General features: G+C 38.1%; 242 protein-coding genes, 12 tRNA genes, 6 rRNA genes, 2 pseudogenes and 5 riboswitches (2 of these 267 cut by a window edge). Of the genes and pseudogenes, 217 read left to right on the top strand and 45 right to left on the bottom strand.

All coding sequences use genetic code 11. The annotated features are described in order from the left end of the window. The 6 genes from MHI57_RS17710 to MHI57_RS17735 form a co-directional block, all read left to right on the top strand. Positions 1-734, top strand: the 3' portion of a protein-coding gene (locus tag MHI57_RS17710; protein ID WP_095370821.1) for a PP2C family protein-serine/threonine phosphatase. Its footprint begins 280 nt before the window's first position; the window shows 734 of its 1,014 coding nt (coding positions 281-1,014); its start codon lies beyond the left edge, outside the window; its stop codon occupies positions 732-734. A 58-nt stretch (positions 735-792) separates the two neighbouring features. After that, complete coding sequence (locus MHI57_RS17715) at positions 793-1,125, top strand: anti-sigma factor antagonist (RefSeq protein ID WP_095370820.1); 333 nt, start codon at positions 793-795, stop codon at positions 1,123-1,125. Then, positions 1,122-1,595, top strand: coding sequence for an anti-sigma B factor RsbW (gene rsbW, locus MHI57_RS17720; protein WP_095370819.1), 474 nt, complete (start codon positions 1,122-1,124; stop codon positions 1,593-1,595). Before MHI57_RS17715 ends, rsbW begins: the two co-directional genes overlap by 4 nt. Next, positions 1,573-2,367, top strand: coding sequence for an RNA polymerase sigma factor SigB (sigB, locus tag MHI57_RS17725; RefSeq protein ID WP_095370818.1), 795 nt, complete (start codon positions 1,573-1,575; stop codon positions 2,365-2,367). The genes rsbW and sigB overlap by 23 nt, the downstream gene beginning before the upstream one ends. Then, a complete protein-coding gene (locus MHI57_RS17730) occupies positions 2,364-2,957 on the top strand; it encodes a PP2C family serine/threonine-protein phosphatase (protein WP_224938125.1) in 594 nt (197 codons plus the stop codon). Before sigB ends, MHI57_RS17730 begins: the two co-directional genes overlap by 4 nt. A gap of 135 nt (positions 2,958-3,092) precedes the next feature. Further along, positions 3,093-5,258: a Tex family protein gene (locus MHI57_RS17735; RefSeq protein ID WP_340977541.1), complete on the top strand. Its 2,166-nt coding sequence runs from the start codon at positions 3,093-3,095 to the stop codon at positions 5,256-5,258. Between the two features lie 73 nt (positions 5,259-5,331). Here MHI57_RS17735 and cmpA read toward each other — a convergent pair whose 3' ends face one another. Next, a complete protein-coding gene (gene cmpA, locus MHI57_RS17740; protein WP_095370816.1) occupies positions 5,332-5,451 on the bottom strand; it encodes a cortex morphogenetic protein CmpA in 120 nt (39 codons plus the stop codon). Between the two features lie 115 nt (positions 5,452-5,566). On the opposite strand from cmpA, the gene MHI57_RS17745 reads away from it, so the two are divergent. The 21 genes from MHI57_RS17745 to tsaD all read left to right on the top strand — a co-directional run bounded on the left by MHI57_RS17745 (position 5,567) and on the right by tsaD (position 16,061). Beyond that, on the top strand, positions 5,567-6,022 hold the full coding sequence (locus tag MHI57_RS17745; protein ID WP_340977542.1) for a SprT family protein: 456 nt from the start codon (positions 5,567-5,569) through the stop codon (positions 6,020-6,022). Between the two features lie 91 nt (positions 6,023-6,113). Next, positions 6,114-6,188: transfer RNA gene (locus MHI57_RS17750), tRNA-Asn, on the top strand. Between the two features lie 4 nt (positions 6,189-6,192). Beyond that, a tRNA-Ser gene (locus MHI57_RS17755) sits at positions 6,193-6,283 on the top strand. 38 nt (positions 6,284-6,321) lie between these two features. Next, positions 6,322-6,393: transfer RNA gene (locus MHI57_RS17760), tRNA-Glu, on the top strand. A gap of 15 nt (positions 6,394-6,408) precedes the next feature. After that, positions 6,409-6,485, top strand: a tRNA-Asp gene (locus tag MHI57_RS17765). An 11-nt stretch (positions 6,486-6,496) separates the two neighbouring features. Next, positions 6,497-6,571, top strand: a tRNA-Gln gene (locus tag MHI57_RS17770). Positions 6,572-6,578: 7 nt separating this feature from the next. Next, positions 6,579-6,651, top strand: a tRNA-Lys gene (locus MHI57_RS17775). Positions 6,652-6,666: 15 nt separating this feature from the next. Next, positions 6,667-6,753 (top strand) — tRNA-Leu (locus MHI57_RS17780). Positions 6,754-6,818: 65 nt separating this feature from the next. Continuing rightward, positions 6,819-6,895 (top strand) — tRNA-Arg (locus MHI57_RS17785). An 8-nt stretch (positions 6,896-6,903) separates the two neighbouring features. After that, positions 6,904-6,980 (top strand) — tRNA-Pro (locus MHI57_RS17790). Between the two features lie 25 nt (positions 6,981-7,005). Further along, positions 7,006-7,079 (top strand) — tRNA-Gly (locus MHI57_RS17795). Between the two features lie 118 nt (positions 7,080-7,197). Further along, positions 7,198-8,746: ribosomal RNA gene (locus MHI57_RS17800) — 16S ribosomal RNA — on the top strand. Between the two features lie 326 nt (positions 8,747-9,072). Continuing rightward, positions 9,073-12,005, top strand: a 23S ribosomal RNA gene (locus tag MHI57_RS17805). 75 nt (positions 12,006-12,080) lie between these two features. Further along, a 5S ribosomal RNA gene (gene rrf, locus MHI57_RS17810) occupies positions 12,081-12,197 on the top strand. The 16S, 23S and 5S rRNA genes sit together here with 12 tRNA genes alongside, the layout of an rRNA operon. Before the next feature lie 26 nt (positions 12,198-12,223). Then, positions 12,224-12,297: transfer RNA gene (locus MHI57_RS17815), tRNA-Met, on the top strand. Positions 12,298-12,300: 3 nt separating this feature from the next. Next, positions 12,301-12,377: transfer RNA gene (locus MHI57_RS17820), tRNA-Asp, on the top strand. Positions 12,378-12,846: 469 nt separating this feature from the next. Beyond that, positions 12,847-13,266 carry a hypothetical protein gene (locus MHI57_RS17825; RefSeq protein ID WP_340977544.1) on the top strand — a complete coding sequence of 140 codons (420 nt, stop codon included), beginning with the start codon at positions 12,847-12,849 and terminating at the stop codon, positions 13,264-13,266. Positions 13,267-13,433: 167 nt separating this feature from the next. Continuing rightward, positions 13,434-13,889 carry a tRNA (adenosine(37)-N6)-threonylcarbamoyltransferase complex ATPase subunit type 1 TsaE gene (gene tsaE, locus MHI57_RS17830; protein ID WP_322910582.1) on the top strand — a complete coding sequence of 152 codons (456 nt, stop codon included), beginning with the start codon at positions 13,434-13,436 and terminating at the stop codon, positions 13,887-13,889. Beyond that, entirely contained in the window at positions 13,886-14,593 is a 708-nt protein-coding gene (gene tsaB, locus MHI57_RS17835; protein ID WP_322910581.1) for a tRNA (adenosine(37)-N6)-threonylcarbamoyltransferase complex dimerization subunit type 1 TsaB, read from the top strand. Before tsaE ends, tsaB begins: the two co-directional genes overlap by 4 nt. Further along, positions 14,590-15,042: a ribosomal protein S18-alanine N-acetyltransferase gene (gene rimI, locus MHI57_RS17840; RefSeq protein ID WP_095370811.1), complete on the top strand. Its 453-nt coding sequence runs from the start codon at positions 14,590-14,592 to the stop codon at positions 15,040-15,042. Before tsaB ends, rimI begins: the two co-directional genes overlap by 4 nt. Further along, positions 15,039-16,061 (top strand): tRNA (adenosine(37)-N6)-threonylcarbamoyltransferase complex transferase subunit TsaD, encoded by a 1,023-nt coding sequence (tsaD, locus tag MHI57_RS17845; protein WP_095370810.1) that lies wholly within the window; start codon positions 15,039-15,041, stop codon positions 16,059-16,061. Before rimI ends, tsaD begins: the two co-directional genes overlap by 4 nt. Before the next feature lie 286 nt (positions 16,062-16,347). Here tsaD and MHI57_RS17850 read toward each other — a convergent pair whose 3' ends face one another. After that, on the bottom strand, positions 16,348-18,273 hold the full coding sequence (locus tag MHI57_RS17850; RefSeq protein WP_340977547.1) for an ABC-F family ATP-binding cassette domain-containing protein: 1,926 nt from the start codon (positions 18,271-18,273) through the stop codon (positions 16,348-16,350). Between the two features lie 143 nt (positions 18,274-18,416). On the opposite strand from MHI57_RS17850, the gene moaC reads away from it, so the two are divergent. Both moaC and MHI57_RS17860 read left to right on the top strand, forming a co-directional pair. Continuing rightward, positions 18,417-18,899, top strand: coding sequence for a cyclic pyranopterin monophosphate synthase MoaC (moaC, locus tag MHI57_RS17855; protein ID WP_095370808.1), 483 nt, complete (start codon positions 18,417-18,419; stop codon positions 18,897-18,899). A gap of 23 nt (positions 18,900-18,922) precedes the next feature. Continuing rightward, a complete protein-coding gene (locus MHI57_RS17860) occupies positions 18,923-19,561 on the top strand; it encodes a redox-sensing transcriptional repressor Rex (RefSeq protein ID WP_095370807.1) in 639 nt (212 codons plus the stop codon). 29 nt (positions 19,562-19,590) lie between these two features. Here MHI57_RS17860 and MHI57_RS17865 read toward each other — a convergent pair whose 3' ends face one another. Beyond that, positions 19,591-19,794: a DUF4305 domain-containing protein gene (locus MHI57_RS17865; RefSeq protein WP_095370806.1), complete on the bottom strand. Its 204-nt coding sequence runs from the start codon at positions 19,792-19,794 to the stop codon at positions 19,591-19,593. A 6-nt stretch (positions 19,795-19,800) separates the two neighbouring features. After that, positions 19,801-20,529: a CPBP family intramembrane glutamic endopeptidase gene (locus tag MHI57_RS17870; protein ID WP_340977548.1), complete on the bottom strand. Its 729-nt coding sequence runs from the start codon at positions 20,527-20,529 to the stop codon at positions 19,801-19,803. Between the two features lie 266 nt (positions 20,530-20,795). On the opposite strand from MHI57_RS17870, the gene groES reads away from it, so the two are divergent. Together groES and groL are read left to right on the top strand one after the other, a co-directional pair. Continuing rightward, positions 20,796-21,080, top strand: coding sequence for a co-chaperone GroES (gene groES / locus MHI57_RS17875; RefSeq protein WP_095370804.1), 285 nt, complete (start codon positions 20,796-20,798; stop codon positions 21,078-21,080). 60 nt (positions 21,081-21,140) lie between these two features. Next, the gene (gene groL / locus MHI57_RS17880) at positions 21,141-22,769 is read left to right on the top strand and encodes a chaperonin GroEL (RefSeq protein ID WP_095370803.1); all 1,629 of its coding nucleotides are present in this window, start codon (positions 21,141-21,143) and stop codon (positions 22,767-22,769) included. Positions 22,770-22,875: 106 nt separating this feature from the next. Here the strand turns inward: groL and MHI57_RS17885 are convergent, their stop codons facing one another. The 6 genes from MHI57_RS17885 to MHI57_RS17910 all read right to left on the bottom strand — a co-directional run bounded on the left by MHI57_RS17885 (position 22,876) and on the right by MHI57_RS17910 (position 26,431). Next, positions 22,876-24,063 carry a tyrosine-type recombinase/integrase gene (locus tag MHI57_RS17885; protein ID WP_340977550.1) on the bottom strand — a complete coding sequence of 396 codons (1,188 nt, stop codon included), beginning with the start codon at positions 24,061-24,063 and terminating at the stop codon, positions 22,876-22,878. 4 nt (positions 24,064-24,067) lie between these two features. After that, positions 24,068-24,238, bottom strand: a complete 171-nt coding sequence (locus MHI57_RS17890; protein ID WP_340977553.1) for a hypothetical protein — start codon at positions 24,236-24,238, stop codon at positions 24,068-24,070. Between the two features lies 1 nt (position 24,239). Beyond that, positions 24,240-24,626 carry a hypothetical protein gene (locus MHI57_RS17895; RefSeq protein WP_340977554.1) on the bottom strand — a complete coding sequence of 129 codons (387 nt, stop codon included), beginning with the start codon at positions 24,624-24,626 and terminating at the stop codon, positions 24,240-24,242. After that, positions 24,619-25,233 carry an ImmA/IrrE family metallo-endopeptidase gene (locus MHI57_RS17900; protein WP_340977556.1) on the bottom strand — a complete coding sequence of 205 codons (615 nt, stop codon included), beginning with the start codon at positions 25,231-25,233 and terminating at the stop codon, positions 24,619-24,621. The genes MHI57_RS17895 and MHI57_RS17900 overlap by 8 nt, the downstream gene beginning before the upstream one ends. A 70-nt stretch (positions 25,234-25,303) precedes the next feature. After that, positions 25,304-25,942, bottom strand: coding sequence for a hypothetical protein (locus MHI57_RS17905; RefSeq protein WP_340977557.1), 639 nt, complete (start codon positions 25,940-25,942; stop codon positions 25,304-25,306). A gap of 135 nt (positions 25,943-26,077) precedes the next feature. After that, the gene (locus tag MHI57_RS17910; RefSeq protein ID WP_340977558.1) at positions 26,078-26,431 is read right to left on the bottom strand and encodes a helix-turn-helix domain-containing protein; all 354 of its coding nucleotides are present in this window, start codon (positions 26,429-26,431) and stop codon (positions 26,078-26,080) included. Positions 26,432-26,592: 161 nt separating this feature from the next. Between MHI57_RS17910 and MHI57_RS17915 the strand changes: the two genes are divergently transcribed. From MHI57_RS17915 to MHI57_RS17925, 3 genes are read left to right on the top strand one after another with little or no spacing between them, the layout of a single operon-like run. Beyond that, positions 26,593-26,820: a helix-turn-helix domain-containing protein gene (locus MHI57_RS17915; protein ID WP_340977559.1), complete on the top strand. Its 228-nt coding sequence runs from the start codon at positions 26,593-26,595 to the stop codon at positions 26,818-26,820. Between the two features lie 16 nt (positions 26,821-26,836). Then, positions 26,837-27,154: a hypothetical protein gene (locus MHI57_RS17920; RefSeq protein ID WP_340977560.1), complete on the top strand. Its 318-nt coding sequence runs from the start codon at positions 26,837-26,839 to the stop codon at positions 27,152-27,154. Continuing rightward, positions 27,154-27,345, top strand: coding sequence for a hypothetical protein (locus MHI57_RS17925; RefSeq protein ID WP_340977562.1), 192 nt, complete (start codon positions 27,154-27,156; stop codon positions 27,343-27,345). The genes MHI57_RS17920 and MHI57_RS17925 overlap by 1 nt, the downstream gene beginning before the upstream one ends. On the opposite strand, the gene MHI57_RS17930 is transcribed toward MHI57_RS17925, so the two are convergent. Next, a complete protein-coding gene (locus tag MHI57_RS17930; RefSeq protein ID WP_340977563.1) occupies positions 27,311-27,688 on the bottom strand; it encodes a DUF2513 domain-containing protein in 378 nt (125 codons plus the stop codon). The genes MHI57_RS17925 and MHI57_RS17930 overlap by 35 nt on opposite strands. A gap of 65 nt (positions 27,689-27,753) precedes the next feature. Here MHI57_RS17930 and MHI57_RS17935 point away from each other — a divergent pair, with 65 nt between their 5' ends. The 14 genes from MHI57_RS17935 (at position 27,754) to MHI57_RS18000 (ending at position 35,947) form a co-directional block, all read left to right on the top strand. Next, on the top strand, positions 27,754-28,428 hold the full coding sequence (locus MHI57_RS17935; RefSeq protein WP_340977564.1) for an ORF6C domain-containing protein: 675 nt from the start codon (positions 27,754-27,756) through the stop codon (positions 28,426-28,428). 160 nt (positions 28,429-28,588) lie between these two features. After that, positions 28,589-28,855: a helix-turn-helix domain-containing protein gene (locus MHI57_RS17940; protein ID WP_340977565.1), complete on the top strand. Its 267-nt coding sequence runs from the start codon at positions 28,589-28,591 to the stop codon at positions 28,853-28,855. Between the two features lie 397 nt (positions 28,856-29,252). Beyond that, positions 29,253-29,456, top strand: coding sequence for a YqaI family protein (locus tag MHI57_RS17945; RefSeq protein ID WP_340977199.1), 204 nt, complete (start codon positions 29,253-29,255; stop codon positions 29,454-29,456). A gap of 95 nt (positions 29,457-29,551) precedes the next feature. Further along, positions 29,552-30,496 (top strand): YqaJ viral recombinase family nuclease, encoded by a 945-nt coding sequence (locus MHI57_RS17950; RefSeq protein ID WP_340977201.1) that lies wholly within the window; start codon positions 29,552-29,554, stop codon positions 30,494-30,496. Between the two features lie 2 nt (positions 30,497-30,498). Further along, the gene (locus MHI57_RS17955; RefSeq protein WP_340977203.1) at positions 30,499-31,314 is read left to right on the top strand and encodes a recombinase RecT; all 816 of its coding nucleotides are present in this window, start codon (positions 30,499-30,501) and stop codon (positions 31,312-31,314) included. Between the two features lie 168 nt (positions 31,315-31,482). After that, positions 31,483-32,394 (top strand): DnaD domain-containing protein, encoded by a 912-nt coding sequence (locus MHI57_RS17960; RefSeq protein WP_340977204.1) that lies wholly within the window; start codon positions 31,483-31,485, stop codon positions 32,392-32,394. Between the two features lie 4 nt (positions 32,395-32,398). After that, entirely contained in the window at positions 32,399-32,596 is a 198-nt protein-coding gene (locus tag MHI57_RS17965; protein WP_322910564.1) for a hypothetical protein, read from the top strand. 237 nt (positions 32,597-32,833) lie between these two features. Beyond that, positions 32,834-33,067 carry a hypothetical protein gene (locus tag MHI57_RS17970; RefSeq protein WP_322910563.1) on the top strand — a complete coding sequence of 78 codons (234 nt, stop codon included), beginning with the start codon at positions 32,834-32,836 and terminating at the stop codon, positions 33,065-33,067. After that, positions 33,039-33,299, top strand: a complete 261-nt coding sequence (locus tag MHI57_RS17975) for a hypothetical protein (protein WP_340977205.1) — start codon at positions 33,039-33,041, stop codon at positions 33,297-33,299. The genes MHI57_RS17970 and MHI57_RS17975 overlap by 29 nt, the downstream gene beginning before the upstream one ends. Before the next feature lie 90 nt (positions 33,300-33,389). Then, on the top strand, positions 33,390-33,602 hold the full coding sequence (locus MHI57_RS17980) for a hypothetical protein (RefSeq protein WP_322910561.1): 213 nt from the start codon (positions 33,390-33,392) through the stop codon (positions 33,600-33,602). Continuing rightward, complete coding sequence (locus MHI57_RS17985) at positions 33,602-34,090, top strand: dUTP diphosphatase (protein ID WP_340977566.1); 489 nt, start codon at positions 33,602-33,604, stop codon at positions 34,088-34,090. The genes MHI57_RS17980 and MHI57_RS17985 overlap by 1 nt, the downstream gene beginning before the upstream one ends. 1 nt (position 34,091) lies before the next feature. After that, positions 34,092-34,817 (top strand): HNH endonuclease, encoded by a 726-nt coding sequence (locus MHI57_RS17990; protein ID WP_340977567.1) that lies wholly within the window; start codon positions 34,092-34,094, stop codon positions 34,815-34,817. Further along, the gene (locus MHI57_RS17995) at positions 34,817-35,278 is read left to right on the top strand and encodes a DUF1064 domain-containing protein (RefSeq protein WP_340978650.1); all 462 of its coding nucleotides are present in this window, start codon (positions 34,817-34,819) and stop codon (positions 35,276-35,278) included. Before MHI57_RS17990 ends, MHI57_RS17995 begins: the two co-directional genes overlap by 1 nt. A gap of 126 nt (positions 35,279-35,404) precedes the next feature. Beyond that, positions 35,405-35,947, top strand: a complete 543-nt coding sequence (locus tag MHI57_RS18000) for a site-specific integrase (protein WP_340977568.1) — start codon at positions 35,405-35,407, stop codon at positions 35,945-35,947. Positions 35,948-35,984: 37 nt separating this feature from the next. Here the strand turns inward: MHI57_RS18000 and MHI57_RS18005 are convergent, their stop codons facing one another. Next, on the bottom strand, positions 35,985-36,416 hold the full coding sequence (locus MHI57_RS18005) for a ferritin-like domain-containing protein (protein ID WP_340977570.1): 432 nt from the start codon (positions 36,414-36,416) through the stop codon (positions 35,985-35,987). A 90-nt stretch (positions 36,417-36,506) separates the two neighbouring features. Between MHI57_RS18005 and MHI57_RS18010 the strand changes: the two genes are divergently transcribed. The 28 genes from MHI57_RS18010 (at position 36,507) to MHI57_RS18145 (ending at position 60,096) form a co-directional block, all read left to right on the top strand. Next, on the top strand, positions 36,507-36,968 hold the full coding sequence (locus MHI57_RS18010; RefSeq protein WP_340977572.1) for a YopX family protein: 462 nt from the start codon (positions 36,507-36,509) through the stop codon (positions 36,966-36,968). A gap of 32 nt (positions 36,969-37,000) precedes the next feature. Next, a complete protein-coding gene (locus MHI57_RS18015; protein WP_340977573.1) occupies positions 37,001-38,005 on the top strand; it encodes a DNA cytosine methyltransferase in 1,005 nt (334 codons plus the stop codon). A gap of 250 nt (positions 38,006-38,255) precedes the next feature. Beyond that, the gene (locus tag MHI57_RS18020) at positions 38,256-38,456 is read left to right on the top strand and encodes a hypothetical protein (protein WP_340977574.1); all 201 of its coding nucleotides are present in this window, start codon (positions 38,256-38,258) and stop codon (positions 38,454-38,456) included. Between the two features lie 1,042 nt (positions 38,457-39,498). Beyond that, a complete protein-coding gene (locus MHI57_RS18025; RefSeq protein WP_340977575.1) occupies positions 39,499-39,957 on the top strand; it encodes a DNA-binding response regulator in 459 nt (152 codons plus the stop codon). 137 nt (positions 39,958-40,094) lie between these two features. After that, positions 40,095-40,238, top strand: coding sequence for a hypothetical protein (locus MHI57_RS18030; protein WP_157733841.1), 144 nt, complete (start codon positions 40,095-40,097; stop codon positions 40,236-40,238). A gap of 118 nt (positions 40,239-40,356) precedes the next feature. Further along, on the top strand, positions 40,357-41,001 hold the full coding sequence (locus MHI57_RS18035; protein ID WP_340977577.1) for a hypothetical protein: 645 nt from the start codon (positions 40,357-40,359) through the stop codon (positions 40,999-41,001). Between the two features lie 76 nt (positions 41,002-41,077). Then, a complete protein-coding gene (terS, locus tag MHI57_RS18040; protein WP_340977578.1) occupies positions 41,078-41,788 on the top strand; it encodes a phage terminase small subunit in 711 nt (236 codons plus the stop codon). Next, complete coding sequence (locus MHI57_RS18045; RefSeq protein ID WP_340977580.1) at positions 41,785-43,089, top strand: PBSX family phage terminase large subunit; 1,305 nt, start codon at positions 41,785-41,787, stop codon at positions 43,087-43,089. Before terS ends, MHI57_RS18045 begins: the two co-directional genes overlap by 4 nt. Before the next feature lie 12 nt (positions 43,090-43,101). Beyond that, the gene (locus MHI57_RS18050; RefSeq protein ID WP_340977582.1) at positions 43,102-44,565 is read left to right on the top strand and encodes a phage portal protein; all 1,464 of its coding nucleotides are present in this window, start codon (positions 43,102-43,104) and stop codon (positions 44,563-44,565) included. Then, positions 44,558-45,475, top strand: coding sequence for a minor capsid protein (locus tag MHI57_RS18055; protein ID WP_340977584.1), 918 nt, complete (start codon positions 44,558-44,560; stop codon positions 45,473-45,475). The genes MHI57_RS18050 and MHI57_RS18055 overlap by 8 nt, the downstream gene beginning before the upstream one ends. A gap of 185 nt (positions 45,476-45,660) precedes the next feature. Then, on the top strand, positions 45,661-46,272 hold the full coding sequence (locus tag MHI57_RS18060; protein ID WP_340977586.1) for a DUF4355 domain-containing protein: 612 nt from the start codon (positions 45,661-45,663) through the stop codon (positions 46,270-46,272). Positions 46,273-46,285: 13 nt separating this feature from the next. Continuing rightward, positions 46,286-47,206 carry a phage major capsid protein gene (locus MHI57_RS18065; protein ID WP_340977588.1) on the top strand — a complete coding sequence of 307 codons (921 nt, stop codon included), beginning with the start codon at positions 46,286-46,288 and terminating at the stop codon, positions 47,204-47,206. A gap of 3 nt (positions 47,207-47,209) precedes the next feature. After that, entirely contained in the window at positions 47,210-47,389 is a 180-nt protein-coding gene (locus tag MHI57_RS18070; protein WP_340977589.1) for a hypothetical protein, read from the top strand. A gap of 1 nt (position 47,390) precedes the next feature. Further along, positions 47,391-47,714 (top strand): phage head-tail connector protein, encoded by a 324-nt coding sequence (locus MHI57_RS18075; protein ID WP_340977590.1) that lies wholly within the window; start codon positions 47,391-47,393, stop codon positions 47,712-47,714. Next, positions 47,711-48,016 carry a hypothetical protein gene (locus MHI57_RS18080; protein WP_340977592.1) on the top strand — a complete coding sequence of 102 codons (306 nt, stop codon included), beginning with the start codon at positions 47,711-47,713 and terminating at the stop codon, positions 48,014-48,016. The genes MHI57_RS18075 and MHI57_RS18080 overlap by 4 nt, the downstream gene beginning before the upstream one ends. Next, positions 48,009-48,365 carry an HK97-gp10 family putative phage morphogenesis protein gene (locus MHI57_RS18085; protein WP_340977594.1) on the top strand — a complete coding sequence of 119 codons (357 nt, stop codon included), beginning with the start codon at positions 48,009-48,011 and terminating at the stop codon, positions 48,363-48,365. Before MHI57_RS18080 ends, MHI57_RS18085 begins: the two co-directional genes overlap by 8 nt. Positions 48,366-48,373: 8 nt before the next feature. After that, a complete protein-coding gene (locus MHI57_RS18090) occupies positions 48,374-48,760 on the top strand; it encodes a hypothetical protein (RefSeq protein WP_340977596.1) in 387 nt (128 codons plus the stop codon). Positions 48,761-48,771: 11 nt separating this feature from the next. Further along, positions 48,772-49,275: a phage major tail protein, TP901-1 family gene (locus MHI57_RS18095; protein ID WP_340977598.1), complete on the top strand. Its 504-nt coding sequence runs from the start codon at positions 48,772-48,774 to the stop codon at positions 49,273-49,275. 32 nt (positions 49,276-49,307) lie between these two features. Further along, entirely contained in the window at positions 49,308-49,682 is a 375-nt protein-coding gene (locus tag MHI57_RS18100) for a tail assembly chaperone (protein ID WP_340977600.1), read from the top strand. Between the two features lie 53 nt (positions 49,683-49,735). Then, positions 49,736-50,035, top strand: coding sequence for a hypothetical protein (locus MHI57_RS18105; protein WP_340977602.1), 300 nt, complete (start codon positions 49,736-49,738; stop codon positions 50,033-50,035). A gap of 200 nt (positions 50,036-50,235) precedes the next feature. Then, on the top strand, positions 50,236-52,620 hold the full coding sequence (locus MHI57_RS18110; RefSeq protein ID WP_340977604.1) for a phage tail protein: 2,385 nt from the start codon (positions 50,236-50,238) through the stop codon (positions 52,618-52,620). 16 nt (positions 52,621-52,636) lie between these two features. Further along, the gene (locus tag MHI57_RS18115) at positions 52,637-53,422 is read left to right on the top strand and encodes a distal tail protein Dit (RefSeq protein ID WP_340977605.1); all 786 of its coding nucleotides are present in this window, start codon (positions 52,637-52,639) and stop codon (positions 53,420-53,422) included. A gap of 26 nt (positions 53,423-53,448) precedes the next feature. Continuing rightward, a complete protein-coding gene (locus tag MHI57_RS18120; protein ID WP_340977607.1) occupies positions 53,449-57,957 on the top strand; it encodes a prophage endopeptidase tail family protein in 4,509 nt (1,502 codons plus the stop codon). A gap of 16 nt (positions 57,958-57,973) precedes the next feature. Next, positions 57,974-58,405 carry a hypothetical protein gene (locus tag MHI57_RS18125; RefSeq protein WP_340977608.1) on the top strand — a complete coding sequence of 144 codons (432 nt, stop codon included), beginning with the start codon at positions 57,974-57,976 and terminating at the stop codon, positions 58,403-58,405. Further along, positions 58,405-58,626, top strand: a complete 222-nt coding sequence (locus MHI57_RS18130) for a hypothetical protein (protein WP_340977609.1) — start codon at positions 58,405-58,407, stop codon at positions 58,624-58,626. Before MHI57_RS18125 ends, MHI57_RS18130 begins: the two co-directional genes overlap by 1 nt. Before the next feature lie 46 nt (positions 58,627-58,672). Beyond that, complete coding sequence (locus MHI57_RS18135) at positions 58,673-58,924, top strand: hemolysin XhlA family protein (RefSeq protein WP_340977610.1); 252 nt, start codon at positions 58,673-58,675, stop codon at positions 58,922-58,924. 11 nt (positions 58,925-58,935) lie between these two features. Beyond that, positions 58,936-59,169: a phage holin gene (locus MHI57_RS18140; RefSeq protein ID WP_340978652.1), complete on the top strand. Its 234-nt coding sequence runs from the start codon at positions 58,936-58,938 to the stop codon at positions 59,167-59,169. A gap of 66 nt (positions 59,170-59,235) precedes the next feature. After that, positions 59,236-60,096: an N-acetylmuramoyl-L-alanine amidase gene (locus tag MHI57_RS18145; RefSeq protein ID WP_340977611.1), complete on the top strand. Its 861-nt coding sequence runs from the start codon at positions 59,236-59,238 to the stop codon at positions 60,094-60,096. A 31-nt stretch (positions 60,097-60,127) separates the two neighbouring features. Here MHI57_RS18145 and MHI57_RS18150 read toward each other — a convergent pair whose 3' ends face one another. The 6 genes from MHI57_RS18150 to MHI57_RS18175 all read right to left on the bottom strand — a co-directional run bounded on the left by MHI57_RS18150 (position 60,128) and on the right by MHI57_RS18175 (position 62,423). After that, complete coding sequence (locus MHI57_RS18150) at positions 60,128-60,766, bottom strand: hypothetical protein (protein WP_340977612.1); 639 nt, start codon at positions 60,764-60,766, stop codon at positions 60,128-60,130. A 10-nt stretch (positions 60,767-60,776) separates the two neighbouring features. After that, on the bottom strand, positions 60,777-61,169 hold the full coding sequence (locus MHI57_RS18155; protein ID WP_340977614.1) for a DUF6941 family protein: 393 nt from the start codon (positions 61,167-61,169) through the stop codon (positions 60,777-60,779). A 124-nt stretch (positions 61,170-61,293) separates the two neighbouring features. Beyond that, on the bottom strand, positions 61,294-61,401 hold the full coding sequence (gene sinI, locus MHI57_RS18160; RefSeq protein ID WP_340978654.1) for a DNA-binding anti-repressor SinI: 108 nt from the start codon (positions 61,399-61,401) through the stop codon (positions 61,294-61,296). 88 nt (positions 61,402-61,489) lie between these two features. Beyond that, the gene (locus MHI57_RS18165; protein ID WP_340977615.1) at positions 61,490-61,675 is read right to left on the bottom strand and encodes a hypothetical protein; all 186 of its coding nucleotides are present in this window, start codon (positions 61,673-61,675) and stop codon (positions 61,490-61,492) included. A 63-nt stretch (positions 61,676-61,738) separates the two neighbouring features. Next, entirely contained in the window at positions 61,739-62,089 is a 351-nt protein-coding gene (locus tag MHI57_RS18170; RefSeq protein WP_340977617.1) for a hypothetical protein, read from the bottom strand. A 4-nt stretch (positions 62,090-62,093) separates the two neighbouring features. Beyond that, positions 62,094-62,423 (bottom strand): YolD-like family protein, encoded by a 330-nt coding sequence (locus MHI57_RS18175; protein WP_340977619.1) that lies wholly within the window; start codon positions 62,421-62,423, stop codon positions 62,094-62,096. A gap of 103 nt (positions 62,424-62,526) precedes the next feature. Here MHI57_RS18175 and MHI57_RS18180 point away from each other — a divergent pair, with 103 nt between their 5' ends. Both MHI57_RS18180 and MHI57_RS18185 read left to right on the top strand, forming a co-directional pair. Further along, positions 62,527-62,745, top strand: coding sequence for a hypothetical protein (locus MHI57_RS18180; RefSeq protein ID WP_095371134.1), 219 nt, complete (start codon positions 62,527-62,529; stop codon positions 62,743-62,745). A gap of 2 nt (positions 62,746-62,747) precedes the next feature. Then, on the top strand, positions 62,748-63,008 hold the full coding sequence (locus MHI57_RS18185) for a YolD-like family protein (RefSeq protein ID WP_340977621.1): 261 nt from the start codon (positions 62,748-62,750) through the stop codon (positions 63,006-63,008). Positions 63,009-63,020: 12 nt separating this feature from the next. Here MHI57_RS18185 and MHI57_RS18190 read toward each other — a convergent pair whose 3' ends face one another. Then, positions 63,021-63,218 (bottom strand): helix-turn-helix transcriptional regulator, encoded by a 198-nt coding sequence (locus MHI57_RS18190; protein ID WP_322910522.1) that lies wholly within the window; start codon positions 63,216-63,218, stop codon positions 63,021-63,023. A 240-nt stretch (positions 63,219-63,458) separates the two neighbouring features. On the opposite strand from MHI57_RS18190, the gene MHI57_RS18195 reads away from it, so the two are divergent. From MHI57_RS18195 to MHI57_RS18205, 3 genes are read left to right on the top strand one after another with little or no spacing between them, the layout of a single operon-like run. Continuing rightward, positions 63,459-64,718 carry an FtsK/SpoIIIE domain-containing protein gene (locus tag MHI57_RS18195; RefSeq protein WP_340977624.1) on the top strand — a complete coding sequence of 420 codons (1,260 nt, stop codon included), beginning with the start codon at positions 63,459-63,461 and terminating at the stop codon, positions 64,716-64,718. Next, complete coding sequence (locus MHI57_RS18200; protein ID WP_340977626.1) at positions 64,666-65,235, top strand: replication-relaxation family protein; 570 nt, start codon at positions 64,666-64,668, stop codon at positions 65,233-65,235. Before MHI57_RS18195 ends, MHI57_RS18200 begins: the two co-directional genes overlap by 53 nt. After that, complete coding sequence (locus MHI57_RS18205; protein ID WP_340977628.1) at positions 65,232-65,648, top strand: hypothetical protein; 417 nt, start codon at positions 65,232-65,234, stop codon at positions 65,646-65,648. Before MHI57_RS18200 ends, MHI57_RS18205 begins: the two co-directional genes overlap by 4 nt. Before the next feature lie 242 nt (positions 65,649-65,890). Here the strand turns inward: MHI57_RS18205 and MHI57_RS18210 are convergent. From MHI57_RS18210 to MHI57_RS18225, 3 genes and pseudogenes are all read right to left on the bottom strand, one after another. After that, a pseudogene (locus MHI57_RS18210) lies at positions 65,891-66,079 on the bottom strand (tyrosine-type recombinase/integrase); the annotation flags it as partial. Between the two features lie 460 nt (positions 66,080-66,539). After that, a complete protein-coding gene (locus tag MHI57_RS18220; RefSeq protein WP_307318802.1) occupies positions 66,540-67,454 on the bottom strand; it encodes a bifunctional helix-turn-helix transcriptional regulator/GNAT family N-acetyltransferase in 915 nt (304 codons plus the stop codon). A 493-nt stretch (positions 67,455-67,947) separates the two neighbouring features. Then, positions 67,948-68,175, bottom strand: a pseudogene (locus MHI57_RS18225) (YolD-like family protein); the annotation flags it as partial. 171 nt (positions 68,176-68,346) lie between these two features. On the opposite strand from MHI57_RS18225, the gene MHI57_RS18230 reads away from it, so the two are divergent. Continuing rightward, positions 68,347-68,538 carry a hypothetical protein gene (locus MHI57_RS18230; protein ID WP_307318800.1) on the top strand — a complete coding sequence of 64 codons (192 nt, stop codon included), beginning with the start codon at positions 68,347-68,349 and terminating at the stop codon, positions 68,536-68,538. Between the two features lie 478 nt (positions 68,539-69,016). On the opposite strand, the gene MHI57_RS18235 is transcribed toward MHI57_RS18230, so the two are convergent. After that, entirely contained in the window at positions 69,017-69,988 is a 972-nt protein-coding gene (locus MHI57_RS18235) for a hypothetical protein (protein ID WP_340977629.1), read from the bottom strand. Between the two features lie 877 nt (positions 69,989-70,865). On the opposite strand from MHI57_RS18235, the gene MHI57_RS18240 reads away from it, so the two are divergent. Both MHI57_RS18240 and MHI57_RS18245 read left to right on the top strand, forming a co-directional pair. Continuing rightward, positions 70,866-71,492 (top strand): hypothetical protein, encoded by a 627-nt coding sequence (locus MHI57_RS18240; RefSeq protein WP_322910517.1) that lies wholly within the window; start codon positions 70,866-70,868, stop codon positions 71,490-71,492. Between the two features lie 76 nt (positions 71,493-71,568). Continuing rightward, positions 71,569-72,198, top strand: a complete 630-nt coding sequence (locus tag MHI57_RS18245) for a hypothetical protein (RefSeq protein WP_322910516.1) — start codon at positions 71,569-71,571, stop codon at positions 72,196-72,198. Between the two features lie 534 nt (positions 72,199-72,732). Here MHI57_RS18245 and MHI57_RS18250 read toward each other — a convergent pair. Further along, entirely contained in the window at positions 72,733-73,455 is a 723-nt protein-coding gene (locus MHI57_RS18250; RefSeq protein WP_340977632.1) for a hypothetical protein, read from the bottom strand. Between the two features lie 494 nt (positions 73,456-73,949). On the opposite strand from MHI57_RS18250, the gene MHI57_RS18255 reads away from it, so the two are divergent. The 11 genes from MHI57_RS18255 to MHI57_RS18305 all read left to right on the top strand — a co-directional run bounded on the left by MHI57_RS18255 (position 73,950) and on the right by MHI57_RS18305 (position 84,932). After that, positions 73,950-75,302, top strand: coding sequence for an aromatic ring-hydroxylating dioxygenase subunit alpha (locus tag MHI57_RS18255; RefSeq protein WP_289432755.1), 1,353 nt, complete (start codon positions 73,950-73,952; stop codon positions 75,300-75,302). Positions 75,303-75,337: 35 nt separating this feature from the next. Next, a complete protein-coding gene (locus tag MHI57_RS18260) occupies positions 75,338-75,898 on the top strand; it encodes an aromatic-ring-hydroxylating dioxygenase subunit beta (RefSeq protein WP_263624426.1) in 561 nt (186 codons plus the stop codon). A 194-nt stretch (positions 75,899-76,092) separates the two neighbouring features. Further along, positions 76,093-76,452, top strand: coding sequence for a non-heme iron oxygenase ferredoxin subunit (locus MHI57_RS18265; protein WP_095370776.1), 360 nt, complete (start codon positions 76,093-76,095; stop codon positions 76,450-76,452). Between the two features lie 26 nt (positions 76,453-76,478). Next, positions 76,479-77,360 (top strand): 3-(cis-5,6-dihydroxycyclohexa-1,3-dien-1-yl)propanoate dehydrogenase, encoded by an 882-nt coding sequence (gene hcaB, locus MHI57_RS18270; RefSeq protein WP_218971976.1) that lies wholly within the window; start codon positions 76,479-76,481, stop codon positions 77,358-77,360. Positions 77,361-77,570: 210 nt separating this feature from the next. After that, on the top strand, positions 77,571-78,980 hold the full coding sequence (locus MHI57_RS18275) for a PucR family transcriptional regulator (RefSeq protein ID WP_340977639.1): 1,410 nt from the start codon (positions 77,571-77,573) through the stop codon (positions 78,978-78,980). 62 nt (positions 78,981-79,042) lie between these two features. After that, positions 79,043-79,978 carry a hypothetical protein gene (locus MHI57_RS18280; protein WP_322910512.1) on the top strand — a complete coding sequence of 312 codons (936 nt, stop codon included), beginning with the start codon at positions 79,043-79,045 and terminating at the stop codon, positions 79,976-79,978. Positions 79,979-79,992: 14 nt separating this feature from the next. Then, the gene (locus MHI57_RS18285) at positions 79,993-80,847 is read left to right on the top strand and encodes an alpha/beta fold hydrolase (RefSeq protein WP_095370773.1); all 855 of its coding nucleotides are present in this window, start codon (positions 79,993-79,995) and stop codon (positions 80,845-80,847) included. A 92-nt stretch (positions 80,848-80,939) separates the two neighbouring features. Beyond that, positions 80,940-81,731, top strand: a complete 792-nt coding sequence (locus MHI57_RS18290) for a 2-keto-4-pentenoate hydratase (RefSeq protein ID WP_340977643.1) — start codon at positions 80,940-80,942, stop codon at positions 81,729-81,731. A 282-nt stretch (positions 81,732-82,013) separates the two neighbouring features. Beyond that, entirely contained in the window at positions 82,014-82,886 is an 873-nt protein-coding gene (locus MHI57_RS18295) for an acyltransferase (RefSeq protein ID WP_095370772.1), read from the top strand. 86 nt (positions 82,887-82,972) lie between these two features. Next, positions 82,973-83,596, top strand: a complete 624-nt coding sequence (locus MHI57_RS18300) for a TetR/AcrR family transcriptional regulator (protein ID WP_340977645.1) — start codon at positions 82,973-82,975, stop codon at positions 83,594-83,596. A 70-nt stretch (positions 83,597-83,666) separates the two neighbouring features. Continuing rightward, entirely contained in the window at positions 83,667-84,932 is a 1,266-nt protein-coding gene (locus MHI57_RS18305) for an MFS transporter (RefSeq protein ID WP_340977647.1), read from the top strand. Positions 84,933-84,957: 25 nt separating this feature from the next. On the opposite strand, the gene MHI57_RS18310 is transcribed toward MHI57_RS18305, so the two are convergent. Next, positions 84,958-85,365 carry an NUDIX hydrolase gene (locus tag MHI57_RS18310; RefSeq protein ID WP_095370770.1) on the bottom strand — a complete coding sequence of 136 codons (408 nt, stop codon included), beginning with the start codon at positions 85,363-85,365 and terminating at the stop codon, positions 84,958-84,960. A 172-nt stretch (positions 85,366-85,537) separates the two neighbouring features. On the opposite strand from MHI57_RS18310, the gene MHI57_RS18315 reads away from it, so the two are divergent. The 12 genes from MHI57_RS18315 (at position 85,538) to MHI57_RS18365 (ending at position 99,639) form a co-directional block, all read left to right on the top strand. Continuing rightward, complete coding sequence (locus MHI57_RS18315) at positions 85,538-86,914, top strand: UDP-N-acetylmuramoyl-tripeptide--D-alanyl-D-alanine ligase (protein WP_340977648.1); 1,377 nt, start codon at positions 85,538-85,540, stop codon at positions 86,912-86,914. A gap of 117 nt (positions 86,915-87,031) precedes the next feature. Continuing rightward, the gene (locus MHI57_RS18320; RefSeq protein ID WP_340977649.1) at positions 87,032-88,051 is read left to right on the top strand and encodes a DUF3231 family protein; all 1,020 of its coding nucleotides are present in this window, start codon (positions 87,032-87,034) and stop codon (positions 88,049-88,051) included. A 362-nt stretch (positions 88,052-88,413) separates the two neighbouring features. Continuing rightward, on the top strand, positions 88,414-89,841 hold the full coding sequence (locus tag MHI57_RS18325; RefSeq protein ID WP_322910505.1) for an aldehyde dehydrogenase family protein: 1,428 nt from the start codon (positions 88,414-88,416) through the stop codon (positions 89,839-89,841). A 96-nt stretch (positions 89,842-89,937) separates the two neighbouring features. Further along, positions 89,938-90,102: riboswitch (M-box (ykoK) riboswitch) on the top strand. Between the two features lie 242 nt (positions 90,103-90,344). Then, entirely contained in the window at positions 90,345-91,715 is a 1,371-nt protein-coding gene (gene mgtE, locus MHI57_RS18330) for a magnesium transporter (protein WP_095370766.1), read from the top strand. Positions 91,716-92,976: 1,261 nt separating this feature from the next. Next, the gene (locus tag MHI57_RS18335; RefSeq protein ID WP_095370765.1) at positions 92,977-93,363 is read left to right on the top strand and encodes a MerR family transcriptional regulator; all 387 of its coding nucleotides are present in this window, start codon (positions 92,977-92,979) and stop codon (positions 93,361-93,363) included. Between the two features lie 39 nt (positions 93,364-93,402). Beyond that, positions 93,403-94,740 carry a hemolysin family protein gene (locus MHI57_RS18340; RefSeq protein WP_224939152.1) on the top strand — a complete coding sequence of 446 codons (1,338 nt, stop codon included), beginning with the start codon at positions 93,403-93,405 and terminating at the stop codon, positions 94,738-94,740. A gap of 38 nt (positions 94,741-94,778) precedes the next feature. After that, positions 94,779-95,831 carry a hemolysin family protein gene (locus MHI57_RS18345; protein WP_095370763.1) on the top strand — a complete coding sequence of 351 codons (1,053 nt, stop codon included), beginning with the start codon at positions 94,779-94,781 and terminating at the stop codon, positions 95,829-95,831. A 69-nt stretch (positions 95,832-95,900) separates the two neighbouring features. Beyond that, positions 95,901-95,948: riboswitch (PreQ1 riboswitch) on the top strand. Positions 95,949-96,048: 100 nt separating this feature from the next. Next, positions 96,049-96,549: a preQ(1) synthase gene (queF, locus tag MHI57_RS18350; protein ID WP_095370762.1), complete on the top strand. Its 501-nt coding sequence runs from the start codon at positions 96,049-96,051 to the stop codon at positions 96,547-96,549. After that, positions 96,546-97,169 carry a queuosine precursor transporter gene (locus MHI57_RS18355; protein WP_095370761.1) on the top strand — a complete coding sequence of 208 codons (624 nt, stop codon included), beginning with the start codon at positions 96,546-96,548 and terminating at the stop codon, positions 97,167-97,169. The genes queF and MHI57_RS18355 overlap by 4 nt, the downstream gene beginning before the upstream one ends. 284 nt (positions 97,170-97,453) lie before the next feature. Further along, positions 97,454-98,347 (top strand): SDR family oxidoreductase, encoded by an 894-nt coding sequence (locus tag MHI57_RS18360; protein WP_340977657.1) that lies wholly within the window; start codon positions 97,454-97,456, stop codon positions 98,345-98,347. Positions 98,348-98,461: 114 nt separating this feature from the next. Continuing rightward, positions 98,462-98,791, top strand: coding sequence for a transposase (locus MHI57_RS25085; RefSeq protein WP_251161713.1), 330 nt, complete (start codon positions 98,462-98,464; stop codon positions 98,789-98,791). Then, a complete protein-coding gene (locus MHI57_RS18365) occupies positions 98,788-99,639 on the top strand; it encodes an IS3 family transposase (protein ID WP_328200406.1) in 852 nt (283 codons plus the stop codon). Before MHI57_RS25085 ends, MHI57_RS18365 begins: the two co-directional genes overlap by 4 nt. Before the next feature lie 51 nt (positions 99,640-99,690). On the opposite strand, the gene MHI57_RS18370 is transcribed toward MHI57_RS18365, so the two are convergent. Further along, positions 99,691-100,155 carry a hypothetical protein gene (locus MHI57_RS18370; RefSeq protein ID WP_340977659.1) on the bottom strand — a complete coding sequence of 155 codons (465 nt, stop codon included), beginning with the start codon at positions 100,153-100,155 and terminating at the stop codon, positions 99,691-99,693. 211 nt (positions 100,156-100,366) lie between these two features. On the opposite strand from MHI57_RS18370, the gene MHI57_RS18375 reads away from it, so the two are divergent. The 20 genes from MHI57_RS18375 to MHI57_RS18470 all read left to right on the top strand — a co-directional run bounded on the left by MHI57_RS18375 (position 100,367) and on the right by MHI57_RS18470 (position 120,885). Beyond that, the gene (locus MHI57_RS18375) at positions 100,367-101,377 is read left to right on the top strand and encodes an ABC transporter substrate-binding protein (RefSeq protein WP_322910503.1); all 1,011 of its coding nucleotides are present in this window, start codon (positions 100,367-100,369) and stop codon (positions 101,375-101,377) included. A 703-nt stretch (positions 101,378-102,080) separates the two neighbouring features. Continuing rightward, on the top strand, positions 102,081-102,845 hold the full coding sequence (gene cpaB / locus MHI57_RS18380; protein WP_322910502.1) for a Flp pilus assembly protein CpaB: 765 nt from the start codon (positions 102,081-102,083) through the stop codon (positions 102,843-102,845). Positions 102,846-102,877: 32 nt separating this feature from the next. Then, entirely contained in the window at positions 102,878-104,038 is a 1,161-nt protein-coding gene (locus MHI57_RS18385; RefSeq protein ID WP_251163544.1) for an AAA family ATPase, read from the top strand. Positions 104,039-104,061: 23 nt separating this feature from the next. Further along, on the top strand, positions 104,062-105,390 hold the full coding sequence (locus tag MHI57_RS18390) for a CpaF family protein (RefSeq protein WP_251163545.1): 1,329 nt from the start codon (positions 104,062-104,064) through the stop codon (positions 105,388-105,390). 14 nt (positions 105,391-105,404) lie between these two features. After that, positions 105,405-106,331, top strand: coding sequence for a type II secretion system F family protein (locus MHI57_RS18395; RefSeq protein WP_340977663.1), 927 nt, complete (start codon positions 105,405-105,407; stop codon positions 106,329-106,331). A 4-nt stretch (positions 106,332-106,335) separates the two neighbouring features. Then, entirely contained in the window at positions 106,336-107,271 is a 936-nt protein-coding gene (locus MHI57_RS18400) for a type II secretion system F family protein (RefSeq protein WP_340977665.1), read from the top strand. Between the two features lie 105 nt (positions 107,272-107,376). Then, a complete protein-coding gene (locus MHI57_RS18405) occupies positions 107,377-107,607 on the top strand; it encodes a hypothetical protein (RefSeq protein ID WP_340977666.1) in 231 nt (76 codons plus the stop codon). A 31-nt stretch (positions 107,608-107,638) separates the two neighbouring features. Next, entirely contained in the window at positions 107,639-109,024 is a 1,386-nt protein-coding gene (locus MHI57_RS18410; RefSeq protein WP_340977667.1) for a VWA domain-containing protein, read from the top strand. Between the two features lie 16 nt (positions 109,025-109,040). After that, positions 109,041-109,430, top strand: a complete 390-nt coding sequence (locus MHI57_RS18415) for a TadE/TadG family type IV pilus assembly protein (RefSeq protein ID WP_340977668.1) — start codon at positions 109,041-109,043, stop codon at positions 109,428-109,430. After that, positions 109,431-110,147 carry a hypothetical protein gene (locus MHI57_RS18420; RefSeq protein WP_340977670.1) on the top strand — a complete coding sequence of 239 codons (717 nt, stop codon included), beginning with the start codon at positions 109,431-109,433 and terminating at the stop codon, positions 110,145-110,147. Between the two features lie 25 nt (positions 110,148-110,172). Next, positions 110,173-111,414, top strand: a complete 1,242-nt coding sequence (locus tag MHI57_RS18425) for a hypothetical protein (RefSeq protein WP_340977673.1) — start codon at positions 110,173-110,175, stop codon at positions 111,412-111,414. Between the two features lie 13 nt (positions 111,415-111,427). After that, on the top strand, positions 111,428-112,279 hold the full coding sequence (locus MHI57_RS18430) for a hypothetical protein (protein WP_251163553.1): 852 nt from the start codon (positions 111,428-111,430) through the stop codon (positions 112,277-112,279). Positions 112,280-112,292: 13 nt separating this feature from the next. Then, complete coding sequence (locus MHI57_RS18435; RefSeq protein ID WP_340977675.1) at positions 112,293-112,982, top strand: hypothetical protein; 690 nt, start codon at positions 112,293-112,295, stop codon at positions 112,980-112,982. After that, a complete protein-coding gene (locus tag MHI57_RS18440) occupies positions 112,982-113,188 on the top strand; it encodes a hypothetical protein (RefSeq protein ID WP_251163555.1) in 207 nt (68 codons plus the stop codon). The genes MHI57_RS18435 and MHI57_RS18440 overlap by 1 nt, the downstream gene beginning before the upstream one ends. A gap of 133 nt (positions 113,189-113,321) precedes the next feature. Then, positions 113,322-114,566, top strand: a complete 1,245-nt coding sequence (locus MHI57_RS18445) for a DUF5068 domain-containing protein (RefSeq protein WP_340977679.1) — start codon at positions 113,322-113,324, stop codon at positions 114,564-114,566. Positions 114,567-114,727: 161 nt separating this feature from the next. Continuing rightward, the gene (locus tag MHI57_RS18450) at positions 114,728-116,107 is read left to right on the top strand and encodes a VWA domain-containing protein (protein WP_340977681.1); all 1,380 of its coding nucleotides are present in this window, start codon (positions 114,728-114,730) and stop codon (positions 116,105-116,107) included. Continuing rightward, positions 116,088-116,444, top strand: coding sequence for a hypothetical protein (locus MHI57_RS18455; RefSeq protein WP_340977683.1), 357 nt, complete (start codon positions 116,088-116,090; stop codon positions 116,442-116,444). Before MHI57_RS18450 ends, MHI57_RS18455 begins: the two co-directional genes overlap by 20 nt. 119 nt (positions 116,445-116,563) lie before the next feature. Next, positions 116,564-117,367, top strand: coding sequence for a hypothetical protein (locus MHI57_RS18460; protein WP_340977685.1), 804 nt, complete (start codon positions 116,564-116,566; stop codon positions 117,365-117,367). 85 nt (positions 117,368-117,452) lie between these two features. Then, entirely contained in the window at positions 117,453-118,856 is a 1,404-nt protein-coding gene (locus tag MHI57_RS18465; RefSeq protein ID WP_340977687.1) for a VWA domain-containing protein, read from the top strand. Between the two features lie 325 nt (positions 118,857-119,181). Further along, positions 119,182-120,885 carry a transglutaminase domain-containing protein gene (locus tag MHI57_RS18470; RefSeq protein ID WP_340977689.1) on the top strand — a complete coding sequence of 568 codons (1,704 nt, stop codon included), beginning with the start codon at positions 119,182-119,184 and terminating at the stop codon, positions 120,883-120,885. A gap of 42 nt (positions 120,886-120,927) precedes the next feature. On the opposite strand, the gene MHI57_RS18475 is transcribed toward MHI57_RS18470, so the two are convergent. Continuing rightward, positions 120,928-121,917 (bottom strand): choloylglycine hydrolase family protein, encoded by a 990-nt coding sequence (locus MHI57_RS18475; protein WP_307319157.1) that lies wholly within the window; start codon positions 121,915-121,917, stop codon positions 120,928-120,930. A 333-nt stretch (positions 121,918-122,250) separates the two neighbouring features. Here MHI57_RS18475 and MHI57_RS18480 point away from each other — a divergent pair, with 333 nt between their 5' ends. The 9 genes from MHI57_RS18480 (at position 122,251) to rrf (MHI57_RS18520) (ending at position 136,725) form a co-directional block, all read left to right on the top strand. Next, the gene (locus MHI57_RS18480; protein WP_224939194.1) at positions 122,251-123,204 is read left to right on the top strand and encodes an AAA family ATPase; all 954 of its coding nucleotides are present in this window, start codon (positions 122,251-122,253) and stop codon (positions 123,202-123,204) included. 1 nt (position 123,205) lies between these two features. Then, positions 123,206-124,402: a DUF58 domain-containing protein gene (locus MHI57_RS18485; RefSeq protein WP_340977692.1), complete on the top strand. Its 1,197-nt coding sequence runs from the start codon at positions 123,206-123,208 to the stop codon at positions 124,400-124,402. Next, on the top strand, positions 124,399-126,591 hold the full coding sequence (locus MHI57_RS18490) for a transglutaminase TgpA family protein (RefSeq protein WP_340977694.1): 2,193 nt from the start codon (positions 124,399-124,401) through the stop codon (positions 126,589-126,591). Before MHI57_RS18485 ends, MHI57_RS18490 begins: the two co-directional genes overlap by 4 nt. A gap of 69 nt (positions 126,592-126,660) precedes the next feature. Continuing rightward, positions 126,661-126,762: riboswitch (purine riboswitch) on the top strand. Positions 126,763-126,970: 208 nt separating this feature from the next. After that, entirely contained in the window at positions 126,971-128,491 is a 1,521-nt protein-coding gene (guaA, locus tag MHI57_RS18495) for a glutamine-hydrolyzing GMP synthase (protein WP_412728639.1), read from the top strand. 72 nt (positions 128,492-128,563) lie between these two features. Then, positions 128,564-129,076, top strand: a complete 513-nt coding sequence (locus tag MHI57_RS18500) for a GNAT family N-acetyltransferase (RefSeq protein ID WP_322910488.1) — start codon at positions 128,564-128,566, stop codon at positions 129,074-129,076. A gap of 165 nt (positions 129,077-129,241) precedes the next feature. Beyond that, positions 129,242-129,345: riboswitch (purine riboswitch) on the top strand. A 128-nt stretch (positions 129,346-129,473) separates the two neighbouring features. Further along, complete coding sequence (locus MHI57_RS18505) at positions 129,474-130,802, top strand: NCS2 family permease (protein WP_095370727.1); 1,329 nt, start codon at positions 129,474-129,476, stop codon at positions 130,800-130,802. Between the two features lie 767 nt (positions 130,803-131,569). After that, positions 131,570-133,118 (top strand): 16S ribosomal RNA (locus MHI57_RS18510). A gap of 324 nt (positions 133,119-133,442) precedes the next feature. Continuing rightward, a 23S ribosomal RNA gene (locus MHI57_RS18515) occupies positions 133,443-136,376 on the top strand. Between the two features lie 232 nt (positions 136,377-136,608). Continuing rightward, positions 136,609-136,725 (top strand): 5S ribosomal RNA (rrf, locus tag MHI57_RS18520). 78 nt (positions 136,726-136,803) lie between these two features. On the opposite strand, the gene MHI57_RS18525 is transcribed toward rrf (MHI57_RS18520), so the two are convergent. Then, positions 136,804-137,292, bottom strand: a complete 489-nt coding sequence (locus MHI57_RS18525; RefSeq protein ID WP_095370726.1) for a hypothetical protein — start codon at positions 137,290-137,292, stop codon at positions 136,804-136,806. Positions 137,293-137,485: 193 nt separating this feature from the next. On the opposite strand from MHI57_RS18525, the gene MHI57_RS18530 reads away from it, so the two are divergent. From MHI57_RS18530 to purD, 14 genes are all read left to right on the top strand, one after another. Next, the gene (locus MHI57_RS18530; protein WP_095370725.1) at positions 137,486-138,028 is read left to right on the top strand and encodes a DUF2179 domain-containing protein; all 543 of its coding nucleotides are present in this window, start codon (positions 137,486-137,488) and stop codon (positions 138,026-138,028) included. Next, positions 138,025-138,219 carry an NETI motif-containing protein gene (locus MHI57_RS18535; protein WP_251163305.1) on the top strand — a complete coding sequence of 65 codons (195 nt, stop codon included), beginning with the start codon at positions 138,025-138,027 and terminating at the stop codon, positions 138,217-138,219. The genes MHI57_RS18530 and MHI57_RS18535 overlap by 4 nt, the downstream gene beginning before the upstream one ends. A gap of 94 nt (positions 138,220-138,313) precedes the next feature. Then, positions 138,314-138,415, top strand: a riboswitch (purine riboswitch). 142 nt (positions 138,416-138,557) lie between these two features. Continuing rightward, positions 138,558-139,046 carry a 5-(carboxyamino)imidazole ribonucleotide mutase gene (gene purE / locus MHI57_RS18540; RefSeq protein WP_095370724.1) on the top strand — a complete coding sequence of 163 codons (489 nt, stop codon included), beginning with the start codon at positions 138,558-138,560 and terminating at the stop codon, positions 139,044-139,046. Next, entirely contained in the window at positions 139,033-140,187 is a 1,155-nt protein-coding gene (gene purK, locus MHI57_RS18545; RefSeq protein ID WP_340977700.1) for a 5-(carboxyamino)imidazole ribonucleotide synthase, read from the top strand. Before purE ends, purK begins: the two co-directional genes overlap by 14 nt. Positions 140,188-140,190: 3 nt before the next feature. Continuing rightward, positions 140,191-141,483, top strand: a complete 1,293-nt coding sequence (gene purB, locus MHI57_RS18550) for an adenylosuccinate lyase (protein WP_095370723.1) — start codon at positions 140,191-140,193, stop codon at positions 141,481-141,483. Between the two features lie 92 nt (positions 141,484-141,575). Then, a complete protein-coding gene (gene purC / locus MHI57_RS18555; protein WP_322910218.1) occupies positions 141,576-142,295 on the top strand; it encodes a phosphoribosylaminoimidazolesuccinocarboxamide synthase in 720 nt (239 codons plus the stop codon). Next, positions 142,288-142,542 (top strand): phosphoribosylformylglycinamidine synthase subunit PurS, encoded by a 255-nt coding sequence (purS, locus tag MHI57_RS18560; protein WP_095370721.1) that lies wholly within the window; start codon positions 142,288-142,290, stop codon positions 142,540-142,542. The genes purC and purS overlap by 8 nt, the downstream gene beginning before the upstream one ends. After that, positions 142,539-143,225: a phosphoribosylformylglycinamidine synthase subunit PurQ gene (purQ, locus tag MHI57_RS18565; RefSeq protein ID WP_322910217.1), complete on the top strand. Its 687-nt coding sequence runs from the start codon at positions 142,539-142,541 to the stop codon at positions 143,223-143,225. Before purS ends, purQ begins: the two co-directional genes overlap by 4 nt. After that, positions 143,209-145,425: a phosphoribosylformylglycinamidine synthase subunit PurL gene (gene purL / locus MHI57_RS18570; RefSeq protein ID WP_322910216.1), complete on the top strand. Its 2,217-nt coding sequence runs from the start codon at positions 143,209-143,211 to the stop codon at positions 145,423-145,425. Before purQ ends, purL begins: the two co-directional genes overlap by 17 nt. Next, entirely contained in the window at positions 145,410-146,822 is a 1,413-nt protein-coding gene (gene purF, locus MHI57_RS18575; RefSeq protein WP_095370719.1) for an amidophosphoribosyltransferase, read from the top strand. Before purL ends, purF begins: the two co-directional genes overlap by 16 nt. Before the next feature lie 128 nt (positions 146,823-146,950). Then, positions 146,951-147,976, top strand: a complete 1,026-nt coding sequence (gene purM / locus MHI57_RS18580; protein ID WP_095370718.1) for a phosphoribosylformylglycinamidine cyclo-ligase — start codon at positions 146,951-146,953, stop codon at positions 147,974-147,976. A gap of 16 nt (positions 147,977-147,992) precedes the next feature. Next, a complete protein-coding gene (purN, locus tag MHI57_RS18585) occupies positions 147,993-148,565 on the top strand; it encodes a phosphoribosylglycinamide formyltransferase (protein WP_095370717.1) in 573 nt (190 codons plus the stop codon). A 31-nt stretch (positions 148,566-148,596) separates the two neighbouring features. Further along, positions 148,597-150,132 carry a bifunctional phosphoribosylaminoimidazolecarboxamide formyltransferase/IMP cyclohydrolase gene (purH, locus tag MHI57_RS18590; protein ID WP_307315343.1) on the top strand — a complete coding sequence of 512 codons (1,536 nt, stop codon included), beginning with the start codon at positions 148,597-148,599 and terminating at the stop codon, positions 150,130-150,132. An 18-nt stretch (positions 150,133-150,150) separates the two neighbouring features. Beyond that, the gene (gene purD / locus MHI57_RS18595; RefSeq protein WP_340977708.1) at positions 150,151-151,428 is read left to right on the top strand and encodes a phosphoribosylamine--glycine ligase; all 1,278 of its coding nucleotides are present in this window, start codon (positions 150,151-150,153) and stop codon (positions 151,426-151,428) included. 48 nt (positions 151,429-151,476) lie between these two features. Here the strand turns inward: purD and MHI57_RS18600 are convergent, their stop codons facing one another. Beyond that, the gene (locus tag MHI57_RS18600; RefSeq protein ID WP_095370714.1) at positions 151,477-151,770 is read right to left on the bottom strand and encodes a YgaP family membrane protein; all 294 of its coding nucleotides are present in this window, start codon (positions 151,768-151,770) and stop codon (positions 151,477-151,479) included. 160 nt (positions 151,771-151,930) lie between these two features. On the opposite strand from MHI57_RS18600, the gene MHI57_RS18605 reads away from it, so the two are divergent. From MHI57_RS18605 to MHI57_RS18645, 9 genes are all read left to right on the top strand, one after another. Continuing rightward, positions 151,931-153,673, top strand: a complete 1,743-nt coding sequence (locus tag MHI57_RS18605) for an adenine deaminase C-terminal domain-containing protein (RefSeq protein ID WP_180317018.1) — start codon at positions 151,931-151,933, stop codon at positions 153,671-153,673. 41 nt (positions 153,674-153,714) lie between these two features. Beyond that, positions 153,715-154,761, top strand: a complete 1,047-nt coding sequence (locus tag MHI57_RS18610; RefSeq protein WP_340977709.1) for a DUF3048 domain-containing protein — start codon at positions 153,715-153,717, stop codon at positions 154,759-154,761. Between the two features lie 23 nt (positions 154,762-154,784). Next, entirely contained in the window at positions 154,785-155,093 is a 309-nt protein-coding gene (locus tag MHI57_RS18615) for a YerC/YecD family TrpR-related protein (protein ID WP_095370712.1), read from the top strand. Positions 155,094-155,107: 14 nt separating this feature from the next. Continuing rightward, on the top strand, positions 155,108-155,410 hold the full coding sequence (locus MHI57_RS18620; RefSeq protein ID WP_322910212.1) for a hypothetical protein: 303 nt from the start codon (positions 155,108-155,110) through the stop codon (positions 155,408-155,410). A 423-nt stretch (positions 155,411-155,833) separates the two neighbouring features. After that, a complete protein-coding gene (locus tag MHI57_RS18625) occupies positions 155,834-156,520 on the top strand; it encodes a heptaprenylglyceryl phosphate synthase (RefSeq protein WP_322910211.1) in 687 nt (228 codons plus the stop codon). Positions 156,521-156,592: 72 nt separating this feature from the next. After that, entirely contained in the window at positions 156,593-158,821 is a 2,229-nt protein-coding gene (gene pcrA, locus MHI57_RS18630; RefSeq protein ID WP_095370708.1) for a DNA helicase PcrA, read from the top strand. A gap of 18 nt (positions 158,822-158,839) precedes the next feature. Beyond that, entirely contained in the window at positions 158,840-160,846 is a 2,007-nt protein-coding gene (ligA, locus tag MHI57_RS18635; RefSeq protein ID WP_095370707.1) for an NAD-dependent DNA ligase LigA, read from the top strand. Positions 160,847-160,858: 12 nt separating this feature from the next. After that, complete coding sequence (locus MHI57_RS18640; RefSeq protein WP_322910210.1) at positions 160,859-162,034, top strand: CamS family sex pheromone protein; 1,176 nt, start codon at positions 160,859-160,861, stop codon at positions 162,032-162,034. A gap of 404 nt (positions 162,035-162,438) precedes the next feature. Further along, positions 162,439-162,900 (top strand): SRPBCC domain-containing protein, encoded by a 462-nt coding sequence (locus MHI57_RS18645; RefSeq protein ID WP_095370705.1) that lies wholly within the window; start codon positions 162,439-162,441, stop codon positions 162,898-162,900. A 66-nt stretch (positions 162,901-162,966) separates the two neighbouring features. Here MHI57_RS18645 and catA read toward each other — a convergent pair whose 3' ends face one another. Together catA and MHI57_RS18655 are read right to left on the bottom strand one after the other, a co-directional pair. Next, positions 162,967-163,617: a type A chloramphenicol O-acetyltransferase gene (gene catA / locus MHI57_RS18650; protein WP_307315322.1), complete on the bottom strand. Its 651-nt coding sequence runs from the start codon at positions 163,615-163,617 to the stop codon at positions 162,967-162,969. 220 nt (positions 163,618-163,837) lie between these two features. Then, a complete protein-coding gene (locus tag MHI57_RS18655) occupies positions 163,838-164,545 on the bottom strand; it encodes a class I SAM-dependent methyltransferase (RefSeq protein ID WP_445293206.1) in 708 nt (235 codons plus the stop codon). A 161-nt stretch (positions 164,546-164,706) separates the two neighbouring features. Here MHI57_RS18655 and MHI57_RS18660 point away from each other — a divergent pair, with 161 nt between their 5' ends. The 20 genes from MHI57_RS18660 (at position 164,707) to gatB (ending at position 189,102) form a co-directional block, all read left to right on the top strand. Beyond that, positions 164,707-164,937 carry a heterocycloanthracin/sonorensin family bacteriocin gene (locus MHI57_RS18660; RefSeq protein WP_095370703.1) on the top strand — a complete coding sequence of 77 codons (231 nt, stop codon included), beginning with the start codon at positions 164,707-164,709 and terminating at the stop codon, positions 164,935-164,937. A 195-nt stretch (positions 164,938-165,132) separates the two neighbouring features. Then, positions 165,133-167,031, top strand: coding sequence for a putative thiazole-containing bacteriocin maturation protein (locus MHI57_RS18665; protein WP_095370702.1), 1,899 nt, complete (start codon positions 165,133-165,135; stop codon positions 167,029-167,031). After that, entirely contained in the window at positions 167,031-168,959 is a 1,929-nt protein-coding gene (locus tag MHI57_RS18670) for a TOMM precursor leader peptide-binding protein (protein WP_340977719.1), read from the top strand. Before MHI57_RS18665 ends, MHI57_RS18670 begins: the two co-directional genes overlap by 1 nt. Before the next feature lie 24 nt (positions 168,960-168,983). After that, entirely contained in the window at positions 168,984-170,492 is a 1,509-nt protein-coding gene (locus MHI57_RS18675) for a SagB family peptide dehydrogenase (RefSeq protein ID WP_328198897.1), read from the top strand. Positions 170,493-170,735: 243 nt separating this feature from the next. Continuing rightward, positions 170,736-171,956, top strand: a complete 1,221-nt coding sequence (locus tag MHI57_RS18680; protein WP_095370699.1) for an MFS transporter — start codon at positions 170,736-170,738, stop codon at positions 171,954-171,956. Positions 171,957-172,240: 284 nt separating this feature from the next. Next, positions 172,241-173,788 (top strand): L-glutamate gamma-semialdehyde dehydrogenase, encoded by a 1,548-nt coding sequence (gene pruA, locus MHI57_RS18685; protein ID WP_095370698.1) that lies wholly within the window; start codon positions 172,241-172,243, stop codon positions 173,786-173,788. Positions 173,789-174,906: 1,118 nt separating this feature from the next. Then, the gene (gene aceA / locus MHI57_RS18690) at positions 174,907-176,202 is read left to right on the top strand and encodes an isocitrate lyase (protein WP_095370697.1); all 1,296 of its coding nucleotides are present in this window, start codon (positions 174,907-174,909) and stop codon (positions 176,200-176,202) included. A gap of 227 nt (positions 176,203-176,429) precedes the next feature. Beyond that, positions 176,430-177,152 (top strand): hypothetical protein, encoded by a 723-nt coding sequence (locus MHI57_RS18695; protein ID WP_340977722.1) that lies wholly within the window; start codon positions 176,430-176,432, stop codon positions 177,150-177,152. Positions 177,153-177,406: 254 nt separating this feature from the next. Continuing rightward, positions 177,407-177,847, top strand: a complete 441-nt coding sequence (locus tag MHI57_RS18700; RefSeq protein ID WP_340977723.1) for a YueI family protein — start codon at positions 177,407-177,409, stop codon at positions 177,845-177,847. Positions 177,848-177,912: 65 nt separating this feature from the next. Next, positions 177,913-178,530 (top strand): helix-turn-helix domain-containing protein, encoded by a 618-nt coding sequence (locus MHI57_RS18705; RefSeq protein ID WP_233435316.1) that lies wholly within the window; start codon positions 177,913-177,915, stop codon positions 178,528-178,530. 156 nt (positions 178,531-178,686) lie between these two features. Further along, positions 178,687-179,952, top strand: coding sequence for a hydroxymethylglutaryl-CoA reductase, degradative (locus MHI57_RS18710; protein ID WP_095370694.1), 1,266 nt, complete (start codon positions 178,687-178,689; stop codon positions 179,950-179,952). 1 nt (position 179,953) lies between these two features. Beyond that, positions 179,954-180,418: a hypothetical protein gene (locus MHI57_RS18715; protein WP_340977725.1), complete on the top strand. Its 465-nt coding sequence runs from the start codon at positions 179,954-179,956 to the stop codon at positions 180,416-180,418. Continuing rightward, the gene (locus tag MHI57_RS18720) at positions 180,415-181,770 is read left to right on the top strand and encodes a tripartite tricarboxylate transporter permease (RefSeq protein WP_095370693.1); all 1,356 of its coding nucleotides are present in this window, start codon (positions 180,415-180,417) and stop codon (positions 181,768-181,770) included. Before MHI57_RS18715 ends, MHI57_RS18720 begins: the two co-directional genes overlap by 4 nt. 445 nt (positions 181,771-182,215) lie before the next feature. Further along, positions 182,216-182,740 carry a GNAT family N-acetyltransferase gene (locus tag MHI57_RS18725; protein WP_340977728.1) on the top strand — a complete coding sequence of 175 codons (525 nt, stop codon included), beginning with the start codon at positions 182,216-182,218 and terminating at the stop codon, positions 182,738-182,740. After that, positions 182,733-183,302, top strand: a complete 570-nt coding sequence (locus tag MHI57_RS18730) for a hypothetical protein (RefSeq protein WP_095370691.1) — start codon at positions 182,733-182,735, stop codon at positions 183,300-183,302. The genes MHI57_RS18725 and MHI57_RS18730 overlap by 8 nt, the downstream gene beginning before the upstream one ends. Positions 183,303-183,405: 103 nt before the next feature. Further along, complete coding sequence (locus MHI57_RS18735) at positions 183,406-184,188, top strand: hypothetical protein (protein ID WP_340977731.1); 783 nt, start codon at positions 183,406-183,408, stop codon at positions 184,186-184,188. Beyond that, positions 184,181-185,431, top strand: coding sequence for a glycosyltransferase family 2 protein (locus MHI57_RS18740; protein ID WP_340977733.1), 1,251 nt, complete (start codon positions 184,181-184,183; stop codon positions 185,429-185,431). The genes MHI57_RS18735 and MHI57_RS18740 overlap by 8 nt, the downstream gene beginning before the upstream one ends. Before the next feature lie 462 nt (positions 185,432-185,893). Beyond that, the gene (gene gatC / locus MHI57_RS18745) at positions 185,894-186,184 is read left to right on the top strand and encodes an Asp-tRNA(Asn)/Glu-tRNA(Gln) amidotransferase subunit GatC (protein WP_095370688.1); all 291 of its coding nucleotides are present in this window, start codon (positions 185,894-185,896) and stop codon (positions 186,182-186,184) included. Between the two features lie 16 nt (positions 186,185-186,200). Beyond that, entirely contained in the window at positions 186,201-187,658 is a 1,458-nt protein-coding gene (gatA, locus tag MHI57_RS18750; protein WP_340977735.1) for an Asp-tRNA(Asn)/Glu-tRNA(Gln) amidotransferase subunit GatA, read from the top strand. Between the two features lie 16 nt (positions 187,659-187,674). Next, entirely contained in the window at positions 187,675-189,102 is a 1,428-nt protein-coding gene (gatB, locus tag MHI57_RS18755) for an Asp-tRNA(Asn)/Glu-tRNA(Gln) amidotransferase subunit GatB (protein ID WP_224939000.1), read from the top strand. Between the two features lie 1,036 nt (positions 189,103-190,138). Here the strand turns inward: gatB and eutH are convergent. Then, positions 190,139-191,233 carry an ethanolamine utilization protein EutH gene (eutH, locus tag MHI57_RS18760; RefSeq protein ID WP_340977739.1) on the bottom strand — a complete coding sequence of 365 codons (1,095 nt, stop codon included), beginning with the start codon at positions 191,231-191,233 and terminating at the stop codon, positions 190,139-190,141. 28 nt (positions 191,234-191,261) lie between these two features. Continuing rightward, positions 191,262-191,804, bottom strand: coding sequence for a cupin domain-containing protein (locus MHI57_RS18765; protein ID WP_095370683.1), 543 nt, complete (start codon positions 191,802-191,804; stop codon positions 191,262-191,264). Between the two features lie 99 nt (positions 191,805-191,903). Between MHI57_RS18765 and MHI57_RS18770 the strand changes: the two genes are divergently transcribed. From MHI57_RS18770 to MHI57_RS18835, 14 genes are all read left to right on the top strand, one after another. After that, positions 191,904-193,013: a M24 family metallopeptidase gene (locus tag MHI57_RS18770; protein WP_322910197.1), complete on the top strand. Its 1,110-nt coding sequence runs from the start codon at positions 191,904-191,906 to the stop codon at positions 193,011-193,013. A 207-nt stretch (positions 193,014-193,220) separates the two neighbouring features. After that, the gene (locus MHI57_RS18775) at positions 193,221-193,457 is read left to right on the top strand and encodes a hypothetical protein (protein WP_340977740.1); all 237 of its coding nucleotides are present in this window, start codon (positions 193,221-193,223) and stop codon (positions 193,455-193,457) included. Between the two features lie 236 nt (positions 193,458-193,693). Further along, positions 193,694-194,830, top strand: coding sequence for an N-methyl-L-tryptophan oxidase (gene solA, locus MHI57_RS18780; RefSeq protein WP_340977741.1), 1,137 nt, complete (start codon positions 193,694-193,696; stop codon positions 194,828-194,830). 116 nt (positions 194,831-194,946) lie between these two features. Then, the gene (locus tag MHI57_RS18785; protein WP_340977742.1) at positions 194,947-195,672 is read left to right on the top strand and encodes an MOSC domain-containing protein; all 726 of its coding nucleotides are present in this window, start codon (positions 194,947-194,949) and stop codon (positions 195,670-195,672) included. Between the two features lie 22 nt (positions 195,673-195,694). Next, positions 195,695-196,144 carry a DinB family protein gene (locus MHI57_RS18790; RefSeq protein WP_328198883.1) on the top strand — a complete coding sequence of 150 codons (450 nt, stop codon included), beginning with the start codon at positions 195,695-195,697 and terminating at the stop codon, positions 196,142-196,144. A gap of 55 nt (positions 196,145-196,199) precedes the next feature. Next, a complete protein-coding gene (locus MHI57_RS18795) occupies positions 196,200-196,751 on the top strand; it encodes a thioredoxin family protein (RefSeq protein WP_095370677.1) in 552 nt (183 codons plus the stop codon). A gap of 13 nt (positions 196,752-196,764) precedes the next feature. Beyond that, positions 196,765-197,835, top strand: a complete 1,071-nt coding sequence (locus tag MHI57_RS18800) for an NAD(P)H-dependent flavin oxidoreductase (RefSeq protein ID WP_340977744.1) — start codon at positions 196,765-196,767, stop codon at positions 197,833-197,835. 113 nt (positions 197,836-197,948) lie between these two features. Then, positions 197,949-198,566, top strand: coding sequence for a nucleotidyltransferase domain-containing protein (locus MHI57_RS18805; RefSeq protein WP_095370675.1), 618 nt, complete (start codon positions 197,949-197,951; stop codon positions 198,564-198,566). Beyond that, positions 198,544-198,984, top strand: a complete 441-nt coding sequence (locus tag MHI57_RS18810) for a GNAT family N-acetyltransferase (RefSeq protein WP_095370674.1) — start codon at positions 198,544-198,546, stop codon at positions 198,982-198,984. Before MHI57_RS18805 ends, MHI57_RS18810 begins: the two co-directional genes overlap by 23 nt. Before the next feature lie 89 nt (positions 198,985-199,073). Then, positions 199,074-199,226 (top strand): hypothetical protein, encoded by a 153-nt coding sequence (locus MHI57_RS18815; protein WP_180317016.1) that lies wholly within the window; start codon positions 199,074-199,076, stop codon positions 199,224-199,226. Continuing rightward, positions 199,207-199,863, top strand: a complete 657-nt coding sequence (locus MHI57_RS18820) for a GntR family transcriptional regulator (RefSeq protein WP_180317015.1) — start codon at positions 199,207-199,209, stop codon at positions 199,861-199,863. Before MHI57_RS18815 ends, MHI57_RS18820 begins: the two co-directional genes overlap by 20 nt. Before the next feature lie 41 nt (positions 199,864-199,904). Then, positions 199,905-200,312, top strand: a complete 408-nt coding sequence (locus tag MHI57_RS18825; protein ID WP_233435314.1) for a CidA/LrgA family protein — start codon at positions 199,905-199,907, stop codon at positions 200,310-200,312. Further along, entirely contained in the window at positions 200,282-200,974 is a 693-nt protein-coding gene (locus tag MHI57_RS18830; RefSeq protein WP_095370672.1) for an LrgB family protein, read from the top strand. Before MHI57_RS18825 ends, MHI57_RS18830 begins: the two co-directional genes overlap by 31 nt. 204 nt (positions 200,975-201,178) lie before the next feature. Then, positions 201,179-202,363 (top strand): cytochrome P450 family protein, encoded by a 1,185-nt coding sequence (locus MHI57_RS18835; RefSeq protein WP_095370671.1) that lies wholly within the window; start codon positions 201,179-201,181, stop codon positions 202,361-202,363. 396 nt (positions 202,364-202,759) lie between these two features. Here the strand turns inward: MHI57_RS18835 and MHI57_RS18840 are convergent, their stop codons facing one another. Next, positions 202,760-203,209, bottom strand: coding sequence for a hypothetical protein (locus MHI57_RS18840; RefSeq protein WP_095370670.1), 450 nt, complete (start codon positions 203,207-203,209; stop codon positions 202,760-202,762). Between the two features lie 703 nt (positions 203,210-203,912). Here MHI57_RS18840 and MHI57_RS18845 point away from each other — a divergent pair. Next, a complete protein-coding gene (locus MHI57_RS18845; protein ID WP_180317014.1) occupies positions 203,913-204,926 on the top strand; it encodes a DUF3231 family protein in 1,014 nt (337 codons plus the stop codon). Positions 204,927-204,999: 73 nt separating this feature from the next. Here MHI57_RS18845 and MHI57_RS18850 read toward each other — a convergent pair whose 3' ends face one another. Next, the gene (locus MHI57_RS18850) at positions 205,000-205,851 is read right to left on the bottom strand and encodes a LysR family transcriptional regulator (protein WP_328198879.1); all 852 of its coding nucleotides are present in this window, start codon (positions 205,849-205,851) and stop codon (positions 205,000-205,002) included. A gap of 132 nt (positions 205,852-205,983) precedes the next feature. On the opposite strand from MHI57_RS18850, the gene MHI57_RS18855 reads away from it, so the two are divergent. After that, positions 205,984-207,081 (top strand): NADH:flavin oxidoreductase, encoded by a 1,098-nt coding sequence (locus tag MHI57_RS18855; RefSeq protein ID WP_340977749.1) that lies wholly within the window; start codon positions 205,984-205,986, stop codon positions 207,079-207,081. Positions 207,082-207,575: 494 nt separating this feature from the next. On the opposite strand, the gene MHI57_RS18860 is transcribed toward MHI57_RS18855, so the two are convergent. The 3 genes from MHI57_RS18860 to MHI57_RS18870 form a co-directional block, all read right to left on the bottom strand. Beyond that, entirely contained in the window at positions 207,576-208,709 is a 1,134-nt protein-coding gene (locus tag MHI57_RS18860) for a zinc-dependent alcohol dehydrogenase (protein ID WP_340977751.1), read from the bottom strand. Between the two features lie 68 nt (positions 208,710-208,777). Beyond that, positions 208,778-209,269 (bottom strand): DUF3888 domain-containing protein, encoded by a 492-nt coding sequence (locus MHI57_RS18865; RefSeq protein WP_340977753.1) that lies wholly within the window; start codon positions 209,267-209,269, stop codon positions 208,778-208,780. A 109-nt stretch (positions 209,270-209,378) separates the two neighbouring features. Continuing rightward, complete coding sequence (locus MHI57_RS18870; RefSeq protein ID WP_095370662.1) at positions 209,379-210,305, bottom strand: manganese-dependent inorganic pyrophosphatase; 927 nt, start codon at positions 210,303-210,305, stop codon at positions 209,379-209,381. 451 nt (positions 210,306-210,756) lie between these two features. On the opposite strand from MHI57_RS18870, the gene MHI57_RS18875 reads away from it, so the two are divergent. From MHI57_RS18875 to MHI57_RS18885, 3 genes are read left to right on the top strand one after another with little or no spacing between them, the layout of a single operon-like run. Further along, complete coding sequence (locus tag MHI57_RS18875; RefSeq protein ID WP_340977756.1) at positions 210,757-211,503, top strand: metallophosphoesterase family protein; 747 nt, start codon at positions 210,757-210,759, stop codon at positions 211,501-211,503. 16 nt (positions 211,504-211,519) lie between these two features. Then, positions 211,520-212,254, top strand: a complete 735-nt coding sequence (locus tag MHI57_RS18880) for a class I SAM-dependent DNA methyltransferase (protein ID WP_328198911.1) — start codon at positions 211,520-211,522, stop codon at positions 212,252-212,254. Between the two features lie 23 nt (positions 212,255-212,277). Continuing rightward, positions 212,278-213,390 (top strand): alpha-hydroxy-acid oxidizing protein, encoded by a 1,113-nt coding sequence (locus tag MHI57_RS18885; RefSeq protein ID WP_233435313.1) that lies wholly within the window; start codon positions 212,278-212,280, stop codon positions 213,388-213,390. Here the strand turns inward: MHI57_RS18885 and MHI57_RS18890 are convergent. The 3 genes from MHI57_RS18890 to MHI57_RS18900 form a co-directional block, all read right to left on the bottom strand. Then, positions 213,370-214,179: a GNAT family N-acetyltransferase gene (locus MHI57_RS18890; RefSeq protein ID WP_095370659.1), complete on the bottom strand. Its 810-nt coding sequence runs from the start codon at positions 214,177-214,179 to the stop codon at positions 213,370-213,372. The genes MHI57_RS18885 and MHI57_RS18890 overlap by 21 nt on opposite strands. Before the next feature lie 11 nt (positions 214,180-214,190). After that, entirely contained in the window at positions 214,191-214,805 is a 615-nt protein-coding gene (plsY, locus tag MHI57_RS18895; RefSeq protein ID WP_095370658.1) for a glycerol-3-phosphate 1-O-acyltransferase PlsY, read from the bottom strand. A gap of 574 nt (positions 214,806-215,379) precedes the next feature. Further along, the gene (locus MHI57_RS18900; RefSeq protein WP_095370657.1) at positions 215,380-215,814 is read right to left on the bottom strand and encodes a cell wall hydrolase; all 435 of its coding nucleotides are present in this window, start codon (positions 215,812-215,814) and stop codon (positions 215,380-215,382) included. A gap of 216 nt (positions 215,815-216,030) precedes the next feature. On the opposite strand from MHI57_RS18900, the gene MHI57_RS18905 reads away from it, so the two are divergent. The 12 genes from MHI57_RS18905 (at position 216,031) to MHI57_RS18960 (ending at position 223,401) form a co-directional block, all read left to right on the top strand. Then, positions 216,031-216,576 carry an RNA polymerase sigma factor gene (locus tag MHI57_RS18905; RefSeq protein WP_445293222.1) on the top strand — a complete coding sequence of 182 codons (546 nt, stop codon included), beginning with the start codon at positions 216,031-216,033 and terminating at the stop codon, positions 216,574-216,576. Further along, on the top strand, positions 216,573-217,034 hold the full coding sequence (locus tag MHI57_RS18910) for a hypothetical protein (protein WP_095370655.1): 462 nt from the start codon (positions 216,573-216,575) through the stop codon (positions 217,032-217,034). The genes MHI57_RS18905 and MHI57_RS18910 overlap by 4 nt, the downstream gene beginning before the upstream one ends. Further along, entirely contained in the window at positions 217,031-218,098 is a 1,068-nt protein-coding gene (locus MHI57_RS18915) for a hypothetical protein (protein WP_095370654.1), read from the top strand. The genes MHI57_RS18910 and MHI57_RS18915 overlap by 4 nt, the downstream gene beginning before the upstream one ends. Before the next feature lie 7 nt (positions 218,099-218,105). After that, positions 218,106-219,035: a hypothetical protein gene (locus tag MHI57_RS18920; protein WP_340977758.1), complete on the top strand. Its 930-nt coding sequence runs from the start codon at positions 218,106-218,108 to the stop codon at positions 219,033-219,035. A gap of 96 nt (positions 219,036-219,131) precedes the next feature. Continuing rightward, positions 219,132-219,914 (top strand): tyrosine-protein phosphatase, encoded by a 783-nt coding sequence (locus MHI57_RS18925; protein WP_095370652.1) that lies wholly within the window; start codon positions 219,132-219,134, stop codon positions 219,912-219,914. A 223-nt stretch (positions 219,915-220,137) separates the two neighbouring features. After that, entirely contained in the window at positions 220,138-220,947 is an 810-nt protein-coding gene (locus tag MHI57_RS18930) for a glycerophosphodiester phosphodiesterase (protein WP_095370651.1), read from the top strand. 126 nt (positions 220,948-221,073) lie between these two features. Next, on the top strand, positions 221,074-221,598 hold the full coding sequence (locus MHI57_RS18935) for a GNAT family N-acetyltransferase (RefSeq protein WP_340977760.1): 525 nt from the start codon (positions 221,074-221,076) through the stop codon (positions 221,596-221,598). Positions 221,599-221,611: 13 nt separating this feature from the next. Beyond that, complete coding sequence (locus tag MHI57_RS18940) at positions 221,612-222,067, top strand: GNAT family N-acetyltransferase (RefSeq protein WP_095370649.1); 456 nt, start codon at positions 221,612-221,614, stop codon at positions 222,065-222,067. Between the two features lie 4 nt (positions 222,068-222,071). After that, a complete protein-coding gene (locus MHI57_RS18945) occupies positions 222,072-222,614 on the top strand; it encodes a histidine phosphatase family protein (RefSeq protein ID WP_307315225.1) in 543 nt (180 codons plus the stop codon). 6 nt (positions 222,615-222,620) lie between these two features. Beyond that, a complete protein-coding gene (locus MHI57_RS18950) occupies positions 222,621-222,785 on the top strand; it encodes a hypothetical protein (protein ID WP_157733803.1) in 165 nt (54 codons plus the stop codon). Positions 222,786-222,795: 10 nt separating this feature from the next. Then, complete coding sequence (locus MHI57_RS18955) at positions 222,796-223,035, top strand: hypothetical protein (protein ID WP_340977764.1); 240 nt, start codon at positions 222,796-222,798, stop codon at positions 223,033-223,035. A gap of 99 nt (positions 223,036-223,134) precedes the next feature. Next, entirely contained in the window at positions 223,135-223,401 is a 267-nt protein-coding gene (locus MHI57_RS18960) for a hypothetical protein (RefSeq protein WP_340977765.1), read from the top strand. 415 nt (positions 223,402-223,816) lie between these two features. Here MHI57_RS18960 and MHI57_RS18965 read toward each other — a convergent pair whose 3' ends face one another. Then, the gene (locus MHI57_RS18965) at positions 223,817-224,314 is read right to left on the bottom strand and encodes a hypothetical protein (protein WP_307315209.1); all 498 of its coding nucleotides are present in this window, start codon (positions 224,312-224,314) and stop codon (positions 223,817-223,819) included. A 342-nt stretch (positions 224,315-224,656) separates the two neighbouring features. On the opposite strand from MHI57_RS18965, the gene MHI57_RS18970 reads away from it, so the two are divergent. Together MHI57_RS18970 and MHI57_RS18975 are read left to right on the top strand one after the other, a co-directional pair. Next, on the top strand, positions 224,657-225,025 hold the full coding sequence (locus tag MHI57_RS18970; RefSeq protein WP_340977768.1) for a VOC family protein: 369 nt from the start codon (positions 224,657-224,659) through the stop codon (positions 225,023-225,025). Continuing rightward, a complete protein-coding gene (locus tag MHI57_RS18975; protein WP_340977771.1) occupies positions 225,022-225,567 on the top strand; it encodes a GNAT family N-acetyltransferase in 546 nt (181 codons plus the stop codon). Before MHI57_RS18970 ends, MHI57_RS18975 begins: the two co-directional genes overlap by 4 nt. On the opposite strand, the gene MHI57_RS18980 is transcribed toward MHI57_RS18975, so the two are convergent. Further along, a complete protein-coding gene (locus tag MHI57_RS18980) occupies positions 225,508-226,701 on the bottom strand; it encodes an MFS transporter (protein WP_340977773.1) in 1,194 nt (397 codons plus the stop codon). The two genes, MHI57_RS18975 and MHI57_RS18980, sit on opposite strands and share 60 nt — an antisense overlap. A 234-nt stretch (positions 226,702-226,935) precedes the next feature. Here MHI57_RS18980 and MHI57_RS18985 point away from each other — a divergent pair, with 234 nt between their 5' ends. The 4 genes from MHI57_RS18985 to MHI57_RS19000 all read left to right on the top strand — a co-directional run bounded on the left by MHI57_RS18985 (position 226,936) and on the right by MHI57_RS19000 (position 228,758). Further along, on the top strand, positions 226,936-227,514 hold the full coding sequence (locus MHI57_RS18985; protein WP_322910182.1) for a histidine phosphatase family protein: 579 nt from the start codon (positions 226,936-226,938) through the stop codon (positions 227,512-227,514). Further along, positions 227,504-227,959 carry a hypothetical protein gene (locus MHI57_RS18990; protein WP_340977775.1) on the top strand — a complete coding sequence of 152 codons (456 nt, stop codon included), beginning with the start codon at positions 227,504-227,506 and terminating at the stop codon, positions 227,957-227,959. Before MHI57_RS18985 ends, MHI57_RS18990 begins: the two co-directional genes overlap by 11 nt. A 69-nt stretch (positions 227,960-228,028) precedes the next feature. Beyond that, complete coding sequence (locus MHI57_RS18995) at positions 228,029-228,427, top strand: hypothetical protein (protein ID WP_322910181.1); 399 nt, start codon at positions 228,029-228,031, stop codon at positions 228,425-228,427. A 16-nt stretch (positions 228,428-228,443) separates the two neighbouring features. Then, positions 228,444-228,758 carry a hypothetical protein gene (locus MHI57_RS19000; protein ID WP_322910180.1) on the top strand — a complete coding sequence of 105 codons (315 nt, stop codon included), beginning with the start codon at positions 228,444-228,446 and terminating at the stop codon, positions 228,756-228,758. A gap of 5 nt (positions 228,759-228,763) precedes the next feature. On the opposite strand, the gene MHI57_RS19005 is transcribed toward MHI57_RS19000, so the two are convergent. Beyond that, complete coding sequence (locus MHI57_RS19005) at positions 228,764-229,357, bottom strand: hypothetical protein (RefSeq protein WP_180317013.1); 594 nt, start codon at positions 229,355-229,357, stop codon at positions 228,764-228,766. Positions 229,358-229,476: 119 nt separating this feature from the next. On the opposite strand from MHI57_RS19005, the gene MHI57_RS19010 reads away from it, so the two are divergent. After that, complete coding sequence (locus tag MHI57_RS19010) at positions 229,477-229,773, top strand: hypothetical protein (protein ID WP_095370637.1); 297 nt, start codon at positions 229,477-229,479, stop codon at positions 229,771-229,773. Between the two features lie 97 nt (positions 229,774-229,870). Here the strand turns inward: MHI57_RS19010 and MHI57_RS19015 are convergent, their stop codons facing one another. Then, positions 229,871-230,686, bottom strand: the 3' portion of a protein-coding gene (locus MHI57_RS19015; protein ID WP_340977780.1) for an MFS transporter. Its footprint extends 396 nt past the window's final position; only the last 816 of its 1,212 coding nucleotides appear in the window; its start codon lies off the right edge, out of view; it ends in the stop codon at positions 229,871-229,873.

A 230,686-nucleotide genomic window follows, 5' to 3' on the forward strand; every position in this document is an offset into this window, starting at 1 on the left:
TTCAACAGGAATTAAGAACCGAAATGGAAATCGCGGCTAATGTGCAAAAAACATTGCTTGGGACAGAGATTCCATGTAAAAAAGACATGGATATTGGAGCAATCAGCGTCCCAGCAAAACATATGAATGGTGATTATTTTAATTTTGTTGAGGATGAAAATAATAGTGTGAGCATCGCAATAGCTGATGTTATTGGAAAAGGGCTACCAGCAGCCCTTTGTATGTCTATGATTAAATATGCTATGGACAGTTTACCAGAAAATCGTAAAACGCCTACTCTGGTGTTGGAGAATCTAAATCGTGTTGTGGAACAAAATGTTGATTTAACGATGTTTATTACGATGTTTTATGGCACATATCATATTGATCATCATATCTTTTCCTATGCCTCTGCTGGGCACGAACCAGGCTTGTTTTATCATGCGGAAACACAGACATTTTCTGAGTTGCCTGCAAAGGGTCTATTATTAGGTATTGAAAAGAACACGAAATATAGAAAGTACGAAAAAGAAGTGATGCCTGGGGATATGATTATTTTGATGTCTGATGGCGTAACTGAATCAAGAACAAAAGAAGGCTTTATTGAACGTGAAGAATTATTAGCCTTAATTGAGAAAAACATACACTTAAAAGCACAAAATATTGTGCAAAACGTATATAAAGAACTTGAAAAATTACAAGATTTCCAATTAAGGGATGATTTTACTTTAATTATATTAAGAAGAAATGTTTAAGCTAAAATTAAAAGGGTAAATGAGGAGTAACCAGCTATTCCTAAAAGGTGGGCAAAATATGAACATTAATATAGATGTAAATCATAATCAAAATATTACTGAAGTAACTGTAGGTGGAGAGATTGATGTATACACTGCACCAGAATTAAAGAAAGAACTTATTCCGCTTTCTGAAAAAGATAATGTGGAGATGATTGTTGATCTTTCGGGTGTATCCTATATGGATAGCACCGGCTTAGGTGTTTTTGTAGGACTTTTCAAAAATGTACGTGCGCACGATGGTCAATTTAAAATCATTGGGCTTTCTAGTCGTTTAAAAAGGCTGTTCGAAATTACTGGTCTTGCTGACATTATTGATATCAGCACCAAAATGGAAGGTGAAAAGAAATGACCGAGTCGTACGACTACATTGAGATGAAAATCCCATCGAAGCCGGAATACGTCGGTATTATTAGATTAACCTTATCTGGTATTGCCAGTAGAATGGGATTTAACTATGACGAAATTGAAGATTTGAAGATTGCAACGAGTGAAGCTTGTACAAATGCAGTTCAGCATGCATACAAAAACAACGAAAATGGTGAAGTGCTTGTAGGATTCGGCCTTTATAAAAATAAATTAGAAGTCATGGTTGCGGATGAAGGTGAGAGCTTGGATTTTCAACAAGCAAGAGACAGTGCAGGTCCTTATCAAGCAAATGATTCTGTTGAATTTTTACGAGAAGGAGGATTAGGCCTTTACCTAATAGAAACATTAATGGATGAAGTGAAAATTCATCATCAAAAAGGTGTAACAGTCTTTATGACTAAGTACCTAGAAGGAGAGCAGGTGGAGAGTGATGCAGAAGCAATCTCAACCTAAACAACGATCAAAAGAAGAGATTAATGATCTCATACAACAATATCAATTACATCAGGACGAATACGCACAGGAACAACTTGTTGAACAGTATTACAAATTGGTTGAATCCATCGCACGAAAATACTCTAAAGGTAGACCTTATCACGAAGATATTGTTCAAGTAGGTGTGATTGGACTACTTGGTGCGATTCGTAGATATGACGCTTCTTTTGGCAAAACGTTTGAAGCATTTGCTATTCCGACAATCATCGGTGAGATTAAACGTTTCTTACGCGACAAAACTTGGAGCGTGCATGTACCGAGACGAATAAAAGAATTAGGGCCAAAGATCAAAGCTACGGCGGAAGAATTAACAACTACTTTGCAACGTTCGCCTAAGGTCGAGGAAATTGCGGATGCTCTAGAAGTAACAGAAGAAGAAGTTTTAGAAGCAATGGAGATGGGCAAAAGTTATCAGGCGTTATCAGTTGACCATTCCATTGAAGCTGATTCCGACGGTGGTACTGTTACGCTCCTGGATATTGTCGGTAATGTGGATGATGGCTATGAAAAAGTCAATCAAATGCTCGTACTTGAAAAAGTGTTGCATGTTTTATCAGATCGAGAGAAACAAGTTATCCAGTTTACATTCCTAGAAAATCTAAGCCAAAAAGAAACAGGGGAAAGACTGGATATTTCTCAAATGCATGTATCAAGGCTGCAAAGAAGAGCAATTAAAAAATTGCAAGAAGCCATCCATGCTGAAAATGAAGGTTCGGAGTATATTCTATGATGAATGATCCACATCAAATGGACGTCATTACCGATCAGCTTGCTAAACGTGGTCAGTCCGTTTGTGGTGATTCTTTTTATTATCACACAACTGATGATTATTTTATTTGTGTATTAGCTGATGGTTTAGGTAGTGGAGAATATGCAAATGAAGCTTCATCTGCTGTTGTCAATACCGTTAGAGAAAATCACGATTTAGATATTTCAACCATTATGGATTTAAGTAATCAGTCACTTTTACATAAAAGAGGCGCTGCGGTAGGTGTGATTAAGATTAATTTTCACACAAAAGAATTAGCCTACTGTTGTACTGGAAATATTCGTTTTTTCTTTTATGGGGATACTGAGAAGCTCATTTACCCACTGCCAACATCGGGTTATTTGTCAGGAAAGCGTCAAGCATTTAAAATTCACCGTTTTGATTATACAAACGGAATTAAATTCTTGATGTTTTCAGATGGATACCCCATTTCTGGTATAAAAAAACTGATGAATAAATATTTACCAATCGAAGCAACTGCGAAGTTAATTAGGGCGCAGAACATGAATCTTATAGACGATGCAACATTTATAATCGGAAGCTTGCAATGATTGTTTCAATCAGCAAGCTTTTTTTTGCTCTTTAAAACACGAATCAAGACGGGGCTATAGCCAAAAATGCTTTACCTTTAAAATTTTGGTAGAATAAAGCAATAGTACAGTTTGCACTCAGGAAGGTGAAGAGACATGGATGATAAGAAAGATATTTTTGGACGAATAGCAAAAGAATTTTCATTATCCACAAAACAAATTGATCGAACCATCGCGTTAATTGAAGAGGGAAATACCGTTCCGTTTATTGCGCGTTATCGAAAAGAAATGACCGGTGCGTTAAATGAAGTACAAATCAAAGATATTGTTGAAAGATGGCAATACATACAAAACGTGAAGCAGAGAAAACAAGAAGTACTTAGGTTAATAGAAGAGCAAGGGAAATTAACCCCGGAATTATCTAATCAAATAGAAAAAGCGGAGAAATTGCAGGAAGTAGAAGATTTATATCGTCCGTACAAACAAAAAAGAAGAACAAAAGCAACCGTAGCGAAAGAAAAAGAGCTAGAACCATTAGCTACTTGGTTATTATCCTATCAAAATGATGATACGCCTGAAGAAAAAGCAACACACTTCCTAAATGAGGAAAAAGGTGTCACAACAGTTGAAGAAGCGCTTCAGGGGGCGCGAGATATTATTGCAGAAATGGTATCTGATGATGCGCAAAGTAGGAAGTGGATTCGCGAAAAAACATATAAACAAGGAATTATTGAATCAGCTGTTAAAGATGAAAGCATCGACGAAAAGCATGTGTATGAGATGTATTATGAATATAGTGAAAACGTAGGTAAAATTGTTCCTCACCGTATACTAGCATTAAATCGTGGGGAAAAAGAAGGCGTACTTAAAGTCAGTATTAAGGTGGAACAAGAGCCAATTTTACAGTATTTAAATCGAAAATGGATCACTGTATCAAAACATATCAATGCACCATTTGTGGAAGAAGCGATTGAAGATGGTTATAAACGCTTAATTCAACCATCAATTGAAAGAGAAATAAGGGCTGAACTAACCGAAAAAGGTGAGGAACAGGCGATTAAAATTTTCTCTGAAAATCTTAAGAATCTCCTTTTACAACCACCACTAAAAGGGAAAGTCGTCCTTGCGGTAGATCCAGCTTATCGTACAGGCTGCAAATTAGCGGTCATTGATGAAACAGGTAAGGTATTAAAGATTGATGTTATCTATCCTCATCCGCCTGTTTCTAAATTAGGTGTAGCCAAAGACAAAGTCCTTTCCATGCTCAAAGCATATGAAGTGAAGATGGTGGCTATAGGTAATGGAACGGCATCAAGAGAGACAGAACAGTTTATTGCTGACTTGCTGAAAGAATTAAATGAAGAAATCTATTATTTAATCGTAAATGAAGCGGGGGCAAGTGTCTATTCCGCATCTGATATTGCACGTGAAGAATTCCCTGACTTTCAAGTTGAAGAAAGAAGCGCTGTTTCAATCGGGAGGAGACTACAAGATCCACTTGCTGAACTAGTAAAAATTGACCCTAAATCAGTTGGTGTCGGTCAATACCAACATGATGTCTCTCAAAAAAGGTTAACGGAATCATTAGATTTTGTTGTCGAGACGGCTGTAAACCAAGTTGGAGTGAATGTGAATACAGCTTCTCCGTCACTATTACAACATGTAGCTGGTTTATCGAAGGCTGTCGCAACGAATATTGTTAAGAAAAGAGAAGAAGAAGGCAAATTTACTAATCGGAAACAATTAAAGAAAATTCCTCGCTTAGGCGCGAAGACGTACGAGCAAGCCATTGGATTCTTGCGAATTGTTGATGGAGAGGAAGCATTAGACAGAACATCGATTCACCCTGAAACCTATGGGGAAGTAAGTAAATTGCTTAAAATGTTAAAGATGAATTCTAACCATTTAGGCTCTGCACAATTAATAGAAGCGTTAAGCCAGTTATCTATAAAAGAAACAGCAGAAGAATTAAATATTGGTGAATTAACGCTCAAGGATATAATTGATGCATTAATGAAACCTGGTCGAGACCCTAGGGATGAATTACCTGCTCCGCTATTAAAGAAAGAAGTATTAAAGCTGGATGATTTGAAGGAAGGGATGGAACTTCAAGGGACCGTCCGAAATGTAGTTGATTTCGGAGCTTTTGTAGATATTGGCGTGAAGCAAGATGGTTTAGTCCATATCTCAAAGCTAAGTAATCGGTTTGTGAAACATCCGTTAGATGTCGTATCTGTTGGTGATGTTGTGACTGTATGGGTCGATTCGGTTGATCAACAAAAAGGCAGAGTGGCGTTAACCATGCTCCAACAAGGTCAATAAATAAGCATAAAAAGCCGTGGGATTTTTCCAACGGCTTTTTATGTATATCATTGTGGGTTTGAGAAGGAGTTTTCTACGTACCAGAACAATGCTTCTTTCTATAAAAGTACCAGCATTGATTCAATAATTTGATTTGATAACGGTCCTTCTCTAAGAAAGCACGTTTCATTTGGTTCTGTAACCAAACAGGCATGGAATAGCCTCCTTTCTCTCACTTTCCACGGTCCTTTATGCTATGCTAATGTATATCAATTGTATGCGCTTATAGGTTGTCACGTGCTAATTTTATCCTTGAAAGGAGTGAAGAAATGAGTGATAAGGAATTACAAAGGTTAGTTGAAGAAGTATCTTTGAGGTGGTTCGATCTTCCTTTTCGTCATACAGCGAAATTCAATAGTAGATTAAGAACAACCGGAGGACGATATATGCTGACTGATCATCGCATTGAAATTAATCCTACATATTATCAGCATCTAGGAATGGAAGAATTAGTTGGTATTATTAAACATGAACTATGTCATTACCATCTGCATTTGGCTGGGGCAGGCTATCAACATCGAGATAGTGATTTTCGGAGGCTAATGGCTAAAGTAGGTGCACCAAGGCATTGTTCGTCTTTACCTCAGAAAGTTTCTTACATTATGTATAAATGCAACCAGTGCAATCAACTCTATAGAAGGAAACGTCGAATAAACACAAACAAGTATAGATGTGGCCAATGTATGGGCAAATTAGTGTTAATATCTACTGATAAAAATAATTGAAATTCATGCTTGACTTTTCACATGGTGGTAATTATAATTTAAAGAGTCGATAAGGCAGTGCTTGTTGACTACATATTCTCTTTTAACATATTCCGCAGTAGCTCAGTGGTAGAGCATTCGGCTGTTAACCGAACGGTCGTAGGTTCGAATCCTACCTGCGGAGCCATTTTGGAGAAGTACTCAAGTGGCTGAAGAGGCGCCCCTGCTAAGGGTGTAGGTCGGGCAACTGGCGCGAGGGTTCAAATCCCTCCTTCTCCGCCATTCTTATATACATATTTGTTTTTCTTTTTTTATGTTATGGCCCCTTGGTCAAGCGGTTAAGACACCGCCCTTTCACGGCGGTAACACGGGTTCGAATCCCGTAGGGGTCATCTTTTTAAAGGTTAGGTCCGGTAGTTCAGTTGGTTAGAATGCCTGCCTGTCACGCAGGAGGTCGCGGGTTCGAGTCCCGTCCGGACCGCCATATCTTAATAATGGGCTATAGCCAAGCGGTAAGGCAACGGATTTTGATTCCGTCATTCGCAGGTTCGATCCCTGCTAGCCCAGCCATTTTTATGAGCCATTAGCTCAGTTGGTAGAGCATCTGACTTTTAATCAGAGGGTCGAAGGTTCGAGTCCTTCATGGCTCATCTTAAACAATTTATGCGGTCGTGGCGGAATGGCAGACGCGCTAGGTTGAGGGCCTAGTGGGTGAATAACCCGTGGAGGTTCAAGTCCTCTCGGCCGCACCAAAAAGATTTAAAAAAATACTTGACTCATTAAAATTAGTGTGATATTATAATAGAGTTGCTTCAAGGCGCCCGTAGCTCAATTGGATAGAGCGTTTGACTACGGATCAAAAGGTTAGGGGTTCGACTCCTCTCGGGCGCGCCATATACTTACGGGAAGTAGCTCAGCTTGGTAGAGCACTTGGTTTGGGACCAAGGGGTCGCAGGTTCGAATCCTGTCTTCCCGACCATGCAAAACCAACAAATTAATTAAATGCGGGTGTAGTTTAGTGGTAAAACCTCAGCCTTCCAAGCTGATGATGAGGGTTCGATTCCCTTCACCCGCTCCATTACCGAAAAGATTGTTCTTTGAAAACTGAACGAACGTAAAACGTCAAGCGTAATTCTAAAAAAAGCTGATTTATCAGCAACAAAGCACCATAGGTGCAAATGAGCTAATCAAACACTTTATTGGAGAGTTTGATCCTGGCTCAGGACGAACGCTGGCGGCGTGCCTAATACATGCAAGTCGAGCGAATCTGAGGGAGCTTGCTCCCAAAGATTAGCGGCGGACGGGTGAGTAACACGTGGGCAACCTGCCTGTAAGACTGGGATAACTCCGGGAAACCGGGGCTAATACCGGATAATATCTATTTATACATATAATTAGATTGAAAGATGGTTCTGCTATCACTTACAGATGGGCCCGCGGCGCATTAGCTAGTTGGTGAGGTAACGGCTCACCAAGGCGACGATGCGTAGCCGACCTGAGAGGGTGATCGGCCACACTGGGACTGAGACACGGCCCAGACTCCTACGGGAGGCAGCAGTAGGGAATCTTCCGCAATGGACGAAAGTCTGACGGAGCAACGCCGCGTGAGTGATGAAGGTTTTCGGATCGTAAAACTCTGTTGTTAGGGAAGAACAAGTATCGGAGTAACTGCCGGTACCTTGACGGTACCTAACCAGAAAGCCACGGCTAACTACGTGCCAGCAGCCGCGGTAATACGTAGGTGGCAAGCGTTGTCCGGAATTATTGGGCGTAAAGCGCGCGCAGGCGGTTCCTTAAGTCTGATGTGAAAGCCCACGGCTCAACCGTGGAGGGTCATTGGAAACTGGGGAACTTGAGTGCAGAAGAGGAAAGTGGAATTCCAAGTGTAGCGGTGAAATGCGTAGAGATTTGGAGGAACACCAGTGGCGAAGGCGACTTTCTGGTCTGTAACTGACGCTGAGGCGCGAAAGCGTGGGGAGCAAACAGGATTAGATACCCTGGTAGTCCACGCCGTAAACGATGAGTGCTAAGTGTTAGAGGGTTTCCGCCCTTTAGTGCTGCAGCAAACGCATTAAGCACTCCGCCTGGGGAGTACGACCGCAAGGTTGAAACTCAAAGGAATTGACGGGGGCCCGCACAAGCGGTGGAGCATGTGGTTTAATTCGAAGCAACGCGAAGAACCTTACCAGGTCTTGACATCCTCTGACAATCCTAGAGATAGGACTTTCCCCTTCGGGGGACAGAGTGACAGGTGGTGCATGGTTGTCGTCAGCTCGTGTCGTGAGATGTTGGGTTAAGTCCCGCAACGAGCGCAACCCTTGATCTTAGTTGCCAGCATTTAGTTGGGCACTCTAAGGTGACTGCCGGTGACAAACCGGAGGAAGGTGGGGATGACGTCAAATCATCATGCCCCTTATGACCTGGGCTACACACGTGCTACAATGGATGGTACAAAGGGCTGCAAGACCGCGAGGTTTAGCCAATCCCATAAAACCATTCTCAGTTCGGATTGTAGGCTGCAACTCGCCTACATGAAGCCGGAATCGCTAGTAATCGCGGATCAGCATGCCGCGGTGAATACGTTCCCGGGCCTTGTACACACCGCCCGTCACACCACGAGAGTTTGTAACACCCGAAGTCGGTGGGGTAACCTTTTGGAGCCAGCCGCCTAAGGTGGGACAGATGATTGGGGTGAAGTCGTAACAAGGTAGCCGTATCGGAAGGTGCGGCTGGATCACCTCCTTTCTAAGGAATATACGGAATTAACTTGATGTTAGACTGTTCGTTCAGTTTTGAGAGTATAATCTCTCAATTCAATCGTTCTTTGAAAACTAGATAATGTAATGAAGAAGATTACCGAGTAATCGCCACCTTAGTTATTTTCTCTCTATATAATAGTAATAGAGTAGAGATACTAAACTTTTTTAAAAAACACACAACCGTGAGGGTTGTGAGAAGCAAGCAGTTCAAGGAAGCGAGCGAGGAAACACCGGAGTGTGCGTCTTGTGCACATGAGGATGTTGACGAGTGAGCTGACGCCGAAATGCGTAGCTTATCGCAAGCCGAACAATGGTTAAGTTAATAAGGGCGCACGGTGAATGCCTTGGCACTAGGAGCCGATGAAGGACGGGACTAACACCGATATGCTTCGGGGAGCTGTAAGTAAGCTTTGATCCGGAGATTTCCGAATGGGGAAACCCCCTATCCGTTATGGGATAGGATCCATACCTGAATACATAGGGTATGGAAGGCAGACCCGGGGAACTGAAACATCTAAGTACCCGGAGGAAGAGAAAGCAAACGCGATTCCCTGAGTAGCGGCGAGCGAAACGGGATTAGCCCAAACCAAGAGGCTTGCCTCTTGGGGTTGTAGGACATTCTATACGGAGTTACAAAGGAACGAGATAGACGAAGAGGTCTGGAAAGGCCCGCCATAGGAGGTAAAAGCCCTGTAGTTGAAACTTCGTTCCCTCCAGAGTGGATCCTGAGTACGGCGGGACACGAGAAATCCCGTCGGAAGCAGGGAGGACCATCTCCCAAGGCTAAATACTCCCTAGTGACCGATAGTGAACCAGTACCGTGAGGGAAAGGTGAAAAGCACCCCGGAAGGGGAGTGAAAGAGATCCTGAAACCGTGTGCCTACAAGTAGTTAGAGCCCGTTAATGGGTGATAGCGTGCCTTTTGTAGAATGAACCGGCGAGTTACGATTACATGCGAGGTTAAGTTGGACAGACGGAGCCGTAGCGAAAGCGAGTCTGAATAGGGCGAATGAGTATGTGGTCGTAGACCCGAAACCAGGTGATCTACCCATGTCCAGGGTGAAGTCCAGGTAACACTGGATGGAGGCCCGAACCCACGTACGTTGAAAAGTGCGGGGATGAGGTGTGGGTAGCGGAGAAATTCCAATCGAACTTGGAGATAGCTGGTTCTCTCCGAAATAGCTTTAGGGCTAGCCTCATGCGTAAGAATCTTGGAGGTAGAGCACTGTTTGGACTAGGGGCCCTCATCGGGTTACCGAATTCAGACAAACTCCGAATGCCAAAGATTTATCCATGGGAGTCAGACTGCGAGTGATAAGATCCGTAGTCAAGAGGGAAACAGCCCAGACCACCAGCTAAGGTCCCAAAGTATACGTTAAGTGGAAAAGGATGTGGAGTTGCTTAGACAACCAGGATGTTGGCTTAGAAGCAGCCACCATTTAAAGAGTGCGTAATAGCTCACTGGTCGAGTGACTCCGCGCCGAAAATGTACCGGGGCTAAACGTATCACCGAAGCTGTGGATTGAACATCGTTGATGTTCAGTGGTAGGAGAGCGTTCTAAGGGCGTTGAAGCTAGACCGTAAGGACTGGTGGAGCGCTTAGAAGTGAGAATGCCGGTATGAGTAGCGAAAGATGGGTGAGAATCCCATCCACCGAATGCCTAAGGTTTCCTGAGGAAGGCTCGTCCGCTCAGGGTTAGTCGGGACCTAAGCCGAGGCTGAAAAGCGTAGGCGATGGACAACAGGTTGATATTCCTGTACCACCGTATTCTGTTTGAGTGATGGGGGGACGCAGGAGGATAGGGTAAGCGCACTATTGGATGTGCGTCTAAGCAGTTAGAGGGACCATGAGGCAAATCCCATGGTCACATACCTTGAGCTGTGATAGCGAGGGAAATTTAGTACCGAAGTTCTTGATTCCACACTGCCAAGAAAAGCCTCTAGCGAGGAATAAGGTGCCCGTACCGCAAACCGACACAGGTAGGCGAGGAGAGAATCCTAAGGTGAGCGAGAGAACTCTCGTTAAGGAACTCGGCAAAATGACCCCGTAACTTCGGGAGAAGGGGTGCTCATTAGGGTGTTAAAGCCTTGATGAGCCGCAGTGAATAGGCCCAGGCGACTGTTTAGCAAAAACACAGGTCTCTGCGAAGCCGCAAGGCGAAGTATAGGGGCTGACGCCTGCCCGGTGCTGGAAGGTTAAGAGGAGAGGTTAGCTCACGCGAAGCTTTGAATCGAAGCCCCAGTAAACGGCGGCCGTAACTATAACGGTCCTAAGGTAGCGAAATTCCTTGTCGGGTAAGTTCCGACCCGCACGAAAGGCGTAACGATCTGGGCACTGTCTCAACGAGAGACTCGGTGAAATTATAGTACCTGTGAAGATGCAGGTTACCCGCGACAGGACGGAAAGACCCCGTGGAGCTTTACTGTAGCCTGATATTGAATTTTGGTACAGCTTGTACAGGATAGGTAGGAGCCTTAGAAGCCGGAGCGCTAGCTTCGGTGGAGGCGTCGGTGGGATACTACCCTGGCTGTATTGAAATTCTAACCCACATCCCTTATCGGGATGGGAGACAGTGTCAGGTGGGCAGTTTGACTGGGGCGGTCGCCTCCTAAAGAGTAACGGAGGCGCCCAAAGGTTCCCTCAGAATGGTTGGAAATCATTCGTAGAGTGTAAAGGCACAAGGGAGCTTGACTGCGAGACCTACAAGTCGAGCAGGGACGAAAGTCGGGCTTAGTGATCCGGTGGTTCCGCATGGAAGGGCCATCGCTCAACGGATAAAAGCTACCCCGGGGATAACAGGCTTATCTCCCCCAAGAGTCCACATCGACGGGGAGGTTTGGCACCTCGATGTCGGCTCATCGCATCCTGGGGCTGTAGTCGGTCCCAAGGGTTGGGCTGTTCGCCCATTAAAGCGGTACGCGAGCTGGGTTCAGAACGTCGTGAGACAGTTCGGTCCCTATCCGTCGTGGGCGCAGGAAATTTGAGAGGAGCTGTCCTTAGTACGAGAGGACCGGGATGGACGCACCGCTGGTGTACCAGTTGTCTTGCCAAAGGCATCGCTGGGTAGCTATGTGCGGAAGGGATAAGTGCTGAAAGCATCTAAGCATGAAGCCCCCCTCGAGATGAGATTTCCCATAGCGCAAGCTAGTAAGATCCCTGAAAGATGATCAGGTTGATAGGTTAGAGGTGGAAGTGTGGCGACACATGTAGCTGACTAATACTAATCGATCGAGGACTTAACCAAACAGGCGATTACTCAATAAATATCTTCTTCAACATTACCTAGTCTTGAGGGAACGATTCCCTTACAATTTCATAGTCCGGTGGCGATAGCGAGAAGGTCACACCCGTTCCCATACCGAACACGGAAGTTAAGCTTCTCAGCGCCGATGGTAGTTAGGGGCTGTCCCCTTGTGAGAGTAGGACGTTGCCGGGCATATGATTTTTATAAAATAATATTATCGCGGGGTGGAGCAGTTCGGTAGCTCGTCGGGCTCATAACCCGAAGGTCGCAGGTTCAAATCCTGCCCCCGCAATCTGGTCCGGTAGTTCAGTTGGTTAGAATGCCTGCCTGTCACGCAGGAGGTCGCGGGTTCGAGTCCCGTCCGGACCGCCAGTTTAATTTTATATGTGAAACGTATCGAAACAGGGAACTTGTTTCGTTTTTTTTGTGTAGAAAACTTAGGTTCTATAGGTTCAAGTAGAATTGATTTGTGCCTCGTAAAAAAGTACATCATGACTAATTTGTAAGTCCTTGATAGAGATATAACGCATTATTATTTACAAAAATCCTTACGTTTAATCTATCCCAATAGCTGTAATGATCAGTTTATCCATCATATTGTATATTACTAGAGAAACTATCACTTTAGCTCGCCATTAGGCGGGTTTTCTTTTTGTCAAAAAACAAATGCAAATTAGGATGCGTAAACCAAAAATATGTTAAGTAATTTCTAAAAACAACTATTTTTAGTTGCCTCTACGGAAATAACCGTTAAATAGTAGATACAGGCAAAAGATAGTGTTGAAAAGTTTTAGGCGGGAACGGAAGAAACGCGCAAAAGAAAAAGAAAGAGAGCAAGGAATTGCGCGTAAAAGGAAGATACGCGCAAAAGAAAGAGAAAGAGAGCAAGGAATTGCGCGTAAAAGGGAGATACGCGCAAGAGAAAGAGAAAAAGAGCAAGGAATTGCGCGTAAAAGGAAGATACACGAAAGAGAAAGAGAAAGAGAGCCGGGAATTGCGCGCAAAAGGAAGATACGCGCAAAAGAAAAAGAAAAAGAGCCCGGAATTGCGCGCAAAAGGAAGATACGCGCAAAAGAAAGAGAAAAAGAGCAAGGAATTGCGCGTAAAAGGAAGATACGCGCAAAAGAAAGAGAAAAAGAGCCGGGAATTGCGCGCAAAAGGAAGATACGCGCAAGAGAAAGAGAAAAAGAGCCCGGAATTGCGCGCAACAGGAAGATACGCGCAAAAGAAAGAGAAAAAGAGCCGGGAATTGCGTGCATAAGGAAGATACACGCAAGACAAAGAGAAAAAGAGCAAGGAATGCGCGCAAAAGGTTACTGTCCCGACAAAACAAAGTGTTCTTTGATGTCTATGAAAAAATCATGTAAACTACATGTATATGTGTCATTATTATTGTAAATAAATGAAAGACCAAATGTAGGTGATAAAATGGATCAATTCCAGTGGAATACAAAAAATACGGAAGAAACAATGGCATTTGCAAAGAGGTTAGGAGAAAAAGCAGCTGCAGGTGATGTCATTTTATTAGAAGGTGATTTAGGGGCAGGTAAAACAACATTTACGAAAGGGCTTGCGTTAGGCCTTGGTATTGAACGAAATGTGAATAGCCCTACATTCACTATTATAAAGGAATATAATGGTCGTCTACCTTTGTACCATATGGATGTTTACCGGGTGGAGGATGGCGATGAAGATCTTGGGTTTGATGAGTATTTTCATGGGCAAGGTGTGACCGTCGTGGAATGGGCTCATCTAATAGAAGATCAACTGCCAGAAGAAAGGTTAAAAATTGTAATCCATTATACCGGAAATGAAGAACGAAGAATAGCGCTACATCCAAAAGGAAAACGCTATGTGAAGCTGTGTGAGGAGTTAGTAAAATGAAAATATTAGCTATAGACACGTCAAATTATACACTAGGGATCGCTCTAGTAGATGACGACAAAATTATAGGGGAATATATCACGAATATCAAAAAGAATCACTCAGTTCGTGTAATGCCCGCGATAGAAATGCTTTTAAAGGATTGCGATACGTTGCCACAAGATATAGAAAAGATTGTTGTCGCAGAAGGACCCGGTTCATATACGGGGGTAAGAATTGGTGTAACCATAGCTAAAACATTAGCTTGGACGTTGAATATACCTCTTTCAGGCGTATCGAGTCTAGCTGTTTTGGCAGCAAGTGCAGGTAGTTATTTTAACGGTGTCATTTCACCGTTATTTGATGCGAGAAGAGGTCAGATTTATACTGGTTTATATCAATTTCAAGAGAGTCGGTTATTAGATCTAGCATCGGATCATCTAACGTTGACCGTTAATTGGACGCAACGTTTATTAAATAGAGAAGAACCGGTTTTATTTGTCGGTAATGATTTATCCATACACAAGGAACAAATTAAAGCAGACTTAGGGGATCGGGCATATTTTGCACGTTTAACTGAACAAAATCCTCGTCCTTCTGAATTGGCCATTTTAGGTAGAGATAAGGAAGCTGTTGATATCCACAATTTTGTCCCTAATTATATCCGTCTTGCTGAGGCAGAGGCAAAATGGATTGAAGCTTCGAAAGGGAGCAAGCTCCAATGACCAGTAAATTAACGTTTCGGTTAATGAACGAAGATGATATTGATGAAGTATTAAAAGTAGAACAGGCATCTTTTTCTTCACCTTGGAGTAGAGAGGCCTTTTATAATGAAATGACATTGAACCAATTCTCGGTCTACGTTGTATTAGAAGACGGAGAAGAATTGATAGGATACGGTGGGGCATGGGTGGTTACAGACGAGGCCCATGTAACAAATGTAGCGATACTACCCAGATATAGAGGGAAGAAACTTGGCGAGGCGTTAATGGTCCAGCTGATGGATGTTGTAAAAGAAATGGGTGCCCTTAAAATGACCCTAGAAGTAAGGGTGAGTAACATGATAGCAAGACGGTTGTATAGCAAGCTAGGTTTTCAAGAAGGCGGAATTAGAAAAAATTATTATTCGGATAATCATGAAGATGCTTTAGTAATGTGGGTGAATATAAAATGAAAAAAGATCAATATATATTAGGGATAGAAACAAGCTGTGATGAAACAGCAGTAGCCATCATTAAAAATGGTAGAGAGATCATCGCTAATGTTGTCGCTTCTCAAATTGAAAGTCATAAAAGGTTTGGCGGGGTTGTACCAGAAATCGCTTCAAGGCATCATGTAGAACAAATGACCATTGTGTTAGAAGAAGCGTTAAATAAAGCGAGTATGACGATGAACGATATCGATGCAGTTGCTGTGACAGAAGGTCCAGGGTTAGTGGGTGCCTTACTTGTCGGTGTAAATGCAGCGAAGGCGATTGCCTTTGCTCATCAAAAGCCACTTATTGGGGTGCACCATATAGCAGGGCATATTTATGCCAATCGCTTAATTAAAGAAATGACTTTCCCGGCGCTTGCATTAGTCGTTTCCGGGGGCCATACAGAGCTCGTTTATATGAAAGCACATGGTGATTTTGAAGTTATTGGTGAAACACGTGATGATGCTGCTGGAGAAGCATATGATAAAGTAGCGCGAGTTCTAAATATGCCATATCCAGGTGGGCCACATATTGATCGCCTTGCCCATGAAGGAGAAGCGACAATTAAGCTTCCTCGTGCGTGGCTAGAAGAAGGCTCCTTTGATTTTAGTTTCAGTGGATTGAAGTCTGCCGTTATCAACACAGTGCATAATGCTGAACAACGTGGAGAGACCATCTTACCAGAGGATTTAGCAGCGAGCTTTCAAGAAAGCGTCATTGAGGTATTAGTGACCAAGACCTTAAAAGCAGTAGAGGCATATGATGTGAAACAACTACTATTAGCAGGTGGCGTTGCAGCAAATAAAGGACTTCGTGAAGCATTAACAGAGACCTTTAAGAATAAGGAAGAGATAGACTTAGTCATTCCACCTTTACATTTATGCACAGATAATGCAGCGATGATTGCTGCAGTGGGGGCAATTATGTTCGAAAAAGGGATGTTCTCAGATATGAGTATGAATGCAAACCCAGGGTTAGATATACAGTTTCAACAATAATAATGAAGACTAGTGAATCATGATCATCTATTCACTAGTCTTTTTATTTTTAGTGATGACAGAAAGTTATTCACAATATCAAGTATAGTATTGGTGGCATATCATATTGTGGATAATATTAAAATTTTCAGAGTTTTTGTTGATAAGTATCATAAAAATTGTGGATAATGTGGAAAAGTGTTGTTTCACCTATTGTTAATCCGTTTGTGCTGTGAATAAAAATGTGGACAATTTACTTGTAGAAAGAAAAGCTGGGGATAATTAAATTATCCCCAGCTACGTTTAATTACATTAAATCTCCCAAATCGCTCCATTCTTCAAGTAACCGCTCGAGTTGTGCTTTTATAGCCTCATTTTTAGTTGTAATCTCGAGGACTTTCTCGTGGTCCTGGAAGATTTCAGGGTCACAGAGTTGTTCATCGTAAGTTTCAATTTGCGCTTCTAACTCTTCGATTAACTGTTCAATTTCTGTCAGCCTTCTTTTTCGTTGTCTTTCTAGTTTCTTCGCTTCTTTATCTTGTTGATAACTTTGCTTTTCTGGTTTAGTGATACTTTCTTGTGGCAGGTCTGCTGATTCAAAAAGCTCTATTTCTTCAATTTCCGCCTTTTTATCCACATAGTAATCATAATCCCCTAAAAATTCCGTTGCTCCACTTGTTGATAACTCAATCACCTTTGTTGCGATCCTATTAATAAAATAGCGGTCATGAGAGACAAAGAGGAGCGTACCTGGAAAATCAATAAGTGCATTTTCAAGAATTTCTTTACTATCAAGGTCTAAATGGTTGGTCGGCTCATCTAGTATGAGGACATTTGCTCTTTGCAACATCAACTTAGCTAGTGCTAATCGTGCTTTTTCTCCACCACTCAATGTAGAGACAATTTTCAAGACATCATCTCCAGAGAAGAGGAAGTTACCTAACACGGTACGGACATCTTTTTCAGGCATGAGGGGGTAATCATCCCAGAGCTCGTTTAATACGGTTTTATTTGAACTCAAATCAGCTTGCTGTTGGTCGTAATAGCCAATGCGGATATTTGAGCCATATTGAAACGTGCCACCTAAAGCAGGTAGCTTGTCTACAAGGGTCTTCAATAAAGTCGACTTTCCAATACCATTGGGACCTACTAAAGCAATGGAATCGCCTCGAGACATGCGAAATGAAATGTGATCACTGATCTTTTCTTCTTGATAGCCAATTGCTAAAGAGTCAGCGGTTAGCACATCATTGCCTGATTGACGATCAATTTGAAAGCCGAATGTCGCTGATTTCTCATCCCCTTGGGGACGATCCATTCGCTCCATCTTCTCAAGCTGCTTGCGCCGGCTTTGTGCACGCTTTGTTGTCGAAGCACGGGCAAGGTTGCGTTGAACAAAGTCTTCTAGTTTCGCAATTTCTTCTTGTTGTTTTTCATACATTTTCAAGTCACGTTCATAATTCGCTGCTTTTTGGTCAAGATATTTGCTGTAGTTACCAACGTATTTTTTAATATGGTTACGTGATAGTTCATATACCTGGTTGACGACTTTATCTAAGAAATAGCGGTCATGTGAGACAATTAAAATAGCACCATCATAACCACTAAGATACTGCTCTAGCCATGACAATGTTTCAATATCTAAATGGTTGGTCGGCTCATCTAAAATCAGTAAATCAGGTTTGGTTAACAATAATTTCGCAAGTGCAAGTCGCGTCCTTTGCCCCCCGCTTAATGCAGAAATTTTTGTATCATAGCTAAACGATTGAAAATTAAGGCCATGTAGTACAGAACGAATGTCTGCCTCGTATTGATAGCCACCTTGTTCTTTAAAGTTGACTTGCATTTGATCATAGGTTTTTAAAATTTTATCGTAAGCTTCACCGTTTTCGACGAGTGTTGCATCGCCCATCTGTGTTTCTAGTAAGCGCAGTTCCTTCTCTTGTTTGCGCAAATAATCAAACACGGTAAGCATTTCGTCCCAAATAGATAGCTCAGATTCTAGTCCTGTATTTTGTGCAAGATAACCGATTTTGGTTTCTTTCGATTGAATAATTTCACCGGAATCATAGGACATATGTCCAGCAATAATTTTTAAAAGAGTTGATTTTCCCGCACCATTACGTCCAACTAATGCAATGCGGTCTCTCGTTTGTACTTCAAGCTTTATATTCATTAATATAGGATCAGCCACAAAACTTTTCGAAAGCTGATTAACCTGTAATAATATCATTATATTTCACCTCTGTTATAGTGATAGTGTACCTTAATCAGGTGAGGTTCGGCAATAAAGTCACTATTTGGATAGAATATATAAAAAACTACATTACACAGATGAATCAAAATAGTGTATCATTTTCATGTGAGGTGTTATGAATGGCTGAATTTACACATTTTAATGAAGAAGGCAGAGCGAAGATGGTGGATGTGAGTGAAAAACCACAAACTGCCCGTACAGCAATTGCTCATAGTAGTATTGAGCTAAATCAAGAAATCTATCAGAAGATTACTGATGGCACAATGAAAAAGGGAGATGTGCTGGCTGTTGCTCAAGTGGCAGGTATTATGGCTGCGAAAAAGACATCTGATATCATCCCGATGTGTCATCCACTTGCCTTAACCGGTATTGATATATCTTTCAATTGGGAAGAGGTAGAGGATCAGTATGTGTTACATATTGATTGTACAGTGAAAACAAATGGGCATACCGGAGTAGAAATGGAAGCGTTGACAGCTGCTACAGCTACCGCTTTAACGGTATATGATATGTGCAAAGCAGTAGATAAAGGCATGGTAATAGGACCAACATATTTAGTAGAGAAAACCGGTGGTAAAAACGGTGATTTTAGAAGGGCTTAAGTAAATGGAATGGAGTGGAGCCTATGTCCAATGAATCAACGAAAATCCCTCAAGCAACGGCTAAGCGATTGCCTTTGTATTATCGTTTTTTGAAAAATTTACACGCATCAGGAAAGCAGCGAGTTTCTTCAGCAGAATTAAGTGAAGCGGTGAAAGTAGATTCTGCAACAATTCGACGAGATTTCTCCTATTTCGGTGCTTTAGGGAAAAAAGGTTACGGATATAACGTAAATTACTTATTAGGATTTTTCCGTAAGACACTCGATCAAGATGAAGTGACAAAGGTAGCGTTAATTGGTGTAGGGAATCTAGGTACAGCGTTTTTAAATTATAATTTTTTAAAAAATAATAATACAAAGATTGAAGTGGCATTTGATGTTTCAGAAAGTAGGGTTGGCACGTCTGTAGGCGAGGTACCTGTCCGTCATTTAGATGACCTAGAAAAGTTGATTGATGAGCACCATATTCAAGTTGTCATTTTGACTGTACCGTCTCATGCGGCACAACCAATTACGGATCGAATCGTTAAAAGTCATGTAAAGGGAATCTTGAACTTTACGCCAGCGCGGTTAACGGTTCCTTCCCATATTCGCATCCATCATATTGATTTGGCGGTCGAATTGCAATCATTAGTATACTTCTTAAAACACTATCCATCATAAAAAAGGAGCTGACCCGCATGGAGTCAGCTCTATTTTTTATCCTCTTTCTTTTTCATACGATAATGCATAGCGATTAATTTAATCCCGCCACCAATATCAAAAGTGGCAAAAATCAAAATGAAGATCGTTAAAAATCCCCAACCTCCACCGTTTTGAAGGTTAATAATTGCAAAATAAATAAATACAAATCCAAAAAGAAGGGAGATAATCCCTGTGAACAAAGGTGTTCTCATCTAACATCATCCTAATCTGCTAAAAATCATTTGTACCGTTTCTAAGTCTGTCATATATTTTTCTAGCTTATCCATATTCAATTGAATCACAACGACAAAGGTATTCATCGCTACATGAGCAATGATCGGTACGAGAATACGATTGGTTTTTACATATAAAAACGCGAACGTAAAGCCCATCGCTGCATAAAGAAGTAAGTGCTCAATTTCCCCATGGGCGAGAGAGAAAATTAATGAACTAATCAGTGCTGATAAAAAGAAGTTCAATCGTTTATGCAAGGAACCAAAAATGATTTTCCTGAAAATGATCTCTTCTAAAATCGGCCCAATAATGGAAACAACAATAATCACAAGAGCAGACGTTTCAATTAATGACATAATTTGCTGCGTATTATCTGACCCCATATCAATGCCGAGCATTAATTCAATATTCGCTGCAACGGTTTGAGCAATAAATGCTAGCGGAATACCTGCAATCGCCCACCCGATAGAAGTCGATAATGGTGCTTGATTCCTCATTGACATCTCTTTGCTTTCTTTCCGTAAAAACCACAAAGTTAAGAGAAGGGTAATTGTAAAACTAATGACAATCCAGAGTGGCGGTGCAATTTTTGCAACCTCATCAAAGCTGTATCCTAACATATTACCTAGAAAAAGAATGGCAGGAACGCCAACGATGGCTGATAATTGCATGGCTATATAAATCATAATGATAAACCAATACTCTTTTTTCAATGGCTAGTCTCCTATTCTTAAAGAAGTTACACTAATATTTATTTTACCTGTTAAACACTATTAGTTTCAAATAGTACATCCTTATGAAGTGCATAAAACAAATAGAAGTTGTATAGAATGGAGAGGTTCGCATTTTTTTTTGCAAAATTGCAAGGTTCTTACTTGCAAAAAAGAGTAGTTTTGATTAATATAATAATTGTGTTAGCACTCAAGACTAACGAGTGCTAATAAAATAATTTTTGAATGAATTGAGGAGGTTGTTTCACTTGTTGAAGCCACTAGGTGATCGAATTATTATCGAGCTTGTTGAAACGGAAGAAAAAACTGCAAGCGGTATCGTACTACCAGATAGCGCGAAAGAAAAGCCTCAAGAAGGTAAAGTCGTAGCAGTTGGTACTGGACGTGTACTAGAAAATGGTGAACGTGTAGCATTAGAAGTTGCAGAAGGCGACCTTATTATCTTCTCAAAATATGCAGGAACAGAAGTGAAATACGAAGGTACAGAATACTTAATTTTACGTGAAAATGACATTCTTGCTGTGATCGGTTAATAAAAAAACAGCTATATACTTATTATAAAGATTTTTAACTATTAGAGGAGGTACTTAATAATGGCTAAAGATATTAAATTTAGTGAAGACGCTCGCCGCGCGATGCTTCGTGGTGTGGATACACTTGCAGATGCAGTAAAAGTAACTCTTGGACCTAAAGGACGTAACGTGGTTCTTGAGAAGAAATTCGGTTCTCCATTAATTACAAATGATGGTGTAACAATTGCTAAAGAAATCGAACTAGAAGATGCATTTGAAAACATGGGTGCGAAACTAGTTGCTGAAGTAGCAAGTAAAACAAACGACGTAGCTGGTGACGGTACAACAACTGCAACGGTTCTAGCGCAAGCAATGATCCGCGAAGGTTTGAAAAACGTAACAGCTGGTGCAAACCCAATGGGTATCCGTAAAGGGATCGAAAAAGCGGTTGCTACAGCAGTTGAAGAGCTACAAGCGATCTCTAAACCAATCGAAGGCAAAGAGTCTATTGCGCAAGTAGCATCCATCTCTGCTGCTGACGAAGAAGTTGGACAATTAATCGCTGAAGCTATGGAACGTGTAGGTAACGACGGTGTTATCACAATCGAAGAATCTAAAGGATTCACAACAGAAATGGATATCGTTGAAGGTATGCAATTCGACCGTGGATACAGCTCAGCTTACATGGTAACAGATACAGATAAAATGGAAGCAGTATTAGATGATCCTTACATCTTAATCACTGACAAAAAAATCGCAAGCATTCAAGAAGTATTACCAGTACTTGAGCAAGTAGTACAACAAGGTAAACCATTACTTCTTATCGCTGAAGATGTAGAAGGCGAAGCATTATCTACATTAGTAGTGAACAAATTACGTGGAACATTCAATGCAGTAGCTGTTAAAGCGCCTGGATTCGGTGACCGTCGTAAAGCAATGCTTGAAGATATCGCTATCCTAACTGGCGGTGAAGTAATCACTGAAGAGCTAGGTCGTGACCTTAAATCTGCTACAATCGACTCTCTAGGACGCGCTTCTAAAGTCGTTGTAACAAAAGAAAACACAACAATCGTTGAAGGTGCTGGTGCAAGCGACCAAATCGCAGGCCGCGTAAACCAAATCCGTAAACAAATGGACGAAACAACTTCTGAATTCGACCGTGAAAAATTACAAGAACGCCTTGCTAAACTAGCTGGTGGCGTAGCAGTCGTAAAAGTTGGAGCGGCTACAGAAACAGAACTTAAAGAACGTAAACTACGCATTGAAGATGCCCTAAACTCTACACGCGCAGCTGTAGAAGAAGGTATGGTATCTGGTGGTGGTGTTGCCCTTCTTAACGTATACAACAAAGTTGCTGCATTAGAAGAAGAAGGCGATGTTCAAACAGGTATCAACATCGTTCTACGTGCAATGGAAGAGCCAGTACGCACAATCGCTCACAACGCAGGTTTAGAAGGATCTATCATCGTAGATCGCCTAAAACGCGAAGAAGTAGGCACTGGCTTCAACGCTGCAACAGGCGAATGGGTAAACATGATCGACGCTGGTATCGTTGACCCTGCCAAAGTAACACGTTCAGCTCTACAAAACGCTGGTTCAGTTGCTGCCATGTTCCTAACAACAGAAGCAGTCGTAGCTGACAAACCAGAAGAAAACGCACCTGCAATGCCTGACATGGGCGGTATGGGTGGAATGGGCGGTATGATGTAATTTGGGTTTTAAAACCTTGATATATCAATGTTTACACCATCGGCACCATTAAATAGGTGCCGAAAAGGTGCCGGAATTTAAAAAACGGTGCCAAATGGTTAGAAAATCAGAGGCTTCTCATTAGTTCTCCAAACTTTTGGGAAGCTTCTTTTTTTCGGTCTTTTGTAATATGCAAATATACTTGAGTTGTCGTTGAATCTTCTGTATGACCTAAACGGTCCATGATTTGGAGTAACTCAACTCCAGCCTCGGCCAAAAGAGATGTATGAGTATGTCTTAATGAGTGTGGAGTTAAATGCTTTTTTATTGATGTCTTTTTTAATAAACTCCTCATGCGGTTTTCAACAGTCTTAATAAAATGAGGAAAACCGTAATATGGAGCATTCATTCTTCCAAAAACAAAATCTTTATCATGATATTCTTTACCTACTTGCAATTTAATTTCCTTTTGTTTAATTTGATGTTTTTTTAAAGTGGTAATAACTTCATCTTCAACATTAATCTTTCGGATAGATCCTTTAGTCTTAGGTGGAAGTAATTGATACTCTTTGGTTACATTACGTGGGTTGTAAAAAGTTTTAGTAATATTAATAGTTTGATTTTCAAAATCAATATCTTTCCATTTCAAAGCAAGTAACTCACCAACTCTCAGGCCTGTCCAAGCTAATGTATTAAAAATAACATAATCGTCAATTTCTCCTTGAATTAATGCTATATCGAGAAATTCTTTTAATTCTTCTTTTTCTAAGTACCTTTCCGTTATATTTTTCCCTTCAATATCTTCAACAGTTAGCTTATCTTTAGGAATAAAAGCAAACTCAGTTGGATCTATCAGCAATAGATCTTGCTCCATTGCTCTTTTAAATATCATCCTGCCAGTATTGTGAATGCCTGATATCGTATTATGAGCTAATTTTCTTTTCCTTTTTAAATCATTTAAAGCATTTTGGTACATCTTTTTTGTGATATCTTTTATAGGATACTTAGCAAAATATCGATTCAAGTTGCCTATTTCATGTTTCCTAACGCGAATTGTACTTACTTTTACATCCGTTTCACCATATACATCCAACCACTCTTGTGCGAGTTCTTCAAAAGTCATTCGATAATCTTCAAGGTTTCTTACACCTATTTGTCTCTCATATTCTTTAAGTGCCGCATTCGCTTCCTTTCGTTTTAGAAACCCTTTTCGAACCACTCTTTTCCTTGCTCCATTTTGAGGGTTAATTCCATTTTCAACAACAAATTTCCAACGTTCTCCTTGCTTAGTTTGATAGGATGAAACATAGGACATATCATCACATCTTTCTTTTCATATTTTGAATCATTTCCGTTTTTTGTAGAATATGTATTAGTTCATAAGCTAAAATTCTTGATTGTTTCCTTGTTAATTCAGTTCCATCGACAATGTAATTCTCTCCTTTAAAATAAACTGTAATAAGTTTTTCTAGTCTTCGTGCTATATCCATTTCAACCTCGTTTAGTAACAATGAATGTTTTTGTGAAATTTTTAGGCATTTGTGAAATTAACATTTCAATATCAGGTGCATAGATAATAAATTGTTCTATGATACTTGGATCATGAATATCAAACGATAACCTCTTTTTTAGGGACATAAGATTGATGCCTATTCTGTTTTCAATATCTTTATTGATAATTAAATCAGAAGCAGTCAAGCTGCAACTAATCAGAGTTTCGTTTACTTTGCTATATTCAACTGATTTTATAGGGGGCATTAATTCAAAGTAATAAACACTTTTATCCCAATTAACTTCGCATTTATATAATTCAATTACATAATAAAAAGGGGAGATTTCTCCATCTACATATTGATAATCTAGAATCTGTTTAGGCATACTGTTTCTTCCTTTCGTTGTTAGCTTTTAGTTCAAGTGCTTTTTTTACAATATTATTGGTTTCCGGAGAATAAGGTGGAGCTTTAGGATAACGGGCTTCCATGTACTTTCTATATTCCTCGTCTGATTTAGCTTGAAGCATTTGATTTCGAAAATGAATCAACCTTTTATTTGCAAATTCCTCAGTTACATTGAAAGTTTTAGCGACATAACTAACGCCATTATTGATATTTATATAGTCATTTATGTTTAATTTTAATAGCATGAAAGTCGGTACACTGAAGTGATACATAAAGTTGTTAGCCTGACTTTCTTGAAGGTCTTTAAATAATTTGTACATCTTATTCTGATTACCAGAATGTCTAATAACATGGGCAAGTTCGTGACAAAAGTCTTGCCATTGCCCTTTATAGTTTATTCTATTATCCAGAATTATACTGTACATTCCGTTTCTGCAATTCATTATGCTTTTGTGTTCCCAATGATGCACCCAAACATCAAGTTTCTCTGCAATTTTATACATATCTATCTCACTAGGAGTTTGAATTTCAAGAAATTTATAGAGTTTTTCGATATTTGTTTCTAAAGTTGTCATTCTATAACCCACACAAATTACCTCCACAAAACGTATGTTCTATTTTTGTGTAAAAGAAAAGCCCATAAAGGGCAATTCTTATTTAATTGTTCACTTCAATAGTTTCTACTACATCTTCGCCTTTTGCATCAAAATTACTATCAACTGGCGCACCAATTCTTACTTCAATAGACTTGATATCACTAACATTTGATTTGTTTAGAATATATACGTTATGACCTTCGTGTTGGACCTGACCAAGGTATTCACCATCTATATGTTCTGATAAAAACATATCAGGCTCTAATTGTTCTTTAGTATCAGTAATAATAGTTGCTTGACCTAAGTAAAATGACATATCTTCTTCTGATGTATTTTCACCAGACATTTCAATTGTAATTGCTTGAACTGTATCACCAACACTCTTCTCGAACATTGTTGCAGCTGATTCAGATTTAATTTCAATTTCCTTTAGTTGTATAGCAGAAATTTCATAATTTAATGGTCCAGATGTCCCTGAAATTCCAAGCTCTTTATTTGTGAAAGTATTAGTTACTTTAGTATCCGCATCTTCTTGCACATTATCTGACTCATCAGTTGATTTATCTTCTGAACTATCTTCTTTTTGAGCAGTATCTGCTGTTGAGTTATCATCACTAACCTTAGTGTTGTCTGATCCGCATGCTGCTAAAAACATTCCTAATCCTAAAATTAATACCAAAAATAAAAACCTTTTTTTCATTAGAAATAATCCCCCTTATGTATACTTAATGGATGAGAAAACCATTAATAACAAATGTTATATAAAAATATAATTCCTAAGTATATGAAACAATCAGCCTAGTGAAATGGTAAAAATATAGAAGAAAATAACGTATTACTTTCTTCTTTGTTTTTGACCAGGTTTACGGTCTCTTTCTCTTTTTAAAAGCCATTCAAGTAATTCTACAGCTTGCTCATCAGAAATATCCCCATCTCGAGCTGCAACTTGATTATCTGGTTCATTTAGAGTTTCTTTAGCCTGCAATTTGAAATCTTCTCCTCTGATCAAATAATCAATAGATACTTCGTATAGGTCTGATAGTTTTCTTAAAGTATCAGTATCGGGGTCTCTATAGTCTCTTTCGTAATTGGACAACACAGCATTTGTTATACCAACTTTTTTAGCGACTTCTATTTGAGACCATTTTCTTTTTTCTCTTTGATATTTTAAACGAGCACCAAGACTCATAAGTCATCACCATTTCAATGTATTTATAAATAATTTTATACTAATTAAACGGTATGTTAAACGGTTTAAACAAAAAGTTGAAAATAGCATTGACATTAAACATAACGTTGATATAATAAAGGTAATCAATTAAACGTAACGTTTAAAAAGGTGGTGTGAAAATGAATTTAAATGAAAAAATACGAGCTGTTAGAAAAGCGAAAAATGTTAATCAGTCAATGATTGCAAATGCTCTTCATATTTCAGTTCAATCATATAGTATGAAAGAAACAGGGAAACGACCAATTACAACCAGAGAGTTGGAATTAATTGCACAAGCACTAGAAATACCTATTTCAAATTTTTTTGAAAATGAATTCAACGTAAAGTTTAATAAATCGACAGCATAAAAGGATGTGAATACTAATGGATCTCACCATTAAAGAATTAGAGGAAAAACTATTAAACCTTAAGTTGCATGACTTTATTCAGAGAGCATACGAGAAAGGTGTTGAGGATGGAATTAAACGGTTTTCATATCCTCAAGTTTTAACGAATGTCCATCTAGCTGAAATTTTACAAATTGCTCCATCAACTGTAATAAAAGTAACTGCTGATCCAACTTTTCCTCGATTATCAAAAATCAAAGCGAGATATCCACGAGATCAAGTTTTTCAGTGGATTGAATCAAATTCTAACTGGGTTGAGCAAAACACCAATTATTACTCCAAGGAGGCAATGTAATGAATCAACAAAAATATACTTTCGAAAACCTAAACGAGATTTCATTTGATAAAGGTTTCTGCATTGGTGGAACTGTTGTGAAAGGGATACAACAAATCGAAATAAAATCTGATGATTCGGATGTATCCCAAATCACACTTAAGTTCGTTGGTAAAGTTAAAGGTTTAGATGGTTATTCAGATAATCAGTAGATACTTTTGAGGCTATCTGAGTAACTCCCTTAATCGTTGATATTCCCATTTTAATAGCTGCTCCTTTTATTTTCTTCCAATTGGTGTCGGAGCGGATATTGTCTAAAAATTCATGTCCCGAAACTGATATGGAATCAATGGAGAAAAGGATACCGTCTTTAGTTTTAATAACTTTTCCTTTTAAAAAATTTTGTTCGATTAATTTTTCAATAGCATAGCCAAGATCGTTCTTTTCAAATGATTGAAGTCGTTGGTCCAAAACAACTTTATTAATATCAATTTTTCTAGGTTGATCTTCAATAACGAAAAGCAATTCACGCATAGCATCAAAATTTAATTTCATATTTTTCCTCCTTTTCTAATTTGAATTCTATCAGAAAGGGAGAATTACTAGGAGGGTATTAATCTATGAATCAATTAAAAGTATTCAAAAATGATTTATTTAAGGTTTCTGCAAAACCGGAAGGTAATGAAATTCAATTCGATCTTGAACAGGTGGCTCGATGCTTAGGTTTTACTACCGTTGCCAAAAGTGGCAACGTTACGGTTCGATGGAGTAGGGTCAACAGTTATCTCAAAAAATATGTTTTGCAAGATCTTGCGAAAGGTGATTTTATTCCAGAACCACTTGTCTATAAATTAGCCTTCAAAGCTTCAAATGAAGTAGCAGAGAAGTTCCAAGATTGGCTAGCAATTGAAGTAATCCCACAAATCAGGAAAACAGGTTCTTATAACAAGGTTGTGCCTTTAAACAATAAAGAGTCACTGATAGCTGCAATGAAGCTCTCTATAGAAACATCAGAAGAACTGGACCAAGTAAAAGGTGAAGTCAAAGAAATTCGCCACATGGTTGAAGAACAAATAACTCTGACAAGTGGTGAACAAAGACGACTCCAAAAGGGTGTTGCTAAGAAAGTATATGAAATCGAAAACGACCCTGAATACAGACCGTTGCTTTTCAGAGAGATACATCGAGAAATCAAGGATCGCTTCGGCGTTGCTAGTTACAAAGACATCAAGAGAAAAGAGCTGCAAGCAGCTCTCAACTACATAGAACATTGGGTTCCTCGAAAAGTTTCTTGAATCAGAAACCATCCGGTGAAGCTGCCAGGCAAAAACCGGATGTGTTCCTTCATAAGTATATTTTATTCGAAAACTAGAAATCTAGCAGTACATAAATTGGAACATGACAACTAGAAAACCGAACAAATTGTTCTAACTTGGAACAGAAGGAGGATAGAAGATGCATTACGGTTCTTTTCTTAAGAAATTGAGGGTTATCAAAGGCTATTCGCAAGAGGAAATGGCAGAAAAAATGCTAATGCCTCGAACGACAATATCAAAAATAGAAAACAACAAGATGGAATTGAAATTATCTGATGCAGTTAGATGGGGGCAAGTGACGAATGCACCTGAAGCATTGGCAGCTATGTTATGCGGTGTAGATATCGCTTCATTAACACAAATATTAACGATGTTAGTAGGAGGTTTTAGTAGATGGATATGGTGATTCTAACAATCATGTTTACGTTTATCTCATTTTTCTTAGGAGTCATGTTTGGGGATTTTAATAGTAAAAACAAAAATGAGCAGTGAACTGGCAGGCTCACTACTCAACGACTCATATGAAATAACCAACTTAATTGTATCATTCATTCGGTGAGGAAACAAGAACTTTTGTTCCCACCGTGCAGGGTCAAAGTTTTTTATCTACCAACCACCCCATCCCCTTTACTTTGGCTCTGCACGGTGCGAATAAAGCGCCATGATCTTTGATATTCGAACAGAAAGGGGTGAGACATTTGAGTAAAAAGGAAACGATGGATGCTCTGATTAAAAGACTCAAAAAAGACGGCATAAAAATTGACTGGTGTGTCAAATTCACAAATCTGAAGGAGGGTTGATTGATGGAGCATCCTGAGGTTACACAGTTACGAAGGACAGGCTATCCGAATTTGGTTGCACAGCCAGAGAATGCCGGGATTGACTACTTTGGAGAAGAGATTCTCGAAGGTGATGAAATCGTTGAATATGACGGTGAGATTATCTTGGAGGGCAACCTTCAACGCTACTTATGCGAGGTACTTGGCTTTGAGTTCAAAAGTGCATAAAAAAAGACTCCTGCGAGCAACAGGAGCCGATGATTAAACAATATTTAAAGTTATTTTAGCACAAAGCTTTGATAACGGTAAAGGGAGGATATCAAATGGCAGTTAGCAATGCAATATCAACAAAAGATATGAGTCGTTTTGAGTGGTTACAAGAACGTTCCAAAGGAATTGGCGGTAGTGATGCAAGTATTATCCTTGGACTAAACAAATACAAAACAGCCTTTGAGCTGTGGTTAGAAAAAACAGGTCAAGTCGAACTGACTGAAATTAGTAGCGAAGCAGCATACTGGGGCAATGAAATGGAGGAAGTGGTTGCCAAAGAGTTTGAAAAGCGTACAGAAAAGAAAGTACGTCGTCGCAACTATATGTTCTCTCATCCAGATCACCACTTTATCAAAGCCAACATTGACCGCGAAGTCATGAAAGAGTCTGCTCTTCTAGAGTGCAAGACTGCTAGTGCGTATTTAAAAGCTGAATGGGAGGGAGACGAAATTCCTGCTTCGTATCTCGTACAGGTTCAACATTATCTAGCAGTAACAGGCAAGGAGAAAGCTTATATCGCAGTTCTAATAGGTGGAAACCACTTCACTTGGAAAGAGATCGAGCGAGACGACGAGTTAATCCAGATGATTATCGATGCAGAGGTGAACTTCTGGGAGAAACATGTAATTGGCTTTGTTCCGCCAGAATTAGATGGTTCAAGTGCTGCCGAACTATACCTCAAAGAGAAATATAACAAAGCAGAAGAAGGGAAAGAGATTGTTCTACCTTCTAATTATAAAGAAATGCTTCTCAGTTATGAGCAAATTAAGAACGATGAAAAGCTCATACAAACAGCCAAAAAAGATATTGAGAACAAGATCAAAGCCGAGTTGAAAGATGCAGAGGTGGGACTTGTAGACACTCATATTATTACTTGGAAAAATGTCGTCTCTAATCGAGTAGATACAAAGGCATTAAAAGAAAAATTCCCTGACATCTACAAAGAAGTAATCAAACCATCTACATCACGCCGTTTCGGCATTAAGGAGTTGAACTAATTATGGCAACGAATGCAGCATTAAAAAACCAAATTGCTAGCAAACAGGATACAGCCCCTCAAAAGGTTGCTCCGCAAGCGTTGGGACTTAAAGGGTTATTAAATGCACCAACAATGAAAAAGAAATTCGAGGATGTGCTTGATAAAAAGGCTCCTCAGTTTATGTCATCACTTTTGAACCTCTATAACGGAGATTCTTACCTACAAAAAACTGATCCGATGACAGTAGTTACCTCTGCGATGGTTGCAGCAACTTTAGATTTACCTGTTGATAAAAACCTAGGATATGCCTGGATAGTTCCATACAGTGGAAAAGCACAATTTCAACTTGGTTATAAGGGTTATATCCAGTTAGCCCTCCGTACAGGTCAATATAAAGGAATTAACGTCATCGAGGTAAGAGAAGGAGAGTTAGTTAAGTGGAATCGTCTAACCGAAGAATTGGAGCTTAATCTCGATGGTGCCACAAGTGACAAAGTTATTGGTTATTGCGGTTATTTCAAGTTGATCAATGGGTTTGAGAAAACCGTCTACTGGACTAGGGGAGAAATTGAAGCCCATAAAAAGAAATTCTCTAAAAGTGATTTTGGATGGAAAAAGGACTTTGATGCGATGGCTAAAAAAACCGTTTTAAGAAACATGCTTTCTAAATGGGGTATCTTGTCCGTTGAAATGCAGACAGCCGTTTCAAAAGATGAACAAGTACCAGAAATGAAGGATATCACCGAAGAAGTAGATCAACCAGATATTATCGATGCTGTACCGTCAGAAGAGAAACCTAGTGCAGATATAGAAATTGAGTTTGATGTAAATGAATAACCAAACAAACGTAGTCCTGCCTGCTTGGATTTTCGAGCAGGCACAGGACAAAGAACAGTTGAAAATGCTTGTACTAAATTATATGCAGAAGTACCCGGATTATACCGTAAAACGAATAACTAAGCGGTTTGCGGTTTGTGAGATTAATAGGTAATAGGAGGAAAATAAATGAAAGGTGCATTCCAGACAAGCAGAGAGATTTTTGAAAACCCTATTTGGAACGATATACCTAAATTTAGAATCTTCTTCTATATATACGGAAATGCAGTTTTTTCTAAAGAAGGAACAACGGTTGCTGGAATGCATCTGAAGAGAGGTCAATTCTTAAGGTCGTATCGAAATCTCAGGGATGATCTTGCGTATGTAGAAAATAGAAGTGTTAAACAATACTCACTGTCAGTCATAAAAAGGAAGGTTGATTCGTTAGTTAAAGAAAATCGATTGAAAATCGAAGAGACCGAACTTGGAACACTATTTACAGTAATTAATTACGAGCAATACCAAGGCTTTGAGCATTATAAAAACAGTAACTTGGAACGCAGTGAGAACGCACTTGGAACAGGGATGGAACGCAGTGAGAACAATAATAAGAATGTTAATAAAGATAATAATGTTAAAGAAAAAACTACTACTACTACAACAGCGCCAGAAAATCCGGTCCAATTGTTCGAGTATCTTCTTTGCAGATTATCACCAATTCAGATGAACTCTCTTTATCAGTGGGTTGATGATTTTAAAGGTAATCAAGAAATAGTAAATGCAGCTATTAAATTAGCTGACAACAAAAACAAACGTAACTTTAACTTTGTGGAGTTTCTCCTTAAAGAATGGCATAGCAACAACCTAATGGATATCGATAGAGTACGAGCTTATGAACGAGAGAAATTTAACAACTCTAAAGTAAAGCCTTTTGCTCGCAAAGGCAAAGGCGTTATACGTACAGAAATGCTGCCAGATTGGTTTGAGGAAGATGCGCAACAATCTAAACCGAAGCCTAGCGATCAACCAGCAGTCAATGATGGTGAACAAATGAGCGAATTTGAGCGCTTGATGGAGTTACGAAAAAATTCGGGGAGTTGAAGGAATGGCGAAAATGCAGGCTTTTAAAAACAAAGATTTGATGCGTAAAGGTTACATCGAAGAACTTAACGCAATGAATATTACGACTAGTCGTGAAGGAGTGCCATTGGAGCAACTTGATTACGAAGCCCTTAGATACGAAAAAACAATAGCTTCATTCAGAGAAATAGATTCAGAGACAAGCAGTAACGCTTGGTTCTAAGGAGGAATATGAAATGACCATTCAAAATGTAAAACCAGTTTTAAATTGTCCGCGATGTAAGACAAAAGGATATCTACTCGCTCCATCAGGCAAATTGGTGTTAATGGAATGTGATGACACAAAGTGCGGCCAACAATGGCATACCTTCGCTAAGATTTGCCCGGAATGCAAAAAGCCTAATGGATACTTTGTCGAAGGACCATGTAGAAAATGCTATGCAGAGAAGTACATGTCGTCATGAAGAAACGTAACCCCGTTATTCAGAAAGCTTATGAACAAGGCAGAACTGAGGGCTTTGCGTTAGGTGAGGATATGGGCGAATTAAAAGGCATTGCTAAGACAACATCATTTTTCCGCGAAAAATTTCTTGAGTTAGAAAAAACGCCAGGTATAGGACCGAAAACCTTGGATCGGATTCGCAAGGCAATCGGTGAGAAGTATTTTGAAGCAGGTGAGCGTAATGGTTCTTAAAAACGCAACAAAACAAAGACAAAAGAGAATCATTGTTTTAGAGGATTTGGATTTTTTATGGGATGAGTTGGAGCTAGAAGAAGTCGCTCGTCAGTGGAAAGTTGGAAAAGACGTTAGGTTGATTGCTAGTAGTTTTAATAGAGATCCAGACGAAGTGTTATTAGCTCTCATCCATTTAGCAAAAGAGGATATGGTCTTCAAAAGAAATGGGGGACTTACCCTTGGATTTTAGAAAAGCGACTCTAGGGCAGCTATATTACATATCACGACACACAGAATTAGCCCTAGAAGCTCTTAATGAGATTAATAGGAGGGTTAACCTATGCAAGATATAATCATTCGTCGTGCAAGGAAATATGAAGCTGAAAAGGCTATTCAGGACCATGTGAAAAGAGGATGCGAAATCATTTTTCCTCTAACTGAGTTCTCAAAGCAAGGTAAGACATTTGATTGTGATAGCTACAATCGTCATGTATTTGCTGGACATAATTATTCGTCAGTTTGGATGGCTAAATTAAGAAGGGTGGAAGGTTAATGCTAGATTTAATCGCAATGTACGAGGCACAGAAGGTATTTAGAAACAGGATTGATTATAAAGGTGATGATCGTTTTGGAGAACTTACTCTGGCTCTTCAAGTGGAGCTAGGGGAATGTGCGAATGAACTTCCGAAAGTATTCAAGTTTTGGGCACACAAAGAGAACAACCTACAAGACGCATTAATCGAATATGCTGATGGACTTCATTTCATTCTGGATATCGGTCACGAAATATTCTTTGAAGACTTTGTCATGATCTACTTGTTGTCTGGAGCAGATAAGAAGCGACCATTAGCAACCCAGTTCAGATACATCTTCGCTCTCGTATCTAAGTTGGATAAGACGAAAAGCCCAATCACTTTTATAGAATTGCTCTCAGAATATATCGCCCTTGGGGAAATGATTGGTTTCTCCTTTGAACAGATCGAAGAAGCATTTTTTGTGAAAGACTCAATTAATCATCAAAGACAGGATAATCAATATTAAGATGTTGGAAGAAAAATTCAAGCAAATGATAGGTTACAGTGGTTATTTGATAAGTGATCAAGGGAATATCTTTTCAACTAAAAGAGGAAGCAAAAGAAAATTAAGGGTTTTCAGCAATCGAAAAGGATATATGAGAGTAGGTCTAATAGATTCATTAGGAAATCAAAGGCAAGTATTTGTTCATCGACTGGTAGCAGAGAATTTTATAGGTCCAATAACGAACGGATATGTAGTTAATCACATAGATGGAGATAAGTCCAATAATACTCTACCTAACTTAGAAATTATTACAGAAAGCGAGAATATTCTTCATTCTTGTTATGTATTAGGAAACAACGTTAAGGCTGTAATTCAGCTTGATATGGAAACCTTCGATGTTATCGAGACATATCCATCTATTACATTAGCTTCTAAAGCTTTGCGTGTGGATGATGCAGCAATTTATAAGGTGTGTACAAATGAAGGAAATTTCGCCGGTGGATTCTCATGGATATTTAAAGATGACTACAACGTTGAGAATATAGAAATCAAAATACAAAAAGCTATGAGAAAAAATAAAGCTAGATGTAAAAAGGTTAAACAAATTAATCCGGTTAATTTCAAAACCATAGCTGTATATGAGGGAGCGAGAGAAGCAATTAGGCAGACGGGTATTAATTCAATTATTTCTTGCGCTTCAGGATATTGTAAAACAGCTGGCGGTTATATTTGGAGGTATATAGATTAATGGGAGTAAGAAAATACAACAAGTACGGCAACCACAAACAAGTTGTCGATGGACATAAGTTTGATAGCAAAGCAGAAGCAATGTATTACGGCCAATTGAAATGGTTGCTGCAAGCTAAACAGATTAAAGGGTTTAAGTTGCAACCGAGATACCTTCTCCAAGAGGGATTCAAAAAGAACGGTAAGACATACAGAAAGATAGAATATGTAGCTGATTTTGAAGTCCAACACTTGGACGATACCACAGAAGTCATTGATATTAAGGGCGTAGAAACAAAGGAATTCATGATTAAGAAAAAACTGTTCGAGTATCGCTATCTAGATAAATTATCTGTAATTGGATATGACAGCTCCTTGGGATTTATGGAACTTGATAAGTTAAATAAATTGAAAAACAAGGCGGTGAAGAAAAGTGCAAAGAGTAGTAATCGCCGACGATCGTCCGACGTGGGTAAAGCGTGAGGATAGAATGATGGCCTGTATGTCCCGGTGCAACCTTTATAGAATTTGTTCTTCTCGTATCGGTAGTGATTGTAAGAGACTTGGTGGTTTAGAGATTCCTAAATTACAAAAATAGGAGTGATCAAATTGAATACCGTTCAACCCATACGCGATGTGGCAATGATTGAAGCGATGAAAAGAGTTTTGATGGCCCAGCATTATCGTAACTACTTCTTGTTCGTATTGGGGATTAACACCGGTTTAAGAATCAGCGATTTACTCGCTTTAAGAGTGGGGGATGTCAGAGGGAAATCTCACATCATTATCAACGAGCAAAAAACAGGTAAGTTAAAACGGTTCAAAATCAATAATGATCTACAACACCATATCAGCGATTTTACCTTGAGTAAGGATGCAGCTGAGTACCTATTTAAGTCCAGAAGAGGCAATGACCGGATTCATCGAGTGCAGGCGTGGAAAATACTTAGTGCCGCAGCAGCTGAGGTCGGTCTCAATGAGATAGGTACTCACACGTTACGGAAAACGTTCGGATATCACTTCTATCAGAAGTATAAGGATGTCGCGGTGCTTCAGCAAATATTTAATCATTCGTCCCCGGCCGTCACTATGAGGTACATCGGGATCAATCAGGACATCATAGATGAGGCCGTGGATGGCTTTAGTTTATAGATTTTGTATTATGTTTCATAAAAAAAATAGAGAATAATTATCCTCTATTCATTAAATACAAAAACCATACAGCATGATTTTGCTCATCTTTGGCTGCTCTATTAAATTGTTCCTTAATATATGGATCATCAGCTCTATCTGCAATTTCTAAATAAAAGTCCACAGTATGTTGCTCATCGTTAAATGAAAAATCTAATCCTGATTTATAAGAACTTGGACACTCGTTATTTAATTGAGGAGTATGAGTTTGACCAGTTATTTGTGTATAAATACTCTTAAATGATTTGAAATGCCTTTTCTCATCTTGTCTAATTTCTTTAATAACATCCCTAGCTTTTTCGTTTGGTGCTAATTGCTGAAGTTTTTTATAACAATTGATCGCAGAGTACTCACCATCAATAGCTTTAGAAATGTCCCTTATAAGTTCTTGATTGTTTCTAAAAATTAATGGTTTGTTGGTGTAATACATTTAAATCAGCTCCTTACTATTCTGTTCAGTATATGTATCATGACAGATTAAGGAATTTGTACACAAAAGAATTATTTAGGAGGAATTAACGTGCGTGAGATAAAGTTTCGAGGGTATGCAGTAGAGGAAATGGTGGGTAGTCAATGGCTTTATGGTTTTGGTGTAGATGCTATTGAATACGCAGAACATTTCGCAAAACAAATTGGTCGAGAAAAAGATTGGTACCTATATACAGATAATGGCGCGATGCATGTACATGAAAAGTCTGTTGGGCAATACACAGGCTTAAAAGACAAGAACGGCAAGGAGATTTATGAGGGGGATGTTGTAAATCTCTATTGCCAAGAAAATCGTGGAGAGTGGAAAGACTTTGAAATAACTGGTGCAGTTAACTACTTTACCGAACCAGCTCAATTCTTAGTAAAGCGTGAAAATTCACATCCACAATTAGGATTCGATCTCTTTGAAATGTGTGACCATCCTGATTATGAGTTATTGGAAATGGAAGTCATCGGCAACATTTACGAAAATCCAGAGTTAATCAACTCTTGAATTATTAAGTTTACTAGAAAGGGGCTGGCCCAGTGATAAAGATACTCGAATTGTTCGGTGGCATTGGCGCGCCCCGGAAGGCATTAATTAATCTTGGTGTAGATCATAAGTGTATCGATTATGTGGAATGGCAGGCAAATAGGGTTAAAGCTTATAACGCTTTATACGATCATCTTCATAAGCCACAGGGTATTTGCGGTTGGGATTTAAAGCCAGATATTTTGGTTCATGGATCACCATGTCAGGATAACAGCAGAGGAAATCGTGATCGAAAAGGAAATACGGATGGTTCCAGGTCGAAGCTAATGCTTGAAACACTCAGGATTATTAAGGAAATGGGCGAGTGGAAGCCAAAAGTGGTCATTTGGGAGAACGTTAAAGGTGTTCTAGATAAAGACGTTGTAACGATTTTCAATTATTACCTACAGCAGATGAAGTATTTAGGATACACAAATTCATTTGATGTATTAGACGCTCGAAAATTTGGCATTCCTCATGCAAGAGAAAGAGTATTTTGTGTCTCTTTGTTAGGAGGAGAAATATTTGATTTTGGTAAGTTGCAGCACCAGCCAATGAAGGATATTAAATCATTTTTGGAATATGGACCAGATGACGAAATTCCAGAACAATATCTCATTACTATCCCGTCAATGCTAAATAAAATTAAGGAATTTAATCCTAATCCTAGTGGAAGTTATAAACGGCAATTAGATGTCATTACAGATTTCTGTTACACCATAACCGAAAGGCAAGATCGATGTCCTAATGCAGGCATAATTCGTTTAAACAAACCACAATACCGGTACTTAACTGAACGTGAATGCTGGAGACTACTTGGTTTTGATGATGAGGACTTTAATCTCATGTTAAAAGAGTTCCCGACAAAAGCAGGAAAAAGGAATGCTACATTATATGCTCTTGCTGGGAATAGCATTGTTGTTCCAGTCTTAGAATCGATTTTTAAAGTGATATTAGATAGAAATTACGGAATGGATTTAATAACGGATTCAACAGGACAGCTGCAGTTGATCTGTTAATAAACAAAAGAGTAAAGGAATCTCCTAAATAGAAAAGAGCCCATTCAGGCTCTAATCTAAACATGAAATCATAAATATGGAGTTTGCGTACGACAAGGAATTCTTAAACGTGGCCATTTGAGAATTTTAGCCTTGTCCAATAATTAGCATTTCCACAATTAGTAAAAGTATGTAGGGAATTTTAATTTACACGATAAGCAGGGAGTTTCGTATTAATCAAAATTACGCAGTAAGAAAGGGGTTGAAAAGAGTGGAAAAGAAAATAGAGGACGCACAAGTGAGTATCCTTCTAGAAATTGAAGGTAAAGTACATTTAGTAGGTATGACCAAAGAACGTTTAGATGCAATTACTATGTTAATCAAAAACGCTGTCGAAGTCGCAATTCCTACTAACAAGAATCAAAAGGATTTATACGGATTCCTGAATTATAATAAGGATTTTCCAATTTAAGTTATGTCGTAATCCGAATATTTAAAGAAACAAATTGATAGTTGAGTAAAAAAGAGCCGGTTGGCTCTGAAGAAGAATTCTATATACCTTTTTCATTTATATGGATCGATATACTGCCACTTTTGAAATAAGTAAATTAACGAAGCGCAGATAATACAATTAATAAAAATTACAATATGGAAGTGATCATCCATTTTATAAATCCCGAAATATTCATAAAGGTTCATTATTCCAAAAGAAAAGATTGCATCGCTTATAGTGTTAATAGTGATATAAAGCCAAAAGTTCCCGAATGTAAAGTATAAAAATATAGTAGGTAAGACTATGTATATTCCATAGACGAAAGGTGTTGTATTAGTTAAAGGGAAAATTGTTTCAACAACTTCAACCAGATTATATCTTTGATATAGCTGAAATAATATTGTCAAGAGTAAGGCACTCACTAATCCACCTGGAATGAAGGACTTCACTCTTTTAGTATCTAATAAAAGGAGAATAAACCAAGGCAAAATTAACAGGGACCATAAAAAAGTATGAGTTAGCATATAAGCTATACCTCCAATAAATGATAATAATAATAATCTAACCTATAACTCTTTAGCCTATTCGTAAAAAGCCAGGAAGGTTATAATCCATGAATTTGTTAGATTGCTCTAATTAAGATGAGAATCGTTAGTCTGATAAGAAAACAATTCTTTATATTAGAAAAGAGCCAATTCAGGCTCTAATCTAATCGAGTTGGTATCTTATGGATGAGTAAGGGAAAAAGTTTAAGTAGGTGTTTTGGAAGAACTTGTTGTCCCTTGCCCAGTAGTAATTTATCCATAATTTTAAAAAATATACAACAAAAGAGAAATAAATCTATATGGGGAGGAGTGATTATATGAAGCTGACGTGCTCCAGCTTATGCTTTGCCTTACTTCCAGTAAAAGAAACAATGGTATTTGAACATAGACGTATTTGTTGTAAATGTCGCAGTAATCAATAAAAAAAGCCAGGAATCCCCGGCACCCAACTTTATTTTAACATAGGGGGTTCCTGTATGAAAGAAGCTGCCAGCAAACATATAGAATCTATACTGAAAGATTACCATTGGATGATGAACTCGATTAAGATTCTGAGGGACTCTATGAAGGATGCAGGGGAAGGGTTGACGGCTCAATACGGTATAGAAGCTGCTATGCCAAAGATGCAAGGCACAACTAGTGATCCTGTTTATAAAGAGACAGTAAGACGTGAGAAAAGGTATAAGAAGATTGCTCAGTATGAGGAAAAGGTGAAGTTAATCCAATTACTAATTCCTCTTATAGAAGATGATCGTGAAGGTGAAGTGCTTCACTGGCTTCTAGAAGGAAAATCTTATCGTTGGATTGGACTTCATATGGGGTTGTCTCATACAAATATCATTAGAATAAAGGATTCCATAGTTGACCAGTTGAGTACAAATGTTCCATATGTTCCAAACGAACCAAAATTGAACAAACGTAAATCTGCCTGCTAAAATTGAAGGCAGGACAGGGGAGGCAGTTAAACAAGCTGCTTCCTCTATTTTTGTGCGTTGCTCACCTTTCGGTGATTTTATAGGAGGATTTACCCTGTTTTATGGCGAATTATGTTATAAAAAGGGGAGGATTGCATATGGAACAGGTGAAACAAGGATTGTGGATTTGTTCTAAATGTGAGGCAGTAATCACAGATTATAATGAGTACCATGACAATGATGGCGTTTGTGATGTGTGTTATTCCATTCCTATTAAAAAACGAAGGGGGCTATTAAAATGAGAAAAGATCCAGGTGGTGGTGGCTGGGCAATCGACCCAGGTGTTGGAGGCAATCATATTGACCCTCCACAAGGCGGACATCATATTGATCCAGGTGGTGGAGGTATTAAAAGTTAGTAATGACAACAATTCTAACTTACGCAAATTCAAACTTTTCTATAATGTTGGTAGATAAAAGACTTAATATAGGACTTAATCAAGAAAATGGGTATTCAGATGATGGTGAAAAATTAAAAGAAATTGGATTTAGTTTAGCAAGTGGTTCCGGCCTTTATGAAGTTGCAAATAATATTATTAATTACATACTAACTGATGTACCCAAGGGAATTTCTATTGATGAGAGTTATAAGAATACTATCAATCAATTGAAGATAGGAAATCCAAGATTAAAAGATAGCATTGATGGAACGATAGTTATGATTAATTCATTTGATGAATCTATACAGAAATTTAGAACATCAAGATTAGGATTCGATACTGTAAAGACTTTAGAGAATGACTTAATTAATATTATTTATCCTTCAGACTTGATTCATGTAAAAGAGAATGAAAGTGCTTATAATGTGAATATAAAAACTGATAATTTAGCAGAAGTTTTATGGGAAATGTTAAATATATTTAAAGTAATTAGTGAAGAATCAAAATTTGTAAGTAGTGATTGTGATTTAGGGGTTATTCAATTCCTGGATAGTGCTCCAGCTATTTTTCGTAAAACCAATCATATTGATAGTTTTTTAGAAGATATACAAAATGGTAATTTATGAGATGTTAGCTTATAGCTAATGTCTTTTTTTAATCTCCAAAACAACTCAAATATATGGAGGTGGCAGGTGATGTAGCATGGCTGAAAAATATGTACAAGCAGAAAAAGATTATGTAAAAGGCATGAAATATAAAGACATTGCAGAAAAATACGATGTCTCCATTAACACCGTAAAATCTTGGAAAAAGCGGTATGGATGGAATAGAGATAGGGGTGCACCCAAAGAAAAAAGTGTGCACACAAAAAAGCGTGGTGCGCCAAAGGGCAATATAAACGCTAAGGGTAATAATGGCGGTGCTCCTAAATCAAATCAAAACGCTGCCACACACGGATTTTTCTCCAAGTTCCTTCCTGCTGAGACATTAGAAATCATGGAGCAAATGGAAGAACGTTCGCCTGCTGATTTGATTTATGACCAGATACAGATTCAATATGCTGCTATCATAAGAGCACAAAAGATAATGTATGTAGAGGATAAAGACGAGATCATAAAAGTGCTCAAAAAGAAAAAGGATTCCGATTTTGCAGAAGAACGTGAATGGGAATATCAATTTGCTTGGGACCGTCATGCTACATTTATAAATGCCCAATCTAGAGCTATGAGTGAGCTTCGGTCTTTAATTAAACAATTTGATGAAATGGCGCATATAGACGATGAACGCAGGCTTAAATTAGACCTGATGAAGGCACAAATTGATAAAACTAGAGCAGATGCTGAAAAAGCTAGTAACAATGATTCCGATAAGCCAATAGAAATTTTAATCAAGAGAAAAGGTGATGGAACATGATTGAAAAAGAGGTCAATCCACACTTTGAAGATTTTCTCTTTGACTGGAATCAAAAGTTTCAATTTCTTGTGGGTGGATACGGATCATCAAAATCTTATCACGTCGCTTTGAAGGTTATTCTCAAATTACTTTCTGAAAAACGTACAGCTCTTGTCGTCAGGGAAGTATATGAGACCATCAGGGAATCTTGTTTCTCGCTGTTCGAGGAAATCCTTATTGAACTGGAAATCGACGATAGGGTTAAAGCTGTGACTTCTCCAATGCAAATACGTTTCCCGAATGGTAGCAAAATTATATTTAAAGGAATGGATAAGCCACAGAAACTCAAATCAATTCATAATGTCTCACTTATTTGGCTTGAAGAGTGTTCAGAAATTAAGTATGAGGGATTTAAAGAGTTAATTGGTCGTTTAAGGCATCCAACTTTGCCACTTCATATGATTCTCTCAACAAACCCTGTAGATGAGGGTAACTGGACGTATTCACATTTCTTCATTAAGAATAAAGGCCAAGAAGATGAGGTTATATTTCTTGATGATGAGGATTTATATGAGAAAAGGACATTGGTTGTTGATGATACCTACTACCACCACTCAACAGCAGATGATAATTTGTTCTTGCCAGCTAGTTATGTGGAAGAACTAGAGAAAACGAAAATATACGATTTAGACCTTTACCGAGTTGCAAGGAAAGGTCGTTTTGGTGTGTCTGGAACTAAGGTTTTACCTAAGTTTGAAAGCAGGCCACACAATGAGGTTATGGATGCTATTAATTCTATCTATAAACCTGTTTACCGAGCAGGTATGGACTTTGGTTTTGAAGAGTCATCTAACGCACTCCTTCGTATGGCTATCGATGACAGAGAGAAGATTCTCTATATCTATTGGGAGTATTACAGCAAAGGAAAAGACGATCCAGAGATTGCTGATGATCTAGCTGAATTTGCTCAAACAAAAGAGCTAGTCAGGGGTGATAGTGCTGAACCGAAAACTATTTTTTATCTTAAAAAGCGTGGTATTAATATTAAACCGGCTAAGAAATTTCAAGGCTCAAGGTTACAGAATACGAAGAAAGTAAAAAGATTTTACAAAATCATTTGTTCAGACCAATGCAAAAACACAATTCGTGAATTAAAAAGTTTAACTTACAAAAAGGACAAGCAAGGAAATACAATTTATGACGAATTTAACATCGACCCACATACATTCAGTGCCATTTGGTATGGATTAGATGATTATGAAGTGGTTGATTTGAAAAACCACAAAGAAACATATAAAGCCCTACAATCATTGGGTCTGTAAAGGAGGGATACTATGGTAAAAGTAAATGATTTTGAACAAGCAAAGGATATTCAATATGGAGTAGGCAGTAAGCAACGTTTTCCCGACTCTGCAAATACTCATTACACTTTTCCGAGTGTTGATGATTTATTAAGTGATGCTGATCAGATAGCTGAAATGGTGCAACACCATATGTCCTACCAAAAGCCACGTCTACTAACATTGAGAAATTACTTCAAAGGAAATAACACCACAATTCTAACTGGGAAAAGGCGAAAAGAGGAACATGTAGCAGATAACCGCGCCACTCATAATTTCGCTAAATACGTGAGCCAATTTGTCCAAGGTTACATGGTAGGCATTCCGTTGAAAACAACTTACCCAGAGGAAACTATCAATGAAAAGCTAAGGGATATGAATCGAGCAAATGATGCAGATGAACATAATAGTGAATTGATTTTAGATCAATCCATTTATGGTCGTGCATATGAGATTCTTTACCGCAGTCAAGATGATCAGATTAAATTCACTACATTGGATGCTGTTTCTACTTTTGTTGTATACGACGATACAGTTGAAATGCTACCTATAGCTGGTATTCGCTATATGGATAATCAATTTCGTGATAACGAAACGATTGTTTATGTCTACACAGCCAAAAGAATTTATATTTTCAAAGGTAGTCAGAATCTAGATAATATAAAGCTTGATAGAGAGCAAGAACACTCATTTGATGGTGTGCCAATCATTGAATATAGCAATAACAAATTTCGACAAGGCGACTTTGAAGATGTCCTTAACTTGATTGATCTATATGATTCAGCACAAAGTGATTTAGCCAATTACAGCCAAGACTTAAACGATGCCATGCTTAAAATAGTGGGGAATTTAGAGATTGATGCAGAAGAAGCGAGAGATATGAAGGAGAAAAATATCTTATTCTTACGCACCGAACCAACCACAACAGGCACATCAACACAGGCTGACGCAGGCTATATCTACAAACAATATGATGTTGCTGGCTCAGAAGCATACAAGGACCGCATTGCTAATGACATTCATATGTTTACCGCCACTCCTAACATGAATGATGAAAACTTCGGTGGTGTTCAGAGTGGTGAAGCGATGAAATACAAACTTTTCCTACTTGAACAAAAGAGAGCCACCAAGGAACGGTTATTTAAAAAGTCTCTGCGTGATCGCTACCGACTGATTAATAACATCATGAGAGTTGCTGCAGAAGGTGAATTTGATGTAAATGATTTAACTATTACATTCACTGAAAACCTACCTGAGAATATCGCAAAAGAGATGGAATGGTTCACTGGTGCAGGCGGCCGTCTTTCTAACGAAACTATGCTCAGTATGCTGACATTTGTCGAAAACCCTCAAGAAGAAATCGAGAAAATCGAAGAAGAGGACAAAAATAGTCCTTTAAGCCAGCCGGTGTATGATTTCGAAGCAAATGAGCAAGAAGAAGTGAGCCATAATGAGTAGTTACTGGCGAGATAGAGAACTGGAACATATTGAAAAGCTAATCAAAAATGAATCAACCATCGCCAAAAAGATTAAACGAAATCAACTCAACGCAATGGCAGAGATTCAGAGACTCATAGAGAGTTTCTATGGCCGTTACGCATCTTCGGAAGGTATTTCTATGGAAGAAGCGAGAAAACGCATAGGAAAGCTTGATATGGAGAGATATGAACGATTAGCAAAGCAATATGTCAAAGAAAAGAACTTTACGAAGAAGGCAAATGAGGAAATGCGATTGTACAATGCATCGATGCGTATTAATCGTCTGCAACTGCTCTTTTTAGAAATCCAGTTAGAAGTAATTGCATCTACCAGCGCAGAGGAGAGATTACTCTATGAAGAAATGACAAAGGTTGCAAAGGCAGAATACGCAAGACAAGCCGGCATACTAGGAGAGTCGATGAATCGCAATGCAAGATCAATTGCTTCTATCGTGGATTCTTCATTCTTGAATGCCACCTGGTCAGATAGGTTGTGGTCCAATCAAACAGCGCTTCGCACAGAATTAGAGAAATTACTTAATAGGGGGATTGTACAAGGTCTCAACTCAAGAGTATTAGCTAGAGACTTGAGAAAGGTATTTAAATCAAGTATCAGCAACTCTGAGCGTCTCATGCGCACCGAAATGGCGAGAGTACAAGGTGATGTTTTTAAGGACAGTTTGAATCAAGGTGATTTTGATGCATACGAGTATATCGCTGAACCATCTGCCTGCCCTATATGTAAATCCTTAGATGGCAAGGTGTTTAACCTTAAAGATATGAAAGTTGGAGTAAACATGTTCCCAATGCATCCGAATTGTAAATGCGCTACTGCAGTTGCAATTGATCGTGAAGCTTGGGATGCTGATTTAAGGAGTAGAGGATTATAAGTTTGACCTAAGTAAGTCATTAAAAGGCTATGAAACTCACAAAATCAATCGTACATGGACATTTAGAAACTAAATAGAGTATTTGTATGGGAAAGTCGTAGATGGGCTAGAAAGCGTGTCTGGGGCTTATTTTTATGCAAAGAAATAGGAAGTATCTATGTGTATGTGGGATAGGGGGAAGCATGATGAATTTACCAATTAACGTTTTAAATAAATCATTCTTATTAAAGCTGAATTTACAAAACTTCGCTGATGATCCAGAGGGCGGAGGGCAGGATGAACCACCAGCTGATTTAGAAAAGCTTGAATTAACTGCGGATGAATTACAGAAGAAAATTGAAGCTGAATCAGATCGTAAACTAGCTAGTGCTTTACAGAAGAAGCGTGGAGAGTGGGAAAGTGAGTTACAAACTAAAATTGATGATGCACTAAAAGAAAAAGACCGCCTTTCTAAGCTGTCTGATAAAGAGCGCAAAGATGAGGAATTATCACAACGTGAAAAGGACATCGCGAAACGATTAGCAGAAATTGAAAGAAAAGAATTGAAGGCAGATGCTATTGCTGATCTCACTCAAAAAGAATTACCTACTTCGTTTGCTGATTTTCTTTTAGCAGAAGATGCTGAATCAACACTTAAAAACATCAATGATTTTAAAACAGCATTTGATGAAGCTGTAAATGCAGCAGTAAAAGAAAAATTACGTCAAGAAACACCAATTGCAGGAACGGGTTCTTTCACAAACGGTAAAGTGCCATCCGTTGCTAATTTGGCACAAGAACACAGATTGATAAAATAGGAGGAATATATTTATGCCAACATTTAATCCAGATAACGTTTTATTACAAGACGCAAAAACAGGTGCGATTCCTGAGGAACAAGGAACGCTAATTTTAAAAGAAACTATTTCAAATTCGGTTATGATGCAATTAGCTCAATACGAAGAAATGACCAAACAAAAGAAAACCTTCCACTATCTAGCTGAGGGAGTAGGAGCTTACTGGGTTGGTGAGGGTGAAGTTATCCAAACATCTAAGCCGCAATGGTTAAAGGCAACAATGGAAGCGAAGAAATTAGGTATTATTATTCCTGTTTCTCGTGAGTTTTTACAATACAGTATCACAAATTTCTTTAATGAGGTACGCCCTTTAATCGCTGAAGCATTTTATAAGAAGTTTGATGAAGCAACTATCTTAAATGTAGATAATCCATTTGCGCAATCGCTTCAAGAGTCAGTTACAAATGAAAGTCATATTGTTACAGGTGATATCAACGGAGATACCTTCTTTGAATTGAATGACCTAGTAAACGATGCTGGATTTGATGTAAACGCATATATCTCTAAAAAGAATAACCGTTCACAATTACGAAGAGTTGTAGATGGGTTTACTCAAGAAGATGGAACTATCACTGATCCAGTACGTTTGTATAATCGTGGAGCAAATACACTAGATGGCGCACCAGTTGCTGATTTAGAATCGACTAATATGAAAAAAGGTGAATTGTTTGCAGGTAACTTCAATTACGTTCGTTACGGTATCCCTTACAACCTAAACTACAGCATTTCAGAAGAAGCTCAGTTGTCATCTATGGTTGATGAAAGTGGTAAACCTATCAATCTTTGGGAGCGTGAACTAATGGCTATTCGCGCCACTATGGATGTTGGTTTTATGGTCCTTAAAGATAATGCGTTCGCAAAAATCGAGCCAACTACTGCTCCTGAGGGTGCGTAATCTGTGTCAAAATATATTGTTGTAAAAGATTTTACTGATTTAGAAGATGGTAACTATGTTTATACAGAGGGTGATAAATTCCCTCGAAAAGGAAAATGCAAAAAGGCTCGAATAGAGGAGTTATCATCAACTACCAATAAGCGTGGAGAGATTCTTATAAAAGAAATCGAAGAAGGCGATTAATATGTTAAATAACATCAAAATTCTTCTCGGTATCAAGGACAATCTGCAAGATGATGTCCTTGATGTCCTTATAAAAAATGTTCAAAGTCATTTGACGGTTCTTTTGGGGAAGCAAATGCCAGAGGAGCTATCTTTTATCGTGCAAGAAATCGTCATTCGTCGTTTTAATCGTATTGGTACAGAGGGGATGCAATCAGAATCGGTAGAAGGCCACTCTGTTAAGTTTTATGATCTCAAAGATGAATTTACTCCATATACAGATATAATTGCTTCCTACAAAGAATCAGAGGGTGAATCAGCAAGGGGCAAGGTGATGTTCTTTTGAGATTTGATAACCGAATTACTTTTGTCAAAGAGCAAGAATCCTATTATGACCCTGTGAAAGGTGAATGGGTTGAAGGTGAGCTAATTAAAGAGACTTTGCCTTGCAATCTTTCTAATTTAGGCATCACCCGTACTGTAGAGTTATTTGGTTCTATCGATAAAAGCGTTACTGTAGCAAGGTTACAAGCTCCTTTCGACAGTCCAATTGATTATGTATTAATAAACGAACAAAAATATCAAATTAAGCGCCGTTCCGATTACAGGAAGGGTGTTTTTTATTTAGAGGGTATTGCAAATGGCTAGATCGAGTTCATTTTCAGTTACTGGTATTCGTCAATTACGAGGGCAACTCAAAAGAAATGCTAGTCTCCAGGATATCAAGAATATTATTCGATTGAATGGGTCTGAATTGGACAGAGTTATGAAAAGAAATGCCAACTTTGTAAAGGGGTATTCCGTTGGCGATACAAAACGTTCTATCAATCTTAGCATCCGAGACAATGGATTTACTGCAAAGGTAGCGCCAACAACCAACTATAGTCCATATCTCGAATACGGAACAAGATATATGAGCGCCCAGCCATTTGTTTACCCTTCTTTTACTGTACAAAAAGTAAAATTTTTAAATGACTTAACAAGAGTAATGAGGTAGGTGGATAAATGGAGACTAAAAGTGTTGAACAACAATTATTTGATGCTGTTTTCATGGCTTCAATGAATCTAGGATATAAAACAGTTGATTATTTACCACCTAGCGACTTTGCTTATCCATTCGTTTTCATCGGAGAAACATTTAACCAGGATGGCAGAACAAAATCTGGTTTATATCACGATATCCAGCAACGTATTCACGTATATCACACAATTAAAAAACGCAGAGAATTATCAACGATGGTTGATGCGATCAAAAGAGAATGTAGGTTGTTAAAGAGAGCTGACACATATTACATCAATTGCAAGAGAGCGCAAAGTCAAATCTTACCAGATAACACAGATGTGGAGCCGTTACTTCATGCAATTATCGAACTAGAATTTAGACTTAATTAGGAGGTTATTACATGGAAATGATGCAAGGGAAAAATCGTATCCTACTCTTTAGGAAATTGTCACAACAAAATACAGTTGCTGCTAAGTTGGTATTCCAAACGGATCATACTTTTAGTTACTCTCGTGAATTAGATTCTATTGTTACAAAAGATGGTCGAGTAATCAAAGTGGGCGAATTAGAGTCTGAGGTCAGCATTGAAGCGATTCAAGCGAAAGATGATGCTGTTGGCCCGATGCTTCGTGACTCAGTAATTAAAGGGGAGAAACTGGAACTTTGGGAAGTATCAGTTGATGAAGAATTGAAAAGTAGTGAAGGAAAGTATCCAGCAGTATATGCACAAGGGTACCTAGATTCATGGGAAGATGCTGCAGGAGCAGAGGACGAAGCGACAATCTCAAGTAACTTTATCGTGGAACTTGAACCGCAATTCGGATTTGCGACGCTAACAGCAGAGCAAGAGAGTGCGGCACAATATGCATTTACAGACACTATAGCAGATGGAGAGCAGGCATAAGCTTGCTCTCTTACTTATTGGGAGGGTAAAACATGGAATTTAAAGTTTCAAATAAGGAATACCAACTTAAATTTGGTATCAAGTTCATTCGTGAGTTAGACAAAATCTACAAGGTGGATTATCAAGGTATGGAGTTTGGTATGGGTGTTAATTTAGCTTTTATGGCTTTAAATCAATATAATCCTTCTGCTCTATCTCAAGTAGTGCATGCAGCTGTTTCTCATATGCCTAGTGCTCCGAGTTTATCAACAATTGACTCAGCTATTGAGGATTATGCTGAAGAACAAGATGGATTAGAGAGTTTATTTGAGGAAGTTCTTAGTGAGATGGGAAAGTCCAAGGTGACGAAATCCACTCTCGAGAAATTCAAGAAGATGGCACAAACCGATACAGAACAACCTCAATAGAAACTTACGAAGAGATAATTCTTAGTTGTTTCCGTTACCTAGGGTTCACTAGTTTGTATGATATTGAAATTTTATCTCTTTACGAATACCGAATGAGAATGAAGGCTTATCAACTATCATCCATAGACAAAGAATATGACATGCATAAACAAGCATGGCTTAATTTTGTTGTGCAATCGACAAAAGAACAGGGGAAAAAACAAGTACCTGTTTATACAAAATTCAAAGATTTCTTTGATTATGATGAGCGCATTAAAGAAATCAATGGTACACAAATAAAACGTTTATCAAAACGTCAAAAAAGAATGGCCCATCTTGCAGCTGGGGTTAATGGAAGGGGGGAACGGATATAGCTGAATCATATAGCGTTGAAGCTTATCTCAGAGCCACTGGGGTCGAATCATTTAGTAGAGCTTTTAATAGTGCTGCTAGTGGTGTTAACGGATTAGAAAGATCAACTAGCAACTATTCACAAGCTACTCAAGACGCAATCAGGCGATCTGGAGGCTTCATCGATGCTCAAGGGCGTTTGCGTAACGCTCAAGGACAGTTCATGTCAAGTACAGAAAGAGCTAGACATGGATTACAAAATTTCGGACATACAACCAATGACATCAACAGAACAATGGATAGAGCGAGCTTCTCTATCAAAGGGTTCATCGGCTCCATTCTTGGAATATCTGCTGTTGTGGGTGTCATTAATACCGTAAGAAATGCGATAGATGGTGCAGTATCTCGATATGATACTCTAGGAACCTTTCCTACCGTGATGAAGCAAATGGGATTTTCCGCAGAGGAATCAGAAAAAGCCATAAACAAATTATCTGATGGTATTCAAGGATTACCAACCACCCTAGATGATGTAGCTAGCACTGCTCAACAAATAGCGACTATGACGAATGATTTAGAAGGGGCTACAGATACCACTTTAGCCCTTAATAATGCATTCATTACGTCAGGTTCTTCATCTGCGGATGCTTCTCGTGGTTTAAATCAATATGTGCAGATGTTATCTAAAGGTGAAGTTGATTTACAGTCATGGCGTACATTACAGGAAACGATGGGGGTAGCCCTAAATGATACTGCAAAAGCGTTTGGTTTTGCTGGTACCTCTGCTCAAAATGATCTATATGCTGCATTGCAAAGTGGTGAAATCACCTTTCAAGATTTCAATGATAAGATTATTGAATTAAATGAAGGTGTAAATGGATTTGCAGAACGAGCGAAGACGTCTACAAGCGGGATACGGACAGCTTGGACTAATATGCAAACTGCGGTTGTTAGAGGGGTAACTAATATCATTACTACGATTGATGAAGTACTAAAAAACACTCCTTTAAAAAGTATTGAAAATATCATAACGACGACAGGGAAGGCCTTCTTTTCCTTCCTAGATTCCTTTGCTAAGGGGATAAGTACTGTGTTACCTGTAGTTATTGGGTACTTCCAAACGTTGTTTTCGTTATTACAACCGTATATTCCTATTCTAAAACAGATCGCTATGGGTATAGCTGTTTTTATTGCAACTTTTGCTGGATTAAATACTCTTAAAAACATAATTTTAGGGGTTAGGACAGCAATGGTGTTGTTGAATACTGCTATTCTGATGAATCCGATAGCTTGGCTCGCTGCATTAGTAATAGGTGCAGTAGCAGCATTTATCTACTTCTGGAAGAACAGCGAGATATTTAGAGATAAAGTCACTTCTGCTTTCCTAACCTTAAAGACGATTGCTATACAGGTTTTCTCTGTAGTAGCTAGTTTCATAGGCGAAAAAATCGATCAAATAAAGCAATTTTGGGATGAAAATGGCGCTCAGTTTGTTGAGGCCGTTAAAAACGCATTTAAAATGATTCTATCGGTCGTTGAGTTTATTATGCCAGCGATCTTATTTGTCGTTGAAATGGTTTGGACGGCTATAAAACAAGTAATAGATGGAGCCTTAAATATCATAATGGGACTAATTAAAATTTTCTCTGGATTATTTACTGGTGACTGGTCGAAAATGTGGGAAGGTATTAAACAGTTGTTTTTTGGTGCGATTGATCTAATTATAGGGTTATTTTCGCTTTCTTTTGTAGGTGGATTAAGGAAACTTCTAGTTAGCTTAGGGAAGAGTGCTTTAAGTCTAGTTAAATCTATGTGGACTGGAATAGTTAACTTTTTCAAGAGCTTTGGCTCTACTGCATCAAGTATTGCATCCAAAATGAGTAAGTCGATAGTTGATTATTTCAAGAGTCTTTATGACAGAGCTATTAGTATATGGTCTACTCTCCGTACTTTTGGAGCAAGCAACTGGAACGCTTTAAAAGAAACAGTTGTTGGTGTCGCTAAAACAATCTTTTCCACAGTTAAAGGTAGATTCCAAGATAAATTTAATGCAGTAAAAACGACAATGACAAACCTAAAAACCAAGGTGAGCGACATCTGGGGTGAGGTAGTCAAATTCTTCAAAAATATTGACCTATACAAAATTGGTAAAGATATCATTCAAGGGTTGATCAATGGAGTAGGTGCAATGTCCTCCGCGGTGTGGGATAAAGCGAAATCAATTGCTAATGGAATCGGTGACTCTATTAGAAAAGCATTAGATATACATTCCCCAAGCCGAGTAGCTATAAGTTTAATGGAGTTCTTCGGTCAAGGTATGGTTAAAGGGCTCGATAATTCAGTTTCTTGGGTTGAAAAAGCATCTCAAGCACTTGGCAATGCGGTTGTTCCTGATGTCCCTCGTTTTAATCTGGCAGGCGAAGTTGCTGGTATAAACAAAATGGCAGAATCAAAGATTTATAGTGATGTGCAAAGTGCAGTATCAGTTTCAAAAGAACCAGCTAATATCAATATCCGAATTGGACAAAGTGAATTTAATGCTTTTGTCGATGATATTTCTAATGCCCAAAATAGAAAAGCCTTTAGACACAACAAACGACCAAGATAGGAGGGCGCTTAGGTTTATGTATAACTTTATAGATACCATACCAAATGATAACGCAAAGAATGCCCTCTTATCGTTGCAAACTGTTTTTAATGGGTTTAACCTTGATGAACTATTAACAGATGATACAGGGCGTTTTGTCACATTGTCAGTAGGTGGTAGAGGTATACTTTCTAAAAGAATGAATATCACAGAATCACCTTATCAGCATGGAGCAAGAGAAAAAGGATTTACTTATGATGTTAGAGAAATCCCGGTGAAGTTTTTGATTGAAGATAAGACAAGTAGAGGGTTGAGGAATCGGTTCAATAATTTGAATGCCTTCTTATTAGGCAGCAAAAAACGGTTAGAATTTACCGATGAAGAGGCTTATTTTATCGCTACATTGCAGAGTGCTGATATACCAGATGAAGAATCTAATTCATTGGTGGGTACTCTTATTTTTGTTTGTACTGATCCAGCAAAAAGAAAGAATTCTAAAGAAATCAATGTGATGGATACAGATGCGACACATATAATTTCGACTCAAGGAGAGACACCTTGGTCTATAAATGTTGTTTTCAGTGAAGCAACCAATAAATTTGAATTTACAGCAAGCAATGGTCTATACCTCTTACTAAACTATACGTTTGTCGCAGGAGACAGATTGCAGATTGATTATGTTGGCCGCAAGGTATTTTTAAATGGTAACGATTTAAGGCCAACGGTCAGTATGTCATCTAACTATGTGTTGTTACAACCAGGTGAAGTTACATTAAAAGCAAGTCATGATTGTGATTTGATTTATGATGAAAGATATTATTAAGCCTTCGCTGAGAAGGGAGGTATAAGATGGCAGAGCTATATTTATTTAACCAAGACGACAAACAATTGACCATTATCTCTGAGGATAGTGGTCTTATTAGTGCCCCTTATCGTATCGAAGTTAATAAGATACCAGAAACTCCTTTTTCTTTTACTGTAGAAGCTGACAGTGATAACGTTAAATATGTACTTGAGGAAAATAAAGTTGTTTTCCGTGATCATGAAGGAGATTTAAGGCTGTTTGTCATTAAGGAGTTAGATGACTCTGACGGCATGGATGGACCATTAACTACAGCTACCTGTGAACCAGAGTTTTTAGAACTTGCAGAGCATATTATCTTAGATAAACGATTTTCAGATAAAACTGCACAAGTTGCTCTGGATGCAGCTTTAGAAGGTACTGGTTGGATAGGAGAAGTTGAGGTTGATTTAGGACTTGCTTCCACAAACTTTTACCGCATGCGGTCAGTTGATGCTATTTGGGAGATTATCAAAGTTTGGGGCGGAGAATTTAAAGATGTCGTTGAGTTTGACGAGGAAAATAATATTATCGCCCGTAAGATTAAAATCATCCAACGACTTGGCAAAGATACAGGTCAGCGCTTTGAAATAGACCATAATACAACTGAAATTGGTAGACAAGTCTTAAGCTATCCTGTAACTGCTATGTATGGTTGGGGGGCATCGCTTGAAACAGAGGGCGGTGGCAACACTCGTTATATTGATTTCGGTGATATCGAAAAGTCGATTGCCAATGGTGATCCATTTGATAAACCCAAAGGGCAAAAATGGGTAGGAGATCCAGAAGCCTTTGCAAGTTATCGCCGCATTCGTGATGGTGTAGCTTTACATCGTTTTGGTCAGTTTAGCAACCAAGACTATGAGGACCCCGAGGAACTATTGTGGGCAACATGGGATAATCTCCAAAATAATAATAAACCAGTAGTTAATTATCGTTTATCCGTTGATTTATTTGACGATAAAGTAAATTTGGGTGATACCGCCATTGCAATAGATCGTAAGTTTGCTAGACCAATAGAAATACAATCTCGTATCATCGCCATGGAATATGACATTTTAGACATTGACGGCACCATGGTTGTTGAGATGGGACAATTTCTAGAGTTAGATGATAATCGACTCGAAGAATTAGAAAAAGAAGTTGAAAAAATCCGTGATCGTCCACAACAAGTCACAGAGGGTAGTTTCCCAGACATCAAACCCACTACTCCAATAAATGTTGAAGCAATAAGTGGATATGAATCTATTCAATTGTATTGGGATTATGATAGTTCAATTTATGTTAAGCATTATGAAGTGTATGGTTCTCAAATTAAAGATTTTATTCCTGATACCCAACATTTATTGTGGAGGGGTAATACTAGTGGCTACCTTCATAAAGCAGAAACAAATCAAATATGGTATTTCAGAGTAAGAGCTGTTAATCAACACGGAACACCGAGTGATTGGTCAGTACAAGTTAATGCTCCAACCCGAAGAATTATAGATGATGAAACTCTTTTTGGACCAGATGGGGCAGAGAAGTTAAGAGAACTATCAGAAATGCATGATACTCTTGGAGATAGCGTAATTAGAAAGGATATGATTCGCCAAGATGTATATGATCAAATCCAAGCTGATTCAAAGCAGTATACTGATGCTGAGATAACAGCTACAGAAGTTAGCTTGATGTCTGAGCTTGCAAATAAAGCAGGCTTTGACTATGTGGATGGAAAGATATATCTGGTTAATGAGGAATTGCTTAATAAGGTTGATAATGGCGTTTACCAGAATAAAATTCTCCAAATTGATAACAGCCTAGATGGATTGTCTTTACGAGCGCAAAATGTAGAAGCAAATGTTAATGAATTAACTGGTGAGGTTGGTAGTGCTCTTAGTCAAATTGCTGCAGTTGATATTAAGGCTAATGGGATTTCTACAAGTGTGAGTGAGCTTAGGTCAGACTTTAATAATTTGGAGATTGGTGGTAGGAACTTAATAAAAGGAAGTGATGTACCATATACATTCCCCATAGCTACTACTACTTTCGTAAATAGGATATTCTATAGGGGTTTGGAACGCAATACGACTTATACATTTAGCGCAGAGATAGAAGTTCATGAGGGCAGTGTAACTGAAGTGTCGGTCTATCCGTATTTAGCTAGTGGTCAGAATATGACCGTGATACATGCACCAGTCATTGACGGTAAGATAGTTGCTACCTTCACGACTGACGATAGGTATGATTACAATTTATTGGTCTATAATGGCCGGTCGGGTATGACTACAGGAAATAGTATAACGATATCCAAATATAAACTCGAAAAAGGGAATAAACGTACCGACTGGACACCAGCACCCGAAGATATAGAAAGCCGTGTCTCATCAGCCGAAACACGCATTGACCAAACAGCATACGACTTAACATTTAAAGCATCCACTCAAGAAGTCAACTCATTAACCGGTAGAATGACATCAGCAGAATCATCCTTAAGGCTCTTATCAGATGATATTGAATTGAAAGTAGACCGAGATGGGATTATTGGTGCGATTAATGTACAACCTGGAACCGTGAAAATCCAAGCGAGATTACTAGATGTTGGTGATTTTACTAATCTCGTAGATAATGGAACATTCGAGGATGATACTACCAACGTTACAAACAAAGTAAATGGATGGATAAACGAAAACCCAAGTAACTCAGTTTTTATGGTATATGATCAAACAACATGGGGCTTACAAAACGGTTCTACAAAGACCATGACTTTATGGGCAAATAATGTACGCAATGTTGATGTCATGCAAGAAAGGTTTATCCAAGTAAGTGAGGGTGATGAGTTTTACTTTGAATGGGAATATCGAAATCACAATACTGCTGGGACTGGAAGACAAACTTTTGGCGTACGTAATTACTCTGCTTCAAAAGAACATCATAGTTGGGGAACAGCTTTCACTACAACAACCAAGACCGTAAATTGGACTAAAATGAATGGTTCATATAAAGTGCCAGTTGGAGTTGGATATATTAGAATTCGCGTTACATTTGAAAACAATGGAGAAACTTCTAACCGCCTATATGTTGATAACCTTGTCGTTAGAAGAAAGAATAACAGTCATTTAATTGTGGATGGTTCAATTTCCGCAAACTTAATGGCTGCCAATAGTATAACAGCTCAAAACGGCGCATTAGCAAATGCGTCTATTACACGTGCAAAATTACAAGATGCCATTATTGGTACAGCGCAAATTGATGATTTAGCTGTAACTGCTGCGAAAATTGCAAGCGTGAACGCTGACAAAATCACTGTGGGCGCATTACGTGGTATTGACGTATATGGTGCTAAGTTCCGTTCTTCTGATGGATTAACTAACTTAGAAATCATCGGTGGTAATGTCCGTCTTACGCAGTCTAATGGGCAATATGTAAATGTTAATCCTGACGGTTTGTTTGGATATAATTCAGGTGGTTCGCAACGATTTAGAGTAGATAAATTATTGGTTACTAGTGCAGCACTAGGGACAAGTAATTCAAATGTGTATTTAGCACCTGATGCAAACAATGAGGCGCGTGTTGTTGATGTTAACAGTATTCCATCTGATGGAGCTGCAGAAAATTATACTTATCGACCAATTAGGGCATTGGGATATCGCTTTAAACCTGGTCTACACGGATATATAGGTGTGGATACAGATAGAGAAGTAAGAATTACATCTTTAGGACTTAGACAAGATGATGGTACGGTTGTTTATCGTGCGTTAAGGGCAGCTGGAATTTATGCAGACCATATCAGTATAAACAATACTTCAACTGGTGCAAATTTATATGCTAGACCAGCTACTGATGGTGAATTAAGAGTTACCCGGGTTGATACTACTGATGATTACAGACCTGTGCGCGCGAGTGGTTTTCTTGGTACTTATATCGACAGGTCAACTCATGCTGATGGAAGCCATATTTATGTCAGACCAGCAGGAGACCCAGGAGAGGTTAGAGTAACGGTACGAGGGACGACGGATACTTGGAGACCGTTGCGAGCAAGCGGATTTTATGGAAATCACATTAGCATTAACGGGAATACAGATGGGGTACATCTATACTTAAGACCATCAAGTAATGGAGAGGTTCGAGCAACAGTTTCTGGTACAACGGGTACATATGTACCAATGCGCGCTTCTTCATTCCCTACAGGTTCTTTGGCTGCATTCAAACAAGATATAAAAGAATGGACAGGTAGTGCTTTAGATATCATCAACCGTTCAACAATTTATGAATATCGTTTAAAAAGCGAAGTGGAAACTGGTGTTTTACGAGCCAGACAGGGGCTAGTGATTGGTGATGGTTATCGTATTGCACCAGAATTAATTGATGGTGATGGTGTAGAGCAATATCTTATGAACAGTATTAACATGAAAGGCATTCAAGAACTAGATAAAAGAACCCTTGGACACGCTGATGATATAAACTGGCTTAAGATAGAGAACCAGTATTTAAAACAAAAGATTGCAAAATTAGAAGGAAAAATTAGCGCTGCATAAAATAGGAGGTTTTAAAATGAAAGTAGAAATCGAAAACGGTAAATTAGTAGCTGCAATTAACTTTATGTATGATCTAAAACTAGCAAGAAAACATTCGCGTTTCCGCCGCCATTTTATTAATAAAATGACTGAAAGACTAAAAACTGTGGAAGAAGATCGTAAAGAGCTTGTTAAAGAACATTCTCATAAGGACGCAAAAGGAGAAGCAATCGTGAAAGATGGTCAATTTGACATCAAAGACATGGTTGCTTTTACTAATGATTTAAAGGAATTGAATACTGAAAAACTGGTAATTGAAGGTGGTGATAATCGTGAGATGATTCGTACGATTAAACATGTATTGAAAAAGTTCGAAGATGTTGAATACGAGGGTCAAGATTCTGATATTTACGATTATCTTTGTGAACAATTTGGTGTAGATGAAGAAGAAAAAGGAGATGAAGAATAATGTTTGACATCCAAATCACTGGCACAAATATTCGTTATGCTGATGGTGGTATTTCCGTAGTTCATGTCCAGTTCCAAGGCCATGACCCTGAAAGAACAGTTAGTCTAAGCGGATATATCCCGTTAACATCAGAAGAGTATCAAGGGAATGAGTCCATTCCAGCATTGAAAAATATTGTTAGAACTAAATTAACAGAGAGATTACAACCAGAAGCCGAGTAAGGCTTTTTATTTTGCTTAAGGGGGAGATAAATTGGAGGCGGTAGGGGTGAACACTCACGATAAAGAGATAACTGAGTTGAAGGGGGATATCAAATCATTAGAAAACAGAGTGAATATCCTTGAAAGAAAATCGGACTTGCATGGTGAAAAAATCGATGCAATTGATAAAAAGCTAGAAAAAATTGAAGACAATACAACATGGATTAAGCGCGCCTTAATAGGTGCGATTATTACAGCGATTAGCACCGGCTTAATTGGCGGAGCAATCGCTCTTTTTTATAATGTGATAGGAGGATGAATAGATTGAAAATGGACAAAGGGACAATCATTAGAACAGCAGTATTATTGGTGGCAATCATTAATCAATTCTTGGTAGCAACAGGGTTGAATCCAATCCCCGGTAGCGAACAATTGTGGGGGGAAGTTTTAAGCACGGCATTTACTGGCGCGGCCGCAACGTGGGCATGGTTTAAAAACAACTATGTAACTGCAAAAGGTAAGCGTCAGAAAGCTGCTTTAAAAATGAAAGGCTTGACTAAATAAGATTAAGGCTGTCCAATCGGGCAGTCTTTGTTCTTTATAAAATAATAAAAAGGAGTGTTAAATTAAATGGTTAAAATTTATATTGATCCAGGTCATGGTGGGACTGATCCAGGTGCTGTAGGTAATGGTTTACAAGAAAAAGCGTTAACTTTGCAGATTGCTCAAAGGGTAAGAGAATTGTTGAGTAATTATAATAATGTGGAAGTAAGGATGAGTCGTACTGGTGACCAAACTCGTTCATTGTCTGACCGTACTAATGATGCCAATTCATGGGGAGCTGATTACTTTATGTCCATCCACATTAATGCTGGTGGCGGTACAGGATATGAAGATTTTATTTACCCGGGTGTAGGCGCTCCTACGACAACATACCAAAACTTAATCCACGAAGAAATTATGAAGCTAGTCAACTTCTCTGATCGTGGTAAAAAATCAGCAAATTTTCACGTGTTAAGAGAAACAGCCATGCCAGCTATTCTTACTGAGAATGGTTTTATTGACAACGTTAATGATGCTAATAAATTGAGACAAGCTTCATTTATTCAATCAATTGCTCAAGGTCATGTGAATGGTCTGGTGAGAGCTTTTGGATTACAGAGAAAAGCAGCTGCATCTAAACCATCTACTCCTTCAAGCTCTTTAGTGCATACAGTTGTAAAAGGTGATACATTCTGGTCATTATCTCAAAAATACGGCACTACTGTGGCAAATCTAAAGAAATTAAATCCTAGTGTTAAGGAAGATGCTTTAAAGATCGGTAGCAAACTGAACATTACTGCTGGTGCAAATTACCATAAGGTGGTTAGAGGTGATACTGTTTCTGGACTTGCTAAAGAGCATGGTAGTACGATTAAGCAGATTCGCGATTGGAATAAGTTAGATGCCAAGTATACAATTTATGTTGGTCAAAATTTAAGAGTGAAGTAATAATAAAAAGCCCTTCATTTTGAAGGGCTTTTTAAAGAAATAATCTAATAATAGTAACAGTAGCACCGATTGTAGTTAATCCAGTTGCGATAATCCATTTCACTAAACTTCTTTGAGATTTATCAATCATATTTTCCACTTTTGTTTGATCAGGTATTTCATTTGATTTTATTACTTCGTTTATTATTACTTTGACATCATTCTCTGAAGGTAACGGTTTAATTGAATCTTGTATAGTTTGGGTAAGGGTTGCTTGTAGTTGTAAAATATCAGCTTTTGTTACAATTCCATCAAATTTCATTTTTGTTGTTAATGTATCTTCCTTCACGCTTTCTAATTGTTCTTGAATTTTTTTAGTATTGAACTCAAGGTTTTCAACACGTCTTTCCAAGTCTCCCATCCCATCATCACCTCCACCGTTGCTGTTACGCCCTTTTTTCGTTGTATCTTGAACAGTACCCTCAACAGTATCTAAAGAGAACGAATAGTTCTTTTTTGTCCCTCTTTTTAATCTTATGCTCGTTTCATTGAAAATGCCACCGATAACCTTTTCTTCATCTAATAATTTTAAATGTTGCGGGTCTATCTGAGAAATTTTTTCTTGTGGTAAGTCCTTGATATCAATAGAATTATCATTTCCAACTCTTAAAATATCCATACTTTTTTCCATAAGTCATCACCTATTGTCCAGATGGAAGTACTGGTATCATCAATTTACTTGTAGTTTGGTCGTTGATTGTTACTCTAAATGTATGAATTCCTTCTTGTTTGAAAAGAATATTGTTGAACTTTAGATTAACAGCACCACTAGCAAGAGGATCTGATTCATCCGGCGGTGTAAAGTCGAAATCAAGGACTTCTTCAATTAGGTTAGAGCCAGTTGGTTGCGTAATCTCAATCTTAAGTTTATATTGTACTTTTACTTTTAAATCAAACATTGAAAACGCAAGAACAAATGAAAAATTACCTGGAACAGAATAAGGCGTTATTACATTATATGGTTTTCTTAACGTGACATCACCACGATCATTAAATACTTCTTCACATACAACTATATACCCAACTTTAGCCAATTTCATTAACCCCTTAAAGTGTATATTCTTTTTATACAATTTTAAGATTAATTGTGGAATTCTGCAACAAAATAGTAAAAACTTTCATAAAAATATCTTAAAAAGATAAAATCAATATCCTATCTCAATCGAGGGGCTTTCTTGCTTTTAAAAATTCTACTATTTCAACAAGAGTAATACCAATCGCCTTTGCTTCCTCAATCAATTCAACCCACTCATCATCTAACTTTATGACACATCCCTCCTTTTTATTTAAATTCTATAAATAGGTCCAAAGTCCTTCTTTGCAAAAAAATAACCCTTCTCATTATGAGAGGGTGTTACATTTTTGAATGAAGTTCACTATTAATAAGTCTTTTTGATTCTGCAATAGTCTCTTTAAATGATACTCCTGTACATTTAATTTCAACTTCTCCTCTTTTGGCAGTCACTGTTACTGTATTTTTATCTGCATATATATGATAAGTAACGCCATCCTCAATAAATCCTAATGGCTCATATTTCATTAAAACATACCTCTTTCCTATAATATGTAATTATATTAACAAAAAATAGGTAAATAAGTCCTGTTATTTGCTCAGGTAAAAGTTCAATAGCTCCTCGCACTTATTCCTGATGCGTGGATTAAAATAATTATGCTGCTCATCGTATCCTTTATATTGAAATTCATACATAGTAAACGATTCATCATGTCCAATTTGCTTCACTCTCATATTCCCTTTTTTCATCTTTTGTTTTACTTCTTTAAGATCTGATTGGACTTTCTTTATTGTATTTTCCATCAAGGTAATATAAGGTTGCTTAATTTTAAATGGGGAATTTTCAATGACTTGTAAATCTCTTTCTAGAATTATAATTACCATTGGCAAGTAGATAGCTTGCTCAAGTACATCTCGATCAGCTTCATTAATTCTAGTCATAATTTTAAACCCTTTCGATTGATATCACTTCGTTAATGTGGAATTTTAAAGTTTTTAAATCGTTCGTTTCCAAGTGAATGTACATATTAATATGATCAATTTTATAGACTATGCCCTCGTAAGTTTTTGTGAATCCATCTTTCCAAATGGTCATTTTGATTGTAAGGGTGTAGTTTAATGATTCCATGGTTATTATCTGTATTTCTTGAAGTTCTTGCTCATCTAATTCTGGCTTTTTTACTTTTTCATATTCTTTTGGTATCTGCTTAAGTAATTCAGTATGTTCGCTCATAAAGAACCCTTGCCATTTCATTTTTCCGCGGTCACGAATCATAAACTACATCTCCTTTTTTAATATTATATGCGAACTTTTGTTCTTAATTCAATTGAAATCGAACAAAAGTTCGTATAAAATAATGGTAAGGGAGGGCTAATCGATGAAAGGTTTACTTATTAGAGGAGTTAACAATAAAGAGGAATTAGAAATGATTTATCTGGATAACAAGGGAGATATCAGCCAGAGAAGAATTAAAATTTTGTCCGTTTACGAAGATTACTTTCGTGCATATTGTTTTTCCAAGCGACAGCAGCGCACTTTCAAGGTAAGTAATGTCTTATCGATTGGTCCAGTCAGGAAAGTAAGAAGAGGAGCTTAATCATGGGAGTGAAAATGCCAAAAAAGTCAAAACCACAAAGACCTTCAAGGGATGAATTTGAATTAGAAGAGTTGGGAAATGCAGTAGTTGAGGCACATAGGGAGAAAACTGAAGTCTTAATATTTTTGTGGCAAAGAGAGCCTATCCAAGGGAAAATCGTTAAATTAGATGGTCAATCACAATTAATACATATTGAAAGTAATTATGAAACGATTAGAGTGAAATTTATAGATATATTAGCCATACAGAGCGCACCTCAATAGGAGGGCGCTTTTTTATTCGACTAGATCACCCCAAAGATTTTCTACAGTTTCATCCAATACCCTAGCTATCCTAATAGCCGCAGTTAAGGTTGGTAAAGATTTGCCGTTTACAATTAAACTTAGTGCACTTTTAGATATCTTTGCGTTTTCTGCTATGAAACTTTGTTTTAAACCAGATGCTTTGATTTTTGATTTTAGTTTGGTTTCCATCAAACATCACCTAGTTTTATTATTCGATAAATAAACATTTTGTCCTCTTAAATTTTTTTTGAATAGGACAAAAACGCATTATCATACGCTATATCATTCGGCAAGGTATTCGTTTTCAAATTCGGTTGGCGCACATTAATACGAACTAATGGACAATAGAAGTCAAAAAGGCTGATGCAGTCCTAACTCGTGGCGTTTACCTTGCAACTATTACTACGTAATACAAAAGGAGATGGTGGTGTGATTTTCGAAATTGTATCGACCACTTTAATGGGGAGTTTAGCAGGTTACTCATACCTCAAAAAATCCGGTCTTAGTAATGATGCTGACAAGATACAAAGGATATTTAACAACGCTTGTCTTTCAATCAGGGAAGAAGGGAAAGTGAAAACAATTCGTCTTCAAAAGAAAAGAAAAATTGATGGAGGGATGGAGTATATTTATCAGCTGCCACTTGGAATGTCTTCAAAAGATGTAATGGATAAGGCGCATGTATTAGAGGATGGTTTGAATATTAAAGATAATTCGATTGATTACTCCTTTACTGATTTGCTTTCCCTTAAGTTCAATAAAGACATTATTAAACAGATCAAAAATCTAGGTGAAAAGTCAAAAAGGAAAAAGGAAATCGAAATATCGTTTGATGGCATGTTGCGTATTAAAGTTTATAACCAAGGGCTTGCAGAAAAGTATTTATGGGATGAAACCCATCTAAAGAAAAATACTTGGTCCATACCAGTAGGCCATACAAGAACATCAATAATACATCACAATTTTGATAAAGATAAACACCTTATCATTGCTGGCGCCACAGGTTTTGGAAAGAGTGTGTTTCTAAAACTGGCAGTCACATCACTTATAGCACAACAACCAAAACACACGCATTTACACCTTATAGATTTAAAAGGTGGCTCAGCATTCCAACGATTCAAAAATCTGAAACAAACGGATAATTTCGCACGTGATCCAGATGAAGCTAAACGGATGTTACTAACCATTGACGAACAGATGACCAAGGACTACCAATCTATAGTAGATAAAGGATACGAAGATGTAACAGAGGCAGACATCAAGGAACGACACTTTATCTTCATTGATGAAGCAGCAGACTTAACTGATCATCCTGTTGCCATGGATGTAATAACAAGTATCGCTCGTAAGGGGAGGGGAGCAGGTTATTATTTGATTTATGCCACACAATATCCTAGTGCACAATCTATTCCACAACAAACAAAACGTAATATACCAATTCGACTTTGCTATGTACTAGATGATGCTACAGCATCGAATACAGCACTTGGTCAGACAGGTGCGGAACAATTACCGATGATACCAGGTAGAGGCCTTTATAAAAATGTAAAGACTAATACCATTCAAACACCATTCATCAGTAATGAAGAGATAGCTAGACAGATTTCGCCACATGTGGCGAAGGAGGTTATTAATTTTGAAGAACCATCAAAGGATAGAACAGATACTTTTAAGCTTGAAGAAATGTGATTATCTCACTCGGGAGCAATTGCAACGAATGCATAAACTTGGCCAAGATCGCAACGCTCAAAAAATTTTAAGAAGTATGAATCAATATTTATCTCATTTTTCGGATGATAGAAAGAAAGTTTATTATTTAAATGCATCAGGACGTGAATTTGTTCAAGCTGATAAAGTAAGAAAGAAAACAACACAAGTTAATCACTTTCTAATGCGTAATGACCTATACATTTCACTCGGTAGACCTACCACATGGAGCAATGAAGTCAAAATAACCCTCAACAACATTTCCCTCATATCTGACGCAGCTTATATACTTAATAAAATTCACCACTTTGTAGAAATCGATAATAAACAATCCATGCAAAAGAATGTACAAAAGATAAAAAAATACAGAAAGTTATCTACATTTAATCCACAATTTCAATTAGTTTGGGTGACGACTACTTTATATAGAAGAAACAGGTTAGAAAAGCTATGTGAAGGTATGAATTTTAAAATCTACTTATGGGAGGATTTAAAATGAAAACTCAAACTATGTCTGTTAGTGAATTTATGTCTGGTTCTTATAAAAAGAAAGAGAATAAGAGCAATTGGAAAGGGGTTAGAAGAATAGGTACTTCAATTGCTGTACCTTTAATCATGGCAAAGCCTGCGTTTGCTGCATCACCAGAAGCAATACCAGTGGGTGCCACTGAGTATCTTGGAGATAAGTCACTTGAGATTTTGGCACACGCATTAGATCCATTAGTTGATTTGATGGTTGCCTTAAGTTTTCCGATTTCTTCAGTTGTTGTAATTGGTTCATGTTTCTTCTTTATGTTAGGTAAAAGTGATAGGGCGTGGACTGGTATTCAGAATGGAGCGCTTGGGTATGTGCTTATACAAATTATGCCGATGTTGTTGAAAGTTTTGAAGGAAGTTGGGAGCGCGATATAAACTAAATTTTTCACATAGGTGCCTAATAGGTGCCTACTTTGATATTCCTCTGTATCTTCCAGTGAATAAATAGTTATAAATGTTCTTATAAATGAGCCTATATAATAGAAGGAAATAGTTAAGGATTTTCTAAAATTCCCTCATAACAAATGGGCGGCATGATGTAATCTAGCTTTTAAAAGCTTGTTATATCAACGTTCACACCATCGGCACCATTAAATAGGTGCCATATTGATAGAATATCAGAGGCTTCTCATTAGTTCTCCGAACTTTTGCGAAGCCTCTTTTTTTCGGTCTTTTGTTATATGCAAATATACTTGAGTTGTCGTTGAATCTTCTGTATGACCTAAACGGTCCATGATCTGAAGTAACTCAACTCCAGCCTCAGCTAAAAGAGATGTATGGGTATGTCTTAATGAGTGCGGGTAAAGGGAGATACTTTCTGTGTTTATCTAAAAAATACGGTACTACTGTAGTGAACTTAAAGAAGTAAAATCAGAATGTTAAGGAAGAAGCTTTAAAAATTAGTAGCAAACTAAACATTACAGCAGGTGCAAAGTATCATAAGGTCGTAAAAGGTGATACAATAGCTGCACCTGCTAAGAAATATGGCAGTACAATTAAGCAAATTCGCGAATGGAATAAAATAGACTCAAGTATACGATTTATGTTGGTCAGAATTTAAGAGTGAAGTAACAACAAAGCCCTCTCATTCAAGGGGAGCATTTTAACTAAAGCACCTAAGCTTAAGTGCATTTCTTCACAAAGATATCCTTTTACAGTCCATTTAATACAGGAATGCTGCTACTTTAGCAACATAATAAAAGGAGTTCTCCTTTTATTAACGGACAACTCCTCGATTAACTAGTGGCAACTATCAACTAAGTCGAGTTACTTCAATTCTAAATCCCATCGTTCTTCCACGATTCTTTGCCCCCACAATAATTGTTCCTCTTTTGTCTTAGTGATTTTAAATCCAAATTTAGCATATAATCGTCTAGCCACTGGCAAACTACTTACTGTCCATAAATACACTCTTTCATATTGTTGCTCTTTGCAGTATTTAAGTAATGTTTGAACTAATTTTGTTCCTATTCCTTTTCCACGAATGGATGGATCGACAATGAACCACCTTAACAAAGCTGTTGTTTCATTATCCTCGACTAATCCCACACAACCTGCAAATTTTCCGTTATCCTCTGCAATCCAAATTTTTTTAATTTTCCCCTCAAAGGAATGGTGTAGATAATCTGAAAAGGTTTCATCAAACCCAAAAGTCTCACTATAAAATGCTCTTTGCCTTTCAATAATAGTTTCTTTGTCTTCCTCTGTATATTCATCTCGGATAGAAATTTCGGATTTATATTGATTAATAATCTCCGATAAAATCATTTCAATTATTCTCATTGATTCTATGAGGTTCTGCTGTTTTTTCGGTTCTATATTTTTTAGAAGAGATTTGACCTGTTGTTCGGCTTTCATTTCTAGTTCATGGTAAATTATCTGCCCTTTTTCGGTTAAATGAATATAATATGTACGCCCATCATTCTTCCCTTTCTGCTTAAAGATTATCTCTAGTTCTTCGTAACGTTTTAGAATTCTACTTACATATCCACGATCTAAATCCAGTTCTTCTTGCAAAAACTTTGCTGTACAATTACTTGTACTATTAATTTCAAATAATATCCTTGTTTCAGTTAATGAAAAAGGACTATCGTATACTTGCTGGTTCAGCAAACCAAGAACTTTTGTATAAAACCGATTAAATTTTCTAACTTCAGATACGATTGGAACAGTAGCTTGCATAATATGAACAACCCCCTTTATTAAAATGATTGACTTTAGCAACTATAATAAAAATGATAACGCAATATGATTGCTTTAGTCAACTATTGAATTGTGTTTATTAGTATTTTTATGTGAAGTATTTCACTTAAATAAAACTGTTCCGTTTAACAAAAAATAAGTCTCGTTTAGTTATTTGCTAAGTAAAAGCTGAAAAGTTCCTCACATTTATTCCTAATCCTAGGATTAAAATAATTATGCTAATCATAATATCCTTTATATTGAAACTCATACATAGTTAACGATTCATCATGTCCAATTTGGTTTACTCTCATATTTCCTTTTCTCAATTTATCTTTTACTTCTTTCAGATCACGCTGAACCTTCTTAATTTAATCTAAAACAAGGACTTTTCAATGATCTTTAAATCTCTTTCAAAGATAATAATAATCATTGGTAAGTATATAGTTGCTCAAGAAAATCACGATCAGCTTCATTAATCCTAGTCATGTTGTTAAACCCTTTCGACTGATATCACTTCATCAATATGAAATTTTAAGATTTTTAAATCGTTCGTTTTTAAGTAAAGGTACATATTAATATGATCAATTTTACCGACAATGCCTTCATAAGGTTTTGTGAATCCATCAACCCAAAAGGTCATTTTGATTGTAAGGGTGTAGTTTAATGATTCCATCGTTATTATCTGTATTTCTTGAAGTTCTTGCTTATCTAATTCCGGCCTTTTTACTTTTCATATTTGGCTGGTATCTGCTTAAGTAATTCGGTATGTTCACTCATAAAGAATCCTTGCCATTTCATTTTTCAGCAGAGGACATATTAAGATATGTAAATTCTTATCGATTTGTCCAGTTAGGAACGTAAAGAGCGAAGCTTAAACATGGGAGTGAAAATGCCAAAAAAGTCAAAGTCACTACGACCTTCAATGGATGAATTTGAATTAGAAGAGCTGGGAAATGGAGTAGTTGAGGAGCATAGGGTAAAAGCTGTGGTATTAATATTGTTGTGGCAAAGAGATCCTGTACAAGGGGAAATTGTTAAGCTTGATGGCCAATCTCATATGAAATCGCTATTGATAGTCTGATACAGTAAAGTAGGAAACGTCGTATAAAAAGCACCATTTAAGGTGCTAAAAAACCCTTGCTTTAAATTTACTTGGATTCGAAATCTTAATTGAAAGTACCTCCCCGCAATCTAAGCAGAATGTATAAATTTTTTCAGAACCAATTGTATACTTTTTAACTAGTGGTCGGATATTTATGTAGTCACTTCCTTGGGCAAATGATGTTCCTTCACATTGAGCACATTTTTTGTCTGGTGGATTCATTTTTTATCACCTCTTTATAAATAGTTACGATTGTATTTATAGAAAGGTTTCAAGTAAACAGAAGATATACAGATAGTTAATTAAATAAGTTGAAGAGTTGTAACGTTTGCTTTGCCGTAATTCCGGTACAAAAAGGTTATGTGAGTGGGGAAGAAGGAAGAACAAGCATATGAAAAGTAATTAAGACCACTTTTAAAAAGGTGGTCTTAATTTATTATTATCTAAGTCAACTATATTAAAAGAAAGGAGGACCAAGGCGAACAATGTTCAAGTTGCGATCAGTTATACTAATATCACCTGTTAACTCAGTAACAACCAAAGATATATTGTCTAACGGCTCAATTTGTATTGTAGTACTTCCTGTTGGACTGTCTGGACCTAAGACTATTGTGGAGCCTGGTACAATACTACCGTTAACAGATAATTGTAAAGTTGCTGATCCGGTTCCTTGCGAGACTACATTTGCTGTTGCTTCATAAGCACCAAACACATTAGCGAATATCGTATCAGTACTACTACCAGTATTATACTGAGCTCGTGTTGTATCAAAAGTAACTAGTTGATCAATATTTGATAGAGACAATGGTGAAGTACCATATAATGTACCGTATGCGATTGTCTGTCTAAGCGCTTCATATACAAATTGAAAAACTAGCCCAGGATCAATTGGTCCTGGTGGTCCTTCAGGCCCAGTGGCTCCAGTGGTACCAGTAGCCCCTAAACCAGTAGTGCCAGTAACTCCGGTAGCGCCCGTAATGCCAAGTCCAGTAGCCCCAGTGATACCAGTAGTTCCCGTGACTCCGGTAGCACCCGTAATGCCAAGTCCAGTAGCCCCAGTGATACCAGTAATTCCCGTGACTCCGGTAGCGCCCGTAATGCCAAGTCCAGTAGCCCCAGTGATACCAGTAAATCCCGTAACTCCGGTAGCGCCCGTAATGCCAAGTCCAGTAGCCCCAGTGATACCAGTAGTTCCCGTAACGCCAGTAGCGCCCGTAATGCCAAGTCCAGTAGATCCAGTGATACCAGTAACGCCAGTAACTCCGGTAGGACCAGTAATCCCAAGTCCGGTAGAACCAGTTACACCAGTTGGCCCAGTAGCGCCGGTCGTTCCTTTGATTATAATTGGTTGACAACATGTTTTTTGACATGGTTTATATCTTTTATTTTGCTGGTGACATCTCCTTTTTTTAGATAATATTGAGATCACCCCTTACTATATAGGTTAATACTATAAGATATAATCAAAAAGATAATCTGTTTGTGCTAATATCACGATATAGGTACAAAGTTTTCATATCATTCTCGTTAGGTAAAAGTAGAATAGACTGTACTTAAAATGTTGTACTGTTTAAGGTATGAACGGAGGTTGGAAGTGAGATTTAAATAAATGACCATTTTTTACTACTTTTAACATATCAAAGGAAGTAAATATAAAGTTTAAATTGTATTAAAAATCAAATGCAGTGAAATATAATATTTTATTAAACGATAACGCACAGGTGAAATGATTTAATCTGCCCTCAAACTTGGTAAATAAGGTTTCGTAAGTATGATACGATTGCATGCTAACAATAAGGATTAAGGCTCTTCAAAGGTTCACTGGACTTTTAGGAGGCTCTTTTTCATTTCTTGTTGATCAACTTGTCAGTATTTCTTATAGCCTCAATAATCCTCCTAAGTTTATTAAGCATTTTTGTAGCATCAGAACAAGTTCTTCTTTTTACTCCAACATTTTTCTTCAGCAATCCGGTAAGGTGAAATCGGAATTTTTTTATAATCGTCCAATTGGTTAAAGTGCAAAAAAATAATCTCGACATGAATTGAGCAATACATATACCTAAAAAGATGAGTGAGTGTCTTTATCATAAGAGTTGTTTTTATAGAATAATGTAAAAACTGTAAATTTTATTAATGAAATGCCGATAAGTAATATAAAGGCTTCTGAATATGCAGCTTAATATGTAGAAAATAATAAATTGAGTGCAAAAATGCCAATAAATACTTGGATGTTCTAAAAGTGGATATTAGTATAATAGAAAAGCATTATTGCATTAGTTATTAGAGAGAGATAGGGGGAAATATTTATGAAAAAATTAAGCTGTTTACTTGTACTATTGGTGATTTTCCTTGTTGCCTGTTCGAATGAATCAGCAGAAGGTGAAAAATCAACAGATCAAAAGCAAGAAGAAAAAGAAGGAGCAGTAAACGTCGATAAAGGTCTCTTAAATGTGGAATTAACACTACCAGCTTCTTTTTTTGAAGGAGAAGATATAGACACAGTTATTGCTGAAGCTAAAAAAGAAGGAGTAAGTGAAGTCACAAAAAATGAAGATGGATCTCTCACTTATAAAATGCCTAAATCTGAACATAAAAAAATGATGACAGAAATGGGAACATCTATCACAGATTCAATAGAAGAAATGAAAAGTAGCGAAGATTATGTCTCAATCAAGGATGTTACTCATAATAAATCATTCACAGAGTTTACTTTATTGGTAGATAAAGAATCTTATGAAAATAGCATGGATGGATTTGCTATATTTGGTTTAGGTTTACAAGGTTCTATGTATCAAATGTTTAATGGAGCGAATCCAGAAGATTATAAGGTAACGGTATCTGTGAAAGATGAAGTAACAGAAGAGGTTTTCGATGAAGTTATTTATCCTGATGCTTTAGAAGAAATGGGAGAAACAGAAGAAGGAACAGAGTAGAACCCTGGCCTTAAGTCAGTTTCGTTTTTTATGTTTTATGGAATAGGGTGTTTTTCATTCAAGAGGAGGAAGAAATTTGAACAACAGTTTCAAACTACTTATTTTAGGATTAATAATGGTCGTTTTTCTCGCGGCCTGTGGGCAGGATACAAAAGATACAGAAGTGAACGAAGAGAATCAACAAGGTGAAACTGCACAACCAGAAGAAGTAGAGAAAGAAGAAGAGCCAAAATCAAAACTTGGTTCACGAACAAATCCTGTACCTTTCCAGAAAACGGCTACAGTAGATGATGAGTTGTATGATGATGAAGGTAATACGTACGCAATTAAATTTGATTTAACAGTAAAAGATGTTATTCGCGGGGATGAAGCCTACCAAAAATTAAAATCCATGAATGAGTACAATGAAGCGGCCCCAGAAGGATATGAATGGGTATTAGCCGAAACCAAAGTGAAATTTGTTGAATCTGAAACAGAAGACTTATCCTTCTATATTGATGGGATCATGAACTTTGAAATGGTAAGTGAGAGCGGAGATATTTATAGTGGGGATGTTTATGGAACAACGGAACCGGATTTTAGCTTCGAGATGTATGTGGGGAACGAAAAAGAAGGTTATATATCTGGTTTAGTGAAAACAGGAGAAAATGCGCAACTTCGCTATGAAGAAATGTTAGGCGGACAGGTTTTCTTTAATTTACAGTAACTTAAAGTAGGGAAAATTGAATAAATAATTAGAGGTTATCGGGCGTTGTACAAACAGCTTGGAGACCTCTTTTTATTTTACAAGGTATAATTTATTTCCACAGGTAAACTAGGATTAAATATATTCGGTGCTATTGAGAAGGGCTTTTGTTAATGTGGAAGATAAGGTTTTAGGGGGCAGTTTTAAATTTAAATTAAATCGTCTTTGTTAAAACACAGAAGCATCCTTTTTAATCTCTAGGAGGCTTCTGAAGTAGTAATATTTATTTTTGTTTTCTTTGTAATCCAATTACAACTAAATATCCTGTTACGACAATAATAATACCTCGCAGGAAATTACCTAAAATAAGTCCTATTGAACCACTGTCTTGGTTTTCTACAAATCTACTTAGATAGTAAAATACTATGGTTGCAATAATAAAGTAAATTAAATACCCTAAATATCTCATTTTGTTATATCAATCCATCCGTTATTTTTATACCAATCTCTTCCATCGATAAATCTAGCTATTGCTGTCCCAGGATCGCCATAGTTTTATGCAAATCCAATAGCAGAACCGATTACTGTTGCAATAGCAACTCCTCTTATTGATTTAATCTTAAGTTTTTTAGCCTGGGCTATAGCAACTCTAGAAAGCCCTTCTTTAGCTTTCTTCATACCCTTCTTTTTAATGTAATTTTTAAGTGCTGATATACCTCCGCCAACTACCCCAGCTATTGCTAAGTTAAAGGCTGCCCCTGCAACATATATACCAACAGCAACTTTTCCTTTTTTCTTTTTTGCTGCATAAACAGTATCTGCACCAAAAAGGACATTTTTCACTGTAGAGACAAAAGCAATTTCTTCACCTTCTAATACTTCTGCATAATTCTCTTCTAACTGGATTTGAGTCGCTTCTAAATCATTAAATGTTTCAGAATTTCCATCAAAGAGACCTATTAGTGCCTCTTCTAATAGGTCTACTTCTTCTGTTCCAGAAATGGCTGCTGTTTCTTTAGCGAGTACTAAGAATTTGTCTTTTTCATTCGCGTCCATTTTGGATATATCTAATTCATCAACAGCTGCTTCAAAATCAAAATCATCATTTAAAATCTCTTCATTAAATTCTTCTGAACCTTCTCCTGTATACAGTCCTAAATCTTCAAGTTCATTATCACTTAACTTATCTAAATCTTCAAATGTTATATTTTCAAGCGTTCCCTTATCATAGAAATCCCACTTTTGGTATTTAATTACATATAGAACTATATATTCCAACTATGGATCTGTCAATAAAAATTTGAATATTATTCCAAATTAAAAGTTTTTATAATATGTAGAACTTAATTTACTGTACTTATAATAGTTTATATGTGAGTATTTTGTAGTCTTTCAATCTTTTTAATTTTATTCCCTCCTTAAAGCAATATATTGCTCCTTTTTTAATGGTTTTGATATTCCTAGGATTTTCTTTTACCCTCGAGATTATGTTTGATATTTCGATAAGCTTCCACATCAATATTTGAGATGAACTTCTCTTATCACATACATAAAAAAATGGTGCTTTTAATAATAACCCTTTATTATCCTACATCAATCCTTCGTTATATATCTTCAAATGGGATTTTCTGTATAAAATTACATACAAAACATTCAGAAAACACAGTCATAAAAAGCAATTATTGTTGTATTTTTTCGTTGGAAAAGATTTTAAACTTAGTTTAAGAAAGCGATTTCATTTAGGAGTTTAATGGAAAGGGTGGTTCTAGTTTATGAGTTTTAATAATGGAAATTGGACATCAGAATCGATTCATTCACTAGTGGATGCAGAGCAGGGGAAAATCGATCCACGTATTTATACGGATCAGGAGTTATATGAGTTGGAATTGGAGCGGGTTTTTGGTCGCTCGTGGTTGCTTCTTGGTCATGAGAGTCATGTGCCTAAGAAGGGAGATTATTTAACTACTTATATGGGAGAAGATCCTGTTGTGATGGTACGTCAGAGGGATGGCAGTATTAAGGTGTTTCATAATCAGTGTCGACATCGGGGGATGAGGATTTGCCGGGCTGATTGTGGGAATGCGAAGGCGTTCACTTGTACGTATCATGGTTGGGCATATGACACAGCTGGCAAATTAGTGAATGTGCCATTTGAAGAAGAGGCGTTTCCTTCTGATTTTAAGAAAGAAGATTGGGGGCCGTTGCAGGCGCGTGTGGAGATATATAAAGGATTAGTATTTGCCAATTGGGACCCAGAGGCACCGGATTTGTTGACATATTTAAGTGATGCCACACCATATATGGATACGATGCTGGACCGCTCTGAGGCAGGTACAGAGGTTATTGGTACGATGCAAAAGTGGGTGATTCCTTGTAATTGGAAGTTTGCGGCAGAGCAATTTGCAGGTGATATGTACCATGCGGCTACAACTTCTCATTTGGCAGCAGTAGTAGCAGGGTTGCCGGAAGATCAAGATTTGTCTGTTTTTCAACCACATATGAAAGGTCACCAGTTTCTTTCTGAATGGGGCGGTCATGGTTGTGGATTCTATCTTGATACAGCAAGAGGTTCGGTGCGTGTCGGTCCATTAGTAGATAAGTATTATAGTGAAGGTCCGGCATTTGAAAAGGCAAAAGAGCGATTAGAATCTAAAATGCCTTATCACAGAATGGGTGCAAGTCATATGACAATCTTCCCGAACTGTTCATTCCTTCCTTATGGAATGAATACTGTCCGCACATGGCATCCAAAAGGTCCGAATCAAATTGAAGTCTGGGCATTTGTCATTGTTGATAAAGATGCACCGCAGGAAATTAAGGATGAACTGGCTAGACAAAATGTCCGCACATTCAGTGCCGGTGGTGTATATGAGCAAGATGATGGAGAGAACTGGGTGGAGATTCAAAACGCTCTTCGTGGCTATAAGTCAAAAACAGCTCCACTAGCTATGCAAATGGGGTTAAATGTACAAGGGAAAAATAATCCGGAATTTCCTGGTCAAACATCCTATGTATTTTCAGAAGATGTGGCGAGAGGGTTTTATTCTCATTGGGTCCGTATGATGTCTGAGTCAAGTTGGGATACATTGAGACCGCAGCCGGCCACAACCGCAACTGTTAAGTGAGGAGTGTTTAGTCAAACAAAGGAGGGTGAAAGAGGATGGAAGTAAAAGAGCTGGTTAAGCCGTTTAAATGGGCAGACAGTAGCCCAAGTTTGGAACTGCAGCATGAAATTGAACAGTTTTATTACAAGGAAGCACAGCTACTAGACCATTCGGAGTTTGAGGCGTGGTTAGGGTTAATGGATAAAGATATTCATTATTGGATGCCGATTCGCATGAACCGTTTAGGTAGAGAAATGGCTCAGGAGTATACGGCTATAGGACAAGGTGGGCATTACGACGATACTTATGAAACGATGCGCGGACGTATTCGGGCAAGAGTATCTGGGGTGAACTGGGCAGAGAATCCAGTATCGCGCACAAGGCATCTCATTTCGAATGTGATGATTAATGAGACGGAGGAGCCAAACACGTATGAAGTCGTGTCATCCTTTATCGTGTATCGTAATCGTTCTGAAAACCAGGCAGATATATTTCCAGGAGAGCGCAGGGATGTGCTGAGACGTTCAGAGGGAGGATTAGGTTTTAAAATAGCCCGCCGCACGATTTTAATCGATCAGAGTACACTTTTGTCAAATAACTTATCTGTCTTTTTTTGACATATAAGAAAGTATAAAATTTTTTAGTGGGTTTTCAGATCTAGCTCCAGGCGCCATCGGCTCTATGGCCTAAGCCAATCCGCAGGAAAGGTTAAGGAACAACCTTTCCGCCGGCTCATCTTATGCTTGTCGGCGATTACGGGCGCCTTGCGCTTTTCTAAAAACATGATTAACAAGGAAAGGGGATGTATGGAATGAAATATACAAAGGTTTGCACCTTGTCTGATTTACCAGATGATGAGGGATTAAAAGTAGTGGAAGGGGATACGGCTGTAGCAGTGTTTAATGTGAATGGTAAAGTACTTGCCACACAGGATCGCTGTTCTCATGCCAAATGGTCACTGTCCGAGGGCGGTTATTTAGATGGAGATGTCATCGTTTGTTCACTGCATATGGGGAAGTTTTGCGCTCATACGGGGGCAGTAAAGATGGCTCCACCTTGGAAACCTTTGAAGAAATATCCGGTAAAGGTTGAGGGGGAGGATGTATTTGTGGCATTTGAGGATGGTTACTTTGAAGCAGAACAAAGTAAGAGCAAAGTAATGGATGGTTGACTTATTTTCACGAGTGGGGAGCTACAATGATGAAATTGACAAATGAAGTGGCCTTTATCACAGGCGGAGCGTCCGGTGTTGGCCGGGCGATTGTAGAACGTTTCGTGTCTGAAGGTGCGAAGGTAGCAATATTTGATAAGTCAGTGGATCGTCTAAAAGAGCTTGAGCAGACATTTGGCGATGATGTCATGGGCATTGTTGGAGATGTTCGACAGCTGAGTGATTTGAAGTCAGCGGTCAATCAGTGTAGCGAACATTTTGGCAAAATTGACACCCTCATTGCAAATGTAGGCATTTGGGATTACAATATGGCACTTGTCGATCTTCCAGAAGATAAATTAGATCAAGCATTTGATGAATTATTTCATGTCAATGTGAAGGGATATTTATTAGCAGCTAAAGCCTGTCTTCCACAACTGGCTGAAACTAGAGGGAATATGATCTTTACTGTTTCCAATGCTGGGTTTTATACAAATGGTGGAGGACCGCTTTACACTTCCACAAAACATGCGGTGGTTGGGTTAATCCGCCAGTTGGCCTTTGAGTTGGCTCCTTATGTTCGTGTGAATGGAATTGCGATTGGCGGTGCCATGACAGATTTAAGAGGACCTGCTTCATTAGAAATGGATAGCCGCTCTGTCACAAGCATGTATAAGGAATGGTATGAGGACGAAGATTTGGAAGCAGGTAAAGAGAATATCGCAGCAGCATCTCCAGTCGGCCGTATTTTGCAAGGAGAAGATTATGCAGGTTCTTATGTGTTTTTTGCCTCTCGAGATGACAATATTCCCGCTACAGGCACTGTATTGAATTTTGATGGGGGTTGGGGAATACGCGGGATTCGTAGAAAAACAGGTAGTGAGGGTCTGTTGGAGAAATTAAAGGTTAAAGCTTTTGAAGGATTATAAATGAACGTTCGAGTAAGCGGATCATTGGTGGGCTCAGAGCAATAGAAACCCCAACTTAGCTAAGTTATTTGACTATAGTGTTTTACCTGTTTTGCTTAGGCTCACTAGTCATTAATCGACAGATACTTCCAAAAGAAGTAGAATAATTGTAAAATACTAATTTTTCGGGTAACTAATTCAACTAGTAACTTTCTTAAGTGGGTGAGTATATTGCAAAATAAGGTTCATTATCCTGAAGCTTTAGAGGCATTTGTACAAATGTCTTCAAATTTTGGCAACTTTAACTACACGGAGAAGGAATTCGAATCAGGATTGCCACAAATGCTTTTGAATTGCTTAGATAGAGTGTTAACAGAAAAAAATCATTTACAAGCTGCTGTAGATTTTAATAATGAAGCCATTGGACACTTCCTAAATGGTGTTGGCGAAGCACGATTGGCTGATGTATGTTATCAACTTACCAATAATCCTATTATTCTTGAAGATTTAGGATTTAATTACCTATATTCAGTCGGGTTAGATGCAGAACTGGCTAAACAATATAGTAATCAATTAAAGACCATTGTGAAAAACAATCAGAATAAAGCTATGCAGACGAAATTGAATGAACTGATAGACAATCAGCAAGTAGTCGAAATGGAGCAATCTAATCAACATAAGAGATTAATAGCACCGATGATTTCAAAGGGGAAGGTGGTAGGATATTGCTCCTTTATTAAGCCTTCTTTTACTGAACTCGATTGGTTGAAAATGAAACAAATGCATTTGGTTGGGTCAGTAAGTAACTACAATAAGGAGTCCATTTTAGATACAGAGCTTAGGTTAAACATTAAAGGTGGACTGTTAGAAGACATGATTCATAATCGTCTAAATCCTGTCGTGTTGTTCAAAAGGGCAAGACATATTGGCGTAGATTTAGGGAAAGAGTATCAATTTCTCGTTTTAAAAGTGGATGCAGATTTTTATCCGAGTGAAAAGGAACCAATTGGTGCAATGAATCTGATTGAAGTTTTCTCAAGATATTTTATGGAACGTAATCTGAATATTCTCATATCGGAGGGTGCACAAAACATTGCCGCTTTGTTACCTATAGATATGTTCTCGAAGCATTTTATAAACGTCGATGAATTTATACGGAAATTACTTCATTTTCTTAAAGAGAAATATCCTCAAAATCCTTTTAAAATAGGCATAAGTTCAAAAGCAACATCGCTTGAAGATATTCCTATTCTATACAATGAAGCACTCATTTCATTGAATGTGAATAATCAACAAAAAGACATCATGTACTTCGATGATTTGGGTGCTGTAGGGATATTATTTCGTACAGGCAAAAATGAAGATATCCGACATTTCTGTAACAAGATGTTGTCAAAGTTAGTTGAGTACGATCGCGGGAAAGAATCAGAACTTACCAAAACATTATACATCTATATTAAAAATGGACAAAATATGTGTAAAACAGCAAAAATCATGAATTTATCACTAGGTGGTTTACGTTATCGTATACAAAAAATCGGAAAAATTTTAGAAGCAGATATTAATGATCTCCAAACAAGTAGTCAGCTTTTCTTAGCATTGCAGGCAAGCATTATTTTAGGAGATCTACATTTTGAATAATCATTGGCGGGTTGATATGTGCCTGCCGTGATATGAACAGTAAAACATAAGAGGTGGGAGTTATGGCTGAAATAGTAGCAGGAGTAGCAATGTCACATAGCCCAATGATCATGACAAATGAAGCTGGCGGTGGTGAAAAAGGACAACGCTTTCTAAATACCGTTACTGAGATGAAACAATGGCTTAAGGATATGGGGACAGATGTGATTGTGCTTATATCTGATGATCACTTTAATAGTTACTTTTATGATCACATGCCCTCCTTCACGATTGGAGTTGATCGCTGTGAAGGATGGGGAGATTGGGAAATTCCTGAATATCAAATTCCAGTCGAGAAAGAGTTAGCGAAGCATGTACTTGATACAGGATTGGGTAATAATGTAGACTTTGCTTTTTCCATGAGAATGAAAGTGGATCATGGTCATACGCAAGCAGTCCACTTTTTAAACGATGATTTAAATATTCCAGTTGTGCCGATTGCGGTGAATACAGCTGCCCCTCCACTTCCGACAATGGATCGGTGCTTCCAAGTCGGAGAAGTGGTTCGTGAGGCAATTGAAACATGGGAAAGTGATAAAAAAGTAGCGATTGTGGCATCAGGCGGCATTTCTCATTGGGTGCCGATTCCGAAGATTGATAGTGAAAAACCTGAGGATCAAGAGCTAATTAAAGTTCTGACAAATGGTCGTCAGCAGATTGAAGAGCTGGATGAATATTTAAACACGCGTAAAACACGTGTGACAAGCTTGAAATCTGGACCGGTCAATGAAGAGTGGGATCGTAAATTTTTACGAAACATTAGAGAGAAAGATTATCAGGCACTTAGACAATGGTCTCCAGATTATATAGAAGAAAATGGGGGAAATGGCGGCCAGGAGATACATAATTGGCTTGTGCTGCTTGGAATTTTGCAAGAGTTTGAACCAGAGGTTGCCTGTTATGAACCCATCCCTGAGTGGGTGACAGGAATGGGTGTTGTTAAGTTCCATAAAGTATAAAGGAGGATGTTCAGATGACAATTTGGAATGATTTAGCCGATTTAGCTTTTAAAAATTATTATGTCGATGCTAATGGAATAAGAACGAGAGTGCTAGAAGCAGGAACTGGTGAACCACTTATTTTGCTTCATGGTACAGGTGGTCATATAGAAGCCTATGCTCGGAATATTAGAGGATTAAGTGAGCACTTCCGCGTCATTTGTATTGATATGCTTGGGCATGGATACACGGAGAAGCCTAACCACCCATATGGAATTGATAGCTATAGTGATCATCTATTAGGAGTGATTCAAGCTTTAGATTTGAGGGAAGTCTATTTATCTGGTGAATCCCTAGGCGGATGGGTTGCAGCCTGGTTTGCAGCCCATCACCCTGGCATTGCTAAAGCTTTAGTATTAAATACGCCTGGAAATGTGAATAACAAAGCCGAAGTGATGAAAAAACTGAAGGAATCTACCGTTAAGGCGGTGCTAGAAGCAAACTATGAAAATGTGAAAACGCGGCTTGAATGGCTAATGTATGATAAGAGTCAAGTGACGGATGAGCTGATAGAGGCACGATACAACATCTATACCCAACCATCCTATCAAAAGGCAGTTGATCATATTGTCGCCTTACAAGAAATAGAATTTAGACAAAAATATAGCTGGGACCCCTCTTGGTGTGGAAAGATTGATGTGCCAACCTTATTAGCATGGACCGACCATGACCCAACTTCAACTGTTGAGGAAGCTATGCCGATTCAAGAGATGATACCCGGAAGTGAATTAATCGTTATTAACGACGCGGGCCATTGGCCGCAATGGGAAAAGGTTGATGCGTTCAATAAGGTCATTATTGACTTTTTTAGCAAAATACCTGTGAAGTAAGTTTGTATTGTCTTACCTGACTTTGATAGTACAAGTGTAAAAATGTACTATCAAAGTTTTTTTGATATTCACAAGAAAGGGAGTTTAATCATTTGAGTAATCAAAAGACGATTAGTATACAGCAAATATACGAGCATTTACTTCATGCTGAACAAACGAAAACAGCGATTAAGCCACTAACTAATCAATATCCTAACCTAACTATTCACGATGCATATCAAGTCCAACTAAGAGCAATTGAACAGAAAGTGAAAGACGGTCATAAAGTTGTTGGTAAAAAGATTGGTTTAACATCCTTTGCGATGCAAGAACTTTTAGGAGTCGATCAACCTGATTACGGTCACTTATTAGATAGTATGAGCATACCCAACAAGGGATCAATCGATATCGATTCACTTTTCGAACCAAAAGTTGAAGGGGAAATTGCATTTGTACTTAATAAGGATTTAAAAGGCCCACATGTGACAGCCGAGGAAGTTTTATCCGCAACTGAATATATTATTCCTTCATTAGAAATTGTAGATAGCCGTATTCACAATTGGGAAATCAAATTAGAAGACACTGTTTCTGATAATGCATCTTGTGGGCTTTATGTATTAGGAGATGAGAAATTTAATGTTAGTGGTTTGGAGCTAAATAAAATCGAAATGAGCCTTTATAAAAATGGTGAATTATCGAATAAGGGAACAGGTGCAGATGTCTTAGGCCATCCAGCTGCATGTGTAGCATGGTTAGCGAATAAGTTATTTGAATATGATGTTGTTTTAAAAGCGGGAGAAGTAATTTTATCAGGTGCCTTATCCGCAGCAGTCGTTGCGCAAAAAGGAGATGTGTTTACTGCGGAATTCAGTAAGCTAGGAAAGGTGGAAATTGTTTTTCGTTAAAGGTACATACAAATAATCTATTATGCACCCTTATGAAGTATCAGTCTGATTACTCCATAAGGGTTTTTTGCACTTTAATAGAATGGATATGGTTCTTTTGTTCATAATAAAGGAATAAATAACCATTTTAGGTTACGTTTTATACGTGATTATTACAGGTGATGTAAAAATTAAAGTATCTTAAATACAAAGTCGTTAAGTTAGGATTAAAATGCGTATGATGAATAGATTCTTTTGTATAATAAATGCGTTTTAATGCTAATAAAAGTAGGTGTGTAAATAATGGAAACCATCACAGATATATTTAAAAAACCAACTTCAAATAATGAAATCCAATTAATAGGGATGAAAGAAGAGGAAATTGCATTTGATCATTCGAAGGTGAAGTTTGTCGGAGAGGGCAATACATTAATTGTTGAACGTGGCGCCAAATTTAAAAATACGAATATTCATTTTAATGGCAATCATTCAGTTGTCATTATTGGTAAATCCAATCGACGTGCGACATTTAATGTTTCAGTATGGAATAATAGTGCCTTCTTTATTGGGCGCAATTATTCTTTTAATGGGAGTGCTAGATTTATTCTTTCAGAGCAAAAGAATCTTTTCATTGGTCATGATAATATGTTTTCCACAGGTGTGGTTGTAAGGTTAGCAGATCCACATTTGATTTATGATGCAGCAACGAAAAAGCGCATCAATCCAACTAAAAGCGTTTATTTAGGTGATCATATTTGGATTGGACAAGATGTGATGATATTAAAAGGTGTTAATATTGGGTCTGGTTCTATTCTTGGAGCAAAATCACTTGTGACAAAATCATTACCATCCAATGTGTCAGCAGCGGGAAGTCCGGCTCGAATTGTGCGCAATGATGTGTTTTGGGCTCGCCCATCTGTACATGCGTATACAGAAAATGAAACGGAAGCCGCAGAGCAATTTGCCGATGATCGGTTCATTTATAGCGAAGATGGAAGTATAAAGGAACCTATGAAGGTTATTGAAAAGCAATTAATTGATGCTGCTAACTGTGATGAGAAAGTAAATATCTTATTGCCTTACTTAGAAAATACTCCTAAAAATCGCTTTTATACTCCTGTGAAATCGAAACAGAAAGAGCCATTACTTAAAGGGATATTTTCAAAAGGAGAATAATTACTTCACATAAGTTGGTAATTGGTATAATATAATTATAAAATAATTGATGATTGATTAATCAATCATTTCAAGAAGGTGTTCAAATGCCATTATCGGAAAAACAAATTCAAAATATGGAGCTCCGGAAAAAGAAGATTTTAGAAGCGGCTATGGGGTTATTTGCGACTGAAGGGTATGAGGGTACGACAATTAAGAAGGTTTCTGTTGCTGCCAATGTTAGTTTTGGTAGTGTGTTTACTTATTTTAAAGATAAGGAAGCATTGTTTTATACCGTTGTTGTTGAACCATTAGCGGAATTGAAGGAGCGCGTTTTATTTTTTGATGAGACGTCTGCTGATCCTTTATTGGAAACAAAACAGATGTTAAGAGAGCATTTTAGAGCATTTGCAGAAATGAACCGTTATTTGCAATTGGTTGTACAAGTTGTGGGACAGCATGAACGGTATGCTGATGTGTTTAAGGAATTAGATGAGTTCCATGATGTATTTCGTGTGAAGGTCGGACAATTGGTACAAAACGGGCAGCAAATAGGGGTGTTTAAAAAACAAGATCCGCTTATTGTTGCCACATTGTATACGAGTCTCTTAATAGGCGTTCGTTTAAATTCGACTGATAATCGCTATAGTGATGTGTGGGAACAATATGCTGTCACTGCACTAAATCTTTTTGCACCAACTGAAAAAGTAACAGATAAAGGACTTTCTTAGTTTAGGGAAGTCTTCTCATTCGTTTCAACAATGATTGATTAATCAATCATTAAAAAGAGGAGGAATATGTATGAAAAATCTGCACCCAGCCATCCGTATTAGATTACTGTTACAATTCATTTCATCTATTTCAACAATGGCGATTTTACCTTATATCATTATTTATTTTGCTGAGGAAGTTGGGAAGGCCGTGACAGGTGTTCTATTTCTATGTGTGATGTTGGCAAGTGTTTTGGGCTCCTTATTAGGTGGATTTACTTCAGACAGAGTAGGGAGAAGGAAGGTAATATTGCTTGCAGAACTGTTTGTATTTATAGGGTATATAGGTGCTGCAGTTGCCAATACATCCGTTGGTGCCTATCCTTACATCACTTTTCTATTTTTTATAATCATTCAATTTAGCACAGGTGTCGTCAATCCAGCCTATCAAGCATTAATCATTGATGTGAGTTCCCCTGAAGAAAGAAAAATCATTTACACTTATGCCTATTGGGTTCGAAATTTAGGGATTGCTATTGGTAGTATGGTCGGCGCTTTCTTCTTTTTTTCCCACCTTGTCTTATTACTCCTTAGTGCAGCTCTTGTGTCCTTCCTTTCTATTTTGATGACAAAGGTGTTTATTAAAGAAACCTATCAACCTAACGTGCAGCGGCAAAAAAGTAGTCAAACGATTCAAGTGTATAAAGAGTATTTAAATATATTAAATCATAAATTTTTTATCATATTTATTCTTGCTAGTATATTAATTGTAGCTGTGGAGGAACAATTAACGAATTATATTGGTATTCGTTTAAAAGAACAGCTCCCAAATCCAGTACAGATCATTACCGCCATTCCTATGGAAGTAGATGGTGTGAATCTACTAGGATTTTTGAAGGCAGAAAATACTTTACTTGTTGTTGCGCTTACGTTCGTTGTTATCACAGTCATAAAAAAGTGGAAGGAACGTGTGACATTTTTGGTTGGACTTTTGCTATTTTTCACCGGTTATACGGTACTTAGCTTTACAACCATTCCCATGCTGCTTATTGTTGCTATGTTTCTTGCATCTATTGGTGAGATGATGTATATCCCGATGCAGCAGGCCTTGCTCGCTAATAGTGTGCCTGATCATGCGAGAAGTACTTACATGTCGCTGTATGGTGTTGCCATTTTCTTAGGTGTCAGTGCTGCAGGTGTCGTTGTCATTGTAAGTGAATGGGTTCCGCCTCTTGTTATTACTGGTGCAATTGGTCTAATGGGCGGGGTGAGTTTTATTTTGTTTGCGCGGTTAGTAAGCATAGCAAAGGAACAAGAAGAAACAAATATAACTAACCTAAAATCAGTCTCTAGATAGTAGGTTAGGTTAAAAAGCAATATGTTTAAAAATCGACAAAAAAAGGGTGCCTACCTTCATCCAAACAATACTCGACCCGTTGCCTGTAGTTTTGCCATTCAATCATTTGTAATGCCTGGTCAATAGGGAAGTAGCCAACTGCTAAGCTTTCTGAGCTTGTGGTTAGTTCTCCGCCGGTAGGTTTGGCAAGGAATAAGGTGTTACAGATGGATTTTTCTACGTTTTGGAAGATGCCACAGAAGCGTAGGATCTCTACGTCGATTCCAGATTCTTCTTTTGTTTCGCGGATGGCTGCCTCTGTGATGGATTCACCTTCTTCTACTTGTCCACCAGGCATTTCCCAACCTCTTAGTGGCCCTTTGATGAGTAGGATTTCATTATGATCGTTTAAAACAATCGTTGCTGCTGAGACAATATGTTTAGGTGTAGCCATAAAATCTCCCCTTGTATTTTTTAGATAATTTATTCCATATTATCATGAATGGATGAGATTTTTTCTAAAAGTTAAATCTATTAAATATTTCAGCTTTACCTTACTAAAGAGTTTTCTTTTTCTGCAAAAAGGTCTACAATTTGATGTAAGTAATCATTGTGGAGGATTTAGGATGATAAAGCGAAGTTTAGTTGAAATTCAAGATATGTTAAATGGTTCAGGTCTGCAAGAAGAGTACGCTGATATCCGTGTTGACGGGGTTTCGATAGATACAAGAACATTACATAAGGGGAATTTATTTATTCCTATTATGAGAATTGATGATGGTCATAACTATGTAAATACGGCTTTCGATCGGGGGGCTACTGCAACCCTTTGGAAGAAGGGGCATAAGCATCCACCCGAAGGCGTACCTGTGATTTACGTTGATGATCCACTTCTAGCATTACAAGAATTGGCAACTGCTTATCGTGAGCAATTAAATATGAAGGTTGTCGGTGTAACGGGGAGTAATGGAAAAACAACAACGAAGGATATGGTTAAGTCCATCTTACAGACGACATATAAAGTCCATAAGACAAAAGGGAATTTAAACAGCCAAATCGGGTTGCCTCTTACCATTCTTGATGTCGAAGAAGAGACAGAGGTCCTTGTTCTAGAAATGGGTATGAGTGAAAAGGGACAAATTCATCGTCTGTCAACCATTGCTCAGCCTGATGTTGTAGTTATTACGATGGTTGGTTTGGCACATATTGCGACACTAGGTTCAGAGGAAAATATCGCTAATGCTAAACTGGAAATTATTGATGGTTTAAGAGATGGCGGCTTATTTATATACTATGGCGATGATGCTCACTTAAAGCAGGCGTTAGCCAATGTTGATTTACCCATGCGTGTTAAAACATTCGGTCATGAGGTAACGAATAATTACTACTATGAAAAAGTAAAAGAATATAAAAAATATCTTGAGTTTGATATCGCAGGAGAGCAGTTATTTAAAGATCTAAAAGTATCGATCATTGGTAAACATAATGTGAAAAATACGTTAGCAGCGGTAGCTGTCGCTCTTGAATTGGGAGTGACACCTGAAAACATTATCGCTGGATTGAAGAACTTAGATTTGACTGCCATGCGAATGGAAACAATTCAAACAAAAAAAGGATACACCATTATTAATGATGCTTGGAATGCGAGTCCTAACTCTGTACAAGCTGCGATTGAAACAGTACAGGAAATGGAGGGCTATCATCAGAAAATATTAGTACTAGGAGATATGCTAGAGCTAGGTGATAGTGCTGAAACTCTCCATAAACAAATGGCAAAGGCAATTGACCCGAATGAAATTGATTTTGTCGTCACATATGGAATATTAGCCTCTGCAATTGCTAAAGAAGCGAAACAAATGATGGGGGAAGACAAAGTGGTGTCTCCTTATACAAAATCGGAAATCGTCCAATTTATTAATAAAATCGTGAAGAAAGAAGCCCTCATTCTATTTAAGGGCTCCAGGGAGATGAAATTAGAAGAAGTAGTGAAAAACTTAATCTAAGTTTAAAAGCAGCTCACTTAAAATTTATGTGAGCTGCTTTTTTATTTTCCTATTTGGTATAATTCTCCTTTCAATAACAAATAGTAAGGTCAGAATATTGTGAAGGGAAGTGCACGCATGACAGAAGAAAAGATTAACCTTTCTTCTTCGGAGTTAGCGTCTTTATGGACATCTTATATGCAGAATACGATGTCCGTTCAGTTTTTAAGTTATTTGCGAGAAACCGTTGAGGATAAGATGATATCTCAACTAGTACAAACTGCTTGTCAGATTTCAGAAGACCATATAGCAAAATTGAAAAGTATCTTTCAACAAGAGAAAATACCCATTCCAAAAGGGTTTACTGCTGAGGATGTAAATATTCATGCCCCGAAAGTGTATACAGATATTTTTATGTTAACCTACATTCATCATATGGCTAAAGCTGGCATGCTTAGTTATAGTGGCTTTCTTGCCTTAAGTGCAAGAAAAGATATAAGGAAGCTTTTTAATAAGACACTTTTTGCGACAGCTGATTTATTTGAGCAAAGTTCAGAAATCCAAATCAATAAAGGTGTATTTGTACGATCGCCTGTTATTCCTTATCCAAAAGAAATTGATATGGTGGATGATAAAAGTTATTTCAAAGGATTAAATCCGTTTGCAGACAAAAGGGCGTTGAATGTTGTGGAAATCTCTCATCTTCATCTTAATTTTTTCAATAATGTTGTTGGGCTAAAATTAGCTACAAGCTTTGCCCAAATGTCACCAAGAAAAGAAGTACAAAAGATATGTATACAAGGCAAAGATATTTCAGAAAAACATGTGGAATTATTTGCTGTTACTTTGATTAACAATGGTCTCCAAGCACCAATTGATGGAGATGTTAGTATTACCAATTCAACTGCCGAAGTATTCTCGGATAAATTAATCCTTTTTCAATTAGGGATGTTAACAGCTGCCGGGAGTGGAAACTATGCGACGGGTGCTGCAGCAAGTCAAAGGCATGACCTGATCATCAATTATGAACGTTTAGCTATGGAAGTGGGTCAGTATGCAAAGGATATAGGGAATTTAATGGTGGAATTGGGTTATCTTGAACAACCACCTGGAACATTAGATAAAGAAACATTAGCCAAAAATAAAGAAAAACATTAGTAAGGTAAGCATCGTGAAGATGCTTACCTTTTTACTATCCGTGATTGGTAGAACGTCTACTTTACGCCATTGACCTAGCTCTATTTATTCTTAGGAGGCGATTAGATCTCTTGTAGATAGAGTAGTTTAATTTCACTAACCATCTTTGGATTAGATGAATCAAATGAGCAATAAATTCCAACGTCCATCCCTCCACACCGATATTACGTGACGAGCACGTAGCCCTATCTTTTCCTAAAGAATAAATGTTATACAGATGAAAAGTTGGTAATAAATGACGAATGTGACATGTTTAATAAAGGAGAGAAAGGGAATGGGTTAAGTAGAATCAATAATATCCCTAAAGGAGCTTGATTATACTTATGCGAAATTATACTAAGCAATATATTAATGGCGAATGGGTCACATCAACGGGATCTAAAACCATTGATGTCATTAATCCAGCAACGGAAGAAGTAATGGGAAAAATTAGTTCAGGAACAGAAGAAGATTTAGATAAAGCAGTGGCAGCGGCCAAAGCTGCATTTCCATCATTCTCTCAAACATCAGTAGAAGAAAGAATTGAGTTACTTGAGCGAATTTGTCAAGAATACGAAAAACGTAAAGACGATATTATAGAAGTGATTACAGAAGAACTTGGCTCTCCTGTTAAGCGAAGCAATAAAGTCCATTATCAAATGGGTTTACAACACTTTAAACAAGCGGTAGAGGAATTAAAAACGTTCAAATTTGAAGAAGAACGAGGAAACACATTAGTTCGCAAGGAAGCGATTGGTGTAGCAGGACTCATAACACCATGGAACTTCCCTACGAATCAAACCTCTACTAAACTGGCAAGTGCGTTTGCTGCTGGTAGTACCGTAGTGCTTAAACCAGCATCTAATACACCATTTGCAGCGATGATTTTAGCGGAAATCTTTGAAGCGGCAGGTTTGCCAAAAGGTGTCTTTAACCTAGTAACAGGTTCAGGTTCAACAATCGGTAATGGCATTAGTTCACATCCTGATATTGATTTCGTATCCTTTACAGGATCTGGTGAAGTCGGACAAAAAATTATGGAAAACGCAGCTTCAACTATCAAGAAAGTTTCTCTTGAGTTAGGTGGAAAATCACCACTTATCGTGTTAGATGATGCAGACATTAAAGGAGCGGCAAAAACAGCCGTTGCGCTCGTCGCAGGAAATACAGGTCAAGTTTGTACAGCGGCAACAAGAACACTCATTCCAAAAGGAATGCATGATGAATTCGTTGAGGCTGTAAAAGAAGTGATTGAAAACTTCCCAGTCGGTGATCCAACAAGTCAAGATGTTCAAGTGGGTCCTCTTGTCGATGCAGATCAATGGGAAAGGGTACAATCGTATATTAAAAAAGGATCAGAAGAAGGAGCAGAATTAATTGCCGGTGGTCCTGGAAAACCAGAAGGACTGGAGAAAGGTTATTATACGAAAATCACTGCTTTTACAAATGTGAAAAACGATATGACGATTGCCCAAGAAGAAATCTTTGGACCAGTAATGAGTATCCTCACATACGATAACTTGGATGAAGCAATCGAAATCGCTAATGATACCATTTATGGATTAGCTGGATACGTTTACGGTGGCGATCGTAACACATTACAAAAAGTGGCCAAAGGCATTCGCGCTGGACAAATCCAAGTCAATAATTCAAAAACTGATTTCTCAGCACCGTTTGGCGGCTTTAAACAATCAGGCATTGGACGTGAATGGGGAGACTTTGGTATCGAAGAATTTTTAGAACCTAAATCCATCATCGGCTACTATGCTTAAATCTAATAGGTTCCCTTGTACCGGGGACCTTTATTAATTTTTCTAAAGGTGTTGACAGAATGTAACACTAGATGTAAAGTGAACATGGCAATCCATATGAATCCTCGTTAGGTGAGGCTCCTGTATAGAGATATGCTACTGCCCAAAAATGTCCAAAGACGCCAATGGGTCAACAGGAACCATCGACATAAGGTGGTTTTTAATGTAGCTGGTATTTACCTATGCTGTACAGTGCTAAAGCTCTACGAATGGAGGGGTAATTACTGCTTGTACAATACGCGTACATGTTGTATTTTCTATGCATTTTATGCACCTCCACGGTTAGTTGGAGGTGCTTTTTCATTTTAAAAAAACAAGGAGGTGGTGCGGGATGGATAGTATTCCCAATCCGAGGTCGAGTAAACAGGAATTGATCAATAGGGAGAAAAGAGGAGGGTATTTGTTCTGCACCACTCATCTTATACAGAATAAATAGGCTCTTCTTCAGAAATGGAGGAGTCGAAATGAACCAATTATTAAAATTAAAACAAAAAAAAGATTACCAAAAACAAGTATTAAAATATATCACTGAACGCAACTTAAAAATGTTTCGTGAGACATTCCTTGAATTGCATCCGACGGACCAAGTAGAAGTGTTTAAAGAAATGGAACTGCCATTACAAAAACAATTGCTACTTTTTCTGACACCCGAAGAGTTCTCTGATATTTTTCAAGGGCTAGACTTAGAGGATCAATCTGAGGTTTTCACTCATATAGGCTTTCAATATGCTGTCGCGATGTTTAATTATATGTCCGCTGATGACGTTGCCGATTTCTTGCTTGAAATGGAAGTAGAAAATGCAGATGATATCCTTCAATCCATGGATCAAGAAGAAGCCAATAAAGTCATCGAGCTGATGACTTATGCACCGAGAACGGCCGGTGCCATTATGACGAAAGAATTCATTCGCATTTCAGTTGAGTCCACTGCCGCCCAAGTCATTGAAGAACTAAGAGAAACGGCAATGGCTGCTGAGACGATTTACTATTTATACGTCGTCGATATAGAGGAACGTCTTGCTGGGGTTGTTTCATTAAGAGATTTAATTATTGCACAGCCTGATCAAATCATTGATGATATTATGAGCACACAAGTGGTTTCTGTACCGGTCAATGAAGATCAAGAAAAAGTGGCACGTTTGATTAAAGAATATGATTTTCTAGCGGTTCCTGTCATTGGGAAAGAAGGAAAGCTTGTCGGTATTATTACAGTCGATGATGTTATCGATGTACTAGAAGAAGAGACAGATGATGATTTTGGAGAATTTGCTGCTTCTAAAGGGGCGACAGATTTAAACTTAACGGCTTTTAGTGCCGCAAAAAAGCGTGCACCTTGGATTGTTTTATTGATGTTTTTCGGTATGATTACCGCTAACATCATCGGTCGCTTTGAAGAAACATTACAGCAAATTGTCATCCTCGCTGCATTTATGCCATTGATTATGGGAACGGCAGGTAACACAGGGACACAATCATTAGCTGTTGCTGTCCGTGGATTAGCCACTGGATCAGTAGAGAAAAACGGTGTATGGCAAATAGTGAAAAGGGAATTGGGTACTGGTTTGATGCTCGGTGTCGTATGTATGATCGTATTAACAGGTATTATTGGTCTATTCTACCAAGGAAATTGGCTGCTTGCTTTTATCGTTGGTGCGTCACTATTTTTGGCATTAAGTATGGCCGCAGTGATTGGAGCAGTTGTTCCGCTCATTATCAACCGCTTAAAAATTGATCCAGCCATCGCATCCGGCCCTTTTATTACTACATTAAATGATATTCTTAGCCTACTGATTTATTTCTCTATTGCAACGACCATGATGGACAAAATTATATGAAAGAACCAACACTTCCATTTAAGAATGGAGGTGTTTTTTTATGGGGAAAATACAATACAAAGCAAGCGGAGAAAGATAACTTTGTATCATTCTTGGCGTGTGACAGTAAATTCGCAACGAGCCAGGATTTGTTGAGAGTACCGATTTTTGGAGCGTTTATTCCTTAAATGAGTCAAGATTTGCAGAATGTCCAAATTTCTGGAGCATTAACTCTTTAAACGAGTCAAATATAGATAAACTCCCTTATATTTGATACGTTTCCGGCAAGAACGAGTCAGGATTCTGAGATTGGTGAAGAAATTGAAGCGTTTGTCAGTTAAACGCGTCAAATATAGTAGTTGGTTCAAATGTTTGATTCGTTCCTTTCCAAAACGAGTCAAGATTTGCAGAAAGTCCAAAATTTTAGAGCGTTTACTCTTTAAACGAATCAAATATAGAGAAACCCCATTTTATTTGATACGTTTCCGGCAAGAACGAGTCAGGATTCTGAGAGCGGTGAAAAATTTGAAGCATTTGTCTGTTAAACGAGTCAAATATAGTAGTTGGTTCAAATGTTTGATTCGTTCCTTTCCAAAACGAGTCAAGATTTGCAGAAAGTCCAAAATTTTGGAGCGTTTACTCTTTAAACGAATCAAATATAGAGAAACCCCATTTTATTTGATACGTTTCCAGCAAGAACGAGTCAGGATTCTGAGAGCAGTGAAAAATTTGAAGCGTTTGTCAGTTAAACGAGTCAAAAATAGTAGTTGGTTCAAATGTTTGATTCGTTCCTTTCTAAAACGCGTCAAGATTTGCAGAAAGCCCAAATTTTTGGAGCGTTTACTTCTTAAGCGAGTCAAATAAGTAGTTGGTTCAAATGATTGCCGCGTTTCCAAGATCGCTCGCATATTCTAATTCGAGTTCACTAGAACAAACCAATATTTCCGGCTGAGTTCAATTTTACCACCGTAATGTCATCAGCTCGTTTATATATGCTATATCATCCTCCGAAAAAATAATATAAATTGTTATATAATATGAAGTTTCTTTTTTTGTGATCTATCCTGTTATCAGTTAAAATATAATTGAGAATGGGGAGTTGTGGACTGAAAAAGCTACCACTTGATTTCAGTTACAGTCCATTATATAATTTTCTCATAAACTATAACGTAATAGTTTGTGTTTTTTCTTAAAAAGTTTCAACCTATAAACATAGGTTTTAGATAAAACTGAAACGTAATACTTAATATAGAAAGGGGGTTACTTCATTGGGAAGGCGTTATTGCGAATTGGTCAGGTGGCGAAATTGAGCGGTTTAACATCACGGACGATTGATTATTACACAAAAAAGAATTTATTGAGTGTCGAACGTTCCTCTTCAAACTACCGTCTTTATCCTGAGGATGTCCTGAATACGTTAGAAAGGATTAAAGCTTTGAAGAAAGAGAGATTATCAATTCTAGAGATTCAGAGAGTACTTCATACACAGGATAACCAAGGAGTAGACCCCATGGTAATAGAGGTCCAAGAGGAAATCAATCGTTTAAAAGGGAAGCTTGAAATCGTAGAACAACGATATCAACAATGTTCCGAAATCGAAAAAAAGCGTGTGTTTCGCTTACTTGAAAAAGAATTATCAGATTGTTTCAAACGATTGAATGAGTGTTAACTATTTTGGAGGTGAATCCCTCAGTTAAGAGGGAAATAATTGGACATAATAACCATTACGAATTTAATAATGCTTGTAATTTTACTTGCTCTGACGGCGTTTTTCGTTGCGTCTGAGTTCGCAGTAGTCAAACTCCGTATGTCGAGAATTGACCAGTTAATTGCTGAAGGAAATAAAAAAGCGGTTCTTGCTAAGAAAGTAGCAGCGGACCTGGATTATTATTTATCAGCTTGTCAACTTGGTATTACGGTAACAGCCCTTGGTTTAGGTGCATTAGGTAAACCGGCTGTAAGTGCTGTGTTGTATCCTGTTTTTAGTTGGTTAAACATTTCCGCTACTATTGCTGATGTTGCTTCTTATGCAATTGCTTTTGCATTAGTAACTTATTTACACGTGGTAGTCGGAGAGATGGCACCGAAAACTTTAGCTATTCAATTTTCGGAAAAAGTGACGTTAATGCTTGCTCCTTCACTTTACTGGTTCGGTAAGATTATGTCGCCGTTTATTTTTGCTTTAAATGGTGCTTCTCGTCTTTTATTGCGTATGTTTGGTGTCGCGCCAGCTCCGCAAGAAAAGGCATACACTGAGGAAGAATTAAAAATCGTTATGGCACAAAGTTTCCAAGGTGGAGAAATTGATCAAACAGAACTGAAGTATTTAGAGAACGTCTTTTCTTTTGATGAAAGAGTAGCAAAAGATATCATGGTTCCAAGAACAGATCTTGTGACAATTGATAAGGATATGACTCCAGATGAACTGATCGCCATTTTAGATGAACATAATTATACGCGTTATCCCGTTGTCGAAAATGGGGATAAAGACCGTATTATTGGTGTTGTCAATGCGAAGAAAATGCTCAGTCACATTGTGAGTGGCAGGGAAGTAAAGTTAGAGCAATATATGCGTGATGTTCCATTTGTTGTAGAAGTAACAAGTATACAAGATGCGCTGTTGAAAATGCAGCAAGAACAAGTCCATATGACTGTTGTTATGGATGAGTACGGCGGAACTTCTGGTGTTTTAACGATGGAGGATGTACTTGAAGAGCTAGTTGGCGAAATTCGCGATGAATTTGATGAGGATGAAGTAGCGGATATCCGTCCAGCGGGTGAACAAAAGTATATCATCAATGGACGTGTGTTATTGACTGATTTGGAAGACCGGTTTGGCCTAACATTTGAAGATAGTGAAGATATCGACACAATTGCTGGTTGGATACAATATAAAAACCTTGAAGTAGTAGAGCAGGGTGACGAGGTTCATCACGATAATCATGTGTGGGAAGTGGCTGAAATGGATAATTATCAAATTAAACAAGTCATGTTCCATCAATATTTAGAAGATCAAATAGCAGAGGAAACCCCTCAATCATCGTAATCATCTTGGAGGTGAATCCCTCAGGAAGAGGGAAATAATTGGACAGTATAATCATATTAAACTTGTTTTTAGTTGCATTATTTATTTTGTTTACGGCATTTTTCGTAGGTGCCGAGTTTGCTATATTGAAAGTGCGTATGTCTAGACTCGATCAATTGATCGCAGAAGGAAATAAAAAAGCAGTACTTGCTAAAAAAGTAGCTCATAATCTTGACTATTATTTATCTGCCTGCCAGCTAGGTATTACCATTACAGCGCTTGTTTTAGGTGCTTTAGGTGAACCAACTGTACAGAAGATTTTAGAACCTTTGTTTATTGAATTTGAAGTATCAGCCGCTGTAGCGACAATACTTTCTTATATTATCTCACTGACTATTGTCTCGTTCTTACATGTCGTTATTGGTGAACTTGCACCAAAAACATTAGCGATTCAATATGCAGAAAAAATGACACTTCTACTGGCGCCAGCTTTATATTGGTTTGGTCGCATTATGAAGCCAGTTATTAGTTTATTAAATGGTTCCGCAACGTTTATTTTAAGACGATTCGGTGTTGAGCCAGCTGGTCATGATACTGTGCACTCGGAAGAAGAGTTGAAGTTGATTGTCACACAAAGTTATGAAGGTGGAGAAATCAACCAAACAGAACTTGCTTATTTGGAGAACATCTTTGCCTTTGATGGTCGTCAATTAAAAGATATTATGATTCCGAAAGAAGAAATGATTACACTGCAGAAGAATCAGTCATTGGACAGCATGTTAAAGGTCATCGATGAACATGAATATACAAGATACCCTGTTACATCTAAGACGAAGGAATATATCGGCTTCATTAATACGAAGGAAATGTTAACGAGTTTAGCTGCAGGACGTAAGGAAGATTTTAAAGAATTTATGCATGAGATTCCAAGCTATAAAGAAACTATCTCCATTAAAGAGGTTTTCTTGAAAATGCAGCAAACACGTACACATATGGCCCTTGTAACAAATAATCAAGGCAAAACCGTCGGGTTAGTAACAATGGAGGATATCCTTTCTGAAATTGTTGGTGAAATTAAAGATGAATCGGATGGCAATGAAGTGTACGCCTAACAGAAAAGATTGACAGTGATCACAAGCTTATATAAACTGAGAAAAGTAAATGAATAGACTGGAAGATATCCAGAAGAGGTTCATAGCTTTAAACCCTCTATAAAAAACTATGGATGCATGAAAAAAACCATGTCCATATTCGGGCGTGGTTTTTTGTTTCTTAGTTGACAGATGGTTTTAGCTCCCTGAACGAAATTGATTCAAGGAGGCTTTTTTTATGTCAGGAAGAAAAGAAGAACAAGGATTAACGGATTTAACTTTATTAGGTAATCAACAGACCCAATACCCATCAGATTACGCACCAGAAGTACTTGAGGCTGTGGACAGCTTACATAGCGGCAGAGATTATTTTGTCAAATTTAATTGTCCAGAATTCACAAGTCTTTGCCCCATCACAGGCCAACCGGATTTTGCTACGATGTATATCTCTTACATCCCTGATGAAAAAATTGTAGAAAGTAAATCATTGAAACTGTATCTCTTTAGCTTTAGAAATCATGGCGATTTTCACGAGGACTGTGTCAATATTATTATGAATGACCTCATTGATTTATTGAACCCCCGATATATTGAAGTTTGGGGGAAATTTACGCCTCGTGGTGGTATTAGCATTGATCCATGGTGCAATTATGGCCGACCGGAAACGAAATACGAAAAGATGGCAGAGCATCGATTAATGAACCATGACCTCTATCCAGAAAAAGTGGATAATCGATGATTTTATATTTAAACGGCATCTATGTGGGCTTGCTTATATTAGCTAATATAGTTGCTGTGAAATTATTCAGCCTTGGCGATTTAGCGATTCTTCCAGCAGCAGTGGTCGTTTTTATTTTTACGTACCCAATCATTGATATTATCGTCGAATTATATGGGAAAGAAGCTGGTAAACAAACGGTGAAAGCTGGTCTTATCACACAAATATTGGCGATTATCTTTATTATGATCACCATCCAATTACCTGCTGCTCCCGTATTCGGCGAACAGGCATCATTTCAAGCGATTTTAGGTGGTAGCTTTCGTGTAATAGTTGCGAGTCTTGTGTCTTATTTTATTAGCCAGCATATTGTTGTGTATGTTTTTCATAAACTAAAAATGCGTCATGGTAAGAAGAAGTTATGGTTCAGAAATAATATGTCTGTAATGATTAGTCAAATCGTCGACACATCGATATTTATTACGATCGCCTTTTACGGAACGATTCCAACTACCGCATTATTGGGATTGATTCTCTCGCAATATTTATTTAAATTTATTGCCTCAATTTGCATCACACCGCTTGTTTATTTAGTTGTGCATATGATTCGTAAGCGTGAATTCATCATGGAAAAAGTGTAATTCGATGAAAAATTAGAGTCTTGCTTCCTTTTAATTGAAGCAAGGCTTTTTTTATACGGTTCTATTGGTTTTTTCCCCCACTTACATAACTGTTCTAAAATAGGTACAGACTTAGGTGGTCATCGATTTGTTCAAAGAAAAGTTTAGACCAAAAGGCGATAATTATGTAGATATCACTTCTTATCTTTCAGCAATCGTACCCAATAGTTTAAGAGCTAGGTATTTTCGCGTTTGCACCACCTTCTCTCAATTAAAATAATATGATGAAGAGGAGGGGAAGCCCTATGGAACGAGGAAATTACGGAAAAGAAACAAAATGTGAGGAGATTGTATTTAGCTTTCCGAAACAAAAGCAGAATAGACAGCCAGGGATGGAATACGAAATGGTACCAAGACCCATATATGATAATCCGCAATATAGAGGTACCGGCAAGCTAAAGGATAGAGTAGTAATTGTAACTGGGGGCGATAGTGGGATAGGGAGAGCCGCTGCGGTCGCTTTTGCGAAAGAAGGAGCGAATTTAGTAATTGCCTATTATGATGAACATCGCGACGCAGAAGAGACGAAACAGGCAATCGCTTATTATGGCGGGAAATGTCTTCTTATTCCAGGTGATCAAAGGGAGGAAGCGCATTGTAAACGAATTGTAGAAGAGACCATCCAAACCTTTGGCAGATGTGATGTGCTTGTGAATAATATCGCTGTACAGTTTTTGCAAGGTGAATTTACAAATATTAGTTCAGATCAGTGGAACATAACCTTTGACGTGAATATTCGGTCGTATTATTATATGACAAAAGCAGCCATGCCTCACTTGAAAGATGGGGCCAGCATTATTAACACAACCTCAATTAATGCCTATATCGGTAGAAAAGATCTCATTGATTATTCGGCAACAAAGGGCGCAATTGTTAGTTTCACACGAGCGTTAGCTAATAATGTTGTAGACAAAGGCATTCGTGTCAATGCCGTTGCACCGGGGCCAATTTGGACGGCACTCCAACCTGCAAGCCAATCCCCGGAACAAATCCAAACATTCGGTCTCGATGTCCCAATGAAAAGAGCAGGGCAACCGTATGAATTAGCACCCGTTTATGTCCTTTTAGCATCTGATGACGGCTCTTACATCACAGGTCAAACCATCCACGTTAACGGGGGAGATTTTGTTGGCTCCTAATAAAAAAGCCGAGCGACTTTAACTAAAAGTGTTAATGTCCCCTTTAAGTAGACATTCAAAAAAACCTTCATGTTACCATGAAGGAAAGAATGCTACCTTGGAGGGGATTTTTCTATGGCAAAGAAAGGACAAACTTTTAATAGTTATTCGGAAGAGTTTAAACATAATGCCGTCATGAAATATGTGAATGGGTCTAAAAGTTATAAAGCATTGGCAGAGGAACTGGGAATCCGTCACTGCAGCCAGCTTAAAGTGTGGGTTAAGAAATGGAAAGAAGGAGCCCCGTTTGATGAGCGTAAAGGAGTTTCTAATCCTTTAAAAGGCAGGCCTAGGACTAAATTTAAGTCGGTTGAAGAGGAAAGGGATTATTTGAAAGCACAAGTTGAATTTCTAAAAAAGCAGTATCCAAATCTGGTAAAGGAGGAGAAAACCCCAGACGAATGAAATATGAATTGGTGGATGAGTTAAGGGTTACCTATCCGGTCTCCTGGCTGTTGGAGATTGCCTATATCAAACCGGCTAGCTACTACAAATGGAGAAAAAACAATCATAAACGCGAAGCAAAAGTTAGGGATGAACAAAAGATTCGAGAGCACATTTTGGGCATACATTTTATGCATCCCGAATATGGACGACCCCGTATTACAGACGAATTAAATGAAAACGGGTATTTAATTAATCACAAAAAGGTCTACCGATTGATGACGGCAATGAACATACAATCAGTCATCCGAAAAAAGAGAAAACGACATGGTCATAGTCCTTCTAACCTCTTTCCTAACCGTCTGAAAAGGAAGTTCAAGGCGGTAGGACCTAATCAAAAAATGGTAACGGATATCACATTTGTGTCTGTTGGCGAAGAATATTATTATTTATCGGTCATACAGGATCTCTTTAATAACGAAATAGTAAGTTGGGAGCTAGCCCAAAGAAATGATTTGGAACTTGTGTTAAAAACGGTAGAGAAATGGACAAAGAAAAAAGACGTGGCTGGAGCCGTTCTCCATTCGGATCAAGGCTTCCAGTACACGTCAAAAATATACGGCAACCGATTAAAGGATTATGGCATCAAAGGCAGCCACTCTCGCAAAGGAAACTGCCTGGACAATGCCTGTATAGAATCATTCTTTTCACACCTCAAAACCGAGAAGCTGTATATAAGTAAGTGTAAGGGAGAAGAAGAACTAGAGCAAGCTCTTGAGGATTACATTTACCATTACAATTACAAACGAAGACAAAAGAAACTAAAGAAACGCGCGCCGATTGAATATCGACACGCGCTCACTGCTTAGCTTTTTATGTTGTCTACTTGACAGGGGCAAGACCAAAGTGCTCGGCTTTTTTTAAGAGCTTTTCTGTCCAGATAGCTTCCCATTCAAAAATTCAATCGTTTCAGCAACAGTCTGTTTATACGCAACAGCCTTGTGAAGCTGATAAATCGCACGATCTTCAGCTGCAACTATTTCTTCAAAAGAAATTGTCCCAAGCAAATTCTTAAAAGGGTGGTCTTTTTTAAGAAGCTTGATCTCTTTACTTATATCTTCCGCATTAACTTCATTGATGATATAAAAAGGGAACTGCAGCTGTTTTTCATTCATGATCTCGTGAAGTTTTACACGTTGCCCCTCGTTCCACTCACCATCGAGTATTTCTGTTGTCACTTCTACGTTATCGAGGTCTCCGACAGGAAAGGCAAATTGGGTATCGTATGTTTCTTGACTTGAATTCTTATCCGTATAGCAGGAGACTGCATAGTAGGTAATTTTAGCTTTTTTCAACTTTTTTAAGTTAAACATGCCCTCATTCATTCAAAAACTCCTTTATGTAAGTATCTGATATAAGAATAGCATACATAATTGTAAAATTTCACCACGATTTTTCTATGAAAAAGAAGGGGAATCAATATGTGTGAAGTATCATTACTATAATGAAAACGCATGCAAAAAAATTCATTGCTTTAAATCAACAAAGCGTGTTATTATCGAAATATTAAAAATTTTATAAGTGGGGAGTTAGGTCATGAGAAAATTATTAGCAGGTTTGATTGGTAGTTCAATGCTGCTTCTTAGTGCATGTGGTTCTTCAGGTGCTGATGAGGCAAGTGGCGGTGGGGACAATGAAAAAGAGCAAAAGGTTGTTAAAATTGGTATTACACAAATTGTTGAGCACCCTTCATTAGATGCTGCAAGAGAAGGTTTTATGGCTGCTTTAAAAGATGCAGGCTATGAGGAAGGAAAGAATTTAGAGTTAGATTATCAGAATGCTCAAGGGGACGCTAATAATAATATGTCTATTGCTCAAAACTTGGTTACTGCTGACAATGACCTAATTCTTGCAATAGCAACAGCAAGTGCTCAATCTGTTGTTCAATCAACCAAGGATATACCTGTTCTTTTTACAGCCATTACCGATCCGATTAGCGCAGATCTTGTAAAAGACTTGGACAAGCCGGGTGCAAATGTAACTGGTACTTCTGATACCCATCCAGATGCGATTAAAAATACGATTGCTTCTATTAAAAAGTTTGTCCCTGAAGCAAAGACGGTCGGAATCATTTATAACGACGGGGAAGCTAACTCAATTGTTAATGTAGAAAATGCGAAGAAGGCATTAGAAGAGAATGGACTTGAATATGCGTTGACGGCAATTTCAACTAGCTCAGAAGTGAAGCAAGCAGCAGAATCACTTGTTGATCGCTCCGATGTCTTTTATATTCCAAAGGACAATACCGTCGTTTCAGCTTTAGAATCAGTGATCACAGTGGCTAATAAAGAAAAAATCCCTACATTTGTTGGTGAAAGTGATTCGGTTGAAAGAGGCACGTTCTCTTCCTATGGCTTTGAATACCATGACCTCGGTTATAAAACAGGTGAAATGGCTATAGAAATATTAAATGGCAAAAAGCCAAGTGACATCCCAGTTGGTTTCCCTGATAATCTAGAATTAATCGTTAACAAGGATGCAGCTGAGAAACAAGGTGTTGAATTAACAGATAAACTATTAGAAGGGGCAAAGGTCATAGGTGAATAATTATATTCGGGTTAAGAGAGGTGTAGTAATTAACTACATCTCTTTTTGTATGGAAAAAATGTCGATTCTTGTCAACTATTTATCTTGTGTTTAATTACTTTGTCCTAGGTTAGCATTTTTTGTATCTATGTCGTTTGAAATGGGACGATACTATATTGATAAAATGACTATAAGGTATAAAAAGGAAATAAATATAAAATTTTACCTAATAAACAATTGTTATTTAACTTTTTATTATACTTTTAAAGAAAATAAATCACATGGAGTGAAAAATTACTCTCGATACCCCGAGGGGAATTTTTCAGAGAAATTTCCAACACTTATATGAGTATATTTTAGGTTGAAACCCACTTTGCTTACAAATTGAGTCTAAAAGACTATAAAAATATATATTCCTCAATTATTTGCAATAAAGTAATTAGAATTGTTTCTCTGCTCCTGTACTGACATCCTTCCAAAATCACATAAAAAATCTCGAATTTGAGAGAAAACTAGTACGAAAATCACAGACAAATTTCGACATGGACAAAAGTGGATTTGACGGAAATTTCTACTCATGTTAGTAAATATATAGCAGAAAAAAAGAAAAAACTTCAAATTATCAGGTTTAAAATTTTTTAAACGAGGTAAAAAGTAGTAAATTATTTACCAAATTTTACTTAAATATAGAAAAATATGAATGATGTGGGAGAGAAGAAGCAGAATGTTGGAATCGAAGAGAAGAGCCATAATCTTTATATCTATTTCATTATTATTAGCAGTGGCAGCTGGTTTTTTCGTCCTTCAAAAAGTGAGCGAACTTAATGCTGATCTTGGTGGGATGACGGAAGTTTATGTAGCAGCAGATGATATTCCTTCTAGAACAGTTATTAAACCAGAACAAGTGAAAGCCATTGAAATACCTAATAGGTATGTAAATGAATCGTATGTATTAAATGTTGAAGATCTAATTAACAAAGTTTTAGTCGTACCATTAAAGGAAGATGAAGTGATTACACAACCAATGATTAAACCTGTATCAACAGCTACTGATGAGAATAGTCGTCTCGTGATGATAACGCAGACTGAAAATGTAAGCTTTGATACACAGTTAGAGGCACTTGATCGAGTGGACATTATTGTTTCACACAAGTTTGACGGTAATCCAGTTACTGAAAGCTTTAAGAAGGATGTAAAGGTTGCTCGTATCTTACAAAGTGATAAAAAGTTTTCAGGAATTGTCGTGGAAGTCCCTTTTGAAGCTGCGCCAGAAATTATACATATGCAAAATTACGCTGATAGTATGAGAGTACTAAAGGCAAATGTTGGTTTAGAAGAGGAAGTGCAAGAAGTCGATGGTGAGGCAAAAGAAGCGGCTTCTGTAGAGAAAGAGGAGAAGGTAGACGAAGCTCCTGCTAATGAAGAGAAGAAAGAAGAACCTAAAGAAAAAGAAGAGAAGAAAGAAGAAAAGTCAGATAAAAAAGACTGATTATAAGGTATGTCAAAAATGAGGTGGTCATGATGGCTGAACAAATCAATATCCTGATAGTGAGTGATAGTGATGAATCGCTTACTAATATTATGGGGTTATTTAATGAATATAACAAAATAGATACACTTAATTATTCTGATATAAGGTCAGAATTGGATCGATTATCTCCAGATTTAATCTTTCTAATCGAATCCTCTTCAGAATCAACAGTGGATACGATTGAATATATCCACACTTATAATCATATACTCCCAATTGTTTATATCTCCTTCTCAAGAGACTTTGACACATTAAGGGATATAACAAGAGCAGGAATTACTGATTATTTTGTTTTACCGGATGAAAATACCATGCTTTATGGCAGAATGGACAGCATTATACAACTGGCTATTCAAAAAAGAGAGCAGTTGGAGGAAACAGCTTCAGCTAATCAATCTTTTAAACGGGGAAGAGGAAAGATTCTCTCGTTTTATAGTGGTAAAGGTGGAAGTGGCCGCACGATACTATCGAGTTCTTTTGCACAAACATTAAAATTAGAATCCACTGCACAAGTGATTTTAATCGATTTAAATTTGCAGTACGGTGGTACGGAAACTTATCTTTCGATTGAATCGAACAGGTCGCTTGCAGATCTTCAACCAGTTATTAGCGAATTAGCGGAAACCCATATTAGAAACGTATCAGAAAAGGAAAAATACTCAAAGCTTGAAGTGTTATTAAGCCCTAAAGATGCTGAGGTAAGTGAAAGTCTTCCTTCTGATTTTATTTCTAAATTATTGAGGACCTGTAGAAGGAGCTATGATTTTGTCATTGTCGATCTTCCTACATATGTGAATGAACAGACATATATTGCATTGGAAGAGTCAGATAAAATCTATTATGTGATGAATTTGGATGCACCATCTATCAATATGTTAAAACAAGTTGAAAATCTTTTTGTAAGGCTTGGTATCGAAACACAGGATCGTATGGAATTGTTATTAAATGAAGTCGGGAGAGAAAATGAAATAAAGCCGAATGATTTAAAAGATATTATTTCTTACCCTATAGCGTTTAAGATACCAAGAGACATTAAAGGGGTTCAAACACATATCAATAAAGGTGAACCATTTAGAAAAGAAGCGGTCGAAAAGAAGTTGATACCATTTACTAAGAGCGTGAAGAAATGGGTTAACCAAATGTTAGAATAATATAATTTAAGGATTGATGATTGATGTCTTTGTTTGATAAAAAAACAGAAAATAATAATCGAAATCGAACGATAAAAAGGTCGTCAGTTCAAAATCAATACATTTCAGAGCTTGTAGAGCATTACAAAACGCGCATATTAAAAGAAACGAATCTTGAACTGTTAACCAGCTTGCCACAAGGGGAAATGAGACTCAGAATTGAACAACTTATCAGTCAATTTATGAGTGAGGAAAAAATCATTCTTCCGAGGCATGATAAAGAATTACTGATTACAAGGATTATAGATGAGTCCATTGGCTATGGTCCCCTAGAACCATTATTAAATGATCCAAGTATTACGGAGATTCTTATCAATAACTTTAATGAAATCTATATTGAGCAATATGGAAAGTTGCAACTTTCGCCCATCTCATTCAGAGATGAAAGCCATGTTAGACATGTCATTGACCGTATTGTAGCTCCACTTGGCAGAAGAATTGACGACAGTTCGCCGATGGTTGATGCCAGGTTACCCGATGGAAGTAGGGTGAATGCAGTAATACCTCCAATCAGTTTAGGAGGATCTGTCGTTTCCATTCGAAAGTTTCGCAAAGAACCATTCCGCATTCAAGATCTATTAAACTTTGAATCACTAAATGAAAATATGTCTCGTTTTTTAGATGCGATTGTAAGGGCAAAAATGAACGTGCTTATTTCAGGAGGAACAGGTAGCGGTAAGACAACATTATTAAATGTTCTTGGCGATTCTATTCCAGTAGGTGAACGAATAATTACGATTGAAGACTCCGCTGAGCTTCGCTTAGATAAACCAAATGTCGTGGGATTGGAAGCCCGCCCTGAAAATATGGAGGGCGAGGGCGAAATCTCTATTAGACATTTGGTGAAAAACTCATTACGGATGAGGCCTGATCGCATCATCGTCGGTGAGGTTCGTGGCTCTGAAGCATTTGATATGCTGCAAGCGATGAACACGGGTCACGAAGGGTCGATTACAACAGTACACGCCAATACCCCATTTGATGCACTGAGAAGGGTCGAGGGAATGGTTGTCATGGCGGGTATGGATTTACCATCACATATTGTTAGAGAGTATATTGTGGGCGCATTAGATATTATCGTTCAAAGTACACGATTAACAGATGGAACAAGAAAAATCGTTTCTATTTGTGAAGTTTATAGGAGTGAATCAGGTGAAATCAATATTGATGAAATATTCACCTATAGACGTAAAGGGCTAAAGGAAAATGGTCAGGTTGAAGGTTCGTTTGAACCAACAGGAAAAATACCTAAATGTTTAGAAAAAATTAAGATGTATGGAATAGAGCTAGATGAAGAAATTTTTAAAGGATAGGAGGTGGAGTAACTATGGAGGCAGCCATACTTTTTGGATTAGCAACATTGCTCTTTATATGGGGTGTTTATAATTACTTAGGTTATCGTAGTGATAAGAAAGAAATTATTAAAAAGCAAGCAAAGGAATTTCAAGAAAAAGAAGAACGTAACAGCTTTATTGCAAAATTGGGTGATAGGTTTGATAAAACTGATTTTGCCGATAACTTTAAGCAAAAGTTAGTAAAATCCAATATATCTATTCTACCTTCTGAATTTTTTGCCATTCTATTATTTATCGCCTTTACTGTCACCATCATGTTATTCGGCTTCTTTAGTGTACCGCTTATCTTAAGCTTAATCATTGCGGTTGTGCTCTGTGCAGGGGCTTATTGGATTTTATTCTTAATAAGGAAGAATAAATACATAGAGAAGTTAAACAATCAATTGTCTGAGGTATGCCGAATTCTCGGGAACGCAACGAAATCTGGCATGACAATTGTCCAAGGGCTTGAAATCGTAGCGAGTGAAGTGAGTTCTCCTGCTAAAGACGAATTTAAATCATTGACCCAAAATATGAGATTAGGTGTCGATTTCGAGCGAGCGTTAAAAGAATTAGAAGATCGAGTACCTACGAGAGAGTATAAACTATTTATCTCTGCTCTATTAATTCAAAAAAGAGCAGGGGGTAACTTAACACAAGTTTTATATGAAATGGCTCACACGCTTGAGGAGAGGAAGGTACTCAGACAAACAATTTCAACAGCTACCGCTGAACAAAGGTTTGTTTCGTATATCTTACCTGCTCTGCCCATCTTCTTGTTGTTCATGTTAAACAATATTATGGATGGATTTATGGAATTGTTATTCACTGTTCCAGGAGCTATATTAATGATTATTTTTATTATAGGGATGGTAATCGCGCTATTACTTGTAAGAGCTGTTACCAACATAAAGGTGTAGCGTTATGGATTCTTTCATATTATTCGCCGTTATATTATGTTGGCTATCTCTCGCTCTCGGATTAGCTAGTTTATATCAGTATTCTAAACAAAAGCAATACTTGAAAGCTCATTTACAAGAAATAGCAGTTACCTCTTCCGTACTTGTAGCTGGCAAGAAAGGCAGATTGGAAAAAACCATTCAATTTCTCGCCAGATATGCTGATGACTTCTCCGCATTAGGAGAGAGGATTAATTTTTATAGTGAATCTGAAGAGGTAGATAAGCTATTAAAAAGATCAGGTAACCCTTATGAATTAAGTGTGAAGAGATTTCAAGGATTTAAAATCGTGTTTATTTTATTGGGACTTTTACTTGGTTTCTTTATGGTAATTATGGGGTTCCCCCTAGCAAATATTGCTTTTGTTACTTTACCAATTTTAGGTTTTTTCATACCCATTATTTGGGTGAGGTCATTAGGTAAAAAAAGACAGGATCTATTAAGAAAGGACTTACCAGACTTTTTAGATACGGTAAGTATTAGCTTACAAGCTGGATCGAATTTAGATAGTGCCATCAAAGAGGTAATTAAATATTTTGATGGTCCAATAAGAGAAGAATTTGCCCAATTCCTTCAAGAAATCGATCTGGGTGTCCCTCGAGAAAAAGCTTATGCTGGATTATTAGATAGAAATGAAAATGAAGACTTTCAATCTTTAATTAAATCACTTATTCAAGCAACGAGATTAGGTGTTCCGATGGCTTCGACTTTTAAAGCACAAGCTGAGGATATTAGGAAAATAAGCTTAGAACAGGTAAAAGAAAAAGCAGCTAAAGCATCTCCAAAAGTCACTTTAATCACATCATTCATTATCGCTCCACTGATTATGTTGCTGATTATTGGATTAGTGATTCTCAACATGATCTATGGTGAGAACAGTATTATGAATATCTTTAGTTAATAAAATATAAATCTTTGAAAGGGGTGATTATTTCTAACTGAAGGTTAGCTCACGCCATCAAAAAAATTAGAAGTAATAAAACCAATTATTTAGGAGGAAAAACAAATGAAAAATTTTATTGAAAAAGTAAACGGGAAAATGCAGGCTCTGTATGCGAGAACACAAAAGGCAGTTAATAACGAAGACGGAGTATCAACAATTGAATGGGTAGGATTAGCGGCAGTAATCGTTGCTTTAATGTTTGCGGTTGCTTCGGCTATGGGAAGCCAGGGTGAGGGATTAGCTGACGTTATAGTTACCAAGATTGGAGAAATGTTAAAAAGTATCGGAAGCTAACATTTAACAACAACGCTTGGAGGCATTTATTTTGAGAAAAAATATTTCTATTTACTTGCTCCTCTTTTTATTCTTGATATTATCCAGTTGCTCAAATCAAGATGAAAATAATCACTCAAATAAATTAGATGATAGCAATGATGAAGAAAACCATGAAGTACAAGGTAAGGAAGTAACCAATGAAGATGAAATAAATGAGGAAGTAGAAGAGGATAAACCATTACAATTAGAAGTAATCAATCTCCCAGAGACAATTGGAGATTTAATAGAGTATCCTATTGGTGAATATGGGGATTCAGATATCTCTATAAACAGTGAAAATGTACAAAAGACTTTAGCGGATATTCCAGATATATCTGAAAATAATGAGGCTACTGATAAGGTTTTAGATTACTTGTACTCATTATATAAAATGCCTTATCAAGATCCTAAGGAGTTAATTGAAAATAGTGCATTAAAAAGCCCTGATGTAGCAGAAAAAATAGCAAACACGGAACAATATAATGTAGAAATAGTACTTGATGCAAGTGGGAGTATGGCTAATTATATGGGAGAAAAAACGAGAATGGATTTAGCGAAAGAGTCTATTCAGGATTTTGCTGAAACATTGCCTGATGATGTGAATCTTAGCTTAAGAGTGTATGGACATGAGGGAACGGGATCTGATTCAGATAAAAAAATGTCGTGTGCTGCAAATGAGTTAGTTTATGAATCTCAATCTTATAATGAAGCTGAATTATCCAATGCATTGAAGTCATTTGAACCTGCAGGATGGACACCTTTAGCCGCATCTATTTTAGAGGCGAAGGACGATTTATCAAATCTGTCTGCGGAAAATAATATAAACGTTGTATATATCGTAAGTGACGGGATTGAAACATGTGATGGTGATCCTGTTGCAGCTGCTAAAAAGTTGAAAGATTCAGGGATATCACCAGTGGTAAATGTAATAGGTTTTGATTTAGCTAAAGATGATGAGCAGCAATTAAAGGATATCGCTTCTGCAGCAGAGGGGAATTATTTAAATGTAAAAAATCAAAATCAACTTGACAATGAATTTAATAAAACCATAAAAGAATCAAAAAAATGGTTAGAGTGGAGCAGTAGGGAAGAATTCGACGCTCTTGTTCAATCGAGTCAAGAAATAATGGATATTATGAAAGTTGAGAGTGAGTGGTTCTTTAGTATGAATAAAGAGGAATCCAAGATTACTCAATCCATATATGAACTAGAAAACCAACAAAAGCTTACTCAAGAACAAGCTGAGCAAATGCAATCAAAAATAAAAGAGTTCTATGAAAAACACTATGCTGCTGTTAAAGAATTAAATAATGCATTAACAGACCTATCAAAGGAAAACCTTGATGAAAAAATAAAAGAAATAGAAAATCTTTATGAGAAAAATGTACCAAACTAAAAAGGAGGGGCATCAAATGAAGAAAAAAATCAATAATGAAGATGGTTCAGCGACGATTGAGTTTTTAGCGATGGTGCCCCTTGTTTTTTTGATTATGATGATATTGTGGCAATTTTTGGTTGCGGGTTATGCGGCCATTATTGCCCAATCTGCATTGAATGAAGCAGCAAAGACATATGCAGTCACTGAGGATATAGATGATGCAACCAGTTCTGCAAGAAATCTTGTTAATAAAGCCGGAGGTAACATACAGATAATGGATCTCGATCCGATGAATAACGGTAACAATCATTTCACTTTAAGGATGCATGTGAACCTAGATTTGGTTTTTATCCCAGATAGCATAGCAGGATATATTCCGAAGGTTTCGTTTACGAGAGAAATAAGTGGCAGGGTGATGGAGTAAATGAAATATTTAAAGAATGAAAAAGGAAACACCATGTTATTTATCATTGGATTGTTTAGTGTGTTCTTTTTAATGTTTCTTTTAATCCTAAGCTTTGCCAATGTGTTTATTGAAAAAGAACATGCGTCCAATAATGCTGAGCAGGCAAGCATTGTTGCTTCAGGTATTATAACGAAGCATCTTGCTTTATCGATAGAAGATTATGATGAGTATTTAGAAGATCAATTTAAAGAAGCGGAAGAGGAAGCCAAAGAGGAAGCAGAGGAAAACGAAGATAATGAAGATTATGAACCTCCAGAGCTAGAGGAACCTGAATTATTATCAAAGCAAATAGAAGAGCTCCTTCCTGCACTTCCCAACTACTTAAAAGAATCTGAAAAGAAACATCAAGCAATCAATAAAATAATTAAGCGTGAGTTAAATAAACCAGATAGCCATGTTTTAAGAATGTTCATTGCTTCATCATTAAGTAATGCGGAAAGTGAGATTTATAGTGAAGTAAGTACGAATATTCAAAGAAATGGTGGCCAAGTATCAGAAACAGAAATCTGGTTAAACGAAAACCAAAGAATTGAAGTGAAGACAGCTACTAAGTACGAAGCCTTTAAGTATGATGAATACTTTTCTGATAACCAACGGCATGTGAGACAAACAGGACAGGGGCCATCTTTCGAATTATTCGATTCGTTCGCATGGGGACTGAATATTAGTTATTAATAAAAAAGATTAGGAGGTGCTGTCAATGAGAAGGTCATACCGTGTCCTCATTGCACTATTATCCATATTTGTTATCATGTTTATGAATATAGGTAGTTATGCCAGTGTTGCACATGCATGGGGGACTTGGAATAATGCGCCAACTTGGAGTGGACCTCAATGGGAGACACCACCAGAATGGGAAACCCCTCCCGAATGGGAGACACCGCCCGAGTGGGAACAATCTCGATGGGAAACTTCACCAGAGTGGAATGAACAATTATGGCAAAATCAATCTGAATGGGTAACGCCGTATTGGAATACCTCACCGGTTTGGGAACATGCACCATGGGAACAAAATTTAAATTCCGATAATAGCAATAATAACACTTCTAATGATCCCAACAACCCAAACAATCCAAATAACCCAAATAACCCAAACAATCCAAATGATCCTTCAAACTTACCCGGAGGACCCATTGCAGGCAATCCACAACCACCATATAGCCCAGACTATCAAAATCCGACACTGGATACATTAGATAGGTATAATAATACAGTATCTGATAATCAGTCGTTTTTTGAGTTTGAAGATCCAAAGGCTTATGACGGTATAAAGTTTGTTACAAATGACGTCATCGGTAATACAGTTAACTTTGCTGATGAAATGGTTCGTGCTGGTGATACAGCTGGCTTTAGCAATTATGCATCCAGTCGTTCCAATCTTGTTCTAGCAGGATTCAAAACTTTCGCCAAAGGTGACCCGACAATTGATGCTGCTTATGATGTAGCGGATGTTGGGCTGAAGGGGAAGGAAGTTTATGATAATTTAAAAACAGTTAATGAATTTAGAAATATCGAAATGATAAGATCCTCTAGTGACATAATTGATATTGCCAGCGTTGATGATTTATATAATGCTACAAAAACTTTCACACCTGCAAATGCTGTTGTGTCCGCAGTTACATTACCTTTTGCTATTAAAGATACAGTTGATAATGTTGGGAAGTTAAACTCAGCAAGTACTTCAGAAGAGAAAACAAATGCTGCATGGGACCTTGTTGGTAATACAGGAGAAATCATTACTGGACTTGCGCCAGCAGTTGCTATGATACCCGGTGGTCAACCAATAGCTGCTGGGATGGTAGTGGTTGGTGGGGTATTATCAATTGCTAGTTTAGGTCAAAAATTATATAGGAATAGAAAAGAAATTATCTCAAATGTTAAAGATAAGTTCAATAAAGCTAAAGAGTCTGTTACAGGGTTCTTTAAATCTGTATTTAGTTAAATGAGGTATATGTATGATAAATGTTAATCCAACACCTGAACAAATAAAGAATATAAAAAGGCACAAAAGGCTATTTGAGAAATGGGATATGTGGAAATTTGCTTTCTTTTATAAAGGTCAACATTATTTTATAGTGGATTATGCAAAATTAAATAATAAAGTTAGTGGTTATCTAATTATGGATAAAGCTGGGGAAGTATTGTCCTTAGAAGAAGCAAAACTACCTGCTTATTATTTGTTACTTTTTAATACGATGGCGAACAACGCTGGTAGAGGGATGGCCATTCAAGCAAAGAAAGAACCCCTAACCTATAAGGAAATGAACCGTATATTATTAGATAATCAAGAAAAATTATTGTCTGAATATCCTCATATGGTACAAGTGATTAATAGAATTGTAGAACATAATGAAAAAGTAATTGAACGACCTAAGAGAATAAAAGAAATTATTTACAATTTAGGCTATATGCAAAGAGAAGTAACAAGAAATATCGGTTATTTTGATATCCCATTTATGGACAGTTTTGAAGATGAATATGGGAAATATAGTGCGATGATGTATACCATAGCTAAAAATGAAATTTCATTAGAAAGGGATTATGAAGAGTTAAAAAAAGTAATGTCTAATGAAACTATCTTTTCTTCAAAGAAAGATAAAAATACATTGCAAACACTTTTAAATGACTGGTTAAAAACAAATGATACATTAAGGAAATCGATTGCTACATTCGAATTAGACGAGAGAGGAAATAAGCTACAAATAGATGAAAGAAATATAAAGCAGTCTTTATCAAAAAACAGAGAAGACATAGGTAAAAGGGATTTCGAAAACAAAATAGTCCCCGTCTTAAGAAACCCAAAATAACCAGGAGGACTCTATGAAAAGTATTCTATCAAGCTCCTTCTCTTTATATATACAAGACTTTTTAAAGTTAATGTTGTTGTCAGTTTTGACATATGTCCCCTTGTTATTTTTGCATGCGATAATTGTTAATTATATTTATGCCGAGACAAGGTTTGCTGAATATCCCGGTTTGATTGGGGATGTGGCTAATGGGATTTTCATGATTGTTTTTCTTACGATTGCTCAGTTGCCATTCATTAAGTATACGCTTTTAGAAAGTGAGGATGCTGATCATCCCCTCAAGCAAGCGATTTCGTTCGCGATAGAAAAAGCATTACCTATTTATTTGTTTGCTTGCTTGTACTCTATTTGCATTTTTATCGGTGGCTTATTATATGTGATTCCTGGTCTAGTTGTCCTTGTATTATTTTATTTTGTTCCTTTTTTCTTAGCGGAGAATGGAAAATTAAGAACCGCTTTGAAAAAATCAGTTCGATTTATTAAAGCTCATTTTTTCAAAGCGATTTTCGTTATTTTTATATTAAGTATTATTCAATTGGTATTCGAGAATATCATGATTTATTTATTATCTCTGTATACTGACGTGTATTTCACAACTTTAGCTTTAAAAATCGTACTACTCATGTTTTTATTACCACTTCAAGTGATTTTTCTGACAAACATTTTTAATAGTTGGCGGGAGACAGAAAAAGGAGGGATATAATGTCGCAGAAAGAACGTAAATGGAGAAGAATCTATTTATTTATTATGTTATTTGTCTACATCCTCTTCGTTCCCATTTCACTTTTTGAATGGTTATTATCAAGTGATCGCTTTCCAATTGCTGCAGCGGTAGTGGCCATTGCTTTGCCGTTTATGCGTAAAAATCATTTAAATACCATTAGAAAAGAAGAAAGTAGTAGTTTATGAAGTTAAAAGAAGCTTCTTAAAGTAGACTTATTAATGTAATGTATGTTGGGGTCTACTTTTATGGTGTTTCTAACTAACACAAGGACCATACAGAAAGCGAATATTTTAATAAACAGAATAAGGTCGTGAGTGAATGAAACAGAAAAGACTTTTTTTGATTACGCTTATTTCTTCCGTTATGCTAATGGCGGCATGTGGAAATGCAAAAGAAACGAATAGCACACCTAAGGAAGAAACAAAAGAAGTTAAAGCAGAAGAAACAACAACGGAACCAGAAGTGGAAGAAGAAAAAAAAGAGGAATCTTCAAATGGTAATGACGGCATGCTTAATCCTAATATTGAAGAAGAATCCCAAGGTAATGTTGAAGTGGTGTTCACGAACAAAGATCCTCAATTTATAAATGATTTAGATGGATTTAAAGTAAGTGTAGATGAGTACCAAATTGTAAAGGTGACAGATGTTAGCGCCGATTATACTATACCATTTAAAGATCAAACAGAAGGCTATGTTATGACAGCCAAAGTAACCATTGATAATACGACAGATAAAGGTATTTATTATAATAATATATATAGAGTGCAGTTCGGAAGTGAGTTTGATTACATAACTAATGATATTAATAAAACTTTTGTCCGAGAAGAATCTCCGAAATCAGAAAAAGAGACAGAAGTAGGGAAATTCGCACCTGGAGAGAAAGTATCAGGTTTGATTTCTTTTATTTTCACTAATGATGAGTTTAAAGCGTTAGATTCTGTAAAACCTAAATTCATTATTGAAGGCGGAGCAGCCGATAATAATCAATTCTCAGGTAGCAATAAACAACAAGCTGTTTTCGACTTCCCTTATAGCGGCGGTCAGCAAGAGGAATTAAGTAACGCTACATCATTTTATCCAGATAGGTTAACAACTGCAAATATGGCGAATAAAGAAATGATTTTTGAAGAAACAGCTATTAATGAAACAAAACAATTAGATGATGTAAAAGTGACGTTATCAGGTGTTCAATATACAGAAATTGAGCCAACACCAGATAATAAAGAGCGCTTCAGAAACTTTGGAGATAAAGGCATCGTTGCTATTACTGTTAAATTGAATTTAGACAACCAAACAGATGCTCCTATTAGTCTTTGGAATATTAGCTCCAAAGTCGATTTAGATAAAGATAGAGGACATATTAGAGCTCAAGGTATGGTAGAACCTGAAGAACCTAAAGAATTAAAAGCTGGAGAGCAGAGTGAAAAATATCATGTTTTCTTAATGAACAAAGATGAGTTCGAGCTATTTGAATCATTTGACTTACAGTTTGGCCCGTTTGTTGGAGAAGACGGTAAAGATATGTTCAAAGGTGAAAGTGTAGAGTTCAATTTACCAAGATAGTGCTAAATAGAAATAAGTATAATGGAGGAAAGCAGTCTTACAGGCTGCTTTTCGGTGTTTTTATTCACAAAAAACAGCGATATCCGTAATGATAAATGAGTGAGGCACCTCAAAAAATCACTCGATTGCATTTTTAAATTATATATCTGGAGGATTCAACCATGAATAATCGATCCATACTCTACCTCCTAGTTCTTTTCATTCTCTTGGCCGCCTGTTCAGCAGAAAAAGAGGCGAGTAATCAAAAAGAAGATGACCAAAAGAAAGCAGGAGCGGAAGTAGCAGAGGAGCAACAAAAATCGGACGAAGAAAATGAATCAGTGGAAGACGTAGATTATGAAGAATTAGTTGTGAGAGAACTGCCTAAAAGTATTGAAGAAGTTGTTGAATATCCTATTGGTGTGTTAGGTGTTGAGGATATCATGTTTGCTGATGAGCGGATAGAGGCGATCTTAAAAGATATTCCTGCTTTACCAGAGGATGCAAGTCATGAGGAATTACAGAACTTGACAAACTATTTGTATTCAGTATTTAAGATGCCATACGAAGACCCGAAAGTTTCTATTGAAGAAAGCAGTTTAAACAAGCCTGAGGAAGCCGAAGAATTAGCATCTAAAGAACAATATAATGTAGAAATTGTATTGGACGCCAGTGGAAGTATGGCAAATTATATGGGTTCTAAAACAAGGATAGATTTAGCTAAAGAATCAATAGAGGAGTTTGCATCCACATTACCGGAAGATGTGAATTTAAGTTTAAGAGTGTATGGCCATGAGGGGTCGGGTTCAGATGAAGATAAGAAAATGTCTTGTGCTGCCAATGAGTTAGTATATGAATCGCAAACATATAATGAGTCAGAATTGTCCTCTGCACTTAATTCTTTTGAACCAGCAGGATGGACACCGCTAGCTCAGTCGATTAAGGAAGCGAAAGAGGATCTATCAAAGTACTCTGGAAAAGAGCATAAAAACGTTGTCTATATTGTCAGTGACGGAATTGAGACATGTGATGGCGATCCGGTAACAGCTGCGAAAGAATTAAAAGATTCGGGAATCTCACCGGTGGTTAATGTCATTGGATTTGATTTAGCCAGTAAAGATGAACAGCAACTGAAAGACATCGCCAAGGCAGCAGATGGTAGCTATGTAAATGTGAATAACCAAAACCAGCTTAATGATGAATTAAGTAAGACAGTAAATGATACTCTGAAATGGATTGGTTGGAAGAACAGTGAAACGTTAAGTGCGATTGGTACGAAGAATAAAGACATACTAGAAATCATTAGTGTCAATAATAAATGGAAGAATAAACTACGTAAAGAAAAAAATCTAATTAAACAATCTGTATATAGTTTGAAGAATGATGATAAAATTTCCGATAACCAATCCAAGGAGATTATTTCAGATATAGAAGAGTTTTATAACAAACATAATGAATCAATAGAACAACTAAAAATAGTTTTAATGGATTTATCAAAGGAGAACTTAAATGAAACTTTAGATGAAATCGATAGGTTATATGATGAAAATGTTTCAAACTAAAAAGGAGGGGCATCAAAGGTTTGCTGAATATCCCGGATTGATTGGCGATGTAGCTAATGGGATTTTCATGATTGTTTTTCTTACGACTGCACAGCTGTCATTTATTAAGTATACGCTCTTAGAGAGTGAGGATGCAGATCATCCCCTTAAGCAAGCGATTTCTGTTATAGAAAAAGCACTATGTGTCTACATACTATTCGTTCCAATATCACTTTTAGAATGGTTACTTTCAGGTGATCGTTTTCCAGTAGCGGCAGCGGTAGTGGCTATTGCTCTGCCTTTCATACGTAGAAATCATTTAAATACGATTAGAAAGGAAGAAACAGTGAGCATGTAGGGATTCGCCTGGTGCTCTTTGCTGCTTGTTCAGCAGAAGAAAATAGGAATAAGGGAAAGGATCAGGAAATGGGGCAATAACATGTCAATCTATTTAATTGATCAACATGAGGTGTGTATATGCTAAGGATGAGTAATTTACCAGAAGAAATCAAATCTAACCTAATGGCCTATTATAGTAAAAAAGAGAAGCCGGATGTATTCCCTTCAAAATTCGAAGTGAATGGTGAATATTATTATTTTTTTACCTTTGCTCCAGCTGCCGAGCAGGTAATAATGAAAGCAAATGGTGAAGTTCCGTGGCATGATGAAATATCCAACGTAGCGTTAATTGCAACAAGTTATAATCACTCCATTGAAGTAACAGCCCATATAGGTTTCAAATGGGCAAATCCAGAAAGAATGAAAATCTTTATATCATTAAGAGATTTGCTAGAAGAAATAGAACAACATTTCAAAGAAATGCCTATTGAAGTTAGGGAATCATTACACGTATATAAAAGGCTAGCAAAAGAATTAATTGAAAAACAAAGAATCATTGAAAACTCGGTAGAAGATGCCAAAAAATTGTGGGATCGTACAAATGAAAGTGAATTAGTGAGAGAAAATGATCAAAAAGTTATGAGAGCTTATGTTGTAGAGACGGTACAAGCGGGATATAGACAAAATGAAGCTCAACTAGAAACGGATAGTGATAGAAATACAGTGGAAGAATTTGTGAAAAAAAACAAATCCTTATTTGACTTTAAATCAATGAAATTATGGAGTGCGCTAAAAAAACAACAAAACGTTATGATGAAAAAAACAAAAAAGAACTTAAAAGAAATGGAAGAGTTATCAGAGATTAAAGAGGGGGATAAACCTCTAGAACAGCATGAAAATGTCCCTGATATTTTAAACCATTTAAGGAATAAACGGAGATAAGAGAATTGGTAATTTATGATTATAAAATAATAATAAACTCTCCAACAAAAGTGTAAAGCTAATATACCCAAAGGAAGTGTTATGTATGTTTAAAAGGTTGAGGATTTTATTAATTTCTATCCTAGCTCTTTTCTTTTTAGCTGCCTGTAATAATGATCAACCGGTAGATGACAGTTCAAAGCCTGAAGAAGAGGAAGTTACTGAGTCTGTTAGTAATCAAGAAGAACAAAACAAGGAATCAGAAGGAAAAGAGATAGCTGATTTAATTGAAGAATTACCTGAGCCTGCAGATAGTATAGAAGATCTTGTGAATGCTGAGGTAGGAAGCTTTACTGGAAAAGATTATGATGATTTGACTAAGGAAGAACAAGAAACGGTCATCGCTGAATTAAAGACGCTTCCTAAAGTAGAAGAAGGATATACAGAGGAAGAGCTCGAGTTATATTGGAGAAAGTCCTTATCATTATTCCATGAAGATTATCCTAATCCCGCAGAGGCGTTGGATCAAATGAGCATGGAGGCTTTTGGTAGTCCAGAAATTGAAGATGAACGTTATCAGTTTAAAGATCAGTTAAATGTGGAGATTTTACTAGACGCATCAGGTAGTATGGCAAATGTCATCGATGGCAAAAGTATGATGGATATCGCTAAGGAATCAATTGCTGAGTTTGCGAAAAATCTACCAGAAGAAGCCAATATTGCCCTTCGTGTATACGGTCATGAAGGATCAGGTTCAGATGCGGATAAGTCGCTATCTTGTAAAAGTAATGAGTTAGTATATGATATGGGGTCGTATAATGAGGGGAAATTGTCCGATGCCATGGATAAATTCAACCCAGCAGGATGGACACCACTAGCGAAAGCAATTGAAGAAGCTGAAAAGGATCTTTCCAAATTAGGTGGAGAAAATAATACGAATATTATCTATCTAGTAAGCGATGGGGTAGAAACTTGTGATGGTGACCCTGTCCAAGCAGCAAAAAATCTAGCTGGTTCTGGTATTCAACCAATCGTAAACGTGATTGGATTTGATGTGAATGCAGATGGTCAAAAGCAGCTGAAAGAAGTAGCTAAAGCAGCAGAGGGCATCTATAGTAATGCAAGAAACCAGTCTGAGTTAAATACAGAGTTAGATAGAGCAAAAGAAATAGCAGAAAAATGGGAAGCATGGAAGACAGATTCCCTAAAGCAAGCCTCTGATGTTAAGTTTCAACAATTACTATCTGATATTCCTCTTTTTAATATAGATTGGAGTAATGCTAATAATTTTGAAAAATTTAATATGAGAAAGCCGTTAAGGGTTCTGCGTGATGATGGGCATATTTCAAGAGAGTTGTACCAAGCTTTATCAGACAGAACGAGTGAGAGATTTAGTTGGGTCATGGATATGCAAGATGTAGTTAGAAAAGATTTACGAGAGATTGCGAATGAAAGTTATGAAGAAATTGAAACACAAATCAATGAAAAATATAACAATAATGTAGAATAATGAGTTCTATTTAAAGGTATGCCAGTTTCATTCCCTTGGGTAAAGCGATTTGAACCAAGGTAATAGCTGACAATATCCAACTTATCAATTGATATTTACCAATCCCAAACCATCTACCTCCAAGAATCAACCCCCAATATCCACATTTACTCTTTTCTCCTTTTGTAAAGCAAAGGAAAATCTTTTATTGTTATTCATATAGTGGTAAAAGTGTGAAAAAAGGGGTAATTGGATAGAGAAACTTTTTACCTTTTATATCGTAAGTATGATTGAACTGATTTTTGTAATGATATGTTAGATAATTAGGGTTCGTAAGGAGGTTAACATGTTAAAACGAGTTTCGTTGTTTCCTATATTACTTGTGATGGCAGGTATGGTGCTGATCGGTTGTAATGATAAGGGAGCCGTGAGTGGCGAAGAAGTGAAAAAGCAGGTTGATCCGTATGAACAGTTAGTGGAAGAAAAGAATAAGGAGTTAGAGCTAGAACCTTTGACATTAACGACGTATAGTGATGAAATTGGTGCAACGTTTGATTCGCCGGAGTACCGGGAGTTTGCGGCGAATGGTACGGTGACGATTGAGGGGAGCATTGAGGATTATCGAGGATTGAAGTCTGGTTATGCTTGGATTAGTGTGACGGCAGAGGAAGACGGGGTTGCCGGAAGAGAGCATGAATATTATGCGCCTATAAAAGAGGGTCAAATCAAGCAGGATATTCAGTTTTTTAATGGCGAAGGTACGTATCATATAAAGGTACAATTACCCGATGATGAGCGGGAGAATTATTATTATGATACAGCACGGTTTACTGTTCATAATGTGAATCCGGATGTGAAGAGAGATGTGACGTATACACCATATGGTCAAGAAGTAGGACTTTCGGTAGGGTTGGATACAAGCTTCTTTGAAGCAGAAGAAGTTTTCCCATTAAAAGGTGTGGCAGAAGGATTGGATGAGGAAGATACAGTAATGCTTCGCGTGTCGAAGGGAACGGATAATTGGAATCATGTACTCGCCGTTAATCAAGAGCACCAATTCGATTATGAGGTGCCTCTCTTTTATGGCGAAGGCTTGCATAAAGTGGAAGTCATGGTACCGGATGGTGACCGAGAGAATTATTATCAAACGGCTACGACTCTCATGGTGAATAATACATCTCAGCAAACGATGGAGCCAATCGAGTACTCTAGCCTTTATAATGAACGAGGGGTAACTTTAGAAACGCCTGCATACAGTGGAGATGAATCGAGTGGAGATTATACCATCAGTGGAATGATTCAACCTGAAGCTGAATTAGCGAGTGAGACAACACACCTTTATGTATCAAGTAAAAAGGGTGAGGATACGGCATTAGATGTGATTCCAGTTCAGGATTTTCGCTTTGACGATTCCTTTTATTTGAGATTTGGACCAGGTACTTATGATATTACGGTTAGTGTACCTGAGATTACGAAAGAAAATAGTGATACCTTTCGCTTTTATAGCGTAGCTAAATTTCAGGTGGAAAATACCGGTGAAGATCGCCGGGATTTGTTACCGTCTCGTGGAGTTCAGTCCGACCATCCGAAGATTAATAGTTTAGCAGAAGAACTGCTTCAAGGGGTGGAAGGCGACCGTGAGAAAGCAAAGGCGATCTATGACTATGTGGCCGAACATATCGCTTATGATGTGGAGAAGTATAATACAGATGACTTTCATTGGGATGACAGTGCTATAAAGGCATTGGAAACGAAAAAAGGTGTTTGTCAAGACTATGCCTACTTAGCCATTGCTTTGCTGAGGGCAAGTGACATGGAAGCAAGGTTTGTTGAAGGTAATGCTGGTTCTGGTTTTACAAGGGGGGCACTCGGTGGCCGCCATGCGTGGGTAGAAGTGAAGGTGGATGGTGAATGGCTAACAATGGATCCTACTTGGGGTTCTGGTTATGTAGAAAATGATACCTTTGTTGCAGCTTATAACGAAGATTATTTTGACCCGGAACAAGCCACTTTTGAGGAGACCCATTATCGTACAGGAATATCTTATTAATAAAGAAACGACATTCCCGAGCGAATGTCGTTTTTTTATGGCTCATTTATGTTGAAAATGGATGGATTCTTTGTTAAGAAAAGGATATTTTTTTACTTTTTTTGCGTTAAGATCATGTTTAAATAGATTGATTGCGTTAATCTGGTGATTATTGTAAGTATTATAGTAATAGGTACCTGATTGGGCACACATGGCATTTGTGTAGATGGTGTACCATGAGAGGTTATCACTTAATTCCGCTCCTTTTGCTACCTCACAGTATTCTAAAGTTTTGAATGTGTTCCGGACACCGCCAACCTCGTTAGTAACTGGCTCAATATGATTTCGCATGAATGCGGCTCTCACGAAACGGGAGGGGGAGGAGAAGTCGCCAGGTATGCCGAATGTACCGCTTAATAAATCCCCGCCTTCTAATGGATATCTACCCCAAGTGGCTTCTTCAGGATCATCTGCACTTACTGTTGAATAGATACCAAGGTGAGTTAATTGCCATTCAAAATCAGGACTGTTCGTCATCACACCAATTTTATTTGCATGAACCTTTAATCCCTTTTTAGTTTTTTCGACAACGATAGAACGACCAGATCGGTCACTAAAAATCCAATGCATGGGGGGGATGCTGTCAAGAACCTCGATTTTTGCACCAACTATATTCACCTGGGCGATATGTTCGGCGAGTTCTTCTATTGATTGAAATTGTGATAAAGCCCAAAAGAGTACATCATAGCAAGCAAGGTTGATCACGTTGTTTTTTGGGGTGCTATAGTAAGCATATCCTTCAAAATAGAGAACCGCACCCATCAGACCTTGTTCATTCATGCCGTCAATCATGGCGAATTGATTTTGACCCATTAATCCCATACCTATTATTGCATATGGGTTCGTAATGGTTTTTTGATCCTCACGATTTACCCATTGATAATTTCGAGGGAACACATAGATGTTATAATCCGCCGGAAGATCCACAAAGTCCATATTCCTACCAAGGAAACTCAAACGATTCTTCGTACGTAACGCTACGCTTGTGCACATTAATAAACAACTCCTTTCCTTTAATATCCTTATAACGATATATGATATGTAGGAAGGGGATTGTATTAGTCGTAACTTGTGAAGGGATGAACATTTATATAACCATTTATAAGCCAACTTAACCGAGTCTGAATGATTTATCTTAAGTGTTAAATCATATAAAATAAGAATTATAAATGTTTGTTCATTTTATTTTTTTCCTAAATCATAGGAAGAAAGAAGATGAATTTGTGCGAAGAATGGTAGATTTCACAGGAATTTAGCAAGATTTAGCGAATAGAAGTATAAGTAAGGAGAAGAATGCCCTTTATTAAAAAATCAGGAGGATGGTCAATGAATCATAAAATGAATCCGGTTGTCGAGCAAGTGCTCATTAATATAGATAAAGTAATGATCGGTAAAAGAGAAGTGGCAGAATTGAGCTTGGTTGCCTTATTATCTGGTGGTCATGTGTTACTTGAAGATGTGCCTGGTGTTGGTAAGACGATGATGGTTCGAGCTCTGGCAAAATCGCTAGGTGCGAACTTTAGAAGAATTCAATTTACCCCAGATTTATTACCATCGGATGTGACAGGCGTTTCAATTTATAATCCGAAAGAAATGGCATTTGAATTCCGCCCTGGTCCAATAATGGGTCAGATTATATTAGCAGATGAAATCAACCGGACATCCCCTAAAACACAGTCCGCCTTATTAGAAGGGATGGAGGAGAAGAGTGTAACAATTGATGGAGTGACTCATCAATTAGGTAGCCCTTTTTTTGTGATGGCGACACAAAATCCGATTGAATATGAAGGAACTTACCCGCTCCCAGAAGCGCAGCTTGACCGTTTTCTGTTAAAAATGCGTATGGGTTATCCTGAAGGAACAGAAGAGATTGAATTATTAAGTCGTGTTCAAAGTGCACTCCCGATAGAAGAAATACAGCCAGTAATGGAGTTAGAACAGCTGAGAGACATGCAGGCGAAAGTAAAAGAGGTGTATGTCGATCATTCCATTAAAAGCTATATTGTTCATATGGCTGAGCAAACAAGAAACCATAAACATGTGTATTTAGGCGTTAGCCCTAGGGGGTCTATTGCTTTAATGAAAGCATCACAAAGCTATGCGTTTATGCATGGAAGAGATTATGTCCGTCCTGATGATGTGCAATATTTAGCAAGTGCGGTCTTTAGTCATCGCTTAATTCTCAAGTCAGAAGCAAAATTTGAAGGGGTCAAAGCAGAACAAGTGATTGAGAAGATTATCGATGTTACACCGGTACCAGTGCAAAAGGCTGTGAAATAGGATGAGGCGATGGTTATTCGCAGTAAAGGGTGTATGGAAGTTAATGTTATTGTTCCTTTTACTACTCATTACTTTTTCATATGCGATGTTTCAAGGAGGATTTGTCAGCTGGTTCTTATTTTATAGCTTTTTACCGTTTGGTTTATATGCATTTGCACTGGCAATGTATCCGTTGCATCGTATCCATGTAAAGAGAGAACTTTCCAGTCAAGAGGTGAGTGCAGGAGATACACTATCGATACGTCTTTCTATTCATATGGATACGATTTTTCCGTTATTTTTTCTTGTTATCGAAGACCATATAACATCTTCGCTACAGATGAAGAAATATCTGTTATTTCCTGGATTTCGTAAAAATCTCGTTGTTTCGCAATCATTTAAGGAAATCCCTCGCGGAGAGCACGTTTTCCGATATGTTCGGCTGAAAATAGGTGACCCTCTTGGATTAATCGAACGTGAAGTAAACATGTCACTTGAAGACCGCATGATTGTGTATCCAACTTATGAAGAAATAGTTTATCAACCATTTAGTCACCAATTTGATCAAGGAATGACGGCTTCAGATGAAAGGGTGCAGAGAGATACGTCTATGGCTACAGGCGTCCGTGAATATCAACCAGGTGATCGTTTTTCTTGGATTAACTGGAAAACATCCGCCAAGCGTAATGAAATGATGGTTAAAGAATTTGAACAACGCAAATCGCATGATGTATATCTTCTCATCGATCGTTTTCCTGATGTACATTTTGAAGCAATCGTTTCTTTTACCGCTTCTCTTGTATATGCAATTCTGCGAAAAGGGGCACAGGTAGGGTTCCTTTCAGCGGGGAGAAATCGAGTGGAGTTCCCTATTCTTGGTGGTGAAGGGCAGCTACAACGAATCTTTTATCATCTAGCTACAGTGAAGGCGGATAGTAAACGTCCTTTAGAACAAGTGTTAGATGTAGAAAAAAGTCTTGCCCAACAAAATGATCAACTACTGCTTGTTACTGCCAAACTAAACAAACGTTTGCTTGAAAAGGCGAGCTTTTATTCTCAAAAAGGAAGTGTGACGATTTTTCTTGTGAAAAAAAAGGAAGAGCAAGCAGTACAAGAGGAAATTCGTTTAAAAGACACCGCTACTTCAAGAGGAATACGTATACAAATTGTGCATGAAGGTCAATTTTCTGCCGCATTCTCGGAGGTGAGGAGCGGATGATGAAAAGATTTTCTACTTTGGTTCTTTATCTCTTTGGTTTTCTCCTCATTTGGGAGTGGATTAGGCCGTTAGAGCAATTAACGGATACAGGGAATGTGTGGGTGTTCTTTCTTTTCCTATGTATTGCCCTTGCGATGGATTTTTTAAAATGGCATTGGGTCCTTCGCTTTGTCATTAATGGAGCGATTATTTTCTTCAGTTTAATGTATATTTATTTTCTTGATCAATATGGACTGATTGGCTCGATTCCTATGATGATTCAAGAGTTATTTGATAACTTTTTGACGATGTTACAAGCGCAATGGACCGCTATAACAGACATGTTTAGGACTTTATTATTCTTCATTCTTTTATGGTTGATGTCTTACCTTATTCAATATTGGCTCATCCAACGGAGACAAATTTTTATTTTCTTTTTCATGACATTGGTCTATATTACTGTCCTTGATACATTCACACCATATAATGCAGAAATGGCAATTATTCGAACCGTGATTTGTGGATTTTTAATGATGGGGATTCTCGCCTTCTATCGTCAACTAGAGAAGGAAGATATTGAAGCGAAAACATCGAAACTAAGCAAATGGATGATCCCTCTAAGTGGATTGGTGCTCATGAGTTCTCTCATTGCCTTTGCTGCACCAAAGGCAGATCCAATTTGGCCTGATCCTGTTCCTTATATCACTTCATTTAATGAAGATAGTAGAAATGAAGAAGCTGGAGGGGTGCGGAAAATTGGCTATGGTGAGGATGATTCTTTATTAGGTGGCTCTTTTGTTCCTGATGATACTCTCGTGTTTGTTGCGAAAACGGAAGATCCCCATTATTGGAAAGTAGAGACCAAAGATGTCTATACAGGTAAGGGCTGGGAACTTTCAGAAGAAGATCGTGGTAGCGAGTTTTTTGCATCAGGAGAAGAAGTGCCGTTGGAATCATTTTCAGAGAATGAAAATGTCGTTGTTGAGGAAAGAGTCAGTAATGTACAAATGAACAGAGCACGTCCTCAAATTGTCTATCCATTAGGGATAAAAAGTTTTCAAAGTGAAAACATCCCATTTGAATTGAATGAAGCGCTTGAGAAATTTTCAATTAGATATGCAGAGGATTCTCTCATGCCAACTTATGACGTAATCTTTAATGAACCCACTTATAGTGTAAATGCATTAACGGCAGTTAATAATGATAATCACGGTTTAGATTCAGCGTTTTATGAAAGGTATACGCAATTACCAGAAGATCTCCCTGATCGTGTGCGTGAATTGGCAGAAGAAATTGTAGCAGGGCATGATAATTGGTTTAACCAAATTCGTGAGATTGAAGGCTATTTTGCTCGATCGGGTTTTGTTTATTCACAAAGAGATGTGGCTGTGCCAGGACCAGATGAGGATTATGTCGACCAATTTTTGTTTGATACGAAGTTAGGTTATTGCGATAACTTTTCAACAGCAATGATCGTGCTAGCCCGTTCTGCTGGTATTCCGACTAGATGGGTTAAAGGGTTTACAGAAGGTGAAAGAACCAACGCAAATGGATTAACTGTTGGTACTTATGACATTACGAATAACAATGCTCACTCATGGGTGGAGGCTTATTTTCCTGGCGTTGGATGGATTCCGTTTGAGCCAACAACAGGTTTTAGTAATCCTGTAGAATATGAGTTTGATTTAGATGAGGAAACAACGCCTAATAACGCGGAGGAAACGGAAACACCGGAAAGAGAAGAGAGACCAGATGAAGCAGAAACGACTGAACAAACAGAAACAGCGTCAAGCACTTTTAGTTTGACGGAGCTATGGGATTCGGTAAAGGAAGCGGTTCAACAACACTGGAAAAAGATTATTTTAATAATCATTGTGCTTGCTTTCATCGGTTACCTAACGTATATCAAGCGGGGTAAATGGCTACCTTACTTCTATATTTGGACATACAAACATCGTAATAATGATCGGGATTTTGAGAAAGCGTACCTTGTTTTATTACATGAATTTTCACGGTTCGGGGTGAAAAGGAAACAAGGACAAACCTTACATTCTTTTGCCAAAGAGGTCGATCGTTTGCTTGGGCATCAACAGATGAGTCAGCTAACGGATAGTTACGAGGCTTATCTATATAGCGGTAAGCAAGAAAAGGGCATTTGGAAGAGAAATAAGGAATTGTGGGAAAATTTAATAAAAGCCACAATCGCTTGACCGTTAAAATAACCTGTTGTTAAAATAGTTGAATGAGAAGTCATGGATTCATATGCATGATGACTATCAATAATTTTAACGAATAACCTTCATATATCCTTGGTAATATGGTCCGAGAGTCTCTACCAGACTGCCTATAACAGTCTGACTATGAAGGCAGAATATATTTAGCCTAGCTAGATTTCTGCCTTCTGACTATATTTTCGGGGGGAAGAACTCTAGTTTTTTGTATGAAATAGTAGGTGTTGGATAACCTACAAATGATACATTCGGAGTCACTCTTCATATATGAAGTGGAATAAAAGAATGAGGGAATCATTCTATCAATGTTGACGAGGTGAACAGCGTGACGGGGAAAGTAGAATTGCATGACCAGGAAATGATCGTTGTACTAGACTTTGGTAGTCAGTACAATCAGTTGATTACACGCAGAATTAGGGAGTTTGGCGTTTATAGTGAATTACATCCGCATACCATTACTGCACAAGAAATCAAAGAAATGAATCCAAAAGGAATCATCTTCTCTGGTGGTCCAAACAGTGTTTACGGCGAAAATGCTTTTCGTTGTGATCCAGAAATTTTTGAATTAGGTCTACCAATCTTCGGTATTTGCTACGGTATGCAATTAATGACGATGCATTTCGGAGGAAAAGTAGAAGGTGCAAAGCAGCGTGAGTACGGTAAAGCTGTATTAAAATTACAAAATCAATCTAAATTATTTGCCGATCTTCCTGAAGAGCAAGTGGTTTGGATGAGTCATGGTGACTTAGTCGTTGAAGCACCAGAAGGTTTTGCAATTGATGGCACTAACCCTTCTTGTCCTGTCGCAGCGATTAGTGACGAAGCACGTGGATTATACGGAGTTCAATTCCACCCAGAAGTACGTCATTCTGTATACGGTAATGATATGCTGAAAAACTTTGTTTTCGGTATTTGTGGCTGTAAAGGCGATTGGTCTATGGAGAACTTTATTGAAATCGAATTGGAAAAAATTCGCCAAACAGTTGGAGATAAGAAAGTCCTTTGTGCACTTAGTGGCGGAGTAGATTCTTCTGTTGTTGCTGTTCTTATTCATAAAGCGATTGGTGACCAATTAACATGTATTTTTGTTGATCACGGTTTATTGCGTAAAGATGAAGCAGAAGGCGTTATGAAAACTTTCTCTGAAGGCTTCAATATGAATGTCATTAAAGTAGATGCTAAGGAGCGTTTCTTAAGCAAACTTGAAGGTGTCAGCGATCCTGAGAAAAAACGTAAAATTATTGGTAATGAATTCATTTACGTATTTGATGATGAAGCACATAAATTAGAAGGTATTGATTATTTAGCACAAGGTACACTTTATACAGATATTATCGAAAGTGGTACTGCAACAGCGCAAACAATCAAATCTCACCACAATGTAGGTGGACTACCTGAAGATATGCAATTCCAATTAATTGAGCCGCTTAATACTTTATTTAAAGATGAAGTACGCGCACTTGGAACAGAATTAGGTATTCCAGATGATATCGTTTGGAGACAACCATTCCCAGGTCCTGGTTTAGGTATCCGTGTTCTTGGTGCAATCTCTGAAGAAAAACTTGAAATCGTCCGTGAATCAGACGCGATCCTTCGTGAAGAAATCAAAAATGCTGGTCTTGAAAGAGATGTGTGGCAATATTTCACTGTCCTACCTGACATTCGTAGCGTAGGTGTAATGGGCGATGCGCGTACGTATGATTACACAATTGGTATCCGCGCCGTTACTTCAATTGATGGAATGACATCCGATTGGGCACGTATTCCTTGGGATGTGCTTGAAGTTATCTCAACAAGAATCGTTAATGAAGTGGACCATATCAACCGCGTAGTGTATGATATTACTTCTAAGCCACCAGCAACGATTGAGTGGGAATAAAACAATACACCTTAGAATCCTAGTTTGGATTCTAAGGTTTTTTAATAAGTATTCTTTTTGGGAGGGTGTTAGGTGTTATATTTAAAACAGGCACAATTAGAAGAGTTGGATGAAATCATGTCCATTATTGACCGAGCAAGGGAAACGATTGTTAAAAGAGGTATTCCACAATGGCAGGATGGAGATGGACCCAATCGAGAAATCATTACACAGGATATTTCGAATAAGGAAGCCTACGTGTTGATGGCGGATGAACGAAAAGTCGGTATTGGCACGATCTTAACTGCGCCAGAAGAACCGTATGAGCAATTAGTGAATTGGGAGAAAGCAGAAACGCCGTATGCTTCGATTCATCGAGTAGCGATTGACCCAGAGATACAAGGAAAGGGTTATTCGACGATATTGCTTCAACATTTAATTACCGCTGCAAGGCTCAATGGATTTCGTGATATTCGCATTGACACCCATCCCGAAAATGAAGTCATGCAAAAGGTTATTCAGAAAGCTGGTTTTTCCTATATTGGGGATGTGGAGCTAGATGTTCCAAATGGTAATCGATTTGCCTACCAAATATTGCTTAAATAAAAGAAGTATTGCTTCATAAATCTAGTTGGTTTATAGTTAAACCAAATGAAATTACGTATATAAAGTGGAAAATAAACCTAATTCCGAACAATGGTAAAAAACGGACTGAAAAATGTTCGTTTTTTATATTGACTAGGACTTTTTTAATTGCTAATATAATAGAGAATTAAATATTAAAAACATCTTCGTATAATGTTGGGAATATGGCCCAAAAGTTTCTACCAAGTTACCGTAAATGACTTGACTACTTGATGTGTGTGCGTAACAAAGGAATGTGCTTTAGATATTATACTAATCTTATTTTTTACATTCCATGTTACTTATACCATCCCTGTTGTCAAGACTTCGGTTACTTTCCGAAGTTTTTTTAATGCCAACTTTAGGGGGAAAATTAAAAATGAAAAAGTACTTCCAATTCGACGAACTCGGCACCAATTTTCGCCGTGAGATTATTGGCGGGATTACAACATTCTTAGCTATGGCTTATATATTAGCAGTTAACCCTGCTGTACTATCGTTAGCAGATGTACCAGATCTTCCAGATGCTATGAGAATGGACATGGGGGCAGTCTTTGTTGCTACAGCTTTAGCAGCCGCGATTGGTTCAATCCTCATGGGGGTTATCGCTCGTTATCCAATAGCTCTTGCTCCAGGTATGGGTATAAACGCATTTTTTGCCTATACTGTAGTACTGACAATGGGTATTTCATGGCAACATGCTTTAGCTGGAACATTTATTTCGGGTGTGATTTTCATTCTATTATCACTATCCGGTATTAGAGAAAAAATTATTAATGCAATTCCAGCACCATTAAAATTTGCTGTATCTGCAGGGATTGGCTTGTTTATTACATTTGTTGGTGCGCAAAACGCTGGTCTTATTGCAAATGATGACGCAGTGTTAGTTGGTTTAGGTGATTTCTCTGATGGTAATGTGTTATTAGCTATTTTTGGTATTATTATTACTGTTATTTTAATGACAAGAGGTTTAAAAGGTGGTATTTTCATCGGGATGGTCGTAACGGCTGTTGTTGGTATGATCTTTGGTCTGGTGGATGTGCCTCATAAAGTCGTTGGAGCAGTACCAAGTATTGCACCAACTTTTGGTGAAGCGTTCGGTTCTTTTGGAGATGCATCATTCTACTCAACACAAATGCTTGTGGTTGTTTTAACATTTTTATTCGTAGACTTCTTTGATACAGCAGGTACACTTGTAGGTGTAGCGAATCAGGCGGGATTAATGAAGGACGGTAAATTACCAAGAGCAGGAAAAGCTTTACTTGCTGACTCAACAGCAACTGTTGCAGGTTCAATTTTAGGAACATCTACAACGACTTCTTATGTAGAATCTTCTTCAGGGGTCGCTGCAGGTGCAAGAACAGGTTTCGCTGCTATTGTAACAGGTGTCTTATTCTTACTAGCAATCTTTTTCTTCCCGATTGTGTCAGTAGTTACATCAGCAGTTACAGCACCGGCCTTAATTATAGTAGGGGTATTAATGGTTGCTTCATTAGGTAATATAGATTGGACAAAATTTGAAATAGCGGTACCAGCGTTCTTAACTATCTTAGCCATGCCTCTTACCTATAGTATTGCAACAGGTATTGCAATTGGATTTATTTTCTATCCAATTACAATGATTGTTAAGGGGAGAGCTAAAGAGATTCATCCAATTATGTACTTCCTATTTGTAGTATTTGTTCTTTACTTTATTTTCTTGAAATAATATCTAGGAGGAAATATCCACTCCTTAAATAGCCAGTTCCCATCATTTAATGGGACTGGCTATTTTGTTATTTATAGGGTGAAAATTTCATTTTTGGTAGCAGATGTTTGCAACTTAGCGACTGGTAGTTGCAAAGGTCTCTTACTTTCTCTATTATGTATGTTCTATTTCTACATATATTTCCTGAGATTTTACAAGTTAATTCTACTAAACTGATACAATCATGATGGAAATGGTGTGATCAGGTATTTCAAAGTGATGTGACAAGAATCCATCAGCCAAAGAGGAACAGTTAAGCTTATAAAGCGAAGAAATGAGTAGCGAGATTTTGAGTTTTTGACAAAAACATTGGTTCTATTCTTCTTACTCAAATGGAAGGAGTGAGGAAATCTAATTGCTTTGTAAGAAGAATAAGAGTTTCTCGAACGATTAAGAAATAAATGTTTAAATGCCTTATAAAGGAGGTATATATACAACAATAGTATTTTTATAAAAAAACTTTATATTTGTTGTTGACGAAAGTAGATAGGGATGATACTATTATAAAGCAGTCGTTGATAACGCTTTCTTAGATTACTTTCGAAAAAAGAATTTTAAAAAGTTGTTGACAATAGATTGCGAGAATGTTATATTAATAAAGTCGCTTCTGAAGCGAACGAGATTGTTCTTTGAAAACTGAACGAACGTAAAACGTCAAGCGTAATTCTAAAAAAAGCTGATTTATCAGCAACAAAGCACCATAGGTGCAAATGAGCTAATCAAACACTTTATTGGAGAGTTTGATCCTGGCTCAGGACGAACGCTGGCGGCGTGCCTAATACATGCAAGTCGAGCGAATCTGAGGGAGCTTGCTCCCAAAGATTAGCGGCGGACGGGTGAGTAACACGTGGGCAACCTGCCTGTAAGACTGGGATAACTCCGGGAAACCGGGGCTAATACCGGATAATATCTATTTATACATATAATTAGATTGAAAGATGGTTCTGCTATCACTTACAGATGGGCCCGCGGCGCATTAGCTAGTTGGTGAGGTAACGGCTCACCAAGGCGACGATGCGTAGCCGACCTGAGAGGGTGATCGGCCACACTGGGACTGAGACACGGCCCAGACTCCTACGGGAGGCAGCAGTAGGGAATCTTCCGCAATGGACGAAAGTCTGACGGAGCAACGCCGCGTGAGTGATGAAGGTTTTCGGATCGTAAAACTCTGTTGTTAGGGAAGAACAAGTATCGGAGTAACTGCCGGTACCTTGACGGTACCTAACCAGAAAGCCACGGCTAACTACGTGCCAGCAGCCGCGGTAATACGTAGGTGGCAAGCGTTGTCCGGAATTATTGGGCGTAAAGCGCGCGCAGGCGGTTCCTTAAGTCTGATGTGAAAGCCCACGGCTCAACCGTGGAGGGTCATTGGAAACTGGGGAACTTGAGTGCAGAAGAGGAAAGTGGAATTCCAAGTGTAGCGGTGAAATGCGTAGAGATTTGGAGGAACACCAGTGGCGAAGGCGACTTTCTGGTCTGTAACTGACGCTGAGGCGCGAAAGCGTGGGGAGCAAACAGGATTAGATACCCTGGTAGTCCACGCCGTAAACGATGAGTGCTAAGTGTTAGAGGGTTTCCGCCCTTTAGTGCTGCAGCAAACGCATTAAGCACTCCGCCTGGGGAGTACGACCGCAAGGTTGAAACTCAAAGGAATTGACGGGGGCCCGCACAAGCGGTGGAGCATGTGGTTTAATTCGAAGCAACGCGAAGAACCTTACCAGGTCTTGACATCCTCTGACAATCCTAGAGATAGGACTTTCCCCTTCGGGGGACAGAGTGACAGGTGGTGCATGGTTGTCGTCAGCTCGTGTCGTGAGATGTTGGGTTAAGTCCCGCAACGAGCGCAACCCTTGATCTTAGTTGCCAGCATTTAGTTGGGCACTCTAAGGTGACTGCCGGTGACAAACCGGAGGAAGGTGGGGATGACGTCAAATCATCATGCCCCTTATGACCTGGGCTACACACGTGCTACAATGGATGGTACAAAGGGCTGCAAGACCGCGAGGTTTAGCCAATCCCATAAAACCATTCTCAGTTCGGATTGTAGGCTGCAACTCGCCTACATGAAGCCGGAATCGCTAGTAATCGCGGATCAGCATGCCGCGGTGAATACGTTCCCGGGCCTTGTACACACCGCCCGTCACACCACGAGAGTTTGTAACACCCGAAGTCGGTGGGGTAACCTTTTGGAGCCAGCCGCCTAAGGTGGGACAGATGATTGGGGTGAAGTCGTAACAAGGTAGCCGTATCGGAAGGTGCGGCTGGATCACCTCCTTTCTAAGGAATATACGGAATTAACTTGATGTTAGACTGTTCGTTCAGTTTTGAGAGTATAATCTCTCAATTCAATCGTTCTTTGAAAACTAGATAATGTAATGAAGAAGATTACCGAGTAATCGCCACCTTAGTTATTTTCTCTCTATATAATAGTAATAGAGTAGAGATACTAAACTTTTTTAAAACACACAACCGAGAGGGTTGTGAGAAGCAAGCAGTTCAAGGAAGCGAGCGAGGAAACACCGGAGTGTGCGTCTTGTGCACATGAGGATGTTGACGAGTGAGCTGACGCCGAAATGCGTAGCTTATCGCAAGCCGAACAATGGTTAAGTTAATAAGGGCGCACGGTGAATGCCTTGGCACTAGGAGCCGATGAAGGACGGGACTAACACCGATATGCTTCGGGGAGCTGTAAGTAAGCTTTGATCCGGAGATTTCCGAATGGGGAAACCCCCTATCCGTTATGGGATAGGATCCATACCTGAATACATAGGGTATGGAAGGCAGACCCGGGGAACTGAAACATCTAAGTACCCGGAGGAAGAGAAAGCAAACGCGATTCCCTGAGTAGCGGCGAGCGAAACGGGATTAGCCCAAACCAAGAGGCTTGCCTCTTGGGGTTGTAGGACATTCTATACGGAGTTACAAAGGAACGAGATAGACGAAGAGGTCTGGAAAGGCCCGCCATAGGAGGTAAAAGCCCTGTAGTTGAAACTTCGTTCCCTCCAGAGTGGATCCTGAGTACGGCGGGACACGAGAAATCCCGTCGGAAGCAGGGAGGACCATCTCCCAAGGCTAAATACTCCCTAGTGACCGATAGTGAACCAGTACCGTGAGGGAAAGGTGAAAAGCACCCCGGAAGGGGAGTGAAAGAGATCCTGAAACCGTGTGCCTACAAGTAGTTAGAGCCCGTTAATGGGTGATAGCGTGCCTTTTGTAGAATGAACCGGCGAGTTACGATTACATGCGAGGTTAAGTTGGACAGACGGAGCCGTAGCGAAAGCGAGTCTGAATAGGGCGAATTTAGTATGTGGTCGTAGACCCGAAACCAGGTGATCTACCCATGTCCAGGGTGAAGTCCAGGTAACACTGGATGGAGGCCCGAACCCACGTACGTTGAAAAGTGCGGGGATGAGGTGTGGGTAGCGGAGAAATTCCAATCGAACTTGGAGATAGCTGGTTCTCTCCGAAATAGCTTTAGGGCTAGCCTCATGCGTAAGAATCTTGGAGGTAGAGCACTGTTTGGACTAGGGGCCCTCATCGGGTTACCGAATTCAGACAAACTCCGAATGCCAAAGATTTATCCATGGGAGTCAGACTGCGAGTGATAAGATCCGTAGTCAAGAGGGAAACAGCCCAGACCACCAGCTAAGGTCCCAAAGTATACGTTAAGTGGAAAAGGATGTGGAGTTGCTTAGACAACCAGGATGTTGGCTTAGAAGCAGCCACCATTTAAAGAGTGCGTAATAGCTCACTGGTCGAGTGACTCCGCGCCGAAAATGTACCGGGGCTAAACGTATCACCGAAGCTGTGGATTGAACATCGTTGATGTTCAGTGGTAGGAGAGCGTTCTAAGGGCGTTGAAGCTAGACCGTAAGGACTGGTGGAGCGCTTAGAAGTGAGAATGCCGGTATGAGTAGCGAAAGATGGGTGAGAATCCCATCCACCGAATGCCTAAGGTTTCCTGAGGAAGGCTCGTCCGCTCAGGGTTAGTCGGGACCTAAGCCGAGGCTGAAAAGCGTAGGCGATGGACAACAGGTTGATATTCCTGTACCACCGTATTCTGTTTGAGTGATGGGGGGACGCAGGAGGATAGGGTAAGCGCACTATTGGATGTGCGTCTAAGCAGTTAGAGGGACCATGAGGCAAATCCCATGGTCACATACCTTGAGCTGTGATAGCGAGGGAAATTTAGTACCGAAGTTCTTGATTCCACACTGCCAAGAAAAGCCTCTAGCGAGGAATAAGGTGCCCGTACCGCAAACCGACACAGGTAGGCGAGGAGAGAATCCTAAGGTGAGCGAGAGAACTCTCGTTAAGGAACTCGGCAAAATGACCCCGTAACTTCGGGAGAAGGGGTGCTCATTAGGGTGTTAAAGCCTTGATGAGCCGCAGTGAATAGGCCCAGGCGACTGTTTAGCAAAAACACAGGTCTCTGCGAAGCCGCAAGGCGAAGTATAGGGGCTGACGCCTGCCCGGTGCTGGAAGGTTAAGAGGAGAGGTTAGCTCACGCGAAGCTTTGAATCGAAGCCCCAGTAAACGGCGGCCGTAACTATAACGGTCCTAAGGTAGCGAAATTCCTTGTCGGGTAAGTTCCGACCCGCACGAAAGGCGTAACGATCTGGGCACTGTCTCAACGAGAGACTCGGTGAAATTATAGTACCTGTGAAGATGCAGGTTACCCGCGACAGGACGGAAAGACCCCGTGGAGCTTTACTGTAGCCTGATATTGAATTTTGGTACAGCTTGTACAGGATAGGTAGGAGCCTTAGAAGCCGGAGCGCTAGCTTCGGTGGAGGCGTCGGTGGGATACTACCCTGGCTGTATTGAAATTCTAACCCACATCCCTTATCGGGATGGGAGACAGTGTCAGGTGGGCAGTTTGACTGGGGCGGTCGCCTCCTAAAGAGTAACGGAGGCGCCCAAAGGTTCCCTCAGAATGGTTGGAAATCATTCGTAGAGTGTAAAGGCACAAGGGAGCTTGACTGCGAGACCTACAAGTCGAGCAGGGACGAAAGTCGGGCTTAGTGATCCGGTGGTTCCGCATGGAAGGGCCATCGCTCAACGGATAAAAGCTACCCCGGGGATAACAGGCTTATCTCCCCCAAGAGTCCACATCGACGGGGAGGTTTGGCACCTCGATGTCGGCTCATCGCATCCTGGGGCTGTAGTCGGTCCCAAGGGTTGGGCTGTTCGCCCATTAAAGCGGTACGCGAGCTGGGTTCAGAACGTCGTGAGACAGTTCGGTCCCTATCCGTCGTGGGCGCAGGAAATTTGAGAGGAGCTGTCCTTAGTACGAGAGGACCGGGATGGACGCACCGCTGGTGTACCAGTTGTCTTGCCAAAGGCATCGCTGGGTAGCTATGTGCGGAAGGGATAAGTGCTGAAAGCATCTAAGCATGAAGCCCCCCTCGAGATGAGATTTCCCATAGCGCAAGCTAGTAAGATCCCTGAAAGATGATCAGGTTGATAGGTTAGAGGTGGAAGTGTGGCGACACATGCAGCTGACTAATACTAATCGATCGAGGACTTAACCAATTCGAAATGCGGAGGCGCCTTGTTCAGGTGCGACAAGCATAAGACGGATTTGACAGGAGGTTGTTCTTTAACCTCATGACAAATTTGACTTATGACCTCGAGCACCTAGGCGCCGCAGCTGGACAGAACTACGTAAGTAGTATCCTACAGCACGCATTCAGGCGATTACTCAATAAATATCTTCTTCAACATTACCTAGTTTTGAGGGAACGATTCCCTTACAATTTCATAGTCCGGTGGCGATAGCGAGAAGGTCACACCCGTTCCCATACCGAACACGGAAGTTAAGCTTCTCAGCGCCGATGGTAGTTAGGGGCTGTCCCCTTGTGAGAGTAGGACGTTGCCGGGCAAGATAAAAGAGCACATCATTTGATGTGCTCTTTTTTTGTGGTTATTTACTAGGTCTCTATAAGATTACAAGCTTTTTCTATTTAATCTGTAAATACCGATAAAAGTGATATAATTCTGTCCGCATTAGATAGTTTTCTTGTTGTAGGGTTGATGTAATGTTCTTTAGTTGATTCAACTCTTCTTGCATATATTGGAGTTGTGTTTGTATATTTGTCATATTGGTTTTTGCTATATTCTTTTCCCTTGCTTCTTCGCGAGAGATAATTTCATCTTCTCTAATCCCTTTTATAATGGATGCTGTTCCGATACTTTCTCCGGCAGCTACAATAATACTTCCAAGTAAGGCTAACCTAAATGACTCTAAACTAAGTATTCCTTCACTTTCCGATTCAGTTATGCCTTCTTCATCTTCTTCTAGTTGATCAAAAAGACCAATGACTACGATTATGCTCCCAATTGCAGAGAGAGCGCCGCCTAGTAATGCCAGTCTCTCACTTTCACGAACCCCTTCGCCTTCAGTTTGGAAATTTGCATGATGTGCGTAAAATGGATACCAAAAGACCATCTCTCTCCACCTCTTTTCCGATCATTAGGCATACATCCTGTATAACAGAGTATTCTTTTTTATGTAGATGGTACATTGTTTCAAGCGTTTAATTTAGGAAATTTGGGGAATCGAACAGGAAAGTAGTCATTTAACCTTGAAAGTTTGGGTATAAAGGTAATAAGAAGGTTTGAAGTGAGATAGGAGTGTTAAAATGTTAGAGAATGGCCTTGTAATGGTAACGATTATTTTGGTTATTAATATTGTGTATGTGTCCTTTTTTACGATTCGTATGATATTAACATTAAAAGGGCAGCGTTACCAGGCAGCATTTATTAGTATGATTGAAATTGTTATTTATGTCATTGGTTTAGGCTTAGTGTTAGATAATTTAGACCAGATACAGAACATTATCGCCTATGCAGTCGGGTATGGTATAGGGGTCATTGTTGGGATGAAAATTGAAGAAAAGCTTGCACTTGGCTATATTACTGTTAATGTAATAACGAAGGAGTATGATAAAGATTTGCCAAAGGATTTACGGGCCAAAGGATATGGTGTAACGTCTTGGGCTGCGAATGGGCTTGAAGGGGACCGTATGGCACTGCAAATCTTAACTCCAAGAAAGTATGAATTAAAGCTGTATGATACGATTAAAACACTTGATCCGAAGGCCTTTATCATTGCTTATGAACCAAAGACGATATATGGGGGCTTCTGGGTTAAATCTGTTAAGAAAGGTAAGTTATTTAAGTGAGTCAAAAGAAAAAGAAATTTGAAGTGTTGGAAAATGAAACCATTGATCAATGCTTAGATCGCATGAAGCAAGAAGGGTATTTTCCAATAAGAAGAATGGAAAAACCGTACTTTAAAGAAATGAAGAAAAATGGGAAGACAGAATATGAACCTGCAGGGCAAAAAATAGTCTTTGAAGGACAACTTTTGTAGCAAAACACGAACATTAATTTTCTGACTTCTTTAATCGTTCGAGATTATCATTGACGGACAATTCGGAAGTTGTTAAGATGAAATTGAAAGAAAACCTAACAACATTTTAACCCCTCATATAATAATGGGAATATGGCCCATGAGTCTCTACCCGGGAACCGTAAATACTCGGACTATGAGGGAAAGCTTCTTGTTTGTCCAAGGGACTAGTGTCTCTAAATTCATAACATTTCAATTTATGAATGAATGGCTCAGACAGAATCTTTCTCTCTTAGATTAGAGCGAGGATTCTATCTGGGCTTTTTCATTTTTTGGACAAAAAGGAATGGAGGAGAAGGATGAAAATCGAAGTTGCCGTCATCATGGGTAGTACATCAGATTGGGAAACGATGAAACATACTTGTGACATTTTAGATGAGCTTGAAGTCGGTTATGAAAAAAAAGTCGTATCTGCACATAGAACGCCTGATTTGATGTTTGATTATGCAGAAAGTGCAAGAGCTAAAGGAATCAAAGTCATTATTGCAGGAGCAGGGGGTGCCGCACACTTACCTGGCATGGTAGCCGCTAAAACAACGCTACCAGTCATTGGTGTCCCAGTTCAATCTAAAGCGTTAAACGGGATAGATTCCTTATTATCCATTGTACAAATGCCTGGCGGTGTCCCAGTTGCTACAGTTGCTATTGGTAAAGCAGGGGCAACAAATGCAGGGTTACTGGCAGGGCAAATCTTAAGCGCCTTTGATGAGGAAATTGCTAAACGGTTAGAAGATAGGCGAGAAAGAACAAAACAACAAGTGTTAGAAAGTAGTGATGATCTTGTCTAAACAAACCATACTACCTGGTCAAACAATCGGCATAATTGGTGGAGGGCAGCTAGGTCGCATGATGGCATTATCGGCCAAAGCGAATGGTTTTCGCATAGCTGTACTGGATCCCACGGAAGATTCCCCATGTGGTCAAGTGGCTGATGTGAAGATTGTTTCAGCTTATGATGATATGAATGCAATAAAACAATTAGCATCTATAAGTGATATTGTGACATATGAATTTGAAAATATTAGTGCTGAGGCGCTTGATTGGCTTTGTGAGAATGCTTATGTGCCTCAAGGTTCACATGTATTATCACAGACACAGGATCGTATAAAAGAGAAGGTAGCGATCACAAAAGCAGGTGCGACTGTTGCCCCGTACGCAGAGATTCACGCAACGGAAGATATTTATGCTAATATAGAAGCGCTTGGCTTTCCTGCTGTTTTAAAAACAGCAAGAGGTGGATACGATGGCAAGGGACAATATGTAATTCATAACGAAGCTGACATAGAAAAGGCGAAAGAATTATTAAATCATGGTGCATGCGTCTTAGAGAAGTTCATTCCTTTTCAAAAAGAAATCTCAGTGATTGTTTTCAGGAATCCCAATGGTGAAACAGCTTTCTTGCCAGTTGGGGAAAATGTTCATAAAGATAATATTCTACATCAAACGATTGTACCGGCGAGAATTTCCAAATTAGCTTCTCAAACGGCCTTAGAAGAGGCGAAAAAAATTGCCGATGATTTTGAGCTAGTTGGTACACTTGCGGTGGAAATGTTCCTTGGAGAAAATGATGAGATCTATATTAACGAACTAGCCCCAAGGCCGCATAATTCTGGTCACTACTCTATTGAAGCATGTGAAACTTCACAATTCGAACAGCATATTCGTGCAGTTTGTAATTGGCCATTAGCAAATACAGAATTACTAAAACCAGCTGTAATGGTCAATATATTAGGAGAGCATGTTGAACCTCTTATTCGGTTCATTCCTACGGTAACGGATTGGAAGGTTCATTTATACGGGAAAGCAGAAGCGAAGTTTAAACGAAAAATGGGTCATGTGACATTGCTTCGCGACAATGTAGAGGAAGCTTTACGTGAAGTAGAACAAAGTGACATATGGCAAATTGCTGCAGAAAAGATCGGAGGATAAATCATGATTGATCGTTATACTCGCCCAGAGATGGGAGCTATTTGGACAGAACAGAACCGTTTCCAAGCTTGGTTGGAAGTGGAGATTCTTGCTTGCGAAGCCTGGGCTGAGCTTGGAGATATTCCTAAAGAGGATGTAGCTAAAATCCGTGAAAAAGCTTCATTTGACATTGAGCGAATTAAAGAAATAGAAGAAGAAACAAGACATGATGTCGTTGCCTTTACACGTGCCGTTTCCGAAACACTCGGTGAAGAACGTAAATGGGTCCATTATGGCCTTACTTCTACAGATGTTGTCGATACTGCACTTTCATATATAGTAAAGCAAGCAAATGATATCTTACTAAAAGACCTCGAGCGTTTTGTAGAAATTCTTAAAGTAAAAGCACAAGAGCATAAAAACACAGTAATGATGGGACGTACACATGGTGTGCATGCGGAGCCGACTACTTTTGGTTTGAAAATGGCATTATGGTATGAAGAGATGAAACGTAACTTGGCACGCTTTAAAGAGGCGGCTGCTGGCGTTGAGTTCGGTAAAATTTCCGGCGCTGTCGGTACGTATGCGAACATCGATCCATTTGTTGAACAATATGTTTGTGAAAAGCTTGGTATTCAGCCAGCACCTATTTCTACACAAACACTACAACGTGATCGTCATGCACATTATATGAGCACGATTGCATTAATTGCTACGTCCATCGAGAAGTTTGCCACAGAGATACGAGGCCTGCAAAAGAGTGAAACACGTGAAGTGGAAGAATTCTTTGCAAAAGGACAAAAAGGTTCTTCAGCCATGCCTCATAAGCGTAATCCGATTGGATCAGAGAATATGACAGGGATGGCAAGAGTCATTCGTGGTTATATGATGACCGCGTATGAAAATGTGTCATTGTGGCATGAGCGTGATATTTCTCACTCTTCAGCGGAGCGCGTGATTTTACCAGATGCAACGATTGCATTGAATTATATGCTTAACCGCTTTGGCAATATTGTGAAGAACTTAACGGTATATCCTGAGAATATGAAACGAAATATGGATCGTACGTTAGGGCTTATTTATTCTCAACGTGTATTGCTCGCATTGATTGATAAAGGCCTTGTGCGTGAAGAAGCGTATGATACTGTTCAACCAAAAGCAATGGAATCATGGGAAAAACAAGTACCATTCCGCAGCTTAATTGATCAAGATGAAAAGATCACTTCCCTTTTAACAAAAGAAGAGATAGATGATTGCTTCGATTATCATCACCATTTGAAGCATGTAGATACGATCTTTAATCGTTTAGGTTTATAAAAAATAATGGGGAGAAGAAGTTTTTCCTCCTCTCCCCATTCATTTCACCTAGTAAGAATATTGCTAATTTTCATGATTGGGAGGCGCAAGTCATGCAAAAAGGTTCACTTGTTTATGAAGGAAAAGCAAAAAGGGTTTACAACACAGATGATGCATCTATCGTTTGGCTAGAATACAAAGATGCTGCTACTGCTTTTAATGGAGAGAAGAAAGCAAGTATTGACGGCAAGGGCCGTTTAAATAATGAGATTACTAGCTTGCTATTTTCAAAACTAAAGGAGCTTGGTATTGATTCTCATTTTGTGAAGCAAATTTCTCCGAATGAGCAACTTGTAAAGAAAGTGGACATCATTCCATTAGAAACTGTTGTGAGAAATACTTCAGCAGGCAGCTTTGCAAAAAGGCTTGGCGTGGAAGAAGGAAAACCATTAACAAGACCAATTGTCGAATTTTATTATAAGGACGATGATTTAGGTGATCCATTATTAACAGAGGACCATATAGAAATCATGGATTTAGCAACCGAAGAAGAAGTCGCATTTTTAAAAGAAAAAGCATTGAAAGTAAATGAAGTATTATCACAATTTTTTAAAGAGTTGGGCATCCGCCTCGTCGATTTTAAATTGGAATTCGGTAAGGATGCATCAGGTGCTATTCTGTTAGCAGATGAAATTTCACCTGATACATGCCGCTTTTGGGATTTAAAAACGAATGAAAAGCTCGACAAAGATGTTTTTCGTCGCGACCTTGGCAATTTAACAGATGCTTATGAAAATATTTTATCCAGACTGGGAGGAAAACTTCATGTATAAAGTAAAGGTGTTCGTCACATTAAGAGAGAGCGTATTAGATCCACAAGGAAATGCTGTTAAGCACTCCTTGCATTCCATGAATTACAACGAAGTGTCAGATGTGCGCATCGGAAAATACTTGGAGCTTTCGATTGAAAAGTCAGAGCGTCCTGTTGAAGAAGTAGTAAAAGAAATGTGTGAAAGATTACTTGCGAATGTCGTGATTGAAGATTATCGTTTTGAAATCGAGGAGGCTGTTGCTCAGTGAAGTTTGCTGTGATTGTTTTTCCAGGATCGAACTGTGATATTGACATGTATCATGCAGTAAAAGATGAGCTGGGCTGTGATGTGGAATATGTTTGGCACGATGAAAAAAGCTTAGATGGTTTTGATGGCATTCTATTACCGGGAGGATTTTCATACGGTGATTATTTGCGAAGTGGAGCCATTGCACGATTTAGTCACGTGATGAAGGAAGTGATTAAAGCGGCTGAGGCAGGGAAACCGGTATTAGGCGTCTGCAACGGTTTTCAAATTTTACTAGAAGCAGGCTTACTGCCAGGGGCGATGAGAAGAAATGAAAGCTTAAAATTCATTTGTCGTCCAGTTCAATTAAAAGTCGAAAACAATCAAACAATGTTCTCGCAAGGATATGAACAAGATGAAGTGATTACCATACCAGTAGCTCATGGTGAAGGAAACTACTATTGTGATGAAGTGACACTTGCTAGTTTAAAAGAAAACAATCAAATTGTTTTTACTTACCATGATGCCAACCCGAATGGTAGCTTAAGTAATATTGCTGGTATTACGAATAAAGCGGGCAATGTGCTTGGCATGATGCCCCACCCTGAGAGAGCGGTAGATGAGCTAATAGGTGGCGCTGATGGGTTAAAACTTTTTCAATCAATTGTGAAACAATGGAGGGAATCACATGTCGTTAATGCTTGAACCAAGTCCAGAACAACTAAAAGAACAACAAGTCTATAAGGAAATGGGTTTGTCAGATGACGAATTTGCAATGGTTGAAAAGATTTTAGGTCGCCTACCTAACTATACTGAAATCGGACTTTTCTCTGTTATGTGGTCAGAACATTGTAGCTACAAAAACTCTAAGCCTGTATTAAGTAAGTTCCCTACAAAAGGCGAGCATGTGTTGCAAGGTCCAGGAGAAGGTGCCGGAATTGTTGATATAGGAGATGAACAGGCTGTTGTATTCAAGATTGAAAGCCATAATCACCCATCTGCGATCGAACCTTATCAGGGGGCAGCAACGGGTGTGGGCGGTATTATCCGCGATGTATTCTCGATGGGCGCAAGACCTGTTGCACTCCTCAACTCTTTACGCTTTGGAGAATTGGATACTCCTCGTGTTCGCTACCTTTTTGAAGAAGTAGTAGCGGGGATTGCTGGATATGGTAATTGCATAGGCATTCCAACAGTCGGTGGAGAAGTGCAATTTGACGCTTCCTATGAAGGGAATCCACTTGTTAATGCGATGTGTGTCGGCTTAATTGATCATAAAGATATTAAAAAAGGGCAAGCGCATGGGGTAGGTAACACAGTCATGTATGTGGGAGCCAAAACTGGACGTGATGGCATTCACGGTGCTACTTTTGCTTCTGAAGAATTAACGGATCAATCAGAGGAGAATCGTCCGGCTGTTCAAGTAGGTGATCCATTTATGGAGAAGTTGCTATTAGAAGCATGCCTTGAACTTGTAAAATCTGACGCATTAGTAGGGATTCAAGATATGGGCGCGGCAGGATTAACGAGTTCATCTGCAGAGATGGCAAGTAAAGCTGGTTCAGGGATAGAAATGAACCTAGACTTAGTTCCACAACGCGAAACAGGAATGACTGCTTATGAAATGATGTTATCGGAGTCACAAGAAAGAATGTTAATTGTAGTGACGAAAGGAAGAGAGCAAGAAATTGTTGACCTTTTCTCCAAATATGATTTAGAAGCAGTGGCAATCGGCCGTGTGACTGATGATAAACAACTACGTTTGATTCATAAAGGCGAAGTAGTGGCAGATGTACCAACAGATGCACTAGCAGAAGAAGCACCTGTATACCATAAGCCTTCCAAAGAACCAGCTTATTACCGTGAATTCCAGGCGATGGAAAATGATATTCCCGCAGTTGATGATCATAGAGAAACTCTAATGTCATTATTACAACAACCAACGATCGCTAGTAAAGAGTGGGTATATGACCAATATGATTATATGGTAAGAACCAATACAGTCGTAGCTCCAGGGTCTGATGCCGCAGTTATCCGTATCCGTGGAACGAAAAAAGGACTAGCGATGACTACGGATTGTAATTCACGCTATATGTATTTAGATCCTGAAGTAGGCGGAAAAATAGCTGTAGCTGAAGCAGCACGTAATATCGTTTGTTCTGGTGGCGCGCCGTTAGCAATTACGGACAACTTAAACTTCGGTAATCCGGAAAAGCCAGAAATCTTCTGGCAAATTCAAAAATCTGCTGATGGCATCAGTGAAGCTTGTCGTACATTAAATACGCCGGTCATTGGTGGTAATGTTTCATTATATAACGAAACAAACGGCACAGCGATTTATCCTACGCCAGTTATCGGGATGGTTGGTCTAGTGGAGGATATTGAGCATGTGACAACACAAGACTTCAAACAAGCAGGCGACCTGATTTATTTATTAGGTGATACGAGAGCGGAATTTGGTGGCAGTGAACTACAGAAGCTAAGCTACAAAAAAATCTTCGGGCAAGCACCAGCAATCGATTTAACAGTAGAAGCAGCCAATCAAGAAAAAGTCTTAACAGCTATTCACCAAGGGTTACTATCATCTGCACATGATCTTGCAGAAGGTGGGTTAGCAGTGGCAGTAGCTGAGAGTTTATTTGCGAATCAATTAGGTGCAAAACTTAAGTTAACTGGTGAAGCAACAACACAATTGTTCAGTGAATCTCAATCTAGATTCCTTCTAAGTGTGAAGAAGGAGAACAAAGAAGCATTTGAACAATTAACAAATGCTACACTCATTGGTGAAGTAACAAATGAGCAAGCACTTGAAATTACTGTAAACGACGAACTTGTAATCAAAGAGCAAACAGAAGTGCTAAATAAGGCGTGGAAGGGAGCTATACCAGCATGCTTGCAGAAATAAAAGGTTTAAATGAGGAATGTGGTGTCTTTGGTATTTGGGGTCATCCGGAAGCAGCACAGATTACTTATTACGGATTGCATAGCCTTCAGCATCGTGGTCAAGAAGGTACAGGTATTGTTGTAACAGATGGAGATAAGTTGAAGGGTGTAAAAGGAGAGGGCCTCGTCACTGAGGTTTTCTCTCAAGATGCTATTCAAGAACTAAAAGGAACTTCAGCAATTGGTCATGTCAGGTACGCTACTGCAGGTGGCGGGGGCTATGAGAATGTGCAACCACTTTTATTCCAATCACAAAATGGTGGTCTAGCTCTATGTCACAATGGAAATTTAACGAATGCTACAGCCCTTAAATATCAACTAGAAGCACAGGGAAGTATTTTTCAAACGAGTTCAGATACCGAGGTATTAGCTCATTTAATTAAACGAGGCGGTGTATCTTCTCATAAAGAGCGTGTGAAGAATGCCTTGTCCATGGTAAAAGGCGCTTATGCTTTCTTAATTATGACTGAAAATGAAATGATGGTTGCGGTTGATCCGAATGGTCTCCGTCCTCTATCTCTAGGCAAAATTGGGGATGCTTACGTAATTGCTTCCGAAACATGTGCTTTCGATATTGTCGGAGCTGAGTTTGTTCGTGATGTATTACCTGGAGAGTTATTAGTCATTGATGATAATGGGTTCCGTTCTGAAATGTTCGCAATGGCTTCAAATATATCTATGTGTGCGATGGAATATGTGTATTTCTCCCGACCAGATAGCAATATTAATGGCATCAATGTCCATACAGCGCGAAAAAATTTAGGGAAGCAGCTTGCTGTCGAGGTTCCGATTGAGGCAGATGTCGTAACTGGTGTACCTGATTCAAGTATTTCCGTAGCCATTGGTTATGCTGAAGCAACAGGGATTCCTTATGAGATGGGTCTCATTAAGAATAAGTATGTTGGTCGGACATTTATCCAACCATCACAGTCATTGCGGGAACAAGGAGTGAAGATGAAGCTATCACCTGTAAGAGGTGTTGTTGAAGGGAAACGAGTTGTCATGGTGGATGACTCCATTGTACGTGGAACAACGAGCCGCCGTATTGTGACGATGTTAAAAGAAGCAGGCGCGACTGAAGTACATGTAATCATCAGCTCGCCACCGATCAAAAACCCATGCTTCTATGGCATTGATACTTCAACAAAAGAAGAATTAATTGCTTCTGATCGTTCTGTAGAAGATATTCGCGAAATTATTGGTGCTGATACACTTACTTTTTTAAGTCCAAAAGGGATGATCGATGCCATTGGAAGAGAAGAAGAAGGCGAGACAAGAGGTCTTTGCTTAGCTTGCTTCACAGGGAAGTATCCAACGGAGATCTATCCAAGCACGCTACATCCGTACGAAAAAGTATAAATAATAAAGTAGCAACATGGTTTGCTACTTTTATTCTTAGAAATTAACAATACGTTTTGGTGCGAATACTTGGCGTATGATGCTAGATTGAAAGAATACCTGTTAATAAATTGGTGAGGTGGATAGGAATGGCGAATGCTTATAAACAAGCTGGCGTAGATATTGAAGCGGGTTACGAAGCAGTGAACCGTATGAAGAAGCATGTGGAGAAAACGATGAGACCAGGTGTAATCGGTGGTCTTGGCGGTTTTGGAGGCATGTTTGATTTGTCATCACTTGGCTTAAAAGAACCTGTGCTTGTATCAGGGACAGATGGTGTCGGAACAAAGCTGATGCTAGCTTTTATGATGAATCAGCATGACACAATTGGGATTGATGCCGTTGCTATGTGTGTCAATGATATCGTTGTTCAAGGTGCAGAACCTCTTTACTTCTTAGATTATATTGCTTGTGGGAAGGCTGAGCCAGAAAAGATAGAAGCCATTGTCAAAGGGATAGCTGACGGTTGTGAACAAGCAGGTTGCGCGCTTGTTGGTGGAGAAACAGCGGAAATGCCTGGAATGTACAGTGAAGAAGAGTATGATTTAGCGGGATTTTCTGTCGGTGCATGTGAAAAGAGTGATTTAATCGATGGTTCAAATATTCAAGAGGGTGATGTTTTAATCGGCCTTGCATCGAACGGAATCCATAGCAATGGTTATTCTCTCGTACGGAAGATATTTTTAGAGGATGCGAAACTCTCATTGCAAGAGTTTAGAGAGGAACTAGGGAGCACGTTAGGTGAAGAACTCCTAAAACCAACGCGAATCTATGTGAAATCAGTGTTATCGGCATTAAAGCAATTTGATGTAAAAGGCTTCGCTCATATTACGGGTGGCGGATTTATCGAGAATATCCCTAGAGTGTTACCTCAAGGCTTAGGAGCTGAATTAATCGAGGGTAGTTGGGAGATTCAGCCGATTTTCAAGCTGATGGAAGAAGTAGGTAAGCTTGAGCGTAAGGATATGTACAATATATTTAATATGGGCATCGGAATGGTGGCAATTGTTTCTGTTAAGGATGCTGAAAAAGTAGTCAATCACTTTAATAAGATTGGTGAAAAAGCAAGTGTGATTGGTAAAGTTACACAGCAAGAGGGGATTTCAATCCTTTAAATAGACGGAGGTTATCATGAAAAATATCGCCATTTTTGCATCTGGCAGTGGAACAAATTTTCAAGCGATTGTTGATGCCTTTAAAAACGATGAATTGCAGGTAGACATTAAACTACTGGTAAGTGATAAGCCAGAGTCTTACTGTATTCAACGTGCTGTAAATGAAGGGATTCCAACCTTTGCTTTTCGTGCGAAAGATTTTACGAGTAAAACAGCATATGAAGAACAAATATTAGTAGAATTAGAGAATGCAAACATAGATTTTATTGTTCTTGCAGGTTATATGCGTCTTATTGGGGATGTTCTTTTACGTGAATATGGCGGAAGAATTGTAAATATCCATCCTTCTTATTTACCAGCATTCCCTGGTAAAGATGCTATTGGACAAGCGCTTTCTGCAGAGGTGAAACAAACAGGTGTAACCATTCATTATGTAGACGAAGGGATGGATACGGGTCCGATTATTGATCAAAGAAAGGTAGCCATCCTACCAGGTGATACGAAAGAAGCATTGCAGAATCGAATTCATAAAGTAGAGCATCAATTTTATCCAGAAGTATTACAAAAGCTTTTAAACGAAAACGCCTAAGAGGAACATCTTACAGGGAGGAAAATGGACGATGAAAAAACGTGCGCTTATTAGTGTATCAGATAAAAATGGTGTAGCAGCATTTGCGAAAGAACTTCACGAATTAGGGTTTGAAATTGTTTCAACAGGTGGAACAAAAAAAGCAATAGCTGAAGCTGGGGTTCCGGTAATCGGTGTAAGTGATGTTACAGGTTTTCCTGAAATTTTAGAAGGAAGAGTAAAAACATTAAATCCGCTTATCCATGGTGGATTACTAGCTAAGTTCGATGATTCATCTCATCAAGCACAGTTAGAAAAACATCAGATTAATCCGATTCAAGTGGTATGTGTGAATCTCTATCCTTTCCAACAGACCATTGCTAAGCCAGATGTGACAGTGGAGGATGCAATTGAAAATATTGATATCGGTGGTCCTGCGATGTTACGTGCCTCTGCTAAAAACCACGCACATGTGACAGTTGTTGTAGATCCCATTGATTACGAAACAGTCATTACACAATTAAAAGAAAATGACATTGTAGATGCTGCAACCAAACGCAAGCTAGCAGCAAAAGTATTCCGTCATACAGCTGCTTATGATGCAATGATAGCTGAATATATGACAGAATTAGCAGAAGAAGAGCAGCCAGAAAAGTTGACAGTTACGTATGAATTAAAACAAGCATTACGTTATGGAGAAAACCCTCATCAAAAAGCTTCCTTTTATCGCAAACCATTAGGGTCGGTCTTTTCGATTGCTAACGCTACACAGCTACATGGCAAAGAGCTGTCTTACAATAATATTAATGATGCTGATGCAGCGTTACAAATTGTTAAAGAGTTTGACGGACCAGCTGCTGTTGCAGTAAAACATATGAACCCATGTGGTGTCGGTATTGGCACAGATATTTATGATGCTTTCTCTAAAGCTTTTGCAGCTGATCCTGTGTCTATTTTTGGGGGGATTATTGCCCTTAACCGTGAAGTAAATGCACAAACAGCAACGAAACTTCATGAAATCTTTCTAGAAATCATTATAGCGCCTTCTTTTTCAGCGGAAGCACTTGAGATTTTACAAGGGAAGAAGAATTTAAGACTATTAACTATTCCTTTTGAAGGAAACAAAAAGACGGAAAAACGTCTAACTTCTATTGAAGGCGGTTTATTAGCGCAAGATTACGATACTTATGGTCTTGAAGAAGCGAATATTACTGTGGCGACAACAAGAGAACCAACGGAGGAAGAGTGGCAATCACTCAAACTTGGCTGGAAAGTAGTGAAGCATGTGAAGTCGAATGCGATTGTTGTCAATAATAGCGACCAAACATTAGGTATTGGTGCAGGCCAAATGAATCGTGTCGGCTCTGCGAAAATTGCGATCGAGCAAGCAGGAAAAGCAGTTGAAGGAGCAACAATGGCATCCGATGCCTTTTTCCCAATGAATGATACAGTTGAAGCAGCAGCTAAAGCTGGTATTACGGCTATTATTCAACCCGGTGGTTCGATTAAAGATCAGGAATCGATTGAAAAAGCAAATGAGTATGGCCTGGCAATGGTATTCACTGGTGTGAGACATTTCAAACATTAAACTGGGGGAGAACATGAAATGAACGTATTAGTAATCGGTAGAGGCGGACGTGAGCATGCCATCAGTAGAAAGTTAAGTGAAAGCAGCCAAGTGGAAACAGTGTTTGTTGCACCAGGAAATCCAGGAATGGAAGATGTAGCAACGATTATTGATATTTCCGAGAACGAACAAGAAGAACTGATTGCTTTTGCGCTCGATAATCATGTTGAATTAACAGTTATTGGACCTGAAGTTCCTTTACTTGAAGGTTTGGCTGATAAGATGGAGGGAGCTGGACTTACTGTTTTTGGACCGAAAAGTCGAGCGGCTGAAATTGAAGGAAGTAAATCCTTTGCAAAAGAGCTCATGAAGAAATATGCCATTCCAACAGGAAGCTATGAAGTGTTTGATCAGTATGAGGCTGCAAGTGCTTATGTGAAAGAACAAGGAGCGCCAATTGTTATTAAAGCGGATGGATTAGCTGCTGGAAAAGGCGTCGTTGTTGCGATGACAGAAGCTGAAGCATTAGCAGCGTTAGCGGATATGTTAGTTGGAGAAAAATTTGGTAAAGCTTCTGCTACAGTCGTTATTGAAGAATTTTTAGCTGGTGAAGAATTTTCATTAATGGCTTTTGTTAATGGAGAGACAGTTATCCCCTTAGAAATTGCTCAAGACCATAAACGCGCTTTCGATGGAGATAAAGGACCAAACACAGGAGGAATGGGTGCTTATTCACCTGTTCCACATATCAGCAAGGAGACGGTTGAAACAGCGATTGAAACGATTTTAATTCCAGCTGCAGAAGCATTAGTTAAAGAGAATCGCAGTTTTTGTGGCGTTCTCTATGCGGGACTTATCGCGACAGAACAAGGGCCAAAGGTGATTGAATTCAATGCCCGCTTTGGTGATCCGGAAACACAAGTCATCTTACCTAGAATGAAGTCAGACTTATCCCATGTCATGTTAGAAGTAATTGCTGGACGTAAACCAGTGATTGAATGGGATGAGGAGGCAATGCTTGGGGTTGTGGTCGCAGCCAATGGTTATCCGGAAGCATATGAGAGTGGTGCCGAACTAAAAGGAATCGAAAAAGTAGCAGAAGAAGCATTTGTCTTCCATGCAGGAACGGCGAAAAATGCCCAAGGTGCATTCACAACAAATGGCGGCCGAGTCTTACTTGTTGGTAGCAAAGCAAATGACTTAGTATCTGCACAAAAGCAAGTGTATGATGCGCTAACGTATCTAACAACAGAAGAAGTTTTTTACCGCAGGGATATTGGCTATAAGGCGATAGCACATTCGACTATAGAAAAATAGATAGGGAAAATGAAAATGCCCCCCAAAAAAAATAAGGGGGCATATTTTTCATTCAAAATCAGTATCCTTTAATAACTTTTGCTCTTTTAAAAAATCCATAGGTGGTTTAAACTGGTGGTCAGAATCTTTTATATTCTCTTTCCCTTTTTCAAATAAGGCAATGATAGGACAATAGCGGACAATACCTTCTGCAACCTTCATTGCACCAAGTGAAATAAGAATGAGAAAGCGATCACTCCAAGGTTTCTTAACGAGCTTTGTGGCACTCCAAGCAATAATGGTTAATCCACAAGTAATACGGATTAATGCCTGAATGATACCAATATTGGGCTTAACATTCATAAAAGGACCTCCTTCACAAAAAATTAACAAATATTTGTTATTCTTTACTGCGTTAAAAAGTTATATATGTTATGATAATAGGCAACATGAATGCTGCTTCATTATCGTAAACGAAAAATAAAAATAGATAATTGTAGTTACCATAAAAGGAGGAAACAGAGTGCTAGAACAGCGATACCGTTGGAAAAACAAACATCTACGTGAACATGTATCTGTTCTAGATGGGCGTATTGCACCAACGATGTTACTGAAAAATGCTCGTTACTTAAATCAAGCAATTAAAAAATGGGTACATGCGAATATCTGGATTCTCGGTGATCGTATTGTTTATGTCGGTGAAAAGCTTCCTGACAAGTTAGAAGGCTGTGAAATTGTTGATTGTAATGGAATGACGCTTGTTCCAGGATATATTGAACCACATGCACATCCATTTCAGTTATATAATCCCCTTTCCTTTGCTCGTTATGCAGCGCAATTTGGCACGACCACTTTGATTAATGATAATATGGTGCTAGCATTACAATTAGAGAAAAAGAAAGCGTTTTCATTTTTGAAGGAAATGAGAAATATTCCTTCAACGATGTACTGGTGGTGCCGATTTGATGCGCAAACAGAAATTCAAAATGAAGAGACAACATTTTCGCATGGTAATATTAAATCTTGGTTAGAGCATGATGCAGTATTACAAGGTGGAGAGTTAACTGGCTGGCCAAAGTTACTCGACGGTGATGATTTAATGCTCCATTGGATGCAAGAAGCGAAAAGAATGAGAAAGCAAATCGAAGGTCATTTTCCTGGGGCGTCAGAAAAGACTTTAGCAAAGTTAATGCTGCTCGGGGCTGATTGCGACCATGAAGCGATTAACGGACAAGAGATTATGAATCGTTTGATGCAAGGATATACTGTATCGTTGCGCTATTCATCAATTCGACCTGATTTACCGCAGTTATTGGATGAAATGCATGAATTGGGCATTGATCATTATGAATCATTTATTTTTACGACAGATGGCTCCTCTTCATCCTTTTCCGATCAAGGGATTATTGATCAGATGATCCGAATTGCCCTTGAAAAAGGGGTACCGACAATAGATGCGTATAATATGGGTACAATTAACGTAGCTAAGTACTATAACATCCAACATCTGCACGGAAATATCGCTACAGGTAGAGTGGCTAATATCAATTTCCTAGAGAATGAAAGTAACCCAACGCCTGTTAGTGTGTTAGCAAAAGGTAAGTGGATAAGGAAAGATGGTGAAAATACACCATTTGAAGATAATATGCCATGGGAAGAGTATGGATTTGAACCGCTAGAAATGAACTGGGAGCTTACATCTCATGATATGCAATTTTCGATGCCGTTCGGTATTAAAATGGAGAGCGCTGTTATCACAAAGCCTTACTCATTAGCCATTGATATTTCCGGCGATGAGCTAAGTAGGGAGCATGACGAGTGTTTCTTCATGTTAATTGACCGCAAAGGCAAGTGGCGTGTAAATACGGTGATTAAAGGGTTTGCTAAGGAGCTAGACGGTTTAGCAAGTTCTTATTCTAATACCGGTGATATTATCTTAATCGGTAAAAGCAAGAAAGACATGATGAATGCTTTTAATCATATGAAAGAAATAGGTGGTGGAATTGTTATTTCTGAGCAAGGGAACATTGTTACAGAAATCCCACTTAAATTAAAGGGAATCATGTCGAATAAAAGAGTGGAAGATTTGATTGAAGAAGAAAGAACCTTATTAGCCTATTTGCGGGAAAGAGGTTATCGTTTTGCCGATCCAATTTATACATTATTATTTTTTTCCTCCACTCATCTCCCTTATATCAGGGTTACACAGCGAGGAATGTATGATGTCATGAATAAAACTGTACTCTTTCCAACTATGATGCGTTAAAATGTAAAAGAGGGTAATCATATAGTGATAAGGGGTGCATCATGCTGAACAAATGGGTGACTACGTCTCTCGTAGCAATACTTTTGGTGACAGGATGCAGCAAGAATGAAACAGTTGAGGATCCAGCAAACGAAGAGTTAAATGGTGAGGATCAAGGTGAAGAAAGTATGGATTCGCCTGAAGAAAAGACAGTCTATCCTCTCACAGGCATAGCTCAAGAGGGAAATGGGAATCAGCGTGCTATAGCAGTTATGATTAACAATCATCCGAAAGCAAGACCACAATCAGGATTGACTCAAGCGGATATTGTTTATGAATTACTGGCTGAAGGTGAAGTCACGCGATTCCTTGCTATTTTTCAAAGTGAGCAACCGGATAGAGTTGGGCCAGTACGCAGTGCCAGAGAATATTATATTGAACTGGCGAAAGGGTTTAATAGTCTTTATATTGCTCATGGAAATAGTCCAGAGGCAAAGAAGATGCTTGCTGATGAATATGTGGATCATTTGAATGGCTTATACTATGACGGCACACTTTTTGAACGTGTGAGCGATCGCCAGGCACCTCATAATTCATATATTTCTTTTGCGCATATTGAACAAGGGGCTAAGGAAAAGAATTATGAGCTGGACGGGGCACCAGCTGCTTTTGCTCATTTAACTGACGAAGAAGCGGATAAACTGAGTGGCTCTGTGGCGGGAGAGATTGCAGTGAGTTATGGAAAAGATGAACGTTTTGATGTCACATATGATTATGATGAAACAACGAAAGCATACAAAAGATCTTCAGATGGTGAATGGACAACAGACTATGACACAGGTGACCCTGTGTTATTAAGCAATATTTTAATCATAGAAGCGAAGCATACAGTGATAGATGGAGAAGGCCGACATGACATTGATTTGACTTCAGGGGGGAAAGGTTATCTTATTCAAAGAGGTATGATGTCTGAAGTGAACTGGGTGAATAAAGAAGGAAGAATTTATCCAGTAATCGATGGAAAAGAACAACCACTTGCTCCGGGGAAAACATGGGTGAATGTCATTCCACAAGAGCCAGGAATCAATCAGTCGGTAACAATTAACTAAAAAATGAAAAAGGGGTAAATATTATGCAAATTAATAAACTAAGAGGACAAGAATTAGATCAATTATTTCAGGCGGTATTATCACTAAATGATTTAGACGAATGTTATCGATTTTTTGATGACTTATGTACTGTGAACGAGATCCAATCATTAGCGCAAAGACTAGAAGTAGCTCGTATGCTTAGAGAAGGAAAAACTTATCATAAGATTGAAACAGAAACAGGTGCAAGTACTGCAACAATCTCCCGTGTGAAACGTTGCCTAAACTACGGAAACGATGCCTACGAAATGGCATTAGAAAGAATTAAAGAAGAAGAAACAACAGAAAAATAATAGAAACCACAGCAATGGAAACGACCGAACCGAGGGAATCAGCACCCACGGTTTTTTTGTTTTGGAACGGAGATTTAGGTACTAGTAGAAAAAGCGCGATTGAAATAAGAGAGAAAGTGAGTCAGAAACTGGACTTCATGAGGAAATTTGATTGGATTAAGGGAGAAGCGTCTCAGAAACTGGACTTTATGAGGAAATTTGATTGGATTAGAGGAGAAGCGAGTCAGAAACTGGACTTTATGAGGAAATTTGATTGGATTAGAGGAGAAGCGAGTCAGAAACCGGATACCAAGAGGAAATTTGGTTGGAATAGGTGAGAAGCGAGTCAGAAACTGGACACCAAGAGGAAATTTGATTGGATTAGAGAAGAACCGCGTCAGAAACTTGGAACCATGGTGAAATTTGATTAGATTAGGTGAGAAGCGAGTCAGAAACCTGAACCCAAGGAGAAATCTGGTTGGAATAGAAGAGAAACGGCTCAGAAACCCGGTCCCAACTGGAAATCTGATTGGAATAAATGAGAACCGCGTCAGAAACCTGAATCCAAGAGAAAATCTGATTAGCCAAAACAGAGTTTGCATCCGAATCCGAATGAATCATTTACATGGTGAATGGCAATGTCTGCAATGATGTTAATTTAGCCAAATAAATCCATTCTTACTTCATTAGCGGTTTCCTTTTTGAAATGCTCCTCAAATGATATAATGATTGAATGGAAAGATAGAATGGAGGAACTATGTATGTATGATGTTCGCGCGTGGCACCATGCGTTTAAGCTCGACCCTAATAAATATATATCTGATGAAGATTTAGAGAAAGTGTGCGAGTCTGGCACGGACGCGATTATTATTGGGGGGACAGATGGCATTACGCTTGAGCGGGTGCTTGATCTTATGGGGCGTGTTCGTAGATATACAGTTCCATGTGTGTTAGAGGTTTCCACAATTGAGTCGATTACACCTGGGTATGATTTGTTTTTTATCCCGACGGTTTTAAATAGTAAAGATTCCAAATGGATTAATGGAATGCACCATCAAGCAGTTAAGGAATTTGGCGAGATCATGAATTGGGACGAGATTCTTATGCAAGGATATTGCGTGCTAAATGAAGATTGTAAAGTCGCTCAATTAACGAGTGCGGATACGAATTTAACGATTGAAGACGTCAAAGCCTATGCAATGATGGCGGAAAAAATGTTTCATTTACCGATTTTTTATCTGGAATATAGCGGTACTTACGGCAATGTAGAAATAGTGAAAGAAGTAAGTCGAACATTAGAAGAAACAATATTATTTTATGGTGGCGGGATTACCTCTGTGGAACAAGCAAGAGAAATGGGCGCTTATGCAGATGTAGTTGTCGTTGGAAATGTCATTTATGATGATATTAAAATCGCATTAAAAACAGTAGAAGCTGTGAAACAATAAATCTTGATTAACCAAATTAATCAAGATAGACTAAAAATAGAACAAATGTTTGTATGGTGGTGAAGAAAAGGAATGCAATATTTATCTAATAAATTATTAAATGGTTTGAATAAGGAGCAGCAACAGGCTGTAAAGGCAACAGATGGACCTTTGCTTATTATGGCTGGAGCAGGAAGTGGTAAGACGCGTGTACTTACCCATCGCATTGCTTATTTAATGGTAGAGAAGGGCGTGAATCCATATAATATTTTAGCAATCACGTTTACGAATAAGGCCGCAAGAGAAATGAGAGATCGTATTCGTGCGATGATGGGCGGTGTGGCTGAAGAAATCTGGATTTCTACTTTTCACTCTATGTGTGTGAGAATATTACGTCGTGATATTGATCGGATTGGGTTCAATCGTAACTTCACAATATTAGATTCTACTGATCAGCAATCTGTTATTAAGAATATCTTAAAAGAGCGGAATTTAGATCCGAAAAAGTTCGATCCTAGAGCAATTTTAGGGACGATTAGTTCTGCAAAAAATGAACTAATTGAACCAGAGGAATTCGCCAAGACTGCCGGTGATTATTTCTCCCAAGTGACAAGTGATGTGTATACAGATTATCAAAAACGTCTGCGAAAGAATCATGCATTAGACTTTGATGATCTTATTATGAAGACGATTCAATTATTTAATCGCGTCCCTGAGGTATTAGAATACTATCAACGTAAATTCCAGTATATTCATGTGGATGAATATCAAGATACGAATAGAGCGCAATACATGCTAGTAAAATTATTAGCGAATCGTTTCCAAAATATATGTGTGGTTGGAGACTCGGATCAATCTATTTATAGATGGCGCGGGGCAGATATTGCCAATATCTTATCCTTTGAAAAAGATTATGCGCAAGCACAAGTCATTTTGCTAGAACAAAACTATCGATCCACACAAAGAATTTTAAACGCAGCTAACGGTGTCATTGATAAAAACATGAATCGTAAAGCGAAAAACTTATGGACGGAAAATCCTGAAGGAAATAAAATTCAGTATTACCGTGCAGATAGTGAGCAAGGCGAAGGACAATTTGTCGTAAGTAAAATAAAAGAATTAGCGCAAAGTCAGAATCGTAAGCTTGCCGATTTTGCTATTCTATATCGCACAAATGCCCAATCCAGGGTTATGGAGGAAATGCTATTAAAGTCGAATATTGAATATGCGATTGTTGGCGGAATTAAGTTCTATGATCGTAAAGAAATTAAAGATGTATTGGCTTATTTACGATTAATTGCCAACCCTGATGATGATATTAGTCTACAGCGAGTGATTAATGTGCCTAAAAGAGGGATTGGTTCTGGATCAGTTGATAAGATTGCTAATTTTGCAACCATGCATGATATGACAATGTTTGAAGCACTCGAATCCATCGAATTAATTGGCTTAAGCCCAAAAATCACAAAATCTGCTATAGAGTTTCGTGATTTAGTAAAGAATTATACACAAATGCAAGAATACTTATCTGTGACAGAATTGGTAGAGGAACTGTTGGACAAGTCAGGCTATCGTGACATGTTAAAAGCGGAGAAATCGATCGAGTCTCAAAGTCGTTTGGAAAACTTAGATGAGTTTCTATCTGTAACGAAGAATTTTGAAGATGCGTCCGAAGATAAAACACTTGTTGCCTTCTTAACAGATTTGGCGCTTGTTGCCGATATTGATAAATTGGATGATGACGGTGAGAAAGCGGATGCAGTTGTATTAATGACGCTTCACTCTGCAAAGGGATTAGAATTTCCAGTTGTCTTTTTAATGGGTATGGAGGAAGGTGTATTCCCTCATAGCCGTTCATTAATGGAAGAAGCAGAAATGGAAGAGGAACGTCGCCTTGCTTATGTAGGGATTACGAGAGCAGAAGAGCAGTTATTTATAACAAATGCGCAAATGCGTACACTATTTGGCCGTACAAACATGAACCCACCGTCCAGATTTATTCAGGAAATTCCGGCTGATTTATTAGAAGGATTAGAGCCAAAAGCAAAACCCCTTAATCGAGGTCAGTCCACGTTTAATAGTTCTTCAGGAAATCGTATGCAACCTGCTCGTAAAGCGGTTGTTCGCCCAGCTGTACAAAATACAGGTGGTAGCGGTATGAATTGGATAGTTGGAGATAAAGCTGTGCATGGTAAATGGGGTACTGGAACAGTTGTAAGTGTCAAAGGTGAAGGTGATGGAATGGAGCTTGATATTGCTTTTCCAAAGCCAGTAGGTATTAAAAGATTACTTGCTAAATTTGCCCCGATTTCGAAAGGTTAAAGGAAAGGGTTGAACGTCTTGGAGGAAAAGAAGGTAGAACAAAGGGTCAAGGATTTGCAAAATCTCCTTAATCAATATAATTATGAATATCATGTACTTGATCAACCATCTGTGCCTGATGCAGAATATGACCAGCTTCTTCATGAGCTAATTGCACTTGAAGAGCAACATCCAGAGTTGAAAACAGAAGATTCCCCAACGCATCGGGTCGGTGGGCAAGTATTAGATATGTTTGAAAAAGTTGAACATCGCACGCCGATGCTCAGTTTAGCCAATGCATTTAATGAGCAAGACTTAAGGGATTTTGACCGTCGTGTTCGCCAGGCAGTGGGTGAGAATATCTCATATGTCTGCGAGTTAAAAATTGATGGACTGGCTGTCTCTCTTCGCTATGAAGATGGATTGTTTGCAATCGGAGCAACGCGTGGAGATGGCTCCATTGGTGAAAACATTACCGTTAACCTTCGCACCATTCGTTCCATTCCTCTGCGGGTAAAGGAAACGGTAACCTTTGAAGTACGCGGAGAGGCGTTCATGCCTAGAAAATCGTTCTTAAGTTTAAATAAAGGAAAAGAAGAACGAGGTGAGGAACCCTTTGCGAACCCTCGAAATGCTGCTGCGGGTTCACTTAGGCAATTAGATCCAAAAATCGCTGCATCAAGAAATTTAGATATATTCGTTTATGCTATGGCTGACGAGGGGAAAACGGGTATTCGTTCTCATAGTGAAGGTCTGGACTTTCTTGACTCTCAGGGGTTTAAAACGAACAAAGAGCGCCAGAAGTGTAAAAATATAGATGAGGTCATTCAATATATCGAGAAATGGACAGAAAACCGACCAGACTTATCGTATGATATTGATGGAATCGTTATTAAAGTCGATTCATATGACCAACAGGATGAACTCGGGACAACAGCAAAGAGTCCGAGATGGGCGATTGCTTATAAGTTTCCTGCTGAAGAGGTAGTCACGCAGTTAAGAGATATTGAATTAAGTATCGGTCGCACCGGTGTTGTGACGCCAACAGCATTACTTGAACCTGTTAGAGTTGCAGGTACTACCGTGCAACGTGCATCCCTTCATAATGAAGACCTTATTCGTGAGAAGGATATTAAGCTAGGTGATTACGTTGTGATTAAGAAAGCAGGCGACATCATCCCTGAAGTTGTCAATGTATTACCTGAAAGAAGAACGGGAGAAGAAGTTGATTTTCATATGCCAACTCATTGCCCGGCATGTGAAAGTGAACTTGTGCGTTTAGAGGAAGAAGTCGCACTTCGTTGTATTAATCCGAAATGTCCTGCGCAAATAAGAGAGGGGCTTATACATTTTGTCTCACGAAATGCGATGAATATTGACGGGCTAGGGGAAAAAGTAATTAGCCAATTATTTGCAGAAAAGTTAATTGAAGATGTGGCAGATATTTATCATCTTACGTATGAACAGCTTATTCAATTAGAGAGAATGGGCGAAAAATCTGTTAACAACTTGCTAAAGGCCATTGAAGTCTCTAAGGATAATTCTTTAGAAAAATTATTATTCGGACTAGGGATCCGTCATGTGGGGGCGAAAGCGGCAAAAACACTTGCGCAAACATTTGGAGAGATGGGCAAAATCCAGCAGGCAACCATGGAGGATTTTATTAGCATTAATGAAATAGGCGATAAGATGGCTGATGCACTCGTCACATATTTTGAACAAGAAGAAGTAACATCTCTCATTCAAGAGTTACAAGATGTTGGAGTGAATCTGACTTATAAGGGACCAAAACCTGTAAATATAGCGGAATCTGATTCTGTTTTTGCTGGTAAAACCATTGTGTTAACGGGTAAATTAGAACAGCTTGCTAGAAATGAAGCCAAGGAAAAAATTGAAGCTCTAGGAGGCAAGGTCTCTGGCAGTGTAAGTAAGAAAACAGATTTAGTCATTGCCGGAGAAGACGCAGGCTCGAAATTAACCAAAGCTCAGGAATTAGGCATTACTATTTGGGACGAGGAAAAATTGATTGAGGAATTAAATTCGTAAGAGGTGAAAATCGTGAAAAAACTCATGGCAGTGTCGCTGTCATTCGTTCTTTTACTCGCCGGTTGTGCACCTAGTTTTAACCAGCAAGAAGAGGTTGTGCAAAATGAAAATGAGAGCAGCGAAGAAGAACAGGCGATCATACCAAACTTTAAAATATCCGATTCGTACTATCGGACAATCCTACCTTTTAAGCCAAGTGAGTCACGCGGTTTAGTCGTTAATAATGTGAATACAAAATATGATATTAATGAATTCGAAACAGGTTTAATGAGAGTGGCTCAGAACCATTTTGATACGGAAAAGTTCTTCTTCCAAGAAGGACAATACCTTGATAAAACCACGATTTCATCATGGTTAAGTCGCCAATATACGAAAGAACAATTAGAAGAAAAAGATATGACGGAGGAAGAGAATCTCGGTCTAAACCCTGTTGATGATGGGAAAGGGACTAAAGAAGAAAGAAACGCCCGTGCACCTCTTTATTTAGCCCATATTTTAGAACATAACTATCTTGTAAAAGATGGCGATAATAAGGTGAAGCTTGGCGGTGTCGTCATTGGTTTGGCACTTAATTCCGTCCATTATTATCAAAAAGAAGCCTACGGTGCCACGTATGAAGAAGATATTTCTCATAGTAAAGTAGAAGCAGAAGGCAAAAAGATGGCTGAGGAAATTATAAAGAGATTAAGACAACAAGAAGGGCTTGAGAACGTACCGATTACCATTGCCCTATTTGAACAATCGGAAAGAACGTCTGTCGTCCCAGGAAACTTCTTCGCCTATGCGCATGCCGCTGAGGGGAGTAACCAGCTAAGTGGTTGGGAAGATGTAAAGGAAGACTATATTTTATTCCCATCTAATACAGCCGAAGAGAAGTATCGTGAAGACTATACGAATTTCTTGAATTTCAAGCAAGATGTTGAAAAATATTTCCCTAATTTTAACGGTGTCATTGGAAAAGGTTTCTATATTGGTGATCAATTGCAACAGCTAAATATAGATATACCTATACAATTTTACGGTAAGTCAGAAAGTATCGGATTCACCCAATATGTAACAAGCAAAGTTGTTAGTATGTTTCCAGAATATATCTCTGTCCAAGTAAGCGTCACATCAGTTAACGGACCAGAATCATTAATCGTCCGAAACGCAAACGAAGCTGAACCATTTGTTCATATTTATCAATAAAACGAAAAAACGCCGCTATTTTTAAACGGCGTTTTTTTATTTGCAATGGGATTAAGGTGGTTTGAACAAAAAGACAAGGATTAAGTGCCCCAACATACTTTTCGAAGATTTTTAGAGAGTACTCTAAAGGTAGCGGAACGAATTCCACCCGCAACTAGGTATTATTCCGACAGTGACAACAAATGATTTTGCCTGTGCACTTGTACACCCCGCGTGAATCGGTCCAACCAAGGTGAAAGCAATCGAAGAAATCCATCTATCAACATCGTCATTATTATCAAATAGGTCAGCTTAGCTGAGGAAGGAGTAATCTATGCTTCCGTAGAAGAAATAGTAGAACTTTAAGGTTATTTGTGATATCAACATTTATTGCATAGAAATGATAGACCGAAGGAGGTTTTGTTATGGAAAATAGAACAGATACAGCTTCAAGAGTGATCATGGCAGAATCACACACGATTTATGAAGCATTTCTCCATCCGAAAGCTTTAGTATCATGGCTCCCACCTAAAGGAATGTCAGGTTATGTTGAAGATTTTGATCCGCGGGAAGAGGGAACTTACAAAATGACACTCTTCTATGAAGGAAACCAACCCTCATATGGAAAAACAACTGAGAACAGTGATGTGTATCAAGGGAAATTTTTAGAATTAGTTCCTGATAAAAAGATAATACAACTAGTAATATTTGACTCAGAATCGCCGGAATTCACTGGTGAAATGAAACAGACATGGCTATTTGAACCTCTTGCAAAAGGGACAAAAGTCACCATTATATGTGAAAATGTCCCTAAAGGAATAAACAAGGCAGATCATGATATCGGTTTACATTCAACATTAGAAAATCTAGCTCTATTTGTGGAATAATTTTAGGTATGACCTTTACTAAAAAAACACCGACTAAATTTATGTAGTCGGTGGGTTATTTCTCATTCACTTAAGCATTTGTTTAGGATTTCGAACAAGGCGCTGAAATGTGTCCATAAAAAGAGCGGTGTGATAACCGTCACAGACAGCATGATGAACCTGTAGTGAAAGTGGTAAATAAATATTTTCATTCTTATTGAAAAATTTACCCGCAGTAACTATTGGCAGGAGGTAATTTGGATTTGTATTTATATTTAAGTTAAATCCAGTGAAAGTAGTCCATGGAATCATAGATATATTAACGACATTTTCAGGTACGGGTGCTTTAGGAAACAATTTTCCTGTACCAGTATATAACTCAGTATCGGTCACATAATCCATGTGGAACCTTTCAAAGCCTTCATCGATATCGGTGAAAATAGCGGAAAATAACGCTGACTCCTTGTCAAAAATCGTATACATAGGAATTACTCTGTTCCAGTACCCTAACTCACCTTTAGCAGTAACATTCATTCTAAAATGTTTATTTGTATTGACAACTTGTGTGATTAAAAAAATAAAAGCAGGATAAAATTGATATCCTTTTTCTTTAGTAAATTGGTATAGCTCAGTAATATCAATGTTATTAGTGATACTAAAGCTAGTTTGTTGGTTTAAGAAATGATTGAAAACCTCTTTACGTTCCCAATTATTTATGTCGATTTTAGTGAATTTCATCTTTTAATGCCTCCTAAAATATATTCTGATTTTAGGAGGCTATAAGAACTGCTTTTTTCATTGGTCCCATTCCTTTAGTTTATTTAAATAATCCTAACATATGTAATATGCTTTAGCACCTATATATATACAATCTATATTCAAAAAAGGAGTAGCCACCCGTTGGAACTCCTATTAACAATGAGATCATGTATATCACGGGTGGGTAGATAATAATTGTTTATTTTCCACATGCAAATATCCGGTAGCCCAATAGCTCATTATATTTCAATAATAGGTTAAAATGTTCGTTCATTACGGTATAAAGCTCTCGTTCAATGTGCTTTGAATAAAGAAAATCAGGGTTGGGATTGTATTGGAGCATCGACTGATTTTGACCACTTACGCGAATGTTCGTAAATCCTGCCCCTTCAAATAAACGCTGCCATTCTGCTTCGGTGAGGACAGAGTTGATCCCATAGAATCGATTGATTTCATCTGCTATCCATGGAGGGAGTGAGACATTGGCAGTAAACTCATTAGAAATAAACCGCCCCCCTTTTTTTAATAAACGAAAAATCTCTTTAAGCGCTTTCGGTTGATTGACAAAAGTAAGGACTGATTCGCACATAATTAAATCAAATTTCTCATCTTCAAGTGGGAGTGCCTCGATAGAACCTTGGAAAATACGTACTGGAAGTTTAGCTTCCTTCATTCTATGGGTTGCTTTTTCCACCATAATAGGATTAATATCAACCCCAGTTACGTTTGCCCCTGACTGAGCAGCCAAAAAGGCGGCTGTTTGGCCAGTTCCGCAGCCTACATCTAAAATTTCCGACATAGCGTCTAATTCTTCATTCATAAGAAGCGCCTTTGTTAGTTCAAAACCACCCGGGTGCGCTCCTCCAACACCAAACTTTGATAAGAAATCTAAATAAATGGGAACCACCTCCTTTTGTATTTCTATAAGGTATGAAAAAAACAAATCTAATGTTCTTTGCCAAATGGGCTTTTACATCAGTAACAACTACCTAAAAACATCATAGTTTGTTACAGAGAGCGGTTTTAGACTCTCTTTCTACGGACTAAACCTAAAAAGGGGAAGAAAAAATGCAAAATTTTCAAAATGAACTTCAATCACTTGGAATGGATCAATATCAGGTGGGTGAATTAACACCTATTCAATATCAAGCACCAGTACCAGTTCAATTTAATGATATGCGTCGCTGTGGCGGCTGTGGTGGTTGCGGAGGTTGTGGTGGTTTTCGCTGTGGTGGTTGTGGCGGTTTTAGATGTGCAGGCTGTTTTGGTTGTTTTGGTTGCTTCGGGTTCTTTATTTAACAATTCCTTTTTTAAAGGCAAGTGTCAGTGTAAGTTACCTTCGTTCTCTCGTCACAAAATGAATAATGAAGCGTGTGTAAACACTCTACAAGTCCCTATGTTAGGGGCTTCTTTTTCGTTATTCATAATGGACAAATACAAATACATAAATTATAAGGAATATTTAATGAATGCTCAGATCGAAGGAGGGGCTACATGACGAAATTGAAAGCAACCTCACGTCTCAAAGTGAAGAATGATACATTTTATCTACCAGACCCAAAGGGAGGCGTCTATTTTAGGAATAACGCCAGTTCATTTTGGATGGATGGAGGCACTATTTATCAATGGATTGAAAAGTTGATCCCTATGTTTAATGGAAATCATACTTTGGAAGAACTCACTGCGGGTTTGACCACTCCCTATCGAAACAGAGTATATGAAATTGGTGAGGCTTTACTGACGAAAGGTTATGTTAGAGATACGAGTCAAGATCAATCACACCAATTACCAGCAAGTGTTCTAGAAAAATACGCTTCACAAATTGAATTCATTGAGAGTTTTGTTGATTCAGGTGCGTATCGTTTTCAAAGGTATCGCCACGCAAAGGTATTAGTGATGGGATCTGGTTCTCTATTCATTTCGCTGACATCTGCATTGTTGGAATCAGGGCTACCAACCTTTCATGTGATGATGACAGAAGCAGTCCCAACAGACCATAAGCGGATTAATGAAATAGTGAATCATGCCAAAAAGGATGATCCTACCGTGAAAGTGGAGGAAATTCCTTACAGTAAGAATTGGAGAGAAGTAGTACAATCATTTGATTGGATATTATATGTTTCCCAAAATGGAGATATAGACGAAGTGAAGGAGATTAATCAGGTTTGTAAAGAAGAAAAGAAAGCCTTCCTTCCTGCTTTATATCTAAAGCAGGTGGGAATGGCAGGGCCTGTAGTTGATTCAGAAACAGAGGGATGCTGGGAATCTGCATGGCGTCGAATGCATGAGGCAATATTGGAACAAGAACGTAAACAACAGCCTTATTCTTCGACCGCAGGTGCTTTATTGGCGAATATTATTGTTTTTGAGTTTTTTAAGCAGGTGACAGGAGCAATGGATAAGAAAGAAAACAATCAATTCTATTTGCTAAATCTTGAAAGTTTGCAAGGTGAATGGATTTCGTACTATTCACATCCATTAGTTGAAAATCTTACTTTTAAACCTGAACTTGTCGATGATTTAAACACCCGACTTCTGAGAGAGAATACGGAACAGCCCAACACAAACAGACTGTTAGAATATTTTAGTTTATTAACTGCTAAAGAAACAGGGATTCTTCATATTTGGGAGGAAAAGGACTTAACACAGCTTCCGCTTTCACAATGTTATGTTCAAGCAGTAAATCCATTGGCAAAAGGACCGGCTACTCTTTTGAAGAAGGCTTTATGCTCGGGTCTAACACATGAAGAAGCAAGAAGGGAAGCAGGGCTTACTGGACTGGAGATGTATGTTTCACAAATAGTGAGAGGTAGAATAAGTGGATTTATGGGCATTGGTGCTGGTGAATCCCTTGCAGAAGCGGTTTGTCGTGGACTACAAGCGTATTTGGAAGAGGAAAGGCGAGGTCTTCCAGTTGACCAGCAACAATCGCTGTTACCAGTAAATCTTGAGAGGATAGAGGATCGTAGTTGTAGATATTATTTACAGTCACTGACCACCTTAAATGGTCCACCCACTATCCGTATGGGAAATGAAATATTAGGCTTTCCTGTTATATGCATAGAGTCAAATGGTTTTAAATATAGTAGTTCTGGTTTAAATATCACACTGGCACTAAGTCACGCTTTGCAAAAAGCAGTATCGAATGTACAAAATGAGGCAACGTTCCATGAGGGGGAAATAAACTCTCATTATGGTATAAGAGGGAAAGAGGCAAAACTAAACATTCCTTCATGTGAGCATTTGACAAAAAAGGAGTTATTACAATCTGCTATTTACAAATTAAAAGAGGGACATAAAGAGATCGTTGTTTACGATCTTTCTTTTGAACCATTTTTAAGAAAAGAGTTAGCTGGAGTTTATGGTGTACAGATTTGTAAGGAGGTACGCTAATGATTGTCATCGTCGGTAATGGTAAACTGGCCGATTTTGTCTATAGGCAATTGTCTAGTAATTATACAGTCGCGCGGCAAGATCTATTAACGGATTTCCCTGAAGATACAACATTGGCGCTCGTATTGCATGATAATTGGCAGCCCTCCGTTCATCAACAAGCAGAAGAAAAATTCAGAAAGGAAAATATTCCATGGCTCCGTGGCTTTGTTTCTTTTGGTGAGGGAATTATTGGTCCATTTATACAACCGGGAAAACGGGGATGTTCACGTTGCGCCGATGTAAGGCGCATCATAGGAGGTACAGATTCTAAAGAAATGTGGGGGCTTTATTATAAATTATCAGGAGAAAGTCGCCCGCAAGACGCATGGGCATCACGAACGGGACTTTGGCAAATGACAACTTTATTATGTACAGAAGTGGATTATATTCTTCAAGGAGAGATCAATCATTTAGAAAATCAACTGTTCATTACAAATCTTAAAACGTTCATGCATTCATCTCATCATTTTTCCTTTGATCCAATGTGCCCAATATGTGGAGACATTCCAGAAGATTCAGCGGAATTAGCAGAAATTAAGTTGCAATCTAGTCCGAAAATTCAAGGTGCTGGTTATCGCAGTCGTTCAATTGAAGAATTAGAAACCGTGCTATTAAGAGATTATTACGATCATCGGACGGGGGTAATCAATGGAAAAATACAGGATTGGACACTTCCTTTTGCTGATGTTCTTATGAATATGCCACTGTTTGGTGCAAGCGAGGGAGTGGCTGGAAGATCTAACTCTTATCGAATGAGCGAGTTAACAGCTATTTTGGAAGGCTTAGAGCGGTATTGCGGTATCGAGCCTAGGGGAAAAAGAAGGGTTGTACGAGGAAGTTATCTAGATGTTATGGATCAAGCCTTAAACCCTTCAACTGTTGGTTTACACTCACCTGAGTATTATGAGAATCCTCATTTTCCGTATCAATCATTCGAACCTAATAAACCAATGAATTGGGTTTGGGGTTATTCATTCTTACAAGAAAGATCTATTCTTGTCCCAGAATTACTTGCTTATTACAGTTTAGGTTGTGGGGAAGGTTTTGTTTATGAGACTTCAAACGGATGTGCAATCGGAGGTAGCCTGGAGGAAGCTATTTTTCATGGAGTAATGGAAGTCGTTGAGCGAGATTCCTTTTTACTCACTTGGTATGCGAAAATGCCATTGCCACGTCTTGATTTAAGTTCTGCAGATGACAAGGAATTGCAATTGATGGTTGATCGGGTACGTGAGGTGGCAGGGTACGACCTTCATTTTTACAATTCAACGATGGAACATGGTATCCCAAGTGTGTGGGCAGTAGCAAAAAATAGAAGAGAAACAGGTGTAAATATTATTTGTGCTGCAGGTGCTCATATGGACCCAGTAAGGGCTGTCAAAAGTGCCATCTATGAGCTAGCGGGCATGATGTTTGTTCATGATGAGAAATTAGCAACAAATAGGCAGAAATACGAGGAGATGCTTGAAGATCCGTTTAAAGTAAGAACAATGGAGGATCATGGCATGTTGTACGGTCTACCCGAGGCGGAAGAATACCTAACGTTTATTTTGAATAATCAAGGGCCATTACGTACATTTGCTGAAGAATTCAAGAAGCCACCAGTATACAACGATTTGAAAGATGACCTTCACGAAGTTCTTCAGACGTTCCGTGAAAATAATCTAGAAGTGATTGTCGTTGACCAAACAACACCAATTATTCAAGAGAATGGATTGTATTGTGTGAAGGTCATTATTCCTGGGATGTTGCCAATGACATTTGGTCATCACCTGACACGGGTGAAAGGATTAGATAGAGTACTAAAGGTGCCAAAGCAGCTAGGGTATAGGAAGAAGCACTTATCGTATGAAGAGCTGAACCCACTTCCTCACCCGTTTCCGTAATGGAAGGAGAGGAGGATGAAAGAATTGGAGTTAGATACATTTATACACAATCTCCACTTTGATACAGAGAAACTTGCTCCACCCGATTGGCAGGTCGATTGGGAAGGGGCCCCCCTTCCGTATAAATTGTACCGTGGGTTACCAGCTATTCCGTTAAACGCTAATGTACCTTCAACCCTTCACCAAAATCTAATGCCTACATTGAAGGAGGTTGGGCATTTGCTATGGTATACCTATGGAATAACTCAATATGTCCGGCTCCCTCATGACACTCAATCATTGCGGAGATTTGTCCCCTCCGGTGGGGCGCTTTATCCTAATGAAATATATGTATATATGAAACTTGAAGATGCTAAAACAGGCATCTACCATTATGATGTTGCTCATCACCGCCTCATTTTGTTACGGGAGGGAAATTTTGATACATTCGTTTCCAAAAGTTTAGGGACAGTGATTGAAGATTGTTTTTGCACTGTTTTTATTTCAACCTTCTTTTGGAAAAATTTTTATAAATACAATCATTTTTCCTATCGATTACAGGGGCTAGATACTGGGGTGCTCATTGGACAATTATTAGAAGTAGCAGATCAATTAGATTACAATACGAAAGTTTGCTATCAGTTTTTAGACGGAGCAATGAATCATTTACTAGGTCTAGCTGAAGAAGACGAAAGTGTGTACGCAGTCATTCCGATATCAACTGAAGCCATCGACCAAACGACTAAAGAAATGGTGTCCTCCCATACATTGTGCGCCGAAATAGCGCAATTAGGTCACCTACCTCATAACCTGTCAAAGACTATGGACTATCCGTTACTTAGAAAGCTCAATGAAGCTGCCATGTTCGATTCAACAGCGTCTTTTAGAAAGGTAAGGTGCCAGGGTGAAACATTCACTTCTGGTACTGATATAACCTTGCCAAATACACAAAACTATTCATATGATTTCTCATCGATTTGTAAGAAGCGGTTTTCTCCAGATGCAGACTTTATGATGGGGGAAATAAGGCAAACGACTCTAGCAACCTTGTTAAAGGAGACATGTTCCTTCACTTATCATCACGATCTTGATGATACCGACGGCCATGTTGCTGCGCGTGTAACTTTATACGGCAGCCTATACAATGTGGAGGGGATACCGAACGGGGCTTATGCTTATGACAATGAAAATCATATGCTTCGTCTATTGAAAGTAGGTGATTATCGCCCGTTTTTACATTCGGGCTTAGTGATGCCTAATGTTAATTTATATCAAGTGCCGCTTTGTATGCATGTAATAGGGGATAAAAGCCATTACAAAGATTCATTGGGTTACCGAGGATACCGTATTCAACAGATGGAGGCAGGCCTACTAACACAACGATTACTCTTGCATGCGTCTGCCTTAGATTTGGGAGGGCATCCACTATTGGGTTATTCTGTCAGTCAATGCGATCAACTCTATGAACTCGCTTCTAAAGGGAAAACGAGCTTAATTCAAATCCCGGTTGGCATGCACCGGCCTCGTGCTTGGTTGAAAGGAGGATTACGTTGATGTAGTTTACTCATCAATAACGTACCCTCTCAAATTCTTGGTAATGAAAACAAGCCTTCTAACTCAACTTAGAAGGCTTTATCAAGTATTAGTTTGCAACAAATATCTCTCTTGCCTTCTTTTCTTACCCTTTTAAACCACAATCATCTATAAAAAAGTATTTTCTATTAGAAAAAGCTTGCATCTCACGTTACGTTATCTTCTATGATTGGGTGTAGATAGAATGAGAGAGGCAGGGTATGAATGGAACAACGATATTCTTTAATGAGAAACACACCTTTTATTTTCTTATTTATTGGTAGCTTTTTGGCGATTATTGGATTTAGTATGTTTTTCATGACAACTACTTGGTTTGTAATTTCAGATTTAGGGTCTGCTAGTTCACTAGGCATGATTCTCATTGCCATTACTGTACCTAGAGTAGTTATGATGGCATTTGGTGGAGTACTTGCTGATAAATATAAGAAGACGACCATTATGTTCACTACGAGTACCATTCAAGGTGTTTTACTCGTACTCATTTTTTTACTAAACAATGCCGGTCAATTAACATTTGTTTATTTGCTTATTTTGGGGTTCTTTTTTGGAACACTAGATGCTTTTTCTGGACCAGCCGGAACCTCGTTAATTCCCAAGTTGGTACAAGTACAACAGATCAAACAAGCGAACGCAATCATTCAGGGGTTAGGTCAAATTGGTTTTATTGTTGGTCCAATTATTTCTGGGAGTATCATGGAGTTCGCTGGCGTAACAACAGGTTATTTAGTTTCAGCTATTATTGTTCTGTTGTCTGCTTTCTTTATGTTTCCACCATTCTTAAAAGAAGGTCCAGTAGACAATACAGTCAAACAAACACCACTGAAAGATTTGATCGAAGGGTTTTCTTATGTCAAAGCGAGCAAATTTTTGATTACAGGCATTCTTATTTTAATCACGTTAAATTTCTTTGCCTTTGGTGCGATTTCTATTGCGATTCCCATCTTAGTAGAGACGTACGGAGGTTCACCAATCAATCTTAGTTACATTGAATCAGCATTAGGAGTGGGGATGTTAGTTAGTACTGCTATTATTGGGATGGTTAAAATACGCCGTAGGGGGTTCACTTCTATTGTTGGTCTAATTGCAACACTAATTGTTGCGATAGCATTTAGCCAAATTCCCAATTTGTATATATTGACAGCTTTAGCTTTCTTTATTGGATTTACGATGACATTTGTTTCTATTCCATTCTTCACTTCAGCACAAGAAGATACAGACCCAAGGATTATGGGAAGAGTGATGAGTATTGTTTTCTTAGCGATGAACGGCTTTGACCCGTTGGCTTATGCCACTGTCACTTTACTCGTGTCTAAGGGAATTGATATCCAATTAGTCATTTTGTCCTTTTCTGTTATTGGATTAATCATTGCTCTAGTCACTTTATGGAAAGGAAAGACGTATAGAAATTACGAGTCAACTTATTAATGTATTTAAAACAAGAGACCACTTTAATATAAAAGAAGTGGTCTTTTGATCACTAGCATACTATTGTGAATCAACTAGGTAGATCCTTGATCAATAGGAGAAAAAAATCAATTTAATAGAAACTTTATTATTTTTCTAAAAATAGTATTAGTAGAATCATTGCTGAATTTTCTCTAATTATGGTAGTATAATAATTGTTAGGGTTAATCTTTTCACAGTCTGAAATGTGCCAATTGTAGCAACATTTCAAAATGACTGATGTGAACTTATAGGAGGATGAAAAAATGGTACAATCTTATAAGCATGAGCCATTTACTGATTTTAGCGTTGAGCAAAACCGTGAAGGGTATTTAAAAGGTTTAGAAACGGTTAAAGGTTATTTAGGTCAAGATTATGATTTATTAATCGATGGAGAACGTATCTCTACTGAAGATAAAATCGTTTCTGTAAACCCAGCGAATAAAGAAGAAATCATTGGTCGCGTTTCAAAAGCGAACCAAGAGCTAGCTGAAAAAGCAATGCAAGCTGCAGTTAAAGCCTTCCAATCATGGAAGAAAGTGAAGCCAGAAACACGTGCAGATGTGTTATTTAAAGCAGCAGCCATCATTCGTAGACGTAAACATGAATTCTCTGCCTTATTGACAAAGGAAGCAGGGAAGCCATGGAATGAAGCAGATGCTGATACAGCTGAAGCGATTGATTTCTTAGAGTATTACGCGCGTCAAATGCTTGCAATTAAAGATGGTGTGCCTGTTAACAGTCGACCAAATGAATTTAATCGTTATGATTATATTCCTCTTGGCGTTGGTATCATCATTTCTCCTTGGAACTTCCCATTAGCGATTATGGCAGGTACAACCGTTGCTGCTATTGTTGCAGGGAATACCGTTCTATTAAAACCCGCTTCTACAACGCCAATTGTGGCTGCGAAATTCGTAGAAGTTATGGAAGAAGCCGGTCTACCAAAAGGTGTACTGAATTTTGTACCAGGAAGTGGCGCAGAAGTAGGTGACTATTTAGTAGATCACAAAGATACTCGTTTCGTATCATTTACAGGATCTCGTGATGTTGGCCTTCGTATTAACGAACGAGCTTCAAAATTAAATGATGGTCAAATCTGGATTAAACGTGTCATTGCTGAAATGGGCGGTAAAGATACCATTGTTGTAGATAAAGAAGCAGATTTAGAGCTTGCTGCTCAATCAATCGTAGCTTCAGCCTTTGGTTTCTCTGGTCAAAAATGTTCTGCATGTTCACGTGCAGTCATCGTTGAAGATGTTTACGACCAAGTGTTAAATCGCGTAATCGAAATTACAAAAGAGAAACAAGCTGGTAATCCGGAAGACACAAGCAACTTTACAGGACCGGTTATTGACCAAGCTGCGTATGATAAAATCATGAGTTATATTGAAATCGGTAAACAAGAAGGAAGATTAGTAGCCGGTGGAGAAGGCGATGACTCTAAAGGTTATTTCATTCAACCAACAGTGTTCGCTGATCTTGATCCAGAAGCTCGTCTCATGAAAGAAGAAATCTTCGGCCCAGTTGTCGGTTTCACAAAAGCAAAAGACTTCGACCATGCAATTGAAGTGGCAAACAACACGGAGTATGGTTTAACGGGTGCTGTTATTACAACCAACCGTGAACATATCCAAAAAGCACGTGAAGATTTCCATGTCGGAAACCTTTACTTCAACCGTGGTTGTACAGGGGCGATTGTCGGTTACCAACCATTCGGAGGGTTCAATATGTCAGGAACAGACTCAAAAGCGGGTGGCCCTGACTACATCATGCTACACATGCAAGCAAAAACAACATCTGAAATGTATTAATCTGTCTAATCAAAAGGTGCTCACCAAAAATACGGTGAGTGCCTTTTTTTATGTACGTACCTTTACCAAATCTACTGGCAAAAGTTGACGTAGTAGTGAGCGGATGACAAACATTACTCGGCAATCCTTAGCCAGGGTGGTTATGAGTAGACTTTTACTGAAATCTGGTTGGATAGCTAGTATTAAAGAGTTTGCTCGGATAACATTGTAGGAAAATGGCAAGATAGCGGAGGAAAGCGAGATAGCGATTCCGACCGTAAGAAGCCGGGAAGATAGCTGGGGAAAGTGCGATTGCGCGTGCAACTGTATGGGAAACTGGGAAGATAGCTGGGGAAAGTGCGATTGCGCGTGCAACTGTATGGGAAACTGGGAAGATAGCTGGGGAAAGGACGATTGCACGTGCAACTGTATGGGAAACTGGGAAGATAGCTGGGGAAAGGACGATTGCGCGTACAACTGTATTGGAAACGGGAAAGATAGCGTAGGAAAGTGCGATTGCGCGTGCAACTGTATGGGAAACCGGAAAGATAGCGTAGGAAAGTCCGATTGCACGTGCAACTGTGTGGGAAAATGGAAAAGGTAGCTGGGGAAAAGACGATTGCGCGTACAACTGTGTGGGAAACTGGAAAGATAGCGTAGGAAAGTGCGATTGCACGTGCAACTCTGCAGAAACCGGAAAGATACCCGAGCAGAGCGAGTTTACTCATACAAATTGAAAGAAAAATAGCAGAGCAAAAAAGGTTTGCTTCGCTATCCTTAAAGGGTCTCCTACAGTCAAAAGAGCAAAAACCTCAAGACTCCTCATTCTAAAACTTTATAAAGACTCTTCATTAGAATTGAACTATTGCCAAACAAATGAAAGTTTTCTAGTTTGTAATTTTGAATGTTTTTTAATCTGTATTATAACAATCTTAAATTATAACCCCTTTGAAAACGTTGGTATATCAATGTTTTTATCGTAGTTGTCGATATTTGTCGAAAATAATATCAGATTATTTTGAATAAAACAGTTCCAATAATGGATTGTCTGTTATATAATACAAATTGTTAAGAGGTTATTGTAATACAACAATAAAGACGGGTTTTTTATTCAAATGATTAAAGGGAGGATTTAACAGATGGCGAATGAAAGAGTTAAACAATTACAAGAGGCTTGGGCAAATGATTCACGTTGGATGGGGATTGAAAGACCTTATTCTGCAGAAGAGGTTATTAAACTAAGAGGATCAATTGATATCGAATATACGCTTGCTCGGAGAGGGGCTGAGAAGTTATGGAAGCTCATTAATGAGGAAGATTTCATAAATGCTTTAGGTGCATTAACAGGCAATCAAGCGGTACAGCAGGTAAAAGCGGGGTTGAAGGCGATTTATTTAAGCGGGTGGCAAGTTGCTGCTGATGCGAACCTTTCTGGACAAATGTACCCAGACCAAAGTTTATATCCAGCGAATAGTGTACCAAATGTAGTGAAACGTATTAATCAAGCGCTACAAAGAGCGGATCAAATTCACCATATGGAACAAGATGAATCAATTGATTGGTTTGCGCCAATTGTAGCGGATGCAGAGGCTGGTTTTGGTGGACAGCTGAATGTGTATGAACTCATGAAAGGCATGATTGAGTCAGGTGCAGCTGGGGTCCATTTTGAAGATCAATTATCCTCGGAGAAAAAATGTGGACACCTTGGAGGGAAAGTATTACTTCCTACACAAACGGCAGTGAAAAACTTAATATCTGCTAGATTAGCAGCAGACGTGATGGGTGTACCCACACTAGTCATTGCAAGAACCGATGCGAATGCCGCTGATTTAATTACTAGTGATGTTGATCCATATGATGCCGCTTTTATTACTGGGGATAGAACACCGGAAGGGTTTTACCGGACCAAAGCAGGCTTAGATCAAGCAATTGCAAGAGGACTTGCTTATGCACCATATGCTGATCTTATCTGGTGCGAAACATCAGAGCCAAGCTTAGAAGAAGCAAAAGCATTTGCAGATGCTATTCACGAGAAGTTCCCTGGTAAACTACTAGCGTACAACTGCTCACCTTCATTTAACTGGAAGAAGAAATTGGATCAAGAAACGATTGCTAAATTCCAAGTTGAGTTAGGAAAAATGGGTTACAAATTCCAATTCGTGACATTAGCTGGTTTCCACTCATTAAATCACAGCATGTTTGAACTTGCACTAGGTTATAAGGATCGTGGAATGGCAGCTTACTCTGAACTTCAACAACGTGAATTTACTAGTGAAGCAGATGGTTACACGGCAACAAGACATCAACGTGAAGTAGGAACAGGTTATTTCGACCAAGTTTCCATGACTATTACAGGTGGTACATCATCCACAACCGCACTAAAAGGCTCAACCGAAGAAGAACAGTTTACGAAGGATGAAGAAGTTCAAGTGTAATTTTTTGTATTGCCCTAATAATAACTCCAATTTTTTGCCTCCCTATTTTAGATGGGGAGGTCTTTTTTGTGTAAAGGAGAAGGTGGCTACAAAAGTAATCTAATGCCGTTAGGGCGGAAAGAAATAGGGATTGCGAGTCACACAGAAGGAAAAGTGGAGCTGAGAGAGTAGCAAAAGAGGTTAGCGAGTCACTCAGAAGGAAACCGGAAGTTGAGTGCGTAGCAAAAGTGGTTAGTAAGTCGCTCAAGAGGAAAAGTAGATATGAGCGCGTAGCAAAAGGTGTTAGCGAGTCACTCAAAAGAAAAGCCGGAGCTGAGCGCTTAGCAAAGTGGATTAGCAAGTCACTCAGAAGAAAAAGTGGATATGAGAGAGTAGCAAAAGAGGTTAGCAAGTCACTCAAAAGGAAACCGGAAGTTGAGCGCGTAGCAAAGGTGGTTAGCAAGTCACTCAGAAGGAAAAGTGGATATGAGAGAGAAGCAAAAGTGGTTAGCAAGTCACTCAGAAAGAAAAGAGGAAATGAGCGCGTAGCAAAAGTGGTTAGCAAGTCACTCAGAAAGAAAAGAGGAAATGAGCGCGTAGCAAAAGTGGTTAGTAAGTCGCTCAGAAGGAAAAGAGGAAATGAGCGCGTAGCAAAAGAGGTTAGCGAGTCACTCAGAAGGAAACCGGAAGTTGAGCGCGTAGCAAAAGTGGTTAGCAAGTCACTCAGAAGGAAAAGTGGTAATGAGCGCGTAGCAAAAGTGGTTAGTAAGTCGCTCAAGAGGAAAAGAGGATATGAGCGCTTAGCAAAGGTGGTTAGCAAGTCACTCAGAAGGAAAACCGGAGCTGAGTGCGTAGCAAACGAGGTTAGCAAGTCACTCAGAAGGGAAACCGGAGCTGAGTGCGTAGCAAACGAGGTTAGCGAGTCGCTCAGAAAAAAACCGGAAGCTGAGTGCATATCGAAATCCAATTAAGCATATTTTCTAGGATGTTTTTGTCCAGTCTATAATAATCGATAATGTACATTTTTGTTCCTCTCACGACTGATTGTACTACGATTCAAAGTCCTCCAAAGAAAAGTAAATAATTACAGGTCCACTAATCACCTTTTGCCCAAATTTTCATACGCTTAAGTGAAAGAGTTGAGTTCAAGTCAATGGGCACGTATACTAAAACGAACATATCCATTAATCAAACGTTTGATTGATGAGGTGGAGGTAATAACGGTATGGCTGAGAAGGTTGATGATTATATTACACAAGGAATTTATGGAAAAAAAGAAACGAAGCCAGATGAACGTAGAAAATTTCTGGGCACATTGAGAGAAAGAACCGTTATCGCTTTGACACAGGCGCAAGTAAGGAAACCGGGTATCATGAAAGAAGTAAAAGAAGCGATGACAAAAAATAAACAAGCACGCGTATATTTAAATGGTCATATTGCTTATCGTGACATATCGAAGTATGCCAAACTAGCGTCTGAACAGCATATGTCATTTACCATTGTCACGAACAAGGACTACAACTCGGACCTTGGTCTTGTTCTCGCATATGATTATGCCATTGATCAAGATGACATTTATGTGCAAGAACAAACTAAGGTTTATAAAGAAGCGAATCAAACTGAGGCTGGATTTAAACAGTGGATGAAAAAAATATTTAGAAAATAAAGGGAAAGGTCGTGGGATAACGGCCTTTTTCTAATTCAACTTTGTTGAAAAGAGTGAAACTTAATTTGAAACCATCCAAACCTCATTATATAATTTTATTAAAAGATATGAGGGAGAGGTTTCTAATCGAGTTAAGGCAAATAGGTAAGAGAGTTAAGCAAGCTAGATTAAACAAGCAAATGACACAACAAGATTTAGCAGAAAAATGTGGGCTAACGAAAAGTCTAATTTCTAAAATAGAGAATGGTCAAACAGCATCTGCTGTGGCAACTTTGTTAAAAATATCTAATCAACTAGATATTCCCTTATCTTGGGTGCTTGAAGAAAATGAAAGCAAAAATTTAGTGCTATCCCCGAGTCAAAGCCGCACGACAAAGGTTGGCAATAAGGAAATGGGCTATCTATATGAAACATTAGCTAATCGATCTCCGTTCAGTAAGATTGATCCAGTTGTTGTGACGGTTTTGGAGGACTCAGCTAAAGAAGGTCCATACACACATTTAGAAGACGAATTTATATACATATTAAAAGGTTCAATTTATCTCTCTTATGATGGAGAAAAATACTTATTACATGAAGGTGATAGTGCGTATTTTGCTGGTACCATTCCACATGTGTTTTTACCAGTAGAAAAAAAGGAAGCAAAAGTATTAACCATTTTTATACAAGCAGATGAAAGATAATAGTAGGGTTTTGGATGATCTTCTCAAGAGATTCCAAAACCCTTTATAATTTTCAGATTTTTTATTTACTTTTACAGAAAGGGGGTGTAATATTTTATTTAATATCATTCAACTTAGTTGAATGATATTAAATAAAAGTACTAAGGAGTGAATGGAATGAATAGTCGTCTATCTGGTTTTCATCGATTTTCGGTTGAGGAGAGACTTCAAATAATATCAGAAGCGTGTCATTTGACAGAGGAAGATAAGGAAATACTTATTGGCAAACAACCCCTTTCTATTAGTACGGCAGATGCCATGATTGAAAATGTGTTAGGTTCAATTTCAATTCCTGTTGGGGTAGCAACGAATTTTAAAATTAATGGTAAGGACACTTTTATACCGATGGCAACTGAAGAGCCTTCCGTAGTCGCTGCCGCAAGTAATGCAGCGAAGGCATCCTATGATAAAGGTGGTTTTTTTGCATCATTAAGTGGATCGGTAATGATTGGTCAGATACAAGTTATAGGTGTTGAAGATCCATATGCTGCAAGATTAAGGGTGTATGATAAGAAATCAGAAATTTTGAAAATATGCAACGAAAAGGATCCAACTCTAGTAGCTATTGGTGGAGGCGCAATAGACATAGAGGTAAAGATTATCCAAACGGTGAATGAGGTTTTACTTGTGGTTCATTTATTAGTAGATACAAAGGATGCAATGGGGGCGAATGCTGTCAATACAATGGCGGAATCAATTGCTCCATTGATAGAGAATATTACTTCAGGAAAAGCGCTTCTTAGAATTATTTCTAACTTGGCTGACAGACGATTAGCTAGAGCTCATGCGGTATTTTCAAAGGATCTACTTGGTGGAGAAGAAGTTGTGCGAAAGATTGTAAACGCTTACGAGTTTGCAGATGCTGATCCTTATCGAGCGGCTACACATAATAAAGGAATTATGAATGGTATATCTGCCGTTGTACTCGCGACTGGGAATGATACAAGGGCAGTTGAGGCCGGCGCCCATGCTTTCGCTGCAGTAACAGGGCAATATCGTTCTCTTACGAAATGGGAAGAAAATCGAGCAGGTGACTTAGTTGGATCTATTGAACTTCCGATGCCTGTTGGCATTATTGGTGGAGCTACAAAGACTCATCCGGTTGCCAAAGTAAATTTAAAAATATTAGATATTCAATCAGCAGAAGAGTTAGCTTGTTGTATTGCATCCGTTGGTTTAGCGCAGAATCTAGCTGCGATGAGAGCTTTAGCAACTGATGGCATTCAAAAAGGTCATATGGCCCTTCATGCAAAAAACTTAGCTGTTATGGCTGGTGCAACAGGGGATGAGATTGGTCGAGTCGTTGCTGAAGCAGTAAAGGAAAAAGATGTAAGGTTTGATCGAATCCTACAATTAACAAAAGAGATACAAGGGAGGATTTAATATGGCTCCTAATTTACATGTGGATAAGGGGAAGCAAAACATAGAACTAGATAAAATAAATGAAGCACCTAAATATCTTGAAATATTAGGTGATACAGTTTTACCTCGTAATATTATTCTAGCAATTATTATAAGTATCATTCTTAGTTTAAGTGGATACCTTTTAGGGGAAAGATTATTTCCTCTGTTTGCCAGCGAAAAGATGGTATCGTCGTATTCTTTATTGCTTGGTATTGGCGGTAGTGTATTATCACTTGCTTTATGTGCCTTTATATTTAAACCTAGTAGAGTGCTGACAGAAGAAGAAACTTCTCTTGAAAGTATGGAAGAGATTTTTAAAGATATGCAGTTAGATCCAAAGGAAGAATATTTATTAATTGAAGAAGATCCTGTTACGAGAAAAGAAATGGAAGCACTTGGCGTTCTCGATAAGTTTAGGACAATTGGGGAGGACGATAAGAAATGAGTATTCTCCTCATATCTATTTGCTTAGCTTTAATTGGTGCTATTCTATTTTCTTTAATTGGGTTAATCTCTGGAACAGATGAAACGGCTATAATGGTGCCATTTACCTTATTAGTTATCTTGTTAGGAGCTCCCCCGGCAGCTGTGTTTGCCTTTTTTATGGCAGCTGTACTTGCCAAACACTTAACTCATGCCGTTCCTACCGCGTTAATGGGTATTCCGGGAGATACAACTGCTGTCCCATTAATTGATCATGCCTCTGCTTTAAGAAGGCTAGGGATGCCTCATATTGCATTAAGGAAAATGGTATCGGGTGGTGTGATTGGTGCTTTTATCGCCTTACCGACAGCCGTCTTATTAGGACAATTCCTTGGACAATTTGCTGACTTTTTCAAATCAGCTTCAGGATTGATTTTTACGTTAGCGGCCATTTTAATTGCTTTTTTCTCAAAAGGAAAATGGGTAAGTGTTTTGATGATTATCCCGTTAGCTTTTTTTATTAAAAGTTTAGATGTATTAAGTTTTAGCATATTAGATAAGCATTTAACCATTAGTTTCTTTTTAGGAATTGCCATTGGTCCAATGTTTACTGATATTTTGTTTGCACTGTCAGGAAATGCACGACAGACCATTCAAAGAGATCGTCCTAAAGAGTATCATTTGGCACCAGATAATAAATCATGGGCAGGATTTTTTCCTAATCCATTTAAAATACTGACAAAAAGGCAAACGATGCAAACGACTGGTACAAGCTTTATTTCTTCTTTGACATTTGTATTTAGCCCTGTAGGAATGACTTCCTTAATGGGGGAAATTGTGGGTTCGAGATCGAAAGGGATTTATAAAAAATCAACGTCCAGTTTAACCACAATGAATGGAGTCACAGAGTCAACCTATATTGCCGAAGCAATCATTCCTTTAATAGCATTTGGTATTCCGTTGAGTCCTGTTGCATTAGGACCAGCATCGCCGTTATTTAATGCACCACCAGTGTTTACAAGTGATCCGGTTAATAATCTCCATAATTACCTAGATCCTTTAGATTTTCTTTTATATGGAGCGATTGGTCTTATCATTGCCACTCTAATTGCTTATCCGTTTTCAATGAATTACGCGAGAAAGGCAACCGTTTTGGTCATGCGCTTTATTAGTCAAGAGGCAATCGTTGCTATGTTTATTGGTTTAGCCTGTTTATTGGCTTTTCACGAAGCAGGATTAGTCGGTATCGTACTCACCTTTACAATGGCTGCAATTGGGGGGCTTTTGAATAAAATCCTCGGAATTGGTTCAGGCGTTCAGTTTATGGTATTTTATGCATCAGCCTGGTTAATTAGTGTTTTATTTGGTTTTTAAGAAAGGATTTTTTTATGAAAATGAAGAAATGGATAGAAAGTCGGGAGAGGGGACCGTATGCATACGGTCTCTTTTTAATGGTGATAAGAAAATGTCTCCGTCAGCAAAAAGTGAGGAGCCAGATTGCGGATATGGCTGAAGGGATGCTGTCAATTAGGCTAAAACGAGTAAATGCCTGCCGATTACATACAAATAAGAGATCCTTTTCAAGCGAATGGGGATGAAACGGATGCTTCCAATTATTTTTCTAATGTAATTCATTCGTTTTTAATATCTAGATAAGTTAAATGTTTTTAAAACCGATGAGAAAACTTTACACTTAGTTGTACATGAAGATAGTACTGAATTGTTAGAAGATAATTTTGTTGTGACCGTACAAGTGGTTTAGAGGAAGCGTTACAACTTTGGTATAGGTTTGCAAAAGTGGTAGAAAGGAAGAAAATGAATGGAAACGAGAATTTTTCATATTCGTAAAGCGACAGTGATGGATGCGGAACAATTATCTCAGTTAAGGTTGATTGTGGACGGTGAGACGGATAACTTTGACAGGGAACGAGGAGAAGATTTTTTAAGTACGGTAGATTTTGAAGAGATGATACGATCTGAGTCAGTTGAAAAGAATAGTATATTTTTAGTAGCAGAAGTCAAAGGTCACCTTGTGGGTTTCCTAAGAGGTAAAGGGGGCAAATTAAAGAGGACTTCACATCGATTGGAGTTTGGTGTTGCTGTGAAAAAACAATATTGGGGACAATCTATAGGAAAAAGTCTTATTCAAGAAATGTTGCAATGGGCAGATCAAAAAGGGATTAGAAAAGTAACGCTGCAAGTATTAGAAACAAATAAAAAGGCGATTGCACTGTATGAACGACTTGGTTTTATCGTAGAAGGAGAATTAAAGGATGATAAAAAAATAGGCGATATCTATTATTCTACGATCTTAATGGGGCGGAGGAATGAGAGTAATGGATAAAAGGACGTTACTTACGGAAAATTTTTTAAAAAAGGTTATTCAAGGAAAGCGAGTGGGTGATTTCTACCCTTTTATACAAGGTGGTGATACCGAGATGGAACAATACATCTCCCATTTGGTAGGAGAGATAGGTGGATTAAAAGGGTTGTTGTATGAAGCAGATTTTGACCATTATGGCAGTGGATTTGCCTCGTATGTTAGTGTGTTTCTCTGGAAAAAGGAAGAGGAAGAAGTATTAGCAAATGGTGAAGTATCTATGAAGGGTTTATGGTTATATATTTCAAGGTTAGCGCCCGTAGTTATTATGGGTAAAGGTGAAATGACGAGACATGGTAGTAGTGGAAGTAGCGACTTTTTAGCAAGTCATACTGTGTGTGAATGGCCATCTGAGACATGGAGTAAACAAATTTGGGCAATAAAAAAAATCGTAGAAGCATATCATTATGTTATTTTGACAAAAGCAGATGTAGATCAGTATTTAGATTTTCAGATAGATATCCCAACAATACTCAGTGAACCGCCATACAAAGTCTTTGACGCGCATTTTTATTGGGAAGATTGATTAACTGTTGTGAAATAAAAGTTTACCAAAGATTATGCAATGAAAATCGTAAGACAATCGAGTATGATGAGAGAAGTTTGAGTTTGATCACGGAGGCTATGGGATGATTATTCGGAAAGCTAACTTCTCTTTATTATTGTTTCTCTTTATGATAGGAAATTTCTTATTATTTGCGATCGCCATTCACTCCTCATCTCTTGAGGTCTTTTTTTTCCATTGGGCAGTTCTACTAGCTAGTGTTATGGTTATACTTTTCCTTTCACCAAAATGGTCTTATATAGTTATAAGTGCACTCACTGTGTTATATGGTTTTCTATTATGTTATTTCAGTTATTTACAAACGGTTTTTAATCAGGTGCAATTGATTTCTTTATTTATATCTTATGTATTATCTGTTGTCCCTCTCCTTTTTATCAGGCATAGCTTTTTAAGTATGGACATCCGCATGAAAGAATTATTAGCGGAAACGGTTGCTTTAAGAAAATATATGGACTCAGACGGGCTAATGCTTACAAAACAGGAGTTTTATGAACGTAGCAAAATAACATTGCGGGGAATGAATAGAAGGAATGAAACAGGTTTTCTATTAAAGGTATCTGGTTTAAATAGTGGAGTGACGCAAAAGGCTTGGCAAGGCTTAATACAAAATGTAATAGAAGAAACCATTCGGAGTGATTTCGATTTCTTTATGAGTGAAGGTGCGTCTTTCATTATTTTCTTGCAAAATACGAATGAAGAAGGCGTCATTAAATTTCAAAACAGACTATTAAGTAATTTACGTCTGCAAATGAACATGATTCAGCCACCTATCCACTTTCGCGATTATGCTATAGTCGATTTTGACGAGGTCTATCAGATGTTGCTGGAGGAGAAGTCGAATGTTTAAGGTCGTGTTACTCTTGATTATGGCTTTCTTTTGGTTTTTGCTTTTTTATTATACGATTTTATTAGTTTCTGGTGTTTTGCATTATAAAAGGGAAAGAGAAAGAAAGCGTAGACCTCTTTTGAAATATCCTTCTGTTGCTATTTTAATCCCTGCTCATAATGAAGGGTTAATTCTTGAGGATACGCTGAATGCTATGATGAAATTAAGGTATCCTGGTCATCTTGATGTATTCTTATTAGACGACCAGTCGATAGATCAAACAGCGGCAGTGGCTAGAAGTTTTGCAGAAAACTTTTCGCGTATTCACTATATTAAGGTCCCGCCTGGCGAACCTAAGGGAAAGTCGAGAGTGCTTAATTATGGATTGAGTATTAGCCAATCTGATTATTTTCTTGTGTACGATGCGGATAATCAGCCAGACTCGGATGCTGTGACAAAGCTAGTAGAAATAGCAGAACAAACAGAGAATGCAGCCGGAGCTGTCGGAGTAGTTCGTACCCTTAATCAAAATAAAAATTTGCTCACGCGGATGATTTCAATAGAGTTTCAAGTATTTCAATTGACAATGCAAAGCGGTAGGTGGAAATTGTTTAACCTTGGCTCTTTACCGGGAACTAATATGCTTTTAAGACGTTCTGTCATTGAAGAGCTAGAGGGGTATGACCCGTTTGCACTTGCGGAAGATGCAGAGTTGACGATACGAATTACCCAGAAGGGATACGTATTACCGATTGTTCCATATGCACAAACGTGGGAACAGGAACCAGAGAATCTTCAAACCTTTTTAAAACAAAGAACAAGATGGCTCATTGGTAATCTTTATTTACTAGAGAAGAGCTTCAAGGATATTCATTTTTGGAAAGGTAAAACTTTCTTCCATAGTTTGCAACATCTTTTAACCTATTTTGTATTTATATTTTTCTTAATTACTTCAAATGTTATTTTTGTCGGTAGCTTATTCGGTATTAATTTTCCCGAAATGGCAGCCCCTTTATTGATGATTTGGTTAATGAGCTATGTGGTATACTCCATCCAAATTATAAGCAGTTTAGCAGTAAATCAACAGCTCTCGCTAACAAGCCTTTTTGTTGGGGCAATTATGTATTTTACGTATGCCCAACTATTCGTCATCTTACTTATTCGCGCGTTTGCGATTTATCTTTATCATCGTGTGAGAGGCTTAACGATTGGATGGGATAAAACAACACGCTTTAAAGCAGACGAGAAAGATGAAGCAGCATGAGTGGCTTCATCTTTTTTATACGGATGTGGTTCACTTTTATTGTCGAGTTGTGGTAGAAAATGCTTTGGGGCTGATAAGAATTACTGGTTGCAAATGAAGACGCAGAGGTGAGTGCGTCCAAGGGGGAATTGTTGGTCACATGTAATGAATCAGAATTATTGAAGAAAATCTTGGTTCTCTGATGGTTCTTCAACCCTATGAACCACTCATCCCTACTTTGCCATTGATCTTACTCTATAGCTAACTAAACTACAAACTACGTAATCCTTCCCCTCTATCTGGAAGTTCTTTGACCCCTTTATCAAAAATCAATTTCTATTATTTGTCCATTAGGCGATCTATTGAACTCGTGGTAAAATAAAGGGTGGTGAAAACGATCAGATCTTCATGTTGCTTTAACGCGTGAAAGTTTGATATGATCAATATAATTGTGTATTTTTATTTGAATTTGGAGGTGTCTATATGTCTAGAATTACAATTGATGAGGTTAAGCATGTGGCGAACCTAGCGAGATTAGCGATTACGGAAGAAGAAGCAGAGCAATTCCAACATCAGCTAGATGCAATTATCTCGTTTGCCGAAGAGTTAAACGAGTTAGATACCGATCATGTGGAACCGACTTCCCATGTGTTGGATATGAACAATGTATTACGTGAAGATGAGGCAACAAAAGGACTGCCGCAAGAGGAAGTTCTGAAGAATGCACCTGATTCACAAGGCGGCTATATTAAAGTGCCGTCAATCATGGATTAGTTGGAGGGGAAACATTTTGAGTTTATTTGATCATAAAGTGTCTGAGCTTCATGAGCTTTTACATAAAAAAGAGATTTCAGCGACTGATTTAGTCGACGCATCTTATAAAAGAATTGCTGAAGTAGATGACAAAGTAAAAGCCTTTTTAACATTAGATGAAGAGCATGCACGTCAAGTAGCAAAAGAAATCGATGGTAAATTGGGAACGGACGAACAAAAAGGTCAGTTATTCGGGATGCCAATCGGTGTCAAAGATAACTTAGTCACAAAAGGTTTAAGAACAACTTGTGCGAGTCAAATATTAGATAATTTTGATCCAATCTATGATGCAACGGTTGTTTCGAAATTAAAAGAAGCAGAAGCCATTACGATCGGTAAATTAAACATGGATGAGTTCGCTATGGGATCTTCAAATGAAAACTCAAGTTACAGAGCGACACGCAATCCATGGAATATCGAAACGGTTCCTGGTGGTTCGTCTGGTGGATCAGCTGCAGCAGTTGCGGCAGGAGAAGTATTATTTTCACTAGGATCAGATACGGGTGGTTCGATTCGTCAGCCAGCATCTTTCTGTGGGGTTGTTGGGCTTAAACCTACATATGGTCGTGTATCTCGTTTTGGTTTAGTGGCGTTTGCTTCATCTCTTGACCAAGTGGGACCAATTACACGTACAGTTGAAGATAATGCGTATCTTTTACAGGCGATATCTGGCGTTGATCCAATGGATTCTACTTCAGCTAATGTGAGTGTACCGAATTTTGCTGAAGGCTTAACCGGTGATGTGAAAGGATTGAAAATCGCTGTTCCGAAAGAATACTTAGGCGAAGGTGTGCAAGAAGATGTCAAACAATCGGTGCTTGCTTCCCTTAAAGTATTAGAAAAATTAGGAGCAACATGGGAAGAGGTTTCCCTTCCGCATTCTAAATATGCACTTGCAGCCTATTATTTACTTTCTTCTTCTGAAGCTTCAGCTAACTTAGCACGATTTGACGGTGTACGTTACGGTTACCGTACTGAAAATCCAGAGAACTTAATTGACCTTTATAAAAAGTCTCGTTCTGAAGGATTTGGTGATGAGGTAAAACGCCGTATTATGCTTGGTACATTTGCCCTGAGCTCAGGTTATTATGATGCGTATTATAAAAAGGCGCAAAAGGTTCGTACACTAATTAAACAAGATTTTGAAAACATCTTTGAAAAGTATGATGTAATTATCGGACCAACAACGCCAACACCGGCATTCAAAATCGGTGAGAAAACGAAAGACCCATTAACAATGTATGCGAACGATATTTTAACCATTCCTGTGAACCTTGCTGGTGTACCAGGTATTTCTGTACCTTGTGGATTCTCAGAAGGGTTACCATTAGGGTTGCAAATTATCGGTAAGCACTTTGATGAAAGCACGGTTTATCGTGTTGCCCATGCATTTGAGCAAGCAACTGATTTCCATAAACAAAAACCGGAGCTGTAAGGGGGGACAAGGAATAATGGAATTTGAAACAGTCATCGGACTTGAAGTCCACGTTGAATTAAAAACAGATTCAAAAATTTTCTCTGCGAGTCCGAACCATTTCGGTGCAGAGCCAAATACAAACACAACTGTTGTTGACCTTGGTTACCCAGGTGTACTGCCAGTAGTCAACAAAAAAGCAGTTGAATACGGGATGAAGGCATCTATGGCCCTAAACTGTGAGATTGCACCAGTGACGAAATTCGATCGTAAAAACTATTTCTATCCGGACAATCCAAAGGCCTATCAGATTTCTCAATTCGACAAACCGGTTGGAGAACATGGCTGGATTGAGATTGAAGTAGATGGCTATAAGAAAAAAATCGGGATTACGCGTATTCATCTAGAAGAAGATGCGGGTAAACTAACACATGGCAAAGGGTATTCTTTAGTCGATTATAACCGTCAAGGAACACCTTTAATTGAGATTGTCTCTGAGCCGGATATACGCACACCAAATGAAGCCTATGCGTATTTAGAGAAGCTAAAATCAATCGTACAATATACTGGTGTTTCTGATTGTAAGATGGAAGAAGGTTCCTTACGTTGTGATGCCAATATTTCATTACGACCTGTCGGCCAGGAGGAATTTGGTACAAAAACAGAACTGAAAAACTTAAACTCTTTTAACTTTGTTCGTAAAGGATTAGAGTACGAAGAGAAGCGCCAAGCAGAAGTCCTTCGTGAGGGTGGTGTCATTGAACAAGAGACACGCCGTTTTGATGAAGCTACTGGGAAAACATTGTTGATGCGTGTGAAGGAAGGTTCTGACGATTATCGTTACTTCCCAGAGCCGGATTTATTAGATATTGTGATTGATGAAGATTGGAAAGCCCGTATTCGTGCGGAAATTCCTGAACTACCAGATGCACGTAAAACACGTTATATCGATACGTTCGGCTTACCTGCCTATGATGCAGGTGTCCTTACCGTAACAAAGGAAACAGCGGATTTCTTTGAGGCGACTGTTGCAGCGGGAGCAGAGCCGAAACAAGCTTCAAACTGGATCATGGGTGAGGTATCAGCCTATCTTAATGCAGAAGGGCTCGAACTACATGAAACAAAGCTAACAGCAGAAGGGTTAGCAGGAATGATTGCGTTAATTGAAGATGGAACGATTTCTTCAAAAATTGCTAAAACTGTTTTCAAAGAATTAATTGAGAATGGTGGAGAAGCAAAGAAAATCGTTGAAGATAAAGGATTAGTGCAAATTTCAGATGAATCAGCGCTACTCGCTATCGTTACTGAAATCCTTGATAATAACCCACAATCCATTGATGATTTCAAAAATGGGAAGAAAAAAGCAGTCGGCTTCCTTGTTGGTCAAATGATGAAAGCAACAAAAGGACAAGCGAATCCACAAATCGTAAATAAATTATTAATGCAGGAAATACAAAAACGTTAATCAAAAAAATCCGGACAATTGTTCGGATTTTTTCGTTTAGTAATGGCAATGCAATAAAGTTGATTAATTTAATAAAGTCATTACATTTTGTATAAATGGTGCCAGAAACTGAAATGAAAAGAGTAATTTTAACGGATAGAAATTTTGTACAGCTCAATAGCAGGAGTCTGGGAGTCAAAAGATGGAATCGCTTGAGATATAAGCAAATAGAGAATCTATACTAAAGAAAGGGTAGCTGCCAAATAAGTAGTGTAATCAAGGGAATCGCGACTGAGTCGCTGTTAAATAAGTAGGGCAACCAAGAGAATCGCGACTGATAAAAGGATTCCTTGTTATATAAGTAGCGTAACCTGGAGAATCGCGACAGATAAAAGGATTCTTTGCTACATAAGTAGCGAAACTAAGAGAGTCGCGACTAATAAAAGGCTCCCACGCCATATAAGTAGCGTAACCAAGAGAATCGCGACAGATAAAAGGATTCCGTGCTATATAAGTAGCGTAATCTGGAGAATCGCGACTAAAAAAAGAATTCCTTGCCATATAAGTAGCGTAACCCGGAGAATCGTGACTAAAAAAAGAATTCCTTGCTAGATAAGTAGGGCAACCAAGAGAATCGCGACCGATAAAAGGCTCCCACGCCATATAAGTAGCGTAACCCGAAGAATCGCGACTAAAAAAAGGATTCCGTGCTAGATAAGTAGGGCAACCAAGAGAATCGCGACTGATAAAAGGCTCCCACGCCATATAAGTAGCACAACCCGAAGAATCGCGACTAAAAAAGGCTCCCACGCCATATAAGTAACACAACCAAGAGAACCGCTACAAATAAAGGCCCTCCTGTCATACAAGCACTGCAAAAAAAGAAAACACATGCTAACATAAACTGATCTTCAACGATAATCTATCCAAAACGAACAACTCAGTTGTATTTACTACCATTATCAACACCAGCAATTACTATTAATCCCCGTCTCTATACAAATATGAAAATTCCCCTGGCACTTAAGTATATCATCAGTTGAGAGGATGACGCGCTTTAGCGAAATGTATGCTGCTTCTTCAGGTCCCTACTTACAATCATTGCTAATAAAACGGCACTAATGCCCCCCACTAACTTGCCAATAATCATGGCAAATACGACTTCTTTCTGAATACCGGCGACAAAGGCTAAGTGGCTTCCTAGAACAAAGGCTCCGCTTACAGTAAAAGCAACATTAATGACCTTGCCTCTCGGTTCCATATCTTTTAGCATGATCAACATGGGAATATTATGAGCGAGTGAAGCAATCAACCCAGCTGTTGATTTATCACTTAGTTTTAACCAAGATCCCATCTTACTGAGTGGTTTCCTGAAATATTTCGAAATAAAAGCTACCAAAGGAAAAGCGCCCGCTAAGAAAATAGCAATCGAACCGACTGTTTGAACCCCTTCCTCAATTGGCGTTAAATGGGGGATCAGTGTTAGGTCTGTTAATGTTTCAAATATAATCGCTGTAAGACCAATAATTGCAATGATTTCAATGAATTTACCGAAGATGGCAAATCCTCGAATCATGTTCTCAGGCTTTTTCCATAATCCCCAAGCAATTAGCAAAGAGAATACAATGGTAGGAATCAAGTTTTTGATAATCATAAAAAACGGCAATCCAGCAACTAGGCCTCCAGCTAAACAACCAAAAGGTACAGTAATAAGTCCCACTAGAATACCCCTCGCAAAATAAGGTTGGTCTTCTTTTTCTATGAGTCCTAAGGCAACAGGGATTGTAAATACGATAGTCGGTCCCATCATAGTGCCAAGGAAGACCCAAGCGAAAAGTTCTGAATCCGCACAAATGGACATCTCAGTGGCTAGGGAATAGCCCCCCATATCAATGGCGAGAATAGTATTGGCGAACGCTGCTGGGTCAGCGCCTACGAATTCATAAACGGGAGAAATCACAGGTGTTAAAATGGCTGCTATGACGGGTGCTAAAGAAATAATCCCAATCATAGATAACGCGAGGGAGCCCATCGTCATCATTCCTGCAGTGAATCGCTCACCTAGTCCTAATTTATTCCCGCATATTTTATCAAGTGCACCGACACAAAGGAAAGCGGCAACAATAAAAATAATCAAATCATTTATGCTCATCTTGTTTCTCCATTCGAAATGATGTTTATTAGAAAATTGCAGGGGTTGTAATTGAAATAATGATTGTTTCTTGATTGAGTGGGTTTTCCCACATATGAGGTACGGTTGATGGGAAATGTATGGTTTCTCCTTCGTTTAGATGATATTCCTCATCCTCCACTCTTACAATAAGTGCCCCCTGTAATATATAGAAAAACTCTTCACCTGGGTGCCTTACCAGTTCAACATCTTTTTGTCGAGGCTTTAACTTTACGATGAATGGTTCCAATTTCCGTTCAGGAAAATGACCACTTAGTTTAATAAATGTAGAGTCCGAGCTTTCCATTTTAAATGGTCGTTGGTGCTCTTTTTTCATCACATAATGAAAATCATCATCTTCTTCAAAGAAATGAATCATTTTAACCCCAAAAGCATCAGCAATCCTTTTTAAAGAAGTGATAGCTAATGAAGAGGTACCTCTTTCAATTTGTGATAAAAAACTAACAGATAGCTCCGTTTTCTCACTTAGTTCTTTCAATGTCATGCCTTGCTCGTACCGAAGTTGTTTAATTTTCTTATATATATCATCCATTGAGGTGACATCCTTTCTTTTTTTGCTTTTTTATCTTATCATGTTTTATACAGTAATAGTATAATAATTTTACCTATACTATAAAAGGGGGAATTAAAAATGAGTATTTACCAAAAAAGGTTAAAACAATTACAGTTATATTTAAATGAGCAGAAACTTGATTTTGCTATCGTCACTCAACCTAAAAACATTTTCTATTATACTGGGTTTAATAGTGAACCGTATGAAAGATTCATGGCGGTTGTTATTGATCTACAAAAGAGTGAGGAGTACTTATTTGTGCCAGCATTAGACTATGAAGCAGCTAGCGAGCATTCGTATGTGAAAAACATTATTCCGATTAGTGATGATGAAAATCCATATGAAAAATTAAAATCAGTCATCCAAGTGAATAATCAAATAGTAGGATTGGAAATAAAAGAGATCACACTTTATCAACAAGAACAACTTAAAAACGTTTTTCCGCATTTTAATTATCAAGATATAGGTAGGTTCATAGCAAACCAAAGAATGCTGAAAACGCCAGCTGAACGGACAAAGGTTTTACATGCAGTAACAATTATTGAAAAAGTACTGGCTGATGGATTGAAGAAAATTGAAAAAGGGATGACAGAGCTCGATTTGGTATCAGAGTTTGATTATTTAATGAGAAAGTTCGGTGCCGATGGTCCTTCATTTTCTACAACGGTCCTCTCAGGTGCAAAATCATCTTTACCACATGGGCATCCTGATCAGAACAAGCTCCAAAAAGGTGACTTTCTTTTAATTGATATGGGGGTTGTTGCGGATGGGTATTGTTCCGATATCACACGTACTTTTGTTCTAGGAGAACCAACGACTAAGCAAAAGAATATCTATGAAATTGTAAGGCAGGCTACACTTTCGGGTGTTTCAACAGCTCGTGCAGGTATCCCAATCGGCTCGATTGATAAAGCAGCTCGCCGTGTGATCCAAGAGGCAGGCTATGGACAATATTTTAATAATCGCGTGGGCCATGGATTAGGTATTGATGTTCATGAAGAGCCTTCTATTCATGAAAAGAACGATCGTTTAGTTGAAAAAGGTTTACTTTTCACGGTAGAACCTGGGATTTATATACCTGGATTTGGTGGGGTGAGAATTGAAGAAGACGTCTATATAAACGAAGAAGGAACGGCCGAAATTCTTACATCTTTCCCAACAGCATTGCAAGTAATTGACCGTTTTTAACTTAGTTTAACGATCGTTTTTATCGAAATAATTTGGATTACAACCACTTTACTTATGGTAAAAGGTAGTTTATAGAAATAACTTGCAGATCTTCTATATTAAAATGCCATACATATCTCGTTTTGATATTTTATCCTTTCTTAATCCACGTATAAGAGTACCTCGCTAGTTTATGTTATTATGGTTAAAACGAAGCGGAGGGAAGGTGTGAACCTTTTGCATTGGATGATTCTATTCATCATTGTTTCCGGTTTTATCACAGTTGCTTCTATGAAAAAAAGGATGGAGAATAAACTCGCGAGGCTAGTGGCTCAAGGTGAAAATGGGGCGTACAAAAGAAATAGAGATATGCAAGCAATTATATACTGGATTTTAGGTACAGTAGCCTGGGGTGTCGTAAGTATCTTTCTTATTATATGGTCATTTAATGATTTCTTCGGATAACAGATTGGTTTATAAAATAAAACACTTTGATTGTTGAGGAGTTTTATATTTTATAGAATCAATCTTTTTTTGTTAATTTTTCCTACACGACTACTTCCTTTAAGAGATTGTTAAACAATTGCAACAAATTTCGACAAAAGTCTTCCCGTTCCTGTGGTATATTGGCTAATGGTGATAGTATTTAGAAAATTAAATAAAAGAACACTTATAGTTTAGCATCTTGGAGGGGATAAAAATTGCATTACGATACAATTATTATCGGCGCAGGTTCGATGGGGATGGCTGCAGGTTATTATTTAGCGAAAGAGGGCAAAAAGGTTTTGCTTATCGATGCAAATAGGCCACCTCATCAGAAAGGAAGTCATCATGGTGAGACGAGAATCATTAGATATGCTTATGGTGAAGGACATGCTTATGTGCCACTCTTGTTAAAGGCTAAACAACTATGGGAAGAAATAGAGAAAGAATCCGAAATGGAGTTGTTTTTACAAACAGGTGTTTTAAATATTGGTAGCGAGACTTCTCTTTTTATGAAGGAGGTCAAAACAAGTGCGGAAAAATATCAGTTACCACTTGATGTTTACACACATGAAACGGTCAATACTAAATGGAGTGCATTACATTTAGATGATGGAATGGTTGCTTATCATGAGCCGACATCTGGGGTTTTGAAGTGTGAAGATTGTATTGAGGCTTACCGGAGACTTTCTTTGTCCTATGGTGCTAAAATCGTGACTGATAGCGTAATTACTGACTTATCTATTATAGAAGGGATTGTTAATATTGCTACACAGGATGGTCATTATTCAGGAGACTCGTTAATTGTATCAGCAGGAGCTGGCACAAATTCCATCCTTAGTTATCTGGACTTGCAGCTTCCGTTAAATCCGATTCGGAAAACTTTCGCTTGGTATGAAGCACAAGAGGATGTTTATGAGGCGAAACAGTTTCCAGCCTTTACATTTGAATCGCCATTAGGTCATTATTATGGCTTTCCTAGTATAGATGGTTCAGGATTGAAACTAGGAAGGCATGATGGAGATGTTCAGAGAATAGAGAGTAAACAAGAAGTGCAGCCTTTTAATGAGGATGATGAGAGAGAGCTTACAACATTTCTAGGGAGATATTTCACTGAAAAAACAAATTTACAATTTGGTAAAACCTGTATGTACACAATGACACCAGATGAGCATTTTATTATTGATCAACATCCTCAATATGAGAATGTTGCAATTGCAGCGGGATTTTCCGGTCATGGATTTAAATTTAGTAGTGTAGTTGGTCATGTTTTAAGCGAACTAATCCAAGGAAAAACTTCGTCAGTGGATATTTCCCCTTTCACAATTGAGAGATTTGCTGAATTGAAGCGATAATAATGAGGGAAATGTCGTTAATCAGATACTTTCCTGGGAAATAAGAGGAATTATGTCGGAGAGGGATAGAAGAAGGTTCAAGTTTCGACACCAGGTCATAGAGGAGGTGTAAGAGCATGCAAAAAATTGGTGTTCTTTCGTCATTACTACGTTATCCTGTCAAGTCATTTGGTGGTGAAAATGTTGAGTCCACTAGAGTCTTACCATACGGTGTGTATGGCGACCGAAGCCACGTCATTATAGATAAGAGTAGGCAAGGAAAATACCTTACGATCACTCAATATCAAGAAATGGCAGCATATCAAGCCACTTTTGTCAGTGAGGAAAATGAAGATACATACCCGGAGTTACAAATACATACAGCAAATGGAGAGAGGTACGGGTGGAATGATGAGAGGTGGAGGCAAGATCTTCGTCTGAAAAGTGGAAGGGATTTATCTTTTCATTCTTTTACGCCATCCTATGTACCCATTGGGGCTATTGAAGAAGCTCCCCTTTTGTTAGTAACCCATTCATCACTACAATATTTAAGTAAGCAACTTGGAAAAAGTGAAATCGATCCGAAGCGTTTCCGTCCCAACTTTATTATCCATACTGATTACGATAGGCCATTTTCGGAACATGATTGGATCTCCAACCAAATGAAAATAGGAGAGGAAGTGGTGATAGAGATAACTAAGCCTTGCGAACGTTGTATGATTATTACTATTGATCCGAAAAATGGAAAAAGGACACCTACCATACATAAAGAGATTATTAGAACCAATCATAATCATTTTGGTGTTTATGCAAAAGTGATTCAAACGGGGAACGTAAAGCTTGGTGATGAGATTTGGCTATAAATGACTGATGAGGGGTGATACAGTGCAATCGCAAAAACAAGCGATGATCCGCCATCATGAACAGTTTATTCAATTTATAGAATCAATCCCAACAAGCCATTGGCGGAAAGAAATAAATGAAGGAAAATGGTCGGTCGCTGAAGTGGTAGGTCATTTTATTCCGTGGGATGAATTTATTTTAAAAAAGCGTCTACCATTTGTTTTATTACACCTTCCTCTACCAAAAGCTCCTTCTGCAGAAGAAATGAATCCAACAGCCGCGGAAGCAGCAAGAAATCAATCGCAGGAGACAATCATTGCAGAATTGCTTGTAAAAAGAAAACTAATAATAGAAAGAATCTCTAAAATTCCAGATTCGTATTGGCAAAAACCATTAATCATTGGCAATAAGAAAATAAGCCTATATGATTATCTCATCGGGCTTGCTGCACATGACGAACATCATATGAAGCAAATTAGTGCCATACTTTAATCGTTCAATGGTATGATATGATTGGATAAAAACGTAAGAGGGATGTGCAAAGGAAATGGAATTAAGAGAATGGTTTGAAAAGGGTTTAACGAAAGAGCAATATCTAAATCATATGCAAGTAAACAAAGAAGGTATGCTTACCATTTATGAGGGTTTTTCACTTAGTGAAGAAGAAAAGGAAGCATTACAAGAGGTCAAGCAAAAAAATCTGCACGCCATTGTCCTTACTGAGGATTGGTGTGGCGATGCGATGATTAATAATCCTGTTCTATTAAAAATTGCTGAGGAAATCGGTATGGAAGTACGGTTTGTTCTAAGAGATAGTAATTTAGAATTAATGGATCAATACTTAACAAACGGAACAGCACGAGCAATTCCTATTTTTGTATTTATTGATGAAGCAGGTGCAGAACAAGCTGTATGGGGCCCACGTGCACCAAGATTGCAAGATTATGTGATGGAGAGAAGAACCTCCCTACCTGCTAAGGAAGATCCAAGCTTTGAACAGGCTCAAAAAGAGCTTTATAAAAGCATTGGAGAAACCTATCAATCTGATCCAAGTTTATGGCATAGTGTGGCTGAGAGCATTATTGCAAAATTAAAATAAGAGGTGAGGGGAAATGAGTTGGAACCAAAATAGAATAACAGATATGTTAAAGGCGAAATACCCAATATTCCAAGCACCAATGGCAGGAGGAGCGACGACTGTTGATTTAATTAGTAGAACCTCTATGTATGGTGGTGTCGGAAATATCGGAGCGGGTTATATGAGCCCAATGGATATGGAAACGATGATTCATGATATTCGTCAAAAAACCAATCACCCTTTTGGCATCAACTTATTTATACCTGGGAATGATATCGCTTTCACAAAAGAAGAAGAAGAAAGGGCGATTGAATCACTAGAAGTATTTCGTAACGAACTTCAAATTGATGCACCGCTTCAATTACCAAGAAAAGATCACCGCTTATTTTATGAACAGCAATTAGAAGTTGTGATGAAATCTTTTGTTCCGATATGTAGTTTCACATTTGGTATTCCAGAAGAAGCAGTGATAAAAGAATTACAAAAAGAAGGAACAAGAGTAATCGGTACAGCGACATCAGTAGAAGAAGCTGTTCTCTGGGAAGAGAGAGGTTGCGACCTTCTTGTTGTACAAGGGAAAGAAGCAGGCGGTCATCGTGGTACTTTTATCGGTGATGCACTTGATTCCCTTATTCCGTTAGTTGACCTTATTCCAGCAGTTACGGATGAAATCAGTATTCCAGTCATTGCGGCGGGTGGCATAATGGACGCTTCGGATGCAGAAGTTGCCTTTCGCTTAGGAGCTGAGGGTGTTCAATTAGGTACTGCTTTTTTAGCAACAGAAGAAAGTGGTATTCATCCCGCTTATAAGAAAATGCTTGTCTCTTCTAATAAGAAAACAAGCTTGACAGAAGCCTTTTCGGGTAAATGGGCAAGAGGGATTCACAACCGTTTTATGGAGCAAATGAAAAACCAAACTAGTTTACCTTATCCACTTCAAAATGACTTAACACAAGTGATAAGATTAGTGGCAGCGAAACAAAATCAGACTGACTTCATGTCACTTTGGGCAGGAGAAAGTTATCAAAAGGCTACTCTTCAATCTGTAAAAGTACTCATGGATAATCTTGTTGCAGGGTTGGATCAGCAATTGGATGATGAATAAAGATTAAATTACTCACGCGTGGGAGATGAGACCACGCGTTTTTTATCTTGACAAAACCTCTTACATTTAATAAAATCAAATAATTTTTAAAAATGAAATAGTTGGAGGTTACGATGTTATTAGAAAGAGCAGGGAAACGAAAAGAGCGCGCTAAACAAATATTGAAGGAGCTTTCTTTACTTGAAAGGTGGTCTCGAATAGGAGAAGTATATGTAGTGGGAGCCTATGCTTATGATTTAATGGTCGATTGTGATATTGATATCGAAGTCTTTTGTGATGAACCTAATGCCAATCAAGTGTTTAGTATGTTAGCGGAGATTGTTGACCACCCACAAGTAGTAGATATTAAATATCACAATTACCTGAATGAATCATTTAATGGTCTCTATTTTAAGATTTTATATAAGTATGATAATCTAGAAGTTTGGAAAATTGATATGTGGTTATTTCCAAAAAGTCATAAAGGACCTTTGTCTAGGGATCTTGTGAAGGAAATGCAATATTCGTTAACACATGAATCAAGAACACACATCCTATCAATAAAAGAGGAACTCTCTAAGAGAGAATTAACCTACCCTTCCATTTTTGTGTATCGAGCAGTCTTAGAAGATGGAATCATAAATAGTGAGCAATTTTACGATTGGTTAGCTGACCAAGATATAACGCGATGGACGCATTGGAAACCAGCAAGAAAAGGAGAGAAATATAGTGGAGATCAGAAAGCCAACTGAAAAAGAGGTAGAAAGTATTTTAAAGTTATCTGTTCAATCAGTGTATGAAGGTACATTAAACCGTTCTAAACCGGAAGAGCGTAAGCTGAGAGAGATGGTTGAATCTATAAGAAGTAACGGGGGAGAATATCTTGTTGCTGTAGAACATGAAGAAATAATGGGATGGGTGCTGCTTGGTGGAAAAAGAGACGAAATGACCGAGCAAGAAATTGGCTTCATTTATGAATTGTATGTGCAAGAAAACAATAGAGGAAAAGGAATGGGTCGGCAATTAATGATGGCAGCGATGAAGGAGCTAAGAAAACAACAGTTCAAAGAATTTCGATTAACAGCTTATCACGGTAACCCAGCCATTGGATTGTACGAGTCACTGGGATTCCAACCCAGAAATATTTCAATGGAATGGAAGCAATCATGATAATCTACGGTAAGTAAGATATTTTGTTTATTGAGACTCTCATCTGGGGAGTCTTTTTCTTGTCATAATAAGTTGGTGTGAAATATATAATGATGATAAAAAGATATCAAGCATATATTCTTTACAACCACCTATTGTTGTTTATTGCAACAACTGGTATACTTTCTTGGTTGGCATCTGGTATACCAGATGCAGATACCAAATTTTCAAAGGGGAGATTGTATGGTTTTTCAAAAGGTTGAACAACCACCTTCTTTTAAGGAACATGCCTATCGTGAAATAAAAAGAGCGATTATTCAACATGATATTGCACCAGGCTCAACAATTCATGAACGTACCTTGAGCGAAAGCCTAGGGATTAGCCGGACGCCTTTAAAGTTAGCACTTCAACAGTTAGAAATGGAAGGCTGGGTACAATCATTACCGAGAAAAGGGATTTCAGTGAAAGAGATAGAGCGTAAAGATGTCAATGAAGTATTTCAATTGCGAAAAGCGAATGAAGCGCTCGTCATTGAACTTTTAATCCCATTATTAAATCAGGAGATGCTACATAAACTAGAGGAAAAGGACCAGCAACTTTTTGAATTGAAAGAGGATCCAGTCGCATTTATGTATCATGATTCTGCTTTTCATTTATTTTTAGCAGAGTTAACAAATAATGAAAGATTGTATCAAATTATTCGTAATTTAATAGATTATGTGAATTGGTATGGGTTATATATATTAAATAAAAGAGTGAGTATCGAAACGGTTTATAATGAACATCAATTGATAATAGAAGGGTTAAGGTCAGGAGATATTGATCGCACAAAAACGGCTATGGTTAGACATCTTGATCATTTTTATTCTGAAATGATGGCCAATCTATCATCCTATTAATAGAAAGAAGGGCAGTTGCTCAGGAAAATAGAGCAGCGTGAATGATGAAAGTTTTATTGGTTATTTTACAAGTATGTATTTTATATATTTTTTCCTTTATAGGAATCTCTATTCAGCATTTTTTCTCATTAACCATACCAGGAAATATTATTGGTATGTTGTTATTATTTGTTTGTTTATGTTTTAACATTGTGCCCGTCAAAATGATAGAGAGCGGTGCGCAGTTTCTTCTTAGTATTCTGATGTTGTTTTTTATTCCAGCAACGGTGGGGGTCATGGATTACCCAGAATTACTATCTGTGCGCGGATTATTACTGATTATTGCGATATTGGTGAGTACAATAATTACAATGGCAGTATCCGGTAAAACAACCCAGTATTTTGCGAAAAAGACACAACAAAGAGAGGCGGATCAAGCATGCGAGACATCTTCTTCTCAATCTCTATGATTCTTCTCACTTTAGTTATCTATTTCGTTGTTTCATCGCTATATAAAAGGTATCCACTACCCATCTTGTTACCAATTTTGTCAGGTACAGTTCTAATGATTATCATTTTAGTAAGCTTAGGTATTTCATATGATAAATACATGGAAGGTGGGCAGTTCATTACATCATTATTAGGTCCGACCGTTGTTGCCCTAGCCTATCCATTATACAAACAACGTGATTTTTTGAAAAAATACCTTTTTACGATTATAGGTGGGGCGTTTATTGCAACTCTAACAGCGATGTTAAGTGTGGGTCTCCTTGGAAAGGCACTTCGTATTGATTCTGCACTAATCATTTCAATGCTACCAAAATCACTTACAACACCTGTCGCAATAGAAGTAGCTAAAGTGTTAGAAGGGAATGCTTCCATGGCAGTTGTCGGGGTAACGATTACGGGGATCTTCGGCGTAATAATTTCCCCCTATATTTTTAAATATTTGAGGATTTACACATCTATTGGTCGTGGAATTGCACTTGGCGGCACCTCGCATGCAATGGGTACGGCAAAAGCGGCTGAATATGATGAGCTCGCTTTTTCCATTAGCTCCATTACTATGTCTATATGTGCCATTATTGGTTCAATCATCGGACCACTCATCGTTTGGGTCTTGCAAATGTAAGCTTCTATTATAATAGAGGCTTTTTTTGTTTAACGAATTCATTCTGATTGTGTTAAATATATCTTAGACGAGGGATGAGATGCCTTTACTGTCAGTTAGGCTATTTATCAGTTCATTTATCGTATCAGTTTATACGCAAATTAAAGGGTTTTCAACGATCGCCAAGAATAGATACAGTACAGAGTCAATAAAGGAGGAAGCGATTTGCCACAAAAAACAGATGAGATTTTCTCACATCAGTTTCATCAAAACCCTTATGATTATTACAAAGAAATTAGACCACACCAGCCATTTACAAAGGTGAAGTTATTCAGTGGTATGGAGTCTTGGATGGCATTTAGTTATGAAGCGAGTGAAGCGGTGTTAAAAGATCCACGTTTTATAAAAGATATGAGAAAAGTCTATCCAGACGAAATAACAGATGAGAATATGCCACCGATTGCGAGTAGTATGTTATTTGTTGACCCGCCTGACCATAGAAGGTTACGCAATCTTGTCCAATATGGCTTTACGCCCAAAAAAATAAATGCGCTTAAAGGAAGAGTGGAAGAGATTGCTCTAGAACAAGCGGAACTAATGAAGGGAAAAGAGACGGTTGATTTTATAGAAGTGTATGCATTTCCGATTCCTATTCGTGTCATCTGTGAATTGATTGGTGTGCCTGAGGCAGATCAAATGGATTTTCAACGATGGTCACATGTGTTAGTAGATGTAATGGATCCCGAAGATCACGACGAAGCGATGGGCGAATTCATTGTTTACTTAGAAAATTTAATTGAACAAAAGAAACTTACTCCGCAGGCGGACTTACTTTCTGATTTAATTCGAGCGGAGGAGGATGGGGATAAATTATCGAAGCGTGAGCTAATCGGTGTCATCATGTTATTAATCGTAGCAGGGCATGAGACTACAGTAAATTTAATCGCCAACGGGTTACTCGCCTTATTGTCACATCCCGATCAGCTACAATTATTAAAAGAAAACCCTGACTTGATGCCACAGGCAATTGAAGAACTTTTACGATATAACGGGCCGGTTGAGTTCAGTACGGATCGTTGGGCGAGTGAGTCTTTTACCTTTATGGGCCAGGAAATTGCACAGGGTGATCATGTCATTGTTTCTCTTGCTTCAGCTGATCACGATCCGCAAGTTTTCTCAAATCCAGAGCAGTTAGATATTACAAGAGAGAAGAGCCCGCATATTGCCTTCGGAAAAGGAATTCATTATTGCTTAGGTGCACCATTGGCAAGATTAGAAGGGGACATCGCTTTACGTATATTATTGCAGATCTTTCCCAAAGTAAGCTTAGCTGTCCCCGAGTCTGAACTAGAGTGGAGACAAAGTATCATTATTCGTGGGTTAAAAACCATGTTTATTAACTTAAAATAAAAACTAAGAGGATAAACAAAATCTCTTTGTTCTTGGATGCTTTATGAATAAATCGCAAAAAATGACGTGTGAACAGGTGCACGTCATTTTCCTTTTTTATTCCTATTTTAGGTTTTCATTGTTCTTGATTTTATATTTAATGTAGGACAAACCACTAGTATAAGAACACCTAAATAATCTAAATGGTGCAGATCAATGAAAAGTTGAAAATGAATAGGAATATCATTGTAATTTCTTGTGAAGAAACAAGAATATGGTAATACTCTGCTAGCTACCTTCAATAGAAGAAATATTTATGTGTTACGCTATACTGTCTAACAATGGAGAAGGAAAATCAACAGAAACTGAAGTTTGGATTGGGAGTTACAATGTTTCTAAGTCATTAGCATTTAATGATTACTTAAAAGGTATTAACTTCATAAATATATTTCCTATAATTATTCCAGGAATTACACATAACATTGGTAACCAAACAGGTCCCAATAGTATACCGAAAATCGTGAAGTCTACCGAAAAAAGCAAACCAGCTGTAACAAAATAACCCGAAAACACAAATGGGATGAAAGAATATTTACTTCCTACACCAGATTCTTTATAAGCATCCCAAATCGCATAGAAATATAAACAAGGATAAAACATAAGCCAGTGATAATTTGTTTGTTCTATAGCCATAGGAATATCCCCTTTAAAACTATATATAATGGCTTCATTAAAGTGTGATTTAATGTTTATAAATATTTCTAGTATTAGAAAAACGGTGCCCTTAAATAGTTTTCCATTTAAATATTGACCAAGTCCTGGTAAAGCAATACTCCATAATATTTTCTCTAGTGGAGAATATTTCATACTGTTCCACCTTTACAAGCATTACTTCTTTTTCAAAGGATTTAAGTGCTGGAAAGTAATCTCTCTATATAATTGAGCTAATACCTTCATTTGACCAGCGACCGTTTTTTCCAGAAGCGGTTAAAGTTCCCTTACTTCTTTCGATTGTGCCACTTGACTAGAGATGAAGGTTTTTGCCGCCTTTCCTTTTTTAGCATCAGTTGTAAGACACTATGTCTTCGCCTCTTTATACAGTTTCATCACACGGAATTAATGTAATTTAATTATATGTGGATAATTGCAAAATACGATTTCATTAAGTCCAATTTGAACTGTAATACCCTAAATTTCGTATGATCTTGTTTCTCCTGCTTTGCAAAAAAAGTAACAACAAGTTAAATATTTCTTTAATGGATTTATCCACAACTATAGTCATCAGACTATCCATTAACTATATCTTTATTGTTTGATTCATATATGCTCCCCATATTTGTCCTTGTCTTTAGAGAAGTAAGTCTAAGATTATTATTCATATGATCACCTTAAATCTATCATTTTCAAACTCCCAATAAATTATGAGTTTAAGTTAATTATTACCTTTATCCTTTTTAAAACAGGGTTTTTACAATGCAATTGAATTTCCTTTTTATCCTTAATAACTTTGGCATCGAATATTACTTGGTGAATGGGACACCTTATGAGTAAAAACTGCGAGGAGTCAAAAATGAACAATACATCTAATGCAAAATTAACTTCTGCTGAGATTGCAGCATTATGGACACAGTATATGAACGAAACCGCAAGTATTTGTATTCACAAACATATGTTGGAACATATAGAGGATACTGAAATAAGAAGTGTATTTGAATATGCAATGGCCCTTAGCCACGAACATACACGAAAAATTAAAGAGTTCTTTAAGAGTGAAAGTTTTCCGATTCCCATTGGATTTTCTGACAATGATTACATACCAAATGTACCTCGCGTTTTCTCTGATGTTTTTTGTTTAAATTATTTAAACATTATGTCCATACATGGTTGTAATGGGTATAGTGGTGCAATAACTACATGTACTAGAGTAGATGTTCGAAATTATTTTAGTGAATGTATAACTACTTCGGTGGAATTGTGTAACCAAACGAAAAACTTACTTTTAGAAAAAGGTTTGTATTTGCGTCCCCCTGTGATTACCCCTCCAGATAGAGCAGAATACATAGATGATAAAAGTTATTTAACGGGATGGTTGGGAGAAAAAAGGCCATTAAGCTGCATTGAAATAGCAGATATTTATTTTAATTTAAAGAAAAGCATATTTGCTAAGGCGTTTGTAGTTTTTGCTCATCAAGTTGCAAAATCAAAAGATGTAAAAAAATTATTAAAGAAAGCTGTAAAGACAAAAGAGAAGCATGTAAGGACGTTTTTTGAAGTTTTTCTAGCAGAAAACCTCCCGAATCCGTCTATTTTTGATGCTGAAATTACAGATTCGACGAACTCACCATTCTCTGAAAAACTCATCATGTTCCAAGTAGGATTTTTATTTTCAACAGCAATGGTGTATTACGGGACCGGTTGGGCTACTTCACCAAGACGAGATTTATCACCAAAATACATGAAAGCAATTGCAGATGATTTAGATATTGGTAATGAATGGATTAATCTAATGATTAAGAATCGTTGGATCGAACAACCCCCATTGTCTGAAGATAGAAGTAAATTAGCAGAACAAAAAAATGAATAGCTACCAATAGGTGGCTTTTTCTTCTTAATACTAATAGGAAGGCAAATAAAAAAAGAGCTAAGAAGCTCTTTTTTTATTCCCAATGACTTGCATGCTCTTGAACGATTTCCATCATGCACTTTATCGATGGAGAAATCCATTTATCTTTATGATGCGTCATATAAGTTGAAATCGACGATTGCTTATTAGATACATTTTCCCCCTTAAACACCCCATTTTTCAATTCCTCTTTCACTGAGAACAAAGGCACTAATGATATGCCTAACCCATGTTTAACACAATGCTTAATGGCTTCAATGCTCTGAAACTCTAAACTAGCTTCAATATCTAACTGGTTTAATTTTATATACTCATCAAAAACAGACTTGTAACTACATCGTAAATCAGAATACAATGCGGTTCTGGAGAAGTCTTTTTCATTGGGGCTAATTAATACCATTTTCTCTCTAATCAATTCCTTAATAAATAAATCTTCTTTTATCCAATCTTCTTTTTCCAAAATGAGTGCTAAATCAATATCTCCGCTTTGTAGACTCTTAGTAACATCATAGTTCTCTAATGATTTAACATGTAAATTAACCTTTGGATATCTCTGTTTAAATTCAAGTAGAATAAGTGGAATTCGACAGATGGTCAACGATTCCGATATACCAATGGTTAGTTGACCCTGTGGTTCTTTATCTATATTTAAAGATTGATTGTAAAGTTCAATAATTTGGGTAGCATATGGATAGAATTGTTTTCCAAAATGCGTTAAAACTACCTTTTTTCCTAATCGGTCGAACAAAGGATTGTCTAACTCTTTTTCAAGCTCTTTAATGTGTGTTGTAATAGAGGATTGTGAATAGCCTAGGTGTTGGGCTGTTCTATTAAAACTACCTTTTTCTACTATAGTTTTAAATGTAATTAATTGACGTAGCTCCATATTTATACCCCTTATTGGTTCAATATTATTGAATGTTTAATTTTAATATATTCATTTTACTAAACTACATACTTCATTTAAGCTATTTACTAAGAAGTTGTCAATTATCAAATCAACAGGAGGGATCTTAAGATGGATAAAAATATTTTGTTTCAATCATTCAACATCAACAATACAGAACTTAAAAATAGAGTAGCGGTTGCACCTATGACGCGAATTAGTGCAGACCAAGAAGGTTTCATTACAGACAGAATGATTAAATACTACCGTTCTTTTGCAGAGGGTGGCTTTGGGCTAATTATTACGGAAGGCACATATATAGATGACGAGAACAGTCAAACGTATCAGTTTCAACCGGGAATTGCATTGGATGGACAAGCGAAAGAATGGAAGAAAATTGTTGATGCTGTTCATTCAGAAGGTGGAAAGATCTTTATGCAATTGCAACATACCGGACCACTTTCCCAAGGAAATCGATTTACTGAAGAAACCATAGCGCCATCTGCTGTTCAACCGAAAGGAGAGCAATTAAAATTCTATCTTGGAGAAGGTCCATTTAAACGGCCAAGAACCATTACAAAAGAGGAAATGGTAGATGTTAAATACAGCTTTGTAGAGGCGGCAAAAAAAGCAAAATCTGCTGGTTTTGATGGTGTAGAATTGCATGGTGCAAACGGATATTTATTAGATGCTTTTTTAACAGAGTACACGAACGTTCGGACAGATGAATATGGGGGGAGCACCGAAAATAGAGTACGGTTTCTTGTTGAAGTTGCCAACGCTGTAACGGAAGCCGTTGCGGATGAGCAGTTTATTGTTGGGATGAGAATTTCACAATCACAAGTCAATGACTACTTTTATAAGTGGTCAGGCAAAGAAGTAGATGCAGAGATCATTTTTAGTGCATTAGGTAAGTCAGGATTAAATTATATTCACGTAACAGAATTTGAAGCTTGGCAACCTGCCTTCGAAGGTAGTGAGACTTCTCTTGTATCTCTTGCAAAAAAATACAGCAAATTACCGATAATCGCCAATGGACAACTCGAAAATGTAGATCGAGCAATTGAAATGTTAACCGATGGAGGTGCCGATCTAGTAGCTCTCGGTAAAGGAGCCTTAGCTGATCATGATTGGGTTAAAAAAGTTCAGCAAGGTGAAGTACTTTCTACATTTAATGCCGAAGCAACACTTCATCCCATAGCCAATATAAAGGATTTTGAAATAGAATAATACTAACTTGATCAATGATCACGTTTGGGCTATATAACTAATAAGGCTTTAATTTAAGAAGAGACAAAAGTATAACAAAGAAAACTTACAAATTTAGGCGGGTTTTCTTTGTTATATTGATAGAAAAGTCTAAAAGGCTGTCATTTTGATGTATTTATATATAAATTTAAAACCAGTATCTTTATGTCTTTATCTGTCCTTTATTAAAATCTTTAGGGACTTTTAGTGAGCTTGTATCCACTCGCAATATAGACAGAACGTCCATTAACAGTGCATTTGAGAGGAATTCATTTCTATTTTGTTTGTTATAACAATACTTTCTCTGGGGGTTGTAAAATTTGTATCATTTACTTATCGAATGTATAGGTTGAAAATTTGCACTATCTAATTGCCTCACATTACATAGTGAAGAAGCTTGCAAGAAGTTTGGTCAAACAGGTAACTCTCAAATAAATGAAAGCCATCTTTCCATTATGAGCGTCCAATTTCATTATTTACGGTTTTAATACTACCTTTATACATTGATCTTCGTGGTTATTAAAAATCTGGTATCCATGACTGGCATCTGCTAAAGAGATTTTATGTGTGATAATCTCTTTAGGATTAAGCTTTTCTTCTTGTATCATTTGATAAAGTTCTGGCATCAGATGAATGACAGGAGCTTGCCCCATTTTAAGCTGTATATTTCTGACCCAAAATGGACCAAGTGGGAATGCGTTATAATTGCCTCCATATACGCCAGTCAATTGAACTGTTCCGAATTTCCTTACGGCTTTTGTGGCAATTTGGATGGGTCCTAAAGTGCCGCCTTGTAATTTAAGTTTCTGTTCAAGAAATTCTACTGGAGATTTTTTTCCGTCCATTCCAACGCAATCGATGACAACATCCGCACCACCATTGGTGATTTCTTTCAAATGCTCCCCCATATCAGGATACTTTGTAAATTCAAATGTTTCTACTTTGTTCATTTTTTTTGCATGATTCATTCGATAGTCCAAATAATCGATTGCAATTACTCTTTTGGCTCCCATCATCCAGGCAAATTTTTGAGTCATTAGCCCAACTGGTCCGCAACCAAGAACGATTACTGTATCTCCTTTTTTTACTCCAGAGTGAAGTACACTCCAATAGGCAGTAGGTAATACGTCAGATAAAAAAAGCAGAGATTCATCTTCTAATTCACAATCTTTAGGCACAATAAAAGGGGTGAAATTTCCAAATGGTACTCTCAAATATTCTGCTTGTCCTCCAGGATAGTTACCGAATTTCTCTGCATAGCCAAAGTATCCACCTGAATCATAATGAGGGTTAGAATGATCGCATTGGCTTTCCATTTGGTGTTCGCAGTAGAAACAATGTCCACATGATACGTTAAAGGGGATAACAACCCGATCGCCTTTTTTAACCCTTGTCACATCTGGACCTACTTCTTCTACGATTCCCATTGGTTCGTGACCAATGATATAGCCTTCCGGTAGTGGCATATTTCCTTGATATAAGTGAAGGTCTGATCCACAAATAGCCGTTGAAGTTATTTTTACAATAAGATCGTCTTTCTTCTCTATCTTTGGATCGGCTACCTTTGTTACTGCTACTTTTTTAGGTCCCTGGTATGTGACAGCTTTCATGGTTATCACCTCTATATGTTTTAATGTTTATTCTTTCAAATGTGGAGGCTATTATGCAAAAAAACGCCTTATTCGGCGTTTTTGTTCGTTTCTATTTTTTCTTTAGGGTCATGATGTTTAAACTCGATTAATTCAACTTTAGAACCTGCCACAGCTTGCTGGCTAAATACTTTGTTGTTATCAAGTGGTGTGACACCAAAGCTGATTTTATCAATACCAGTGGGTTCCGTTTGATTACCTTCGTAAGTATTGACGATGAAAGTTAATATATAGGGGTGACTCAGTTTATTTTCTTCTTTAGATTGTACGATTTTTACCAGTGCATGAGGGTGCTGACCTTTTGTATGATACTGCACCTTCATGGAATCGTTTTTGTAATAGTTGCTGACGGCTTTATTTATTTCTTCATCAAATTGGTCGAATAGAAATTGGTTAAATGCCTCATGCATCCCGTGCATTTTATGACTACGGTGTTTATGGTGGCCCTCGGCATTCGCTATAGGAGTCATGACACTAATTGCAAGTAAAACAATGGACATAAACGTTAGGATTTTTTTCATCATATTACCTCCTTTTTATTAAAATTTGTATATATATCCTTTTTTATACATATATTTTTCCATAAAAAAAGTGTCCTCATTTTGCAATGAGGACACTTTTTTAAAAAAATTAAGCTAATACATTTGTTAATGGTGGTACGATTTGTTTCTTACGAGAAACAACACCTTTTAGTAGAGCTTGATTATCTACTAGAATGACTTCAAATGCTTGTTCCACAGCTTTTACTTGAGATCCAAGAGCAATAGCCATTGAATCATTGTTAAGTATATCTGTTAATACAAATAGGAATAAATCTAATTCTTTATCAACAATCGCTGTCATCATTGCGGCTTCTATTTCCGTTTTACGTTTAAGGACATCGTCTAAATCGACAGCGTTTACTTGAGCGATATAAGCTTTGTGTTCACCTAATTGAAATTCTTTCGCATCAAGTGTGATCAATTGATCCACAGTTTTTTCACTTAAGTCTGCACCGGCTTTAAGCATTTCCAAACCATATACTTGTGGGTTGACACCAGCAATTTCAGCCAACTCTTGAGCGGCTTTTACATCTTGTTCTGTGCATGTCGGTGATTTGAAAAGTAAAGAGTCAGAAATGATAGCTGAAAGCATCAAACCAGCAATTTCTTTTTTAATCTCTATACCATTCTCTTTATAGATTTTGTTTAAAATGGTTGCTGTACACCCGACTGGTTCTGCACGGTAGTATAGAGGATCGCTTGTTTCAAAGTTGGCAATACGATGATGGTCAATGACTTCAAGAATTTGGACATCACGAATATCATCTGCACTTTGTTGAAATTCGTTATGGTCAACGAGAATGACTTCCTTTACATCGCTAGCTACTTTTTCTACATAGCGCGGTGCCGCTTGCTTGAAATAGTCTAATGCGTATTGTGTTTCTCCGTTAATTTCGCCAAGGCGAACTGGTTCTGCATCCATACCTAATTCTTTTTTGAGGTCTGCATAGGCAATTGCAGAGCAAATCGTATCAGTATCTGGGTTTTTATGACCGAAAATATATACTTTTGACATCGTTCGTCTCCTTGATTAAAAGATTATTCATTGCTATTTTAACATAAATTTTAGCAGTAATCATGGCAAGAACACAATACATTCATGTTTAATTCGGAGAAAAGAAATGGAAGGAAGAGAGGGGGAGTTTTTAGTATTTGCTAAACCCTTTACTGCTCAGTGAAAGAGGAGTAGACTTTTCGTAATGAATTGTCCTTTGTTGGCAATAGAGAGGTATTGCCCTCCTCGGTGGTAAGTGAGGAAGTGGCAAATGAAAGGATGCGGATCTCTTAAAGGAATCTCAAGTCGCAAAAGAAGTAATCACTGACTTCAGGGAAAGAAGTACAATTGAGATAGTTACTGAAAGAAGAACCGTCCCTCTTGAACAAAGTAGAGTAACCAATTCAACAATAAAACTGCTATTATTTATTGCAAAATACTATAATCAACAAGCACGAAGGAGGAAATGACCATGGCCATTGCAATTATTTCAGATATTCATGGTAATTTGACAGCTTTAGAAGCGGTCCTACATCACATAAAAGAAAGAAAAATAGATAAGATTTTTTGCTTAGGTGATTTAATTGGTAAGGGTCCGAGTGGTTTAGAGGTAGTACATAAAGTAAGAGAAACATGTGATGTGGTACTGCAAGGGAATTGGGATGATTTTATTATAAAGCCAATTGATAGTGAAGAAATCGAGTGGCATCAGAAGCAGCTTGAGGGAGAAGCTATGGACTATTTACAGAGCTTACCCTTCCATTATGATTTTTATATGAGTGGAAAATATATACGACTTTATCATGCTTCAGCAAAAAGTGTTTATCATAGAGTCATCCCAATGAAGGCAACGACCAAAGAGAAAAATGAGATGTTTGAAATAAGTGAATGGATAAAGCCGCTTGAACAAGAGAGGAAGCCTGATGTAATTGGATTCGGAGACATTCATGCTGCGCTCATTGAACCAATTCAACCGCAAAGAACATTATTTAATTGTGGCAGTGTCGGTAATTCATTAGATATTCCACAGGCAACTTTTGCGATTATGCATGGGAATTATCAATCTAAACAAGAAGGTCCCTTCTCAATTGAAATAGTGAGAATTCCTTATGATATTGAAAGAGAAATACATCAAGCTGAAATAATGGGGATGCCCAATGTTTCAGCCTATGCTCTCGAGCTACGTGAAGCGAGATATCGAGGAGCACCAACAAAATAATGAAGGGAGCGATACAGTGGAATATCGGGGATCATCCGTTTATGAAAATGATGAATTTTTACAAAATTATTTGAAAAGAAGAATGCGTAAAGAAAGCCCTAATGAAATGATAGAAAAACCAGCTTTTTTGAATTTACTAGGTGACATGAGCAATAAAGATGTGCTTGAACTTGGATGTGGTGCTGCCACTTTAGCAAAAGAGTTGGCACCCTTACTCGGGTCCTATACAGGGATTGATGGTTCGCAAAAAATGTTAGAATTGGCTCTGAAAAACCTCGCAGGCATTCCTAATGTGAAATTAACTCATGCTAGTTTAGAAACATATGACTTTAAAAAAGAAACTTATGATTGTATCTTTTCACAATTAACGCTTCACTATCTTGAAGATTTCAAACAAATTTGCGAGAATATTTATAACAGTTTGCGAACGGGTGGCGAATTTGTCTTTAGTGTACAGCATCCGGTCCTTACAAGTGCTTTCATTAGCGGTGGGGGTAAGCGAGAAAATTGGGTAGTGGATGACTACTTTCTAATTGGTGAGCGGGTAGAGCCGTGGATTGATGAAAAAGTTGTGAAGTATCATCGGACGATCGAACAGTATTTTAAAATATTGCAAGATTGCCAATTTAATATTATGAATCTTAGTGAAGCTACACCAATTCAATCATCATTCTCTTCAGAAAAAGAGTGGAAAAGACGCCAAAGGATCCCACTATTCCTACTCTTCGCATGTGAAAAAAGCCGCAAATGAGTTTAACAAAAGGAGATAGACAGATGAATATTGAGGTTCCAGCCGTTTTCCCTGTTTCATATCAAGCATTAGAACAAGAAGCAAAAAAACTCATGTCTAAGGGAGCATATGGATACGTCCGCTCGGCAGCAAGTAATGAGGAAACATTACGAAAGAATACAACAGCCTTCGAAAAATGGTCAATACTACCTCGAATGCTTAGAAATGTAGCAGATATAGATATGAGTGTGACATTAGGAGAGCATACTTATCCATACCCCATTTTTATTGCCCCAGTCGGCATGCAAAAATTGACACATGAAGAAGGTGAGTTGGCAACTGCTAGAGCGGCGAAAACAATCGGAGTTCCTTTTATCCAGAGTACAGTCTCTAGCTACTCGATTGAGGAGGTCAAAGCGGCAACAGTAGATAGTCCAAAGTGGTTCCAGCTTTATTGGTCGAGGAATGAACAGGTTTCATTCAGTATGGTAGAGAGAGCTGAAAGAGCAGGTTATGAAGCGATTGTCGTTACTGTTGATACAATCATGACAGGCTGGAGAGAAACGGATATCGCTACACAATTTTCTCCGCTAAAAGAGGGCTACGGTAAAGCAAATTACGAATCAGATCCAGCCTTTATGCATGCGCTTGGTGAGAAGACTGACCATGAATCTATGATTCAATCTGTTTTAGATAATATTCATTATCCTGAAATGAATTGGTCGCATATTGCAGCATTAGCAAAAAGAACGTCCTTACCTATCTATATTAAAGGTATCCTTCATCCAGAAGATGTACAATGTGCAATAGAGGCAGGCGCATCAGGGCTAATTGTTTCTAATCATGGTGGCAGGCAATTAGATGGAACAGTTGCTGCGCTAGATGCATTGCCTGCGGTTGTTAAAGCAGCTAATCAAAAAGTGCCAGTAGTATTTGATAGTGGTATTCGCCGTGGGACGGATATAGTAAAGGCATTGGCACTAGGCGCAGCAGCTGTATGTATTGGTCGACCATTTGTATATGGTTTAGGTATAGACGGCCAAGTAGGGGTTGAAAAAGTATTAGAAAACTTAATAGAAGAAACGAGAATTACCATGTCCCTAGCTGGCATTGCAAGAGTGAAAGACTTAAATCAGTTAAAATTGATAAGAGAATAATTTTAACCGTGCACTCAGCTCAAATCCAGCTGATTGATATAACTTGATCGCCTGATGATTATCAAGCGATACACATAATGTGATTTTATCTATGTTTTCAAACTGGAAGAGTGTTTCGAGTGCAGCCTCAATGAGCTGTCGCCCTCTTCCTTTTTTTCTTGCTTTAGGACATACAGCAAGGAATTCAATCTGCCCTTCACCAAAGTGTGGTGCAGCTTCGAGATATACATAGCCCTGTAATTGGCCATTTTCTGTCAATAGAAGCAGTTTATGATGCTGATCCAACAGTTTTAGTATCTCTTCGCCTGACAAATAAGTTTGTGGAAAAGTTGCTTCGTGTAGTAGCAGAAAATCGTTGCGATATTGCTCATGATAGCTGTGACAGATGTTTTGGAAAATCCCTCGCTTTGCTGCGAGTATGGCGTGATTTCCTTGGTGAGTGGCATTGATTGATTGTAAAAAATGTAAGGTACTATTATTCTTTTCGTTCACAAAAAACGATAATTGCTGTAGCTTATTTTCATAGGAGTTTACAACTTGGTTCCACAAATCTTTTTTTACCTCATGATTCTTGGCAAAGGGACCCCATACTTCGGCACTCCGGTCAGCTTCATCAATATCTAATCCTATTGCAGCTTCAATTTCACCCTCATATTCATAAGTGATAAAATAAGGCTTTATTTCTTGTATATCATGCAGAATGTCCTCTTCCTTTTCTCCACAATAGCCGATATGATGCTTGTCTAATTGATTTAAATCAGCGATGAACTTGGCTAACTGTTTAGTCATAACAGACCTCCTTAAGCTTGTTTAGGTGGCAGACGGTCATCTTTAATTTTCTTATCATTAATTTTAGGCTCCCTCTGCAGTAAATGGTTGCGAATATTTGAACGGTGTAAATAAATGAGCAACAATAAAAATAGGAAGAAAATCCATTCATTTTTTTGTAGTGGTGAAAGGGTGGCATATAAGAAAAGAGCAACCCCTACAGAAATGGAGCCATAGTAAAGGTATTTTGTGATAGAAACCACGGCAACAAAGGTGATATAGGCAATTAGAAATAACCAGATATTCGCGACCAATAGCACACCAGCAGTAGTAGCAATGGCTTTTCCTCCACGAAAGCCAGCGAAAATAGGGAAGCAATGCCCAACAACTGCAAACAAACCAATAATCAGTGGATCACCACCTGTTTGAAGTAACAGGGGGAGTGAAGCAGCAAGTGCACCTTTACCTATATCAATAATTAAAACAGTAACCCCTGCTCTTTTTCCTAAAACCCGAAGTGTATTCGTTGCGCCGGGATTGTTGCTACCATATTCACGAATATCAATGCCAAAGAAAAGTTTACCTACAAGCAAGGCAGTAGGTATCGAGCCAATGAGATAAGATAGTAATAAAATAAATAAGTCCATAGCTAAACTCCTTATCAAGAAAATTCTAACATTACTAATTTTACCATATTAGTCTATGCGAAAATATCCTATAAAATAATAAATAAATATTAAAATAATGTCTATCTTTTTCAAAATGAAAGAAACTATTTAGTGTAAAATAACAGTGTGATAGAGTGGATGACAGAAAATTATAAAAATTTTTTAATCGTCTTAAGAATTACATCATTCAACTAGACTGTTATAAATCAGGGATTGAATAAGTTCTGCAATATCCTCATGGTGAGGAATAACAATTAAGTAATCGGCTTCTTTCTTGAAAGGGACGTTATGTTTTTTGTTTCTTAGTAGTTCCGTAAAACGTTTTTTCTCTCCTTGGATGATATCTGCTCTTCGATTACTAATACTATTCGTCTATTTTAAAAAAATGTAGCTTGAACAAAAGTTAAACCCTCGATAAAGACATTGCTTCAATCTACGGGAAAAAATTATTTCCTAAGGGTTATAAATGCCGATTCTTTTGTAAATAAATCACCCCAACTTAAACAAATAACAAAAAAACACCCCTTTTTGGGATGTTCTTTGTTGTTCTCTTTTAAACATAAACACTGTCACATGTGTTAGCGATTGGTTCATAATAGCAGTGATTTTTAAACTGGCCAGCAAAAGGTTGATTATACCAAGTAGGCGGGCAGGGAGCATATGGATTGAAATACCAGAGTGCATATTTAGCAGGGTGTTCACGCCAATATTTCAAATTTTTCTCGGCGAGTCTTTTTTCTGTGCTCCTTGCTCTGTTGTAAAAGAGGTTCCCCTTCTGCACGGCTTCGAATGAATAATTACCACCTTGCACATGATAAATGACATCCTCGATTGTTCGAACATCTTTAAAGTCAAGACAGTCAGCGATTGCACGATTAACGATTACATTGCCTACGTATAACATTCCTTGCTTTCCTTCACCCTCAGCTTCGGCTCTCATCATCCTTGCCATTAAATCTACGTCGGAACTTGTATAAGCTACTCTCATGCTGTTCTCACCCCATAGTTAAGAATATGAAGATAAAGTGATATTCATGATTGAAAATGTCTAGAACCCATTATTTTGCAAAATATAAGTATAGTCAAGCAGGCTAATTTTTGCTTGAATAAAGCTAGTGAAAATATTTTTATCTTTTGTGTAGGGGAAAGATGATTGTGTAACGTCTATTATGATGGAAGCTAAAAAGGAAAGGGGGAGAGTGACATTAGCGACCAAGTTCTTATCCAAAAAATATTAGATGGCAACGACCATGCTTTCCGATTACTTGTCGAAAAATATCGCAATGAACTTTTTAAAGTTACGTTTGCGGTATTACGTGATCGGAATGCTGCTGAAGATGCCGCACAAGAAGTGTTTTTGAAAATCTATCACTCTCTCCCCCAATATGAGGATCAAGGTTTTAAAACATGGATGAAACGAATCGCCGTCAATCACGCCATTGATATGAAAAGAAAAAAAGAACGACAGCGTGAAGACATAATAGATGTGATTGATTTTGATAGAAGGGAATCTTCACATGGTAATATTGAAACAAAGTTCCTTAGGAAAGAAACGGTAGAGTTAGTAAGACAACGTATCCATCAATTGCCAGAAGGCTATCGACATGTCATTTATGATTTTTATATAAACGAAAAAACCTATCAACAAATGGCAGATGAGCAAAATGTGCAGGTGAAGACCATCGAAACAAAATTATACCGAGCACGTCAATGGATGAAAAAGCATTGGAAGGAGGACGATTTTTCATGAAACATTACAGTTATGAACAATGGACGAAATATGTGAAGAATGAATTAGATGGTGAAGATAAAATTCTTTATGAGGACCACCTCTATACCTGTGATCAATGCTTGGAGGTCTATCTGACGGCAATTGAGGCAGAGGAACTCCCAGATATTATAGATGGAACAGCTTTTACCGACAACATTATGGCCCAATTGCCAAATGAAAATAATAAACAAGATACAAAGAATGAAAATTTCTCTCGCAAAGCCACAGCGTTCTATAAAAAAACAATTTTTCATTATGGGATAGCGGCAGCGATGACTTTAATACTTATGTCAACGGGCTTTTTCCAAACGCTCACACAATATGCTGGTGATGTGGAGAGTAAACAGTTTAAAGAGGATAAAGCATCTATAACAGAAGGAATTATGGATAAAACATTTGCTTGGATGGATACAAAGAAGGAGGAGGATAAAAAATGAAAAACCCTTTATTGGCATTCTTATTAGGTTTTTTCCCTGGAGGAGGTCTTTTATATTTAGGCGTATTCCTCCGCGGGTTGGCCTATCTAATAGGCGAATTTGCCCTTATTGCCTTTACATTTTTCATGCTTTCGGTTGGGGTAGGAGGCGAAATTATACTTGTTGTCTTTGCTGGTGTCATTCTTTATATTATTAATCTCGTCGATACAGCTATTATGGCTTCAAAGTTGCTAAAGAATAAACAAGACCCGTCCTCTAAAGTCGGAGAGGAACTGGACTATGAACGGTTCCGTACTATTCTTTTATCTTTTATTCCAGGGGTGGGACATTTTCATTTAGGATTAATGAATAGAGGGATTACCTTACTAACGGCTTCACTTGGTTTCTGTATTATGGTTTTGTTTGTCGCTTTTTTAACTGATCGTGGAGAGTTTATGGTCTTTCTTTTACTATTCCCAGTAATTTGGGTATACAGTTTCTTTGATGCGATTCAACAATTAAATAAAAAGCAAAAAGGGGAAGAGCTCGTAGACAGAACTTTATTAGAAGATATAGAAAGAGGAAGAGAAGAGGGCCGGAAAAGTAAAGGGCTTGCTACTTTCTTATCTATTTTCCCGGGAGCAGGTCATTTGTATTTAGGACTACAGCGAAGAGGGATTCAATTAATGGCTGCTTTTCTTTTCTCTATCTATATTTTGGACGTTCTGCGTTTAGGGATTTTCTTGTTTCTCATACCAATTATATGGTTTTATAGTTTTTTCGACGGTTTACAAAAATCCTCACGCTATGGGGAAGAAGAGTTAGAAGATGTACCGATTGTTTCTTATTTTGAAAATCATCAAAAATGGTTAGGTATAGGGTTGGTTGTAGTTGGTTTGTATTACATGACAACAAATGTCTTATTGCCGGCTTTTGCACCAAGTATTATTGAAGTGTTGAATATTGACGTCTGGTACTGGTTTAATCGCTATTTCCAAACAGCTATTGTATGTATCGTTTTAATTGGTGGCGGGTTAAAGCTCTTATCTGGAACAAAAGAAAAGAAAAAAATGAAGAAGGGGTGAAGAAAAAATGAGGACATGGAGAGTAGGAACCTTTTCAATGGGGGCATCACTTTTATTTTTAGGCGTATATTTGCTTCTTTCACAAATATTTAAGCTGGATGTCTCGAGTATACTTATTTCATGGTGGCCGATTATTTTTGTTATTTTAGGCGGCGAAATCTTGCTATTTTTATTCTTCTCAAAACAAGAAAAGCCTTACTTAAAGTATGATATCTTTAGCATTTTCTTTGTGGGTGTGTTAGGAACAGTTGGTATTACCATTGCACTTCTTAGTATGACAGGTATTGTTGATAAAGTGAGTGCCAATATGGACCTTGAACATAGGACAGGTGATTTACCAACATTCGATTTTGCTATGAATAATGATGTGAAAAGAGTCGTTGTTGATTCAGGCTCAACTGGCATAAGTGTGGAAGGATCGACAGGAAAGGAACTGTCTGTATTTGGTACCTACACTGCTACCCAATTAGAGAAAAAACCATTAATTACGGATGTTGAAGATTATATGACAACTACTGTAAAGGGAGATACCTTATACATTGCTTTTAAGGAACTACCACGTGAGTCAATCGCAATGTTTCAAAATTATAGTACTTTGGATCCGACACTCGTGATTCCACAAGATGTGACACTAGAAATTGACGGGAATTATAACGAAATTACGATGAAGCCTCGTCAACTAACAGCAGATTGGGACGTGAATAACAGTTCTGCAGTGAATGTGTACATGAGTAAAAACAGTAATGCCGAGCTTGTTATATCAGATGTTGGTGACCTTAACTCTGAAAAAGAACCAAATAATATCGTTTTTACAGAAAAACAGGATGAATATGATGAACAACAGAGAGTAGAGAAAGCCATGCTTAAGTATGGCGATGGTAAATACACCATTTCAATCAATAATAGTGATTACATGCAAATAAAAGATAAAGAGTGATTTGAGGAGAAGCCGGCTTACAGTCGGTTTTTTTTGTTTTCTTAAACTTCAAGATGTTAAAATGAATTATTAAAAGCGTAGTTAGGAGAACAATTGATGACGACGATGGAATGGGAACGACTAGAAGGGGTATATAACTTCAGAGATATCGGAGGACTTGTTACGAGCAACGGACTAAGAATGAAATCAGGTCTGCTTTACCGATCAGATGAACTGTCTCGTTTGACTGAAGCGGATATGAATCTTTTTCGAAAGTTGAATATAAAAACAATCTGTGACTTAAGAACGGTGTCAGAAGGAGAATCAAAGCGAGCGAAAATTCATGAAGAACAAAATCTCTCAGTAGTAAAAATTCCTATTCAAGACCCTAGTTGGGAATTGACGCGAAAAGGGATGCTTAAATTTTTACTAACTGGTGCGAGACATATGAACTTTGAAGAGTTGATGCTTAAAATGTATCAGCATATGGCGTTCGGTTGTCAAAGGGAAATTAAACAAATCTTTGATCTGACAGTTGAAAAGGAGCACGCTCCACTGCTTATTCATTGTACAGGAGGTAAAGACCGGACAGGTTTTATGTCATCGTTAATTCAATTAACAGCGGATGTTCCATACGATATGGTCATGAAAGAATACCTCCAATCCAATGAATTGATTGCGCCCAGAATGAAGAAAACCGCAAAAGCACTAAAGATAGCTAGCCTTTTCCGTTTGAAGGAAGCAGATATTCAACCAGTGCTTGAAGTACGAGAAGCTTATCTTGAACAAGCCTATAAAGCCATATTTTCTAAATATGATACAATCGAGGACTATCTTATGAAGGAGTGCTCAGTTGAGAGCGAGGTTATAGAGAAATTAAGAAGAAGGTTATTGGATTGATTAGATGATACGGAGAATGGTGGGAAGATGCCTTTTGGGGTGAAAGACTTCTCATTTTCTCCGTTCTATGTATTTTTACTTACTCTCTTTGTAAAAAATTATAAGTAAATAAGACTGAATATTTTTACTTTAATATTATATCTTCTATACACCCTTTTTATATTCTCTTCAAGTTCCTCCTTTATCATTTGATTCGAAAGATAAAATAAAGGAGTTGGGGAATTTGAAGAAAGTATTACTTTTCTGTTTACTAGCGACAGTGATTTTTGTGACTTTGCCTTTTGGTGAGGCTGAGGCAAGTAGGAAAGAAAAAGAAATTGCGAACGTAGCGCATCGGGGAGCTTCGGGCTATGCACCAGAAAATACAATCGCAGCATTTGATTTAGCTGTTGCGATGGGTGCAGATTATATTGAGATTGATGTGCAAAGAAGTAAGGATGGCAAGTTAGTCATTTTACATGATACGACAGTCGACCGCACAACTGATGGAACTGGCAAAGTAGGTGACCTCGATTTTAAGGAGTTAAGACAACTAGATGCTGGTAGCTGGAAAGGTGAGGAATTTGCAGGAGAGAAAATTCCTAGTTTCGATGAAGTCCTCGATCGTTATAAAGGAAAAATCGGTATTCTCATTGAACTGAAAGCACCCGAGTTATATCCTGGTATCGAGAAGCAAATGACGAAAGCATTAAAGAAACGGAAGATGGATAAACCGAAAAGAGAAGAAGTGATTGTCCAATCCTTTAACTTCGAATCTATGAAACTGGCAAATAAATTATTACCAAGAATGCCTATTGGCGTATTAACTTCCTCTCCTAACGATGTTAGTGATGAAGCGCTCAAAGCATTTCGGAAATATGCTGATTATTTTAACCCGAGTATCGGTCTTGTGAATGAAGAACTCGTCAAAAAGGTGAGAAAAAACAAAATGAAAATCCAGTCTTGGACTGTTCGTACACCTGAAGCAGCACAATTCTTAAAAGAAATGAAAGTGGATGGCATTATTACTGATTATCCGGATTATGTATATTAAATAGTGGGGCAAGGGCGTTCTCAAACGTCTTTGTCTTTTTTAATTTCCAGAAAAGTAATTTATAGTAAAAATATTTAATGTTACGGTATACTTGAACAAAGTCAAGGAAGAAAGGTGTGATAAGGAATGCTTGCAAATGAACATTTATATTTAAGAAAGATGACTGTGGATGATATACCCATTTATCATAAATGGCGAAATGATTTAGATGTGATGACTTTTACGAGTTTAGATTTAGATAGATATACATATGAAGAAACAAAGGAGTTCATTGAGACAGTCATTCTCGGGGCGACGGATTCTAAATGCTATATCATTGAGGAGAAGAGTCATCAACGTCCAATCGGCATCATCTCATTAGTGAATATAGACATGAAAAATCGTAATGCTGAACTCATTATCGATATTGGTGAAAAAAATGAATGGGGTAAAGGTGTTGGTACGAGCGCCGTTCAAATCCTCTTAGAATATACTTTTATGGAGTTAAATCTTCACCGCCTTTCATTGAGGGTTTTTTCATTAAATAAGAGAGCACACCATGTTTACGAAAAATTAGGATTTATTGAAGAAGGTCGTGTGAGGCAATGTTTATTTAGAGAAGGCAAATGGTTTGATATGATCCATATGGTCTATTACAGGAGGAATATATGAACAGGAGGACAGTATGAATATAAGGTCGTACAATCAACAAGATAAACAAAGAATCTTGCAATTATCATCTCGTTTGAGTGAGATTTCCTTTCTAGAACACCGTGATTCCGAGCAGATGCAGCAAAAACAATTGGAAATGGCACAGGCCTCCATTGATGAGAATAGTGATAATATATTTGTCGCAGAAGAAGAAGGTGTGTTTTTAGGATATATTGAATGTAAGGAAGAAGAGGATTATTTTTCAAAAGAAAAGCTAGCGTATATATCTGCTATCGCGGTCACTGCTGAAGGTGAGGGAAAAGGAGTTGGTAGGCAGTTGATGCGTTTTGCAGAAACTTGGGCACATGAAAGAGGAATCAAAGTCCTCGTTCTAGATGTGTTTTCCGAGAATCAACGTGCCGTCCAATTTTACGAACATATCGGGTATTCGCAAGAAATTGTGAAGATGACAAAAGTAATCGGGGGTTAATAAAGTGAAAGAAATCTATATCGTCAGACATTGCCAAGCAACAGGACAAGCACCTGATGCTGAACTAACCACAACGGGTCAGCAACAAGCAGAAGAGTTAAAGGCATTCCTTCAAGACATGCCAATTGATTGTATCCTCTCTAGTCCATTTTTACGTGCGACACAAACGATCGAACCGTTAGCTGAAAAAATCGGCGTTACAGTAGAAGTGGATAAACGTTTATCCGAACGTGTGCTGAGTACAACAAGCTTAGATGATTGGCAAGATAAGTTAAAGGCCACTTTCGATGATCTAGATTTATATTTTGCTGGTGGTGAATCAAGCAGGCAAGCGATGGACCGAATCTCTCAAGTCGTAGAGGAAATACGAAGCAGTGAGGCCGAGCGCACAATAATCGTAGCCCACGGAAATATTATTGCTTTACTACTAAAACAGTATCATGCTTCATTCGGGTTTGACGAATGGAAAGAATTATCGAATCCTGATGTTTATAGATTAAGAGAAAAACCCCGTGGATTTAGTGTAGAGCGGATATGGGTAAGGTGATTCATTTTGTCACATCTACTAGCGATTATTTTTTTAATTCTCTGTTTTTATAGCACGCTCACTTATTTCGAGTATGTCATCAAGAAGGAATTACGAGAAGCGAGACAAATGAAGATAATGGCACTGCTTTCGTTATTTATGACGATTGCTGTTTGGTTTTTGGGTGGTTAGGAGAAGATGTATGACACCAATATTTAAACAAATTTTAATAGAGTTAGAGAAGAGGAACAAGACAGCCCCTTTCATCATAGCCATCGACGGCTTTGGAGGAGCAGGAAAAACCACATTTGCGAAAAAGCTACAGCAATACTTAACACCCAATTACAATGTGAAGCTTTTTCATTTAGACAATGCTATCGAACCTGCAGCTAGGAGGTATGGTACCGGCTATGAAGAATGGTTTGAATACTATTATTTATAGTGGGACATAAAGGAGATAAGTAATCAGTTTTTTACTAGAGTGAAAGAATGTGAGCGCAAAGCCTTTTTTCCTTTTTATGATGAGGGGAAAGACCGGACCATGATGCAATCGTATTCCATTGACTCTTTTGACATTATTCTTATCGAAGGTGTGTTTATTCAGAGAGAAGAGTGGCGACCATTTATTGACTATAGTATATTCTTGCATGTTCCTAAAGATGTCAGGCAAATCAGACTTATGGAGAGAGATAATGGCAGTAAGGATTTGTTACTTAAGTATCAGCGGCGTTATTGGCGTGCGGAAGATTATTATTGGACAACGGAGAAACCGCTTGAAGGATCTTCTCAAGTGGTGTTAGAAAATTGAAAATCAAGAAGGTGCAGAATGGAATTTCCTTTCGGAGACGGGATGTCGATTGTTTTACCTCCAATACCATATACCATTGCAATAATTGTAATTATTTTTTTATTAGTATGTTGGGCAAAAAAACTTGAAACGGAAAAAATTAGAATTTTATTTTATTTTATAATCAGTACTTATGTGCTACCGATTTATACAAGTTCTAGTGAAGAGGGATATTTTCAACTTTTCATACCAATCGGTTTTATCTTTATTCTTCTTCATTTAAAAACATCAAGGAAGTATCATCCCTCGAAATTAAAAGCCAGTATACTAGGTTTCAGTATAGCGGTGTATCAAATGGTGCTTCCATATATATAGCTACCTATTTACTACTGAAGAAGGTTACTCTTTATCAGCAAAGAATAACCTTCTTTCTCATTTATTCCTCAGAAAAAACAAATCTTTCTTTCAGTGGACGTCCTTCATTGCCTTTTTCTGTCCAGGTGATTTCAACTTCAAGTTCTGTTGCTTTTTCAGCTAGGATAAAGTTTGCGAAATTGTATGGGGAGCTATTATTTAATTGTGCGGCAAGCGTATGCTTTTGATCTTCTGAAATTTGCTTGCAATCTAATGCTCCCGGACAACCTTGTAGGGCATACTTTGTTGTGGATTTTGGTTCATTTCGGTACATTGAAATTTCAGCAGTTACGAGGTTGTTCTCTCCCATGTTTTCAACTTTCAAAGACCGTGTATCATAATGACCGAACTTGGATTGCTGTTTTGGATTATCGTCCACACCCTCACTTATTTCCACGGACCAACGTTGAGATGATTGCTCGACGGGTAAGGTGTCGAAGGTAAGGGCACTAACATTTGATACAAGGCCAATATAGATGAAAATGAAAAGTAATATGACCATTCTTCTTTTTTTACGCATATTGAACAGCTCCTTTTGTAATAAGATTCTTTTTATTATGTCGTTAGCTGAAAGGAATATTCTTCTAAAAGTAGAAATATAAAGTTAAATAAAAGAAGGGATACGACTGGTGAATGGTCAGGTTGAGGCAAGCAGGTGTATATGTCAGAATACGTCACGGATGCAACTGTTCGTTCAAAAGGAAATGGTGGAAAGCTAATGCAATTGGCGAAACATGGAGCGGGCTATATTTGTCTTGAATCAGCCTAGTCACGAAAAGTAGCTCATCGTTTTTATGAAGAAAAACTGGACTTTCCTAAATGGTGCTATTCTTTCGGAGAAGAATGATAAAGGAGGTAAACTATGATTATAGGGATTCATCATGTACAATTAACGATTCCAAAAGGAGCAGAAGAAAAAGGCAAGCAGTTTTATTGCGAAGTTCTGCAATTAAAGGAGATTGAAAAACCAGCTTCATTGAAAGGGAGAGGTGGATTTTGGTTACAGGTAGGTGACCGTGCTGTCCATGTTGGCACTGAGAATGGATTTGACAGAACGACTACAAAGGCACATATCGCTTATGAAGTAGATAATCTATCTTTTTGGAAGGAAGTATTATCGCAGCAAAACATTAGTTTAATAGAGGGTGTCCCTATTCCAGGTTTTGACCGCTTTGAATTTAGAGATCCGTTCGGCAATCGTGTAGAAATGATTGAAGAGATTAGTAAATGATGCCGTTGATGACTGAAAGATGTGTATTAACTCCGCTCTCTATGAAGCATCTTCCCACAATGGTGAAATTGTATCGGAATGCCGAGGTCCGGGAGTATCTTGGTGGGATAAGGACAATTGAAGAAGTAAAGGAGCAAATGGAGAATATGTTGATGAACTTATCATCGTATTATTGGATCGTATCAGATAAGCATACACATCATCACTTAGGATTTATCGCTCTTACCCCCCACCATTGTAAGGCGGATATAGAAATCTCTTATCAATTTTTCCCCGATGGTTGGGGGAAAGGGTATGCAAGTGAAACCGTTCATGAAGTGTTGATGTATGCCTTTTCTACTCTTAACGAGCAAAAGGTTGTCGCTGAAACACAAGTAGCTAACAAGCGGTCGTGTCAACTTTTAGAAAAACTTGGTTTCACTATTGATTGTTATATTGATCGTTTTGGAGCAAGGCAAGTGATTTATAAATTAGAAAAAAGCTTAAGTTGTAAGGTGTTTGCTAGAAACACGAGCCCCATTAAAGAAGGAAACAATCGCTAAAAAGATGATGAGCCCAGCAATATAAAGGTAGATGTCCCTAGTTGGTAATGGCAAAGAGGCAAATAAAATCCCTAAAGGCATCGTTATTCTTAAAAAGAGGAGGCGGATGGCACTTAATTCTACTAATTGATCCCTAGGAGCCACTCTTTGGAAAATGGCTACACTTTGTGCGTTGAATAATGGGAATAGTAAGCCACCGAGTAGCTCGGAAACCAATGCAAAGGTTATGGATGGTGTGAGAGACAATAGCATAAAAGAGAGCTCTCCCCCAAACAACCCGAGATAAAGCGTTACATTGTTCTTAGGTAACTTCGCTAACAAGAATGTCCCTAGTACATAACCAAGTGGAAAAGCAGCGGCAAATAGGGCATACTCCCAGGAAGTGCCGCCTAATTCTTCACGAAAAAATGGAATCTTTATCACCATTGTTGCTCCTACAGCAAACTGCACCGCTGAAGAGAGAAGGGTTAACTTCCATAAAGGAGGATAAGAAAAGAAGGTTTGATAGCCTGCTACGAAGGCTGTTAGCCAACTTTTTTTATTTTTGTTAACTGATGACCTTGTTGTTGTGTATGGCAATTGGTGTATTGCAAAAGCGCTGAGAAGAAAGAGCAATGTTGTGAGTAGATAAAGAAAGTGTAGAGGGAAGACGAGTAAGAAAAAAGAAGCGATTCCTGGTGCGATAAAGCTCATTAACCTTATCGTTGCATCGAGCGAACTGTTGGCTGAAACAAGCTTGTTATCTTCACAATATATGGGTATTAACGCGAATGAGATACTAGCATAGATTGGTTGCAATATACCGATTGTACATTGCAGAATGACAAGCAATACTATGGTTATATTATTTATGCCTACTATGCTTCCTAATAGAGGTAAAAGATAGACAGCTGAGCGGAAGAGTTGGATGACAAATAACATTTTTTCTTTATTGATATTGTTTAAAAACGGGACACTCAAGCTTTGAATAAAGAGTGAAGGTAGGAAATAGCAGAGCCACATGGTTGCCATCCATTCCTTTGAACCTGTCAGCTCATAGAGTAATAAGCCATTAATAATTCCCCCGATGGCCCCACCAAATTCAGAGATTAAATTTCCTAACCATAATATTTTAAATGACCGCGTATGTAACATGAATTGATTCCTTTCCTTATAATGGATAAGTAGATTGTCTATATTCTATATTTTTAGAATTATTTATTCAATATATTTCGAATAAAAAGAAAAGGAATTTGTGTTTACTAAATAGAATATTTTTAAGAAGAGAATGTATCATTTAACTTTTAATGAGAGGCTTTAACTATGCGAATGACCCCTATGAGAAGGTGGACATAGGTAAAGTTAGGCAAGGGAAGAGAAGTGATAAGGATGGAAATTAACTTAATCAGACATGGCGCCTCCATTCATAAAGAGAATAAACGAATAAATGGGCAGCAGTATCGTTCGTGGGTAGAAGCTTATGATGAATCCGGAGTCGAACCAATGGAACAATATCCAGCACTGACAATCGAAAAGATTCAAAAAGCACATACATTGCTGACGAGTGATTTGTTACGTGCGACGGCGACTCTTCATTATTTAGCTGTTAATCAAAGTTATGCAGCTCATGCTCTTTTTCGGGAGGCAGAGCTTCCTCATATTTACTTAAGTAAGTTTATAAGGTTAAAGCCAAAACATTGGACACTCTTTTTAAGAATCGCATGGTTTTTAGGTGCCAAACATAGGTGCGAGTCTTATTGTGAAGCTAAAGAGAGAGCTATTGCCGCGGCTGATTTTCTCATTAATGAAGCGCGAGAAAAAGGATCGGTTTGTTTAGTCGGACATGGCATATTCAATCGCCTCATGGCTAAAGAGTTAGAAAAACGACAGTGGCACGGAATGATTCATCACACGCATTGGAGCTGTAGTACTTATATTTTGCCAAAGGGGGATACAATTGAAGCTTAAATATAGTCGGTTCATTTTCATGATAGTTTTACTTTTCGGATGCACAAAGGAAGCTGATTTTGAAGAATTTAAGGAAGAAATGTTAGCTAAACAATCTTCCTATCAAACTCATGTAGTGGCATATGAAGAAGCAAAGGAAGATAATCAAGCAGAAGAGATGTTAAAGGAACTAGAAATTTTATATACAGAGGCAACGAAGCTATCAAGTTTATACAGCCAATATCCGCCACCTGAAAATCTAACTGAAAGTATGTTATCCGTATTTGAAGGGGCGAGTGCCGACCTCTCTACAGCTTTCTCATTAAAGGCGGAGGTACATCAATTAGAGAAAGAAGTTTTAAAAACGGGATTAGATCAACAGGATGACATCAACCGATTAAAGACGGAAGCCAATGAGTTTGAACAATCAGGATTGAAAAAGCTTGATCGAATCGCAAGTTCATAATGGTAAAATTCATATAGTTTTCAAAATTATGTTATAATTAATGGGACCAATCGAATGAGAGGTGGCAATATGTTTCGACGAAAATTGATTGCAGCTTCCATTACAAGCGTGCTTTATCCACTGACCTTAAATCCTCATTTCATAGAATTAGAATTCCTTGGACTTGTTATGATGTATAGTCTTCCAGTCATTTATATCTATGGAATAGCGACTTCCCTCGTTAGTGATTGGCTTGCCAGTTTACTTGCTAAAAAGAAAAATAAGATAGTTATCTTCCTTACCTTTCTCTTCCATACTATATTTGGACTCGTTCTCCTACATATTAGTTTAATTGCCGCATGGTTGTTTTTTGTTATCGATCGTTTGTTAAAAAGGAAGCAGGAAAACTATCAAACGAAGACAGCGCTTTTAAGTTTTCTTTTACCGATATGCTTTTTTATATTCTTTCTAGTGTTGATCAGGATTTAATGAAAGGGGAGGTTAAATGGGCGCAAGATCACAGGAACAGCAGGTAATCGTATATGGTAAAAAAGAAATCACAATAAGGTTTGTTTTAAATATTTATGGCATTTTCGTTATTTTAGGTTTTATTTTATCGATATTTACCTCTCCCATTTCATTGAACGAGCAATTACAATTTGTTTATCATACAGAACATTTATTGAAAGAAGAAAAGGTTATCCAACTCATTATATTTTTGGTAATGGGTGCTGTGATTTATTTTCCGGCGACTAATATTTTTTATCATCAACTAAGTAAACGTGAAGAAAACAGTGAGATAGATTCAGCCTCAGCTTAAAGAAATTATTTAGGCTGGGTATGGTCACTATGTTCTTTTTCATCTCGATCCCTATTCTCCATTGTTTCTTCTTGTTCATCGGTGTAAGCTCGTTGCTCATTACTTTGGCTATTTTTCTGTCTTAAATAATCGGAGCGCTCACCGTAATAAATGAGGTCAAAAATTGCCCGACCGTTAGTAGGTTGCCCATCTGGCAAATAAACAGGGACAATATCAAAAAATACATAATAAAAGCAATAAAAGATAAATGTTTGCCAGAAAATATTATTTGGTAAGATCCCTTCTAATACAAGCGAATTAGCAATAATCGCGCAACCACCTGTCGTTAAAATAGGAGAAGCATATATGAACCCGTGCCAAAAGCGCCCGCTCGGATTTAATTCTTCATACTCCATCCAGCTATTCATAAAGAAGTATCTTCTCACTTCGATAGTAGGTATTTTAAATAATACCGGCCCACTTCCAATCACTAGTTTCTTTTCTTTACTCCCTAAAATGGTCGCTGCTAGGTAATACCCAAACTCTCGAACGATTGTTGTTAATGGCAAAATGATAATGGCAGATAATAAAAGTCTAAGCCAATCAAAAAGGTCAAACACGATATATGCACACTCCCTAGCAAAAATATATAGTTTCTATTTAGGCTCATTTATCATGAATTAAACTTTTTCCTATACATTTTTTAAAAAAATAGATAGAAGGTAGGAGGTCACATAGGTTGGTGGAGATCATTCTTGCTGTATTCCTTTGTAGTATTTTAGTGGTCATTGGTGTATTAATTCAACGTAAGGGTAGTGTCAGTTTTATCGCTGGTTATAAAGAGGGAAGAGTAAGGAATGAAAAGAAGCTAGCCAATCGAGTCGGTCTGACTATTATCTTGTTTGCAGTGGAGTGTTTTTTACTTATTTTGATTCACTTATTACTCTTTCCGGTAAATGGTTTATACATTGGGATATTGGCGGTTGTTCATTTATTTGTTGTCTTTGCTTTATTTGTACAAGCGGTTATGGTTTAAAATAATTATTAAATTTTGGTCAAATCTCTCGTTCTATTACAGTTAAAAAAAGAAGAAAACCTCCCTTACGATTAATGGGAAGTTTTCATTTCATCATTTACGTTTGCTTCACATTTCCTTTAACAAATACCTGTTGATTAACTTTTATTAAAATACTTATCACGGCCATTAAAGCGGCAGATAGGAGAAAAACAAGCTGAACATTGAATGTTTCAGCGAGCCATCCCATCAGTAAAGAGGAAAGGGCGAAAATACCTGTGCCCAAAGCGCCTAGTGCGGCGTAGACCTTTGATAACTGTGTAAGTGACACACTCGTTTGAATCATTGTATGTTGCGGTATGCCTTTTATTTGCATAGAAGCACCAAATGAAAAGGCAAGGATAAGTGCAAGAACGGGTAGCGTATTAAAAGCGAATAAGAAAGTACTAAAAAACGCTGCGATGGCCCCTAACAGAAACACCTTTCGTATTTTGTTTTCTACTACATTTGCATACTTCATACAATAAAGACTGCCGAGAATGAGCCCAAGGAAAAAAGCGCCATTTATCCAGCCCCACCATTGATGGTCGGCTTGTAGCCTTTCACTCACAAATACATAGAGAATAGCAGCGATCCATACTGTAGTAGCGATGGAATCAAGCCCTTCAATATAGGCCATTTTTCGCAATATCGGTTTTCGATACAGGATGTGCCAACCTTCTTTCATTTCGGCAAACGGAGACGGTTGTTTTTCGTTTGAGCTTTGTACGCTGTTTAAAAAAGAAAGTAAACAACTAGATAAGAAGAATAAACCAATCACTACCCACAATAAGTTGTTGCTACCAATACGAATGAGCAACAAACTACTGATGAACCACATGCCAGCTTGAATGATTTGTGTAATCGTATCGAAAAACCCATTTGCTTTCACTAA

It is taken from the genome of Cytobacillus sp. FSL K6-0129 (assembly GCF_038007625.1).
Taxonomy (GTDB): Bacteria; Bacillota; Bacilli; order Bacillales; family Cytobacillaceae; genus Cytobacillus; species Cytobacillus kochii.

Bases quoted from the DNA above. Each gene is read 5' to 3' on its own strand.
- MHI57_RS17715 (WP_095370820.1), top strand. From the start codon at position 793: ATGAACATTAATATAGATGTAAATCATAATCAAAATATTACTGAAGTA.
- rsbW (WP_095370819.1), top strand. From the start codon at position 1,122: ATGACCGAGTCGTACGACTACATTGAGATGAAAATCCCATCGAAGCCG.
- sigB (WP_095370818.1), top strand. From the start codon at position 1,573: ATGCAGAAGCAATCTCAACCTAAACAACGATCAAAAGAAGAGATTAAT.
- MHI57_RS17730 (WP_224938125.1), top strand. From the start codon at position 2,364: ATGATGAATGATCCACATCAAATGGACGTCATTACCGATCAGCTTGCT.
- MHI57_RS17735 (WP_340977541.1), top strand. From the start codon at position 3,093: ATGGATGATAAGAAAGATATTTTTGGACGAATAGCAAAAGAATTTTCA.
- cmpA (WP_095370816.1), bottom strand. From the start codon at position 5,451: ATGCCTGTTTGGTTACAGAACCAAATGAAACGTGCTTTCTTAGAGAAG.
- MHI57_RS17745 (WP_340977542.1), top strand. From the start codon at position 5,567: ATGAGTGATAAGGAATTACAAAGGTTAGTTGAAGAAGTATCTTTGAGG.
- tsaE (WP_322910582.1), top strand. From the start codon at position 13,434: ATGGATCAATTCCAGTGGAATACAAAAAATACGGAAGAAACAATGGCA.
- tsaB (WP_322910581.1), top strand. From the start codon at position 13,886: ATGAAAATATTAGCTATAGACACGTCAAATTATACACTAGGGATCGCT.
- rimI (WP_095370811.1), top strand. From the start codon at position 14,590: ATGACCAGTAAATTAACGTTTCGGTTAATGAACGAAGATGATATTGAT.
- tsaD (WP_095370810.1), top strand. From the start codon at position 15,039: ATGAAAAAAGATCAATATATATTAGGGATAGAAACAAGCTGTGATGAA.
- MHI57_RS17850 (WP_340977547.1), bottom strand. From the start codon at position 18,273: ATGATATTATTACAGGTTAATCAGCTTTCGAAAAGTTTTGTGGCTGAT.
- moaC (WP_095370808.1), top strand. From the start codon at position 18,417: ATGGCTGAATTTACACATTTTAATGAAGAAGGCAGAGCGAAGATGGTG.
- MHI57_RS17860 (WP_095370807.1), top strand. From the start codon at position 18,923: ATGTCCAATGAATCAACGAAAATCCCTCAAGCAACGGCTAAGCGATTG.
- MHI57_RS17865 (WP_095370806.1), bottom strand. From the start codon at position 19,794: ATGAGAACACCTTTGTTCACAGGGATTATCTCCCTTCTTTTTGGATTT.
- groL (WP_095370803.1), top strand. From the start codon at position 21,141: ATGGCTAAAGATATTAAATTTAGTGAAGACGCTCGCCGCGCGATGCTT.
- MHI57_RS17885 (WP_340977550.1), bottom strand. From the start codon at position 24,063: ATGTCCTATGTTTCATCCTATCAAACTAAGCAAGGAGAACGTTGGAAA.
- MHI57_RS17890 (WP_340977553.1), bottom strand. From the start codon at position 24,238: ATGGATATAGCACGAAGACTAGAAAAACTTATTACAGTTTATTTTAAA.
- MHI57_RS17895 (WP_340977554.1), bottom strand. From the start codon at position 24,626: ATGCCTAAACAGATTCTAGATTATCAATATGTAGATGGAGAAATCTCC.
- MHI57_RS17905 (WP_340977557.1), bottom strand. From the start codon at position 25,942: ATGAAAAAAAGGTTTTTATTTTTGGTATTAATTTTAGGATTAGGAATG.
- MHI57_RS17910 (WP_340977558.1), bottom strand. From the start codon at position 26,431: ATGAGTCTTGGTGCTCGTTTAAAATATCAAAGAGAAAAAAGAAAATGG.
- MHI57_RS17915 (WP_340977559.1), top strand. From the start codon at position 26,593: ATGAATTTAAATGAAAAAATACGAGCTGTTAGAAAAGCGAAAAATGTT.
- MHI57_RS17920 (WP_340977560.1), top strand. From the start codon at position 26,837: ATGGATCTCACCATTAAAGAATTAGAGGAAAAACTATTAAACCTTAAG.
- MHI57_RS17925 (WP_340977562.1), top strand. From the start codon at position 27,154: ATGAATCAACAAAAATATACTTTCGAAAACCTAAACGAGATTTCATTT.
- MHI57_RS17930 (WP_340977563.1), bottom strand. From the start codon at position 27,688: ATGAAATTAAATTTTGATGCTATGCGTGAATTGCTTTTCGTTATTGAA.
- MHI57_RS17935 (WP_340977564.1), top strand. From the start codon at position 27,754: ATGAATCAATTAAAAGTATTCAAAAATGATTTATTTAAGGTTTCTGCA.
- MHI57_RS17940 (WP_340977565.1), top strand. From the start codon at position 28,589: ATGCATTACGGTTCTTTTCTTAAGAAATTGAGGGTTATCAAAGGCTAT.
- MHI57_RS17945 (WP_340977199.1), top strand. From the start codon at position 29,253: ATGGAGCATCCTGAGGTTACACAGTTACGAAGGACAGGCTATCCGAAT.
- MHI57_RS17950 (WP_340977201.1), top strand. From the start codon at position 29,552: ATGGCAGTTAGCAATGCAATATCAACAAAAGATATGAGTCGTTTTGAG.
- MHI57_RS17955 (WP_340977203.1), top strand. From the start codon at position 30,499: ATGGCAACGAATGCAGCATTAAAAAACCAAATTGCTAGCAAACAGGAT.
- MHI57_RS17960 (WP_340977204.1), top strand. From the start codon at position 31,483: ATGAAAGGTGCATTCCAGACAAGCAGAGAGATTTTTGAAAACCCTATT.
- MHI57_RS17965 (WP_322910564.1), top strand. From the start codon at position 32,399: ATGGCGAAAATGCAGGCTTTTAAAAACAAAGATTTGATGCGTAAAGGT.
- MHI57_RS17970 (WP_322910563.1), top strand. From the start codon at position 32,834: ATGAAGAAACGTAACCCCGTTATTCAGAAAGCTTATGAACAAGGCAGA.
- MHI57_RS17980 (WP_322910561.1), top strand. From the start codon at position 33,390: ATGCAAGATATAATCATTCGTCGTGCAAGGAAATATGAAGCTGAAAAG.
- MHI57_RS17985 (WP_340977566.1), top strand. From the start codon at position 33,602: ATGCTAGATTTAATCGCAATGTACGAGGCACAGAAGGTATTTAGAAAC.
- MHI57_RS17990 (WP_340977567.1), top strand. From the start codon at position 34,092: ATGTTGGAAGAAAAATTCAAGCAAATGATAGGTTACAGTGGTTATTTG.
- MHI57_RS17995 (WP_340978650.1), top strand. From the start codon at position 34,817: ATGGGAGTAAGAAAATACAACAAGTACGGCAACCACAAACAAGTTGTC.
- MHI57_RS18005 (WP_340977570.1), bottom strand. From the start codon at position 36,416: ATGTATTACACCAACAAACCATTAATTTTTAGAAACAATCAAGAACTT.
- MHI57_RS18025 (WP_340977575.1), top strand. From the start codon at position 39,499: ATGAAAGAAGCTGCCAGCAAACATATAGAATCTATACTGAAAGATTAC.
- MHI57_RS18030 (WP_157733841.1), top strand. From the start codon at position 40,095: ATGGAACAGGTGAAACAAGGATTGTGGATTTGTTCTAAATGTGAGGCA.
- MHI57_RS18035 (WP_340977577.1), top strand. From the start codon at position 40,357: ATGACAACAATTCTAACTTACGCAAATTCAAACTTTTCTATAATGTTG.
- terS (WP_340977578.1), top strand. From the start codon at position 41,078: ATGGCTGAAAAATATGTACAAGCAGAAAAAGATTATGTAAAAGGCATG.
- MHI57_RS18045 (WP_340977580.1), top strand. From the start codon at position 41,785: ATGATTGAAAAAGAGGTCAATCCACACTTTGAAGATTTTCTCTTTGAC.
- MHI57_RS18050 (WP_340977582.1), top strand. From the start codon at position 43,102: ATGGTAAAAGTAAATGATTTTGAACAAGCAAAGGATATTCAATATGGA.
- MHI57_RS18055 (WP_340977584.1), top strand. From the start codon at position 44,558: ATGAGTAGTTACTGGCGAGATAGAGAACTGGAACATATTGAAAAGCTA.
- MHI57_RS18060 (WP_340977586.1), top strand. From the start codon at position 45,661: ATGAATTTACCAATTAACGTTTTAAATAAATCATTCTTATTAAAGCTG.
- MHI57_RS18065 (WP_340977588.1), top strand. From the start codon at position 46,286: ATGCCAACATTTAATCCAGATAACGTTTTATTACAAGACGCAAAAACA.
- MHI57_RS18075 (WP_340977590.1), top strand. From the start codon at position 47,391: ATGTTAAATAACATCAAAATTCTTCTCGGTATCAAGGACAATCTGCAA.
- MHI57_RS18085 (WP_340977594.1), top strand. From the start codon at position 48,009: ATGGCTAGATCGAGTTCATTTTCAGTTACTGGTATTCGTCAATTACGA.
- MHI57_RS18090 (WP_340977596.1), top strand. From the start codon at position 48,374: ATGGAGACTAAAAGTGTTGAACAACAATTATTTGATGCTGTTTTCATG.
- MHI57_RS18095 (WP_340977598.1), top strand. From the start codon at position 48,772: ATGGAAATGATGCAAGGGAAAAATCGTATCCTACTCTTTAGGAAATTG.
- MHI57_RS18100 (WP_340977600.1), top strand. From the start codon at position 49,308: ATGGAATTTAAAGTTTCAAATAAGGAATACCAACTTAAATTTGGTATC.
- MHI57_RS18110 (WP_340977604.1), top strand. From the start codon at position 50,236: ATGTCAAGTACAGAAAGAGCTAGACATGGATTACAAAATTTCGGACAT.
- MHI57_RS18115 (WP_340977605.1), top strand. From the start codon at position 52,637: ATGTATAACTTTATAGATACCATACCAAATGATAACGCAAAGAATGCC.
- MHI57_RS18120 (WP_340977607.1), top strand. From the start codon at position 53,449: ATGGCAGAGCTATATTTATTTAACCAAGACGACAAACAATTGACCATT.
- MHI57_RS18125 (WP_340977608.1), top strand. From the start codon at position 57,974: ATGAAAGTAGAAATCGAAAACGGTAAATTAGTAGCTGCAATTAACTTT.
- MHI57_RS18130 (WP_340977609.1), top strand. From the start codon at position 58,405: ATGTTTGACATCCAAATCACTGGCACAAATATTCGTTATGCTGATGGT.
- MHI57_RS18140 (WP_340978652.1), top strand. From the start codon at position 58,936: ATGGACAAAGGGACAATCATTAGAACAGCAGTATTATTGGTGGCAATC.
- MHI57_RS18145 (WP_340977611.1), top strand. From the start codon at position 59,236: ATGGTTAAAATTTATATTGATCCAGGTCATGGTGGGACTGATCCAGGT.
- MHI57_RS18150 (WP_340977612.1), bottom strand. From the start codon at position 60,766: ATGGAAAAAAGTATGGATATTTTAAGAGTTGGAAATGATAATTCTATT.
- MHI57_RS18165 (WP_340977615.1), bottom strand. From the start codon at position 61,675: ATGAAATATGAGCCATTAGGATTTATTGAGGATGGCGTTACTTATCAT.
- MHI57_RS18170 (WP_340977617.1), bottom strand. From the start codon at position 62,089: ATGACTAGAATTAATGAAGCTGATCGAGATGTACTTGAGCAAGCTATC.
- MHI57_RS18175 (WP_340977619.1), bottom strand. From the start codon at position 62,423: ATGATTCGTGACCGCGGAAAAATGAAATGGCAAGGGTTCTTTATGAGC.
- MHI57_RS18180 (WP_095371134.1), top strand. From the start codon at position 62,527: ATGAAAGGTTTACTTATTAGAGGAGTTAACAATAAAGAGGAATTAGAA.
- MHI57_RS18185 (WP_340977621.1), top strand. From the start codon at position 62,748: ATGGGAGTGAAAATGCCAAAAAAGTCAAAACCACAAAGACCTTCAAGG.
- MHI57_RS18190 (WP_322910522.1), bottom strand. From the start codon at position 63,218: ATGGAAACCAAACTAAAATCAAAAATCAAAGCATCTGGTTTAAAACAA.
- MHI57_RS18205 (WP_340977628.1), top strand. From the start codon at position 65,232: ATGAAAACTCAAACTATGTCTGTTAGTGAATTTATGTCTGGTTCTTAT.
- MHI57_RS18220 (WP_307318802.1), bottom strand. From the start codon at position 67,454: ATGCAAGCTACTGTTCCAATCGTATCTGAAGTTAGAAAATTTAATCGG.
- MHI57_RS18230 (WP_307318800.1), top strand. From the start codon at position 68,347: ATGCCAAAAAAGTCAAAGTCACTACGACCTTCAATGGATGAATTTGAA.
- MHI57_RS18240 (WP_322910517.1), top strand. From the start codon at position 70,866: ATGAAAAAATTAAGCTGTTTACTTGTACTATTGGTGATTTTCCTTGTT.
- MHI57_RS18255 (WP_289432755.1), top strand. From the start codon at position 73,950: ATGAGTTTTAATAATGGAAATTGGACATCAGAATCGATTCATTCACTA.
- MHI57_RS18260 (WP_263624426.1), top strand. From the start codon at position 75,338: ATGGAAGTAAAAGAGCTGGTTAAGCCGTTTAAATGGGCAGACAGTAGC.
- MHI57_RS18265 (WP_095370776.1), top strand. From the start codon at position 76,093: ATGAAATATACAAAGGTTTGCACCTTGTCTGATTTACCAGATGATGAG.
- hcaB (WP_218971976.1), top strand. From the start codon at position 76,479: ATGATGAAATTGACAAATGAAGTGGCCTTTATCACAGGCGGAGCGTCC.
- MHI57_RS18280 (WP_322910512.1), top strand. From the start codon at position 79,043: ATGGCTGAAATAGTAGCAGGAGTAGCAATGTCACATAGCCCAATGATC.
- MHI57_RS18285 (WP_095370773.1), top strand. From the start codon at position 79,993: ATGACAATTTGGAATGATTTAGCCGATTTAGCTTTTAAAAATTATTAT.
- MHI57_RS18295 (WP_095370772.1), top strand. From the start codon at position 82,014: ATGGAAACCATCACAGATATATTTAAAAAACCAACTTCAAATAATGAA.
- MHI57_RS18300 (WP_340977645.1), top strand. From the start codon at position 82,973: ATGCCATTATCGGAAAAACAAATTCAAAATATGGAGCTCCGGAAAAAG.
- MHI57_RS18305 (WP_340977647.1), top strand. From the start codon at position 83,667: ATGAAAAATCTGCACCCAGCCATCCGTATTAGATTACTGTTACAATTC.
- MHI57_RS18310 (WP_095370770.1), bottom strand. From the start codon at position 85,365: ATGGCTACACCTAAACATATTGTCTCAGCAGCAACGATTGTTTTAAAC.
- MHI57_RS18315 (WP_340977648.1), top strand. From the start codon at position 85,538: ATGATAAAGCGAAGTTTAGTTGAAATTCAAGATATGTTAAATGGTTCA.
- MHI57_RS18320 (WP_340977649.1), top strand. From the start codon at position 87,032: ATGACAGAAGAAAAGATTAACCTTTCTTCTTCGGAGTTAGCGTCTTTA.
- MHI57_RS18325 (WP_322910505.1), top strand. From the start codon at position 88,414: ATGCGAAATTATACTAAGCAATATATTAATGGCGAATGGGTCACATCA.
- mgtE (WP_095370766.1), top strand. From the start codon at position 90,345: ATGAACCAATTATTAAAATTAAAACAAAAAAAAGATTACCAAAAACAA.
- queF (WP_095370762.1), top strand. From the start codon at position 96,049: ATGTCAGGAAGAAAAGAAGAACAAGGATTAACGGATTTAACTTTATTA.
- MHI57_RS18355 (WP_095370761.1), top strand. From the start codon at position 96,546: ATGATTTTATATTTAAACGGCATCTATGTGGGCTTGCTTATATTAGCT.
- MHI57_RS18360 (WP_340977657.1), top strand. From the start codon at position 97,454: ATGGAACGAGGAAATTACGGAAAAGAAACAAAATGTGAGGAGATTGTA.
- MHI57_RS25085 (WP_251161713.1), top strand. From the start codon at position 98,462: ATGGCAAAGAAAGGACAAACTTTTAATAGTTATTCGGAAGAGTTTAAA.
- MHI57_RS18365 (WP_328200406.1), top strand. From the start codon at position 98,788: ATGAAATATGAATTGGTGGATGAGTTAAGGGTTACCTATCCGGTCTCC.
- MHI57_RS18370 (WP_340977659.1), bottom strand. From the start codon at position 100,155: ATGAATGAGGGCATGTTTAACTTAAAAAAGTTGAAAAAAGCTAAAATT.
- MHI57_RS18375 (WP_322910503.1), top strand. From the start codon at position 100,367: ATGAGAAAATTATTAGCAGGTTTGATTGGTAGTTCAATGCTGCTTCTT.
- cpaB (WP_322910502.1), top strand. From the start codon at position 102,081: ATGTTGGAATCGAAGAGAAGAGCCATAATCTTTATATCTATTTCATTA.
- MHI57_RS18385 (WP_251163544.1), top strand. From the start codon at position 102,878: ATGGCTGAACAAATCAATATCCTGATAGTGAGTGATAGTGATGAATCG.
- MHI57_RS18390 (WP_251163545.1), top strand. From the start codon at position 104,062: ATGTCTTTGTTTGATAAAAAAACAGAAAATAATAATCGAAATCGAACG.
- MHI57_RS18395 (WP_340977663.1), top strand. From the start codon at position 105,405: ATGGAGGCAGCCATACTTTTTGGATTAGCAACATTGCTCTTTATATGG.
- MHI57_RS18400 (WP_340977665.1), top strand. From the start codon at position 106,336: ATGGATTCTTTCATATTATTCGCCGTTATATTATGTTGGCTATCTCTC.
- MHI57_RS18405 (WP_340977666.1), top strand. From the start codon at position 107,377: ATGAAAAATTTTATTGAAAAAGTAAACGGGAAAATGCAGGCTCTGTAT.
- MHI57_RS18415 (WP_340977668.1), top strand. From the start codon at position 109,041: ATGAAGAAAAAAATCAATAATGAAGATGGTTCAGCGACGATTGAGTTT.
- MHI57_RS18420 (WP_340977670.1), top strand. From the start codon at position 109,431: ATGAAATATTTAAAGAATGAAAAAGGAAACACCATGTTATTTATCATT.
- MHI57_RS18425 (WP_340977673.1), top strand. From the start codon at position 110,173: ATGAGAAGGTCATACCGTGTCCTCATTGCACTATTATCCATATTTGTT.
- MHI57_RS18430 (WP_251163553.1), top strand. From the start codon at position 111,428: ATGATAAATGTTAATCCAACACCTGAACAAATAAAGAATATAAAAAGG.
- MHI57_RS18435 (WP_340977675.1), top strand. From the start codon at position 112,293: ATGAAAAGTATTCTATCAAGCTCCTTCTCTTTATATATACAAGACTTT.
- MHI57_RS18440 (WP_251163555.1), top strand. From the start codon at position 112,982: ATGTCGCAGAAAGAACGTAAATGGAGAAGAATCTATTTATTTATTATG.
- MHI57_RS18445 (WP_340977679.1), top strand. From the start codon at position 113,322: ATGAAACAGAAAAGACTTTTTTTGATTACGCTTATTTCTTCCGTTATG.
- MHI57_RS18450 (WP_340977681.1), top strand. From the start codon at position 114,728: ATGAATAATCGATCCATACTCTACCTCCTAGTTCTTTTCATTCTCTTG.
- MHI57_RS18455 (WP_340977683.1), top strand. From the start codon at position 116,088: ATGAAAATGTTTCAAACTAAAAAGGAGGGGCATCAAAGGTTTGCTGAA.
- MHI57_RS18460 (WP_340977685.1), top strand. From the start codon at position 116,564: ATGCTAAGGATGAGTAATTTACCAGAAGAAATCAAATCTAACCTAATG.
- MHI57_RS18465 (WP_340977687.1), top strand. From the start codon at position 117,453: ATGTTTAAAAGGTTGAGGATTTTATTAATTTCTATCCTAGCTCTTTTC.
- MHI57_RS18470 (WP_340977689.1), top strand. From the start codon at position 119,182: ATGTTAAAACGAGTTTCGTTGTTTCCTATATTACTTGTGATGGCAGGT.
- MHI57_RS18475 (WP_307319157.1), bottom strand. From the start codon at position 121,917: ATGTGCACAAGCGTAGCGTTACGTACGAAGAATCGTTTGAGTTTCCTT.
- MHI57_RS18480 (WP_224939194.1), top strand. From the start codon at position 122,251: ATGAATCATAAAATGAATCCGGTTGTCGAGCAAGTGCTCATTAATATA.
- MHI57_RS18485 (WP_340977692.1), top strand. From the start codon at position 123,206: ATGAGGCGATGGTTATTCGCAGTAAAGGGTGTATGGAAGTTAATGTTA.
- MHI57_RS18490 (WP_340977694.1), top strand. From the start codon at position 124,399: ATGATGAAAAGATTTTCTACTTTGGTTCTTTATCTCTTTGGTTTTCTC.
- guaA (WP_412728639.1), top strand. From the start codon at position 126,971: ATGATCGTTGTACTAGACTTTGGTAGTCAGTACAATCAGTTGATTACA.
- MHI57_RS18505 (WP_095370727.1), top strand. From the start codon at position 129,474: ATGAAAAAGTACTTCCAATTCGACGAACTCGGCACCAATTTTCGCCGT.
- MHI57_RS18525 (WP_095370726.1), bottom strand. From the start codon at position 137,292: ATGGTCTTTTGGTATCCATTTTACGCACATCATGCAAATTTCCAAACT.
- MHI57_RS18530 (WP_095370725.1), top strand. From the start codon at position 137,486: ATGTTAGAGAATGGCCTTGTAATGGTAACGATTATTTTGGTTATTAAT.
- purE (WP_095370724.1), top strand. From the start codon at position 138,558: ATGAAAATCGAAGTTGCCGTCATCATGGGTAGTACATCAGATTGGGAA.
- purK (WP_340977700.1), top strand. From the start codon at position 139,033: ATGATCTTGTCTAAACAAACCATACTACCTGGTCAAACAATCGGCATA.
- purB (WP_095370723.1), top strand. From the start codon at position 140,191: ATGATTGATCGTTATACTCGCCCAGAGATGGGAGCTATTTGGACAGAA.
- purC (WP_322910218.1), top strand. From the start codon at position 141,576: ATGCAAAAAGGTTCACTTGTTTATGAAGGAAAAGCAAAAAGGGTTTAC.
- purS (WP_095370721.1), top strand. From the start codon at position 142,288: ATGTATAAAGTAAAGGTGTTCGTCACATTAAGAGAGAGCGTATTAGAT.
- purL (WP_322910216.1), top strand. From the start codon at position 143,209: ATGTCGTTAATGCTTGAACCAAGTCCAGAACAACTAAAAGAACAACAA.
- purF (WP_095370719.1), top strand. From the start codon at position 145,410: ATGCTTGCAGAAATAAAAGGTTTAAATGAGGAATGTGGTGTCTTTGGT.
- purM (WP_095370718.1), top strand. From the start codon at position 146,951: ATGGCGAATGCTTATAAACAAGCTGGCGTAGATATTGAAGCGGGTTAC.
- purN (WP_095370717.1), top strand. From the start codon at position 147,993: ATGAAAAATATCGCCATTTTTGCATCTGGCAGTGGAACAAATTTTCAA.
- purH (WP_307315343.1), top strand. From the start codon at position 148,597: ATGAAAAAACGTGCGCTTATTAGTGTATCAGATAAAAATGGTGTAGCA.
- purD (WP_340977708.1), top strand. From the start codon at position 150,151: ATGAACGTATTAGTAATCGGTAGAGGCGGACGTGAGCATGCCATCAGT.
- MHI57_RS18600 (WP_095370714.1), bottom strand. From the start codon at position 151,770: ATGAATGTTAAGCCCAATATTGGTATCATTCAGGCATTAATCCGTATT.
- MHI57_RS18610 (WP_340977709.1), top strand. From the start codon at position 153,715: ATGCTGAACAAATGGGTGACTACGTCTCTCGTAGCAATACTTTTGGTG.
- MHI57_RS18615 (WP_095370712.1), top strand. From the start codon at position 154,785: ATGCAAATTAATAAACTAAGAGGACAAGAATTAGATCAATTATTTCAG.
- MHI57_RS18620 (WP_322910212.1), top strand. From the start codon at position 155,108: ATGGAAACGACCGAACCGAGGGAATCAGCACCCACGGTTTTTTTGTTT.
- MHI57_RS18625 (WP_322910211.1), top strand. From the start codon at position 155,834: ATGTATGATGTTCGCGCGTGGCACCATGCGTTTAAGCTCGACCCTAAT.
- pcrA (WP_095370708.1), top strand. From the start codon at position 156,593: ATGCAATATTTATCTAATAAATTATTAAATGGTTTGAATAAGGAGCAG.
- MHI57_RS18645 (WP_095370705.1), top strand. From the start codon at position 162,439: ATGGAAAATAGAACAGATACAGCTTCAAGAGTGATCATGGCAGAATCA.
- catA (WP_307315322.1), bottom strand. From the start codon at position 163,617: ATGAAATTCACTAAAATCGACATAAATAATTGGGAACGTAAAGAGGTT.
- MHI57_RS18660 (WP_095370703.1), top strand. From the start codon at position 164,707: ATGCAAAATTTTCAAAATGAACTTCAATCACTTGGAATGGATCAATAT.
- MHI57_RS18665 (WP_095370702.1), top strand. From the start codon at position 165,133: ATGACGAAATTGAAAGCAACCTCACGTCTCAAAGTGAAGAATGATACA.
- MHI57_RS18670 (WP_340977719.1), top strand. From the start codon at position 167,031: ATGATTGTCATCGTCGGTAATGGTAAACTGGCCGATTTTGTCTATAGG.
- MHI57_RS18680 (WP_095370699.1), top strand. From the start codon at position 170,736: ATGGAACAACGATATTCTTTAATGAGAAACACACCTTTTATTTTCTTA.
- pruA (WP_095370698.1), top strand. From the start codon at position 172,241: ATGGTACAATCTTATAAGCATGAGCCATTTACTGATTTTAGCGTTGAG.
- aceA (WP_095370697.1), top strand. From the start codon at position 174,907: ATGGCGAATGAAAGAGTTAAACAATTACAAGAGGCTTGGGCAAATGAT.
- MHI57_RS18700 (WP_340977723.1), top strand. From the start codon at position 177,407: ATGGCTGAGAAGGTTGATGATTATATTACACAAGGAATTTATGGAAAA.
- MHI57_RS18710 (WP_095370694.1), top strand. From the start codon at position 178,687: ATGAATAGTCGTCTATCTGGTTTTCATCGATTTTCGGTTGAGGAGAGA.
- MHI57_RS18715 (WP_340977725.1), top strand. From the start codon at position 179,954: ATGGCTCCTAATTTACATGTGGATAAGGGGAAGCAAAACATAGAACTA.
- MHI57_RS18720 (WP_095370693.1), top strand. From the start codon at position 180,415: ATGAGTATTCTCCTCATATCTATTTGCTTAGCTTTAATTGGTGCTATT.
- MHI57_RS18725 (WP_340977728.1), top strand. From the start codon at position 182,216: ATGGAAACGAGAATTTTTCATATTCGTAAAGCGACAGTGATGGATGCG.
- MHI57_RS18730 (WP_095370691.1), top strand. From the start codon at position 182,733: ATGGATAAAAGGACGTTACTTACGGAAAATTTTTTAAAAAAGGTTATT.
- MHI57_RS18735 (WP_340977731.1), top strand. From the start codon at position 183,406: ATGATTATTCGGAAAGCTAACTTCTCTTTATTATTGTTTCTCTTTATG.
- MHI57_RS18740 (WP_340977733.1), top strand. From the start codon at position 184,181: ATGTTTAAGGTCGTGTTACTCTTGATTATGGCTTTCTTTTGGTTTTTG.
- gatC (WP_095370688.1), top strand. From the start codon at position 185,894: ATGTCTAGAATTACAATTGATGAGGTTAAGCATGTGGCGAACCTAGCG.
- gatB (WP_224939000.1), top strand. From the start codon at position 187,675: ATGGAATTTGAAACAGTCATCGGACTTGAAGTCCACGTTGAATTAAAA.
- eutH (WP_340977739.1), bottom strand. From the start codon at position 191,233: ATGAGCATAAATGATTTGATTATTTTTATTGTTGCCGCTTTCCTTTGT.
- MHI57_RS18765 (WP_095370683.1), bottom strand. From the start codon at position 191,804: ATGGATGATATATATAAGAAAATTAAACAACTTCGGTACGAGCAAGGC.
- MHI57_RS18770 (WP_322910197.1), top strand. From the start codon at position 191,904: ATGAGTATTTACCAAAAAAGGTTAAAACAATTACAGTTATATTTAAAT.
- MHI57_RS18785 (WP_340977742.1), top strand. From the start codon at position 194,947: ATGCAAAAAATTGGTGTTCTTTCGTCATTACTACGTTATCCTGTCAAG.
- MHI57_RS18795 (WP_095370677.1), top strand. From the start codon at position 196,200: ATGGAATTAAGAGAATGGTTTGAAAAGGGTTTAACGAAAGAGCAATAT.
- MHI57_RS18800 (WP_340977744.1), top strand. From the start codon at position 196,765: ATGAGTTGGAACCAAAATAGAATAACAGATATGTTAAAGGCGAAATAC.
- MHI57_RS18805 (WP_095370675.1), top strand. From the start codon at position 197,949: ATGTTATTAGAAAGAGCAGGGAAACGAAAAGAGCGCGCTAAACAAATA.
- MHI57_RS18815 (WP_180317016.1), top strand. From the start codon at position 199,074: ATGATGATAAAAAGATATCAAGCATATATTCTTTACAACCACCTATTG.
- MHI57_RS18820 (WP_180317015.1), top strand. From the start codon at position 199,207: ATGGTTTTTCAAAAGGTTGAACAACCACCTTCTTTTAAGGAACATGCC.
- MHI57_RS18825 (WP_233435314.1), top strand. From the start codon at position 199,905: ATGATGAAAGTTTTATTGGTTATTTTACAAGTATGTATTTTATATATT.
- MHI57_RS18830 (WP_095370672.1), top strand. From the start codon at position 200,282: ATGCGAGACATCTTCTTCTCAATCTCTATGATTCTTCTCACTTTAGTT.
- MHI57_RS18840 (WP_095370670.1), bottom strand. From the start codon at position 203,209: ATGAAATATTCTCCACTAGAGAAAATATTATGGAGTATTGCTTTACCA.
- MHI57_RS18845 (WP_180317014.1), top strand. From the start codon at position 203,913: ATGAACAATACATCTAATGCAAAATTAACTTCTGCTGAGATTGCAGCA.
- MHI57_RS18850 (WP_328198879.1), bottom strand. From the start codon at position 205,851: ATGGAGCTACGTCAATTAATTACATTTAAAACTATAGTAGAAAAAGGT.
- MHI57_RS18855 (WP_340977749.1), top strand. From the start codon at position 205,984: ATGGATAAAAATATTTTGTTTCAATCATTCAACATCAACAATACAGAA.
- MHI57_RS18860 (WP_340977751.1), bottom strand. From the start codon at position 208,709: ATGAAAGCTGTCACATACCAGGGACCTAAAAAAGTAGCAGTAACAAAG.
- MHI57_RS18865 (WP_340977753.1), bottom strand. From the start codon at position 209,269: ATGAAAAAAATCCTAACGTTTATGTCCATTGTTTTACTTGCAATTAGT.
- MHI57_RS18870 (WP_095370662.1), bottom strand. From the start codon at position 210,305: ATGTCAAAAGTATATATTTTCGGTCATAAAAACCCAGATACTGATACG.
- MHI57_RS18875 (WP_340977756.1), top strand. From the start codon at position 210,757: ATGGCCATTGCAATTATTTCAGATATTCATGGTAATTTGACAGCTTTA.
- MHI57_RS18885 (WP_233435313.1), top strand. From the start codon at position 212,278: ATGAATATTGAGGTTCCAGCCGTTTTCCCTGTTTCATATCAAGCATTA.
- MHI57_RS18890 (WP_095370659.1), bottom strand. From the start codon at position 214,179: ATGACTAAACAGTTAGCCAAGTTCATCGCTGATTTAAATCAATTAGAC.
- plsY (WP_095370658.1), bottom strand. From the start codon at position 214,805: ATGGACTTATTTATTTTATTACTATCTTATCTCATTGGCTCGATACCT.
- MHI57_RS18900 (WP_095370657.1), bottom strand. From the start codon at position 215,814: ATGAGAGTAGCTTATACAAGTTCCGACGTAGATTTAATGGCAAGGATG.
- MHI57_RS18910 (WP_095370655.1), top strand. From the start codon at position 216,573: ATGAAACATTACAGTTATGAACAATGGACGAAATATGTGAAGAATGAA.
- MHI57_RS18915 (WP_095370654.1), top strand. From the start codon at position 217,031: ATGAAAAACCCTTTATTGGCATTCTTATTAGGTTTTTTCCCTGGAGGA.
- MHI57_RS18920 (WP_340977758.1), top strand. From the start codon at position 218,106: ATGAGGACATGGAGAGTAGGAACCTTTTCAATGGGGGCATCACTTTTA.
- MHI57_RS18925 (WP_095370652.1), top strand. From the start codon at position 219,132: ATGACGACGATGGAATGGGAACGACTAGAAGGGGTATATAACTTCAGA.
- MHI57_RS18935 (WP_340977760.1), top strand. From the start codon at position 221,074: ATGCTTGCAAATGAACATTTATATTTAAGAAAGATGACTGTGGATGAT.
- MHI57_RS18940 (WP_095370649.1), top strand. From the start codon at position 221,612: ATGAATATAAGGTCGTACAATCAACAAGATAAACAAAGAATCTTGCAA.
- MHI57_RS18955 (WP_340977764.1), top strand. From the start codon at position 222,796: ATGACACCAATATTTAAACAAATTTTAATAGAGTTAGAGAAGAGGAAC.
- MHI57_RS18960 (WP_340977765.1), top strand. From the start codon at position 223,135: ATGATGCAATCGTATTCCATTGACTCTTTTGACATTATTCTTATCGAA.
- MHI57_RS18965 (WP_307315209.1), bottom strand. From the start codon at position 224,314: ATGCGTAAAAAAAGAAGAATGGTCATATTACTTTTCATTTTCATCTAT.
- MHI57_RS18970 (WP_340977768.1), top strand. From the start codon at position 224,657: ATGATTATAGGGATTCATCATGTACAATTAACGATTCCAAAAGGAGCA.
- MHI57_RS18975 (WP_340977771.1), top strand. From the start codon at position 225,022: ATGATGCCGTTGATGACTGAAAGATGTGTATTAACTCCGCTCTCTATG.
- MHI57_RS18980 (WP_340977773.1), bottom strand. From the start codon at position 226,701: ATGTTACATACGCGGTCATTTAAAATATTATGGTTAGGAAATTTAATC.
- MHI57_RS18985 (WP_322910182.1), top strand. From the start codon at position 226,936: ATGGAAATTAACTTAATCAGACATGGCGCCTCCATTCATAAAGAGAAT.
- MHI57_RS18995 (WP_322910181.1), top strand. From the start codon at position 228,029: ATGTTTCGACGAAAATTGATTGCAGCTTCCATTACAAGCGTGCTTTAT.
- MHI57_RS19000 (WP_322910180.1), top strand. From the start codon at position 228,444: ATGGGCGCAAGATCACAGGAACAGCAGGTAATCGTATATGGTAAAAAA.